Raw genomic sequence first — 230686 nt, 5'->3', positions numbered from 1 at the left:
TTCATCAACGCCATAGAGCTTAAGTGCTTTTGGCGTGCTGCCACCGCTTTGATCTAATGCGGCGATGAAGCCAATTTCTTGCTGCACTTTACTTAGCATGTCTTGTTGCGCTTGAGTTGTCATTGGGTTTGGTCCTCGTGTTTTGTTCCGATAGTTCGATGTTATGTTCTAGTCTCTTTCTAATATTGCCACAGCAGGGAGCTCTTTGCCCTCTAAAAACTCTAAAAATGCTCCGCCACCGGTTGAAATATAAGACACTTTGTCAGCAATGCCATATTTATCTACCGCAGCAAGGGTATCGCCTCCACCAGCAATAGAAAAAGCTGAGCTTTGTGCAATCGCTTCGCCAATGGCTTTGGTGCCTTCGCCAAACTGGTCAAATTCAAATACGCCCACCGGTCCATTCCACACAATGGTACCTGCATTTTTCAATATATCTGCAAGGTAAGCGGCGGTATCTGGGCCTATGTCAAAAATCATATCGTCGCTATCTACACTGTCTACCGCTTTAATGGTGGCAAGCCTGTCTTCCGCGAAAGCTTTACCGACCACAACGTCGGTTGGGATTGGAATTTCACCACCGTTGGCTTTTGCTAAGTCAGTTAGTCGTTTTGCTTCATCTTGTAGGCTTTCTTCAACCAATGATTTACCGACGCTATGGCCTTGCGCAGCAATAAATGTATTTGCAATGCCACCGCCCACAATTAGCTGATCAACTTTGTTGGCTAAGCTCGATAATACCGTTAGCTTAGTCGACACTTTTGAGCCACCTACGATTGCTACCAGTGGGCGCTTGGGATTGTCTAAGGCTTTCGATAGTGCTTTGAGCTCTGCGTCTAGCAGTGGTCCAGCACAGGCTTCTTTTGCATACTTGGCCACACCATGAGTGCTCGCCTGCGCTCTGTGGGCTGTGCCAAAGGCATCCATCACAAATACGTCGCACAAATCAGCATAATTTTTTGAAAGCGTCTCATCGTTGCCTTTTTCGCCAGCATTGAAGCGTACATTTTCAAGTAATGTTACTTCGCCTACTGGCGCATCAAAGGCGTCGTTACCTAAATATTGGGTGGCAAAATTTACTTTCACCGATAAATGTTCTGACAAGTAATCCGCAATAGGTGCGAGAGAAAATTCAGCTTCTGGCTGACCTTCGGTAGGTCTACCAAGATGCGACATCACCATCACGGCAGCGCCCTGCGCAAGCGCTTGCTCGATAGTAGGAATAGATGCTTTAAGACGCGCATCTGAACTAATAACACCGTTTTTTACCGGCACGTTAAGATCTTGCCTAATAAGCACACGCTTGTTACGTAAATCAATGTCTGACATCGTTTTAATTGGCATGTAAATTTCCTTGTGTATTCTTTTAGTTATAGCCTACTTTGTGCATATGAAGTGCAGTATCAATCATTCTGTTTGCAAAACCCCATTCGTTATCACACCACAATAAGGTTTTTACCAGCTGTTTGTGGCTCACGCGCGTTTGCGTGCCATCTACTACGCATGAGTGTGGATCATGATTAAAATCCACAGATACCAGAGGCGCTTCAGTATAGTCAATGATATTAGGCGGAAAATCCACCGACGCACTCGATAGCACACTATTAACTTGCTTAACGTCGACCTTATCGCGCAGCGTGACACTTAAATCCATCGCGGTAACATTAATCGTCGGTACTCTTACTGCGATGGCTTCAAATTTACCCGCAAATTTTGGTAAAATTCTTTCAATACCGCGAGCGAGTTTCGTATCCACTGGAATAATCGATTGGCTAGCCGCCCGAGTTCTGCGTAAATCGGGATGATAGGCATCAATAACCTGTTGGTCATGCATCGAAGAGTGAATAGTGGTGATAGTGCCGCTTTCTACGCCAAAAGCATTATCAAGGGCTTGAATGACGGGGATGATACAGTTTGTGGTGCATGAGCCGTTCGACACCACAACATCATCAGGCTTTAGGCTCTCATGATTCACACCATAAATAATGGTTGCATCCATATCTTGACCACAAGGCTGAGAAAACAGGACTTTTTTTGCTCCGCTTCGCATATGGTCTTTAGCATCTTCGGCACTTGAATAAATGCCAGTACACTCAAGCACTATATCTACTTTGTGCGCCGCCCAATTAATATTGTCTATGCGCTTTTCATGAAACAGGGCAATCTCGTCTTGGTTGAGCAGTAATCTGCTACCACGGGCACCTTGCTCATAGGTCACCTTATATCTAAAACGACCATGAGCACTGTCATATTGCAGTAAATGAGCAATACCCTCAGGCTCGGCCACTTCGTTGATTGCAACCACCTGGATACGATCTCGAAAACCGTTTTCATATAGTGCTCGAACGACGCTGCGGCCTATGCGGCCAAACCCGTTAATACCAATACGAAGCACGTTTTATTGCCCTTTTTTTAAAGAGAAAATGCGCACTTAAAGCGCCAATGCTGCATCAATCACGGCTTGGCTAGTAATGTTAAAGTGCTTGAACAAATCACCTGCAGGTGCAGATTCACCAAAGGTGTCCATGCCAATAACAGCGCCATTTAGGCCAACATACTTATACCAAGTGTCTTTTGCTAACGCTTCCACTGCAACACGCTTCGTCACGCCCGCCGGTAGTACTTGCTCTTTATAGCTAGCTGATTGTCTGTCAAATACATCGGTACTTGGCATCGATACCACGCGAACGGCTTTACCTTGAGCGGTAAGCGTTGCTGCCGCTTCAACGGCCAGTTGTACTTCAGAGCCAGTGGCAATCAAGATGATTTCAGGTGCGGTATCGCTATCGACCAATACATATCCACCGCGCTCAGCATCTATAAGCTGTTGCGGCTCGCGCGCTTGTTGCGGTAAACCTTGGCGAGTAAAAATAAGTGTTGTGGGGCCATCGGTGCGCTCAATAGCTGCTTTCCATGCAATAGCAGATTCCACTTGGTCACACGGGCGCCAGTTATCTAAATTAGGGGTTGAGCGCAGGGCCACAAGCTGCTCTACCGGCTGATGAGTAGGACCGTCTTCACCTAAACCAATTGAATCATGCGTGTAAACAAAGATGGCAGGCTGCTTCATAATAGCCGCCATTCTTACGGCATTGCGGGCGTATTCCATGAACATTAAGAAGGTGGCACCGTAGGCTTTAAAACCGCCATACAAGCTAATACCGTTCATCATAGCCGACATGCCAAACTCGCGTACGCCGTAATATATATAGTTGCCGTTTGCATCTTCTTTGGTGACGCCTTTAGAGTCGCTCCAAATGGTAAGATTAGAGCCTGCTAAGTCAGCAGAGCCACCTAGTAGCTCAGGAAGCATCGGCCCATAAGCGTTAAGTGCATTTTGCGATGCTTTACGCGTAGCGATATTTTGCGGGTTCGCCTGTAAGGCCTGAATGTATTTGGTTACGTCTTTGTGCCAGTTCTCTGGCAACACGTTTGTTTTACGACGTATAAACTCTTTTGCAAGCTCTGGGTGCGCTTGTTGATATGCAGCAAAGGTTTCTTGCCATTTCGCTTCCGCTTGTGCACCTTTGTCCACAGCGTTCCACTGCGAGTAAACATCTTCTGGCACTTCGAATGGTCCATGAGACCAGCCTAATGCTTCACGCGTAAGCGCGATTTCATCAACGCCAAGGGGCGCACCGTGGCAATCTTCTTTCCCTTGCTTGTTAGGAGAGCCAAAACCAATGGTGGTTTTACAGCAAATCAACGTAGGTTTACCCGTTTCTTTTTGTGCTTGATCAATAGCCGCAATTAACTGCTCTGGGCTATGTCCATCAACGTCTGCGATTACGTGCCAACCATATGCTTCAAAACGCTTAGGGGTATCATCACTAAACCAACCCTCTACTTCACCATCAATCGAAATACCGTTGTCATCCCAAAACGCGATGAGTTTGCCAAGGCCTAAGGTGCCGGCAAGAGAACAGGTTTCATGGGAAATCCCTTCCATTAAGCAGCCATCACCTAAAAATGCGTACGTGTAGTGGTCAACAATATCAAGGTTGTCGCGGTTAAACTGGGCGGCAAGTACCTTTTCAGCTAATGCCATACCTACGGCGTTAGAAATACCCTGCCCTAACGGACCTGTGGTAGTTTCAACGCCTGGCGCATAACCATACTCTGGGTGACCAGGTGTTTTAGAGTGAAGCTGACGGAAATTCTTTAGTTCCTCAAGGGGTAATTCGTAACCTGTAAGATGCAACAGAGAATACAGCAACATAGAGCCATGACCATTGGACAAGATGAAACGGTCGCGGTTAGCCCAATTGGGATTTTTGGGGTTATGCGATAAGTAATCACACCATAAAACTTGAGCGATATCGGCCATGCCCATTGGCGCTCCTGGATGACCAGAATTAGCTTGTTGGACAGCGTCCATACTTAAAGCTCGAACAGCGTTTGCGAGATGGCGGCGTGATGACATGATTACTCCTTGATGAATCAAAATGAGGGTGTTGTGTATTTTTAAGGCGCGTATTGTCGCCCGTCCCCATAATCACTTCAATCATTAATTCGTATTAATGCTTTATTTTTGGCCTATCTCTACTAGATGGGCTGATTACATAAGCAAAGAGTTGGGTTGTTGAAAGGGTTTTAAGAGCGATTATTCATATGGACAAGTCGTCCTCTCTACCGCTTTAAACTAGCAATCATAGCCTGTTCAACCAAGTTCTTTTTTTCCTAAAAAGCAACTACGTTTGAAAACGGTCAATAAAATATAAATGCGTAGCTCATACAAGCATGATATCTCGACACCTTAATACGTCGGGCAGTGTCCGGTGGTGACGTTTTGACTCTATGGCTAGCTTGCCGAAGGATCCTATCGAAGTTTTGTTGTTTCTATCATCAACAAAACCCTTTTTAGTAGATTATTGACACTTAGAAATCGCTTTCTTGAAGATCACTTTGAGCAAATCTAGGTTCAAGTTAACACCAGCAATGTTTGCATCTATCCAGTCTTGCTGGGAAATTTTAGGCCATGTCACATCATAACCAATGGTATATAGAAGCTCTTCAAAAAAGAAACGTAATACTCTTCCGTTACCTTCGCGAAAGGGGTGTAGCAAATTAAGCTCACAAAACAAGTCTGCTACGTTATCAATCAACTCATTAAAATCATCGCAATCTGCAAGGGCAGGAATCGTTTGAAATAATTTATTTGCTTCTGGCTCTATTCGTGTCCAAGTACAAAAACGGGTATCGCCTTTAGAAATATCAACATCACGCGTTTGTCCCGCCCATTCGTATAAGTCTTGAAATAAATGATGATGAAGGTGCTTTAAATGTTCAAATGAAAAATCAGAGAGTGACAATAGTGCAGGTTTGTAGGTTCTATAGCGTTCGGCTGAAAACTGAGCTTCAGCTTCTTGCAGTGCATCTGTGTCTTGTATATCTAAAAGGTTGATTAATACATCAGAACCAGGGTAGCAGTATTTATCGTAAGCTACCCCGTATTTATCTCGCATACTTGCGCTTCAATTCGTCAATACTCTTTCCTTCACTTCCTTTTTTGAGTGAAAGGCCTTCATAACTCAGACTGACCTTAAAGTTATCCATATTTGGCTTAAACCTAGTCTTGCGTTCATCGCTAGATTTAGAAACTGTAGCAGTCATAATCCCCCCTTGATGTTATAATTTTACAATAGTAAGTCATTAATTGCCATTATACATCCTAATCGAAAAAACACTGATTGGGCGTTGTCTTGATTATATAAAGCACAAATTTTAAGCCTATTTATTGCCATCAACATATATCCGTTTTCTCATATATCCTTTCCTAAAATGAAAAAACCGACTTTCGCCGGCTTTTCCTCCCAATTTCCATGGGTCATGATGCCACGCGTGGAAAAAGGGTCAGTTGTTAATTAAAAGCTTAGCTAACTACACACTTTTAAGTCAAGTTGTTAGTAGAGATGACTTATTAATCATCTTCGGTAAAGCATTTTTTGAGCCGTAGCGGTTTATAGTGGAAAATATGACTTGGCGGAAACGCCTATAATTGCTAGTTTAACGCGGTAGAGAAGAGGACTAGTCCATATGAATCGTCCGATTTATGCACCGCCTTGTGAATAATACCTAAATAGCCAAAACGACAACCCCCATTTTCTATCCGCATAAAAACACACTCAATTACAACCGTCGGTTAGGTTTGAAATTTGTGCATTTGTGATCTTTTTCTCTTTTATTTACGAATCCTTATGTAAATCGAATAGACTTTTAGACGTCTAGACGGAAATAGATTACAATGGCACCCATTATGAAGCAGAGCGATAAGAAATTTTACGCCTGCTTGCTTACGGCAATGCACGTAGGCCATTTTTAATATTAATTTTCAGGATATTTAATGACATCACGTTTATTTACTTCGGAGTCAGTTTCCGAGGGTCACCCAGATAAAATTGCAGACCAAATCTCCGACGCCGTCCTCGACGCTATTTTAAAAGAAGACCCAAAAGCAAGGGTTGCATGTGAGACCTTTGTTAAAACCGGCATGGTATTAGTGGGCGGTGAGATTAACACCACAGCGTGGGTAGACATCGAAGAGCTTGCCCGCAAAACGGTAAAAGAAATCGGCTATACGCATTCTGATATGGGTTTTGATGGCGAATCATGCGCGGTCTTAAACGCCATTGGGAAACAATCTGGCGACATTAATCAAGGTGTGGATCGAGAGCATCCTGAAGAGCAAGGCGCGGGTGATCAAGGTCTGATGTTTGGCTACGCAAGCGACGAGACCGACGTATTAATGCCAGCTCCTATTACCTATTCACATCGACTAGTGCAACAACAAGCCAAGCTGCGCAAGAACGGTCAATTGCCTTGGTTACGCCCAGATGCAAAAAGTCAGGTCACGTTTGTCTATGAAAACGGTAAACCTGTTGCGATAGACGCTATTGTATTATCAACCCAACATTGCGACAGTGTGGATAACGCCACAATCCGCGAAGCGGTGATGGAAGAAATCATTAAACCGGTAGTGCCTGCCAATTGGCTTACCAGCAATACTCAGTATCATATTAATCCTACCGGGCGCTTTGTTATTGGCGGGCCAATGGGTGATTGCGGCTTAACTGGAAGAAAAATCATTGTCGATACCTATGGCGGCATGGCGCGTCATGGCGGCGGCGCATTCTCTGGTAAAGATCCATCAAAAGTAGACAGAAGCGCTGCATACGCGTGTCGATATGTGGCTAAAAACATTGTCGCAGCGGGTTTGGCTAAACGTTGTGAAATTCAGGTTTCTTATGCCATTGGAGTGGCTCTGCCCACCTCCATTAGTGTCGATACTTTTGGAACAGGCGTGATTGATGACGATGCACTAGTCGAGCTCATTAAGCGCCATTTCGATTTACGTCCTTATGGTCTTATTCAAATGCTCGACCTAGAGCACCCAATCTATCAACCCACTGCGGCATATGGTCACTTTGGTCGTGAAGAGTTTCCTTGGGAGAAAACAGACCGTGCCTCTATATTGAAAGAGGATGCTCAGATATAATTGAGGATGGAAGTGGTCGCTTGTTGATGGCGACCACATACATCACAGGACACTGACATGAGAAAAAAACTGACCACGGCATTAATAGCACTTTCAGCCGCAATGATGCTAAGCGCTTGCACCACCTCCCCAACAGGCCGCAGTCAAGTACTACTATATTCTGATGCTCAGCTGGCGCAATCTGGCGCTCAAGCCTTTGCTGGCATGAAACAAGAAATCCCAATTTCAAGCACCGCAGTTACCAACAACTTTGTACAGTGTATAGCTAACAACATTATACAGCAGCTCGGCCCAAGCGCTTCACCAGACGATTGGGAAGTGGTGGTGTTCGACTCAGACCAAGTGAATGCATTTGCATTACCGGGCAAGAAAATTGGTGTGTATACGGGTTTGTTGAAAGTCGCACAGAATCAAGACCAAGTCGCCGCCGTCATTGGCCATGAAGTGGGTCATGTACTTGCACAACATGGTAACGAGCGCATGAGTCAGTCAACTTTGATTGGTATTAGTCAAGAAGCAGTCAGTGTGGCTTTACAGTCGAATAATGTTGCTCAGTCGGGTGCAATAATGTCAGCGTTTGGCCTCGGTGCACAGCTCGGCGTTACCCTGCCATTTAGCCGCGCACACGAAACCGAGGCAGATATTATCGGTTTAGACTTGATGGCGCGCGCAGGGTTTGACCCTCGTCAATCTATTAATCTGTGGCAAAACATGAATAAAGCGAGCGGTGGCAACCGTCCTCTTGAAATGCTATCTACTCACCCTGCTCCAGATACTCGTATCGCAAACTTGCGAGCGAATATGGGTCCAGCGCTTACCACCTATAATGCAGTATTAAATAAGCCTAAGTGCGAATAGCACCGCGCTTATCATTCTGAGTACCTAACAAATATTTGCGCAAAAAAAAGTCCAACTGGGAAGTTGGACTTCTTCTTTTATGCGTTTTACTGCAATAAAATAGTTAATTTAGGCTAACTAACCTTCTATTATGCATCTTTGTGCACATGCACATCCATTTGTGGGAACGGAATTGAAATACCTTCTTTGTCGAAGCGCAGTTTCACTTCTTCGGTAAACTCAAACATCACGTTCCAGTAATCCCCTGAATTCACCCATGGGCGAACCACAAAGTTAACGCTGCTGTCACCTAGTTCAGAAACCGCAACCTGTGGCGCTGGATCTTTTAAGATGCGCTCATCGGCTTCGACCATCTCTTGAAGGACAGACTTGGCTTTTTTGAGGTCATCGCCATAACCGATACCAAACACCATATCAACACGGCGCGTATCTTTTGCCGAGAAATTGGTAATATTGCCACCGTAGATTGCACCATTTGGCACAATGATTTCTTTGTTATCCGGTGTATTCATAATGGTGGTGAAGATGCCAATACTTTTGATGGTGCCCATCGCGCCACCAGCATCTACAAAGTCGCCTGATTTGAACGGCTTAAAGACCAATAGCATGACCCCTGCTGCAAAGTTCTGCAGCGACCCTTGTAGCGATAAGCCAATAGCCAAACCTGCGGCACCTAAGATAGCAACCAATGATGTGGTATTAACGCCTAGCTGATCTAGAGCAGCAACGATAACAAATAGCATCAGTATTGCTTTAACAATAGACTTCAAGAAATCTACTAGCATCGGATCGTAATTAGCTCGGCCCAGCAATTTACCTACAAGATTTACCAGTATGTTCACAACGAACTTACCGATAATGAAGATAATTATCGCAACGGCTAACTGTATAGCGAATGGGACGATGTAATCGTCAAGATATTTTGAAGCATCTTCTGTTGTGAAGTCGAACATGTTGACATTTCCTTTGTGAAATTAATATCTAGTTTAAAACCCTACCACGCATGCTTTTTTTTGCACGTCTAGTTTGAAAACCATTATCAAGGACACGTTAAATTAAGCAATCTTTTTTGTAAAAAATTCACACACTTATAAATTGTGTAGCAAATTAGCAACACTTTTTCTTGCATTGTAATTTATAACCGTGTATAAATTTTAATCATTGAAGCACAGGAGATATACGAGTATGGAATTCTCGACGTTCATATTAGCATTTTTATTTATGATGGTTTTCGCATTATTTGCGTATTGTTTGACAGAGCCTCGGGGTAAAAACACGATACACGCTCGCAAAAGAAGCAATACCAATACAGTCGACATAGACAAAAATGTAGGTCTTAAACAAGACCCAATTTCGCAATCAAAAGATGTAGCTTACAACATTCAAAAAAACCAAACGGAGGCGGCTTAGCCTCCGTTTTTTTGCCTCGCATACTTACACCCTGTATTTAATCATCTAAACCTTTGCGATTTGCTAACAATATCTGCCATACTATCGGCGCCTTAACTAACATCTAGCAAATATGCGAATTCCACGATTTTACACGGCTCAGAGCCTACAGGCTGATGACGAGATAACCCTTGAAGAATCAGTATCTCACTATATCTCAACAGTATTGCGCCTCAAAGAAAACGCGCCCATTGTCCTGTTTAATGGCAATGGCGCTGACTACACAGCCGACATTGTCAGCCCCCACAAAAAGCATACAAAAGTGGTCATCAATGCACAAATCAGTCTAAATGTTGAGTCGCCGCTGCATATTCATCTCGCTCAAGGAATATCAAAGGGCGACCGTATGGATTATGCCTTGCAAAAGGCCGTTGAACTGGGCGTAACCGAAATCACTCCGATTAACACAGAGTTTTGTAACGTTAAGCTAAATGAAGAAAGATGGGAAAAAAAGCATGCTCAATGGCAAAAGGTCATTATCTCTGCATGTGAGCAAAGCCAGCGCAACTGTGTGCCTACATTGCATCCTGTTACCAGTTTTAGTCAATATATTGGCCTAAACACCAACCTTAAGCGCATAATACTGTCGCCAGGAAGCGACACCTATTTGTCGGGAACCCCAAGGCACCCTATTGGCTTTCAACTGTTGATAGGCCCTGAAGGCGGGTTTTCTGAACAAGAGGTGTATACCGCTCAACAAATCGGTTATACATCGGTGAATCTAGGCCCAAGAATCTTGCGTACTGAAACGGCCGCCGTGACCTGTATATCGATACTACAAGCGCTACATGGTGACCTTTAACTTGTATTTTCGAGCTTAAGCACCACACTATAATATAACTAAACAACCAAAACGTCAGAGAAAGAGCCGTCAATGTCATCAAGAAAGTTGGGAATGGTAATGGACCCCATTACCGCCATAAACACAAAAAAGGACACTAGCTTTGCCCTAATGCTTGAAGCACAGCGCAGAGGTTATACGCTGTATTACATCCAGCAAAAAGACATGAGCATCGACAATGGGCAACCCCTTGCTCGGTCTCAAATCATCACGGTGACAGACTCGCCTGATAATTACTATAACGTGCAAAGCGAGCAACAGATTAACTTAGGCGAGCTCGACGTGATCCTGATGCGCAAAGACCCGCCATTTGACAGCGAGTTTTTATACGCAACCCACATTCTAGAGTTGGCCGAACGTGCAGGCGCTTTGGTGGTCAACAAACCACAGGCACTGCGCGATTTTAATGAAAAGCTTTTCACAGCTTTATATCCGCAGTTCATTCCCGACACCTTGGTCACCACACAAAAATCTGACTTTAGAGCGTTTCATCAAAAGCATAAAGATATTATTTGTAAGCCCCTTGATGGAATGGGCGGTACATCTATTTTCAGAGTCACCGAAGATGGCACTAACTTAGGTGTGATTGCCGAAGTGCTGACCGAAAACGGCACCCGCCACGCGATGGTGCAGCGCTACATGCCTGAAATCAAAGCGGGAGACAAACGAATCCTACTTATTGATGGAGAGGTCATTCCTTATTGCTTAGCGCGTTTACCGGCAGCTAACGAAACTCGAGGGAATCTTGCAGCAGGTGGCTCGGGAGTGGCCCAAGAAGTCAGCAATGAAGATATGAAAGTTGCTACTGCAATTGCGAAAGACATGCCCGCTAGAGGTATTTTACTGGTAGGCTTAGATATGATTGGCAATAAGGTGACCGAGATTAATATTACCTCGCCCACTTGTGTCCGAGAAATCGAAGCAGCATATCCTATCAACATCTGTGGCAAAATATTTGATGCCGTAGAAAAACGTCTATAGAGGAAACCATACATCGTGGCCGATATCCCACAAATGACGAGTTTGCAAAACCATTTTTTGGTCGCAATGCCGGCACTAGATGATGAATATTTCGCGCGCTCGGTAACCTACATTTTAGAACATAATGATCAAGGTGCGATGGGGATCGTTATTAACCAACCTTCCCCCATGACGCTGTTTGATGTGATCAAACAAACCGATGCAAATGCAGAGGTTGATGAGCATAAGCGTGAACAGATTGTGGTGTTTGGTGGCCCGGTCAACCAAGACAGAGGATTTGTTCTACATAGTATTCAATCAGGGTGGAATTCAAGCGCCAAGCTAAGCAGCGAGATTATGGTGACAACGTCAAAAGATATTCTCTCTGCTATCGGTAATGAGCATGGCCCACGCCAGTCTATGCTTGCACTTGGCTATGCCGGTTGGGACGCCGGTCAACTTGAGCAAGAAATTCAAAGCAATGCTTGGCTAACCTTAGAAGCCGACCAAGAGATTCTCTTCAACACGCCTATTCATAAAAAATGGCAAGCAGCGGTTAACAAACTTGGCGTGGATGTTTGGCAGCTCACGCAACAAGCAGGACATGCCTGAGTGGAAAATCAGACCGCCTTGGCATTTGACTTTGGCATGAAAAGCATTGGCGTTGCCCTTGGTCAAAGGATAACGAGCACCGCTTCTCCCCTTGCTGCATTAAAAGCGCAAGACGGCATTCCAAACTGGGATGTGGTGGCTAAAACGATTGGAGAATGGCAGCCGCAGGTGCTTATCGTAGGGCTTCCGCTTAATATGGACGGTACGCCTCAAGACATTACCAATAATGCTAAAAAATTTGGCCGACGCCTCGCGCACAAATACAATCTACCGGTGCATTTTCAAGATGAGCGACTTTCTACCGTTGAGGCGAAAGCAAGGCTGTTTGAGTTAGGTGGATATAAAAAGCTGAGTAAGGATAAAGTCGATAGCGTTTCGGCGTGTCTGATCTATCAAAGCTGGCTATTAAATAGCTAAACCGCTCTTGGGCTTTCGCAATTCCAACAAATTCTAAACTGTGGTTCGTTCGTTTGTTCGCAAGAGCCACAAGTCCAATCAATGGGCTGCACATCCTTAGCTTCCACATCTTGCTCAAACTCTGCCATCAGCGCCTTTGCTTTTGGCTCCCACTCTGAATCTAGCAGCCACACTTCAGGTAGCGCTTCATGATGCGGGATTTCTCCGCTAGCACCGGCAATAAATTCATTTTTGATGGTGCACGGAATACCGGCTTCATCCAATAGAGTATAAATTTGGCGTACTTTGAATTGGTTAAAGTCTTTGTAAAATCGCTTCATACACCCTCTCTTTTTCAGATCTTGATTATCTTATGCACCTGACAAGTCAGCGCTTGAGCAAGTGTACGCTTAAGTCATATTCAAACAAGCACTAATAATAGACCAACTTGCAGGTACCTGGATTTCACCAATACGCTATAAAAACAAAAAAAGGCAGTGAATTGCTTCACTGCCTTTTTTTGAATATCTTGACAGACCTAATCTAAATCAATAGACACATTGCTTAGAGAACCAAGCGGGCTTCCAAAAGATTTACTATCGAGTTTTATCATCAAGCGCAAGTCATTAGGTGAATCAGCGTGATGCAGTGCTTGCTCTTCGTTAATCTTGCCTTTCTTGTACAAGTCGTAAAGCGCCATATCGAAGGTCTGCATGCCTAATTCACGTCCCTTCATCATCGCTTCTTTAAGCGCGCCCATTTCATTGCGTTGAATGAGATCTGAGATGAGCGGAGAGTTTAATAAAATCTCTATCGCCGCAACACGCCCCTTACCATCAATCGTCGGCACCAATTGCTGAGCAACGATGGCACGAATGTTTTGACTCAAGTCATAACGTAGTTTTGGATGAAGTTCAGAAGGCGCCAAGTGCATGATACGTTCAATCGCCTGGTTAGCATTGTTCGCGTGCAGTGTAGCCACACATAAATGCCCCGTATCTGCAAATGACATTGCATATTCCATGGTTTCCATAGAACGAATCTCACCAATCAAAATAACGTCAGGCGCTTGTCGAAGCGAGCTTTTAAGCGCTTCATCAAACGATAGAGTGTCAATCCCCACTTCACGCTGCGTGACGATACAGTTACGGTGAGAGTGCAAGAATTCGATGGGGTCTTCAATGGTGAGAATATGCCCAAATGAATTTTCGTTTCGATGGCCGATTAAAGCGGCTAGCGAGGTTGATTTACCCGTGCCGGTGCCGCCAACAAACAACACAAGCCCCTTTTTCGCCATTATGATGTCATTCAAAATAGGCGGTAGTCCTAAACTGCTCGCTTTTGGAATTTCCATCACGATCCGTCTTACGACCATGCCCGCAGCATCACGCTGCCAAAAAGCAGAACAACGAAAACGGCCTACATCAAAAAGGCTGACTGCAAAGTTACATTCCTTTTCGTGTTTAAAGTCTTCTTGCTGCTCATCGTTCATGGCTTGATGCACTATCGACAGTGCATCTTCTTTATTTAAGCGGTCTTCAGAAAGTGGTTCTAGTTTACCATTTACTTTTACGCTCACCGGCATACCCGCGGTAACGAATAAGTCTGATGCACCTCGGTTGACCATTTCTTTTAAGCATTCGTCTAATGTAATCATAACTTTTACTCAAGTTTCCTTGCTAAGCGTCTATTAGGTGTTTTTATCAATTGATTTCGCTGCTGCATCTTGCTGTGAAATAATGCCTTGTGCAACCAACCTTTGTAAACACTGATCCATGGTTTGCATGCCGTGAGCCTGCCCAGTCTGGATCACAGAATACATCTGCGGCACTTTGTCTTCACGGATCAAGTTACGAATTGCCGGAATACCCAACATAATCTCATGCGCGGCAACACGACCACCCCCCACTTTTTTCAATAGTGATTGCGAGATAACCGCTCGCAAAGATTCAGATAACATAGAGCGTATCATAGATTTTTCCGCTGCTGGGAACACGTCAATGATACGGTCAATGGTTTTAGGTGCGGAGTTTGTATGTAGCGTACCAAATACCAAATGCCCAGTTTCTGCAGCCGATATCGCTAAGCGAATCGTTTCTAAGTCACGCAGCTCACCTACCAGAATAACATCAGGGTCTTCCCTCAATGCGCTACGCAGCGCGTTATTAAAGCTGTGGGTATCACGATGCACTTCGCGTTGGTTAATCACGCACATCTTGTTTTGATGAACGAATTCTATGGGGTCTTCGATAGTCAAAATATGTTCACGTTTGTGTGAATTGATGTAATCAATCATCGCCGCAAGGGTGGTACTTTTACCCGAACCAGTGGCTCCGGTTACCAAGATAATGCCTGTAGGCTGGTTGATGATCTTTTTGAAAATTTCAGGCGCGCCTAAGTCATCTAACGAAAGAATCTTACTGGGGATCGTCCTTAAAACCGCGGCAGCACCTCGGTTTTGGTTAAATGCATTTACCCTGAAGCGAGACAGCTCTGGAATTTCAAAAGAAAAGTCTACTTCGAGGTTTTCTTCGTATTCTTTACGTTGGCTATCATTCATGATGTCATATATAAGGCTGTGCACGTCTTTATGACCTAATTCATCGACATTGAGTCGACGCATTTCGCCGTCTACACGAATGATGGGTGGCAAACCGGATGTTAAATGTAAATCTGAGGCGCCGTTTTGTACACTGAAGGCGAGTAGTTCGTTAATATCCAAAACTGTATTCTCCAAGAGTTTAAGAGGTTTTATTCGTTACAATGACAGCATCAACTTCACCAATTGCTGACAATTTACATCAGGTTCGCGTATTAATCGATGCAGCTGCAACTGCGTGCTCGCGCAACCCTAAAGATATTCATTTACTGGCGGTAAGTAAAACCAAACCAGTATCAGATATTCTGCTTGCGTATGAAAATGGACACCGTGATTTCGGTGAAAACTACGTGCAAGAAGGCGTTGAAAAAATCCAACAGCTTAAACAATATTCAGACATCCTTTGGCACTTTATCGGCCCATTACAATCAAACAAGAGTAAATTTGTTGCTGAATATTTTGATTGGATGCATTCAGTCGACCGTTTTAAAATAGCAAAACGCCTGAATGATCAGCGCTCAGTATACCAAAAGCCACTAAATATCTGTATTCAAGTGAATATTGATGATGAGTTAAGCAAATCTGGCGTGGCCCCGTCAGAGGTTTTACCGCTATTAAAGGAAGTCAGTTCCCTTGACCGCATCAAATGCCGAGGCCTTATGACCATCCCTGAGGCGAGTAACGACATTGACCATCAGCGACAAAGCTTTGCACAAATGCAGGCATTATTTAACCAATGCAAGGCTATTTATCCTGAATTCGATACACTCTCAATGGGCATGAGTAACGACTTAGCCCTTGCAATTGAGCATGGCAGCACCATGGTAAGGGTAGGCACAGGTATTTTTGGCGCGCGAGATAAATAAACTAATGCGCAAAAGTCACCTTCCATCGATGTAATAAAATAGGAGTCACATGAGCGTTAAGAAAATCAGTTTTATTGGTGCAGGCAACATGACCAAAGCCATTATTGAGGGCTTAGTAGCCAACGGTTATAAGGCCGAGCATATTATGGCCAGTAACCCTAGTCGGCCAAAACTTGATATATTAGCCAACGAACTGAACATTCATATTACCCAAGACAATGCAGAGGCGATTGCTTTTGCTGATGTAGTGATTATGGCTGTAAAACCGCAACTGATGGAGACGGTATGCAAAGACATGCTATCTCGCGCAACTGTTGATGACAAACTGGTCATTTCTATCGCCGCAGGCATTAGCGCCAAACGTTTCAGTGAAATGCTCGGCGGGCATGAGCGCGTTGTCAGAGTAATGCCAAACACGCCTTCATCGTTAGGCCAAGGTATGAGCGGAATCTACGCACCATCAAACGTGACTCAGCAAGATGCCGAATTCACCGCCTATATCATGGACCATGTTGGTAAAACCCTTATTGTTGCTCAAGAAGACGATATTGATACGGTGATTGCGGCAGCAGGTAGCTCTCCAGCATACTTTTTCTTAATTGCACAGTGTATGCAGGAAGAAGCGATAAAAATGGGCCTCACCGCAGATGATGCACGCCTTCTTGTGCAACAAGCCATGCTCGGTAGCGCGCAAATGATGGTGGCCAACCCAGATGTATCGCTTGAAACACTACGCAAAAACGTAACGTCAAAGGGCGGTACTACCGCAGAAGCCGTGGCAAGCTTGCAAAAAAACAATATAGCGCACATATTAAGTGACGCAATGCGCTCAGCGGTAAAACGCGCATCGCAAATGACTCAAGAATTTTAATGGAACTTAAGTAGCATGACGGCAACTAATTTTTTAATCAGCACCCTGTTTGACCTGTATTTAATGGTCATCATTCTTCGTTTGTGGTTGCAATTGGCCCGAGCAGATTTTTATAACCCTTTTAGCCAATTCGTTGTAAAAGCCACCCAACCGGTTGTCGGCCCGTTGCGCAGAGCAATACCCTCCATAGGTGCGCTTGATACTGCCACACTGCTGTTTGCTATTGTTATTGCAGCGCTTAAAGTCATTACGCTAAATATCATTTTTGGTGGTGGCTTCCCTCCCATCGTACCGCTAGTTTTTGCCTCTGTTGGCATTTTTATTGGGCAAGTGTTGAGCTTGGTATTTTGGTTGTTAGTCATTAGGGCCATATTAAGCTGGGTAAGCCAAGGCAATAACCCTATCGAGTTTGTGATGCATCAATTAACCGAGCCACTGCTTGCGCCAATCAGAAAAGTTTTACCGGCAATGGGAGGTTTGGACCTCTCGGTATTAGTGGCTATTTTGGCCATTCAATTTATTCGCTTATTGTTAGGCGACATCTTTGGTCCATTTATCTAAACGTAACCCTCAAGGAGACGACTCATGGCAAATTCGCTAAACAAACTATATATCTTAGCAAGTGTGTTACTGCTGCTTGTGGGTGCAAGTAACGTTGCGCAGGCGGAACAAAAGAAGGTGTTAGGTGAATGGGATGTTCACTATATCGTTATTCCCAGCACATTTTTAACGCCCGAAGTCGCTCGCGCAAATGACATCAGACGCTCAGATACCAATGCCTTAGTTAACATCTCCGTACTTAGCAGTAAAACCAAAGAAGCCCTTGAAGCCACTGTGACTGGCAGTGCCCGAAACCTATTGGGCACCACAAAGCCATTAACGTTTAAAATGGTAAAAGAAGGCGACGCTATATATCACCTAGCAACCGTAGCTTTTGATGACAAAGAAGTATTGCGCTTTGAAATCGACTTACAGCAAGGCAACACAACGCAAGTGCTGCGCTTTCAACAAAAGATGTATTCGGAGTAATCCGTTTTACGTAGTTGAACGAGGCGCGTCAACAGGCAGGTAATGCGTTTGGATGAACTCGATATATTCTTGTTCGTCCACAAAACGCCCGCCACAGGCCTCAAATTCTTCACACTGCTGTTGCGTAGGTAAAGTAAAATATGTGTCACTTGGGGATTGTTCAGAGCATTCTAAAACGTCGCCTTGATTAAGCGTATTAACCGCCTCCAATATAGTTTTTACTCCCTGCTCATACAACGCTAGTACATGCCATAAATACGACTTGCTCGCGTTAGTCTGTATGGTTGACACCTTGATTATTTTGCCGGTATCAATGCTACCGTCCTCTATTAAATGAAGCGTTGTACCAATCTCAGAATCCGCGTTTTTGAGCGCCCAAAATGTCGCCATTACGCCTTTGTATTTGGGCAGAATGCCAGAATGAAGGTTTAACACGCATTTTGAAGGAATATTGATAGCGTCGTTTTTTAAGATTGCGCCGTAGCGAATGGATACGATGATATCGGGAGACAACACTTTAAGCTCTGCTACAGCCTGAGGGCTGTTTATCTGATTGACTTCTTTAACCTCAGAGCATAAAAACTGGCCAAGGCCATCAAAACCCAAAAAGCCTTGCGTACTGCTCAATGCGCGATGAACAAGGGTGTTAAACAAGTCTTGTTCGAAAAACTTAAGGTTTTGCAGCTGTTTGGGCCGCTGGGTATTTCCTCCGACCTTTGCTGATAGCCACAAATGCGTTTCATGGCTTTTTGAAAGTTCAGGCAACAGTTGATTGAGTGCGAAGTTGCTCGCTAAGTCTCGATTGGCAAGACACAATATCTTCATTACATTTTCACAGTATTTTAAACTCACACGCGGTTAGCTGCCCGCATTTCGTTCAGATGATGAGCTATTGCTCTGGGCGCAAAAATACATACTCAGTTTCTGAGCTACTCGCCTCATCAAAACGATATCCAGCGGTATCGAACCCTTTTAGTTGCGCAGCGTCGTTAAGCTGATTTTCAATCACGTAACGTGCCATCATGCCGCGAGCTTTTTTCGCATAAAAGCTGATGATTTTGTATTTGCCGTTCTTTTCATCTTTAAACACCGGCGTAATCACCATGGCATCTAACGCTTTTTTCTTCACAGCTGAAAAGTATTCATTTGACGCAAGGTTGACCAACACATTATCCCCTTGCGCTGCGATATCGTCGTTCAGCATATTTGTGATGTCGTGATCCCAAAACTCGTATAGCGACTTCGCCCCCGGGGTTGCGAGCTTGATGCCCATTTCTAAACGGTACGGCTGCATTAAATCAAGTGGACGCAGCACGCCATAAAGGCCAGATAATATACGCAAATGTGATTGTGCAAAGGAAATCGCCTTTTCATCAAGGGTAAGGGCATCTAAGCCCGTGTAAACGTCTCCGTTAAAAGCAAACATAGCAGGGCGAGCGTTGCTTGAATCAAATGGCATAGAAAAACTGTTAAAGCGCTCGGCGTTAAGCACGGCTAATTTATCGCTAATACCCATTAACGAGCTAAGGTCGGCTGGAGATAATGTTCGGCACGTCTCAAGCAAAGTTTTAATGTGCGACTCAAATCGAGGTTGCGTGCTTTTTACTTCTGGAAAGCTAGATTTGTAGTCAAGATTCTTAGCAGGAGAAACCACTAACAGCATATGTCGTTACCTTTGGGGCTTTGTGAATGAATATACATAAGTACGCGAGATATTAAGATTATGACCAAGCAAAAAAGACAATGCAATCATTGTTCAAACAAAGTCGTTTATGTCTTGCCAATGCCTCGCAAACTAGCGATTTTTAGTGTCGGCCCATATATTCAAGTAATTCCCAGCAAATATGATCAAGGCACCGACAAACACCCAAGCATCCAGCGCCTCGTTGTAGAACATCATGCCGACCAGCGCAATAAGCGGCAGACGGACAAAATCTAATGGCGCTACAATCGTGGCCGGCGCTAAGGTTAACGCCTTAGTGATACAAAAGTGCGCCAATAGGCCACAACACGCAAGCAGCATTAAAAGCGGCATGTCACTTAAGTGAGGCAGCGCAACATCACCATCATATCCTGCGCAAACAAGACCAAACACCAACTGCATAGCGCACAAATACAGTAATATGGCCGAGATACTCTCGGTTTTGGTTAAGCGCTTAGTAAACACGTAAGTTAACGCAAAGAAAAAAGCGCATGCGGCGGCAGCAATAATCCCAGGGTGCAAATTATCTACACCGGGCCTCGCGACTATCAATATACCTGTAAATCCCATTGCGCCAGCGATCATGCGCATGCGCGTAAGGTGCTCACCTAGTAGCAATGGTGATAACAGCAGTACCCACAACGGGGTGGTAAATTCCAACGCAAATACTTGAGCGAGCGGCACAACCGACAAAGCATAAAACCATAAGTTTTGACCGGTAAAATGAAAGATGTTTCTCAAAAAATGGCTTCGCCAGGCCTTTAAACCGATATTTCGGTACGCGCCCGTTAGGTAAATAATGACCAATATAATCACCAGCGCAATCGCTGAGCGATGCAGCATAATTTCAAAGGTATCAAAACCGTCACTTAGCTCACGTCCAGATACTGCCATAGCGCTTAAGCTGAAGATTGCGCCCAGCATCCACAAGGCCGCTTTAATAGATGGATTCATTCAACAAAATAGTCATTAGAGCATACTGATGCATGGCCCAGTTAGCAGATAAGTTTTCATGGCTGTGAACGTTACCACATAAATTCAATATTTATCATAGTCATTACCCTGAATAACTTGCTATCCTTGTTACATACTCGTTATTAATCTTTGTTCAGGAATGTTATGTCAAACCAATTGGAATCCTTGCGCGCCCTTACAACCGTAGTAGCAGATACTGGTGATATTGAAGCCATTAAAAAGTATCAACCGGTTGATGCAACTACCAACCCGTCTTTGCTATTAAAAGCCGCTGCGCTCCCGCAATACGAAAACCTCATTACTGCGGCTATTGAATACGGTAAAAGCCAAGCATATGAATCGGCCCAGCAAATCAAGAAAACCTGTGATTATCTTGCGGTTGCCATCGGCAAAGAAATTGTTGATGTTATCCCTGGGCGCATCTCTACCGAGGTAGACGCACGTTTATCATTTGATACGCAGGCAACTATCGACAAAGCGCATGAATTAATTGCGTTATATAAAGATGCTGGCGTGGATAAGTCGCGCATATTGATTAAAGTGGCATCAACGTGGGAGGGCATAAAAGCCGCAGAAGTACTCGAAAAAGAAGGTATTAACTGCAACCTCACATTATTGTTTAGCTTTGCCCAAGCAAGAGCCTGCGCAGAAGCCGGCGTGTTTCTTATCTCTCCATTTGTTGGCCGAATTTTAGACTGGTACAAAAGTAAATCTCCAGATCAAGACTTTAGCGGTTCAAACGACCCGGGCGTGCAGTCGGTAAGCAACATTTATCAGTACTACAAAGAACATGGTTATAAAACTGTTGTGATGGGCGCAAGCTTTAGAAATACCGGAGAAATAATTTCCCTTGCAGGTTGTGACCGTTTAACCATCAGTCCACAGCTACTTGAAGAACTCGGACAAACTTCTGGAGAGCTAACGCCTATGCTAGTCGATAATGGCGCAACTAAAACGCCAAGCGAAAGACTATCTGAAGCAGCGTTTCGATGGGACATGAATCAAGACGCAATGGCAACCGAAAAACTGTCAGAGGGCATTCGTAACTTCGCGGCAGACCAAGTAAAACTGGAAGAATTATTGCTCGCTCGTTTTTAAATTCAACTAGACTTACATCGTTAACCTTTCAATCAAAACGGTAAGGATTTGCTATATGCACAAGCTTCGCAAAACTGAGGCATGGTCAACACTCGAAAATTTAGCGCCATTGGTTAAACGTCACCATATGCGCGACATGTTTGAAAAAGACCCCGATAGAGCGAAAAAATACACATTAAAGGTTGGCGGCATCACCTTAGATTATTCTAAAAACCGAGTCACACAAGAGGTGCTCGATACCCTTCTCGCGCTTGCTGAACAGTGCAACGTTAAACAAAAAATTACCAATATGTTTGCTGGGCAACAAATTAACACTACGGAAAAGCGCGCTGTACTGCATACCGCGCTACGTAACTTTTCAGACAAGCCGGTGTACGTTGACGGCGAAAACGTCATGGCGGATGTACACAACACCTTAAAGCGTGTCCAAACGTTCACCAAAAAGGTGCACAGCGGCGAACACACTGGCTACACCGGCAAGTCCATTAATACTATTGTCAGTATTGGTATCGGCGGTTCCTTCTTAGGGCCCAAAATTGTGACTGAAACCCTAAAACCTTATTGGAAAAAGGGCATCAAAACTCACTTTGTCGCCAATGTAGACGGTTGTCACATTCAAGATGTACTTAACAGCATAAATGTCGAACGCACCCTGTTTGTCATGTCTTCTAAGTCCTTTTCTACTCAAGAAACGCTGCAAAATACCCTTACCGCTAAGGCATGGTTTTTAGCCCAAGGCGCTCAGCAATCCGATATCGCAAAGCACTTTGTTGCGGTATCGTCAAATGTTGCAGCGGCCCTTGATTTCGGCATGGCAAAAGAGAACGTCTTTCCTATGGCCGACTGGGTAGGCGGACGATATTCATTGTGGTCTGCTATTGGCTTACCCATTAGTCTTGCGGTTGGCTTTAAACATTTTGAGGCGCTCTTAAAGGGTGCATACGAAATGGATTGTCACTTACAAGATGCTCCTTTTGAGCAAAACCTGCCGGTAATACTCGCAATGCTTGGAGTTTGGTATCGTAACTTTATGGGCGCACAGTCTCATGCCCTTCTCCCGTATTATCACTACATGCGAGGCTTTCCCGCTTACGTTCAGCAACTAGATATGGAGAGTAATGGCAAATCAACCACGCTCGATGGACGCACCGTCGACTATGGAACGGGGCCTATTATTTGGGGGAGCGAGGGAACCAATGGTCAACATTCGTTTTACCAACTAATCCATCAAAGTAATTTGCCAATACCGGTCGATTTTATGTTTCCATTAAAGGTGCACAATCAAGACGAAACGCACCATAATATGCTCGCTTCGAACTGTTTTGGGCAGGCACAAGCACTAATGCAGGGCAAAACCTTCGAAGAATGCCTTGATGACATCAGTACATCAAACCTTTCTGAAGCTGAAAAATTAAGTCTTGCAGCCCACAAAACCATGCCTGGCAACCATCCGAGCAATATGCTGTTATTCGATGAAGTGAATCCTCATACGCTTGGCTCACTTATTGCTTTGTATGAACACAAGGTCTTGGTGCAAGGATGCGTTTGGGGTTTAAATTCGTTTGATCAATGGGGTGTTGAGCTAGGTAAAGTACTAGGCAACGATGTGTTCGATATGATTGAGGGTGAAATGAGCCTAGACAATATTGATGCATCAACAGCACAACTAATTAAACAATTTATTAACAAACGCTAGCGTTAGGCTCATCCTCTTTATAAAAGGGGCTAGAGCATAAGTTAAAGCTCCTTTCAGCATCGCCTTGTCATAAAAGGTTAACAAATACTTAACGTATTTTATTTATTTTATTAGACTTTTGTGGTACAAAATAGACAGTGTAGAACGATGCAAACGTGCAACAATCTACCAACAGTTCGATGTAGCTGATAGGAGCATCCTCAATGGATTCAGTAGAAATTCTTTCCGTGATTAACAACGAAACTCGTCCTAACAAAGGTAAATCTAAAAAAAGAAAATGGCGTGAAATTGAAGCCATTAAAGACAAATATCGCCTCAAGCGCGAACTAACAGAAATGGATGTTGGTCTTGAGCTAGAGCTAGAACAACTCGCAAGATAACGCGCCTTTTTAAGGCTCTATTTGCCAGTTAATAGGCACTTTACCAGCGCTAATGAGCAACTCGTTTGTCTGACTGAAGTGCCTACAACCTAAAAAACCTCTGTGAGCCGATAACGGTGAGGGATGTGGTGCATTTAGAATAAAGTGCTTGTTGGTATCAATCAGCGTGCTTTTCTTCTGGGCAGGCGCCCCCCATAGCAAAAATACCAGTGCGTCAGCGTGTTCGCTTAGCGCTTGAATAACACGATCGGTAAAGCGTTCCCATCCCTTGTTTTTATGCGAGTGTGCTTCTGAATCCCTAACGGTCAAAACAGTATTGAGTAAAAGTACGCCTTGCTGCGCCCAGCCGGTTAACTCACCATGCGATGGCATCACAAAGCCATCGATGTCTTGGCTAAGCTCCTTATAAATATTGCGAAGTGAAGGCGGGATTTTATTGCCTTTTTTTACCGAAAAGCTCAAGCCATGAGCTTGATTGGGCCCATGGTAAGGGTCTTGCCCCAAGATCACGACCTTGCAGTTATCGGCGCTACAAAGTTTAAAAGCATTAAAAACATCGGCGCTAGGCGGATATACGATTTTGCCGTCATTGCGCTCTTTTTCAACAAAAGCAAGTAACTCAGTGAAGTAGGCCTGCTCTTTTTCTTCACCGATTAATGCTTGCCAAGTTACGCTCACCGGCCTTCCTACTTATTCCCTAAGGTTTCAAACATATAGGCTTTTAAATCATCGTATTGAGGACCTAACTGACCAGCCAATGAAGCTTTACTTGCGCAATCTACCAAAGCTTGCGGTAACGCGATGGGCTGTCCTAAAACGTTCTCCACTGTTTCTCGGAATTTTGCGGGATGCGCAGTGCCAAGGAAGATGCCTACTTCGTCGTCATGCAATTGTCTGCTCAATGCGCGATAGGCGATAGCAGCATGTGGCTCAGTAATGTAACCAAGCGCTTGCAACTGTTTCATTGCCACTTGCGTATAGTCCTCATCGACAGACTCACCCGTTAGCAAAGCCTTGTCAAAATAGCCCTTCTCTACCAATGCCTCGATGCGTGGCCAGTTATTGGGCTGGCTGACATCCATCGCATTGGAAATGGTAGGAACCGTTGGCTTTGGATCCCACTTTCCATTGACTAAATAACGCGGCACCGTATCGTTAGCGTTGGTTGCGGCAATAAAGCGCTTGATGGGTAAGCCAAGCGTTTTTGCGATGATACCGGCTGTTAAGTTACCAAAGTTTCCGCTTGGCACCGCAAACACCGCCTGTGTGCGCTTATCTTTTGGTAGTTGGGAAATAGCTTCAAAGTAATAACATACCTGAGCCAATAGGCGGCTAATGTTAATCGAATTGGCAGAGTTTAAATGCAGGCCGTCGCGTACATCTGGATCGTCAAATGCGGTTTTTACCAATTGCTGGCAGGCGTCAAAGTCACCCTCAATAGCCACCGTATGAATATTGCCACCTAAGGTAGTAAAGAGCTTTTCTTGTAGCGGACTGATTTTACCTTTTGGGAACAATATCACAACGTCAATATTCTCAATACCATGAAACGCATGGGCAACAGCTGCGCCCGTATCACCTGAGGTAGCAGTTAAGATCGTGATGGGCTGACCTTTGCTGATATTTGACAGCGTTTGCGCCATAAAGCGACCGCCAAAGTCTTTGAAAGCTAAAGTAGGCCCATGAAACAGCTCTAAACTGAATATATTGCCTGTTACATTGACTAAAGGCGCATCAAAGTTAAATGCTTGGGATATCAACTCGTCCACCAAATCTGGTGCTAGTTCATCGCCAATTAGGTGCTTTAATATCTGCTGCGAGCGCTCTATCAAAGGCATGTCTAATAAGCCATCGATATTACTCATCGGCTGTAAGTCGGTGGGAAAGTACAAGCCTTGATGCTTTCCTAAGCCCTTTTTAACTGCTTGGGAAAATGAAACCTTGTCTGTAGCATCTTTTAAATTTTCTAATTGCACCTGTTTTGTCCTTTACCTTAGCGTTACGCTGAAATATGACGAGCACCAATGGTGTCGATGTGACATATATGGCTAAAGCCATCGTCATTTTGAATGTAATGTATATTTAACCAAGTTTGCATGCGTTTAGCATCATCTAAATTGTTAGCAACGGCAAACACCGTTGGGCCAGAGCCAGAAATGCCAAAGGCTATACCGTTTTGCGCCATGCAATATTCGCGCGCTTCATCAAATTTCGGAAGCAGCGTTTTTCTATGCTTTTCAGCAATAACATCCTGCATGACGCTCGCTGCAAGGGCCTTTTCACCGCTGTGAAGCGCATGCACAAACACACCAATTTGCCGACCAAACGTGAGTGTCGTACCGAGTTCGTATTGTCTTGGTAAGATGTCTCGGGCGGCTGCGGTTGATACGCTGAGCCCTGAATAACAAACCACCCAGTACCAGTCATCAAACACCGGCAGTTTGCTGCATACTGGATTGTCTTGCCCGGTCATCAAAGTCATCCCGCCAACATAACTTGGGGCCACGTTGTCATAGTGGATACTGCCGCTAATTTGCCCCTCTAACTCACCCATCATTACTAGCAGCGTATCTTCGTCAAAGGGCTTACCCGCATGTTCGTTTAGCGCATAGAATGCGGCAACAATAGAAGACGCGCTTGAACCTAAACCACTGCCAATAGGCAATGCTTTGTGTAAATGCATAGCCACCTTTAGTAAAGGTTTGTTGTGACTCGCTAAAGCTTGTTGAAAAAAATCATAGCAGCGGGTCACGATGTTATTACTCGCGCCACTGGGCAAGCGTGAAGCAAACCGGCCATCAACGCTTAGTGCAAAACTTTCTGCATTTTTTACTTCAACCCAATCGCCCATCTGCTCGCCATCTACCGGCGAGAGTGCAGCTCCGAGTAAATCAAAGCCTAAACTGACGTTGCCGATAGAGGCCGGAGCAAACGCTCGCGTTCTGGCCATTAGCGATACTCCTGTTGGGTAGGCGTGGTGCGCAACAAGTCAGCAAATACACCTGCAGCGGTAACTACCGCGCCTGCACCGTAGCCACGAATCACATATGGGATTGGCTGATAATAGCGCGAGTGTATCGCCAGCGCATTCTCCCCATCTTTGACTGCCGCTAATGGATGACTTAAGTCGACAGCTTGAATGCTCACCGTGCACTTGCCGCCTTCTATCGCGCCAACATATCGCAACACTTGGTTGTTTGCTTTGGCGTGTTCAATTCTTTTTTGTAGCTGCGCATCAAGCTTAGGTAAGTTTGCCATAAAGGTGTCAATGTCGCCTGTGGCATCAAAATCATCCGGCAGCACCGACTCAATTTCAATATCGCTAAGCTCAAGACACATGCCCGACTCGCGCGCCATAATAAGCAGCTTACGAGCCACATCCATACCTGACAAGTCGTCGCGCGGATCAGGCTCTGTAAAGCCGTTTTGCTTGGCAATGTTAGTCGCTTCAGACAAACTTAAGCCTTCGTCTAACTTGCCAAATACAAAAGACAACGACCCTGACAAAATCCCTTCAAATTTGCGCAGCTCATCACCTGCAATCACCAACTTCTGTAAATTATCAATCACCGGCAGTCCGGCACCAACGGTTGTTTCGTACAAATACTGGCGCTTATTATCAAGCGCGGTTTGATGGAGCGCCAAGTAACGCTCAAACGAAGATGTATTGGCTTTCTTATTGGGGGTGACTACATGAAACCCAGCATCCATCATAGCAAGATACATATCGGCTATCTCTTGGCTGCTCGTACAATCGACAATCACTGGGTTGGTTAAACTATGGGCTACAACAAAGTCAGTCAAACGCTCTAGCGATAAAGGTTTATCGGCTTGAGCGAGCTTGTGTGGCCACTCGTTGTTCATGCCAATACCGTTTGCGTCTAACAAGCAGGCTTTACTGTTTGCTATGCCATACACGGTCAGTTTTATATTCTTTTCAAGAAGCTTGCTCTGTTGTTGAGCAATTTGCGCCAACAGCTCTTTTCCGACCAAGCCACAACCAATAAAGAACGCGTCGATGGTATTGAGCTGGGCAAAAAAGTTTTGATGAATAACTTTCACCGCTTTTTTAGCTTTATCGTTATCGATTACGGTAGATATTGAACGCTCTGATGAGCCTTGTGCAATCGCGACGTTGTTCACCCGAGCTTGGGCTAGCGCATTAAAGAATTTTGCAGCAAGTCCCTTTGAATGACGCATGCCGTCACCTACTAAGGTCACAATCGCCAGGTTTTCGCGTACTTCAATTGGCTCAAGTAGATGGTTGCTCAACTCTAATGCGAAGTTCTCCTCAAGCAGCTCCAGTGCCTTATGAGAGTCTTTATGGGCAACACAAAAGCTGATGCTGTATTCTGATGATGACTGCGTGATCAGAGAAATCGAGATATTCCCTTTTGAAATGACATCAAAAATGCGACTTGCCATGCCCACCATGCCCTTCATGCCCGGGCCTGAAATATTAAACATCACAATATCTTCAAGATGCGATATGCCTTTCACACTGGTCCAAAGCGTACTCTTTTCGTGGCTGATGAGCGTGCCTGGAGCTGCGGGGTTGAGTGTGTTTCGAATTAAGCAAGGAATACCAAATTGAGCTATCGGACCGATGGTTTTAGGATGAAGTACTTTGGCGCCAAAATAAGACAGCTCCATGGCTTCTTGATACGTCAGCTTATCGAGCAACACCGCGCCATCTACCTGATTAGGATCGGCATTATAAACACCGTCAACGTCTGTCCAAATTTCGCAGCAGCTAGCGTTAATGCATGCGGCAAGAATAGCCGCGGAATAATCAGAGCCGTTGCGTCCTAGGGTAACTTTTTCGCCATCTTCATTAGCCGCAACAAACCCAGGCATAATTAATAAATGACTGCCACTTGCATCAACATCACTGAATTTAGCGCGGCTAATGTCTAACTGCGCCAAGCTATCTAAGTAATCACCGCTCGCTTGCACGTAATCCACTGGGTCTAAAATAATGTTATCAATGTTGTGTGCATGCAGTATCTCGCTAAAGATGCGCACGCTCACATACTCCCCCATACTCAAAATGCTTGCGGTGACTTGGTCTGGACAAGATGCAAGCAACTTAATGCCTTGTAATTGTTGCGACAGCAAGCTTAGTTTTTGTTCAATAAACGCTGAAAGGTCATCGTAGTTTAAGTTAGGCAAGAGGGTATGAAGTTCGGTGGCAATACTTGTGAGGGTCATATTGAGTTTGGCTAATAGCTCGCCATAATCCTTGCCGCTTTGGGCTTGCTCACATAACAAAGAAAGTGCATTTGTCACGCCCTTTGGCGCAGATAGAACAACTGCGGCCCCTTCTGTCTTGTGGGTCGATTGGCTAATTTCATATACCCGCAGGTAACGTTGTGCGTCAGCCAAAGACGAACCACCAAACTTTAACACCTTCATTAGAGACTCCTCGCTCTTTAATTACTCGTTATACCGCTAACCATTTGAATTAATTTACACTTTACACCAACAAAAAAGCCCGCATTGTGCGGGCTTTCGTTAACTAAACTTGTGACACAAGCTAACGACCGCCCTCAAAAAAGGTGGTAATGGTCATAATACGCATCATGTCGTTAGTAATTGATCTTATGTTCATGCCGTCAATTTGCCGTATAGACGTCTAAATGTCAACTAGGAAAATGAAATTGTGTGGGGTAAATGGTAGGTTTTTATTGAAACAAAATATTTGACCCACAATTTCTGACCACTAAGGCTTGCTCAAGTGAACTGGCTACTCGCTTTGGTTCGGCTGTGTTTTTCGGCTCCAACAGATTGCGATATGTTTAACTGCCCAATATTTGCTAAAGGATGGCGTGTTAGTTCAATGTAATGTTCCTTGTGCAACTATCAATCCTTAATACATTTGTGGGTGCACGCACGAGTTTGTTAATCTCACTTTAGTCGTAATTTGCCAGCTCATACTGGCGAGATGAGTGAAAATCAGGTACAAACGGCTCAAGACAATTTTTACATCGGCATCCATGTTGTTAGACCAGGTTCAAACAGAAGAAGAAACGGCAAAAAAGCTCGCGTATCAAATATTAAGCGGCTTCGACAAATCCTATCGTTGGTATAGCCGCATTACCGCGGGTGCTCAAGAGCGTTTTGAACGTTGCCAATGGACGCAGTCGCAACAAGCGATAAAAGAACGTATCACCATCTATCATCAAAGCCTCTCGGAAGTGGTGACCGATGTTTATCAAACCATACCGCCGCATCAATTGCCCGACTCATTTTGGATTGCGACTAAAACGCACTACAGCAAGCTATTAAGCGACCATCCGCAGTTTGAGCTAGCAGAGACCTTCTATAACTCGGTTATTGGACGCATTTATCGACATCAAAAAATTGATGACAAAGTGATGTTTGTTTTGCCAAGTCGATGCTACCTGCCAGGCCCCGGCCGCCACAAGGTCGTCAATAGCTTTGACACATCAACAACCGTAAGAGGGATGTATGAAGCGATATTTGATACCTATCGCTTTAAAGTCCCCTTTGATGACTTTGCACTGGATTTAGAGAATCTCGAAACAGCGTTGAGAAAGAGGTTAAACAAAGCGCAATTGGCCTCGGTTCACACCGTAGAAGTACTCAAACCGGTATTCTATCGCGGCAAAGCCGCATACCTAGTGGGCAGAATTTGCATGCCCGACGAAACACTTCCTTTTGTCATTGCCCTGCAGATGACCGAAATGAACACCTTGATGGTCGACGCACTACTGACAGAGCGTGCACATATGAGCGTTATTTTCGGATTTGCGCGTTCGTATTTTATGGCGCAAACCCAAAACCCTGCTGAAGTGGTCGCTTTTCTGCAAGAGCTCCTTCCTCATAAAAAGCACTTTGAGCTTTACATGTCCCTAGGCTTTTATAAACACGGGAAAACTGTGTTTTATCGTAATTTTTTGCAGCATTTAGACAATAGCGACGACAACTTTGAACTGGCACCAGGAATTAAAGGCTTGGTGATGGCGGTATTTCATCTGCCTTCTTATGGCGTAGTATTTAAAATTATTCGTGATGAATTTGCAGAAAGTAAAAAAATCACTCGTGAGCATGTAAAAGACTGCTATCGACTCGTTAAAATGACCGACCGCGTGGGACGCATGGCTGATACGCACGAGTATGTGAACTTTTCTTTGCCAAGGGCGCGCTTCGACGAAACCTTGCTCACTCACCTACAAGATACTTGTGCAACGAGCATTGAAGTAAAAGAAGATGAAGTGATCATCAAACATATGTACATAGAAAGACGAATGACGCCGCTAAACCTGTACTTACAGCATGAAACCGATGAAGAAAAGGTAAAAAGCGCCATTAACGATTTGGGTTTATGTATCAAACAGATTGCCTATGCGAACATATTTCCAGGCGATATGCTGCACAAAAATTTTGGCATAACCAAAACTGGTCGCGTCATATTCTATGATTATGACGAGATATGCTACATGGACCAGCCGAACTTTAGAGAAATTCCAAAATCTGACGACCCTTATGCCTTAGATACTCTCTCTGTGGCGCCAAATGATGTTTTCCCAGAACAATTTGAGCATTTTATCGTCGGTAAGAAACACCTAAAAGACTTATTGCGTGAATATCATAGTGAACTTTTTAGCCCGCAATATTGGCGTCAGGTACAAAGCATTGCGAGTAAAGGCGTCATTCAAAACTTTACGCCCTACCCGCCTCATATTCGCTTTAGGCAAGATTAAAAAAGAAGCACGTAGTGTGCAACAACCGTTGCCATTGCTAACACCCAAATAACACTTCTAGCAATGTGCCAGTTACCCCAGTAGCATATCAAATAGATGAACCTGAGTAACACAAAGGCAATACATAACTGCACGGTATACAAATTGTGTGAATCGAGGGCTAATACTAGCAACACCGTTGGCGCAAAAAAACATATCGCTTCAAAACTGTTTTGCTGCGCTGCACTTGCTCTGGCACCTAAGCCTTCTAAGCGATTTTGCTGGCTGCGTGGATGTCGATTGTCGTATTTACCTTCTTTATGCATCATCACAACTAAAGGGATTTTTGCCACCAGAGGCATAAACACGACTAACGCCATACATATGATGATAACAAACACATTATGTTCCTTTTATGGTTAAAAGCTGTATCTTATCTAATAGAAATTCAAGGTTAACAGTTATTTTATGGCTATGAAATTACTCATTGTTGAAGACGAACCTACCGTTGCAAACTTTATCGAGCTAGGCTTGACCCAGGCGGGTTATACTTGTGAACTTGCACGTGACGGCAAAACAGGCCTGCAGCTAGCGCTAGATGGCGCTGCACAAGACACATATTCGGTCATTATATTAGATCGCATGCTTCCAAAAATCGACGGTCTAGACGTATTAAAGCAGCTCAGAGAAAACGACGTTACTACACCTGTTTTATTTTTAAGTGCAAAAAACAAAGTAGAAGATAAAGTGACAGGGTTGAGAGCGGGTGCAGATGATTATTTAACCAAACCCTTTGCATTTGAAGAGTTGTTAGCGCGTATTGAAATTTTAGGTAGCCGTGCAAGTACGTCGTCTGCCTCGCAAACAGAAATGACGATGGGTGAGCTCAAGCTAGACCTCATAAACCGCAAGGTCGTAAGAGAGGGTCAAGAAATTGATCTTCAATCTAAAGAGTTCAAGCTCCTTGAGTATCTCATGCAAAATGAAGATAAAATAGTAACGCGCACGATGCTGTTAGAAAAAGTATGGGAATATAACTTTGACCCGCAAACAAACGTCATTGATGTTCACATTAGCCGCTTACGCAACAAAATTGATAAAGGGTTTTCTTACCCCATGATTGAGACAATTCGCGGTGCCGGTTACAAAATTAGTAGCCAATCTTAAGCGAGTTTATTAGTCCATGCGCGCAATCCAGGCATATACAAAAAGCTCCAGCTTTATTGTTAGTTTTATTTTTACCTCACTGCTTTTGCTTGGCGTTGGATTTAACACCTATGTGCTTACCGTCGCTAACGATGATCTACTGATAAGCGAAACCCAAGCGGCAATCTCAGCTGATATCGGCGGCTTTCGAAGTTTGTATACGGCAGCGGGAAGAAGTGCGGTTATTCAAGCTTTAGAAGATCGCATAAACAGCATCAACAACGGCTTTTTGTACTACCTCAAAGATAACAATGGCCGCTATATTGCTGGCAACCTTGCCACTTGGCCCGACTCAGACGTAGTCCCCATTAAAAATGGATTACTGGAAATCGAAGTAGATATGCGTCCCGATCAAGGACGATTCGCCAGTCGCGGACAGCAAGAAACAGCCATTGCGATGGTCATGGAATTTGGCAACAAAGACACTTTACTTATCGCGCGTAGTGTACAAGACATTGAATTTGCCGTAAAACTTGCGCGAACCTCATCGTCTATATTGATTGTTATCGTGTGTATCATTTCTATATTGAGTATTGTGGTTGCCTACTATGTGGTAAGCCGAATTAATTTAATATCTGAAACCGCAGATGAAATCATTTCAACAGGTAACTTAAATGATCGATTGTATGTAGATAGTAGTTGGGATGATTTAAGTAAGCTTACCCTCGCCCTAAATCGTATGCTCGAGAAAATACAGCAGTCTGTGAACAATATTCAAAGTGTCTCCGACAGCATTGCACACGACCTTAGAACCCCTCTTACTCGCTTAAAGTCACACATTGAGCAACTTCCGAATCAAGACGATAAGTACGCCCTCATCGAAGAGTGTGACAAACTGCTAGATATCTTTAATTCACTATTAAGAATAACGGACATTGAATCTAGCGCCAAACGCTCAGGTTTTGAGCAAACCGACATCAGTATGGTAGTTGAGGACGTCATCGACCTGTATCAGCCGATTATCGAAGACAAAGCCATTAAACTAGGCACTACAATCGAACCCAACTTAATGTTACATAGCGACAAAAACCTTCTTTTTCAGGCCTTTGCGAATGTGCTGGATAACGCGGTGAAATTTACGCCCGCTAACGGCACTATAAACATTAGCATCACACAAGACAAACATTTAAACGCCTATAAGTTTAGCGTGGATGATAGCGGTATAGGTGTTAACGAAGAAGTCATTGATAAGCTAACAGAACGCTTCTATAGAGAAGATAAGAGCCGCACAGCGAGCGGCAATGGGCTAGGGCTCAGTTTGGTCTCGGCTATTGTTAGCCTCCACAACGGCGAAATAGTGTTCTCAAAAACGCATATAGATACGCCGTCAGGCTTGTGCTGCACATTCACGCTACCGGTAGAGGGCAGCGCCAAATGATTATTGTTTTTGCATAAAGATAGTCACTTCGGCCATTACGATACCGAACTTTTTAATGTAAGAGCGATTCATCATTGTGTTTTCATCAAACGCCCAAAACCAATCGTCAAAGTTGACACGGTACGTGGTGCCATCAACGTCCAAATCCATCTCGTAAGCAAAACTAAATGCATTGCCATAAGAGGTGCCTGTTGCGGGGCCGGCGATGTCACCTGCGTTGCCGGTATAAGTGCCGTCAGCGTTTTTGGTTAAGGTCCATACACGCTTTAAAGGTCCATCCCCTACACCGTATTGAAATGTCTCATCAAGAATGAGTTTGTCATCTTCTTTATAACCGTCGATATCAACGATGAATCGTTGCACAACATTACCAGACCTATCTTGTACAATTCCCCATGCAGTGACTTTGCCATCAAAGAATGACTCTAACTCGAACGCGGGCTCGACGTTCTCATAAGACTCACCGTCGATAGATACCGAACACGCTGACAGTGCAAGCACAGCAGCACCAGCGGCAATAAATTTGCGCACAGCGCTTAATGACTTCTTCATATCCCTACCTTCTAATCTTATCGTGCTGAGCCAAGCAACTGCTCGCGTATTTCGGGCTCTGACGTTTTTTCAGACAACCAAATATTGAAAAACCACTGACTAAACTCCGGATCAGTAATGGTGCCGACTTTCTGATCGTTAAAATAGAAGTGGCTATTGGCGGCCGAATCGACTACGCCGGTGAGGTTTTCGCCTTCGTTGACGTTAGGAAACACCTGCTCCATTTTTTCGTACCATTTCGCGAGTTTCACCTCGTCGGTCATACCTTGCTTGCGCATTTCGTCAATGCTTCTGCTCGCTATACTCTTTCCCTTGAAGTCACGCAAATAAGTTAATGAGAGCGCGAATGGCTTCTGTGGGTCAAACTTACCATCGGGCGCAATGAGTTGCGCATCATAAATATCCCAAAACATCACTTCTAGGCGTGCTTCGCCGACTGGCTTGGGATTTTCGATGTAGGTTGACACTGCTTTAGCGTCTATAATAAAAGATACCCATACAGCGAGGGCTAGGAGATACTTAACTTGCATAATTTTTTCCTCGTAATCATGTATGTATTAACGCACACATACAGGCTTTTAGATCATTAAGATTTCGTAATGCCAGAGTACTTAGCGGGTAAACATGGACAAACCAAAACGTTTCTTACTTATTCGGATGTAAATTTACATTTTTGCAACAAAATAAAAGGTTAAAAGGTTGGTAACCACTTACATCGATAACATAGCGAATAGCCTTGAAATCGCTACCCCGTCTCCTTTACAGGCGTTATCTGTGCGCGTTAACAAATCGCCTGTCACGCTATGGTGCAAGCGTGATGATTTGCTCCATCCGGTTATCAGCGGTAACAAATGGCGTAAACTACAAATCATACTCGCTAACAGCGTGACGAATAATATTCAGCATATGGGAAGCTTTGGTGGTGCATATTCAAACCACTTACACGCCATGGCATATGCGTGTTATCGGCTGAATATCGCATTTACTGCATTTGTTCGTGCGCATCCTGAAAGCCCCCTTACGCCCACCCTTGCAGATATTATTCGCTGGGGAACAAACATAGAGTACCTAAGTCGAGAAGATTATCGCAAACGCGAACACGAGCTGTGGCTCAAAGACATATGCACCACCCATTCGATCGACACACTTGTTCCCGAAGGTGGCTCACATCGCGACAGTATGGCTGGCGTCGCCACTATTATGACGGAGCTAGCGACACAGGCGTCATTGCCGTTTGACAATATCATACTGCCGGTAGCAAGCGGCGGCACCATGGCGGGATTAATACAACACGTTAAACGCCATAAACTACCCACGCGTATTATTGGTATCGCTGTGCTGAAGGGAGAGGGGTACTTAGAAGACAAAGTCCAAACATTGCTAGAACAATCCAACGATGTTGGCACAACAGCATCTGCCGGAAACTGGAAGATTCTCCATCGCGCTAACTTTCATTGTGGGGGGTACGCAAAGAGCTCAATTCAACAAAAATCCTTCCAATCACAATTTTTTTTAGAGCACCAAATTGCTCTAGACACGGTCTACAACACAAAGGCATTTTTCGCGGCACATCAACTACTTGAAAGTGGTGAGCTAAAAAAACAGCAGCGTAATTTAATTGTGCATACAGGTGGAATGCAGGGAGAGCGTACATAAAGCACACAATTTTTACTGAACTTTTTATCAGTTTTTGCCGTTAAGTAAATAACATAAACAAAATTTAAGGTTGGTATTTTGAAGCCCAATATGATTCTCAAACAAAATATTCCGTATGCTGCACTTATCTATTCAGCATTGGATTTGTGCGAAGTCATGCTAACACGTTCCCAAACGCTTTATCCCTTTGCGGTGATGTCTATAGAAAATGACATTCAAAGCGTATTCCCTTTGGACATGGACGACCAGGCTCAGGGCGGCATGATTGAAAACTTGCAACTCCAGCTGGCTGAACGCCGCATGTATACTGAAAACACTATTAGTTTGTTAGTGTACGCAGCAACCGTCAGTACTCCGATGGGTGAGCACAGTGATGCAATCATTTTCAATATTACAGACTCAAACGGTGAGAATACGGTGACGCTTTACCCTTATTTTCACGAGCAAGAGTGCATCAAATTAGGCGCACCATTTACGTGCGACTTCTCTGACTAACAACCTGTATATCTGCCCAAGATCTTCTTGGGCAAAATTCCTACATAAAAAGTTGTGATCATCCACAACACTGCTATTATTCCGGCAAATTTAATAAGGAACATCCCATGTCTCGAGTGTTAATTATTGGCGCTGGTGGCGTCGCTTCTGTAACGGTTAAAAAGTGCGCCCGCCTCCCACAATTTTTTGATGAAATTTATCTTGCAAGCCGCACATTATCAAAGTGCGAAGCATTGCAAAACGAAGTCGGCAGTGACCGTGTGAAAGCTGTGTTTGCTATTGATGCTGATAGTGCAGATGAGGTTGAAGCACTGATTGTGCAAGTTCAACCCGACTTGGTTATCAACCTTGCATTACCTTATCAAGACCTACCGATCATGGACGCATGTTTAGCTACTAATACCGATTATCTTGATACCGCCAATTATGAGCCTAAAGATGAAGCGAAATTTGAGTATTCATGGCAATGGGCATATCAGCAGAAATTTCAAGATGCGGGGATCATGGCATTACTAGGCAGTGGCTTTGACCCGGGTGTAACCAATGTATATACCGCTTACGCCGCTAAGCATTACTTTGATGAAATCCATTACCTCGATATCGTTGATTGTAATGGCGGCGACCACGGGCAAGCGTTTGCAACTAACTTTAATCCCGAAATCAATATTCGTGAAATTACCCAGCGCGGACGCTTTTGGGAAGACGGCCAGTGGAAGGAAACCGATCCACTAAGCGTACGTGAAGATTTGGATTATCAAAACATCGGCGTGAGAGCATCTTATTTGATGTTTCATGAAGAGTTAGAGTCGTTAGTCAAACATTTCCCAACGCTTAAGCGTGCTCGTTTTTGGATGACCTTCGGCGATGCCTACCTGACCCACCTTAGAGTGTTAGAAGGCATTGGCATGACAAGCATTGAACCGATTGACTTCCAAGGTCAAAAAATTGTGCCCTTGGAGTTTTTAAAGGCTGTGTTACCTAACCCTGGTTCGTTGGCTGACGGATACACGGGGATGACCTGCATTGGCACCTATATTACCGGCATCAAAGATGGTAAAGAAAAAACTATTTTCATATATAACAACTGTGAACACGGCAAGTGCTTTGAAGAAGTGGGTGCGCAAGCGGTGTCATACACCACGGGTGTACCGGCAATGATTGGTGCGGCGTTAATGCTAAACAAAAAATGGCACAAAGCGGGCGTTTGGAACATGGAGCAATTTGACCCAGACCCATTCATGGAGATGCTAAACGAGCACGGCTTGCCATGGCAGGTAGTTGAGTGTGACGAAAGTCCCTTTAAACGCTAACAGTGAGTCAGAGTGATGAGTAAGAACTTTCATCGTGCCGATATTCCGAGCCCTTGCTATGTTTGCGATGAAGAAAAGCTTGAGCAAAATCTAGCGCTCATGCGAGACGTGCAAGAAAGAGCTGGAATTGACATTATCTTAGCGTTAAAAGGCTTTTCGATGTGGTCGACCTTCCCTCTTGTGCGTCAATACCTAAAAGGCGCAACCTCAAGTGGCGTTTGGGAAGCTAAACTCGCCAGAGAACATATAGGCGGTGATGTACATGTATTTTCACCCGCCTATAAGCCAAAGGACATTGAGCAGCTGCTAGGACTGGTTAATCATATCTCATTTAATAGCATTGCTCAGTGGAATCGATACAAAGACCAAGTGCTTGCCAGCAATGTCTCGCCAGGTCTAAGAATCAATCCAGAAAATCAAGAAGCAGACACACCGCTATATGACCCCTGTGCGCCAGGCTCTCGTTTAGGCATTTTGGCAAAAGATATTAATCAGGCCGACTTAAGCGGCATTGAAGGTTTTCATTGTCATAACTTATGTGAATGCGACTCTTACGCGGCTGAGCGCACACTTAACGCTATTGAAGACAAATTTGGACAGTATCTCCCTCAATTGAAATGGCTAAACCTTGGAGGTGGTCACCTAATGACGCGCCAAGGATATAACGTAGAGCATTTGATTGAGACACTTAAAGCATTCAAGGCAAAATACCCCAACTTAGAGATTGTGCTAGAGCCGGGTTCGGCTGTTGCATGGCAATGCGGGCCGTTGATCGCAGAGGTGGTGGATATTGTTGAGAATGAGCACAAGGTGCTGATCTTAGATATTTCTGCCACAGCGCACATGCCAGATGTGTTAGAAATGCCATATCGACCAACGATCACCGGAGCAGGTTTACCCGATGAAAAAGGGTTTACCTATAAGCTTGGTGGCAACTCTTGTTTGGCAGGTGATGTGATGGAGGCATACAGCTTTGATGAGCCTCTAGAGGTCGGCTCTAGGCTTATTTTTGAAGATATGTTGCATTACACTATGGTAAAAACAACCTTCTTTAATGGTGTTCAGCATCCGGGTATTGGCATTTTGCGTAAAAATGGGGAATTTGAGATGATTCGTGAGTTTACTTACGAAGATTTTAAAGGCCGCTTAAGTTAAAGCCACATCTAAAAATAAAAAACCTCGCCGAAGCGAGGTTTTTTTATGCATTTATGACTACATTGTGTAGTTCACACCTAAGAACAAGAAACGACCTCTTGGTCCAGCTGGACGCGACAGTGTCGCTAAGAACGGTTCTTCATCTAGCGCGTTATTCACACCGCCATATACTTCTAAGTTTTCTGCAAACGAATACGATACTGAGAAGTCATGCACAAATGCAGTACCTGTGCTGGTGACATCAGAGAAGTCAGGGTCGTTTGCAACATCCTCAATCCCGATACCAGGTAGAAGCTGATCTGACTCATAACGTCCTCTCCAACCAAGTACCAAATCACCAATGATGTAATCAGCGCTTAAGTTAACAATCCACTCTGGGCGAGTAAATGTACCTAACACGTCGGTAACTTCATCAGGGAAGGTTACGTCACGCACTTCGTCGTTCTTCAAGAAGTTTGTGCCGTTAATAGTAAAGGCTAGTTCACTATCATCGGTTAGATCAAAGCCGTAATCTACTCTAAAGTCGATACCGGTTGTCTCTACTTCGGCTAAGTTGATAAAGCCTGAGCGGAAATCGGTGATAAAGCCATTCGTTGGATCACGGTCTACCGCTTGACAGAACTGGTTGTTTGTATCAGCTGCATCCACACAGTTTTGAGCAATATCAAAACCACTTAAGCTGTCAATCAGGTTAGTGATTTGGATGTCATAGTAATCCATGGTCACAACTAAACCGTCCAGCGCACCACCAAACTCATTTGAAGGTCTCCAAACAAGACCTAGCGTCAATGTTTCTGCCTCTTCCGGCTCAAGATCTGGATTACCACCGGACGTACCTGATACAAAGGCTGACAAGAAGTTAGTCGAGTCATAGGTACCATCAGTAATGCCAGAGCCAATTAAGGTTGTACAGTTTGCTACCCTAAACTCAGAACCTGCATTGATAAAGTTTGCGTTACATGGGTCTTGGCTTGCACCAATGGTGGCTGCAAACGTTGGTGAAAATGCTTCGCCAATATTCGGAACACGTACCGCCTCAGACAAGGTAGCACGAAGTGTTAGCGTGCTGATAGGAGACCATACGCCACCTAACGTCCATGCATCTGTACTGCCGTATGGGTCATAGTCAGAGTAACGATAAGCAGTTCTAATCTCTATACGCTCAGCAAATGCAACGTCTTCGACGATTGGTATTCTTGCTTCAAGGAAGTATTCAGATACATCATACACACCAAACGACGGGTTAGTTGGTCCACTATTACTGTCTTGCGTACCGAACGTTAATCCAGCAACACTGAAGTTATCTGGTGTAAACTCACTGGTCTCACGACGCCATTCGTAACCAAGGGCAAAGCTTACTGGTCCTGCAGGTAGGCTAAACAAGTCTGCACTGTCGCCAGATACAACCGCCAAGATGTTCTCTTGTTTGATATCATTTTGAGAAGTTACCGGTTGGAATACCCAGTTTGCGCCTTCTTGACTGATAGAGTCTATGCCAAATAGGTTGATTGGCACACAGCTACTATCAGAGCCTGGCAAAAAGGTCAGGAAGCCAAAGTTAGAGTTTGCGCTTGGGAAAGGTGATGATGGAGGAACAGCGCTTGGATCAAGCGTTGAGCGACAAACAATATCACCGGTGGATGGGTCGACAACAGCATCAATAGCAGCGAAGTAGCGGTCTTCAAGTCGTGCTCTTGACGTAATATTCGCATCGGTCTTGCCGTAGTTATACGCTATTTCGTAATCTAGCTCAGTGCCTGGAATAACGCCTTCAAAGCCAAATACAACACGCATCGTTTTACGGTCGGCTTCTGGGTTTGAATTAGCGGTAACATCAAGCACATCTCGCGACATCACTAAATCAACACCTACACCCTCTGCTTCAAGCGTATTAATTTGGCTAAGCAACGCGGCAGGAACAAATGGGTTGTCTAAGGCGATAGGAATATCGTCGTTAAAACCATTTACTTGGTTGGTTTCTAAAGTTTCACTTTGAACGTACTTTGCATCTATAAAGAAGGTTGCATAGTCGGTCAGGTCGTAGGTTCCTTTCGCTTGAAATAGCGTACGAGACGTTTCCGGTAAAATTAATTCACTGTCAGGGCTACTTGGTACACCGTCACCGCCACTGGCGGCAAAGCCGTTAATGTACACATCACCTACGTTATATGGGCGTAATGTGCCATCTCTGCCCACTACCTGGCACTCTGCTATTTGAGCAGCACCTAAGAAATTACAGCCTGGCACGCCGCCTGAGTTAACCACACTCACAAAGGCACTACCAGCAAGTGAAATTACACCAGCGTCACTTGAAATAGGCAGTCTACCGTCGGTAATGTAAGTATTTGCAAATCTTGGATCTACACCAAAGGCATCTTGAGTTGCTTGTGTATTTGCTTCGCGACCTGCTAGGCCTGAACCGGCAAAATCTCGATCACGCGCAAATACCGGGCTGGTTTTTTGATGCTCAATGGCAAACACCAAATCGCCTTTACCATCAGCACTTGAAAAGCCATTAGCCAATGAAATAAAGAATTCGTTAGCATCGCCTTTGTCAGTCAAACCCGCTTGTGTACGAAGTTCTAGACCATCAAAAGATGCGCCATCACGCATGTTAAAGTTCACAACACCTGTTACCGCGTCAGCACCGTATACAGCAGAGGCACCACCAGTTAATAGCTCTACGTTGCGTAACAAGGCGGTTGAAATAGTGTTTACGTCTACTGAACCTGAACCTTCAATACCCGATACGTGACGTCTACCGTCTTCAAGTACGAGCGTTCTCACCGTGCCGAGGTTACGAAGGTTTAATTGGCTAGCGCCAAGAGGTGTGCCGTTAAACGCAGAAAACGAGCCAGGCAATGAGGCTTGTAATTGCGGCGATTCACGAAGTAAGGCACCCAAGTCGATTTGACCCGATGTCTTAATGCTGTCGCCGCCTATGGAAATAACGGGACTTTCGGCATCAAGTGTATAGTCTTGAGACAGGCGTGAACCGGTTACCTGAATCTTTTCGACAACTTCTTCTTCATTATTTTCTTGCGCTAAGGCAGTCACTGACGTTGCGCTGAGCGCGCATGTCAATGCGATACTTAGGCTAGTGCGTGTAAACTTTGGTTTTATTATGTTCATTAGCAGTCCTACATGTGTGTTGTTTCAACAGAGATTTGCAATAAACATTCCATTTGATTTTTGCGAAGATAGCTAAGCTAAGACTATGCTTTGCATAACAAATTTAAGGATTATTGATGCATCAACTCTTATGTTTATCGAAGGTAACAAACATAAATGCACCAAGATCAGGCTCATTGCACTCCTATAGTGCATGATTTTTTAAAGGAAAAGCAATCTAATTCGACCAATATCTTAGATGCCGTATGTCGCGGGGCTCAAAATACTGCACTCGAATTTGTCATAAAAAAACCCGACACTAAATTAGTGTCGGGTTTTTATTTTAGAATGTTTTGAGGGCATGCCTCAAAACAATGTGTTGCTAATACTTAGAAAGTATATTTAACACCAACACGCATAGACCAAGTTGAAGCATTGATGTTCAAGTCTTGACCACGGTCGCCATCAAAGTTGGTGTACAAGTAAGTACCGTCATCTTGAATGGTTGCGTCAACAATTGGGTTGTTAAACTCAAAGTTAACTTGGCGCAAGTTGCCCCAATCTGGGTTTAGCAAGTTACCTAGGTTACGTATTGCGAAGAATACTTCACCACGGTGATTTGGCATAAATCCTGGAAGCTCTTGTGAAACGCGTAAGTCAACACGTCCAAACCAAGCACTGTTTTGAGTGTTACGTGGAAGAATCTGACCACGATATTGCTCAAGACCTTCAGCAGCAATCAGTTCGTTAAATGCGGCTTGGTCGAAACCAGGACCGTATTGTACGATTGGATCGTTTTCTAACGGGATGTAAAGCAAGTTACGATCTTCGAAACCACGCTCATCACCAAAACCTGGGTCGTTGTCAAAGTTGTAGCTAAACGGACGACCTTTCTGGCGTACGAAGAACAAGTTGAAACGAGTATCGTAATCTTCAAAGAACTCATAACGATATCCAACGTTCATAGTGAAACGATGTTGAACTTCGTAGTTACTTGTAGCAATACCTGGCTCATTTAAATCGCTAACTGAAAGGTTACCGAAGTTAGATGAAGCAGTAGAGCTGTTCATTGGGCTACCGTCGTTGATGTCGCTGTACGAGTAACCTGCATTTACGCTAAAGCCAGTATCCCAGCGCTTACGTAATGTAGTAGTGAAGATAGTGCTATCACCGTTCTCGTCAGAGTTAGTCAAGAAGTAGTCTGTTCCGCTACGTCCGCTACAATCGCTAGAAGTTGGATTAGTAACACAATCTGGGTCTAGTAAGTCTACATCTTCATAGATTGGACGACCATCAGGTGCTGTACCAACCTGTACAGTGTTAAGCGGAATAGTCTTAGCAAAGTCACGGTTTTTAGAGTGAATAACTTCTGCACCCACTACATAGCCGTCACCAAATTCACGCTGAATACCTATGTTCAACTTAAGAATTGATGGAATATCAAAGTCTGGGTCTAACGCGTTTACAGCACCGTCACCACCAACTAGTCCATCAATAGACTCTTGAGGTAGATTAAAACCAAACCCTGGAGTTGTTGAACCGTCTAGGCCTGCATCTGTTCCATCAAGTTGTGAAGATAGAATAGTAACACCGTTGTTTGAATAGTTGTTAGACAACCATACATTCGGGTTACCACCAGAGAAGATACCTAAACCACCATACAAGAACGTAACATCGTCAAAGGTATAGTTGAAACCTAGACGTGGTTGAAGTAGTTCAAAGTCAGGACCAGCGGCATTTGTGAAGCCATAGCGCTGTTGGAAGTTAGCATTTGCTACTGGATCTCTATCAGCATCCCAAGTGTCGTAACGTAAACCGTAAGTAACGGTTAAGTCGTCAGTCACCATCCAACGGTCTTGGATATACATAGTAGTATTGCGGAATTCAAATTCAGCAGCACCGTCAGCTGGGTTAAGTGATCCTGGAATTGAATATTCAATTTCGTTGGCAATTTGATTTCTAAAGTCATCAAGACCAGAGAAAGTAAATACGCCTTGGCTTCCAGGTACAAACAAGTTAAATACTTCTACGTTCTGGAATTCAATACCAGCAGTAATCTCATGGTCACCTGTTAGATATGTACCGGCTAGTTTGAAGTTAGTTGTATCGTAGTTTAATACGTTCGCTTGACGGAAGGTATCTGCACCTAGCAAGATATCAACATTTGGAACCGCATCTTCTATACGAATATCACCAAAATCTGTATCAGAAGTACCAGGGATTTGGCCATTTTTAACTTCAGCTACTGCATAACGAACTTCGGTAAAGAAGTTGCTAGTCCAATCTGAGTAAATTGAAAGTGCAGTAGTCGTTAGCTCATTTGCACGCTCGTAGTAACGGTCGTCAAACGCATAAGAGCCTGAGCTCAAACCTGTTGATGTTTGGTTGTTACCGTCGGTGTTCTGATAGGTAAGTGCCGCACGATGGTCATCGTTAATCTGCCAATCGATTTTAACAAGCACTTTTTCTTCTTTCTCGTCAGCAGAGCTGATTGTGTTACCTACTTCGTAACCATATACATCTCTTGCGATTGAGCGAACTTCTTCAAGTACTTGAGTGGTTAGGCCACCGATAGGCTGTGCAAAACCAGCGCCTTCTGGACCACGCTCATAAATTTCAATTGGTTCATGTTTTTCAAACGCTGCAAAGATGAAAAGCTTATCTTTGATGATAGGTGCACCAACGGTAAATCCGTAGCGGCTTTCGTCAAAATCAGGAATATCGAACTGGCCTTCAGATGTCTCATCACCTTGAAGAGCATCGCTTGTGTAATCGTAGAATACTGAACCGAATACATCGTTGGTACCAGAACGGAATACCGCGTTGATATTACAGCCTGTGAAACCACCATAGGTTACATCGTACGGTGCAAGCTGCACGTCTACTTGGTCAATCGCGTCGAACGGGAAAGGCAAACGCTCAGTTGGGTAACCGTTACCGTTAAGACCGAAGTTATCATTCTGTGGAACACCATCAACCGTTAGGCTGTTAGAGCGGTTGTTTACACCCGCACACTGAATGGCGTTGTTATTAGTTGCATCAATAGAGATACGTGGGTCAGTTTGCAGTACGTCTTTAATATCACGGTCGATAGACGGTTGATATTGAAGGTCATCGAAACCAAAGTTAGAGCTTGGCCCTAAAGTTTCGGTGATTAGGCCGCTTGCCGCACCTGTTACCGTAATACGCTCGATGTCGCTCGCTGCAACAAGGTCGATAGTTACGTTAGCATCTTCACCCAAGTTAGCGAAAACGCCTTCTACGGTACGTGAACCTAATTCATCTTCAACGATCAACGTGTATGGACCACCGATACGCAAACCACGGATGGTGAAAGTACCAGTGTTAGTCGATGTGAACTCACGTACTGAGTTGGTACGTGTGTCGATTACCGTAATTTTCGCGCCTGTCACTGTTTGACCAGATTCAGTTACGATCGTACCACGGATGGTTGAAGAAGTTTCCTGTGCCATGGCTGCAGTCGATAGACCGACAGACAAAGCGACTGCAACTGCAATTTTATTCAGTTTAGTCTTTGCAAACATTGTTTTTCCCTATGTGTTTTTTTGTATAAGTATTTTTACCGCGTGAATTGTCTATTTCAAACATTACACTTTTATTACAGTTTGTAATTTTCATCAATGTTTAATATTCGAAAATTCAGATGAAAACCTGTTATTAACCCGCAAAAATGCCCAACTTTCGCCAAAAACGCATATAAATCATAGTTGTTATTGAATGGTGTGAGGACACGTTGTAAAGTTGCGCAAATTTTAAAAGTAATCACCAAATATGAATCAGCCAACGATTATTGCTATTTCTGGCGCTTCGGGTTCGGGCAAGTCATTATTTACCCAGAATTTGGCCCTTAAACTGCAGCAACAAGACAAACATGTACTTGTACTGCAAGAAGACCATTATTATAAGTCGCAAGATCACATTCCACTCGAGCAACGAGTCAGCACTAACTACGACCATCCAGATGCCTTTGAGCACGATTTGCTAAGCGCGCACCTTCAGCTTCTTAGAGATGGTGAGACGGTAGAGTATCCGGCATATTGCTATAAAACACATACTCGCTTGCAAGAAACACAAACCATATCCCCCGCTCCTATCATTATTATTGAAGGAATAATGCTGCTGACGCAAATTCACTTGTTCGATCATTTTAATGTTAAGGTATTTGTCGATACCGCTTTAGATGTTTGTTTGATGCGCAGAATGTTGCGCGACACGCAAGAGCGTGGACGCTCTATGGTATCGGTAGCCGCGCAGTATGAAAATACCGTAAAGCCGATGTATCACAAATTTATTGAGCCGTCGAAAACCTTTGCAGACTTAATCGTCCCTCATGGCGGTGAAAACCTTTTAGCGGTAGATGTGCTAAGCGCCTACTTATTTAATCCACAAAATGGAAGTACAGTTAATGGTTAGTTTGTTAGGTGTTGTGTTCTTGCTGGGCATTGCGATTTTATTTAGTAAAGCAAGAAACAAAATAAACTGGCGCACCGTAGGGGGCGCATTTTTTCTTCAGGTCGCCATTGGCGCGTTCATCTTGTATTCCACCATAGGAATTGATTTTTTACTCGCACTCACAGAGTTTGTTGGTAACATCATCGGCTACTCGCGCGAAGGTATCGAGTTTTTATTTGGCCCCATTGGTAATTTATCTCTTGGCTTTATCTTTGCTTTTAATGTACTGCCCGTTATCATTTTCTTCTCGTCGCTAATTGCTGTTCTTTACCATTTAGGCGTAATGAGCTTCGTGATCAAACTGATCGGCGGCGCTTTACGGAAGCTTCTCGGCACTAGCCGCCCAGAATCGATGTCGGCAGCGGCCAATATTTTTGTTGGCCAAACGGAAGCACCATTGATCATCAAGCCTTTTATCCCTCAAATGACGCGTTCAGAGCTGTTTGCTGTGATGGTAGGTGGGCTAGCGTCCATCGCCGGCTCCATTATGGCTGGATATGCAGGATTGGGTGTTGAACTCAAATACCTCTTAGCAGCAAGCTTCATGGCAGCGCCCGGTGGCCTGTTAATGGCGAAATTAATTGAGCCAGAGACCGAAACACCAAATCAATCATTGACCGAGGTCAAATCAGATAATGAAGATTATGCTAATGTGCTCGACGCTGCTGCAAGTGGTGCTGCATCGGGTATGAAGTTAGCGGTTAACGTGGGTGCAATGCTGCTTGCGTTTATTGCATTAATAGCAATGTTAAATGGGATTTTAGGTGGCCTTGGCGGATACGTAGGTGTCGACGGGCTAACAATAGAGTTTATCTTGGGCATTTTATTTCAACCTATTGCATGGTTGATTGGCGTGCCTTGGGAAGAAGCTCAATTGGCAGGAAGCTTTATCGGTCAAAAAGTCGTGGTAAATGAGTTTGTTGCCTACAGCAATTTTGTTTTAGCCACTGACCAACTATCACCGCAAAGTCAGGCTATAGTGACCTTTGCGCTGTGCGGCTTTGCTAACTTAAGCTCCATCGCCATTTTAATGGGTGGAATAGGCGCGATTGCCCCAAATCGCCGCAAAGATATCGCGCGGCTGGGCCTAAAGGCAGTCTTTGCAGCCACTTTGGCAAACTTAATGAGTGCGGCCCTTGCAGGCATTTTTCTCTCACTCGCATAAACAAAAGAATATTTGGAAGTAAAATACATGAAATTAGAAGCAGTAGATTATCAATCCCCTACAGCCGCACAAGACTTTGTTGAATCATTGCGTCAAACAGGGTTTGGCGTGTTAAAAAACCACCCCATCGCACAACGGAGCGTAAGCGATATTTATCAAAATTGGGAAGCCTTTTTTAACTCCCCTGAAAAAGAAAACTTTGTCTACCATAAAGAAACGCAAGACGGCTTTTTCCCTAAAAGCGTTTCTGAAGTTGCAAAGGGCCATAAAAAGAAAGATATCAAAGAGTATTATCACTACTACCCTTGGGGACAGTGTCCTGAGGGTTTAAAACAAGAGATTCACGCTTATTACGAGAGTTCGCTTGCGCTTGCCAGCGAATTACTCAATTGGATTGAAGCAGAGTCGCCCGACTCGGTCAGCAAGCACTATCGCGAACCGTTATCGAATATGATCAAAGATAGTGGGCAGACGCTGCTTAGAATCTTGCATTACCCACCATTAGTGGGTGACGAAGAGCCTGACGCAATTCGAGCAGCGGCACATGAAGATATTAATCTAATTACGATCTTACCAGCGGCGAATGAGCCTGGCCTTCAGGTAAAACTTAAAGATGGCAGTTGGCTAGACGTTCCAAGCGACTTTGGCTATTTGATTGTGAATATTGGTGACATGCTACAAGAAGCCTCTGGGCATCACTTTCCGTCAACCACTCACAGAGTGATCAACCCGCAAGGTACCGACACAACAAAGGCGCGTATTTCGTTGCCGCTGTTCTTACATCCTCGTCCTGATGTAGTGCTCTCAGATAAATATACGGCCGATAGCTACCTAAAAGAGAGATTGCGCGAGCTGGGCGTAGTATAACCAAAGTAGCTAAAGCTCAGTTGAACGCACAATACTTGTTAAATTTAGACGTAACTCCCTGAAAGTCACGTAAAATTAACGTGTTATGGTGCACCGTGTGGTTGTTCACCAGATACACCCGTTAATGATAGTAGCGCATCACAACACTCTCTAGACTTCAAAAAACATAAACCGCTTAACGTGAATAAAGCGGTTTATGTAAGTCGTGACAAGATAAATACCAATAGAGAAAGCGCTACGCGCCTGGGCCGCATTCCATGCACATATTGACTATGTCTGGCCCAAACTTGAGTTTGGCGTTTAAATCACGTAATGCGGTACGTAAGCCTTCTTCAATAACCGGATGGTAAAATGGCATCTCAAGCATTTGTGGAACGGTCATTTTATTTTGTACCGCCCACGCCAGCAAATGCGCTATATGCTCTGCTTGTGGACCCATAAACTCTGCCCCTATAAATAAACCGGTGCCTTGCTCTGCGTACAAGCGCATGTGCCCTTTGTTTTTAAGCATTACCCTGCTACGCCCCTGGTTTTCAAAGCTAACTTCACCCACTTCAAAACAACCACACTCCCCTAAACGCTGCGTAATTTGTTTGTAAGTTTCACCTACCATTGCAATTTGAGGATCGCTAAATACCGCTGCAATTGTCGCTCTGCGAAGCCCTACACGCACATCGGGAAAGCGCCCGGCGTTTGTGCCAGCAATGGTGCCTTGATCTGCCGCCTCATGTAGCAGTGGGATCATATTGCTAGCATCTCCTGCGATAAAAATGTTTGATGCTGAACATTGCATAGTATGCGGGTCGGCAACAGGTACACCACGCTCATCAAGTTCAATACCTGTATTTTCAAGCCCTAGCTTGTCTATGTTTGGCACTCTCCCTGTAGCAGCCAGAACATAGTCAAATTGCTCGGTTTGTTTAACGCCCTCTTTGTCTACATAAGTTAGCTGCGCTTTATCACCCACTTGCATCATGTCAGACACCGATGAGTTGGTATCTACATAAAACTCTTCGGCAAATACCTTATTTGCATAATCGCGTATTACCGGATCGGTAAGTGGACCTATTGCGCCACCCACACCAAACAATTTTACTTTTACGCCCAACCGACTCAGCGCTTGACCAATTTCGAGACCTATTACACCGGGACCAAACACCGCGACTGACTCCGGTAAGTCGTCCCAATCAAACACATCGTCGTTTATGATCAGTTTGTCGCCAAAATTATTAAAAACACCTGGGTAAGATGGCCGTGAACCCGTGGCAATCACAAAACGCTCAGCGGTAATAATCGTGTGATCATCTATTTGTATGCGGTTAGCATCTAAAAATTTAGCATACCCTTTGATTTTATCTTGCTCAGGTATCTCATCGACGGCCTCAACCACAAACCCGGCAAATCTGTCTCGTTCGCGCTTAACTCTGGCCATCACTGCCTTGCCATCAATAGTGGGGGTTGAGCTATTCACGCCAAACGCGGGCGCCATCTCAATAGCATGGGCCGCTTCCGCCGCTGCTATCAATAGCTTACTTGGCATACAACCAACGCGGGCGCAGGTCGTTCCGTAAGGTCCAGCTTCAATCATCAGTACGTTTTGCGTATAGGTTTTCGCATTTCGATATGCGCTTAAACCAGCCGTACCTGCTCCTATCACAACCACATCAGTTTGTATTTGTTGCATAATATTTACTCCTGTTGATTCATAGGGGCAGGCGCCCCTATTTGGGTTCATGACTTAGGCAAAATAGTTTTCTAACTCTTCAGAACCACCAACGTGACGGCCACCAATAAATATCTGCGGCACAGTTTCACGCCCACTTATCGCTTTGAGGCTGGTCAATGATGCGTTAGCCCCCATTGTGATCTCTTCAAATGCTAAGCCTTTTTCAGTTAATAAGGTTTTGGCTTTAACACAAAATGGACAGCCCGGTTTAGTAAATATGCTGACGGGCTCCGGTTTAGCTTGGTCTGGATTGATGTAGGTCAGCATGGTGTCTGCGTCAGAAACCTCAAATGGGTCGCCGGGCACATCTTCTTCGATAAACATTTTGTCAATCACGCCATCTTTCACTAACATTGAATATCTCCAGCTGCGTTTACCAAAGCCTAAGTCGCCCTTGTCTACCAGCATGCCCATGCCTTCGGTAAACTCACCGTTTCCATCAGGAAGTACTGTAATATTCTGGGCTTCTTGACTTTCTGCCCATGCATTCATAACAAAGGTGTCGTTCACCGATAAGCAAACGATTTCATCTACACCATTTTGTTTAAAGACATTTGCCAGCTCGTTATAGCGCGGTAAGTGAGTCGATGAACACGTTGGCGTAAACGCGCCAGGCAGTGAAAATACAACGACGGTTTTACCTTTAAAAATCTCATCTGTTGTAACGGCTTTCCATTCGTCGTTCTGACGCGTTGCAAATGTTACGCTTGGGACGGTTTGACCTTCTATGTTGTTTAGTGTGGTTTGGTTAAGCATTGTTTTGTTCCTCTCGTTAAGTTGATAAGGAGTATCGCGCATAACAATAAATAGATAAAATCGTTTGATTATATTAAGCTGATAGATATAACCTATTATAAGCGTGCAAATGAATTTAAGAGATTTCGAATACGTCAAAGCGGTCGCACAATTTAAACATTTTCGCAAAGCAGCAGACGCTTGTTTTGTGAGTCAGCCAACATTAAGCGGTCAAATCAAAAAATTAGAGCAAGCGCTGGATGTGGTGTTATTTGACCGTTCAACCAAGCAGGTCAGCCTAACAAGTGATGGTAGGCGATTATTGGCGCAAATTGAGTTGATTTTGGAAAATACGCGGGTTTTAAAAGAAATGGCGGCGACTTCCAACGAGCCATTAAAAGGTAAACTCAAGGTGGGCATTATCCCTACTATTGCACCTTATCTGCTTCCGGTACTACTGACGTCGATGAAAGAAGCATTTGTTGATACTCAATTTTCATTCATCGAAATGCAAACCATCACTATGTTGAGCGCACTGGAAAATGGAGAGCTAGATTTTGCGATTTTGGCAGATGTGCCTGAACTAGCAAACTTCAATACAGTGGTCTTATATAAGGAAGACTTTTTAGTCGCACTCTCAACACAACATGCGCTTTGTAAGCACAATAAGGTAGCAATAAGCGATCTAGAAGGTTGTGACTTATTAATGCTAAGCGATGGTCATTGTTTTAAAGACCAAGCCCAGCAGTTTTGCTTTTCTGCTGGCGTTGAAGTTTCTAACCAATACAAAGGCAACAGTATAGAAACCCTACTTGCATTAGTCGCAATAAACGACGGTGTGACGTTTGTACCCAAATTAGCCTGCAGCAAAAGAACTGGAATTGCTTATCTGCCGATTTTTCCAAACCAACAGCGCAAGGTTGTACTGGCCTGCAGAAAGCATTATCCGCATATGTCAGGGGTAGCGCAGTTAAGTGAATGGCTTATAACGCATGACAACTTAAAGCGACAACTCGATAAGGTAGTATAAATTGCATTTTGCCCATGTTAGGCAAGGTTGTTGGTAAATAGTTTAGAGAGCGGCGCTATAACGACACTAGCTGTCATAAGGCCGCAAAACGCCTTTTTGTGTTCGCAAAATATTGGTTTAGTAATCTGCATTGCTTATTTGTGATGTGACCCGCTTGCAATCACTCTAGGTTCAAACGTAGAGGTAATGCAACGCTGGTCGCCATAGTAATTATTGCTGTAGTTACAGTACGTTTGATCAAAATGCAGTTGCGCGGGTTTATTTTGGTTAAGCTGCTTTAATGCTTGTTGTAAATATTTCATATTTATAGCCTCAGTCAGATAGTACGTTGGGTAAGGTTGTTTCGGTAGACATAAAGATAAATGAGAAATCAAAATGCTTAAAGCGATTAAAAGCAATTCGTGTAATCGTTTTTTACGATTACACATCTAAAGCCTTTATTGGTAAATGATATAATGGGTTCTCCGTGGTGTAATCGCTGTAACAATGTGGATATTGCTACTAACTATGATTACAACAACGGAAAACGTCTAACTATCTTTCAAAACTCAAAAAGACTGCTTCAGCACCGTTAACGACGTTTTTGCTTAAAACCAAAAAAGCCGTTATCAATGATTTGTTCGGCAACCAATTTAGGCACGCTGTTTTCCCAATCGCCACCGCCGCTTTTGAGTTGCTTTAAAATATCTCTTGAGAATATTTTGAAAAGGTTGATATCGCTGGTATCCAAGCCGGTTAAAAAGTCGTTTTCAAGTAAATGACGATATAGAAAGCGCAAATGCTCTTGAACCTTTAAGTCTGAAAACTCGCGTAACTCGCCTTCAGCATTTAGCTCTGGGTAGATAAACATCCGCGTATTGTCGGGGAATAACTTTCCAAAACCTTCGAGCATGCCGCCTTCTACACCTCGGTAAGATTCTTCATCAAAGATTTGTTTGAGGTTTATCATACCGACCACAATTCCAATGTGCATCTTGGTATACTGACGGAAGTAAGCACGCAAAGAAAAGTAGCGCGTATAATCTGATATCATCACGTTATACCCTAGGGCATTTAGTAGCTGAACTCGCTGCACCAAATCTTCTTCAGGCACATGGTTATCATTTCCTTTCGCATCGTTAAGAGAAATCTCAGCAATAGCAATGGTATTTGCTTCGCTTATTCCTTTTTGAGCATAAAAAGCTTTTTTACCCTGCTCTATCATATCGACGTTCAAATTAGTGACAGGTCTAAATGACCCACGAATGGTAATTACATTCTTTTTGTAGAGCATTTCAGCTGGCACGCCAATTGTGCCATCGGGTCTAAACATAATTGCTCGGGTTTTCCAGCTGCGGATGAGGTGCAAATTAATCGCGCGATTGTCGATATCCTCAAAATACGGCCCTACAAATTCAATAGAGTCAATTTCGATACGCCCAGGTTTAATGCTGTCGGTAAGCGAGTCAATCATCATCTTAGGGTCTTCAAAATAATAATATGCCGCGTAAATGAGGTTCACGCCTAATACACCGAGTGCTTGTTGTTGCGCCTCAGCATTATCATCATGCATGCGTACATGTACTTTTATGTTCGAAGGCTCTGCGCCTGGATACATTTGGATGCGGATCCCACACCACGCATGGCACTCATTGTCTCGGTTGAAGCTCTTTGCAGCAACCGTCGCGGCATAGGCAAAATATCGAGAAGCCTTTGAGCGACCTTCACTCACCCGCTCAAGCACTAGGTTTAGCTCTTGCTCCATCATTGCCTTTACGCGGGCCTTACTCACATATCGACCGTCGTTTTGCACACCATAAATCGCATCAGAAAACTTCATATCATAAGCCGACATGGTTTTTGCTATGGTACCGGCAGCTGCGCCTGCTAGAAAAAACTGTCTAGCCACTTCCTGCCCTGCTCCAATCTCTACGATTGTGCCGTATTTTTTATCGTCTAGGTTTAGACGTAAGGCTTTTTGAGAAGTAGAGCGTGAGCTGACGTTTTTGTGTTCCATGAGAACTCCTGTAAGCGAGTAGTGTGAGCATAGCTTTGTTTAAGGCGTTATCGGCTGAGTATTATATCTTTTGAGACATTGACACAGTTAAGTTCGCGAGTGCACACGAAACAGCAGCGTTCTGTGCTTTAATTAATATACACAGCATATGGTTAGACGGCAATTTCCGTCTCGGTAATTCAGCGCTAAAAGCCGTGAAAACTGATCTTTTGTTCACTTGCTACAGTTTTTAGTGATAGATATGATTCGATTACGTTAATTGAGCACAGTGTAAAGGAATGAGGTATGACAATATTTAAAGCGTTATCAATAAGTGTATTAGCACTAACAACACTGATAAGTGCCCCGCATGCAAGCGAAGGACAAGAGGCACAACCAACAAAAAAAGAAGTAGAGAGAATAGAAGTTCAAGGCAGTCGCCCTAAAGGATACTACTTGAGCGAGTTTCGCAAAAACCAAACAGACTTCGTAAGAATGTTCAACGATTTAGTAAATGATAGCGAAATGGAAGTGGTGTGTGAATCTAGAGCTCAAACCGGCAGTCGAGTGAAAAAAAGAGTCTGTGAACCACGTTTTATCAGTACCCTGACGTTTAGAGAAACGCAGCGTGAATTAGCATTTAGTGGCGACTTAAGCCAAGCAGCGCTTATCCAGCAAAACCCTCAGCTACAAAAAGCGCTTATAGAAGAGTTTGCTGAGTTTCAAAAAATCACCGCAGCCCTTTTAAATGAGCATGCCGAGTTAGCTGAAAAATATACGAAAATGAATCAAGCCTTGAGCAAGGTCGAGAGTTTTTCAAAAGATTAAGAGTTTAACCTAGACAATACGTTTTGATCGCGCGGGTATGTGACAGCTCAAGCAAGTTCATGTGCCCCTGCTTATTCAGCGCATAGAGCTGAGCAAACAGCAAAGTAAGCGTGGCAAGGGCATCATCAAGCGAGTTATGTAAAGGCGTGTGATTAAGCTCGTAGCGCTTGCGGGCGTTACCTAAGGCAACGGCTCCCTTAGGCACAAATCCGTGAGCCTTCTCACACATATAAACCTCCAGCAGCATGGTGTCAATCGTGGTGATTTTTGCGGCAGGTAACTCCAACTGCAGCCACAAACGATTTAGCACTCGCATGTCCAGCGCGGCGTTGTGCAATACCCACACATGGGATAAGGCAAACGCTTCGAGCGCTTGTAGCTTCTCTCTAATGTGTCGACCTAGGGCAATATCCTTAGCGGTAAGCCCATGGATGACTGGACTTTGTGCCAAATCGCCTTTCGCGCGCACCACATCATACTCCGCGCTTGCCAAATCGACCTGAAAATTAAGGCCTTGTACCCAGCCAATTGAGGTTACCTTTGCAATATCGGTATCTAGACCAGTCAACTCTAAATCCAGCGAAAGCAAAGGTAACTCAGGATACCGAGCATATTTAAACTGCTCGGCAATGGGATACTGTCCTAAAAAGATTTTCCGCAGTAAATCGAGCATTAGCCAATGCCACCTGAAAACTTCAACACAGCGGCTTGTTGTGCACGATGAATGGCTTGAAATGCTGCCTTCAACTGATGTTTCTCGATAGAAGACAAATCGCTCATTCTCACAAAGTTATCCTTAACATTATTTGCAAGTTGATGGCGCCAACGCAGGCGATTTAGAAACAACCAAATATCGATGAGATTTTTTCTGTCTTTATCAGATAAGCCTGATTTAACGTCAAGGTTATTCAGCCTCGCCACAGTCGCGGGCATGGTCAGCCCCATGCTTAGTGCATATAGACGCACCAGGTTATTAATAATGGCTACCGCAGAGACTTTTAAGTCGATACTGTCTTTAAACTCGGCCTTTTTCGCAAACACAAACTTTTGGAACATCGATAATGGCACGCTGTTCTCATTTGCATTTCTTGCTAGGGCCGCCAAAAACATCGGTTGCTTGAGAAGTGGCTTGCGCTGCGACTGTAACTGTTCAAACAACTTACTGTCGCCTGCGGCCGCTCGCGCATCCAGAAAAATATTAAAATCTAAAATAGCCTGATTGGTTGGGCTATTAACCCATCTCTTTGCTTCTTTAACAGCGGCATCAACCGATAACCTCAACTTAGGGTTACTAGCCATAATGTTGCCATCACATAATTTAATGCCACACTTTGCAAGGCCTAAACATACATATTCCGACATGGCCTCAAAATATTCAGACTCTTGCTCAGTAGGGTCGCGCTCATACAAAAGAGCATTGTCTTGGTCAGAACCCATGGTTTGGTCTTCGCGGGCTTGCGAGCCATATACGAGCCAACAGTAGCGCATTGGCGCTTGACCATGCTCTTGCTGAAAGAACGTAATGAGCTTGCGCGTCATGATGTCTGTTGCCTGTGACAACACTTTACCGGCGATATCAAAATCGCCTGCGCGCTTGGCCGACGACGCTAAATACTGGGGAATTTGCCAAGCTTTAGAAACTAACTGCTCAATATCTTGCGAATTAGTCAGGTCGCTGATCACAAACAATACATTCGTGCGCTGTTGCTTAGACACATCTGTATTAGTCACCATTCCTACAGGTAGCTTAGTGACCGCATCAACTACCGGTAAGTGGTTGATGCCGTATTGGCTCATAGTGCATATGGCATCAAATAAGGTTTTGTTTTTGGTCAAATAAGCAGGGTTTTCGGTCATGATCTGTTTAATAGGCAACTGCGGATTGAGGCCTACCGCAACAACGCGGTTGCGCAAGTCTCTGTCTGTCGCAATCCCTAATAACACGTCATCTTCGGTTACTAGCACAGACGATACGCGATGCTCGCTCATCAGTTTTGCCGCACTTTGTATTGAATCGCCAGGTTTAACCGCAATAGGGGCGTATTGCACCACCTCGTGAAGGGGCTTGTACAACCACATTGAATTGGAATCTTCTACGGCTTTGTTTTGCAATGAATCGTTTTTTGAGGCTCTAAAAAACTGGGCGAATGCCGGAGTCTCCATGGCTTGAAAGAAATATTCTTTTGGAATACATAAGACTATTCCGGGACTGTCAACGGTAAGGGTAATTTTATAGTCGACTTTATCGAGAAGGCGAGCAAAACCAAAATAGTCGCCATCACTTAAATGTTTAATGGGGCCGTCACAATCTTTGACGCAAAATTGCCCACTTTGAATGATAAAAAACGCGTCCTTGTGCTGTGTTAGGAGTTCGTCTTTGTTTTCTTGTGCCAAATAAATGAGTTGGCTATGCTGCGCAATTTCTTCATGTAGCTCAGATTCAAGCTCGTCAAAAGGCCCCTCTTGTTGCAAAAACTCGATAATTTGTTGGGCGGTTGCGCTCATGTTTGCATTCCTTAAACTGCACGTTGTTAAAAAAAACAGGCCCAGCATATGCCGGGCCTATTTATGCTCCTAGTATCGGACCTTTAATTAAAAGCTTAGTGAGCCGAAGCTTCACCCGCTCCTTTAGGGAAACGAATACTTTCTACAAGATCTTGGATTTCTTTCGGCGCTTCTTTCGTCATCTTAAACACAACGAATGCGACTAAGAAGTTTATAAGCATACCGATAGAACCAATACCTTCTGGTGAAATACCGAATAACCAGTTTTCAGATGTATTGAGCTCTGGGTTGACGAACTTGAAGTAAATAATGTACGCCATTGTGAACACAATACCTGAAATCATACCGGATACCGCACCTAAGTTGTTCATACGCTTGGAGAATATACCCATAATGATAACTGGGAAGAAACTCGATGCTGCCAATCCGAACGCGAAGGCGACCACCGCTGCGACATATCCTGGCGGATGCACCCCAAAGTAACCGGCAATACATATCGCCACCGCTGCGGCAATTCGGGCACTTAAGAGCTCCTTTTTGTCGCTTATATTCGGGGCGAAGGTTTTCTTGAGCAAGTCATGGGAGACCGATGTCGATATTACCAATAACAGACCTGCGGATGTCGATAGTGCTGCTGCGACTCCCCCTGCTGCTACAAGCGCGATAACCCAAGCTGGTAAACCTGCAATTTCAGGGTTTGCCAACACCATAATGTCACGGTCAATCTTCATCTCATTGCGATCATCGCCTGAGTAATACATTCTGCCGTCACCGTTTTTATCTTCGTGTGAGATAAGACCTGTTTCTTTCCACGTTTGAATCCATCCAGGGGTTTCAGTAAGTAACGTACCTTTATCATCAACACCGTTGATAGTTTCAATCATGTTTACACGTGCAAATGCAGCAAGCGCAGGAGCAGTGGTATAAAGCAATGCAATGAAAGCTAGCGCCCAACCAGCACTCTTACGAGCATCGGCTACTTTTGGCACGGTGAAGAAGCGTACAATTACGTGTGGAAGACCGGCAGTACCTACCATTAATGCAAAGGTTATTGCGAATACGTCAATCATGCTCTTAGAGCCAGAGGTATATTCATTAAAGCCTAAGGATGTTGATAATCCATCTAGCTTATCTAGCAGGAATACGCCTGAACCATCAGCGATGGTTGCGCCAAATCCTGTCATAGGAAGAATATGGCCAGTGACCATCATAGAGATGAATACCGCAGGTACTAAGTAAGCAAAGATAAGAACACAGAATTGTGCAACCTGTGTATACGTAATGCCTTTCATACCACCAAGTACAGTGTAGAAGAATACGATACCCATACCGATGATTACACCCGTAGTAATGTCAACTTCTAGGAAGCGACTGAATACCACGCCTACACCACGCATTTGGCCAATTACATAGGTAAAACACACGATGATGGCACAAATTACCGCAACGGTACGTGCTGTTTGCGAGTAATAACGGTCACCAATGAAGTCTGGTACAGTAAACTTACCAAACTTACGAAGGTAAGGTGCTAAACACAGTGCTAACAATACGTAGCCGCCTGTCCAGCCCATTAGGTATACCGCGCCGTCATATCCCATGAATGAAATAAGACCGGCCATTGAAATAAATGATGCGGCTGACATCCAGTCGGCTGCCGTTGCCATACCGTTAAGTACAGGCGGTACACCGCCACCAGCAACGTAAAAATCTGTGGTTGAACCCGCGCGCGCCCAAATGGCGATTGCGATATAAAGTAGGAATGAAGCCCCTACAATTAAAAATGTTAATAGTTGAACGCTCATGATTTACTCCTCTTCAACGCCATATTTTCTGTCGAGTGAATTCATTAACTTCATATAAATGAAGATTAATGCAACAAACACATAAATTGCTCCTTGCTGAGCGAACCAAAACCCTAGCTTAAAGCCAAAGAATTGGATGTTGTTAAGTTGCTCCACAAAAAGAATACCGGCGCCAAAAGAGACGACGAACCATACTGCCAAAAGCTTAAATAGGATAGAGAGATTCTCTTTCCAATAGGCTTTTTGGTCATTTTCATTTTTAAAACTCATCTTGAAATCCTCTACTAGGTTAACTAAGTGTGTTGATATTTACATACTTGTAACCATAGGTTTTGCGTGGTTAACACTTTAAATTCTGATGCTTTAGAATTCACCTCAAGCCCCTGCAAAACCTATCGTCACAGGGATAGTGGTAACTCTAGTTTTGTTGACACCATGCGAAAATGAGACCTTGGTCTTACGGTGTTAGTATTAGACGGTTCTGTGATAAAGTACCAATTGTTAAATGCTTGTATAGGAATTTACATGTCAATCGGATGGCTGGCGCTTGCTCTAGCGTATTTACTACTATTATTTTGGATTGCAAAATGGGGGGATAGAAACAGTCCTACAGCACGCTGGATCACATCTCATCCTTTAGTCTACTGTTTAGCATTAGGCATCTATTGTACTGCCTGGACATTTTTTGGAGCAGTTGGGCAATCGAGCAGCGAACAGTGGATGTTCTTGCCGATTTTGCTCGGCCCAATCATCGTGTATTTAATATTTAATTCCTTTATATACAAGCTCACACACGTTAGTAAAAAACAGCACATCAGCACCATATCTGACTTTATCAGCTCTCGTTACGGTAAACGCCAAGTCGTGGCTTTGATGGTAACAATAATCGCACTACTCGCCACCATCCCCTATATAGCACTTCAGTTAAAAGCAGTAGGTTCAACCTTTCAAATGGTTTCTGAGCAAAAAGATAGTCAACTAATTGTTATCATTGCTACTGCGTTTATTGCGGTTTTTGCCATGTATTTTGGTACCCGTAACACCGACGTTACCCAGTATCGACGAGGGTTGATGTTGGCGATGTCCTTTGAGTCATGCATTAAACTTCTTGCGCTAATACTCGTCGCCTTTGTGGGATATCGATACTGGCAAACCTATCATACTCACGATTTGCTGAGCGAATATGTTACTGCAGATGCTTTAAGTGACTTTACCTCGTTCACATTTTGGGCACAGACACTCATGGCAGCGGCTGCCATTATATGCTTGCCTCGACAGTTTCACGTCACCGTCGTAGACAACTTACACATTGAACATATACGCAAAGCTCGCTGGGTGTTTCCGCTTTATCTAGCATTAATTGCACTAACCATCCCTATTATTGCTTCTGCGGGGAATGCAATCTTTGCTGACAATCCCATCAATGCAGACCGATACGTAATGGGCATTGCACAATTTTCCGATAGTTTGATGTTACAAATGATTGTATTCATTGGCGGTCTTTCTGCCGCCACGGCAATGATTATTGTCGCAACTCTTACTCTAAGTACTATGATCACCAACGACGTCATTTTGCCGAAGTTTATGGAACGCAATATGTCTGGTGGTATTGACCGCGTCAGACGAATTAAAATGACGCGTCGGGTTGTGATATTTTTTATCCTACTACTTGCTTTCACTTATCAGCAGCAAATGGCATATCACGCGCCGTTGGCGTCCATTGGCCTGCTAGCATTCTCACTTGTGATTCAGCTACTACCGGCGATCGTCGGTGGGCTGTATTGGGAACGAGGACATGCTCACGGGGTCTACGCGGGTTTAGTTTCAGGCTTTATTGTTTGGCTGATGTTTTTGCTGTTCCCACTTATCGAGCCTGATACATCCATTTACCAAGGCGAAATCGTCAGCAAAGGTGCAATCTTGAGCCTCTTTGCCAATATCATTGCATATGTTGGCTTTTCGCTTATGTCAAAACCGCGCTTGATTGACCGTATTCAAGCAAAAGCATTCGTTGCGCCAGCTACCTATAGCTCTGCATTTACAAATGATGCCATCTTCGAAGTCACTGTGACCGACTTACAAACACTATTGAGTAGGTTTACCGGAGAAAAGCGCTGCGAACAGTTGTTCAAGCATTTTGAAGCCCAAAACGATGTTCAGTTGCAAAAAAGCGAAAAAGCGAGTGAGTCACTTCTCGAATTTGTGGAGCGTGCACTTGGCGGTGTAGTAGGATCATCTAGCGCAAAAGCATTAATTGACAGCGTGGTGCGCGGTAAAAAATTAGATATCACCGACGTTGTCAACTTCTTTGACGATACCACGCAAGCCATGCAATTTAACATGAGTGCATTGTTGACATCATTGGAGAATATTGAGCAGGGTATCAGTGTGGTGGATAAAAACCTAAACCTGGTCGCTTGGAATAAACGCTATTTAGACTTGTTTTCATACCCACAAGAACTCGTGCAGGTAGGTGTGTCCGTTGAACAATTGATACGGCATAACGTGCTCAGAGGTGACTGTGGTCCAGGAGAGATGGAATTACAAGTTGAAAAGCGGATGGAACATTTACGCAACGGCACACCTCATCGGTTTACCCGCCAACGTGATGATGGACATGTCATTGAAATGGTCGGGAATCCGTTACCAGGGGGCGGTTTTGTCACCAGTTTTAACGACATCACCGGACATGTAGAAATTCAGCAAGCATTAAAAGAATCGAATATCAATCTTGCTGCTCGCGTGGCAAAGCGTACCGAGGAAGTGCATTCAATCAATGCTGAACTTCGTTTAGAAATAGAGCGCAGAAATCGTTTAGAAACCAAACTAATACGCGCACGACAAGAGGCTGAAGATGCAAATGCCAGTAAAACGAGGTTTTTAGCACTTGCGAGTCATGATGTATTGCAACCTTTGAATGCCGCAAAGCTCTACCTGACTGTATTAGAAGAAGCGGATTTAGATCCTGATTTAACCAATACGATCCGTAAGCTAACCGATTCGGTGGTGTCTAGTGAAACGCTAATCAGCACAATTTTAGATATATCCCGCCTAGACCAAGGCGAACTGAAACCCTTTATTGAAACGGTAAATGTCAGAGAGCTAGTTACGCCCATTATCAACGAAATGGGCATGAAAGCGAAAGAGCGCGGACTGGCGTTTCGAAGCCGCATCCAAGACTGCTATATCAGTGCTGACAAAACCTACCTTTACCGTATTGTTCAGAACCTTGCTTCTAATGCGGTTAAATATACCGAAAAAGGAAAGGTCTTATTAACCGTTAGAGTCGTTAAAGAACAAGTTCGCATTGAGCTACGCGACACGGGGATTGGCATTCCGGAAATACAGCAAGCAGCCATCTTTAGCGACTTCTATCGTGTTGAAAACACCGAGGTGCAAGGCATTGGATTAGGCCTTGGAGTGGTCAAGCGTCTTACCCAGCAGTTAAATTGTAAAGTCCGTGTGCACTCGGTCGAAAACAAAGGCTCTTGCTTCTCTGTTCAATTTCAGCAGGTCTCTGCGCCAGAAGTGCCCAAAGTGGTGCGTTCACCGTCTAAGTCTATCTTTAATAAGTTGAAGATTTTATGTATCGATGATCAAAGAGAAAACCTCGATGCGATGTACACTTTGTTGAGCAAATGGGGCATTGATGTTCAAACTGCGCAAAACTTTGAACAAGCAAAGGTGATTGCTGCAGATTTTTCTCCACATATTCTACTGGTGGATTATCAGCTAGGTCGCGGGCCTGATGGGCTTGAGATTATAGATATAATTAGGCACCAGCAAAATACCATCCTTCCAGCTTGTTTGGTGACCGCACAACGTGGCGACGCCTTAATGCAAGCCTGTAGTGAACAAGGGGTCAATTATCTTGCAAAGCCCTTAAAACCAGCCAAACTTCGTACGCTTATCCAGAGTATGGCGAAGTTTATAAAACATGTAGAAGTGGAAGATAAAAAAGACAGAGGCGCACAATGAGCAGTTGCTGGCTAAAAGTTCGCTAAAGGATGGTTAAAGCATGGCTGCAGGATAATGCTTAACGCATAAGTAAAGCATCAATATTTGTTGGTATGGTTGAAACAAAACACGTTAAAACGCTAAAGGAGAAGTCCGTTTAGCATTCAATTTGTCCAGAGTAATAAGATGTTTACACTTCTTCTTTTACTGGTGGCTCTAGCTGCAACTGAGACGCGATCAAAACGGCTTGAGTTCGATTGTTGATACCAAGCTTGCGGAATATCGCGGTAACGTGCGCCTTAACCGTCGCTTCAGCAATGTCTAAGTTGTATCCTATCTGTTTATTGAGCAAACCATCGCGCATATAACACAACACTTTGTATTGAGAGGGCGTCAAACTGGCCACATTTTCTGCTAGTTCTGAGAAGGTTTCATCTACATCTTGTATTTGTTGACGTACTGCCTCTGGCACCCAAACATCACCTTCAAGCATATTGCTTACGGCATCTTTAATGTCTTGTGCACTTGCGGTTTTAGGGATAAAACCCATCGCACCTAACCCGACAATCTTAGAGATTAAGGACGCATCTTCAGTTCCTGAGACTACCGCAATAGGTAAATCAGGATGTAATTTTTGAATATGTAAAAAACCAAACAAATCGCTACTGCCTGGCATATGCAAGTCAAGCAATAACAAGTCAACCTCTGACTTTTCTAAAGTAGATACCGTTTCATTTAAATCGCCAGACTCTAAAATGGTTAGGTCTTCAAAACCCATTGACAAAGCGCCTTTTAGGGCATCCCTATACAACGGATGGTCGTCGGCAATTAGCAATGAAATCATGAAAGGTACCCTTAAAACATGTAGCTTGAATATTTTTGAGTTTAACAAGATGTTAACAAGGAAGGAAGAGGCAATGTGATATAAAAGAAAAGGAGGCTAAAAAGCCTCCTTTACGTCACTGCAAGCAGTAATTAGCGGTTCAATCTCTTGTCAATTAAAGAGGTAACAACAGATGGATCTGCCAAGGTAGATGTATCACCTAACTGCTCATGCTCATTCGCGGCAATTTTACGCAAAATTCTGCGCATAATTTTACCTGAACGTGTTTTCGGAAGACCAGTAGTCCACTGAATAATATCAGGCGTTGCAATGGGGCTGAGTTCTTTACGTACCCAAGTACGAATCTCGGCAGTCAGGTTATCGTCAGCCTCTACGCCTTCATTTGGCGTAATATAAACATAGATACCTTGGCCTTTAATATCGTGCGGATACCCTACTACAGCTGCTTCTGCAATAAGCGCATGAGCGACCAGCGCAGACTCAATTTCAGCCGTGCCAAGCCTGTGACCCGATACATTCAATACATCATCTACACGACCGGTAATCCAATAAAAGCCATCTTCGTCTCGACGTGCTCCGTCTCCCGTGAAATATACGTCAGGGTAGGCACTAAAGTAGGTTTCGATGAAGCGTTTATGGTCACCATAAACCGTACGCGCCTGTGAAGGCCAGCTGTCTTTAATAACCAAGTTGCCTTCATTCGCGCCTTCCAATTCGTTGCCATCCGCATCAAATAATGCAGGCTGAACACCAAAAAGTGGACGCGTGGCTGAACCAGGCTTAAGCTCTGTGGCAGCAGGAAGTGGCGCGATCATCATTCCACCTGTCTCTGTTTGCCACCAAGAATCGATAATCGGACAACGACCTTGACCAATCACGCGGTGATACCACTCCCACGCTTCAGGGTTGATTGGCTCACCTACTGAACCAAGCACGCGTAGTGAGGAGAGATCACAACCTTCAACAGGCTTCTCACCGTGAGCCATCAGCGCACGAATGGCTGTTGGCGCGGTATAAAGACTGTTTACTTTATATTTCTCAACAACTTGTGCAATTCTTCTCACATCTGGGTAAGTGGGTACACCTTCGAAGAATACTTGCGACGCACCGTTTGCAAGCGGTCCATACGTCATATAACTATGACCTGTGATCCAGCCCACATCAGCAGTACACCAGTAAATATCGTCTTCTTTGTAATCAAACGCATAGCGGAACGTTAATGATGTATACAATAGATAACCGCCAGTGGTATGCACAACACCCTTAGGCTGGCCGGTTGAGCCTGAAGTGTACAAGATGAATAATGGGTCTTCAGCGTCCATCACTTCTGGCTCACATTGTGCTGAACAATCGTCAATCAGGTCATGCCACCAAACGTCAACATCGTCGTTCCAAGCGATATCACCGCCAGTCAACTTTTGGGTAACAACCGCTTTTATGCTAGGGCATGCGCCATTAGCAATCGCTTCGTCAACATTGGCTTTTAATGGCACCGAACGCCCGGCTCGACGGCCTTGGTCGGCAGTGATTACTACTTTGGCATCACTGTTGTTGATGCGATCTGCAATCGCGTTTGGCGAGAAACCACCGAAAATAACAGAATGCACCGCGCCAATGCGTGCGCAAGCTAACATAGCATATGCTGCATGAGGCACCATTGGCATATAAATAGCCACTCTATCGCCTTTGTTAACACCTAGCTTTTTAAGGCCATTGGCTAACTTACATACTTCATAGTGAAGCTGCTGATAGGTGACATTCTCTGAATCTTCTGGCGAGTCACCTTCCCAAAAGATAGCGGTTTTCTTGGCGTTCTTTTCTAAATGGCGATCAATACAGTTGTAGCTAGCATTAAGCTGCCCATCTTCAAACCACTTAATGTCGCAGTTATCTTGGCTAAAAGAAGTGTTTTTGATAATAGTGGGGGTCTTATACCAATCTAGCTCGCCTAGTTGTGAACGCCAAAATTCATCTGGGTTCTCCACCGACGCTTTATACATAGCTTGATAATCTTCATCGCTGAAGTGTGGACCTTTTAATAGTGCATCAGGCACTGGGTATGTCTTGGCATTCATGGTTCTGCCTCCGTCAAATGCTTGTTTGATTACGCTGTTAACAATAGCCTTCTTAGCGCAAACAAAAATGAGACTTTGGTATTACCGCAGAATAACACCTGTTCCCACTTGGAATAACTGCTCCGAATCCCCTGTATTTACTCAACAAATGCCACCATAGTCTCATAGACCATCTGCTAATTTGAAAAGTCGAAGTTTTACATAAAAATGCACACAGCTTAACGAAGCTTTTACACTCAATTAACGAAAATGGACACACCTATGAAGACAATAAAGACTAAAACTGCACAGGCAATTGCAATAGGCTTATGCTTAGGTGCATTTCCCTTAATAACTCAGGCTGCCACGATTGGTGACACGACCGTCAAGTTCTCTGGTTATATAAAAGCGGATGCAATAATGAGCAATTACTCTGATGGCACACTTCCCTCAGGTAACATTGGCAGAGATTTTTATATACCCACTTTAACGCCTGTAGGCCAAAATGATGAAGGATCACAGTTTGACGCTCATATACGTCAATCTCGTTTTCGCTTCACCACTACCACACCTACAGATGAAGGCGACACCATTACTGGCGTGCTTGAGTTTGATATGCTAGCCACACCAAACGGCGATGATCGTATCAGTAACTCTTACACACCGCGTATTCGTCATGCATTTCTAACCTACAAAAACTGGACGGTTGGACAAACATGGTCGACCTTTATGGATGTATCCATATTGCCCGAAACTCTTGATTTTATAGGTAATGCAGACGGCATTATCTTTGAAAGACAACCGCTTGTTAAGTACAAGTCAGGTGCTTGGGAATTTGCCCTAGAAAACCCTGAAACCACGGTGACACCGAATAGCGGCGCTGGTCGCATAACAGCGGATGACAACCCACTACCTGATTTTGTGACCCGTTATACGCACAAAGCAGACTGGGGACATGTTGCAGTAGCTGGTCTACTAAGACAAATTTCCTACGATGATGGCTTACTTATCGACAGCACGGAAACCTCGGTGGGTGTAAGTGTTACCAGTAAGATTAAAATCGGCGAAACCAATGACCTTAGACTTTCATTTAGCACAGGTTCTGGTGTAGGTAGATACATGGCACTTAATGCGGCAAACGGAGCGGTGGTTGATGATAACAATGAGCTAGAAGCTATTGATTCGACTGCATACAGTATTGCCTACAGACATGTCTGGAACAGCAAGTATCGCAGTAGCTTTGTTTATTCTTCGTTCACGGCGGATAACAACCTTGACCTGATGAGCATTAACTCAACAGAAAGCACTTACAGTATGCGCGCTAACCTGTTGTATCAACCAACAGCAAAAATCACTGTTGGTGGTGAGTACACCTTTGCCAAACGTGAGCTTGAGTCGGGTGCTAATGGTGACATGAACCGCTTACAGTTCTCACTGAAGTACGTATTCTAAGTTTACTTCTCTCGACCATTTAGCTGGCTTCGGCCAGCTTTTTTTTGCCTCTAACTTAAAAACAAAATCGCCAGTAAAGGTAAAACGAAAAACACGCCCACAATGTAAGCAACACCATATAATTTTTGCTCGGCTACTTTAAGGCTGAGTTGATACGATATCGTTGGGGGCCACTCTCGCAAAAACGCCAAACCATAAATGACCAAGACCGCCAACGCGTTGTAGCAAAAATGCACGATTGCGACTTGCAGAGCTAACACAGCGTTAGGCCCGTCTACGGCTAATGCGGCAATCAATGCGGTGATACACGTGCCTATGTTTGCACCGAGCGTAAATGGGTAAATTCCTCTCGCTGTGAGGATACCATTTCCGACTAGTGGCACCATTAAGGAAGTCGTGGTTGAACTTGATTGCACGAGCACAGTCACTATAGTGCCTGAGGCGATACCAGAAACTGAGCCCCCACCAATACTTCTTTCGAGTATCAAACGAGCCCTCCCTACCATGAGGGACTTCATTATTTTACCCATCCCGGTAATGGATAAGATAATCAACATCAAACCAAGAACGATTTGTACTATCCCTGCATATACCTCTGGAAGTCCTGCTGTAGCTAATTCGACGCTATCGATAAGCGGACCGGTCACGGCTTTGATAGGGTTAAACGAGCCCACATCTGCTGCGCTACCGAGTGCAAAAAGTGATACTAGCGCACCACTGAGATACTCTAAGAAGCCAAACATGATTTCTAAAGGTAAGAAAATCAATACCGCAAATATGTTGAAAAAGTCATGGATAGTGGCTGCGTTAAAAGCTCTTTGGAACTCTTGCTTATCTTTGATATGCCCAAGACTCACAATAGTATTGGTAATACTTGTACCAATATTCGCTCCCATCATCATTGGGATAGCGATAGTGATGGGTAATCCGCCCGCCACCATTGCCACAATAATTGAAGATACGGTGCTCGATGATTGAATAAGGGCAGTGGCTACCATTCCAATAATCAGACCCATCACAGGATTGGAGGCAAACTCAAAAAGTGATCTTGCGTGCTCTTCGGTAGCGGTTTTAAATCCACCACCTATCAGGCCTACCGCCGTTAGCATCGCAAAAATTAATACAACTAATAGCAACCATCGTAAAGGTTTAGGCCACGTCGACAAACCTTTTAAAGGCTCCGGCGACTGAAAATCTTCATTCATCCAATACTACCTACATCCAATCAGACTTTGTTTTACACATCAATTATGACGATATTATTAAAGTGCAATAATATACCTTAAAAGGGTGCAGGGTAACGCTTTATTACGTTGGCGACGTCATCAAGACATGCTTTTGGTAGCGTCAGGTCAAACGCGTCCATATTTTCTTTTAACTGCGCCATGGTTGTTGCACCAATAATGGTGGAGCTAACGCCATCAACCTGATCGCACCATGCTAACGCCAACTGGCTTGGCGTGACATCGTATTTATCCGCAATTTGGCAATAATCTTCAACTGCCTGTCTTGATAGCTCGGTATCTCTAAACAAGCCCTGTCGTTGCACTAACGTCCAGCGACTGCCATCAGGGCGAGCACCATTACGATATTTACCCGATAACATGCCACTCGCAAGTGGCGACCATGGTAAATAGGCCACATCTTCAAAGGAACAGGTTTCAATCAAAAATGGCCAGTCTTTTAAATGAACGAGGTTAAACTCATTTTGAATCGATACAGGACGCGGCACGCCTAGCTCATCGCATAACGAAAGGTAGGTATGAATGCCCCACGGAGTATCGTCTGAAAGACCCCAATGTCTTATTTTACCAGCACTGATGGCCTCTCCTAGCGCGATGACAATTTTGCGCATGCGAGCTCGCTCTTTTGCCACATCGGTTTTACTAGGTTTAACACTGTTAGGCCAGTGTTTCCCAAAATGGGGAGACAAACGATTCGGCCAATGCAGCTGATACACATCGATGTAATCGGTTTGCAAGCGAGCAAGCGACGCATCAATGGCAACAGGAATCGTTTCTTCAGAAATCATCGAGCCGTCGCGAATATAGCCAAAGCCAGGGCCGACGATTTTAGTGGCGATGATCAGTTTTTCTCGCATCCGAGGATGTCGCGATAACCAATCCCCAATGACGCGCTCGGTGTCACCATAAGTTTCTTTGTTTGGTGGGACCGGATACATTTCAGCAGTATCGATGAAATTTACGCCCCGCTCGATAGCGTAAGCAATTTGTTCGTCAGCATCGGCTTGGGTATTTTGAATTCCCCAAGTCATGCTACCCAAACACACTCTTGAAACAGATAAACCGGAACGGCCTAAAGGCGAAAATCGCATATTTTTCCTTTCACTTTGCACCAAAATCCCACTGCCCGTAAGTCTGAGCAAGGCAGCGCCACTTTGCAAATAAATTTATGGCTTGGTAATACGCAATAGAAGCTAAAAAGTACTAAATATTATCCTAACAAGGCCTTCACATGCGCCACAGCGCTGCGGCTTAGCGATTTCAGTTCATAACCTCCTTCTAGCATAGAGATAATATGCCCGTTGCAATGCTTATCTGCGGCGGCCTTTATATGTTCAGTTAACCAAACATAATCGTTTTCAACTAAACGTAAATGCGCCAAGTCGTCTTGGGCATGGGCATCAAACCCGGCGGAGACAAATATCAATTGTGGTTTAAAGTCATCGATTGCCTGCCACCAGTGATTCACTAACTCCCTATATTCACTTCCTTTGGTACCAGCGGGAATTGGAACATTAAGAATGCCATCGCGGGTTGGCTGGTCTCCATTGAACGGGTAAAAAGGATGTTGGAATGATGAGCAAAACAATACGCGCTCATCGTCTTGAAAAATATTTTCTGTGCCATCGCCGTGGTGCACATCAAAGTCCAAGATCACAACGCGCTCCAATCCTCTATGTTCTAGTGCGTGCAAGGCCGCAATTGCAATATTGTTGAACAGACAAAATCCTGCGGACGTTGAACGCCCTGCGTGATGCCCCGGCGGACGCACCAAACAAAATGCACTTTGCGTCTCGTTAGCCATCACCATATCTACCGCGGTAATGCCCGCTCCCGCGCTATGTAAAGCAGCTTTGAGCGTATGCTCCATCATAATGGTGTCATCATCAATCCACACGCGATCGCCCTTTTCACTCGGCGCAAGGTCAAATACCCGTTGTACAAACGCTTTATCATGTGCAAGTAAGAGATCATCAAAATGTGCAGGATGAGCATCTGCAAATCGCACCACCAACTCAAGCCCCGAAGAGACAATCTGATCATTAATCGAATGCATTCTCGCTGGATGTTCAGGGTGCTCTGGGTCTGCATTATGTAAAGCACAAGCAGGACTGCCTACAATCGTAATGGTCATGGTTTTTCCTTAAGGTGACGAATCAACTCAATTTCACCTGGGTCGGGATTAAATACACGCTTGAATTCGAAGTGTTCAAACACCGCAATCATGGCTTGATTGTTAGGTTTCACCATGGCAAACATCTTACTCAATCCTCTCGCTGTTGCTATTTCAATCATTTGAGACAGCAAAATTTTCGCCATTCCCTTGCCCTGGTGGTTTTCACGAGTAACAAAGGCAACTTCGCAGCTGTTGTTTTCAGGATACAAGTAGTAACGCCCTACCGCTTCAATGATGTGGCGCGACCCATCTTGACGAACAATAGTTAGGGCCAAATCTTTACTTTGGTCAACGCTAACTAAATCACACGATTTTTCACGGGTCATGGCTTGGGGAATGTAGTTGTACCGCATACGCACGGTTTCTTTGGTATGAGAATAGAAAAATTCTTGCAAACGTCGCTCATCGGCGGGGTTAAGCGCACGTAAGTAAAAAGTTTCTCCTTGAATCTTCAGTCGCCTTAATTGAACATCACCGAGTTCTGGAATATCCGTTGAAAATGGTTTTTGATAGTCTGGAGCCCATGCATGCTCCCTGATGCTGTTTAACAAACCGTCTCTAAACTTAGGGTGAGCAACACGAATAAGTTCAAGAGCTCGCTCTCGTACACTTTTGCCTTTTAAACTTGCTATACCAAATTCAGTCACGACGTAATGCACATTTCCTCTTGAAGTCACTACTCCAGCGCCTTGGGTTATATTCGCTACAATACGCGAGACCTCGCCATTTCTCGCCGTTGAGGGCAAGGCAATAATCGATTTCCCACCCGCACTCTTTGACGCCCCCATCACAAAATCAACCTGACCACCAATACCGCTATAAAACTTGTAGCCAATAGAGTCTGCGACAACCTGGCCGCTTAAATCCACTTCCAACGCACTATTAATGGATACCATTTTGTCATTTTTAGCGATATTTTCAGGCTTGTTCACATAACTGCTGGGGTAAAATTCAACATGCGGATTATTGTGTACAAACTCATAAAGTCGTTTGCTGCCCACACAAAAACTCGTGACAGTTTTACTAGGATGGAAGGTTTTAGCACGATTAGTCGCTACGCCTTTTTGCATTAACTCCATCACCCCATCGCTGATCATCTCTGAGTGAATCCCAAGGTTTTTATGATTATGCAGATACCGCGTGACCGCATCTGGCACTTTGCCAATGCCTAATTGAAGAGTAGCCCCGTCTTCAACCAACATGGCTACATACTGACCTATACGATCGGTAATCGAAGACGTGCCGGCAACTTTGACTTCTGGAATGTCTTGGGCATGTTCTACGCACGCACTAAACTCACTCATGTGCAAGAATGAATGGCCTGCGGTGCGCGGCATCTTTGGGTTAATTTGCGCAATCACATGCTTTGCGCTGCGAGCAGCAGACATGACAATATCGACTGACACGCCAAGGGAGCAATATCCAAGAGAGTCAGGGGGTGACACCATAATAAGGGCGGCATCAAGGGGTAGCGTTTCGTTGGTAAACAGGCTTGAAATCTCAGATAAAAAGCACGGTGTATAGTCAGCTCGCCCCTCGTCCACCGCACGGCGAATGGCCTCACCATGTATGAAGAATGTATTGACCTTAAAGCGCCGTTTATATTCTTCTAATGCCCATTTATTGTCCGAAATTGTCACGATATGGCATAGCTCAAGATCTTTAATCTCTTTACCATCAACAATCAAACTATCAATTAGTGCATTTGGCACCGCAGCATTGGAGCCAATAAAAAGCCTGTTGCCTGATTTGATTAACGCATCCCAATCTACGGTATTGGTAAATTGCGATTTTACGGATTGCATTGTGTTTGCCTATATTGTGCCTTACGCTTAACCTTAGATTACCAACAATTTTCAATCAATACATTGATCTGGCACTAATCCTTTAGTCCAAATTGAAGCAATTTATTATCTATTAAGAACAATACGTTAAGGGAATGTTATGGATAGGCTTTATTCACTCAATACCAATACATCAGTCACAACTTGGGGGCGATATGTTTTTATAAGTATTAATGCTTTGCTCTATATATCATTCATCTTCATGATGTCTAACGCTGTTGCACAAACGCCGGCTCATGAATTAAAAGTCAGTGCGCCAACGGCTATTAATAAATCCGGTCGTCTGTATATTGTGTTTAATCAAGATGATACCGACGAACCTCGCTTTTATTCTGCTTGGCCGACACAAGGCGTGGAGCCAATGTTCGCCACTGATTTGCAACAGCTTGATAATACCATTGTCAATGTTGCCGATGAGGTGCTTGGATTTGAACATGCACTCTCAGACTTACCTGCGGGAACTTACAGTGTGCAGGCACTCTACGACACCGACTTTCTTGACGGAAGAATGAATTCACCGCTTAACTATTTCTCAAAAGTCCAAAGCATCGTTGTTAACGCAGGTGAGCCTATTCAACTAGCATTTGAACTCACCGAACAAATACCTGCTGAAACACTACCGGAAGATACCGAGCATTTGCGCTTCGTGAAAATGAAAAGTGACTTAGTATCCGCGCATTGGCAACAAGATATGCATATACGAGCAGCGGTGTTGTTACCGGCACAATACTCAGCAAATCCTCTGAAAAAGTTCCCTGTATTTTATAGCGTGGGCGGATACCATTCAAAATATACTAGAGCATTGTCGTTGATGGAAAATGATGCCTTTAAAGAGTATTGGTTTGCCGATGACACGCCGCAAATGGTGATTGTTTTTCTAGATTCACAAGCGCCGTTTGGTGATTCGTATCAAATGGACTCTGCTAATAACGGCCCCTATGGCGAAGCGACCATCAATGAACTTATCCCATTTTTAGAGCAAAAGTTTAACCTATACCCACAAATGGAAGGCCGTTTCGTTAGCGGTTGCTCAACTGGCGGTTGGGTAAGCTTAGCTATGCAGTTATATTATCCAGACACATTTAACGGTGCTTGGTCATTTAGCGCCGATGGCGTAGATTTTCGCTATTTTCAACTGGTAGACATATATGAAGATGAGAATGCCTATGTAAACGAGCATGGCTCACAAAGACCTTCTTATCGAGCCAAAGATGGGGAAATTATTTTTTCTATAAAGCACGAAATCATGATGGAAAACGTCATGGGCAAGCACAACAGCTTTGCCTATTCTGGCGGCCAATGGGGCGGTTGGAATGCGGTGTATGGGCCACGCAATGCGGATGGAAGCCCTTCGACTATTTGGGATCCAGTAACAGGAAAGATTGACAAAGAAGTCGCCGAGCAATGGCAAAAATTTGATTTACGCAAATACACTGAAGACAACTGGCAGACCCTTGGGCCTAAACTTCAAGGAAAGCTGCATATTTGGATGGGCGATATGGATAACTTCTATCTAAACAATGCCATGTATCTCTACGAAGAGATGTTAAATGCGCGCCAAGAGCCGGTATCGGATGCAGAATTTACTTGGAAACGCGGTGTTGGGCATTGTGATTACAATCAGGTGGATATGCTCCAATCAACAATATCGAAAATGCATAAGCGGTATGAGTCGACTCGCCCCGAATAAACGCAAAAAGCCTAGCGAACAATCAAGGTTTGCTCACTAGGCTTTCTACTATTTTACTGTTTACTCTGACGCGGTTTCAATCGCCTGCATTGCTTCAAAGTTAGTCTTTTCGCGCTCAACGAATCTCGCCCACTGACGCGCAGCGCCTCTGCTACTCGAGAACTCTTCAGCTTTAGCCAGTTCATTTAATGCCAAGGCAAATTGACGCTTGTTGTATAACGCTAGGCCTAACACCATATGCGTATTGCCGGGGTTGTCTAAATCCCCTTTCTCAATAGCAGTGTTTGCCGATTCAATGGCGTTATCAAAGTCATCTAAGTTAAAGTACAAAAGTGCTAGCTGTGCATCAATCTCACCATCATCCGATAACGTAGCCGCCTGCTGCATGACCGGCACCGCTTTCTCATCTTCTTTAGCCGCTTGCCAGGATTGCCCTAAAAACTTCAAATTACGCAAGTTTTCTACAAGTACGCCAGAGGCAAGGGCATCTTCCATCAGCTTCGCGCCTTTGTAGGGAACGCCATGATAAAAATAAAGCTGGGCCAAATTAAACGTATCTGACGCTGAGGTAATAAACCCGCGTTGATAAGCAATTTCCATGGTGGCAAGTTGCTGCTTTTCCATTTCAAGCTCGCCATACATGCCCGCAAGCTGGATCCAATACTTAGGTTCGTCGTAAAGGCGAATAAGCTTTGCAATGATGTCTTTGACTTTCTCAGGTTGCTTTAACTCAAAGTAAATTGCGCGCTGTAATACCAACCAGTTTTCGTCAGGCAAATAGCCATCTTCTTCATGGCCAACGATGGCTGCTTCGATATACTGCGCGGCATCTTCATAGGCTTTATTTTGATAAGACGCTTGTGCTTTTAACACATAATTTCTGGGGGGGATGCGACCATCATTTAATGACTCCCAGCGCTCAAGATAATTAATCACTTTGTCGTACTGTGACTGCATCATCGCAAGTTGCGCTAAACTAAATACGGTCGTTTTTTCAAAGCTTTCAGGTATGGGTTGTTCTGCAATGGCGCGTTCAAAGGCAGCGATGGTCTCGTCATAACGCTCTTCATTATAATAAATAAAGCCGTAGAAATTGTGCATCATGGCGCGCTCATAGCTATTCATACTATCCGCTTTAGATTGCACTACATCTAGAATCGCAATGGCTTCTTCAACATTTCCCGCATCGCCTTGTTCCTGCGCTCGGGCAAGTTGGTCGTAAACGTTTGCTCTTAAGGCAGGAGTACGACGGGTTTGACGTTCACCTAAGGTCCCCTGAGTTTGTGCTTGGACCGCAGAAGAAGCAAATAAGCCTGTGGCTATTACTGCGCTGGAGCTTGTAATGCCAGCCACTAAAATACTTAGCGACAGGCAACATGCCGACATCAGTTTTGAGGATAAAAATTGAACATTACGCATCGACATTACCCATCAATTTCAAACGTTACACGGTTTTGGACGCCTGCCACTTCTGTCGGTTCACCGTTGATAACCCGTGGTTTATATTTAAACTTTAGTACCGCATCCATCGCGGCTTGCTCAAATATGCCTTCTGGCTCAGATTCCACCACAAATGGGTCTCTTACCCCACCTGTTTTGGTCACCGTAAACTCAACGATCACATAGCCTTGAATACCGCGTTGTAGCGCTCTTCTTGGATAGACCGCGGCTACTTTAGTAATGGGCACATACTCGCCATCACCCGATTGCAATGCTAAACCACCATCAAGTGCAACATCAGCGCCTACATCGGCACTAAAATCCATTCCGCCGGCTTGACCGTCAGGGGTAGACGCTTCCATGGGAGGCGCTTCCATTTGCGGGGGTGGCTCTTGAGGTTTAGGTGGCTTTTCGGGCTTGCGCTCTTTTTGTTCAATTTGCTCGTCTTGCTTAACGCGCACAAAATCAAGGACGCTGCCGCGAGGAGGTTCAGTCAACGCACTACCACCACTTTGAATTAGCGACTGCATTAAAAAGAACAGTCCTAAAGTGATGATACCCGCAAGTACAAAGGCAACAACAATTCTAAACATGATTTATGGCTCTTGGGCTGCGATTGATACATCCATAATGCCCGCAGCGCGTGATGCATCCATGACTTTAATCAATGCGTCGGTGGTCGCTTTCTTGTCTGCTTGAATCACTACGGTGCCTTGTGGGTTTTCAGCATGCAGGCGCTCAATGTTTGCTTGAACTGCGCGTACATCTACGCGGCGTTTGTTTATCCAAATTTCGTCGTTTTCGCTAATAGCGACTAAAATGCTCGCACGATCTTTATTTACCGCCGTGGAAGCATCTGGACGATTCACATCAATACCCGCTTCTTTTACAAAAGAGGCTGTCACAATGAAGAAAATCAACATGATAAATACGACGTCAAGCATCGGCGTCATATCGATATTTGCTTCTTCTTCGTCTACCAAGTTTTGAAAATGCTGTTTCATGTCTTTCTCATCCTAATTTGCACAATGAGAGGCCGGTGGACCTTCATCACACAATAAATAAATTATTGAATATCACGCTTGAGCGGCAAGGCCTCTTCAAGGTGCGTTCGCTCTGCTTTTGATGTCCGAGTAAGATAAGCCGATGCAAATACACCCGATAACGCTCCTACCATCCCAGCCATAGTAGGAATGGTTGCCTTAGATACACCAGACGCCATAGAGCGAGCATTGCCTGAGCCAGATATTGCCATTACGTCAAACACTTCAATCATCCCCGTCACTGTGCCCATCAATCCTAATAAAGGACATAACGCAACGAGCGCTTGAATGATAGGAATAGTGCCGTTTAACTTTATAGATAACCGTGACACATGAGCTTGTCTAATTTGTTCTGCGAACCAAGACGAGCGGTCGGTGCGCGCCATCCACTGCTGAGCAACCTCTTTCCTGAGCTTTTTATGGGTAAAATTAATATAAAAAACCCGCTCAAGGATCAAAAGCCACATCGCAAAAATCAGGACACCGATGACCAAGAGAACTTGGCCACCCGTTTCTGTAAAATCGCGTATCGCTTCAAAAAACTCAATCATTTAGCTCTCCAATTTGCCCAAAACGTCGGCTATGACTTTACTGCGCTTGCTTGAGTGGTTTTTTCAGCACGCTCTGCAATCACGCCAGATGCTTGCTCTTGAAGAATATAAACAATGTTTTTACTGCGCGTATTTAGCATCGCATACAATAAGGTGGTAGGGATGGCGACAACCAATCCTAGCACTGTGGTTACCAAGGCTTGAGAGATACCGCCGGCCATCAATTTCGGGTCACCCGTACCAAACAAGGTGATTGCTTGGAAGGTATTAATCATACCGGTAACCGTTCCTAATAGACCCATTAGCGGTGCAACCACCGAAATGATTTTAATAATGGTCAAGAAGCGGCTCAACTTTGGCACTTCACCCAAAATGGCCTCGGTTAAATGCAGCTCTAACGATTCAGTGTCGGCATTAGGGTACTTATCTTTGACCATCATTATGCGGCCAAGAGGGTTGTTGTCTTTAAACGTATCTGACTTGAGCTGACGGTTCACTTTTGCGCGAATCACAGCAAGACTAAAGAACCTTTCGAGTGCCAGTGCTAAACCAATCGCACCAACAATTAAGATGATGTAACCTACTAAGCCACCTTGCTCAACACGCTCTTTTAAACTCGGTGCTTGTACTAACAAACCTAGGATGGACCCCCCGGTAGGGTCCAACCCAAAACGTACGATGCCACCGTCTGATGCTTCAACCGCTTCGACGGTATCAAGGAAACGGCCTTGAGGCTGGCGAATTAGCTCTGACACCGTGCCTGTAACACCATTAAATTCTAAGTATTTGCCATCAGCAACCAACGCAAACGGTCCTACTCTTACAACTTCTTTTGATACTTTTTGACCGCCAGCTTCTACCACGTCGGTAGTGAAGCGAGTGACTTTGCCTGATTCGGTCATTTCACGCTGAATTTCGAACCAAACGCGCTCTATTTCTTCAATAGACGCCAGTTTGGATGACGACCCCATAGATTGCGCCATCTCATCTAAAAAGACTGCTCTGTCTGGAATCTGCGCTGAGATAACTGAATTATAGAATTTGTTTTTGGTATCTCCCGCTACTTGCTGTAACACACCAAATAACTCTTTAAGAGAGCCTAGACGCGTGTCAAGTGCACCGCTTAAATCTGCAAGCTTAAATTCATTTTCTTCAAAATTCGTTTCAAGCTGCTCTGACTGGGCTAGAAGCGCATCGCGTCTTTGAATTGTTTCGCGCAAGATGCGGTCTTGCTCTGCGCGCTGAGCCATAAATTCCCGCTCGCGTGCTTCGTTTTGTTGAGACTGCGCAAAGCGGCCTTCTTCTAACTGTTTAAGCAATGCGTCTAAATCTATCGCACGCTCGTTTTCTTGCGCTTGAGCACCAAGTGCAAACACACTGACTAACGCAACGATGGCGGCCTTGCTGACCAATGAATGTAAAAACGATTTCATGTGTATTATCCCTTAGTCAGTAATTGCTACTGGCACCATTAATAGATCTGGTGCAAGTTGTTTCTTAGCGATGCGAAGGCCTTTAGTAACCTGCGTACGATAACTCGAGTCGAGCTCTTCCCACTGACGAGTCTGTTTATTCCAAACACCTTGGAAAGATGCATCGCGCGTTTGATAGAGGAGCGCTGTACGCCCAATACGCAAAAACTCTACATCGCGCTGCTGCCCTTCAATAGAATGCAGACCGGAGTACGCTTCAATTGTGCGGCCATAGTCCATTTCTACTTGAAATGCTTCCATCACCCGACGAAACTTCTCAGATGGTGCAACATCAGCGCGGTCCATCATTAGTTTTAAGTCTGCAATGCGGTCTGCTCGCTCTTGCTCTAAGAAAGGAATATCTAAGGCAACGAACTGCTCTAAGCCATCAATCATATTAATCATCAATGGCGTGATTTGACGTTCGATAACGCTTACTTCATCTATAGCGTCATTTAAAGAGAGCATTTCGTCTTGTTGATTTTGGATTTGTTTTCTTAACTGACCGTTATATACCTCAAGACCTTCAATCTCTTTAAGCAAGGTTTTGTATTGTTGCAACTTGCTGTCAATTTGCCCGGCGATGCCATCAATGCGGTCTTGTGATTGAGACGCTGACTCATTGATTTGCTCGGCAGTTTGCTTAGCACCTTCGAGATACTGGTCTTCTTGAGCTTGCGCCGTAAATGCAAATGATATAGACATCATAAGCGCAATCGGGATAAACACCTTCATACAAAATCCTACTGATCTAAGTGGTCGGTTTTGGAGAATAATAATCTTAATCTCCGCAATTTATTGGAGCAGAGGATAGGGTGAGTCTGTGACAGTTTTATTACAGAATAGCTCAAACGAAATCCTTTCATAAATATGTAACAATTGGCTGGAAAGAGTCACGTGACAATTTCCGTTCAAGCGCAAGGCACAATATCCATTTAAGTTCTACACTTTAGAAGAACGACAGTAGCTTTCATGACAACTTACATCGTTTATGCAGTCTTTACGCCCCAATACATTACTCGTTATACACAATTAAGGGATATACATTTTGAAGTTAAAATTTAATGTAATGCTCATCGCGTTAACAACGCTCAGTTTGTTTTCATCTCAATTATTGGCCGCCAATACATCAGGCGTGCATGGTCCAAATGTAGACGCCGATGACCGCAGCGCACAGCTTCGTTTGGCGCTATCACCCGGTGACGAAGATGGCGATACCGACAACTGGGGCTATCGCTTTCATTATCAACATGCGCTGAATGACCGCATTCGCGTACGAGGTATTTTGCAATATCGCGACAGAGGCTCTTTTCAGTACGAGTACTTAAGAGCTGAACTGTTATACAACTTTAAAAAGCAAGCCGATGATGGCATTTGGTCAAGCGGTGTGCGTTTTGATATTCGCCAACGCCGTAGCGATAACCCTGAAGAGTTTGCCATCAATTGGACCAACCAATGGTCATTGTCCAACGGCATACGTATTCGAGGAATATTGATTGGCGCTTGGCAGTTTGGTAGCGACCGAGCGGCAAGTGGCACAGAAATCGAAACTCGCGCTAGCATCAGTAAGAAGCTAGATAATGGTTTAAGGGTGGGCGTTGAGATGTTTAACGAATATGGCGAATTAGGTGAGTTTGGTTCGTTTAATAACCAGAGCCATCAAATAGGCCCTATGGTCGGCGGTACGATTGCCGGTTTCAAATATGAATTTAGATATTTAGCTGGCGTGACCAATGGTACGCGCGATCACAACTTTGGTTTGCGGTTCGACAAATCCTTTTAATCATCAAGCCTTGTAGTGGCTATAAAACAAGCAACTACAAGGCCCTTCTGCACGTGATAGACTTGCGCATCAAATTCTTTTCTTATTATCAATATGTCCGATTTTTCGAGCACCGGTAAGCGTCATTACTGTGAACGTTGCAAATATCCCCTCAAAACCTGCATTTGCAGCGGATTAAGTCGCGTCGAAACTCGCATTAAAATAAGCATTTTGCAAGATCCTATTGAAAGTAAGCATGCAAAAAACACGGCACGCTTAGCTTTGCTGATGCTAGAAAATGCAACGGTGTATGTAGGTTTAACACCGGATGATTTTACCGATGTTCAAAACTTAGTTAAGCACAGCAAAAAAACACTCTTAATCTATCCGAGTGATCAAGCAACAAAGCTTACAGAGGTGCAAAACGTCAAACAGTGCGATCATCTCATCCTACTTGATGCTACCTGGAGAAAAGCGAAGAAGCTATGGCTTAACAATCCGTGGCTACACAACCTAACGGCATGCGCAATAGAGCCAGAGCAAACATCTGCGTACCATATTCGCAAAGCGCCAGATAATAATAGTTTGAGTACACTTGAGGCATTAGCCGAAACGCTCAGAGTCGTTGAAGGGGTAAATCCTAAGCCCTTTATGAGCTTACTTGCAGATATGCAGAAACATTGGCCGAAGGTGTAATTACCTTCGGCACATCGCAATATGTTAGAACTCGTAAGAGTAGCTGAGTCCAAATGAGATCCCTTCTTCTTCAAATAACAAATCAAGACCTTCTTGGGTAATTTCTTTGTCTTGGTTAAGCAAGTTTTTAATACTTAACTTAACCGATGAAGAAAAGTTTGGATAATAAGTGTAAATCACGTCAAGAGAGTGAAACGTTTCTTCTTCTGCATCCTGATTTCCACGAGTACCTGGTACGATTATACGAGGACCAAAAGCGTTATATACCACAGTCGCTGTATGCTCACCGTTTAACGAATCCCAACCCAATTGAAGATTAGCAACCCACTCTGAGTGACCGACTAAACGTCTTTTATTGTTTGTCACAATGTTAGATGCACTGGTCGCATCCAAAGCATCTAAAACTTGCAGCTCAAACAGCGATATCTCGTCATCATCCACGGCGCCAAGGGTCACTTCTGAATCAGAAAGCGTTAAGTTACCAGTCATGTAGAAGTTAGATAGGTTGTCGTCGATAAACTGCAAGTCTTGCAGAAACTCCATTTCCACACCATACAACTCACCTTCTTCACCATTTGCTGTCAGCAAGTTGGGCGCAGCGCCACCTACCGTGGCCAATTCAACTAACTCAATCGGTGTTTCAATATCTTTATAGAAAAGCGCAACTGAGACGTTGTTTCCGTTCGCTTTGTACCACTCCCAGCGAAAATCAACATTGTCGAGCTTGGAGCTTTGGAGCAAAGGCGAACCTCTCACCAAAAACTCTGTTAACGGGTCAATAAAGAAGGTAGTGCTGATATCACGTAAATCTGGGCGAATAGCAGTTTGGCTAATGTTAAACCTAAACTGCATATCCTGACCTTTGAGATAGGTGATCGCTAAAGAAGGGAAGAAATCATCTTCTTGGAACGCAATATCTGTAATCTCTTCTCCTTCTATGGAAAAGGTATTAGCATGCGCGGTAAACGGAACAGAAATCTGCCTAAAGTCTTCATAACGAACACCGCCGCTTATGCGCCAAGTGTTATCAATGAAAGCGTCCGCCATTGCATAGTAAGCATCAATTTTAGTCGCCGCAGCAAACTTATCGCCATCAGCCACGTTAGATTCTAAAATGCCGGCACCGGTAGAGCTATTGTAAAAAGTATCGCTTAACAAATTCTCACTTGAGAAAATTTCATTGATACGATCGCCAAATGTTGAGTCGTCAGCGATTGCTCGATGCGGCACGCCAATTGACAAATTATCGGCTGTACGCGCTTTTTCAAAGAAATCCGCCCCTACTTTAAATTCAAGCTCTAAACCTTGTTTAAAAATAGGGTATCCAAAGTTCCAACCTGCTGAGTTAGATGTATCGCGCAAGGTTTGCCAGTCGCGCGTAACACTTGTAGCAGAAACGTCTTGTAACTGCTGACTAACAAATTGACCGTCATCGAGATTAATTTGATATACCACATCTAAACTGCCTGGCTGCTGTCTGCTTGCGCGGCTAGTGCCTACGTACCAGTCAAAATATGAGTTATCTAACTCAGGCAAATTATGGGTACCTTTGAGCTGGTTAGATGACATGCGGCGCTCTTCAAACAACATATCTACGCGGCTTAGTTCGCGCGTTCCAAATTCCGTTTCGTTAGCGTCGACAAAGTCTCTTACTCGCACTCTGTCTCGCATGTCATGAAGCAATACATTCGTAATATCAAATCGGTGGTTATTGTTAAACTTATAACCAATGTTGAACATGCCGCTCCAATTTACATTTTGCTCAGTGGCAGTGCCTTCAAAGCTTTGCGCAAAACATTTACCATCGGCAACGCGGTTTTCAGGTAACTGTCCACAGCCAACCGTGCCTAAGGTGGTGCCGTTAAACTGCTCTTCAACTTTCCAACTGTTGTCGTATGACACGGTTGATAGAAAGCCAATCTCGCTTTCGTTACTGATGTCGTAAACGTTTCCAAAGGTTACGCCAAGACCAAAATCAGGATCCATAGATTTAGGATCTGGACCGATATCCCAAAACATAGAATTGACCAGCTCTTGACGCTGCGCTAAATCCAGCGGAAAGCTGCTTGAGCCCTCAATACCATCATCGGATTGGGCCTGCTCTAAATTATTATAAATGATGCTTGGTAAGCCTCGAGTGCCGTCATCACGACCGCTCCAATCACTGCCGCCGCCGCTGTAAAAAAATCCATCATCACTGTTGTTAGTATTGCTGCCTACACTGCCTGAAAGTTTAAATACCAAGCCATTAGGTACAGATTTGGTACGAATGTTTACGTTACCACCACCAAAATGTGCCGGCATATCAGGAGAGAATGACTTTTGAACACTTAAGCTTTCAATAATATCGGCAGGAAACAAATCTAGCGGTACAACTGAGCGAGTAGGGTCTGGACTGGGCACGCCCATACCATTGAGCTGTGTACTTGAATACCGCTCACCTAGCCCCCGTACATAAATGAATTTACCATCTACCAAAGTCAAACCTGTAACACGACGCAGGGCGCCAGCGGCGTCACTGTCACCTGTGCGAGATATTTGGTCTGCGCCTAAAATATCTGCGACGAATGCTTGATTTTGACGTTCTTGCAAAACGGCCGTCGCGCTGCCTTTTAAGCGCGTACCAGTCGTAACCACTTCTTCAATGGCTTCGTCTTCTTCAGTTTGTGCAAGAGCGCTGTTCCCTAGCATCAAAGAAGACATGACCGCCAAGCATATGAGCGATTTTTTTACTTTTGCTTCAGACAACAAGGTGTTTTGATTGAGACCCATCTTTTTTAACACTCCATGCTGCGTTCTGTGCATTGCTTCATGCCACTACCTAGAACACATCTTTTGTTTAAAACAGTTAAGGCGCTATCGAAGCGCCCTAACTTTACTCATTTACTTTGTATAAGTTGGACGAAGTTGACGCTTAGTCATCTAGTCCTACCGTCACCCAACCTTGAGTCCAATCGTTATTTGCATCCATTGCACCAACAAAGTCAACACTGTCAAAGAAGGTGTCAACCGTTGAAGGGTCAGCACCACCGGTTAACAGCGTAGAGCTTGACGTAGGTTGATACCCATTTGTCGCAAAGCCAAGCGCATCTGCTGCAAGTACCGCGTTGGTTGTCTCGTCGGTAAAAAAGGTTTCAGTAAAATCGTTGCCGAAGTTATTTGATGTCTCACACGCTATTATCGAGTTGCGCACGAATAACAAGCCAGCAGTTGCATTCGCCTGAGCTTCAGCATCGTTTACGCGAAGACAATTTGCATATCCTGCAGCACCTGTCACAACAAAATTCCAAAGTGAACCCGCAGTACCCGCTCTTAAGCGAACACCATTTGCACCGTTTTCACCAATGACCGTGACATTTGCAATGTTTGGATTAGTAAGTGGTGTAGCGGCAGCATCAAACTCGCTGTTATCTGCTTCAAATGCATTATCACCTGTACCGTCTTGCTTAATCAGTACAAACTGTGCGTTACCTGTCCAGCCGAATGACCAGTCAAAAGAGTCATCACCTATGTCGGTAAGTACAACGTATTTAACACTCACTGTACCGCCAAAGAACTCAATACCATCATCAAGGTTCTGATGAACATGAATGTACTCTACGACCGTACCTGAACCTACACCCGCAAATGAGATACCGTTAAGCTCATCACCATTGCCCAATGTACGACCAGCATGCTTAACCACAACATAACGCAATGTACCTGAGTCATCATTTGACAAATTACCACCAAATTGACCAGCATCACCTTCAGCGCTAACGCCACAGTTGTTTAACTCAGTCTCAGTGGTTTCACCAATCTGGTCGCCACAAGAGTTCGCAGGGGCACGTCCTAGCAGTACCAGACCACCCCACTGACCTTGAGCGGTTTCATCACCTAGTACGTCTTGAACTGAGGTCATTACAATCGGCGCATCTGCCGAACCGAGCGCTTCAATCTTAGAGCCGCGACGAGCCACTAGGAAGTCTTCACCTTCTTGACCAAAAATCGTTGTTCCTTCTTGAATGTATAAGGTCGCAGAGTCTACGTTATCGCCACCCACAGCCGTTCTTCCGTTCAATACCCAATGGGCGTCATTGGTAAAGCTTACGTCTGCGGTAAACGTTGTGTCAGCCCCTAATTGATACACAGGCTTGTCAGTGATAGTTGGGAATGATGCAGACACGTCAGTCGCGATACCTTGCTCTAATGCATTTTGCACATCGCTAGGAATACCGCCGTCAAGTCCGAATGCCCATCCTGCAGTCCAATCGTTAGTACCGTCAAACGCACCTACATAGTCAGTTGCGACGAAGTAACTGTTATCTTGTGATAAGTCAGCACCTGCGCCAAACACTGGCGATGTTGCTTCTGGCGTTCTGCCGTCTGGTGCAAGGTTTAGGTCGCTTGGAGAAGCAAATACACGGTTAGTTGCCTCACCGGTAAAGAGTGTCTCAGTGAAATCGTTACCAAAGTTCTCTGCAGCATCACATGCAACAAATGTATTTGTAACGCTTAACAGTCCAGCAGTTGCATTCGCTTGTGCTTCGGCATCGTTGATGCGCAGACAGTTACTGTATCCAGCAGGTCCAACAATGAGGAAGTTTTTCAAAGTACCGGCAGTACCTGCGCGCAATCTCACGCCGTTAGTTGCTGCTGCACCTTGAATTGTTACGTTAGCAACGGTTGGGTTAGTCAGTGGCGTTGCAGAAGCATCGAATTCACTGTTATCAGACTCAAAGGCATTATCGCCGTTAGATGCGTCTTGAACGATGTAAACGAACTGAGCGTTACCCGTCCAGCCAAACGACCAATCAAACGAGTCATCACCGATATCCGTTAATACTACGTGGCGCACATTTACCGTACCACCAAAGAACTCAATACCGTCATCAAGGTTTTGATGCACTTGAATGTAATTTACGTTTGTACCTGAACCAACACCGGCAAACGAGATACCGTTGAGTTCATCACCATTACCTAAGGTACGGCCTGCGTGCTTGACTACAACGTAGTTTAGCGTACCAGAGTTATCTTCAGGGTCTGTACCGCCAAATTGACCGGCGTCACCTTCAGCGCTCACACCACAGTTTTCAAGTTCTGCTGCAGTGGTTTCACCAATTTGGTCACCACATGAGTTCGCAGGTGCTCTACCTAGCAACACCAAGCCACCCCACTGACCGATGTCAGTCTCTTGACCAGTTACGTCTTGTACTGAGGTCATGGTAATTGGCGATGAAGCAGTACCTAGCGCTTCAATTCTTGAACCGCGGCGAGCCACTAAGAAATCTTCACCTTCTTCACCAAACACAATCGTTCCGTTCTCAATGAATAGAACAGCGTTATCAACGTTGTCACCACCTACCGCGGTGCGTCCATTTAACGCCCAATGTGCGTCATTGGTGAATGTAACGTCTGCAGTAAAGGTAGTGTTTTCATCTAAACGATATACCGGCTTATCCGTAATTTCTGGGAACTCAGATGACACGTCTGTCGCCAAACCTTGTTCGAACGCGTTTTGCACGTCACCAGGGAAGCCGCCATTAACAGCGACGGTCCAGCCCGTTGTCCAGTTTGTTTGTCCGTCAAACGCACCTACATATTGGGCATCATCAAAACTTGTGCGAATGTCTCTAGGGTTAGTTCCGCTAGTGAGTAGAATAGATCCTACTTGCGGCGTATATCCATCTGCATTAAGACCAAGCTCATTAGGGGTAAGCACTTGGTTACCTGCTTGACCTGCAAACCACGAAGCAGTATCACCCGAGCCGATGGCTTGAGAATTGAAGTTATCGCTTGGGTCTTCACAAGCAATAATCGAACCTGTAATTGTTAGCTCGCCAGAAGCAGCGTTTGCTGCAGACTCGTCGCCGTTTACGCGAAGGCAATTTGCATAACCTGCAGGGCCTGTCACCAAAACGTTAGCTAAGTTACCAGCAGTACCCGCTCTTAAACGTACGCCGTTAGTTTCATTTGCACCAACAATGGTTACGTTAGCAATCGCCGGCTTGGTCAGTGGGCGTGCAGCTGCGTCAAATTCGCTGTTATCTGCTTCAATGGCGTTGTCGCCATCAGATGCGCTTTGTTGAATATAAACAAACTGCGCCTTACCGGTCCAACCGAATGACCAGTCTAAGCTGTCATCACCAATATCGGTTAACACAACATATTTAACATCAACCGTGCCACCAAAAAACTCGATACCGTCGTCGAGGTTTTGATGCACTTGGATATATTCAACCGTGGTATCAGAACCAACACCTGCAAATGAAATACCGTTTAACTCATCACCATTACCTAAAGTACGGCCAGCGTGTTTAACAACTACATAACGTAGGGTACCAGAGTTATCATCTTCTATGGTGCCGCCGAACTGACCAGCATCGCCTTCTGCGCTTACGCCACAGTTATCTAGCTCATTAGCCGTTGTATCACCAATTTGGTCACCACAAGAGTTTGCGGGTGCGCGACCTAGTAAGACTAAACCGCCCCATTGACCAATATCAGTCTCTTGACCCGTAACGTCTTGCACGGAAGTAAATACAATTGGTGCGCTTGCTGTACCTTGCGCATCAATTTGAGAGCCGCGACGAACAACTAAAAAGTCTTCACCAGCTTCACCAAAAATCGTGGTGCCTGCATCAATAAATAGAGTAGCTGAATCAACGTTATCGCCACCTACTGCAGTGCGACCATTCAACACCCAATGCGCATCGCTTGTTAGCGTTACATCTTCGGTAAAGGTGGTGTTTTCTGCTAGTCTGTAAACCGGTTTATCTGTGATTGTTGGAAAGTCTGCTGACGCGTCTACCGCTAAACCTTGCGCAAATGCTGACTCAGGACCAGAAGGAGTGCCTGGATCTGGTGTCGTTGGTGTCGTTGGTGTAGTTGGTGCAGGCGGATTGTTGACAACGCTGCTGTTGTCCACGTCACCTTCAGAAATATTAATATCCCCACCACAAGCGGCGAGCATAACAGCCGCTGCGATTACTGAGGATTTAAATAATCCATTTAATTTCATTCGAGCTCTCCAATCAATAGATGAGTAAGTATAAGGAAACGCGAACGAGATTATCTCAGTTAGGTGACAGTTTTGTTACATAAACACAGTTTCACAAAACCTTCACAATAGTTTAAATCTTTGTTTTTATTGATTATTGTTTATTAATCGTCTTTGCTGATTGAGCAACAATCCGGTTACGGGGTAATAGTTTCCCTCTTGCACAATACTTTGCCCTTCCTCAGAAAGTATAAAGGCTAAGAAACTTCTTTCGAGGGTTGGAAGCGGTTCATTGGGGGGCTTGTTGACAACAATGTAAAGGTAGCGCGTAAAAGGATATTTACCTGCGGTAATATTCTGCGCATTAGGTGCGTAATATGCGCCGTTTGCTTGACCAATTGCCAATGCTTTTACATCGGTATTACCATGCCCTAGAGCTGCATACCCTATTCCACCAATACTCGAGGCAACGGATTGCACGACCGATGACGAACTTGGCATCTCATTGACAGCGGTATAGTAGTCACCATCACACAGTGCAAGACTCTTAAACAAATCATAGGTACCCGACGCTGAGTTACGACCAAACACCTGGATAGTGCGTGTTTGTCCAAACTTACCTATATTCAACGCTTGCCAAGTACGAATTTCACGAGCCCCACCGCAGAAGCGGGTCATTGAGAAGATTGCGTCTATCTGCTCTAAGCTAAGTTGTTGCAGAGGATTATTTTTCTCAACGTAAATCGCCATCGCATCAATCGCGACAATTAAGCTGGTGGGCGGATAGCCATACTGGCGCGTAAAACGCTGGATTTCGGTTAACGTAAGTGCTCGCGACATAGGGCCAATACTCGCAGTTCCCTGTGTGAGGGCTTGTGAAGCGGTCGCAGAACCAGACGCTTGAATTTGAAACTTTACATGAGGGTATAAACGCTGAAACTGCTCAGCCCAAAGCGAAACTAAATTTGCTAGTGTATCTGAACCTATGGAAGTAATGCTGCCATACACACCTGGCGTAGAACGATAATCAAAGACTAGGTTGTTTGCGTCTTGCACATCAGCTATTTCTAATGAGAGACGTTCATTATTCTCTTGCTCAGTCGAAGGTGATTGCGCCCCAGTTGGTGCTACCATCATAAGCGCCAAGATGCACACCGAGGCCAATTGATGAGCGTACCGTTTGATATTAATCGGTTTCTTCCAACGCAACCAATTCAGCGGGTAACAGAAAAGAAAATTCACTCCCTTTGCCTACCTTACTCTCGACTTCCAAAAGTGTATTATGATGGTGTAGGACATGTTTCACAATAGATAAGCCCAATCCTGAACCACCGGTCTTCCTAGATCTGGCTTTATCGACGCGATAAAAGCGTTCAGTCAGTCGGCGAAGATGTTTTTCATCAATACCATCACCGTTATCTTTCACACCAAAATATGCACCATTTGAGCGCCGTTTAAAGATCACCTCAATTTTGCCTTTTGGCGGCGTGTAGTGTATTGCATTGAAAATCAGGTTAGAGCATGCGCTGCGCATTTCAGTCTCAACGCCGAATACTTTTAAATCTGGGTCAACCTTAAAGATAATCTCATGGTGTTTTTCTTTGTTAAGCGCTGCCGCTTCCATTTGAATTTGTTTAAGCATTGCGTGCATATCAATCACTTTTTCGAAGATACGCTCACCGCTTGATTCAATGCGTGATAACACCAACAAGTCTTCAATCAAATTTTGCATACGCTTTGTTTGGGTGCCCATTTCTGACAATGCTTTATTTACAATCGGCGGGGCATCTTCTGTGCTAGAGGCTAGTACCTCCAAGTACCCATTGATAACAGTTAACGGCGTTTTGAGTTCATGAGACACGTTAGCGACAAAGTCTTTGCGCATCTCCTCTAAATGAGACACTCGAGAGACGTCACGTACAATCAACAAAAACTGGTCTTCACCATACTCCATCATCCTAAATTCGAATGTTTTGTGTGGGTTGGTAGGCGCGGGAATTTCCACCGGATATTGATAATCATCGCTTTCCATAAACTCAATAAATCGAGGGTGGCGAATCAAATTATCAATACGACGGCCATTATCGTCTGGCCAGCGAAGGCCAAGTTCAATGCGTGCGTTGCGATTACACCACATTATTCTAGCCTGCTTATCTATGACAACGACCGCGTCTGGCAGCGCTTCAGAGCCTTCTCTGAAACGCTTGACTAGCTCACCTAAGTTTTTACGCTTGTTACGATTGCGGCGTTGAAGAAAATATATGCCTTCGTAGATATGGTGCCATATGCCAGGAGCACTAGGAGGCGACATGGTCCGGCTATGCCACAACCATTTAGTCAAACGATACAAATGAATATAATTATAAAGCAGTAAAGCACCGGCGAAGATAAGCATGACCAACAGTAGCTCGCCAAGATACAAGCCCACAGCGATGCTGGCACCAACTAAGAGCGCAAAACGAATAAAGGTCTTTGACCACGATTGATGGTAATACATACTGTTTCGAACCTAAGCCGAGCTCAGACAGAAACTAAATTTTGACAGAAAAACGATAACCTGATCCTCTCACTGTTTGGATCATTGAATCGTGTCCGTGTTTTGAAATCGCTTTACGTAAGCGCCTGATATGCACATCCACGGTGCGATCTTCGACATACACATTCGTTCCCCAGACATTATCAAGCAGCAGCTCGCGGCTGTAGACACGCTCTGGGTGACTCATGAAAAAGTGTAACAATTTAAACTCAGTGGGCCCCATGTCCACCGCTTCATCATTACTAGTAACACGATGGGAAACAGGCTCTAGCACAAGTCCGTTAAATTCGATGGGTTCTTCTTTCGACGTAGGCGTTACGCGACGCATTACCGCTTTAATTCGCGCAACCAACTCTTTTGGTGAAAATGGCTTAGTTATATAATCGTCAGCACCTGACTCGAGTCCACGGATTTTATCATCTTCTTCGCTTCGCGCGGTGAGCATAATGATAGGGATGTCCTTTGCATACTCATGAGTTTTGAGCTTTTTTGCTAACTGCACACCACTGCCGCCAGGCAACATCCAGTCAAGTAAAATAAGGTCTGGATAAGGTTCTTTAATTTTTTCAAGTCCAATGTCATAGTCTTCAGCCTCGTCTACAGCAAATCCCGCCTGCTCTAAAACAAAGCTTAACATGTCCCTAATCGGCGCTTCATCTTCGACTAAAAGTATTTTACGCGACATTTTTTTCACTCGTGTCATCAAAAATTTGTCCGTATTATTAGAGTCATCTGTGACAGTTTTATGAAACAAAGCGATAAAGATGTCAAGTAATAGACCGATTATGTGCACTTATGTACGCATTCAGTGCAATTAAATGTCTTTTTGATGACAATATGTCGATTTGCTTTTGACCCGTCGGCATCGTCTTGTTAACCTCTCGCGTCGTTTTTTACAGGAAGCTCCCTAGCATCATGTGGTTTAAAAATTTAAAAATATATCGTTTTACCCAAGATTTCACTTTCGACAATGCGCAATTAGACAACATGCTTGAAAGCATGCCGTTTCGTCATTGCTCCGCTCAAGAGATATCGAGCATGGGCTTTGTTTCCCCTGTACCTAAAGGGGAAGCGCTTTACCTTCAATCTTCGAACGCTTATTGGTTTACCTTAAAGCGCGAGGACAAAATCTTACCTGCAAGCGTGGTTAACGCAGAGCTGGCCGAAAAGGTCTCACAGATTGAAAATGAAACCGGTTCACCGGTAGGGAAAAAAGCGCAAAAAGACTTAAAGGAAGAAGTTGTGCAAAGGTTGTTGCCGCGTGCGTTCAATAAGCATGGCTTTATTAACGGCTATGTGAGTTTAGATGAGCAAATCGTTGTGGTTGATGCAAGCTCCGATGGCGCAGCTGAAGTTTTCTTAGCCTGCCTAAGAAAATGCCTAGGCTCGCTGCCAGTAGTGCCTTTAGCGAAGTCGCAACAACAAGAAGTATTAACCTCGTGGCTCTTAAAAGACGCACCACAAGGTATTGAACTGTTAGATGAAGCAGAATTTAAATCTCCAGCACAAGACGGCGGCATTATTCGTTGTAAGCAACATAACTTAGATGCTGATGAAATTCTCGCGCACATCCAAGCGGGCATGTGGGTACAAAAACTTGCTATCGCGTATCAAGATAAATTGACCTGCATTATTGCAGAAGACTTATCAATTAAACGCCTAAAATTCACCGACATCGTCAAACAGCAAAACGAAGATATTGGCAAAGATGAACTTCAGGCACGCTTAGATGCCGATTTTAGTTTGTTCAGTGCTGAAATTGATGCTTTTGTGCGTGACCTAAAGACAATGTTTGATTTACAAGAGGCCTAATATGCAAAAACCCAATCATAAGATTGGGTTTTTTATATTTACGTTTACGGCACTTGCCATAGCCTCGAGCTCTTTTGTTAGGAGAACAATGCCTTCGCGTTGTCTCTTAGTTCAATAAACTCGTCAGTTTGTAGCTCGTCTATATCGTTAAACAATCCGCGTTTTTGCGCTTGCGTTAACACTTCATCGGGCGTATCGCATAGGTTTGCTAACGCTGCGCCTACTCGCACAAAATCAATATAGCTGACCTCATGGGGAACATAATCAAAATTTCTCCAATGTTCTGCGCACTCGATAAATACTTCATTAAACTTCCATTCACGCATGATACTGCCACCAATACGACTTGCTAGTTTATTGATAGCAACATCTAAAAAGGCAGGGTTAGCAAACACGCTATCATGACGCTCGGCCTCTGTGAGTACCGGTAACGCACCTATATCGGCTACGAGTGCTGATAAAGTCATTGTGTCTAAACTTAAACTCTTATCTTTTTTCGCGCGTTGATAAATTACCATCGCCGCCATTGCATTACCCACGATGTTGGTAATATCTCCCCACTTTTTCGCCATGTACTGTTTCACAACTTCGTTTTTTGATACGAATAGCTGCTCCATAGCAAGCGCGGTGGCAATGTTTTTTACCTGAAACAAACCAATACGCGTTACCGCTTGGCTTGTAGAAACCACTTTGACTTCCCTACCAAGGTACGCTGAGTTTGAAATTTTAATCATACGCGCACTGAGTGACGGGTCTTGCCCTACCACTTCAGCCATAGTATTGAGGTTAACATCGGGATCATCTGCTGCTCTGCGCACTTTAATCGCAATAGCAGGCAACGTCGGAAGGACCAGCGTGTCATTATTAATTTTTTCAACCAAGATGGTCAGCAGAGCGTTTTGTGTTGACATGAAAAAGCCTTAATTTCCTAAAGATAAATAAGTATCAAATCCTGTGAGTACCAGCATCAATAGATGAGCGTAAGTCCCTTACTCTACAAATAATGCTGTATCAATTACTCAACTTTGAGTTTTTCTGTATATGGCGGCCATCCTAACGGTTTACCGGCAAGCACGTGTAAGTGTATGTGGTAAACGGTCTGTCCGCCATGTTGATTACAGTTCATAACCGTTCGATAACCCTGCGTTGCTACACCTAAATCTGATGCGACTTTTGCCGCAACTCGATGCATGTACCCTACAACTGCTTCATCCTCTGGCGCGATGTCGTTGGTAGTGGCAATGGGCTTTTTCGGGATTACCAAAAAATGAATGGGTGCTTGTGCATTTATATCGTTAAACGCTAGCACTCTGTCATCCTCAAACAGGATATCGGCAGGAATTTCTTTTTTTATAATTTTTGTGAAGATTGTTTCAGACATTTTTATTCCTATTTGTAAGGTAGAAAATCTGCTCTGGTAAGCGCTTTAATATGGCACTTAGCAATACACTGTATCAAGCATAGTTTTGCTAAGGCTCTATGCGCAAATTTTATATGCGTTTAATAAAACACAAAAATGAGCAGTACCACACCTAAAATCAAGCGATAGATAACAAATGGCAACATCCCAATTCTTGAAATCCAGCTTAGAAATAGATGGATGCACAAGTACGCAGCGACAAACGAGAAACCAGCGCCATAGAGCAATGCTGACCAATCCACCGCTGTTTTTGCTTCGAGTAAATCAAGTGCGGAGAACAAGCCTGCCGCAAGAATAATAGGCATAGATAATAAAAACGAAAAACGCGCAGCGCTCTGCCTATCAAGCCCTAGCATCAAACCGGCGGTCATCGTAACACCTGAGCGGGAAGTGCCGGGAATAATAGCCATGGCTTGCGCAAGACCAATAAATAATGAATCTTTGAAGGTTATTTTATCGATTGTCTTGCGTTGTGTCGCTTTTGCGTCGGCGTACCAAAGTAACAACCCAAACACAATCGTCGTTATTGCAATAATCAACGCTGATCTAGCATTCAACTCAATCCAATCTTTCATCAAAAATCCAAATAGGCCAGCAGGTATAGTGCCTATCACCACCCACCATGCTAAACGGCTATCGGAGCTTTGTTGTTTGCTAAAGCCATGGCTTAGCCATGCAAGTGCAAGGCGCCATACGTCATGGCGAAAATAAATAATGACCGCCAACAAGCTACCTACGTGCACGGCAACATCAAAAGCCAGTCCTTGACTGCGCCAACCCAAAAGCTGTTCAGGCAAAATGAGATGGGCTGAACTGGATATGGGTAAAAACTCTGTCAATCCCTGAATGATTGCCAGAATAATGATTTCGTATAATGTCATAACGGCATGTTGCTCCATGCAAAGGGTACAGCCCAAAGGCGCTGTTTCGATTTATCAAATTGTTGCCACATTTGTGCGTACGTTTTACCCGTAGACGGATGCACGTGATCTGGTGCGATATCTGCCATAGGCTGCAAGACAAAAGCATTATGAGTAATTTCATCTCGCGGCAGGCTAACGGGCTGTTCACACACAAGGTCATCAAAAGTCAGTAAATCTAAATCGAGTGTGCGCGGCGAAAATTTTTCAGACTGGCGCAGTCGCCCACAATCATCTTCAATTTTCTTGAGAATGGCACACACTTGTTTAACGCTTTTCGTTGTATATGCCATGATCACTAGATTAAAGAAGTTATCTCCTTTAAATCCAACAGATTGGCTTTCATAAACAGGAGAGAGTGTCAGTTCACCAAAGGCGTGATGCAGAGCATCGAGCCCCTTTATCGTATTGGCTTCCTTATCAATGTTGGAGCCAGAACTAATCAAAATGCAGTGTTGTTGAGAAGCATTCATAGTTACATGCACGAGTGAGGACGCTCTCGAGTAATACTGATCCCCACGTTGTCTGCATTATCCAAAATGTCAGGTTTGTATAAACTCAAACGTAGTTTTTCCACAGGAAACTCGTCAAAAATACTGATAACCATGGCATTGGCGAGCGCCTCTAACAGTTTGAAAGAAGATGCATCTGCAATGTCTACCATGCGCTGAGCGACCTTGCCATAGTCGAGGGTATCGCCGACATCATCACTTAACCCCGCTTTGCTTAAATCGGTATACATCACAAGGTCTGCGGTGACGCGTTGCTTTTGCAGGCGTTCAAAATCGTAAACGCCAATAAGAGAATACAGGGTCAACCCTTGTATCTTGACTTTATCCATGAAAATAGCTTGTGTGTTTGACACCACAACACGTTTTTAGCGCGTTACTTTGGTGCGTTTTAGTCGTGTGGCGTTAGTGTAACGTGAATCACTTGCTTAAGTATATCCTTGCAGTGCAGTTTTACGTCAGCTTCACTCTTTGCTGCTTGTTGTATAAATATGCAGGCTAAGGCAGATTAAATGGCGCTAAGCGACTCCAGCGGCCAACGCGGCATTGCTTTTTCATCAAGCGCGGTGGTTTCTCCTGCATTTAGCCGCTGACAACCTGCGTATGCGATCATCGCTCCATTGTCTGTGCAATATTCAAACGACGGGTAATACACTTCAAAACCAGAATGCTTGCTGGCCTGCTCAAACGATGCGCGCAAATGCTGATTGGCGGCTACACCACCGGCCATGACCAAACGCTTCAATCCTGTTTGCTTTAGCGCTCTCTTACATTTTATCAGCAGCGTATCAACGACTGCCTCTTCAAACGCTTTTGCAATATTCGCTCGGGTTTGCAGCTCACCGTCACTGCTTCTTATTGTGTTAGCTGCAAACGTTTTTAAGCCGCTAAAACTAAAATCTAAACCAGGACGGTCGGTCATGGGACGGGGAAATTGATAATGTCCGCTTTCACCTTGTTGGGCCAATTTAGCTAATAATGGACCACCAGGATAATCTAGGCCGAGTAACTTGGCGGTTTTATCGAAGGCTTCGCCCGCTGCATCATCCACCGATTCACCAAGTACCGTGTACTGACCAATGCCTCGCACATCGACCATCATGCTGTGTCCACCCGATACTAGCAAAGCAACAAATGGAAACTCCGGCGCATTGTCATCTAACATAGGCGCTAATAGGTGCCCTTCCATATGATGAACACCAATACTAGGAACTTGCCACGCATATGCTAGTGCACGCGCCATAGAAGAGCCCACTAGCAGCGCCCCAATTAAACCAGGTCCGCGTGTGTAGGCGATACCATCTATGTCGTCTTTTGATAAAGACGCTGAAGCAAGGGTTCGCTGGACAAGAGGGATGATTTTGCGTACATGGTCACGAGAAGCTAACTCTGGCACCACGCCACCGTAATCAGCGTGCAATTTTACTTGGCTATATAATTCATGCGCCAATAAACCTTGCTCACTATCATAAATAGCAATGCCGGTTTCATCACAACTTGTTTCAATTCCCAATACTTTCATGTCATTCTCTTTTAATGCACTATTGATTATTGCCGTAGCATTAGATTTCTCAAACACTGCTACTCGTTTTGCTTCATTTTTAGGAAAAATCCGCGAAATTATACAGGTCAATTGAGTGGATGGGTCAAATATATGAATTTTTTGCGACAATCGCCTAATTATTTAGCTTACTCCCTTTACATGCCATCGTGGAAAGAGTACTATTTCGCACCATTTTTTAGCCCGGGTAAGTAAATTAACGCATGGTTAATGACTTATGCATCCAGATATACCCGGTTGATTTATATCCTGAGGTGAGTATTTAAATGCCAATAGTTAAAGTAAGAGATAACGAACCGTTTGACATCGCACTTAGACGATTCAAGCGTTCATGTGAAAAAGCCGGCGTATTGTCAGAAGTTCGTCGTCGTGAGTTTTTTGAAAAGCCGACTTGGGAACGCAAGCGTAAAAAAGCTGCTGCCAAAAAACGTCACATGAAAAAATTGGCGCGTGAAAACGCTCGCCGCGTTAAGTTGTACTAAGCTTAACAAGCAATCGTTTTCAAGAAAGGCGCTATAGTAGCGCCTTTTTTTGTGCACACCATTTAGCCCTGAGCATTTGCACGGCACCTAAGTGATAGTAACGTCATGCAAATTATCGCTTTGTTTTTAATTAAATCACCCTATTATTAGAGACACTACTTGGACAAATGCACAATTGCATTTAGTTCTAGCAAGATTATCCGAAAAAAGGACCAACGAATGTCATTATTACTACAATTAAAAGACGCTCAAAAAGACGCCATGCGAAGCAAAGACAAGCTCAGTCTTGGTACCATAAGAATGGCTTTGGCCGCCGTAAAGCAACGTGAAGTAGACGAGCGCATTGAGCTCAACGACACTGATGTATTACAAATATTGACCAAAATGGTCAAGCAAAGACAAGAAGCAGCAGCGCAGTTTGTCAATGGTAATCGTCAGGACTTGGCCGATAAAGAAGAAGCAGAAATTGAAGTCATTAAACGCTTCTTACCACAACCTTTAGATGACGCAGAAATTGCCTCGCTCGTTGAAGATGCTATTCAAAAAACTGGCGCAAGCGACATAAAGGACATGGGCAAGGTTATGGGTATTCTCAAACCTCAAGTGCAAGGGCGTGCCGATATGGGTAACGTTAGTAAGCTCATCAAATCAAAACTCGCGTAAGGTAAGCAAACGATTATGGCAGGCCGCATTCCACAAGATTTTATTGAAGATCTCATTACGCGTGCTGACATTGTCGACATCATTGATAGCCGAGTGAAATTAAAAAAAGCAGGTCGCAATCATCAGGCCTGCTGCCCGTTTCATAATGAAAAAACCCCCTCTTTTTCTGTTAGCCAAGAAAAGCAGTTTTATTACTGTTTTGGTTGCGGCGCAAAAGGCAATGTCATTAGTTTTTTGATGGAATACGACCGGCTTGAATTTGTTGAGGCGGTAGAAGAACTCGCTAAAGAATGCGGTATGACCGTGCCTCGCACGGCTAGCAATGCGCCTTCACAATCTCCTCAACAAAAAAGCGAGCGTGAAAAAGACTATCAGCTTATGGAAGAGGTCACTCGATATTTCCAACACCAGCTTAAACATGCGACTAACGCACCTAAGGTCATAGAATATCTAAAATCTCGCGGGTTAAGCGGTGATGTGGTCAAGTTTTGGGACATTGGCTACGCGCCCGACCAATGGGATGGCGTACTGTCTACTTTCGCCGATGGCGGTAAGGATAAAGCAAAGCTTAAGCGTTTGATGACGCTTAAATTAGTCAATGAAAATGACAATCAACGTCGTTACGACTTCTTCCGTGACCGCGTGATGTTTCCTATCAGGGATAAACGCGGGCGCGTCGTAGCGTTCGGCGGACGCATCATTGAAGGCGATGGCCCGAAATATTTAAACTCCCCCGAAACCCCTATTTTCCATAAAGGCTACGAACTTTACGGCTTACACCAAGCCCGAAAGGAAAATCGCAAGCTCGCGCGAATTTTGGTGGTTGAAGGGTACATGGACGTTGTCGCATTATCCCAATTTGGGATCAGCTACGCAGTCGCTGCGCTTGGCACAGCGACAACCCCTGAGCATATTCAAATGATGTTCAAATCGTGTAATGAAATTGTGTGCTGTTATGACGGAGACCGGGCCGGAAGAGAGGCTGCCTGGCGTGCCCTAGAAAATGCTTTGCCATACTTAAAAGATGGCTATGCGCTTAAATTTCTCTTCCTTCCAGACGGCGAAGACCCAGATACCATGATCAGAAAAGTAGGGAAAGACGAGTTTGAGCAACAGCTGGAAAAAGCCGTGCCCGTATCTACCTTCTTTTTTGACAACCTATTAGGGCGTCACTCGCTTGGCAGTATAGAGGGGAAAGCGGCGTTTAAAACTGAAGCGCAGCCGCTCATTGAAAAAATTGTCGGTGATAATCAGCGTGAGATGATGCTATCACAGCTTCATCGTTATTGCGGGAATCGCAACTACGATCACGAAAAAAATGTCAAAGACGCCAACAGTCAAAAACGCCCTAGACACACCGAATATCAGGCTCCTAGCCACATAAAACAATCTCCTGTGAGAATGATGTTACGCTTGTTACTCGACGAACCCTCCCTGGCCAATGAGTATCCACGAGTACAAATCACGAAACTGCTCGGCTCCGGCATCAATGGCATTGATGTGCTCAGCGATGTTCATAGTTATTGTGTTGCCCATCCCAACGCAAATACTGCCTCTTTAATTGAAGCATTTAGAGACCATCCGCACTTTCAGAATTTGGGTAAATTATTGGGCAGTCCTTTGGAAGAAAACTTGAATCTCGCCGCAGAATATATTGCTTGTTTCAAGAAGCTGTTACGTTGGCATTTCGATGCCCGTTTGGATGAGCTGACAGCGCGCGCTAACCTGCCTCAGGGGCTTACAGATAACGAACAAAAAGAATTACAACTTTTGCTTCAAAAGCGCTAATAGAAATAATGGATAAATCCCCTTGCTGGATTATCTTAAATTGAACTTCCTCGCCCCAATAAAGCCCTATATTTGAGGTGGAATTTTGTTTGTTTTATATGCTATACTAGCAAGTTCGCCATAACTTGATTGAACACTTGTTGTAGCGTTACCCAGTGCAACAAATAATATGATTGTAGTTTCATACAGTTATCTATTTTTATGAGCTCATTAGATTGAGCTTTAGCGCGTCGCGTAAAGTATGACAATGACGGATTGAATTTCTCGTTTTCGTCGCCATATCTGAATGCAACTAAACGTGCCGTCTAACGTGTAAGGTATATTGTGCAGAGTAAGCAGTCCCAGATAAAACTCCTTATTGCCAAAGGCAAAGAGCAAGGTTACTTAACTTTCGCAGAGGTAAACGACCACCTCCCAGCCGACATAGTTGATTCTGACCAAATAGAAGACATTATCCGCATGATAAATGACATGGGGATTCAGGTGTTTGAATCGGCACCTGATTCCGATGAATTATTGATGCAGGAAACCACAACCGACGAAGAGGTTGCTGAAGCAGCAGCACAGGCTTTGGCCACCGTTGAGAGTGAGATAGGCAGAACGACTGATCCTGTGCGCATGTACATGCGTGAAATGGGTACTGTTGAATTGTTAACCCGTGAAGGTGAAATCGAAATCGCCAAGCGCATTGAAGAAGGTATTAACCAAGTTCAGTGCTCAGTGGCCGAATACCCTGAAGCCATCACGTATTTACTAGATCAATGGGACCTCTACGAAGCTGAAGAAATTCGCTTAAGCGATATCATCATTGGGTTTGTCGACCCTAATGAAGATGATGTTGCACCTACTGCAACCCATGTTGGGTCTGAGCTATCTGATGATGAGCTTGAAGATGAAGATGATGATGCAGAAGACGACGATGAAGAAGAGGACGACAACAGCGTTGACCCTGAAGTAGCACGCGAGAAATTCTCAGACTTACGCAAGCAGTACAATAAAGCCCGTAAAGTGATAGAGAGTAAAGGTCGCGCGCACAAGTCAGCGAAAAAAGAAATTGCAGCATTAAGCGATGTCTTTAAAGAATTTAGATTAGTACCAAAGCAATTTGATCGCATGGTGCGCAATATGCGCGACATGATGGACAGAGTGCGTATTCAAGAGCGTTTGGTCATGAAGTTTTGCGTGATGCACGCAAAAATGCCGAAGAAAGACTTTATTAGACTGTTTGCGGGCAATGAAACCTCGACAGCTTGGCTTTATGAAGTACTGAAGACTGACCAAGCCTTTGTACCTAAGCTACTTGAATATAAAGAAGAAATTGAGCGCTGCGTAAGCAAAATGAACGCAGTTGAGCAAGAAACTGGGCTTATTATTCCAGACATCAAAGACATCAACCGACGCATGTCTATTGGCGAAGCAAAAGCTCGCCGTGCGAAGAAAGAAATGGTCGAAGCAAACCTTCGTCTTGTTATTTCAATCGCTAAGAAATACACCAACCGTGGACTCCAATTCCTTGATTTAATTCAAGAAGGTAACATTGGTTTGATGAAAGCAGTTGATAAGTTTGAATATCGTCGTGGATATAAGTTTTCAACCTATGCGACATGGTGGATTCGTCAGGCAATTACGCGTTCAATCGCCGACCAAGCACGCACCATTCGTATTCCAGTGCACATGATTGAGACCATCAACAAACTGAATCGCATTTCACGTCAAATGCTGCAAGAGATGGGCAGAGAGCCAACGCCAGAAGAGTTATCTGAACGCATGATTATGCCTGAAGATAAAATTCGTAAAGTGTTGAAAATCGCAAAAGAGCCAATCTCAATGGAAACGCCTATCGGTGATGATGAAGATTCGCACTTAGGGGATTTCATCGAAGATACGTCAATCACTCAACCACTTGATTCTGCCACTGGCGGAAGCTTAAAAGACGCAACGCAAGAAGTGTTAGCAGGGTTGACCGCACGAGAAGCCAAGGTGCTTCGTATGCGCTTTGGTATTGATATGAACACCGATCATACGCTTGAAGAGGTAGGAAAACAGTTTGATGTAACTCGTGAACGGATTCGTCAAATTGAAGCAAAGGCATTGCGTAAGCTTCGCCATCCTAGCCGCTCTGAACAACTGAAAAGCTTTTTAGACGAGTAAACCTAAACGTTTTTAACGCATTAAAAAGGCCAACATTATGTTGGCCTTTTTGTGTCTTAAAGCAATTTAAACTCGCATTCACTCGCCCTTAACATAGGGCACTTCATCAATAAGCTCATCCAACTTACGACTGCGTTTTTCTGGCGAGCCTGTGCCTCTCGCGAGATACGCATATGCGGTTGGCACAATAAACAAGGTCATGAACGCTGAAAACAACACGCCCGAGAAGATCACCATACCAATCACCGACCTTGACTCAGCACCAGGGCCCGAAGCAAGCACAAGAGGTAAGGCACTAAAGAGTGTGGTAAAGCCCGTCATCACAATGGGACGCAAACGCTGGGTTGCCGCTCGTCTCACGGCTTCTTCAAATTCCATACCCGCGTCGCGTAATTGATTGGCAAACTCGACAATCAAAATACCATTTTTAGCGGCCAGACCTATCAACATCACCAGCCCAATCTGAGAATAAATATTGATAGTCATGTTAGATAAGTACAAACCTACATAAGCGCCAACGAGTGCCAACGGTACGGTAAACATAATCACTAACGGGTGTATCCAACTCTCAAACTGTGCGGCGAGGACCAAATACGTTACCGCTAGCGCCAGCATGAAAATAAATATAAATGACGAGCCCGATTCTTGATACAGCTGCGACTCGCCTTTGTAATCTATTGATACTTCTTCTGGAAGTTCTGTGGCAACGATATTTTCTAAAAAGGCAAGTGCCTCACCAATGGTATAGTCATCTGCCAAGTTGGCACTGATGGTGACCGCACGCATGCGATTGTAACGATTTAAGGTGTTAGAGGTTGCCTGCTCTCTGATGTTGAGCAAGTTGTCCATTGGAATCAACTGCCCTGTGCGATCAGAGCGCACATAGATATTATCGATACTGTTAGGTGAACGATAATCGGCTTTATTCCCTTCTAAGACCACATCGTACTCTTGACCGCGCTCTAAGAAGGTCGAGACTCTGCGTTGACCGAGCATGGTTTCTAGCGTTCGGCCAATTTCGGTTATCGAGACACCCAAATCTGCCGCTCGATCTTTGTCTATATCAATCAACAGCTGTGGCGAGGTTTCTTTGTAGTCCGAATCGATGCGCAGCAACTTCGGGTTTTCTCTGGCTTTATCAATAACGATATCACGCCACTGGACGAGCTCTTCGTAGGTGTTGCCCTGCAAAACAAACTCTATTGGACGCCCCAAACCACGGCCACCCAAGGCAGAGCGCATAATGGCAAATGCGCGCACGTCTGGAATATCAGCAAGCTGAGCGCTCACCTGATTCATAAAGTCGAAGGTTGAACCTTCACGCTCCTCCCAAGGAGGCATTCCGACGATAGCAATACCAGCCTGACCACCAAAACCAGGGGTTCTTACCAAGACTCTGTTAACCTGCCCACTTTCCCTATAGGGTAACAATATGTCTTCAATCTTTTTAAGGTTACGCGCATTACTCTCATAACTTGCGCCCTCTTGTGCCTGCATGAGAATGAAAAAGTTACCTCGGTCTTCACGAGGTACAAACTCTTCAGGAATTTTACTTTGCAGCTGAAAAATTAGCGTCATGCTGACTAGCACCATGAGCACCATTAATACAGGCTGTTTCATGGTCACGCGCAAACTATTGAAATAGCGCCCTTCTAGGCTTTTAAACTTGGCATCGACCCACATTCCAAAACCAGAACTGCGTGAGCGATTCTTCAGAATTTTTGAGGCCAACATGGGCGATAGCGTCAGTGCCGTAAAGCTAGAAAATGCAACCGCAGCGGCAATGGCTAGCGCAAACTCAGTAAACAATCGACCTATATTCCCTTCTAAGAATACCAGCGGCACAAACACCGATATCAATACCAAGGTTGTGGCAATAACCGCAAACGCGACCTCTCTTGCCCCTCGATAAGATGCCAGTAATGGCGGCTCGCCCATTTCGATACGACGATAGATGTTTTCAAGCACAACAATCGCATCGTCCACCACCAGCCCAATTGCCAACACCAGTGCCAGCAGCGTAAGTAGGTTGATAGAAAAACCCAAAGCAAACATTACAATAAAGGCCGCGACAAGAGATACCGGAACCGTCACTGCTGGGATAAGCGTCGCTCGAACGTTGCCCAAAAAGATATAGATAACAATGATCACCATCACCATCGCAATGGCTAGGGTGTTGTAAACTTCGCTAATAGACTCTTCAATAAACACTGACGAGTCGTAGCTCGGCACAATAAAAATATTGTCAGGTAAGGTCTGCTCAATTTGGGTAATCGCTGCTTTGGCAGCGCGCGCGACCTCAAGCGTATTCGCCTTTGACTGCTTAACAATACCTAAGCCAATCATATTGACGCCATCGCCCCTAAAATCGGTCTCATCATCCTCTGCGGTCAGTTCAACCTGGGCAACTTCTCCTAAACGCACTAAGTAACCATCGGCACCGGCGGCAACGGTTAAGTTGGCAAAATCTGTTGGTGTTAAGAAGCTGCGGGCAACGCGCACGTCAAAGTCGCGATTGTCAGATTCTACTCTACCCGCGGGTAGCTCCACATTTTCTGCGCGAATGACTCGTTCGATATCACTCACTGTTATGCCACGAGCTGCCATTGCATTACGGTCTAGCCACACCTTCATTGCATACGTGCGCCCCCCACCAATTTGCACGCGGGCGACACCATCGGCAATCGATAATCTATCCACCACAAAGCGGTCTGCGTAGTCGGTTAACTCCATGACATTTAGATTGTCACTGCGAAGGTTGTACCAAACCACAACGTCTTCATCAGAGTTAGACTTTGCGACTTCTGGCGGAAAGGCTTGGTCTGGCAGATTATTCGACACACGAGATACACGCTCTCTGACATCGTTAGAAGCTGCGTCGATATCACGACTTAAATTAAATTCGATCGTAATGTTAGAGCTGCCATTTCGACTCGACGAGGAAATGTTTTTTATCCCTTCAATACCGCTGATTCTATCTTCGATTAACTGCGTAATACGCGTTTCAATGATTTCTGCCGACGCGCCGGGGTAACTGGTCGAAACAGATACAATCGGTGGGTCGATATCGGGATATTCTCTTAAGGATAAAAATGTGATGGCCACAATCCCAAAGACGATGAGAAGTAAGTTTACAACGCTGGCAAAAACCGGGCGTTTAACCGATAAATCTGAAATTAACATCGCTTCGCCCCTATCCTTTCACAACGCGAACCGCAGAACCATCGCGGACCCTTAGTGTACCTTCGGTGATCACCTTATCACCTTCGCTCAATCCGCTAAGGATTTGCACCAAACCGGGCTTTCGCTCACCCACTGTTACTAATGTCTTCTTGGCTTTGTTGTCGCCGTTAATCAAAAACACAAATTGCGAATCACCTTCTGGCACTAAGGCCGTTTCGGGGATCACCAACGCATTCAATACACGCTTTTCGATATTGATTTGCAATAGCATACCCGGCCGCATTTTTAAGTCTGGATTAGGCAACTCCGCTCTGATTTGAATAGAGCGTGTAATCGGGTCGATACGCGAGTCGATATTGCTAATTTCTCCGATGAATTGCTCGCCAGGGTAAGCGACCGACGTCGCATAAATGGTTTGCCCATTCGCTACGCTGGCAAGATGCAGTTCAGAGATACTGAAATCTACCTTCACAACGCTCAAGTCATCTAAGGTTGTAATGACATCGCCTGGACGGACAAGGCTGCCAACACTTACCATGCGCGTACCTAAACGGCCGCTGAAAGGAGCCCGAATGACTAACTCTTCAAGATCAGCTTGCGCCACATCTTTTTGCGCAATTAAGGTCTCAACTCTTGATTCTTGCTCGTCTAGAAGCTGCTGAGAGGCAGCGCTTTGATTGGCTAAGTCTTTAATTCGCGCAAGTTGGCGTCTAGCTTCATTAATATTGATGTTTAACTCATTTAATCGAGCTCGTTCAGCGCGATTGTTAAGTTCAACAAGTACTTGGTTTTGCTCAACAACATCGCCATCGTCAAATGCTAAAGCGATAACCGTCTCTGCTTGCTGCGCCGTGATATTTACCGACTCGTTGGCAACCGCTGTGCCTAAAGCCTCCACTATGACCGGAAACGCTTGATTACTCGCTTCACTGACCACTACAGGCGTATCACCGCCACCTTGCGGTCCCCCCTGCGCTTCTTGAGCAGGCATGTTGATATAAATAAGGAAGGCAGCAAGGGCAACTACCCCTACGAATAACGGGGAAAGTTTAATAAACTTTGACATACTTCTCCTGACAGCTATTGTCTACTTTAAAACAGCGCAATGTGAAACATTTGCGACGATACTAAGTACTTTTCGTGCAAACTATACTTTGAGGTATTTAAACCTTGAATGAACGTATTATAGGACAATCAAATTGAAACGGTTTAAAGTTTTTGCAATTAGTCTACTTTTAAGTGCCTGTCATCCGGCCGAGATCGCACCACCGTCTTGCAGAGTAGCCAACCATGCTCAATCATCACAGGCCGGCGAAGGCGCTTGCGTTATAAAAATAAATAGCAAACTATTGGTCATTCAACGCTCAGATGATCAATATGACCTGCCTTTTCAGCAAAATCTTTCAGATCAAAGTGCACAATGTGCCGCGCATTACGGCACATGGATTGAAACCGGTTTTAATGTTGAAGTAGGCGAACAACTTACCACACAACGCAATGGCGTCGCGCTTTTCGCCTGTCATTTGCAAGCCGGATTTGATGGTACTGAAGCTGACCTTCCCCCACCGCCTTGGCGACCAAGCAAAGTAGATGCATTGCAGTTTATCTATCCTTTCGACATCGACCTGCATCAATGGCATGGTCCAGACCAGTTTGTGGCCGTGAAGGATGCATTTATCTTGTATAAAGAAGCTGACAAAATAGATGCGATAAATACAAGTGATTGAGCGTTTTTTAATGTTTCGCGTAAGATATAGCAGTTGTTATTAAAAATTAAATATCAGGAGACACAATGCCGCAATATAAAGCCCCAATGGCAGACTTTCAGTTTTTACTCAATGACTGGTTAAAAATTGATAAACATTACGAATCTGTGGGTGCACAGGGCATGGATAGCGAGCTGGTCACCGAAATACTCAATCAAGGCGCAAAGTTCGCTGAAGAAGTCATCGCCCCATTAAATCGCGAAGGCGACGAAGAAGGCTGCAAACTTGTTGATGGCAAGGTCACCACGCCGCATGGATTTGCCCAAGCCTATCAAGAGTATATTGCAAACGGATGGAACGCGATGCTCGGCAACCCTGACTTTGATGGGCAAGACTTACCTTATTCAGCAGCGGTCCCTGTGCATGAAATGCTCAATGCAGCTAATTTAAGCTGGCGTCTCACTACTATGCTGACCGAAAGCGCAGTACTAGCGGTAAACAAGCACGCTACCGATGAGTTAAAGCAAAGCTACTTGGCCAAGCTTATTAGCGGTGAGTGGACTGGCACCATGAACCTTACCGAACCTCATGCAGGTACTGACCTAGCGCTGCTTAATACTAAAGCAGAGCCAAATGGTGACGGCTCCTATTCCATCACCGGCAATAAAATATTTATTACCGGTGGCGACCAAGATTGGACGACTAATATTATTCACTTAGTGCTTGCACGCTTACCCGATGCACCGAAAGGCGTCAAAGGGATCAGTTTATTCCTCGTGCCTAAATTTTTGCTAGATGAAGCAGGTGAGCCCGGTGAAGCGAACAAGCTCGGTGTAGGTAGCATTGAAAAGAAAATGGGTATCAAAGGTAGTCCAACCTGCGTGATGAACTACGACGGCGCTATAGGCTGGCTTGTAGGTGAAGAAAACAATGGCTTAGCCTGCATGTTTACCATGATGAATGACGCACGCTTTCAAGTAGGTATGCAGGGTCTAGGGACAAGTGAAGCCTCATATCAAGGCGCACTAACCTATGCTCGCGAACGCTTGCAATCTCGTGCGCCAGAAGGACCTAAACAACCAGAAGCAAAAGCTGACTCCATCATGCATCAACCAGACGTGCGTAAAATGCTATTAACCCAAAAAGCATTTACCGAAGGCTGCCGAGCGCTTTCCATGCTCTATGCCCAGCAAATGGATATTGAAAAGTATGCCGATGACGAGCGTCGTGAAAAAGCTAAACAAGTCATTGCATTTTTAACACCCATCACGAAAGGCTTTATGACCGACATTGCCACTGAAATCACCAACCTAGGAGTTCAGGTATTTGGCGGTCATGGCTACATTCGCGAATGGGGAATGGAGCAGTTGGTTAGAGATACACGCATCGCACAGCTTTATGAAGGTACTAACGGTATCCAGGCGGCAGATTTGATTGGTCGTAAACTTACGCGTGATGGCGGAAAAATGCTCGGTGCAACCGTCGAGATGCTCGCTCAAAGAATAGATGCGATGCAAGATGCGACTTTGCAAAGCCAAGCAAAAGCACTTTTAACTGAATTTAATGAGTTATCATTAAGCTTGCTAGGTGCAAACGCCGTTGATGTAGCAGGAGCCGCTACCGATTACATGTTCTACAGCTCTTATGTGATCATCGGGATCTTGTGGCTAGATATGGCAGATAGCGCAAAACAGTCTTCTAACAGCTTTATTGCTCAAGGTAAGCCAAAGACTTGTGATTTCTATATGAAGCGATTGTTACCGCGCAAGGAGATGCATAAGTCTGTGCTCCTTGCATCGGCCGACGATTTACTCGCTCTTAATGACCAAGAGTTTGACTATATCTAGTACGCTTATAAATCACTAAGCAACCATCAAAAAAGCAGCTCTTAAAGAGCTGCTTTTTATTATCTAGACTCATCACCGAAGTGTGACTAAGCGACCCTACTTCCTTTAATCGCATCAAATGCCTGTAAAAGGTCCTCAGTGATATCTGCCTCGCACTCTAATCCTACGGATAACCTCAGTAGGCTTTCACTTATCCCATGATGAGCGCGCTCTTCTTCAGTGTATGCAGAGTGGGTCATACTGGCAGGATGTTGAATAAGGGTTTCTGCGTCACCTAACGATACTGCTCTTTGTACTAGGTTTAATGCATCCATAAAGGCGATCCCTTCGGCGCTGCCACCATGTAGTTCAAACGCAATCATACCGCCAAAATAACGCATTTGTTTGTTAGCCAAGCGTTGTTGTGGATGACTTTCTAAGCCAGGATACGACACCCATTTTACTTCGCTTCTTTGCTCTAAAAAGCGCGCGATAGTATAAGCGCTTTGACTGTGACGCTGCATTCTTATCTCTAAGGTCTTTAATCCACGCATAATGAGCATTGCGGTGAACGGCGACATACAAGCACCGGTCATATCTTTGAGCCCTTCTAGACGTATGCGTTGGATAAGTTCATGCCCACCTACAACTAACCCAGCAACCAGGTCGCCATGGCCACCTAGATACTTTGTCGCCGAGTGAATAACAAGATCAGCGCCAAGGCATATCGGTTGTGTAATTAACGGCGTTGCATAGGTGTTATCAACTACACTAATGACCTTGGCTGCTTTGGCCAAGGCGCATACTGCCTCGATATCGATAAGGCGCATGTTAGGGTTAGCAGGCGTTTCAAAATACATGACCTTGGTGCGAGCGTTAAACCCTTTTTTCACTGCCTCAATATCTGTCATATCAACATGCTTAATGGTCACACCAAATTTAGCTAAGCCGTGGTGCATAAATGCATAAGTACAACCATATAAGGTCTCATCAACCAACACTTCATCACCCGCTTGTAACAGCGTCCATAAAGTCGCGCTGATAGCCCCCATGCCAGAAGCGGTGCTCAGTGCGGCTTCTGCTTGCTCTAAACAAGCGATGCGTTTTTCTAGAATATCCAACGTGGGATTAGAGATCCGGCTATAAAAATGCCCCGGTCTCTCGCCGGCAAACATCTCAGAGCCATGCTGCGCATTTTCAAACGTAAATGTAGAACTCAGATGCATAGGTGGGTTGAGCGCACCTTGTTCATCTTTTGCGGCATATGCATAGTGAATCGCTTGTGTCGCAAAGCCCAAGCCGTCATAAGTACGATTATTTTTTTCCATGGTGATATTCCAAAAAGAACGAGTCAGGTTAAATATACGCCTAAAAACACAGCAATAGCTTTCAATTTATAGCCTTTGTTGTATATTTATTGGCATTAACTGCCAAAAGACGCATTTGAAATGGACAAAATCGATCGAAAAATTTTGCGTGAGCTTCAGATTAACGGGCGCATCACAAATCAGGAACTTGCTGACAAAATAAACTTGTCACCAAGCCCTTGCCTGCGGCGCGTCAAGCAACTCGAAACAAAAGGCATTATCAAAGGCTATACCCTCGATGTAGACTACGAGGCTTATGGTTTACCTATCACGGTGTTTGTGAGCATTCAATTAGAACGTCATAGTGCACAAGTGGTGACCGAGTTTGAGAATGCAATCAAGCTAGCCGAGCAAGTACTTGAATGCTTTGTGATGACCGGTCGCTCTGATTACTTACTAAAAGTAGTGGTAAAAGATTTGCACGACTACGAACATTTTGTCAGAAAACACCTTCATGCAATGGGCAATATTGCATCTATTGATACGAGCTTCGCTTATGGTACTGTCAAGCGTTCGCATGTCTTGCCACAACTTGACCGGTAGAGTAAAACAATAGCCAAGTGACAACACTGGATTTATCGGCTTTTTCGAGCCACTATAATGAGATGATGCTCGAACAAATATCTAAAAGGATGTGAAGAATGAATTTACCTTATGCCATTGGCACCGCAGGCAAGCCTTGGGGCGATGCAGAAAAGCAGCAGTGGCGAGCGCTACAAACTATTAAGCGCTCATACCGAGAAGAAGTGCTTAGCAAACTAAATGGCCTAGATAATGATTTAAACCTAATTAATTATGGAGCTCTGCCATACAACGAACAGCGTTATCCGCTTTTTTTAGTCAAAAATCGTACATGGCAATATGGCTTGCCCACTGTCTTAATTACCGGTGGTGTACATGGATATGAAACAAGCGGCGTACAAGGCGCTATCCTGTTTTTACAAACTCGTATTAAAGATTATTTAAAACACTTTAATTTTATCGTTGCGCCTTGCGTAAGCCCTTGGGGATATGAATCCATCAATCGCTGGAATCCATTAGCGGTTGACCCAAACCGTTCGTTCTTTGAAAACGGTCCATCACCTGAAGCAAATGCACTTATGCGTTATATGAGTTCGCAGCAAGTGTCATTGATAGCGCATTTTGACCTGCATGAAACGACCGATACCGACAATACAGAGTTTAGGCCTGCACTGGCGGCAAGAGATGCGCTTGTGCATGATAACTGGGAAGTTCCTGATGGGTTTTACACAGTTGGGGATACCGCACGCGAACAAAGCGGATTCCAAAAAGCGATTATCGATAGCGTAAGAAAAGTGACGCATATTGCGCCAGCTGACCAGCACGGCAAACTTATCGGTAGCGATATGTTGCAACCGGGCGTGATTAACTACGACAAGAACTCGCTTTTTTTATGCGGAGGCTTTACCGATGCGCCATATGTAACAACCACCGAAGTCTATCCTGATAGTCCAAAAGCGACACCACAGCAATGTAATCTCGCTCAAGTAGCAGCACTAGAGGGTGGGCTACAGTACTTAATCTAGGTAAAGGCGCTGTTTATGGCTATGCGGGTTAAAAATATACGGCGCAGCTACTCGCTGACGCCGTATTAACTAGGGAGTTACATTACACTAACGCTTTGCACGTCTTAGCCTTTTCTTAGTTTGCGTAGCATAAACAAGCCACCCAAAACGCCGGAGAATAGACCAAAAATAGTGGGTGTTGGTACCGCAACTTGTCTCATTTGAAAAGTTTCAGTGCTTAAGAAAAATGGCGTTATTGCAGCAGCGCGCGAAATCGTATCTGCACGCACCGCTTCAAATACCAAGCCACAAGCATTAACAGTATCGCAAGTGCTAGTAACTTCACTGTTTAGAAAGTCATCATTAGCCCAATAGTCGGCGAATGCAGAACCTACGCTATAGTTAGTGCTCGGCGCGAATAATGATAGACTCAAGCCCTCGTCAGCGGTATCACCAAGCATCCCTCCATCTAGGTTATAAGCAATGCCCATAAACGCACTAAATAAGCTCGTCATATCACTTGGACCACCAAAGTCGTCAATCCCCCTGCTGTCATAAACAACAGTTTGCGGACCGCGTGTTGTGCCAAAACCGTTGAAGGTTACTTCTGCATAGATTAGCTCATTGCCAAACGGACCTGGAAAAGGGTCTCGCTGCGACGCTAAAAGACTACGCGCGTAAATCTGACCATCTCCATCCATGTCCTTTCCAACAAATGACCCCGTAATAGAGGCGTTGGTTAATGCACCTTGCAACAAATTATTATCTTGGTCGAATTCATAACTATAAAACCCACTTTGAGTAAACTCGAACTTGACTGGTACTACGTCTGCGTGCGAGCTTGCAATGTACGCACTAGTGAGTGCAACTGTGAGTAAAAATTTTGAGTACTTCATATCAATCCTTAATTGAATTTACGAAAATGTAACGCAAGGCAATATGCAGTGATGCTTACGCTAGCTTTTTGTTTTTGTTAATTGGTGAGCAGTCATGCGCTGGACTTTTTAGCTAAAGGCTATATTTAACGTAGCCCACAGCTATTCATGAGCTCTGCTTATATTGCAGTTGTTGCACGCATAACGGGTCGATATGAAGTAAAGCTAAAAGCGCCTTTTTAATCCTGAAGAAAGACTAAAAATTGCTAAAGAAAACCTAAGGAGTGTTGTTTAGCTATCTAAAATAACAATACTTTCAGTCACTTATGTTTTATTGCGGGCAAAAATTAGGTCGATGGGACTGATATTCAATAAAACGGCAATAATCCGGCCATTGATTGTTTTCTTGCCAGTAAGAGAACATGCCAAGCTCTTCAAATAAACCACTTACCTCGGCTGAGTTTTTAAATATCAGTGAGTTTTGAGTGTATTCGCTTTGGAGAAAGGATTCTGGGTTTAAGTAACCGTGAATAAATTTAAAATCTCTAATGCTTCCATCAGCAAGATTGTTGTTGATTCTAGCCAGTAATTCGTCAAACATGCCTGCGCTGAGCGCTAGATTAAAATCCAGAAAAGGCATTGTTTTAATCATCCGTCTTGCCTCTTCTAAATTGTTTTCTAATATCGCGTCGATTACTTGAGCATGTTGATGATAAGTCGGATGCTGCTCCATCAAGGCTTTGCGTAATTCAATATAAGCAGAAGCATCGCCTCTCATCATTGCCACTTGAACTTTCACGCTCGCAGCGTCAAAACCTCGATTTTCTCCTAAGGCCTCGATGACTTGCGCTTGATAATCAGCACCTTCAATATCTCCTTGATGACTATACACAATCGCTAAATAGCTATGCATCAGAATCGACAGCGGAAAATACTCAAGATGCTTTTCGACGAGTTTCGCGGCCTTATCAAAATAGCCAAGATGCAAATAAAATTCAGCCAATTCTCTCACGCAGATTGTACAAGCTGGCGCATATTCTACGGAGGATTTTAGCGCTTGCTCATACTCGGCAAAATTCGTCTTATTAACGTCATACTGATAGGAGATTGCTCTTACAACCGGATGCTCAGGTGATATCGCAAGGGCTTGTTTCAACAATAAATCATATCTAATTAAAAGTTTCTCACGCATTTGCATATCAGTTTTATAAAAACTCAAACTTCTCACCGCTAAAGCCTGTTGAACAAAGGCCATCACAAAGTCTGAGCGCTGAGTAACTATGCCTTCAAGAATCTCAATGGCCTTGTTTAAGTTGTCTTCTCCTCTCCTATCTATGAGGTAAAGTGCATGTTGATACTGGGCCTGTAAACCTTGTGATAATTCCTTAATTTCAGGGGCCGGTCTTGCACTTTTTAGCTTCACCAAAATGTTTACAAGGTCTTGGGCGGTCGTCATCCGTTGTGCTTGCGAATCAAAGCGGCGAACGCCTCGCCAAACTAAAAGTCCATCATTGTCAGTAATCTGAATATCAACAAGAGCCTCGTCTAAAGAGGTTTCTTGCGCCTCTTGAACATTAATGTTTAAGCTATTTTGTCGAAGTCTGTCATTTATGATGAGCGTGCTAGGAAGGTTTTTTAGTGACATTACATCGTCTATAACTTGCTGCGAATCAAAGCGCTCCTCCTTATTTGCAAGCTCTGCTGTTGAATGAGCTTGTTGATCAAGAGGGAGCCAAGCAACAAATATCCAAACCACGGTTACCACTAGTACCATGATGCAGGCATACATCAGGTAAGCACCTTTTTGGGTGTCAGAAGTAAAAACGCGGCGCTTGACGCTTGGCGTATCATGCAGCGTCGCTTCAACGAGCAGTTGATATCCCTTTGCGTGTATTGTCTTTATGAACTGCGGATTTTTAGCTTCATCATTAAACACCTTACGCAACTCTGATATACAGCGAGTCAAGCTCTCTTCAACCGTAAAGCTCCCACTCCACACCGTCTGCATAAACTCATCCCGTTCAACGACCTGCCCCTCTCGTTCTATCAGTAAGAGCAAAACGGCCATGGTTTTAGGTTCTAGCTTTTGTATAGCGCCCGATTGGGTGTTTTTGACAGAGCGGTCGTCAGGGTTTATTTGAAAATGTGCTATATGAATCATCGCTAATTCACATCTCCACTACATTCAATGTAATGATTATTGTATCAACATGCTGCACTTCTTACTCCAACCTTTACATCCCTTTCCAAAGTAAGGTAACAAAATTTTTTTAGTAAGTACAAAGGCTAAGCAATATTGATATGTACACGCAAACTAACACTATAAATTTTAATGCGTTATGCTGAGAGTAAAGCTGTGTTTTTGTATACCTTGCTTGCTCTTAAGGAACACTAAAGCCTAAAAACAATACATCTTCAAAACCTATAAACCGATAGGTTCATTATGAATCTAATGTAGATAGTGTCACGGCTTGTGCGCACTTAACATTCGAGATATTAGCACCCTTCATTAGGTTCATGGAATAGACTATGCCTGAGTCATTGTTTCAATACTGATTTGCTGTATTCTCACCTTAGGGTATATATGATTTAAACCAATTGGAGAGCTCTCATGGCTAGACTCAAAAATAAAGTAGCATTTATCACAGGCGCTAGCTCTGGTATCGGTAAAGCGACGGCAATTTTGTTTGCAAAAGAAGGAGCGAAAGTTGCCTTTATCGCACGACGCAAAGATAAAGGGGAACAAACCCTATGTGAAATAGAAGCCGCAGGCGGTGAAGGTTTATTTATTCAAGCCGACGCCTCAAATGCAGAAGCGATAAACTCAGCGGTCAAACAAACGGTGGACACCTTTGGCAAACTTGATATCGGCGTCAACAATGCTGCGATTATTGGTGAGCTCGGTCCCTTGATTGAAATGAGCGATGAGGCTTGGCGAAATTTGTTAGCGGTGAATCTAGATGGCGTTTTTTACTCCCTGCGTGCCCAAGCGCGTGTGATGACCGAAAACGGCGGCTCAATTATCAATGTTGCGTCAGTTAATGCCTTTATTGGCGCTCCCGGAGCCGCGGCATACGCAACATCAAAACATGCTCTATTAGGCCTCGCTAAATCAGCGGCCGGTGAGCTTGCTCCAATGAAAATACGAGTGAATACGGTTTGTCCTGGTTTGGTTGCTACTGAAATGCAAGATCACATTGCTGAACTCGCCACGGGTGGACATCCAGAAGGTTTTGAAAATCCGTTTCTAGCACGAGTGCCAATGGGGCGCATGGCCACAACACAAGAAATCGCAAATGCAATTTTATGGCTTGCCTCCGACGAAGCCAGTTACTTCACCGGAAGCGAACTCACCCCTGATGGCGGATTATTAGCTTAAATTTATTAGACTAGCGCAGAAGTAATTATAGGAAATAATAGTATGACCACATTAAAACTCATGGTGCTGTACCCAGTGCCAAACGATGTAGAACAATTTGAGAAAGACTATGCAGACCATCTGGCTTTGTTTCATAGCAAAATGGGCTTACCCACTGATCAAAAACCGTATACTGTCACAAAGATACATTCAGACCCAAACAATCCTGCACCTTACTACCACATGTTTAGCATGCCCTTTAAATCACAAGAAGCGCTTGAGCAGGCACTCAGTTCACCAGAAATGCTGGAAGTGGCCGCAGATGCAGCACGCATTTCTACAGGTGGTGAGCCAGTGATGCTAGTGGGTAGCGATACTTAGCAATACAATTTTTAATGCAAAATCGTGAATTATCTTAATTTAGAAATTAAAACTCGGCCAAAGGTTTGAAGCGGCCGGGTTTGAACGGGTGAGTAATAAACCCTATTCAACCACATAACTCTTAAAGCGGCTTTTCCCAAAACATCGCTTGGCCCATTTCAGGGTCAAGCTCATATCCTTTAAAGCCAGCCTTTAGATACGCGTTTTGCGCGCCAATATTACCTTGTAGGACTTCAAGCGTTAGCTTACACGCACCTCTTTTCCTAGAAAGCTCTTCAACATAAGCAATTAAACCTTGGCTTATATCGTGTCCTCTTGCAATTGGGTCGATGGCAAAATCATGAATATTGACCACAGCTTTCGCTTTAAAAGTGGAGAAGCTTTCAATGCAATTGCAAAAGCCTATGGGCACGTCACTGACTAAACCATCTTTGTCAGCCACATCGGCATAAACAAGTACTGAAAATACATGAGGTCGTTTACGCATTTCGCCAATCAGCTTGCCGACAATGAGGTCGCTCAGAGGCTCTCCTGCCCCCATCGGGTCAATGGCATACATTTGGAGCATCTTTATTAAATCACTCGCATGATTTGCGTCATCATAGTTAACTTCAAGATATCTAATATTTGAGAGTTCAAGGGCCTGCATTGGTAATAAAATCCTCGTGTATGTAGCTTCAGTAACGATGATGATTGCGTTAGTTTCGCAGTCATTGTTATTGATACACAATAGCATATCTTAGGTCGCTTCGTGGCACTACCCCATATATTGCCAATCATTATGAGCACAATGTTCAAGTAGACAGCTTGTAGTTAAGAGGGTTAGGATGCTAGGGACTTAACCGTGGATTGCTAGCATTAGGTATAAACATATATTGCTGCGCTCACCGTCACCTCGTCCAAGGAGCTCTTTCATGTATTCAGGCTATCTGAAACTCGTACTCGTCATTGCCATATGCACCGTGTCATTATCATCAACTGCACAAGAAAAGCACGTACCAACCATTGAAGAGGCATTTTCACTTAAAACGATTAATTCTCTAGCGCTAGCACCATCTGGTGCTCAAATCGCTTACACAAAGCAAGAGTTAGATTTTGATGAAGACCAGTATTTGACGCAGCTTTGGCTGTATAACACGCAAAGCGAGCAGCACCGTCAACTCACATTTAGTGCTAAAAGCGTCAGTGACATGCAGTGGTCCAGCGACAACAAATGGATTGTATTCAAGCGAGATGGAAAACTCATGGCTATTCGACCCGATGGCGGTGAACCCAAAGATATAGGCATCGATCATAAAGGTATTGGTGATTACGCATTATCTCAAGATATGACCTCGCTAGTATTTCTCTCTAGTGAAGATAGAAAAGAGGAGCTAGAGAATCGCAAGGAGACTTACGGAGATTTTGTCGTTGTAAATAAAGAAGCGGCCGATACGCACTTGTTTCACGTTGCATTAAACTCAGATTTAACGGCGGTTTCTGAGCCTGAGCAAATAACAGATGCAGATAATTTCTCTATCTTCGACATGGCATTGTCCCCTAGCGATTCTATCGTTGCTGTAGCAGCCGCGCCCTCACCCCGACTCACAGATTTGGGCAACATTGACATTTATTTGGTCAATTTGAAAAACAAAGAAGTGAGCTTACTCAATGAAGGCTATGGCTTTGAAAGTAACCTCACCTTTTCTAAAGATGGAAACACTTTGGCGTTTAATCGCTCTACCGGCTTTCAGAAAAATGCACAGATATTCACTGTTGCCACGTCGGGTGAACAGGCCCAATTATTAAGCGAAAGTTTTGATGAGGATGCCAATATCATCGAGTGGAACGACGAAGGTATATTTTTTGAAGCATCGCAAAAGACAAATCGTTATTTGTATAAGCTCAACCCAAGTTCAGGCAATATTTCTAAGGTTAGTCGTGGTGATGAGCTTATCGCTTTTAACTTTTCACTCTCAGAAGATGGCAAAACCATTGCTTATCGCGCCAGCAGTGATAAGACTTTGTCTGAGATATTTACGCAAAAAGGAAGACGCGTTTCTCAAGTGACCAACATGTCTGAGCAAATACAAAGCTATGCCCTAGGTAAACGCGAACTCATTCAATGGAAAGCGACTGACGGGGCCGAAATCGAAGCGGTGCTGATTAAGCCCCATGATTATGACGCCAGCAAAAAATATCCGCTGTATGTAGTGACGCATGGCGGTCCTACAGCAACAGACAGGCCTGATCTAAGCCGTCTTGGACGGTGGTATCCTCTAGATACCTGGGCGGGCAATGGCGCTATGGTATTACTCACAAACTACAGAGGCAGCGCTGGTTACGGAGAGGCGTTTCGCAGTCTGAACTGGCGCAATCTAGGCATAGGACCGGCTACCGACATTATCTCTGGCGTGGAACATCTTGATAGCTTGGGAATGATTGATACCAGCAAAGTCGGCTGTCTTGGTTGGAGCCAAGGTGGGCACATATCTGCGATGCTGGCTACATATAGCGATATATGTGTTGCTGCAAATATGGGAGCGGGTATCTCTAATTGGGAAACCTATTATTACAATACCGACATCACCCAGTTCACTGTTGAGTACTTTGGTAAAACGCCATACGAAGACAAAGCCGTTTATGAAAAAACATCGCCTATGACCTACTTAAGCAACGCAAAAACACCGGTACTGATTCAGCATGGAGAAAACGATCAGCGCGTGCCGCTAGCAAATGCATACGAGCTAAGGCAGGGCTTGATTGATAAGGGGGTAGATACCACTTTCTTACTCTACAAAGGTATGGGACATGGACCGCGAACACCTAAAACACTGCGCGGCGTTTTGACTCACGTATCGCAATGGTTTGATCATTATTTATTTGATGCGCCCATGCCTGACTATGTGAACCCAGAGTTCGAGTCGAGCGTGCCGGCAGAAGAATAAGTAAACAATTGAGTAAATGCTCCCCTTGACCGCGCAGATTGTCAACACGCTAGCGCGGTCATATCTAAGGGTCTTAACTATCTAAAAAACATGTACTTTTGACTTTGCAGTTCATTTTTTGTACAGTTTGTAACGTGCATTTTGGTTTATAAAATAAAAAAGTCATTTAGCTTGTTAACAAATAACCGAAGAGCGTTTTATGAAAATTTTCCTGATCAACGAAAGTCCCATCGAAAGACAGTGGCTAAGCGCGGCCCTAGAGATGAGCAGTGAAATTGATACCATCGTTTGTCTAGAGAAAGGCTATGAGCTTGAGGTTGATGAAGTAAGCTTTACTTCTGCATTGATTATCGTGACTCAAGAGCAATTTGCCGGATTGCGCCGACAACTATCAAAGTCTTATGCTGCGACAGAATTGCCTTGTCCCATCCTTATCTTGTCAGACTCATTCGATAGTTTTGACGTAAGTGGTTACCGACACCTCACGCTAGATGCTTTCCCAACGCACGCCATTACACCACAAATTCTTAAGTACTTGCTAAGTACGTTACGACGAGACTTTCGTAAAGACCTGCGTTTAAAAAGGCTAGCGCATTACGATACGCTCACCAGTGCGACTAATCGCTACCTATTTAGCGATAGAGCCAAACAAGCTATAGCCTCGTCCAAGCGTCAAAATGAAGCACTGGCGTTTATGTATTTCGATTTAGATAAGTTTAAGAATATCAATGACAAGTATGGTCATAACACTGGGGATGAATACTTGAAGAAGTTTGTTGAAATTGTATCTGACAATATTCGTGATACTGATACACTCGGACGATTAGGGGGGGATGAATTCGCTTTGTTAATGCCAAAATCCACGCTTTTGGTCGCTGAGCATAAAGCACAGCAAGTCTTAAAAGCGTTAAGTAAAAAGCACACTATAAATCAACACGAGTTAAGCATTGCCACTTCCATTGGGATTATCGCGTTCGATGATGGGGAACTCTTGCAAGACGTTGATTACAAAACATTGGTTGGTCTAGCAGACACCGCTGCTTTTGCCGCAAAGAATCAGGGAAAGCATCGTTACGTAATAAGTGATAAATGTATGACAAAAAAGCAAAATGAGGCTATACCTGTTTGATGAAGCATCGCTTTATAAGCATTTCCCCTATTGATTAAGCGCAGCCGTTTGTAAAAATGTTTCAGAAAACCATCTGTCTATCATATGCTTTTCGTAAGGGAAGGCGTCCCGCCCTTGTATGCGACCGGATCTATTCATAAAGTTCATATCCTTAAGCTCTACGATATCAGATTGAACCACGTCACCATTGGCATTTTTCAGCTCGTATTCAAAATCCATGCTTGGGAAGAAAATATCTTCAATCACTCTTACCTCACTCAACAATGAGGTAATTGGAAAGCGCGCGCTCAATGTGTCTCCGGCTAGATCGATATCGGTGACTTTTATATTCAAGCTTTGGCCGTCTGGTAATTGTTCGGCTAGCTCTGAAAAATACGCTTCAAAGTCTCTGGTCACTTGTTTGGTAAACCGACTCCTAGACTGATTAGATGGGCGGATATCGGTATATTTCTTAGGTTCAATAAACTCTATCTTTAGTTTTGTCTGCTCATCTGCCCCCTCTTGCTCCGCATAAGCTGAAGCCGCTGGGACTAGAAATAAACTTGAAAATGCTAGCGCTGTTAATGAAACATAGATGGCGGTTTTCATACGCTTTTCCTTGTTAACGATGAGCAAAAATTAAAAAATATATTCATACTTAAACTAAGACCATCGTTGCTAGTATTAGTTCTGCAAGGTCGATTAATCACTCAATGGGGTGAAAAAAGCCAAATCACGTTGTTTTAAACGACCTAGGGCTGGTCCAAAATTTTACTGTTTTGAATATCACTACAAAACTTCATCAAGTTATTGCCAAATAAGTAAGGGTTTTTGTCGTCGTTGACGCAATATAAGTAGTGAAAGTTTTTGACACTATCAATAGAGCTGGTGACTTTGTACACATAATCAGTCTGATGAGGCTGCAGCGACATGTTATTGCGCAGGAAACTATCTTGTAAAGACGTTAGCATACGACGCTCAGATGCTGTTAACACAGTATTAACCCAACCAGAAACCGTATTTGCAACACCACCAAAAAAGTTATTGGTAATAGCGAGTCGAAGCAATAAAACAACCGCTACGACGCCAATGGCGGCAAACACGTAACGTCTATATTTCATAAACAAAATAGGTTCTCCTGACAAAAACGTGATAACAAAAGGTTTTAAGTCTCATCGTTTTAATACTTATGTGTTCTTATAGTTTACAAGCATACACATTATTTATTGATCTCGGTTAACAAATCAAATCTTTTGATTGATATACTTTTACCATGTAGTTGTAACGGACAAACGCCTTGTCATGAGTAAAGGTCAAAACATGAACCAGAAAATTCCAGTAAAAGATGTGACCCCGGTCCAAAAAGTCACACCTCAAGATAAGCTGACTAAGCCAGACTACTCAGCGCGCAATCGTATTTATGTGCGCGCAGTACAAGGAACGTTTGAAAACATAAGACGTTTTGGCGGTCTTATATTTTTAAGTGTTTTCGCGATTATCCCATGGCTCCAGTATCAAGGCCAGCAAGCGGTATTAATTAACTTAGCTGAACAGCGCTTTAATATATTTATGGTCACATTGTGGCCACAAGACCTGACTATTCTTGCATACAGTTTAATCGTTGCCGCATTTGGCTTATTTTTTGTGACCACCTTTGCAGGGAGAGTGTGGTGCGGATTCATGTGCCCACAAACAACCTGGACCTTTATCTATATATGGTTTGAAGAAAAAATTGAAGGGGCTCGTAACAAGCGTATGAAGCTTGATCAGCGGAAAATGGACGCCGATAAATTCATTCGTAAAAGCTTAAAGCATTTCGCATGGGTTGCAGTGGCACTGCTGACCTCCCTTACCTTTGTGGGTTACTTCACACCTATCAACGAACTGTTTATCAATTTCTTTACACTGGACACTGGGTTCTGGGTCGCGTTTTGGGTACTGTTTTTTACATTTTGTACCTATGCAAATGCCGGCTATATGCGCGAAGTTATGTGCACGCACATGTGTCCTTATGCACGCTTTCAATCTGCGATGTTCGACAAAGATACTTACACCGTAGCTTACGATGCACAGCGTGGTGAACAACGAGGCCCGAGAGCTCGAAAACTCACACAAGAAGATGTGAAGGCGAAAGGCTTAGGCGACTGCATAGACTGTAACCTGTGTGTACAGGTATGTCCTACCGGCATTGATATTCGCAACGGCTTGCAATATGAGTGTATCAATTGTGGCGCATGTGTAGATGCGTGTAACGGTGTTATGGAGAAAATGGGTTATGAAAAAAACCTGATCAGCTTTACATCGGAGCATGAGCTCAAAGGCGGCACTACGAAGATATTTCGCGCCAAGTTACTCGGCTATGCAGCGGTATTGTTGGTAATGACTAGCTTGCTGATCTTTGACATTGTGAGCAGAGTGCCGCTCGAAGTCGACATAATTCGTGATAGAAACTCTCTGTTCCGTGAAACCAATCAAGGGCTTATTGAGAACGTGTATACCCTTAAAATACTCAATAAATCACAGCAAGACAGAAGTTATATCATCAATGTGAAAGGTTTGGTCGACCCAAGCTATATCGGAGACTCTGAGGTCATGGTGCAAGGAGGTGAAGTGTTCACATTACCTATCAGTGTTGCCGTAGACCCTAATAATTTGGAGATTGGTACGCAAAAAATCTTCTTCAACGTTAGAACCAATGACGATCCTGATAACGTGGTCGAAACCGAAGAACCCAGTACCTTTATATTTACTGGATTTTAATCTCTTGAGCGAATCAGGCGGCATTGCAAGCCGCCTGTAACGTGTTATTGTATCGCACCACAAGCGAATATAAATTTGTTGATACGTGTCTGAATTCCATTTTACTAAACTTACCCCAGAGCTCATTTTAGACGGCATTGAGAGCCTCGGCATCCAAGTGTCCTCAGGGTTGCTCGCCCTAAATAGCTATGAAAACAGGGTGTATCAATTTGTTAGCGAAGAGCAACGTCGATACGTGGTGAAGTTTTACCGCCCGCTGCGATGGACCGACGAGCAAATTCTAGAAGAGCATCAATTCAGCCAACGCCTCAAAGATGAAGACATATCTGTAGTGGCCCCTTTGTCGCTTAACGGCAAAACCTTACATGAGATAAACGGCTATCGCTTTACCTTATTTGAATCCGTGGGCGGTCGTCAATTTGAAGTGGACAACCTTGACCAGTTGGAGTCGGTGGGTCGCATGCTTGGTCGTATCCATCGGGTGGGGCACACTGCCCTGTTTGAGCATCGCTTAGCTATCAGTATCGAAACCCACTTAAGTGAGCCTCGTAAAACGCTACAAGCTTATGAGATTGTGCCCGCCCATTTACAACAGCCTTTCTATGTGATTCTTGACCAATTGATTGAGCGAACCACTGAATATTACCAAGCGGCCATCAACAATATCGACGGCGCCATTCGTCTGCATGCCGACGTGCACCCGGGCAATATTCTGTGGCGCGACGGCCCTATGCTCGTTGACTTTGATGACTGTCGAAATGGCCCAGCCATTCAAGACCTCTGGATGATGTTAAGCGGTGACCGACAGCAGCAATTGCTGCAGTTAGATGTACTGGTAAGTGCCTATGAAGAATTCCACGATCTTGATCCAAAAGAACTGCACTTAATTGAGCCCTTGCGCGCCATGCGTATGGTGCATTATATGGCTTGGCTAGCGGTCAGATGGCAAGACCCCGCTTTTCCACAAGCGTTTCCGTGGTTTGGTGAAGATAAGTACTGGGAAGGCCAAATTCTCGCCCTAAAAGAGCAGTTTGCAGCACTCGATGAGCCGCCACTTTCACTGCTCCCGCAATACTAATAATTATATATACAATATAGCAAAAGCGTCCTTGCCCCTTTTTTATCTTAAGGTATAGTCCCGTGTATCGAGGTGCTTGTGTGTAATGCACAAGTTAAACGGGAAACAGGTGTAAAACCTGTGCTGCCCCCGCAACGGTAAGCAACCGACATCAATGTCAGTTTGAATAAATAAAGTCGGCGTGAATAACGTCTGCTTCGTCGCCACTGTATTGCGTTTTGGATATGGGAAGGTTTTATACAAATGTTGTGAGCCCGGATACCGGCCTTGTAAATCGGCGCGCCATTAGTACGCGCCAAATTTGCGATATTGCTCGGGTGGAGCAATCACAAGGATAATTATGAGACTCACAATGTTAACGCTCGCGCTCGGTTTTGGCGCGGGGGGACATGCCGTTGCGCAAACTAACCCGCAATCGTCCCAAGCAATTGAAACCATAAGTATTACTGCAGCCAGAAGCCCTCTTCCAGAGAAATTTGTAGCCGGTAGCATTAACGTCATCGATGAACGGCAAATACAAGCCTCTGGCGCCGTCTCTCTCGCCGACTTATTACGAAGTGTACCGAGCGTAAATATCTCCTCGTCAGGACCGTTAGGGAGCCTAACGGAGATTCGCTTTAGAGGAAGTGAGAGCAACCATGTTTTGGTCATGCTTGACGGTGTAGAAATCAATGATTTAGGCCAAGGCGGCCTTATTGACCTATCGCACCTACTGTTGTCTAACATTACTCGTATTGAAGTACTGCGTGGCCCACAAAGTGCCTTGTGGGGCAGTGCAGCAATTTCAGGTGTCATCAGCATCACCACGAAACAAAACGAAGCCGACAGTGACATTACAGCACAAGCAGGCGTTCGATATGGCAATAAAGCAACAGCGCAACTATCAGGCGCGATTAGCGGCCGCAGCGAAGCGCTTCAATACAGTATTAGCGCTTCTCACTTACAGAGCAACGGCGAAAATATTGCTCGCGAAGGTAACGAGGCTGACGGCTATAGAAACAATACTTTTTACGCCACGTTGGCTTATGAATTTTCAAAATATAATAGGCTATCGAGTAATGTGCGCATCGTCGATTATCAAAATGACTTCGACAGCACTGATTTTTCTACTGGATTGCTCAGTGACGCAAACAACCAAACCGATGGCGAACAGTTATCGATGGCGCTAAATTGGGACTTTTCTATCCCCCAGAGTATCTGGTCACAGCGCTTATCTTTGCAATATAGCGAACAAGAAAACATAAATGTCACCAACGACGTCTTTAGCGGCTCAACCACAGGTGAAAAACTGCGTACAGTATATAATCATAACTTCCAACTCAGTAGTGGTCACATAAACGTTGGCATCGAAGCAATTTCAGAAACCTTTAAACAAGCCGGTCCGATTTTATTTGGCGACCCCAATCAACGGCAAAGTAACGATAGCCAATCGTTAATTGCAGATATGCACCAACGGCTAAACAATAACCTTTCGGTGACCGCAAGTGCTCGATACGACAACAACGAAGTATTCGATAATGCGTCGAGCTATCGCGTGGGCCTTAACTATCAATTCATTGAGTCAATACGCGGGTTTATTAGCACCGGTAAGGCGATTAAAAACCCTACATTTACCGAGCGCTTTGGCTTTTTTCCCGGCACCTTTTTAGGCAATAATGCACTTGTACCAGAATCCTCTGAATCTCAAGAAGTCGGCATCAGCGCGACGATGTCTAATTTCGATATAGCGCTTTCATGGTATCGAGCAACCCTTAGTGATGAGATCTTAGGATTTGTATTTGACTCAGATACGGGCCTGTTTACCGCACAAAATGCTGAACTAAATAGCCAACGAGAGGGTCTAGAGTTTGAGCTTTCGCAAACCCTACAAGATTGGAGGTGGTCGTTTAGCTATGCATATTTAGATGCGAGCGAGGCTGAGCAAACCGAATTGCGTCGTGCAAAGCATACTGGCTCAGCGTGGGTGGCTTACGATATCAATGACAAACAGAGTTGGTACTTGCAAGCTGATTATACGGGTGGTCGTCTCGATAGATTCTTTCCTCCCTTTCCTCAGCCGTCTCAAATTGTTGGGTTAAAGCCATATTGGTTAGTAAGTGCAAACTATCGATATAAACTTAATGATAGATTGCTACTTTCATTACGATTGAGTAATGCGCTAAACACGGGATTTGAAGATGTCGTTGGGTTTAGTGGTGAATCTAGACGAGTTTTAGCAGCCTTAGACTATCAATTTTGATGGGATATAAAGCTAATCTCGTCAACACATCGTACATAGTATGATACTATTTTTAACGGAATCGATTTTAATATGCGCGTGTCACACCTTCAAAGTCGCGCACAGTATAGGAAATAAAAAATGAAGAAGATGTTTTTTGCCGTTGTATTGGCCGTATTGATACCCTTTCAAGCATTATCGCAAGTAACGCTTTGGCAAGAAGGTAAGCATTACAACATTATCGCTGATGAAGCCACTGCAACGCCTGTGGTTACTGAGTATTTTTCTTTTTGGTGTCCGGCGTGTTTTAGTTTTGAGCCTTTAGTGGCACAAATGAAAATACAACTTCCTGATGATGTCGAGTTTGATAAAGTACATGTTAATTTCATGCGATTTGCTGGCGCTGAAACCCAAGACGCTGCCACAAAAGCGATGATGATTGCTCGCAGTCTAGACAGAGGTGATGAGTTAACAGGTGCAATCTTTAACTATATTCACCGCGACAGACAGGTTGTGGCTAATTTAGATGACCTACGTAGCGTGTTTATTGCCAATGGCGTTGACCCAGAAGCGTTTGATAAGCAAGCAAAAAGCTTTAGCACAAACAGTGCCGTTGCGCGCAACAACAATAAAGTGACTAAATTCCGTGAGCATATTACTGGCGTGCCTAGTTTTATTGTAAATGGTAAGTATCAAGCGACATTTTCACGTGATATGAGCGCTGACGATATGATTAATTTGATTGTGTGGTTAAGCCAACAAAGCTAATTTGTGAAAACAAAAAAAGGGCGATAACGTTTAGTTATCGCCCTTTTTTATGGCTCTGCATTCGCAGGTTTGTTTACCCTAGCTCATCAGACACGATGCGATAGCGCGGGTCTTCGTTAACATTAATTTCAACGTATTCACCTGCCTTTCTCAACAAGGTTTGGCACTCTGGGCTTATATGTCTAATATGAAGCTTTTTACCTTGCTCTTTATATTTGTCAGCCAGGCTGTCTAGTGCATCGATACCTGACGAATCCCAAATGCGAGATTCTTTAAAATCAATCACCACATCGTCTGGGTCGTTTTGCGGGTCGAAGATATCTCTAAAGTGCGATACCGAACCGAAAAACAAAGGTCCATCAAGGTCATATACCTTCCAGCCATCGTCATCGGTATGAGTGCGCGCTGCGATATGTGTCGCGTGCTTCCAAGCAAATACCAATGCCGAAACAATCACACCCACAACTACCGCAATGGCCAAATCGGCAATTACCGTAATGAATGTGACTAAAAACAATACAAAAGCATCTTCTTTGTTTACACCGCGAACAATTCTAAAGCTTGCCCATTCAAAGGTGCCGATAACAACCACGAACATTACTCCAACAAGCGCAGCTAGTGGCACCATTTCAATCAGCGGAGCAGCAAATAAAATAAAGGCTAAAAGCACCAATGCGGCGGTGATACCAGACAGTCGACCGCGCCCACCGGAATTGATGTTTATCATACTTTGACCAATCATCGCACAGCCACCCATTCCGCCAAAAAAGCCGTTAACCGTGTTAGCAACACCCTGGCCTACGCACTCTTTGTTCCCGCGGCCGCGAGTATCTGTCATTTCATCAATTAGACTTAAGGTAAGCAAAGATTCAATTAAGCCCACAAGACTCAAAATAACCGCCGTGGGCAAAATGATATATAAGGTCTCAAGATTAAAGGGCACCATAGGAATGCTAAAACTTGGCAATTCGCCCGCAAGTGTGACGCTGTCACGCTGAGCTTCGGGTACCATGTCGCGCACAAAATCGATAACGGTGCGTGCTTCTAAATCCAAGCCGTGTACCAACAAAGTGACCGTCACAATTGCAACGAGCGAGGCTGGGACCGCTTTAGTCAGTTTTGGTAGCAAGAAGATAATGGCCATAGTCAGTGCTACTAACCCCACCATCCAATACAGCATAGTGCCTGTCATCCACGTAAGTTCGCCAAGCGGATTAACAACTTTAAACTGACCTAGCTGGGCTAAAAAGATGACAATGGCAAGGCCGTTTACAAAGCCTAGCATGACCGGGTATGGCACTAATCTTATAAATTTCCCGAGGCGAAACACGCCTGCTAATATTTGTAAAATACCCGCCAATACTACCGCAGCAAATAGATATTGCACGCCATGTTGCGCTACTAGCGCAACCATCACAACCGCCATTGCGCCGGTTGCACCAGAAATCATGCCCGGTCTACCGCCAATAGCAGAGGTAATCAAACCCATCATAAATGCAGCATACAAACCAACCATGGGCTCAACGCCGGCAACAAATGCGAATGCAACGGCCTCAGGAACCAGTGCTAGAGCAACTGTGATCCCAGAAAGCACGTCGTTTTTGACATTTCCTTTCGTGCCGTTTATCAAGTTAAACATTAATTTCTCTGTGGTTATTCATAAAATTCGCGCGAGTGTAGCAGAAATGCACCTCAAAATCTTTTAAGAGTTTGTAAACCAACTGCATCATTTATTAACCTTTTAAAAACGTATTTAAAACAACTCTCCACTATGCCCATCCCTTAAAAGTCTATTAGACCAAAGATGTAGAATCGCAGTATTCACCGCTATATTCTTGAGGTATTTTTTGCACTAAAGGCAAACTTAAAGGTAATTTAAAGCACTGTTTTATATGAACTATTTATCTTTAAAGCAGAAGCCAAGAGCGATTGCTTACGGCTACGTATTTTAAGTGGGTTTTACCCTAAAAAAGCACTTCTTGGGCTGTAGGGCAGTTCGTAATCATGGTGGTAGTGGCTTAACATTATTGCTCACAATTTGCTGAACAATGAAGCAGTGAGTCGCTGCTTTACAAAGCACGATAAAATCTGTTGGAGAGAAGAAGTGAGCAACACCATAAGTACAGATACGGCAGATGATGAGAGCGCAAAAAGCGCGCAGCCGGAATCAAAAAGCTATCAAGAGCTTCACAAACCAAGCGCTTCGTTTGAAACGCGAGATGAATATCTAGAACATGAGTTGCAAATCATGCAACCAAAGCGATGGCGTGCGAATTTACCGTTTCGTGATTACCGTTTTGAGTTTGAAGACACCATACCAGCTATGGCGGGCACCATTGGCAAGGTAGTCATGGTGGGAGCCATTGCGGCAACATTCGCAGCTCCGCTAGGCTTAAGCGATGCCTTTGTTTTAGAGAACGTGCGTTACGAGCTGTTGATCGTATCTATTTTCATCATTATTTTCTCAGGGTTTATTTTACCCACCGCTAACCTCGCAGGTACTCACGGTCCTCTAATTCCACTCATACCCATAGTGGTAGCAGCCGGCGGCCACCCCATGGCATTTGGACTATTAATTGGCGCATTCGGGCTATTACTCGCTATTAGTAAAGGCGGTAGTTTACTTGCCAAACTCACCAGTAAAGGGGTGTGTGGAGGGTTACTCCTCTATTTGGGCTTTATTGGCACTACATCACAGGTTAAAAAGCTCTTTGCTTGGGCCGAAGGGATTGAAATGACGCATATTGCGTTTATCGTGATTCTATTAACCATTTTGCTCTACGCTTTACTTGAGCACTGGCGTAAGCGTTGGCTTGCCGTGCCGCTAAGTTGCTTATTAGGCGGCATTACCGCATGGGCCTTGGGCGCGCCTTTTGAATTCAAAACCGCACCTGGTTTACCTAATATGAATCCGATGTATTGGTGGGGTGAAAACACGGGTTGGATGATTGGCTTGCCTACGGTAGAGAGCTTTATCGTGGTACTCCCGTTTGCCGTGCTAGCTGTTGCCATGTGGTCACCTGATTTTCTAGGGCATCAAGTGTTTCAAAAAATCAGTTATCCAGAGCGCACTGAAAAAGTGCAAATGGACATTGACGATACCATGGTCAGTGCCTCTGTTCGCCAAACCTTTGGTTCATTGATGGGTGGCTCAAATTTCACTTCGTCTTGGGGTACCTACATCGTACCAGCAGCCATTGCTAAGCGTCCAATTCCTGCGGGTGCGTTGCTTACTGCATTGTTTTGTATCATCGCGGGTGTTTGGGGATATCCGATGGATTTAGCCATTTGGCAGCCGGTGTTATGTGTTGCGCTAGTCGTGGGCGTTTTCATTCCTCTACTTGAGGCAGGCATGGAAATGACTCGAGAAGGCAAAACAACACAATCGGCAGCGATTGTTGTGTTTGGTTCAGCGCTAGTTAACCCGGCATTTGGCTGGTCCTTAACCATGCTGCTCGATAACATGGGCTTGATTGGATGCAAAGAGCGTAGCTCAGAGCTTACGCATATGAGCCGCTGGATCATTCCACTTGTGATGTTTGTGGTGTTAACAGGTGTCATGGCATTAGTTGGGCTTCTGCCGGGGATCCCCGCGCTAATGCCTGGATTTAGACACTAATCTAGCGGCGTATCTATGCTCGGTTGTCGCTTTAATATGATAGCGACAACCGAACGTAGCTAATTTGACTGCGGTGTATAGAAAAATAGAATCCGCCAGTTCGCTTCGCTATCTGGGAAGCGCTTTTGTATGACCAACTCATTCAGGCCCTCTTTGAAATACGCTTGCGAGATAAACGCTTTTATCCCCTTTTGTGATGTATCTGCCTGCCTGTAATTGATAAATTGCACGTCGAGCTCTTCACCATTTATCATAATCGTATGGTAAGTCTTATAACATGCCAAAAGCGCAAAGCCACTGCCCGTGCGCCTTTGTAATTTGCTCACATCATCTGGCGCGTCAAAGTCCTCGCATGCTGCAGTCTCTAATAGCCTACTTTCATGACTAAACACTGGAATGAATAGTTCTATAGACTCACCATAAATGGCATCTGATTGAATTTGTGGCGTCATCAGAAACGCATTTTGCGATTGCGTGTTTTTATAAAACGCCGCATAGGCATAGCTTTCGTTCTGATATCGCGTGTTGTCTAACATGTAAAATACGTTGGTATCAAAGATTTTAAATATTGAAAGCGCCATCCCCGCAAATATAAATGAGAGCAATAATTTAGATAGGCTTTTATTCTTTTTATAATTGGAGCCGAAGGTCATGGTAATTTGCATATTGGCGCGATAAAAAGGGCCTAGTAATGCCATTGATGTAAATTTTACAAATTTAAAATGCAGGTTTTGTAAGCCCTCTTTATCTTTATTTCGCTCTAGATTAGCAAAAGCGCTCACGAGGATTTGCGCAACAAGCACCGCCGCAAAAGCGCACAAAATAATCAATACAGCCACAAAAGGAATGTACTGAGACAAGAGACTGTAAATAATTAATATAAAACCAAACATTAAAGCGATGAATGAATAAATCATCATGACCGCAAACGCCGATGAAAAAATAACACTGCAAAGCTCGTCTACCTTTTCAATCGAGGTTTTTAACTCAGGGAGTTCATTAAGTAACTTTTCGGTATAGATTTTAGAGTACATGCTATCTTCCATGCCGTACTCAGGGAAAACGGAGTTAAGGCCAACTAAACCCACCCAGTAAGAGCGTAAAACAAAATGAATGACAAACATCGCGACCAATACGCTAATTGCCAGCAACCCAGAATATACGATGAAATACCCAAACATGTAGTGTGAGGGTAACAACACATCAATAAACTTGTTTGTGAGCCATTCGATGACTGAAAATAATTGAAAGGCACTGAAGGTTGCCACAGCAGATACTAATAGCTCTGCTTCCCAGCTTTCATCTTTAAGCTTTTGTAACCAAGCTTTGTTGTTTGAAGTTGTATCGCCGCTCACCTTGAGCTCCTTGTTTTCACTAGACATATCCTTCGCTCACTTATGGTTAGTTTTGGCGCTCAAGCTTGCGCATTGGCATACCATCAATATCCGCAAATACTTGGTTGATGTCGATTGTGTTTGCCGAGGGTTCGTAAAAGCTTTTTATACCCCCGTCTAGCCCAACAAGTATGCTGTATTTATTTGCGAGCATATTTTCAACTACTTCACGCTCAAGTAATAAAGGTGTATTGGTAAACGCCTCAACTATTGCGTCTTGCGTATAGAGAATGACTCTTAGCTTCCTATCTTCAATATCCTTAACGTGTGCATTAAGCAACGATTCAAGCGCAGAGCGGTCGGTATGCATTGATACATCGATAATGAGTAAGCGATACTGCCATTTAAAGCTATCAAGGCTTGTCGCTTTGACTAGCCCCATTGCGCTTAACAAAACAAGCAGAAACACAAATGTCGCTAACCTAAGCAGTGCTGCTGAGGATCTTTTGTCATTCACCTATTATCACTCCATTTACGTTGACCCATATGATCACTTTTAAACATTAGTAATCACTCACTTATCAGGTTTTAACTTATTATTCGCATCGCAGTGCTTACCCATCACTTAAGATAATCTCTGTCTAGGCGATACAGATATATCAAATAATATTCCAGAGAACAAAATGTTAACCGCATCAATTCAGAAAAACGCGCTATTGATGAGTAGTTTAGCAGGTATTTCCATTGCGATATCTTCAGTGATAAGCGCCATAACTGATTTTGCAGCATGGGAATGGGTGACACTGACCGCCATTATCAGTGTATTAGCAAGCTCTTTGGTAATAAACATACTTAGTGTCAAACCCCTGAAAAGCGCACTGCTTTTTATCATCGCGAAGTTAACAGATAAACAAACCGATGCCCAGGTTACCCCCTCTCGTTTAACATTCGTTGCCAGCGACGAGTTTAAAAAAGCGCTACAAAACATCGAACAATTCTACGCATCTAACCCCAATTTGGTTAAACACGGAAGTAAAGTAGCCATTGCCGCAGCTGAGGTGGCCGCCGCATCTCAAAAAATGCACGCCAAAGTACATGAAGAGGTGGTACTAGCAGAAGCTATCAGCGACTCCTCTTCAAAAATTTCAGCGATGGTCCAACAAACATTAAACGCTACCGGGCTAGCAAGCAATACCGCAACTCATACCCTCGACGCTAGTCAAGATGGCATGGCATCATTAGATAGCGCTATTGCACAGATGCAAGATATCATTACCCAAGCGAAACACACGACGCAATATGTCACCACACTGGCTGAAAAATCTGGGCAAATTCAACAAATCACTGCCGTAATAAGCGGTATTGCAGAACAAACTAATTTGTTGGCACTAAACGCAGCCATTGAAGCCGCGCGAGCTGGCGAACAAGGTCGTGGGTTTGCCGTGGTGGCAGATGAGGTAAGAAATCTTGCTCATAAAACCAGCGTGGCAACTGAAGAAATTGGCACGATGATTGTCGAAATTGGTACTAGCGTCACAAAAGCTGAAAGTAACATGACCGATTTGACCAACGCCATCGTCTCAGGTGCGCAGCGCACTAAAGACGTCGGTGATAAACTTGGAATGATAAATAACGCCATCGGTGATATTCAAAGCCAAGTCAATGACATCAACCAAGGCACAGTCCACAGTAGCGCCCTACTTGAAGAAATTGTTTTATCTATCGAAGGCATTAACGCCCATGCTCAAAATACCGAAAGTGAAGTGTCTTGCGTTAATTCTGAGGCCGACAAACTATCTGCCATGGCAGAAAGTATACTTGCCGAAGCGCTGAAATTTGATGAAAGTAGCATCCACGCAACTATGTATTACACCGCTCGTGATGCTGCGTGCAAGATAGGTGAGCTTTTTGAGAAAAGCATCGCTACTCAGGCCATCGCTGAAAAAGACGTATTCGACAAACAGTATAAGGTCATCGATGGCACCAACCCGCCAAAATATAATACGCGTTACGATGGATTTACCGACCGTGAATTCTCGAAGATCCAAGAGCCAATATTGGCCAACAACTCGGCCATTTTATATGCCGGAGCGGTCGATACAAACGGCTACTTTCCAACTCACAATAAAAAGTTCAGTCATCCGCATACTGGAAACTATGAAAGGGATCTTATCAATAGTCGCAGCAAGCGTATTTTTAACGACCCAACGGGCAGCAGGTGCGGTGCACATACCGAACCGTTTCTGCTGCAAACATACAAGCGTGACACCGGAGAAGTCATGCATGACTTATCAGTGCCTATTTACATAAATGGGAAACACTGGGGTGGCTTTCGGATGGGTTACAAAGCGAGCTGAACACAAGGCGTTAGCATCAATAGCTTTCTTTGCGCCTCCCTTTTTTTGGCCGCTTTGTGCGCAATCATCTCAATACACATTTGTACCTCCCTAGTGGAAAATATCAAACCATCTGTTTCCAATATCTTATTGTATTAAGCGAGTATCCTGTTTACTCTAGTGGCCTAAAAAATATTCCGCTTTGGTACCTAATTATGCCCCTACTTAAACGTGCTGCTTTCGCTCTGTGTGTGGTCTTTTCAACAAATTTTGTAAGTGCTCAAGAAGCACTTCCCTTAGACCCTCTTACAGCTGAAACCTCCCATTACTTGCAAATGCTCGCAGGTGAGCAAGGAATAGGTGTACGTAAAGCAGGGCTTGAATCAGAAGTGAAGGCGGCAGATTATATTCAAGAAACCTTCGCCGGCTTTGGACTAGACGTTACGCGGCAATCTTTTGATTATATTAATCGCAGAACGAAAGAGGCGCAAAGCTCGCAAAACATTATCGCGTATAAACCGGGTACATCAGGCAAGAGCGTTATATTAGGTGCGCATTATGACTCAACTAGCGAACAGCTTGGCAGTTTAGGTGCGGTGGATAATGCCGCAAGTGTTGCTGTGATGATGTCGATAGCGAAAATGGTGTCCCAGCTCGAGCAGCAAGAATACGGTGTGACCTTTATTGCTTTTGGCGCAGAAGAAGTGGGTCTAGTGGGTGCGTATGAGTTTGTAGAGCAAGCATCAGACCAAGACATTGCAAACTACCTTGGCATGATAAACCTCGACGGTATTGTAGGAAGCGATAAACTATATATCCACAGCGCCCATAGCACGCCTTATACCTGCCAAGATGATACTTCTAATTATGCGTTTGACCCAAGCCTTCGTGAGCAGCTTTATAAAATTGCCACTGACTTAACGCCCACCGACACCTTTGAAATTCATCCTGGCTTTGAAGGTTACCCTAAAGGTGAAACCGGCGGTTGGTCTGATCATGCCCCATTTGCCTGTGCCGGTATCCCAATCGGAAACTTCGAATCCACCAACTTTGAAATCAATGGTCAATCAGGCCGAGATGGATATTCGCAATCTGTACATCCTGCCCTTTGGACCTGCTTTGACCCTGAAACCATGGGTGCATGCGATCGCGAAAAAGAAGAAAAGTGGGGTAAAATTTGGCACACGGGTAATGACCGATTAGACGTGCTATCAGAGCTGTTTCCGGGCCGTATACCCAGTCAACTCAGTCTAAATTTGATTGTGTTGCGAGACTTTTTTACACACATCGACAAGCACGTCGCACAAATGCAAGAAAAGTAGTGCTACACCGTTATTCAATGACAAATGAGGCCCTTTGGCTATGTTGAACAAGTTTTTATTACTTATCTTCAAAGGCCTGATCACCATTTTGCCCTTGGCATTGACCGTATATCTTCTGTACTGGCTAACCACCAGTATTGAAAGTACGCTATCGCCCTACTTTTCTTCAAGCTTTTATTTTCCGGGATTAGGTATTGTCACTACCCTTTTAGCCTTGGCTGGGATTGGCATAGTAGTCAATGCCTATATCGTGCGCTCAATTTTGGAATATAGCGACCGATTTATGGAGCGCTTGCCGCTTGTCAAAACGCTCTATGGTGCCATTCAAGATGCCGTGCACCTGTTTAAAGCGAGTAAGGAAAAAGAAGTTCGCAAGCCAGTTACGGTAGAGGTCTCGCCAGATGTGCACGTGGTGGGTTTTGTTACCAATGTAGAAGTCGCGTCGAAATTGTTCCCAGAACAAGAAAAAGTCCCCGTGTATCTTCCCCTAAGTTACCAAATAGGGGGTTACACGCTATATGTACCAAAAGATAAAATAACCGAACTGGATATCGACGTAGAGACCGCCATGCGCATTGCAGTGACTGGCGGCAGCTCTATTCAGAGCTCAAACACAACGAGTAAGCCTAGCTAGCCCACTTTTTTACATGCTAGGGCTGCTTTGAACCACCCAAACAGTTTGGAGAATCTGGAACCGCTCCGTGCTTATTTACCCATTCATCTTGTGTGTAGGTATGAAGCGCAAGCGCATGTACCGGGCCTGCCAGTTCATCTGCCAGTAGCTGATTAATCTTACGGTGTCGTTGCAATAACCTTAAGCCATCAAATTGTTCGGTGACCAAGGTCACTTTAAAGTGCGTCTCAGAATTTTCAGGGACTGAGTGCATATGACTTTCATTTTCTACCAAAAGGTAAGATGGAGATAGGTCTTGTAGTTTGGTTTCAATCGCCTTTTGAACAAGCATGCTTTGCCTCTTTAGCTAATATGATGGATGTACAAAACGAAAGGTAAAGTTTAGTCGTGCTTTATCAATGCGCTTCGTTTTATTTATTCCGTGCTGCCAATAGTCTTGTGTTTCTCCTCGCATAATGAGCAAGGAGCCGTGATTCAAGTCAACGCTCACTTTTTCTTTCGTCTGTTTATGTTTGAAATCAAAGCGGCGCGTTTGCCCAAAACTGACCGATGCAATAACCGGGTGGCGACCAAGTTCGGGTTCATCATCTGCGTGCAGCCCCATTGAATCGCTTCCGTTACGATACAAATTGGCCAATACAGAATTAAAGGATGTACTGCAAGTCTGCTCGCAATACGACTTCAATTTTGCTAGCTGAGGCTCCCAAGGTAAGGGTTCCATTTTTAGGCCTGAATAGGTATAGCCCGCCTCAGCATCACCATACCACGCCTGCAATCTAGGCACTTTCATCGTTTTCCCAAACAAACGTATACTTGGCTGCTCCCATGCAAGCGCTCGGTGAAAATGCATGAAAAGCTTATCTGCCGTTGCTGGCTTTATCCAATTTTCAATCAGATATACTTGCGCATTGGGCATTGGTAATTGCTCAAAATCGCTAGTAAATAACGCTTTTTGCCCTCCAGACAAGTACATCCCTCAAAAGCAGTGATACAATAGCCAAAGTATACCATTTATATGTGCTTATCTTGAATACCAATACCCAATTCATTGTCAATGACCAAAGCATTGAACTCGTGCGCTTTCCAAAGCAACATCCTAAGTCTTCTTTACAAGCATGGGATGCGGCTGATGAATACATTCTCAATCATATTGAGGCTTTAGGGCTAGACGCACCCCTATCGATGGCCATCATCAATGACGACTTTGGCGCACTCACTTGCGCCTTGGCACAATACAACCCAACGGTTTTTTCTGATTCATATATGGCGCACTGCGGCATAAGAGAAAACTTATCTCGCAACAAACTGCCTTCAATTTCAACCTATTCAGCGCAGGATATCGCAGGGCAGGATACGTGTTTTGATGTGGTGATCATTAAGGTGCCACGCACCCTCGCGTTATTAGAGCAGCAGTTAATTGACCTACAAAACTGCATAGGTCCTAATACGATAGTTATCGGCGGCGCCAAGGTGAAAATGGTCACATCAAACGCCATCGCCTTGTTTAGCAAATACATAGGTGAGACCAAAACATCCTTAGCCGTCAAAAAAGCGCGATTAATCTTCGCTACCGCTGCATCAAGCGACAACGAAGCCCCTGTTTATCAATCGCCCTACCCAACGCTGGTAACCGATCCAAACGTTGCGTTTACCTTATACAATCATGCAAACGTGTTTTGCCGAGAGCAACTAGACATAGGCGCACGCTTTCTTCTAAAGCATCTACCCAATACCAGCGGGCACTGCATTGATTTAGGATGCGGGAATGGTGTACTAGGCATATCGCTTTTACAGCAAAACGAGCAAGCGACTGTGACCTTTGTTGACGAGTCGTTCATGGCCATTGAATCGGCCAAACTAACCTTACAAAATGCATTAGGCGAAGAAGCTAAACAGCGAGCTGAATTTACGTTGAGTCATTGCTTAGAGCAACTCATTGATGCCAATGCATCAAAAGCAGATTTAATTTTATGCAATCCGCCCTTTCATCAACAAAACGTTGTGATGGACGATATCGCTTGGCAAATGTTCACCGACGCAAAAAAAATGCTGAAACCAGGTGGCGAGCTTAGAATTGTCGCAAACCGTCACCTAGACTATCCTGAAAAACTAAAACGCTTGTTTGGTGGCTGCAAAGTCGTCGCAAACAACCCAAAATTCATCATTTTGAGCGTGTTCCAAAACCAGTAGTGAATGCATACAATCTATAGATGCCTGCAAATTCGCGCAACATGTCGTTATTGTCAAAGCTGCCAATAGGCTCAATCATTTTGTTTATTAAGCTTGGTATCTCGCAGAACAAAAAACGCAGCCCAAAATAGTGCGTGACCAACGTACAGCGCAACAATTCTTAATGGCTCTGACGCTAAAGAAAGCTCTAATCTGAGCACCAGTGCATATGTTGCTATAGTAACTAATATCAGCACCAAAATTCGTGGTGCGGTAAATAGCGCTTTGAATTGATTCATTGTTCTTCCTAATATCCTTATTTAGATTAACGGTTGCGGCTACGATGTTTGCGGCCTCATAATTTAAGCTCATTTGTAGTGCGCACACTTACAGTGGATAAACATGGGATATGCGAACTACAACGTAAGTAGTTTAGCATGATATCCAAAGCATAATTACTGTCCTTTAGTATCAAAAATTCGAGCATTTTATGCCGCCCAAAGGGTTTTCAAATCATCATACCGACAAGCGCTAAAATTTTTCCTTGACTCTATACTGTGTATTACCTAGCATACACTACTATGTGATACATAGTATGCACTGCATAGTATAAATACGCACAATAAAATAATGCGCAGGAATCAAAAATGGACGAAAAACGACTCAACAAGTTGAGATTAGAGTTACGCCGAGGAGTATTGATACTCGCGGTGCTTGGGGCAAGCAAAACGCCGCAATATGGTTACTCATTGCGCAAACACCTTATCGACTCAGGCATCGATATCGACGAAGGCACGCTTTACCCATTGATCAGACGTTTGGCCGAACAGGGTCTGCTTGATAGTGAATGGAAGCACGCAGAGGGCAGAGAAAGAAGATATTACCAACTCTCTGAAGTAGGCAGCCAAGTGCTAGAGCAGCTTAGTGCAGACTGGCGAAATATGAACAGCAGTTTACATACAATTTTATGAATGGTGGAACAACGATATGGATATGATAAATAGATACTTAAAAGCCGTTGAACGCGAATTACCAGAAGATAAAAAAGTCGACATTATTCGCGAACTGCGAGCCAATCTACTCGATGAGATTGAGGCCAAAACCTCTGGCAATCCATCTCAAGCAGATAATAAAACGGTTGCCAAAATCTTAATTGAAAACGGCCACCCACAGACCACCGCTTTACAATATGCACCACTGTCGCCATTGGTTGCCAGTGACGATATGCCACTTTACAAAAGAGTTATTTCACATTCTGCGATGGTGCTTTTTTTGTTTTCTCTGTTAATGGGTAGCACCCATTTAGTGGAGCAACAAAGCATCAACGTTTTTAGCTTTTTGTATCAAATTGTGGGTAATTTCGTCAGCCTGGCCGCACCTTTGCTTATTGCGGTGACATGGGCCTTTTACTATTTAGGCAAGCATGGTCAACTCAGTCAGTGGCAAAGTAAAAAATGGTCGCCCTATGAACTACCAGCTGAAGACGTTGAAATGAACAGCCGTTCAGACTCAATATCAGAAGTCATTACCAACGTCTTTGGCCTATTGATAATGTGGACGCCGCTGTGGATGGCACCTGAGGTCGCCAACAAGCTCATCTTAGGTTTTTCCAGTGATATGGAGCATTGGCGCATTATTTTGACCGTGGTAGCTGCAATTTCCCTAGCGGGTGCCGTATACCGTCTATTTTTTAGATATTGGACAAAGCTCACGCTAGGCGCTTATATTTTGGAATACTTTGTGTACATAGCAGGCATGCTTTATCTCTCCACGCAGCCACAACTGATTGTCATTACGAATTCACAAGCCAGTGATTTGACGCCTATACTGGCATCGATATTGGATTATGCATGGTATATCGGAGCCATTATTCTTACACTCTTAGTAATCAAGTATATAAAGCAATGGAGACGGCTTTAAGTTGGAGTATTTAATTGGAAGCGTTGCCACAGGAGCGGCGCACCACCAACTCAGGCTGCATTAGGATGTCTTTGACCTCTTCATTATGAATGAGCTTGAGAAGGTTGGTGACTAAAAGCTGACCTGCTAGCATCGTGTTTTGTTGGACTGTTGTTATCCCAGGAGTCGAAAAACCGCTCGCTGGAATATTGTCATACCCGACAACAGCGATGTCTTGAGGCACCTTCAATCCGCGATCGTTAATCGCTCGTATTGCTCCAATTGCCATTAGGTCGGACGCGCATACAATAGCATCAAGCTGCTTATCGCCATCGAACTTATCTAGCAACGAGACTGTACTTTTATAGCCATCCGCTTCTGTAGAAATAGCATCCACTTGAGCGAGCATTCCTTCCTCTAGTCCCATCTCATGCAACGCGCTCAAACACCCGTCATACCTTGCTTTTAACTCTGGTGCGCCAGCATTAATTTCACCAATAAAAGCAAAGCGTTTGTGACCGAGCGATATCAAATGCTTCGCTATCATACTTCCACCTTCATGGTTGTTAGAACCAATAGAAATATTAGGATGATTTTTGTCAGGCGCTCCCCATCTTAAAAAGTGGGTTTCTTGCTCCTCTAACTGAGCAAGCTTGTGCTCATAATCGGTATAGTTTCCGTAACCTAAGAGGATTAAACCGTCGGCTTTGTTGCTATCTTCGTAAACAGCATGCCAATCGTCACTTAAATTTTGAAAGGAAATTAATAGATCATAGCCGGCTTTGGCGGTGGCTTTGGTAATACTGCCAAGCATGCTGATAAAAAACGGGTTGATGGAGCTATCGTCAGGCGTTGGGTCTTCAAAAAGCAATAATGCGAGGGTTTTACTTTTTTGCTTACGCAAGTTACTGGCGTTTTTATCTACTTTATAGTTAAGGTCTGCCGCAATTTGCTTGATTTTCGCCCGCGTCTCGGGGTTAACCAAAGGACTATCTGATAACGCACGCGACACGGTAGATTGAGAAACACCTGCCGCATACGCAATATCAAACGAAGTCGCTTTACTTTTCATGAATCACATTTAGTTACCTAGATGTTTCATGTATACACAGTAGTGCCTCGTGATTCAAGCACTACCTTTTGCGTTTTAGACACGACTACCAAAAAAACTCCCGAAGGGCTGTAAGTTTAGCAATCCATTATTTTGATTGGCACCCGCTAGCTTATGGCCTAATTGCGGGACATAAGACGATAGCGAAGGTAGTTGCACTTGTTGCGTTTGCCCACTTAAATTAAAGCATACCAACATTTCAACACCTTGATATTTTCGCATAAATGCCAAAATCGGCTCTTGGGTATCTATAAATTCAATGTCCCCATAAAGCAACTCAGGGTGCTGCTTTCTCCACAGCGTGAAGTTTCTGTAACTGTTAAGCACCGAGTCATCACAATCAACCTGCGTGCTCACAGCAAGCTTCTTATGACAATCGAGCATGGGTAGCCAAGGCTTGCTGGTGCTAAAGCCGGAATATTCCTTATCGTGCTCCCACGGGTGAGGCGTTCTGCACCCGTCACGTCCTTTAAATTGCGGCCAAAATGCAATGCCATATGGGTCTTGGATATCTTCATAAGCAATATCTCCCTCTGGCAAACCAAGCTCTTCACCTTGATAGCTACATACACTACCGCGCAAAGAAGCAATCATAGCAAACAGCATTTTCGCAAAATCTGGCGAGCTTTCGTGATTGCCGGCCCTTCCCCATCGACTTACCACTCTTTGCACATCATGATTACTGATGGACCAGCATGGCCATCCATCAGAAACTCGAGATTCTAAGGAGGTCACTACCTCTTTGATGTAAGCGGCGGTAAAGTTATCGTTAAGCAAATCGAAGCTGTATCCCATGTGCAGGCGCTTATTGCCTTGGGTATATTCCGCCATTGTTTTGAGTGAATCTTCTGACGAAATCTCGCCCAATGCGACCGTTCCTGGATATTGGTCGAGCAATGCACGAATAGACTCAATAAAGGCAAGGTTTTCATCTTGGGTGTTATTAAAATAGTGATATTGATAAGCGTAAGGGTTTTTCTCATCAAACCCAATGCTTTGACGAAGCGCTTTTGGCTTTGCAGGGTTGTCGCGAAGCTGAGCATCGTGAAAGCAAAAGTTGATAGCATCTAATCGAAAGCCGTCCACACCGCGCTTTAACCAAAACTCTACATTATCTAATACGGCTTGGCGCACACTAGGATTGTGAAAGTTAAGATCAGGCTGACTACTTAAAAAGTTATGCAGGTAATACTGCTGACGTCGCGGCTCCCAAGTCCAAGCCATGCCGCCAAAAATCGACAACCAGTTGTTAGGCGGTGTCCCGTCTTCTTTTGCGTCTGCCCATACATACCAATCGGCTTTATCATTAACTTGGTCTTCGCGACTTTCGATAAACCATTGATGTTGGTCTGATGTGTGGCTTAACACTTGATCAATCATGATCTTAATATTAAGACTGTGTGCTTTTTCAATTAACCTGTCGAAATCCTCTAGGTTTCCAAAAATCGGGTCGATGTCGCGATAGTCGCTAATATCATAGCCGAAGTCTTTCATCGGTGATTTAAAAAATGGTGAAATCCAAATAGCGTCGACGCCTAGACTCGATATATAGTCTAGCTTGTCGATGATGCCAGGCAAGTCGCCGATACCATCATTATTGCTATCGTTAAAGCTTCGGGGATAGATTTGATATATCACAGCCCCACGCCACCACATTTGTTCACTCATTTTTTTACCTTTAGTGTCTCATCAACAAACCCGTGCATAGCGCGCTTGTTGCATATATTGTAATTTTGATATTTAGGCGAATTAATGCGCCTGCATGGATTCTGACTTTGGAAAATTCTTCGCGCAGCGGGTCAGAAAATCTCCTATATTCTGTTCTAAATAGTGGTCACCTGTATTCGGTTGATTTGGCGCTATATCTGGAAAAACACCGTAACCTGCAAAAATGGCATTCCACGAATTCACGTCAAAATGATGATGTAAATTCAAGCGCTCAATTTCACTCGCCATATCTTGCTTCTGATACCAAACGCTCATCACGCTTTTGAGGTGATTGGACATAACGTCGTTATTGCGGTTATCCCGCCAATATTGCGTATCATCACGAGTGTTTAACTTATAGTGAGCCACAATATAATCGCGCACTCGCTCAAACCTAAAATGCATAGCCTCATTAAAAGCCCTTTGGTGTGCGTTGGTAAACTGCCCTTTTTCAAAGCGATCGATAAAGGCTTCGCAGGTGATTTGCACTAAATGTAGGGCCGTTGCCTCTAGCGGCTCAATGAATCCTTGAGATAAGCCAACCGCTAAACAATTTTTCACCCAATGCTGTGACATTTGACCAACCCGCATTTTCAGATGTCGAGTTTCAGTGGCAGGATCTAACCCTAAATGCTCAAGCAATTCCTGCGACGCCTTTTCAGGCGTGATGTATTTACTACTATAGACATAGCCATTGCCGGTTCTATTTTGTAAAGGAATACGCCACGCCCAACCGCAACTCAGTGCGGTCGACAGGGTTTCAAGCGGCAGCGTTTCGAGTTTGTCAGTGGCCACGACAACCGCCGAGTCGTTAAATAAATTCTCAGAAAATGATTCAAAAGGCGTGTTGAGTGTCTTACCGATTAATAGCGAGGCAAAGCCGGTACAATCGACAAATAAATCCCCCTCTACTTTTTGATTGTTTTCTAATACCAATGCGCCAATATCACCGTTAGATGCAGTCTCTACTTCAACAATCTTGCCTTGAATATGTTTTACACCGCGCTTGGTCCCCATGTCACACAACATACTGCCCATCAAATAAGCATCAAAGTGATAGCCATATTCGACTTTAAACGGAAAGTTATCAGGCGCGATTGGGAGTCGATGTTGCGCTGCCAACACGCCATTTAAGTAAAAATCGGCGGGAGTGACATGAGTATCCAAACCGTAGCGACGCGTTCGACAATTGACGTTAAATGCTTTGTAGGTAAACGTATCGACTTGACTGGTAAATGGATGGCTATAGCTTTCTATATTTGATGCAGGGCTCCACCCAGCAAATTTAATATTCACTTTATAGGTGGCATTACAGCGCGGCATCCATTCACTTTCAGGTACATCAATGATTTCAAAAAAGCGTTTAAGACTGGGCGTTGAGCCTTCCCCTACGCCAATGATGCCAATGACAGGGCTCTCAACTAAGCATATCTCTATTGGCGGGCGAGCAGGGTCATCGCTTTGACTTCCAAGCCATTTTTTTGCAAATAAATTTGCCGCCATCCAACCTGCAGTACCCCCACCGGCAATGACAATGCGCATAGGGCGTTCTTTAGAGTACTGAGGTTTAGTTTGTGCTGAATTCATCAAGGTGCCGTCGCGATGATGTTACTTAAAAATTGATCGTGCGAGGGCAGCTTGCTTAATGGCTCTTGCTTAAGTTGTTGCATTTGTTTGAGCATCTCAAAGAGTCTTTGCTCATCGATATTGTTCGCCAATGGGTGATAGTCTTTCGGCTCAATGCCTTGCCCAAGCATGACTTGTAGCCATGAACTTTCCAAAAACAGATCGTTTTGCTCTCTAAACAACTTACCTGTTTCGGCAAACAACTCCATTTTATGTTTCAGCGAGGAAGGAATATCCATATTACGCAGGTCACGCCAAAAACCAGAATCTTCGCGCTCATTTAAGTGGTAGTGCAAAATAATAAAGTCTCTGATTTGCTCATACTCAATGCGTGATTGCTCATTGTATTCAGCGACATTGACTTTACTCACCCCTTGGTGAGGAAACAGCTGAATCAAACGCGTTATGGCCGATTGAATCAGGTGGATGCTGGTAGATTCAAGAGGCTCTAAAAAGCCACTGGCTAAACCCACGCTAACCACATTTTTATGCCATTGTTGACGGCGTCTGCCTGTTCTAAATTGAATATGGTTGGGCTCACCCACCGCTTTTGTATCTAACTGACTTAAAATAAGGTCTTCAGCTTCTTGCTTAGAATAATGTGCGCTGCTATAGACTAAACCGTTGCCGTTTCGGTGCTGCAATGGAATACGCCATTGCCAACCTGCCTTGTGCGCGATAGAACGTGTATAAGGGACGGTATTCTCATGACGCTCAGAGGGCACGGCCACAGCTCTGTCACAAGGTAGCCAGTGCGTCCAGTCCTCATAGCCTGTGTTAAGTGCTTGCTGAATTAATAAGCCACGAAAGCCCGAGCAATCTATAAAGAAGTCACCTGTAATTTCCTTACCATTGTCGAGCCGAAACCCTGTGATAAAGCCAGTAGTGGTGTCTTGATGTACTTTATCGACTTTACCTTCCGTGCGGGTAACGCCCATTTTTTCACTAAAACCACGCAGAAACTTCGCGTACAGCGACGCATCAAAATGATAGGCATAGGGCATATCCAAGACGGCGTCTTTTGCATTAATTTGTGCAAATTTGCCGGCTTCACAGCATAAATAGTTTAAGTCGTAGTCCCATAGGCTATTGTTTAACCCAAGGGTTTTTGCGCGTTTCCAAAAATGATGAAAATGACAAAACGCCATAGAGCGACCAGGCACCCCAAATGTATGGTAGTAGGATTCACCTTGGACGCGCCAGTTCTCAAATTTAATCGCCAGCTTAATGGTTGCCTTGGTCTCTTTTAAGAATTCGGCTTCGTTGATACCCAACACCTGGTTCACCAAGCGTATAGGGGGAATGGTCGCTTCTCCTACGCCTACAGTACCGATGGCTTCAGATTCAACCAGCTCTACCTCAATAGCGCCGCCCATCACTTTTTTGAGCAAAGCAGCCGATAACCATCCAGCGGTTCCGCCACCTAACACAACGATTTTTTTTATGGCTTTGTCCATATCATTCTTCAATAAAGATTATTGTAATGTCAGTCTTATCACAAAAAAGCCTACGGTGTCGTCGAACTTTACCGCAGGCTTTGAGTTTCTTACTGGCTATATCACTACCTTAGAACTGGTAGTTAAAGCCTAGTAAGAAGTTACGACCAAAGGTCTGATACTGAAGAATTTGACGTGGGTCACTGTCGTTCGCCTGAACCGTCTCTTCATCAGTGAGGTTTTGCGCTTGTAGCGTAATACGCAGTCCATCTAGCGCTTCAATGCCCGACTCGCTAAAGTCGTAACCGATTTGGGCATCGACTAATGTAGAGCCTTGGTCAATGGTTTCGACCAATGCCAAGCTTAAGCCGCGCACTTCAGTTGAGAATTCATCACGCTTACGAGCTGATACACGCGCTTCAAAACCAGCTTTTTCATAAAAGGCCGTAAACTGATAAGACTCATCTGACAAGCCTGGGACGCGCGTAATATTGCCTTGCGTATCTTCAAACTCACCGTCTAAGAAGGTTGCACTAGCAAATACACCAAAACCCTCTAATGCGTCAGAAAGTATCGAAAACGGTAAGCTTGCTTGAAGCTCATAACCACGCACAAAGCCTTCTAACCCATCTTCATTTTGCGACACTAAACCTAAGAAAGTCGCAGGTGCTGCGCCCGTCGTAGATTGATGCAACGATGGAATATATACCGCAGAGAAGTCTTGAACATTCGACTGCGTTCTGTGCCAGTTCACAATATCTTTGTAGAAGAAAGACAAAGAGAAGTAACCGCTATCTGCAAAATAGTTTTCATAAGCAAGATCAAACTGGTTTGCTTCATATGGCTGCAAGGCTGGGTTACCTGAACTACCCGACCATGCGCTTCTTTCTGGATCCGCTGAGTTGATTTGCTGGTCGTTGAATGCAAATGACGCTTGATTGTTCGGGCGCATATCATCCATACGAGGACGCGAAATAGTCTTTGACATGGCCAATCTAACAAACTGATTTTCGACTACTTCAAGCGCTAAGTTCATGCTTGGTAATAAATCAGTGTAGTCATCACCACCGGTGACAGGCGTAGCGACTGTGCGACCATTTACGTCACTTACCGTGCTAAATCCAGTTGATTGTTGGTCGGCAGAAACAGCTTGTAAGCCAAAGTTACCGCGCAAGAACATGTCGCCTACTTCGGTATCTATGTCAGCTCTAACCCACAATGTGGTTAGCTCTTCTTCAACGGTATAGGTGTCGCCTAAACGGTCGTTTTGGACTAAGCCAGCATCCGTTGCGATGTAGTATCCGCTGTTGTATAAACCTAAGCTGTCGTAAGCTAAAACGCCTTCAATACCAATAAAGCTTAAGTCGGCTACACCTAATACATTTGGAATAGGGTCAGAGCCAGGATAAGCCGGAGCAGTAAGATAAGCGCCATTATTAACTTTTGATTTTGAACGATCTGAGTAAGCAACTCCTGCCTCAACGCCAACAATCATACCGTATTCAACATCGCCATTGACTTGTAAACGGAAGCTATCTAAATCTTCTTCAAATTCAGGTTGGTTAACAAAGCCGTCTTGAGCATCGCTACCAATGATTGGAGCACCCCAAGCCTGAGGACCCGCCAAACGAATAAGGCTCTCATCGGTCAAATCAACGCCTGGAAGGGTTGGGTGAGCGCTATACATAACGCCGGTATCTGTCATTGTGAATGAACGCGGAGTAAGTGGGCGTCCATCAACACCTGCACGGCCAACCCCAGAATAACTTTCAATATCGGTGATGGTCTTATCAACAGAGCCAGTTGATATATCAGCCATTGCTCTCCAAGTATCATTAATTTCATATTCGACGTTAAGACCAAAAGTCGAAAGCTCAGCCTCTTGTCTTGATGCGTCATTGCGCACCACTGAATGGAAGCCATCGATAAAGCCAGAAGTAACAAGACCATTTTCAACGCCAGTGATAGTAGGGTCTTGACCACCCCAGACTGCACCGCCTTCTTCTAGACCGCGTTTAACGTTGTCTTCTTGGAAGTCGATGTATAGGGCATCAAACTTAATCATCAAGTCATCTGTAGGTGCATATTGAATAACGGCGGCGACTGAATCACGCTCTAATAAACCTGAACGCACAAATGAATCATGTCCACCGGTAACTACCGTTCCTTCTGGCACTACTACTGAATCTTCAGCTCGGCGAGGGCTATTGGTATCAACGGTCGCGTAACCCCAGCTACGGAAATGCTCTTCTTGGCTAGGAGATTCCATAGATGCGATAGTTACAGCAACACCTAGGGTGTCATCAGCAAAGGAATCAACAAAGTTTAAAGAAAAACGGTGGCCTTGGTCATCAAAATCTGGGTTACCTGATTCCATGCCGTTTTTTTCTAATGAACCGTTAAATACAATAGTGCGGTCTTTTCCAAGCGGGTTGATGGTTTGTAAATCAACTGTACCACCAATGCCTTGATTCAAAAGGCCAGCTTCTGGTGACTTGTATACTAATACGTTAGCGACAATTTCTGATGGATATAAATCGTATTCAACACCACGGTTGTCACCCATACCAAGCAACTCACGACCATTTAAACTTGTCGCTACATAGTTTTCGTTAAAACCACGTACCGATAAGCCACTGCTGCGACCATTTCGGCGTTCACCGGCAAGACCAGGTAAGCGCGCTAATGATTCAGCAATACTGGTATCAGGAAGTTTACCGATGTCTTCAGCAGATAGCGCTTCAACAAACGACGTGTTATCCATTTTGATCGCTTGCGCACGAATCAAGCTGCCACGAATACCTGAGACTTGAATAATCTCAAGCTCTACCTGATCTTCGTCTTCAGCCGCAGGCGCGCCTTGTGCTAAAGCTGCTGCAGAAAAAGCAAAACCACTGCTGATAAGCGCTAGCTTTATGAGGTTGGGTGTGAATTGTTTCATTGAGTGTCCTTTGTGTATGCCGCAAAGCATTTAGTTGCCCGACTTATTTAAACAGAAGATCCTGCATATATAATTAGGGCTTATATTTACAACCGCATACTACTGCCACTATCTACAAGAAGACAAACTTCTGCATACGTATTCAAAAGAAAAAATAAACACAAATTTAACATTTGAAAACATTCATAATTAAAAAACACTTTTAACCATATGATTTTATTGTGTAATTTTTTCGCCAGTAAAACACAAGGAGTATTTGTAAAATTTTAGATCCATTTCATCAAAACCATACTAGTTGGATTTAATTGCATATTAACGTTTAATAAGCGACACGATTCATACAGACGAAATGTATAAAACTGTGTGATAGATTTTGGCGACTCAAGGCAAGCTATGCATCCCTATTCGAATCAAAAAATGGCATCCCCCAAAATTTTCAGCTCGCTATCGAAGAGCGAATTTGAACAACGTTGCAAGCAAACGTACGAACCTTTTGTAATAAGAGGCTTGGCCAGTCACTGGCCCTTGGTTAGCATGCACAAAGGTAGTGAAAGCGATGCCATGGAGTATCTGCAAGCTAATTGCCTACAAAAGCAGATGCACCTCACCAGAATTCCCAATGACCAAAATGGGCGCATGTTTTACTCTCAAGACATGCGTGCGATGAACTTTGGCACAGCTCAGTTAGCGGCTGATGACTGCTTTACGCGCATTTTACAAGATACCAGTGATGCGGATTACGCCATACAAAGTGCGCGCGTCAGCGAGTACTTCCCGGCTTTGCGTGCGCAGATGGACAACCCATTAATTGATAACAAAGTAGAGCCCTTAATTTGGCTAGGCAACCGCGTGATCGTTGCTCCGCATTTTGATGAGGCGGATAATATCGCTGTTGTTGTGGCGGGGAAGCGTCGATTCACGCTGTTTCCTCCAGAGCAAGTGAGTAATCTATATATCGGCCCGCTCGACCACACACCTGCTGGGCAGGCGATTGGACTGGTAGATGTAAAAACCCCTGATGTAGACAAACATCCTCGCTACGCCGAGGCTTTTGTGCATGGCCTATCGGTGGAACTCGAGCCTGGTGATGCGATATATATCCCTACTCCGTGGTGGCATCATGTAGAAAGCTTATCGCCCTACAATGTCTTAGTAAATTATTGGTGGTCTGATAGGTCGGTGTCTACCGCAATGCCCTATCCCATGTTGCTGCATGCCATTCAATCATTAAAAACCATGGATACAGCAAAGCAAAAAGCATGGTTTGCCATTATGCAGTATTATCTATTCGATGAGGGCGTAGACCCCAGTGCGCATATTCCTGAGCATGCAAGAGGGATATTGGGCGAGCTATCCCCTCAACTAATTAGGCAGCTAGACGGATATATAAAACAGCAGTTGCGCTAACCATGATGCTGCCTAGCCGCGCTGCTGCTTTAAGGTTTAAGCTGGCTTTTAATTTTCCTCAGCTTCTTTTACAAAGAATACTGAAGCTGCCGCAAAAATCATCAGCACGCCTGCCAGCGCGATGATGTTTATCGCAACATTATCAAATACATATTTCAGAATAAGGCCTGCGGTAAGCGCGCTTAAGATTTGGGGGGCGGCAATTGTAAAGTTGAAGATCCCCATATAAATCCCGGTTTTATCTGCTGGTAGTGAGCCTGCCAACATTGCATAGGGCATAGCAAGAATAGCAGCCCAGGCAATACCCACTCCGATCATTGGGATAAGTAAATACAGCGCACCCATCGGCACGGTAACTTGCGTAATAAGCAAATTAACATCAACCGGCGTTAAATTTTGGAAGAACAAAAAGCTAATATAACTTAAGCCACCCAGCGCCAATGCACTCGAATAAACCAGTTTGCGTCCCACTTTGTCTGCTAGTTTAGCCAAAAAGATAGAAAAGATGGCTGCAAAAAGAGAGTAGGCCGCAAAAATTATCCCTACCCAATCCCCCGCCGCACCTTTAGCCGCAGCAATTTCCAGAGGAACACTCTCTAAAGTGGAAAGATATGTTTGGTCAAACCACTTTTTATCCACACCCCAAATATGTTGCGTAATAGCATTGGTGGTATATACCCACATAATAAACAGAGAAAACCATGAAAAGAACTGCGTCACGGCTAGCCCTCGCATGGTTTTTGGCATATGAATCACTAAGCTAAAGAAGTTGCGTAAGCGCTCTAACATGGGTTTGACTTGCGCCCGCTCTTTAGCCACTTCATTTGCGTCCATACCTTTATAAGCGTAGTACTCGTTAGGTGCATACTCTTTGGTTCTAAACACCGTCCACAATACCGTTCCAAGCAGCACTGTCGCGCCAATATAAAACGCCCACATGACACTTTGTGCCACCTCACCACGTTGTGCAGTGTTATCTAGTCCGATTACGTTGGTCAGGACGAACGGCAAGAGCGAGCCGACTACCGCACCCACATTTATCAGTAACGATTGGATAGAATAGCCGACGTTACGCTGCTTAGGTGGCACCATATCAGATACCAATGCACGAAAAGGTTGGAAACACACGTTAAACGACGCGTCCATGATCGCTAGCATAAAGACGCCAAATATCATAGGTGCCATAAAGGCAACAAAGAGTGGCGCGTTTGGCATCAATACCATGCCTATCGCCGCAGCGATTGCACCAGCAAAAATAAAGGGGGTACGGCGGCCCATTTTGTTCCATGTTCTATCTGATGCTGCGCCTACAAAAGGTTGAACAATCAAACCCATTAATGGCGCCACTATCCAGAAGAACGAGAGTTGATGTGGATCTGCGCCTAAGTCAGACAATATGCGGCTGACGTTTGCATTTTGTAAGGCAAAGCCAAACTGCACGCCCAAAAAGCCAAAACTAACGTTCCATATTTGCCAGAAACTTAAAGTGGGTTGTTTATTTGCCATGTGTCATGCTCTTTTTATTGTTGGTAGGGCGAGAGTGCTGAGTTGGTGCGTACCGCTTTGCTTTATATACCCGTATGAATAAACCATTACAGGTTGTTAAATTATTGTAACAAAGCGGCAGTGTACCCTGTGTTGGCGTGAAAGACTATTTGCCTGCATACGTATTCAACGATGTGTTTTACAGCCATAATGCAGGCTTTCAAATATCTGATGCCCACTAATCTATAAGGTTTACCTTAATTTGAACTAGGTCTCGAAGCGAGGCTGAAATTGTCAACTGACGCGTATTTGCATCCCAAAACACACCGTCTAGCACGGTTAACTCATTGACATCTTCCACAACCCTTAGCGCTGCATTATTGCTTTCGACAGATGCTGGGTAGCTATTGAGTCCGTGTATGTTAAGCAACACTCGTCGCTGTTCAGGCGCACTAGCGTAGTGTCCACCAACGCTAGCCTTTACCGTCAATGACGACTCGCTTCTTTCACTCTCAAACACCAAAGTTTGATAGGCTTTATCGGCCAAGCTATTGGGGTCTTTGCCGTCGTCTTCGTACATGGTGTACGCGCTGTTAGTAACTGTGGGGTGCGTGTAATGATGCACTTGCAAAACACCCGTCGAATAGGTCTGTGTGTTTTGCATTGCGCCTACCATAGGAATAAAGCCGCCGGCTTTTACTAACACCGGAATTTCATGCATTGGTGTGGGTACAGAAGCAATTTGCCCCCCTTTATAAAAAAGCGGTCTGGTGCGTTTTGCATCGCCGAAAAAGTTAAACCATATTCCTTCTGGCAACATAATCTCTTGTTGTGAAACACCTGGCGAGACAACGGGCGATACGAGTAGTGACTCTCCCCACATATATGCATCGGTACGATTGATATCAGCGCCCTGAAAATCAAAGAAGAGAGGTCGCATTATCGGCAAACCATAGAGACTATTTTCCATGCTCAATGAATAATTGTATGGCAACAGCTCATAACGCAACTTTACGAAGGGTCGGACCAATTCTTGGGTGGCATCATCATGAAAAACGGGCTCAGGGGCGATATGGTCTTGCGCATGAGGTCGGTATACTGGCTGAAAAACACCATATTGCATCCAGCGAGTATATAGTTCAGCGTCAAATTGTTCGCCGCCGGCAAAACCACCCAAATCTGAATGAATATAGGCTAATCCAAACAAGCTCATTTGTAGCGCGAGTTCCACCTGTGGCTTTAAGCCATCCCATGAGCGGTCAACATCTCCGGTCCAAGGGATCATGCCGTAGCGCTGGGAGCCTAAAAATCCAGAGCGCATCATCACAAACGGTCGCTCGTCAGGACGCATCTCAAGCTGGCGCTCATACACCATTTGCGCCCACTTGTGGCCATATGCATTGTGTACTTCATCAGCGGTAACATACTGGCCGTCTAATTTATGCAAGCTGTCGCTCGGATGCACTTCCGGCTCACCTAAATCTCCCCACCAACCCGCAACGCCTTGCTCATTTAAACGCGCGTAATACTGCCAAAACCAGCTTTGTGCATCTTCATTGAAAACGTCAACTAAACCGGTGTTACCAAAGTAGAAGTCAAATGTACGCGGTTCAAAAGAAAAGTCTTTGGCGAGCGCCTTGTTTTCAACCGCAGCATTCCACTGCGACGAGCTCGTCAAAATAAAAGGCTCTGTTATCAAAATCGTATTGACGCCTTTTTGTTTAAGCTCGCGTATCATTTTTTCTGGCTCAGGAAAGGTATTTTTGTCCCAGTTAAGGTTGCCCATATGCCCTTTAATATCTGGGCCAAACCAAAACAAATCCAACACTACTGCGTCTACTGGGAAGTCTTGCGCGATAAATTTATCGATAGTCTCTAACGTTTGCGCTTGGGAACGATATCCAAAGCGAGAGGCATAATTTCCCAACGCCCAACGAGGTGGCAATGGCTGTTTGCCAGTCACATCAACGAAATTTTGCACCACCTCTTTGGCATTCTCGCCAGCACTAAAAATGTAAGATGTGCGCCCCGCAACCGCTTCAAACTGCAAGACATCATCTTGCGTGTATCCTATATCTAAATGACCGCTGGCAGTGTTGTCAAACGCAATGATGTAGTGCTTGCTCGACATAACTGCTGGCAAACTGTAATACATCTGATTTGATTCAGTGGTGTAGCCATAATGCGCTTTGTTGTATAACGCAAAGCGATGTCCGCGCCGGTCCATCCCTACAATGCGTTGCCCGCCACCTAATATTGCTTCATCATCTTCTAAGCTAAAGCGAAATCCTCGCACGTTGTCATATACAAATAACCCTACCTCTTCCTTTGCTAGCATTTTGTTATCTTTTACAAAGCTAAGTTGAAAAGGTGAAGATTGGATATGCACCTGCAGCGCTGGCAAGTCAAAGATGTAACCATGCTTTTGCGCAAGCAATGTGCTAGTCAAGGGTAAAGAGTTCGGCTTCAAAGTATCTTGAGGTAACGCAAAAGATGGTAACTGCTTCACACCGTTTGGTTGATAGAACACCTCCACCGACGCTTGGTTTAACGCAGTAATAGTGACCTTCCCCTTATTGGTCGTGATGTGCACAGCATTGTCTATCAAGCTTGCGTGCTCTAAGGTCACCGTTTGTGAACCCATAACCGCAGCCGATGACATCATCAGCACAAGAAAAGATAGCACTACACCTACTGGCATACTTCGCATCTTCATTATTCTTTCGCTCCTAAAGTGAGTTCAAACACATGACTTTCTAGCGCTGATAAATTGACAGGAAAGGCTGCGCCACTGCCATCTGCGGTGACGTTAAGTGAGGCTTCATTACCGCTAATTAAGTCAGTTATTGCATACTCGCCAGGCGTTAAACGCCATTTTTTTATGATGTCTGGAGTCACTTGTATATCGGTTTTGATGGTTTCATTAGCAAAATTACTGACTACCATCAACGCTTTGTTTTCGTTGTACCTAACAAATGCAAACTGCTGCTGCGTATAGTCTGACTGAGTATTAAGGTTAGCGCTATGCAACTGTTGATATTCGCCACGCATGGTTGAGTGATGAGCAGAAATGTTCAACACATCAATGTAGTACTGACGTAATTGCGCTTCTGACTCACTTAACAAGGCGCCGTCAAACTTACCGTTGTTCATCCACCGTTGATGAGCCGGCACGCCAGCATAATCAAAAATAGTGGTGCGAGATGCTTTGCCAAACCCCATGTTTTCACTGCCATCTTCGCCAACGTCTTGGCCAAAATATATCATGGTAGGTGATTTACTTATCAAGGCAGAAACGACTAACGCCGGTTTACCTTTTTCTGCACTACCCGCAAAATCTGGGCTAGCGATGCGTTGCTCGTCATGATTTTCTAAAAAGTGCAGCATATGTTGCTCAATATCTGCCATGCTCTCTTGCACATCCGCAATGGCCGACATATCCCCTGTGCCCTGCATCACTAATTTAAGCGAGTCATAAAACTCAACCTTATCGTATAGATAATCCATCTTGCCAAGCTGTAAATAGTCTCGATATAAATGGGGTTGATACACTTCTGCTAAGAGTAAAGTATCTGCGCGCTTTGACTTGATCGACGCGTTTAAAAACGACCAAAACTCTACCGGCACCATTTCGGCCATATCAAAGCGAAAACCGTCTACTCCCTTGTCTATCCAAAAATGTACAATAGCCTCAAATTTGTACCACGAATCAGGTAGTGACTGCTGCGCCCAAAATGCCGCATGCGCTTTATAGTCTAGGTTTCGGTATTCGTCTGGCAAGGCCGTAAAATCGTAGCTTCCATCGGGCTTTACACCATAATTAAGTCTCACTGTTTCATACCAGTCGTTAATATTAGGTTGAGGGGCTCGAGCGCCATTCCCTGTCCATTTTGCAGGTGTTTCCTCAAACAAGCCATCTGACAATGGGTGGGGGTCGCCGCCAAGGGGCGCATAATCATCTGCTACAGGGACTTGAAACGACTCACCAACCACATAGTAAAAATTATTGTCTCGTGCATATTCAACGCTTGTGTCATCACTAGCGCCAAAGTCTTCTTGGCCTTGTGGGTTGTTCATCGAAGCATAATCACGAGCAATATGATTAGGTACAATATCAATAATAACCTTCATGCCGTGCGAATGCGTGCGTTGAATTAGCGCTTCAAATTCAGCTAAACGGTTATCTACATCCACAGCAAGATCTGGATTGACTTGATAGTAATCTTTGACCGCATAGGGAGAGCCAGCGCGACCTTTTACCACATCTGGGTCGTCTTCAGTGATGCCATAAGCGGTGTAGTCGTTGATCACAGCGTGGTGCAATACGCCTGTATACCAGATATATGAGGTGCCAAGCTCTTTTATGCCAAGCAGTGCCTCATCAGTAAAGTCATTAAATTTACCCACACCATTTTGTTCAATAGTCCCCCAAGGAATATTATTACTGTTGGTGTTACCAAATAAGCGGGTGAATACCTGATATATCACCGGTTTACCTTCCCCTTGAGCAAGGTGACCAAGGGCATTGGTAGTTACCACAGGTTTGATTGCTGCTTGTGTTTGGGGCTCCTCGGGCTCTTTTGAGTCTGTGCAACTTACTAGCAACGATGCGCAAGCAAGTGTTAGCGCTGTCAGCATGACTCTGTGCCAACGAACAGGCCATTTAGAATAATGGGTAGGTGATAATTTTTGAGCTTGTGCGGGACGATGAATCATATGCTTGGCGCTTTATCGCAAACGAATAAAATTGTTGTGGAGCATAAACGTTAACAAACTGTTAAGAAAGATACATACGTATTCAATGAATTTTAACAACGATATTTTGCTACCTTTGCAAAAATTGCTTTATATTCGGCACGAAACGCTATGCGCTCGCCGGCACTTATTCGCACGAGGAAAACTATGAAGACCCTTTCTCACATAACAAAGATAATGTTGATGATTACATTTGCCTTCGTCGTTTTAGGTTGCACAAAAGCGCCAGAAAATGCAACACCTGCGTCTACACAACCGTCAGTTGTCGAGACTACGAGCGACCAAAGTGCTCAGGTCAGAACGCGAAACATCCAAGACGATATCTTCTACTTTGTCATGCCCGATCGTTTTCACAACGGCAACCCAAATAATGATAACGGCGACCCTGAGCGACCTATCTCGTATGGCGGGTTGGATGTAAGCTCTAAATGGGCCTTTCATGGAGGCGATATACCCGGGCTTGAGGCTAAGCTTGATTACATACAAGGCCTCGGCGTTACGGCAATATGGATGACGCCCATATTACGCAACCGTGCGGTACAACCTGATGGGTTTGGCCATCATGGATATTGGGTAGTCGACTTCACTGAAATTGACCCGCACTTTGGCAGCAATGATGATTTAAAAAGCTTGATCAACGCTGCACATCAACGTGGTATTAAGATTTTCTTCGATATTATTACTAATCACACCGCCGACGTTATCAAATATGAAGAGTGTCATGACGCGCAAGGCAATTTTTTAGATCCACAAACCAAAGGCTGCGCTTTTCGAAGCAGTGACGAGTTAGCTAATGGCAATCGCTATACCCCATTTGTGCTGCCTGATGAACAAAATGTAAAAGTGCCCGCATGGCTAAATGACCCGTCTTTGTATAACAATCAAGGGGATTCATTCTGGCAGGGTGAAAGCGTTATTAAGGGCGATTTTGCAGGCTTAGACGATTTAGACACAAGCAACCCAATCGTTGTTAACGGCCTAACTGAAGTATTTAAAGACCTGATCAGCGAATTTAAGCCCGACGGTTTTAGAATCGACACGGTCAAGCACGTAGACCTTGAGTTTTGGCAGTCGTTTGGCCCTGCCATTACCGAACACGCGCAAGCTATCGGCATTCCAGAATTCTTTATTTTTGGCGAGGTGTACGACGGTAACCCTGCGGGATTAAGCAAGTACACCAACGCTGGAAAGTTACCCTCAGTCCTTGATTTTGGCTTTGCTTTTAATGTGAAAGATGTGGTGTTTGAAAGCAAAAGCGTTAATCAATTAGCAAACCTGATTGATAACGATGATTACTACCGAGATGCCGATTCAACGCCAAACGATTTGCTAAACTTTTTGGGCAACCATGATATGGGCCGTGTTGGCCAGTTCATTGAGCAAGGGTTGGCGAATATCAGCGAAGAGGAAAAACTTAAGCGCAGCAAACTTGCTCATGCGTTCATGTATCTATCTCGCGGCGTTCCCGTGCTGTATTACGGGGATGAGCAGGGCTTTACCAGTGATAATGGCGATGTTGATGCACGAGAAAACATGGACCCTTCAAAAGTCGATAGTTACAACGACAACAATTTAATCGGCAGCACACAAACCACCGCTGACGACAACTTTAATGTGAATCATCCTTTGTATATGTATCTATCTGAGCTTGCAGATCTGCGCCAGACGCATACCCCGCTTAGAAACGGTGACCAAATTAATCGTTTTGCAGACGAAGAAAAGCGCGTATATGCATTTAGTAGAATGCTACCAGGCAGCTCCCAAGATTATCTCGTAGTATTTAACTTCTCTACGGAGCCACAAAACGTAGAATTGCAAAATCATGGCGTTGCCTATGCGATTGAGGGCGATTCGCAAGGCGCGCTTAAACAATCTGAAGATAGTATGGATATTGAACTGCCGCCGCTAAGCTTTGCGCTTTTACGCTCACAGGCTCCCCTGCCAACTTCAAAAATACTTGCGGCAAGCATACAAGCACCTTATGAAGAAAATGATCGCATCTTTATTCCACTTGACCTGACCTTCGAAGAGGGTAACGGCTTTAACATGGCCAGCGTTGAATTTTACGCAATGCAGGGAGACATTGAGTCACTCGTATCCTTTGATACTACATATCCCTATCGTGCGGTCTTGATGAAAGCGCAGCTAGAGGGTGTAACTAGCATAAAAGCAGAAGTTACAAGTCAACATGGACAGGTCGTCACAAACAACTTTCAGCTTTAATCTATCGATTTCCCTGTGTAGAGATTGGCGCTCAGTACACGCTTTGTGTGTTTGAGCGTTCAATCTCTTTTTTGCGTCAATCTTCGCCTATTGTACATCGCGCATTATTTGCAATAATATGGGCCGCCTAACTATTCATGTAAATGTTAATAAGGAAATTACAGTATGAAAACGTTTTTTGTCTTTGTCGTTTTATCTATCTCAATTGCAACCGCCTCTCAGGCCCAAACAAACACCACGCAAGACAACCTTGATAAGCTTTTTGAGATCATGGAGATGGACAAGACCATGGAGGTGATGTTCTCGCAGATGGAAAGCATCTACATCGACAACCTCAAGGATAGAAACTTGACCGCAGAGCAAACAGCCGTATATGCAAAGTATCATCAAGAAATGACACAAGTGATGATGGATGAGATGAGTTGGGACGCGATGAAGGTAGAATTGAGACACGTATACCTTCAGAATTTCACTGAGCAAGAAATTGCTGATATTTTAGCGTTTTATCAATCACCAGCAGGCCAGTCGGTGCTTCGCACTATGCCGGTCGTGGCGCAAGAATCAATGCAAATCGGACAGGCCATGGCGCAAAACGCAATGCCAAAGCTACAGGCGCTAGGCAAGGATTTAACTGAAGCGCTTGAGGCGCTTGAAGACGCAGAGCAATAATCTACGTTCAGTATCAATCGTTCAGGAGCAGGAATATATGATGATACGCACTATATTTACATCTGTAATTTGCATATTTATGTTTGCAGCCACTGCGCAAGTTGTTGACCCTAGCAAGCAAGCCGGCTCAAAAATTCAACCCGATAATTTATATCCACGCGTTAAATTTGAAACCAGCATGGGCGATATTGTCATTGAACTGAATCGCCGAAAAGCGCCGCTGACGGTAAATAGTTTTCTCGATTACGTGAAGCGCGGGGAATACGACAATACTATTTTTCATCGCCTCATTCCGGACTATATTATCCAAGGCGGCGGATACTCCCCTGATTTTAAAGAAAAGGAGACTAAGGACCCCATTTTAAACGAATCAGGTAACGGACTAAAAAATGACTGGTACTCCATCGCAATGGCGCGTCAAAATGACCCGCATTCGGCATTACGACAGTTTTTCTTTAACTTAGATGATAATGACAATCTTGACCCAGGCAGAAACTGGGGCTACACGGTTTTTGGCAGTGCGGTATCCGGTACAGAAGTCTTAGACGCTATGTCAAAAGTAGAAACTGAATACAGACCGCTTATTCGTTTTCAAGATGTACCAAAAGAAGACATTGTACTTGTCAAAGCAACTATTTTAGCGGAACAATAAATCACACATTCGAAACGTAAAAAGCCGATACTTTTGAAGGTATCGGCTTTTTTATTGCTTTAATGCAAAAGGCTACTCTTCATCAGTAGTTTTATATTTATCAAACCATGCCAATATGTTGCCGATTTTGCGGCCTAAATTAGACGGTTTAGCTGCAATACCATGGTATGCGCCTTGAATTCTAACTAAAGAACTTTCTACACCCTCCAACCTTAGTGCACCGTAGTATTGCTCACTTTCGGTCATAGGCGTTCTTACATCCAACTCTCCGGTTAGTACCATGGTAGGTGTCGTCACGTTGCCCACTAAACGTAGTGGCGAACGCTGCCAGTATTGATCAACGTCATTCCAAGGTAAATCAGTAAACCAATAGCGCGCCATGAACGTGTAAATATCAGATGTACCAATCATGCTGATCCAGTTAATCACAGGCTTTGCAACTACCGCTGCGGCAAAGCGATCGGTGTTACCAATGATCCACGCGGTCAGTACACCACCGCCAGAACCGCCAGTGACAAATAAATTACGCTCATCGATATACCCTTGTGCAATGACGCCGTCTACCATATCAATAAGGTCGTTATAGTCCTCTGAAGGGTAGTTTTTATCAATCAAGTTCGCAAATTCGGTACCCATAGATGTGGAGCCTCTAGGGTTGCCATAAACCACCACATAACCTGCTGCTGCAAACATTTGCACTTCGGTTGAGAACTCTGGCCCATAAGCGGTATGCGGACCACCATGAATCTCAAGAATCAAAGGATACTTTTTACTTGGATCAAACATCGGGGGTTTCACAATCCAAGCAAGCAATTCGCGGTCATCAAAAGAACTTTTCACTGTAAGGAGTTCAGGCTTGTTCATCACTTTATGATCAAAAATATCACCGTTGAGGTCGGTTAAACGCGTCACATTTCCGCGTTTATCCACCACCGCCAAATCAGCAGGACGGTCACCGGTAGATAAGGTAAATACGACCTCACCATCGTCTGTGGCAACATAATCTCCAGAAGTGTAAGGACGGCCAATGCTTTGCCCACCAAGCGCGTCTGTTTTAAGAGTGCGCTTACCCGATAAATTCACATAAGCCACGTTCTTTTTGCCCGCATCGTCATAGCTGAAGTATAAACCTCGGCTATTTTCAGCCCACTGAATATCGCCAACTGAGCGGTCAAGTTCGGGAGTAAGATCTTTCATATCCGAACCATCGGTATTCATGACAAAAAGATGATTAATTTGACTCGATTTGCCGTTATCAACATAGCCGGTAAACGCCAATAGCTTGCCGTTAGGACTTAAGTGTGGATTACTTTCTGGACCTGTTTCTGAGGTGAGCTTAGTCAGGCTACCATCGGCAACATTGACGACAATTATATCGCTATTAAATACGTCAAAGTCGCTGTCTTCTCGGATGTTTGCAGACATCACGATTGCATCGCCAGCCTGCGTCCAGCTTAGCTGACCACCATAATTATGCTCCCCTGAAGTAATTTGGCGAGGCGTGCCGCCTATGCTCGGCACCACATAAACATGCATGTTGCCTGGTCGATTCATCCCAGCACCGTCTCGCTGGAACAATGTCTGGTCAATGTAGTGCGCTTCTTCGGCCCATTCAGCACCAGGCGGTTTTGCCGGCAGTGTAAACAAACTTTTTGCAGCGGTGGGTGTAAACATTGCAAACGCTAGCTGTTTGCCATCTGGCGAGAAGCTTAATGAGTTTGGCGTCATGTTTACGTCGGTAACACGAGCCGTATTACCTGTGGCCATATCGCGCAAATAGATTTGTGTTTTGCCTTCCTTGCTCGACAAATAGGCCATTTTAGTGCCATCTGGCGAGAATACCGCACTGCTATGATTGGCCATACTAGACATCAATGGCATATGCGTACTTCCATCTAAGGATACTGTCCATAGATTAGTTCGCTGCGAGTCAGTCATAATATCCATGCTGCGACGCTCATAAAGTACGGTATCGCCGTCGGGCATAATTAACGGATTCGCCGCATATTCTAAATGAAACAAGTCTTGGTACGTAATAACTTGATTGTCGTTAGTGCTAGCGTCGGTGGTCGCGAATGCATATGGGACAGCGACAACACATCCTAAACAAAGCACTAGACCACTTATTTTTGTTTTTAAGCTCATCTACTGGATTCCTATTTTGGCTATTTGTTTCTTTCGCCAAACAATATATCAATTCAAATCTTGCTTTGCAGATTTTATTTACGGCAGTAAACGTGTTAGTGAGTATCGTCACAAATCACTTGTAACATGTCGTGGCTATGGTGAAACTTGGAGTAGCGTAAAACTGATTTTGATATGGTGTTCTTATTGTTTTGCCAAAGCTCTATACAAAAGATAACTCCAATCAGGGTGTTCTTAAGCTATTGGGTAAACAAACTGCAGAATTGGCTATCAGCTTGAAAGCTCGGTCCTAATGAGCAATAAAATTCAAACCTGTTTATATTTTAATCGCACATCTAAGTAAAACTTCTCATTAGCAAAGCGCAAGGCTTTAATGTTATGGTGTTTATAAGGAAAATACCTGTTGATAAAAGACTATTAGTCTAGCAAAACACTTTATCGAATTTTCAAATCACAATCCGCAGTATGGATATCGTCAATTCTGTTGTTATCTCAAAATCGCATTTTGAATATCAACCAGCATGAAAGGATTACAGATGAAAGCATCCGACCTTATGGTAAAAGCACTCGAAGCAGAAGGCGTAGAGTATATTTTTGGGATCCCCGGTGAGGAAAATCTCGACTTACTCGAGTCGCTAAGAGGTTCTAGTATAAAACTCATCCTGACCCGACACGAACAAGGTGCAGGCTTTATGGCCGCAACATACGGACGACTCACTGGAAAAGTAGGCGTATGTTTAGCAACATTAGGCCCCGGCGCAACTAACCTCGTAACACCCGCTGCATATGCACAGCTAGGCGCCATGCCTATTTTGATGATCACAGGCCAAAAGCCAATCAAAACCAGCAAACAAGGCCGCTTTCAAGTAATTGATGTGGTAGACATGATGCGACCCATTACCAAATACACAACACAAGTGGTAAGCGGCGACCGCATTCCATCAGTGGTCCGCGAAGCATTTAGACTTGCCAGCGAAGAGCGCCCAGGCGCCACTCATATTGAACTACCAGAAGATATAGCTGCGGAACAAACCAGCGCACCACTGCTAGCACAAAGCACAGCCAGACGCCCCATTGCAGAATACAAAGCGATTAGCGCGGCAGTTGAGATGATTGAAAAGGCTAAATCTCCGGTGCTGTTAATCGGTGCGGGTGCTAATCGAAAGCTCACCGCTAAAATGCTGGGAGAATTTGTCGAAAAAACTGGTATCCCTTTTATTACCACACAAATGGGTAAAGGCGTGATTGATGAAAATCATCAAAAGTTCATGGGCAACACAGCATTAAGTGCAGGCGATTTTGTGCACCGAGCAATTAAACGCGCCGACCTTATTATCAATGTAGGCCATGACGTCGTTGAGAAACCTCCCTTCTTTATGGAAGTAGGAGGGCAAAAAGTGATGCATATTAACTTTGAAACCGCAGCAGTAGACCCTGTGTATTTCCCTCAACTTGAAGTCATTGGCGATATTGCCAACAGTATTTGGCAAATTAAAGAAGGCATTTCATCACAAGTGCATTGGAAGCTAGATTTCTATGATGATGTTCATCAAGCAAATATCGACCACCGCCAAGCGGCTGAGCAAGACGAACGCTTCCCTATACTGCCAGAGCGTTTTGTCAAAGAGGTTCGCTCAGCAATGCCAAAAGACGGCATAGTGACCTTAGACAATGGCGTTTACAAAATATGGTTTGCTCGCAACTATCCAGCGCCCTTCCCTAATACTTTGCTACTCGACAACGCATTAGCCACTATGGGCGCAGGCCTTCCATCGGCCATGGCAGCCAAATTAGTCTACCCCGATAAACCGGTAATCACCGTATGTGGTGATGGCGGCTTTATGATGAACAGCCAAGAGATTGAAACGGCAGTGCGCTTGAAACTGCATATCGTCATTTTAATTTTGCGTGATGATGCTTACGGCATGATCAAGTGGAAGCAATCAAACATGGGCTTTGACAACTACGGGCTAGACTATCTCAACCCAGATTTTGTCAAATATGTTGAAAGCTACGGCGGCAAAGGTTGGCGGGTAAACGCTGCAAATGAGGTTGCACCGCAACTGACTAAATGCTTAGCAGAGCCTGGCGTTCATTTGATTGATGTCCCGGTGGATTATAGTCTCAATGATGAAACTCTCAATAAAACCATTCGTGAACTGAGCGCTAAATTATAAAGGAGGCATTATGTTAGCAACATCCTATCCGTACTACTTGGCTAACAAGCCAGTGTATGCAAATGAAGATTTGGAAATTACCAATAAATTTACCGAAGAAGTGGCTACGCGCGTAGCGCTTGCAGATGCAAAGGTTATTGACCAAGCCATCGCTGCTGCCGAAAAAGCCCAGCCGGCTCTAAATAAAATGGCTCCTTACCAGCGTCAAAAAATTCTAGAACACTGTATTGAGGGCTTTAAGAAACGGTTTGATGAACTGGCCTACTCCCTATGCATCGAAGCAGGAAAACCCATCAAAGATGCACGAGGTGAGGTCACGCGTCTGATTGATACCTTTAAAATTGCCGCCGAAGAATCGGTGCGGATTAATGGCGAAGTAATTAATCTAGAGATTACCGAAAGAGCCAAAGGTTACACCGGAATGTATAAACACGTTCCCATAGGGCCTTGCTCTTTTATCTCACCGTTTAACTTTCCGCTTAACTTAGCGGCCCACAAAATCGCACCTGCTATTGCAGCTGGATGTGCGTTTGTTTTAAAACCCGCGAGTAGAACGCCTATCGGTGCTCTCATCATTGGTGAAATTTTGGCAGAAACTGACCTACCTGAGGGCGCGTTTTCCATTTTACCTTGCAGTCGCGACGGCGCCGATTTGTTTACTACCGACGAGCGTTTTAAATTACTCAGCTTTACCGGCTCCCCTGATGTAGGTTGGCAACTAAAAGCAAAAGCTGGCAAAAAGCCTGTCATATTAGAGCTTGGCGGCAACGCGGCATGCGTAGTCGACGAGGGAACGGATTTAGACGACGCGGTAGAGCGCATTATTTTTGGTGCGTATTATCAATCTGGACAAAGCTGTATCAGCGTTCAGCGAGTGCTGGTGCATGACAGTTTATACGACGATTTTAAAGCGCGTTACGTTAGCAAAGTCGAAGCGCTCATACATGGTGACCCGCTCAATGAAGACACCTTTATAGGCCCTATGATCTCTCAAAGCGAAGCTAAGCGCTTAGACGGATGGATTCAAAGCGCAGTGGCCGCAGGCGCAAATTTATTGTGCGGTGGACAGCGTGATGGCGCTATGCTGCAAGCAACCGTCCTAGAAAATGTCCCAAGAGATTGCGAAGCGGTTACCGAAGAAGCCTTTGGCCCGGTCTCTGTAATAAGTTCATTCAGTGACTTTGACGAGGCCTTGAGACTCGTTGATGACAGTCAGTTTGGTTTACAAGCGGGTATCTTCACTCGTGATATTTACAAAGCCCATAAAGCATGGGATACGCTCGACGTTGGCGGTGTGGTAATAGGTGATGTACCTAGTTGGCGAGTGGATAACATGCCCTACGGCGGAGTCAAAGAATCTGGGTTGGGTCGTGAAGGTATTCGCTATGCGATTGCCGATATGACTGAAATTCGATTGATGGTGCTACGCACTCCTAGTTAGCTTTTAAACGTCAAACGTTTTAGCTATATCCTTATATAAAAGGCTGACTCGAAGCAGCCTTTTATTCTTTTAGGTGCCGGCGCAATCTCGCCGCGAAGTGTTGCAGTGCACTTTCACTTAAATCTGCACTACGAGGATATTCGGCACGTTCAATATCCATGTTAATGTGTGCTTTTCGCCAATGACTTGTATGATTTAAAAAGTCGTCTATCCCTTCATGTTGGCAGCCTTCATGAGAGCCTGCCAAACAAGTCGCCACATAGCTGAAATTGACGGGATGCTCATCATCCGCTTCTTTCACGTCCAGTGTTTCGCAAATATAAATGGGTGTGCGCTGCAAAGCATTGCTAAGCTCTTTATCTTGACTGAAATTCCTAGGTAATCGAATTTGCTCGAGCGCGATTTTCGTAAAACGATAATCCTGCTCTCTCGTTTCAAAAGCCGGATTGATTTGCATGGGAATAAGCTGCGCGTTTAAGCTGCTTTGACGATTTGGTAGTGCTCCCACATATGTTTGCGACTCGTGGTATGCGCGCGTAAGCCAACCTCGCTGCCAGCCGTCTACAAATACCGGTATGGTAGGTGTAAATAATTGACTATGCCGTTCTCGACTACTGCTCGATAGTAAACTGCCATAACCGGCGATGACTACCTTGCCTTCAAGAGATTGAATAAAAGCGTCTACATCAAATATATGATCGCTCATAGTATTAGACCGTCAAGCACGTGTGATATCAAAGCTAATGACCTCGTTTATATGCTCGCAGTTTAGCGCTAACATAATCAGCCTATCAATACCAAGCGCAACGCCAGCGCAGGGCGGTAGTCCAGATTCCAGTGCCTTCAAAAACCGAAGGTCGATAGGGCGAGAGGGCTTGTTGAGATGCTCTCGAATAAGGTTATCACTCTCAAACCTTGCAAGCTGCGCTTTTGCATCGGTAAGCTCTTCAAATCCATTGGCAAGCTCAAGGCCTTTATAATAAAACTCAAAACGCAATGCGGTTTTACCGTCATTGGCTAAACAGGCTAATGCGGCCTGAGAGGCAGGAAAGTGCGAAACGCACATTGGGACATCTTGCCCAATGTAAGGCTCAATGCATTGATTAAACAGCACTTGCAGTAACGCATCTTTGAGGGGCTCTACCAATGCATTTGTGCCACTGTCGTAAAGCTGCGTAAGTTGCTGGGCATACTCTTGTAAACCATTTTCACTGCACCGCTTAACCAGTAAAGCCAAATCACTACTTAACGGGTCAACATCTAAGAAACGCAAAAATAGCGACTGATAAGTCGACTGCGTGATGTTATTTACGCCTAGTACACTCACAAGTAAAGCACCCACTTCATCAATTAACTGATGCATGCTGAAATCACGTCGATACCACTCAAGCATGGTAAATTCAGGGTTGTGCAAGCGCCCAATCTCATCCTCTCTAAAGCACTTACAGATTTGATAAATATCTGGGTAACCATCAGCAAGTAGTCTCTTCATTGCATATTCTGGAGAGGTTTGAAGGTACAGGCGTGTCGGTTGTGGTTGGCCAGGTAAAATATGATCGCTTGTTAATGCATCAAGATGAACATCGCTAACGGTGCCTTGGGATAAGGCGGGAGTCTCGACCTCAAGCACGTTGCGTTGCAAAAAGAAATCACGGACCTGTTGAAGTATGGCTGCGCGTTGGCGCAGCCTTTCAATTGTGGCAGTGGGTTGCCAATTGTCCATACAGGGCTATTTTTGAGCGCGTGAAACGTATTCGCCGCTGCGAGTATCTACTTTTACGACTTCGCCTGTTTGAACAAATAATGGTACGCGTACTACAGCACCGGTAGTGAGCGTTGCAGGTTTGCCGCCTGTGCCCGCGGTGTCACCTTTAAGGCCAGGGTCAGTTTCGGTAATTTCTAGCTCAACAAAATTAGGCGGTGTGACCACAATTGGGCTACCATTCCACAACGTTAAGGTACAAACGTCGTTTTCAACTAGCCACTTGGCATTATCGCCAACGGCTTTTTGGTCAGCGGCGATTTGCTCAAAGGTCTCGTTGTTCATAAAATGCCAGAATTCACCGTCGCTATACAAATAAGCTAAGTCGGTATCCATGACGTCGGCGCCTTCGAAGGATTCGCCAGAGCGAAAGGTCTTTTCAAGCACCTTGCCTGATATGAGCTTACGAATACGCACACGGTTAAAGGCTTGGCCTTTACCAGGTTTAACATACTCATTTTCTAAAATAGAACAGGGTTCACCATCTAGCATGATTTTAAGACCTGCTTTAAACTCGTTTGTACTGAAATTAGCCATTAATTCCTCTGAATATATACGCTGGATAAAGAAAACATGCAGATAATACCGAAAAAAAGCATGCCTGTAGAGATTAACTGGCAAAAAGAATTAGCAAGATGCTTTACCACCCCTGAATCTTTGCTCGAATACCTGTGTTTAGACCCTCAAAAGTATCGCGAACACTTCGCAGCAAGACGCTTGTTTTCAATGCGAGTGCCTCGTCCCTTTGCTGATTTAATGACGCCAGGAGATTGGGACGATCCACTATTACAACAAGTCATGCCGCGCGTTGAAGAGTTTGAAGAGGTAAGTGGCTTCGTGGGAGACCCTTTAGGGGAGCAAGACAATGAGCAAGCAGGCATTTTACACAAATACCTCAACAGGGCTTTGCTCATCGTAAAAGGCGGATGTGCTGTAAACTGTCGATATTGTTTTAGACGCGATTTCCCGTATCAAGAAAACGCCGTCAATAAACAGCAATGGCTCAATGTTATTCAATACATTCAAAATGATACAAATCTAGATGAAATCATCCTCTCTGGCGGAGACCCACTAATGGCAAAGGATTCGCATTTAGCGTGGTTATGCGAACAGATTAGTCACATTGCTCACATAAAACGCCTGCGCATTCACACGCGTTTGCCCGTGGTCATCCCACAAAGAATCAATGACGAGTTTTTACAATGGTTTTCAGCTCTGCGTCAACAAAAGATAATGGTGTTTCATATTAATCACGCTAATGAAGTCAGTAAAAGTCTCATTGAGCGTTGCAAAAGGCTTCGTGAGGCGGGCATGACGCTCTTAAATCAAGCAGTATTGCTAAAAGGTATTAACGATAGTGCAGATGCTCAAATCGCGCTAAATGAAGCGGTGTTTTCTGCTGGAGTGTTGCCATACTATTTGCATTTGCTCGACAAAGTCACCGGTGCGGCTCACTTTGACATGCCTGAAAAAGAAGCCAAAGCAATTATGGCAGAAGTGATAAAGCGTCAGCCGGGCTATTTAGTGCCCAAACTCGTGAGAGAAATTGCAGGGCAGCCCGGCAAAACGCCGATTGATTTAGGATTACAGCCAGTCCCGTGAATTTATGCGTAGGTATTGATGATTGAACCTGCGCTTCCACTGGTCGGCGCTGGCGCCGGTGCTGCGGCCTCAAGTAACTGAAGTACCGCCTGCCCTTCTTGTTTTTGCATGTCGTTAGACATTTGCGCAGACTTTATCTGAAGGGTGTACGCGACGCCGGATGTACCTTGTATATCCATTGTCTATCCTATGATTGCTTGCGGCAATCGGTTAAAGCAGGCACAATTGCCTACCTCGACATTATCGGCCGCTACACTTAAAAATTAATACCGCAAGAAAGGAATGTATGAACAACGTTGTTTCCGCTCTAAACGAAAACCTTCAAATTGCCTATCGTAAAGCCATTGATGCTGACCAAGCATTAAATACCTTGCAAAGTGATGGCAAAGGCAAGTTTCAAACTATTTTTGGCGATGAAACGGTTTTCACTAGCCGCAGTAAGCGTTTTAAAGAATACGTCGAGGAAGTCGCAGGCGATGTAGCTTTGTTGCAACAACAAGATGCAACCTTGTCTAAGCAAGCTCAGCAGGAAAAACTCACTGTCATTGTCAAAAAGCTTCAGTTGCTGCTCACTACTCTTGAACAATTTAAGCTGTCTTTAGCAGGAAAGTCATAACGACTTACGCAAAAATGCATATAGTTTGATAATAAACCATCAGTATCAATCGGTTTATGTTGTTAAAATGCAAACTCACTCAACATATGCCTGCTGTGACAGCTATTGAATCACAAAATCACTTCGTTTAACCTCCTAACTTGACACTTACTTTATCATCACAAGAAGATATTTAGCATGCCCGTAAATGGAAATAACCTCGGTAGCTTTATCGAGCGCGTTGGAAAACGCATCCCCGATCCCGTCATAATATTTATGGCGTTTTATCCTGCAGCTTACCTGCTTACTGTATTGATGTCTGGTTATACCTTTGAGACCCCAGGCGCTGGCGGTACACCCGTTCAACATCAAATACTGGGCATGCACGAAGCGGCAAATATGCAGTGGATTTTTGATAATGCGTTACTGGCGAACTGGTTGGCATTTGGCAACGGTGTATTGGGCGTTATCTTAATTGTGATCATGGCTGTGGGCGTGGCTGAAAGTTCTGGCTTATTCGGCGCATTGATAAAACGCGCAGGGGCTCACATCCCGCAAAAATGGCTACCATTACTGCTGGTACTCATTGGTATTTTAAGCTCTATCGCCACCGATGCAGGCTACCTTGTGTTAATTCCACTTGCGGGCTTACTTTACGCAGGGTTAGGACGTAACCCATTGATAGGCATGGCAGCCGCTTTCGCTGGTGTATCTGCAGGCTTTAGCGCCAACATTATTCCAGGCCCTATCGACGCAATCATCGGACTCAACGCACAAATTTTTGCTGAATCTCAAGGCGTGCCGTTTGCCAATGCTGCAGGCGAAGCATTAAACCCTATTACCATGCACTGGATATTTATCGTTGTGTCCACCGTGGTGCTAACACTGACAGGCTTTTGGGTAACGCGTAAATTTGTAGAGCCAAAATTAAATAACAGTGATTTTGTCGTACCCAAAGATATCAACGCCGGCGAATTTGAAGTGTCTGATGAAGAGAAAAAAGGGTTGCGTGCAGCAGGCCTCGGTACGCTGGTTTCATTACTGGTGATAGCCGGGCTATCAATGGGCCCATTGGCAAGCTTTGTCGATGAGTCAGGTGCACTTGTCAAACCCTACATGAACAATATCATTCTGCTGATTTCACTATTTTTTGTGATTGTAGGCGTGTTTTACGGCGTGGCCGTAGGACGCTTTAAAAGCGTTTGGGAAGTCGTACAAGCCATGGTTAGCCAAATGAATACGATGGGTTATGTAATGGTGTTAACCTTCTTTACCTATAACTTTTTGGGACTACTAAGCTATAGCGGCCTAGGCACTTGGGTTACATTCTTAGGCGCAGAGTTTTTACAAGCCCTTGGTTTACAACAATTCCCGGTTTTACTGCTCATTGGATTTATTTTCACTACTGCTTTTATCAATATCTTTATTGGCGGTTTAACCTCCAAGTGGATGTTGCTTGGCCCGATATTTGTGCCCATGCTGTTCTTCGTTAACCCTGAAATGACACCAGACTTTGTGGCAGCCGCTTTTAGAGTGGCCGATTCATCGACCAATATTATCACCCCAATGATGACCTACGCCGGCGTTATCTTAGCGTTTATGCGTAAGTATCGCCCCGATATGGGCTTTGGCGATATGTTGCTTATCATGGTGCCGTATTCGTTGGCGTTTTTAATTATCTGGACGTTATTGTTAGTTGGGTTCTTCACTTTGGGTATACCTCTGGGTATCTAAACGATAAACGCAAGCTAAGAAGATTTATTTACATTTAGGTGCATATCGGAGAGGATAAAAGGAACATACAGCCTCTATAGGACTTCTTTGAATGCACCCTCCCTCTCACTATGCGCAGCAGCTTCGTGTTGCACTATTTGCCGTTCTGTGTTTTTCATCTCTGTGGGCCTGCAGCCCGCAAACACAAAATTCCACGCAAAATGGCGACAGCCATGAAAGTCAATCACAACCATCAGGCGCACTGATTACAAACGAAGCGCTTTTTCAGGAGTACGAATACAGAGCGAAGCGTCCCGGCGCCATTCGCTGGGATAAAGACGGTTCACATTTTACTGCTTTAGAAACAGCTGAAGGCTATGAAGACGCTGAATTAGAAAAAGACCAAAACGGCGATGACATAAAAATTTATGAAGAAATCGTGCAGTACGATCCCGCCACGCTCGAGCGCACTGTATTAATTAGCTTAGCTCAGCTTACGCCAGCAGGCTCTGACAAAGCATTAGTGGTGGATGATTATCAATGGTCAAAAGATAAGCGTTTTTTATTGATTTATACACAGGCTGAGTATGTGTGGCGGGATAAAACGCGCGGTGAGTATTGGGTATTAAATATTGAAGACAACGACCTGTGGAAGTTGGGCGCAAGCGACCTAGTGCCTAGCCAAATGATGTTTGGCAAACTATCGCCCGATAATTCTAAATTTGCCTATGTATATCAGAACAACATTTATGTACAAGACATGCAAACAAGAGAAGTGAGCGCGCTGACCACCGATGCGTCTGAAACGGTTATTAATGGCTTATTTGACTGGGCCTATGAAGAAGAATTTGGCATTCAAGACGGGTTTCGCTGGCGCCCTAACAGCGAGCATATTGCCTATTGGCAGTTTGATACCAGCGCCGCCCAGGATTTCTATATAATCAATAACACCGATACCCTCTATCCAACCATTACTTCTATTCCTTATCCAAAAGTAGGCGAGGAAAACTCCGCTGCACGTATTGGTGTGGTATCAGTTGATGATGCAAATACTGTCTGGATTGAACTACCAGGAGTAGCTAAGGATATGTATGTGCCGCGCATGAGCTGGGCAAAAGGCGGTGAACAGGTGTTGATTCAACAGATGAATCGTAAGCAAGATACCAACACGGTGTTTTATGCAGATATAAATACAGGTGAAGCAACACCACGATTTGTCGAGCAAGAAGAGACCTACATTGAATATTTAAAAGATCCCATTTGGCTCACCTCATCAGACGACTTTTTATGGTTAAGTGAGCGAAGCGGTTGGAAGCACATATACAAGGTTTCGAGCGATGGACAGAACATAGTCAACCTCACACCGGGCGACTATGATGTAATAGGGTTTGTCGCCAAAGACGAGGCCAATAACTGGCTGTACTTTACAGCGTCCCCCAACAATCCTACTCAACGGTACTTGTATCGCACAAACCTCGATGGCTCAGGGGATTTAACACGCATTACGCCTGAGCAACACAGCGGCACCAACGCTTACGATTTATCAGGGGACGCAAAATGGGCCATTCACACTCATTCAAGTTTTATGCAGCCACCGGTTTACACGCTTATATCGCTACCTGATCATAAGGCTCACCATGTAATGGAAGACAATGCTGAGCTGGCGGCTAAACTGGCAGAGCTTAGTCTAGGGGATCATGAGTTTTATAGTGTCGATACGCCTGACGGTTTCAGCCTAGACGGTTACATTATGCGCCCGCCCAATATGGATGCGGATCGAAAGTACCCCATTATCAACTTTGTGTATGGTGACCCAGCAGCCTACATTGTGCGGGATATGTGGATGCGCAATACGCCTTGGCACATCATGATGACACAAAAAGGCTTCATTGTGAGCTCAGTAGATAACCGCGGCACCCCTGCGCCTAAAGGCAGAGACTGGCGCCGCTCGGTATATGGCAATGTGGGTCCTATTGGGGCAAGAGATCACTCCGACGCGTTAAACAGTATTTGTGCTAAATGGCAGTATATTGACTGCAATCGTGTAGGCGTATGGGGGCACTCCGGTGGTGGCTCGATGACCTTGAACCTACTATTTAGATATCCAGAACAATTCCATGTGGGGGTTTCAAGAGCACCAGTGACTGATCAGCGCCTTTATGACTCTATTTATCAAGAGCGCTATTCGGGTTTGCTGGATGAATATGGGCCAAATTATGTTGAAGCATCGCCTATCACACACGCTAAAAATTTACAGGGCAAGCTCTTATTGGTGCACGGCACTGGAGATGACAATGTGCATTATCAGGGAACCGAAATACTCATAAATGAGTTGATTAAGCACAACCGTCAGTTTGATTTTATGTCTTACCCAAATCGTCGCCATGGCATCGTTGAGGGAGAAGGCACTTCACTGCATTTGCATACGATGCAAACTAATTATTTTGTCGAGCATTTAAAGGATTAAGGTAGTTTATTCGCCCCAGCATGTGGGGCGAATGCCTCTCGCGATACAAGAAGCGATGCCTTTTCTAAACACGACTCATTCTCTTTAGATAATACGCCCTTTGATTTTCAGCGTTTACAAGAAACTCAATTAGATGGTGGTTTTTAGGTAACCAAACAGGGACAATTATTGTCCCTGCATTCTCAAAATACCTAATTATGAAGAGTAGCTTTGCGTTTTTTACGAAGCATTTGGCTACCAAATAATGCTAGCGCGAAAAACGAAAGTGCAGAACTAGGAGCCGGCACCGGCAGGGGAGTGTTAGCAAGGCTAGAAATTTGTTCGTAATTAAAGCCTTCTGACGATTCTACCGCATAATTTGAGAGCCAATTGCCATCTGCGTCAAACACACTTGCGCGCGTCACAAAGGTGTTGCCGAGATCATTTTGTAAGTTGATATCGATAGAGCCCACATCTATCCCTTCAATCTCGACTTCAAACATTTCGGTGAAGTCCCAACCAAAAAAAATCGCTTGACCATTCCACAACAAGTCTTGGAAGGTAACATTTGAATTTATGAATTCGCGTTCAAGTACATTTGAACCAAATATGCCATTCGAATGTTCGCTATTTGTTGACGCTATCTGCCAGTCTTCGTTTGCATCTCCACTACTATTTGCAATGCGAGAAGAAAAGTTAGCCTCAGAAGAGTAATTAGCGACACTAGCGCCACCTGCAGATGGGTTGTCATAGATAACATCATTATATAATTCACCCGTAATACCAACTTCAAATCGAACAAACAGGTTAGTAGGTGTTGCTAGCTGTCCGGTGCTTAAATCTCTTACTGTAATGGTGTCGGCGTAACTCACATTGCTGCTTACATTCACCGATAAATCAGTAAACTGAGCCTGGGATGAAAAATCATGTTGGATGCGCAAGTCAGATACACTGCGTAAACTTGATTGAGAAATACCTATATCCCAATAAGCACGCCCTGAATCAATACCTTTGTCAGACAAATCAAAGTCAAAATCACTTGTTCCTCCAGTATTATTACCACTGTATGAGGCCGACAAATCAAGGCGCGGATCAGGGACATTGGCTGGATTATCAGGCAAGTACTTACCACTTACGTTGACTGACTGGCTGCTACTAACCAGCAAAGATGCTGAGGCATTAATCGATAAGCTGATAAAAATGGCCGTTAAACAAAAGTGCTTTAAAGATATCTTACTCATTTTTAAATCCTTTTTAATTCTGTCTGGGGCGAGCCCAAGCGTTACTGTTTAATTTAAAGTTGGCACCGAGAATTTCCCGTTACTAAGATAAAAAACGCAAACGAACAGAATAAGCGGACATTTATTTAGCATAGCTGGCAAAATAAAGTCAGTTAAGCCTAATTAGTAAAAGTTGGGTGTTGATAAAGCCACTATATAATTGTCTTTTCAACGCGCTTCATGGTTAGAAGTAACGCTACCTGACTAATAAAGAAAACAAACTACCTGATAATCTTTATCATGCTAAAGGTATGTCATGGGCTCAGCGGTTGAAGCGCGTCTTCAATATTGATATTACTTAGAGCGAAAAGTGAGTGAAATACAGTGTATAAACATCATCGTTGTTCAAAAAATATGGGCACGTTTATAGGGCACTTCGTACGCGTTTTACAAACTCACCTATTTGACTTGGCTCTAACCAGCGAGTGACAATGACTACGTCATGTTCACGGTCAATGACAATAAAGTTACCGCCAAAACCGGCTGCGTAGAACAAGCTTTCATCATCAACCTGCTCCCATTTGCGCGGCCCTTTATTTAACCACCACATGTAGCCATAGCTTTCATAGGCCGGTGAAGGTGTTAAGGCGGCCTTTATCCAGCTTTTGGAGATAAGCTGTTGCTCATTCCACCTGCCATCGCGCTCAAACAATAAACCAAATCGCGCTTGGTCAAAGGTATTGACAAAAATCCCTGCGCCGCTGTGACCGCCCCCGGTGACAGACTGCATTTTCTTGCCATCTATTGTTACCCAAGCATGATCATATCCATACCAGCGCCACGTTGTAGAAGCGCCAATCGGATCCATAATGTGCTCTTTTAAGACCTGCGGTAGGGGCTGGCGAAATACATTGAGTAGTGAATATGCGAGTAAATTCACACGTACGTCGTTGTACTCCATAACGCTGCCGGGGGTTCTTAATTCTCGGTATTTCCAATCGTCTAGATCACCCTCAGCAGGCGGTCGGTCGGCCCAATCTTTGATACCGAACAGCTCACCAGACCAATCAGACGACTGGTTAAGTAAGTGCTCCCAAGAGACCTGACTGTTGTGTCGACCGTCAAATTCTCCGGTCCACACATATTCGCTCACCAAATCATCGGTTTTTGCAATCAGTCCTTTATCTACCGCCAAACCGGCTACGGTGGTTAAATAGCTTTTCGTTACGCTGAAGGTCATATCAACCCGACTCGGTTCACCCCACTGCCCAACGATATAGCCATTTTTAAGAATCAGTCCTGTTGGGCCTCCACGCTTTCGAGTGGGCCCGAGAATTTCGTGAAAGGGCTCGCGTTCAAACCCCTTTAAAATAGCTATTCTTAAATCTTTGGAACCCGAATATTCATTACTTTGTGCAAAGGCGATTGCATCATCTAAAAGGGCTTGATCCATGCCAAACTCACTTGCAGGCTTACTTTCCCACTGACCACTGGCAGGAAAATAGTCATCACCAGCCGCATACAGCGAACTTGTAGAGCCCAAAACTAATAACACTGAACAGATAAATGCTAAGCGCATAATGTAACCTTATGATTTATTCGTTATTCTTGTAGTCGCAACATAGCGCAATCGGTCAACAAGCTCAATACACCTGTGTGTTGAACTTAACTAAGTAAGTAATATCAGATACATCAGATACTCGATAGCGCGTTAATTAGATAACCAAGGATGCACATTTCAATGCTAACAATACGTCGATTTGGCCTTAGCATTTTCATGTTTTTGACCTTCATTCCCTTAAGCGCACATAGCCAAGCAACCCCTGCGATCAGCAATATTTCCAAATCACAGCTAGCGAGTATTGGCGACAAAATTTATCAAAACGAGACGGGCTCAAATCCCGAATACTTGGTGGCTTGGAACGATGGTGAATCTTTTGCGAGCGTCGGCATAGGACATTTCATCTGGTTTCCGGAGGGCTTACAAAGCCCATTCACTGAAACCTTTCCGCAGTTGGTTGAATATCTCGTTGCCCAAGGGGTCGATGTACCTCAATGGCTCATAGAGGCCAAGGATTGTCCATGGGAGACTAAAGCAGACTTTATCAATGCAAAGCGAAGCGATCGAATGCAAGACGTCAAGGCTTTAATGCTATCGACGTTTGAACATCAAATTGCGTTTATTCACCAACGGATGCAAGCAGCGTTACCTAAAATGGTTGAGCATCTAGACCAAAAACAAGCCGATAAGACGCAGGTCGCAGAACAAAGCACGATTATCACTACCTACTTCAACCAACTGGCAGCTACAGAACTTGGCCTATATTCGCTGATTGATTACGTTAACTTTAAAGGCGAAGGTACGGCAGCTTCCGAGCGCTATGAAAATCAAGGCTGGGGATTGTTACAAGTACTACAAACCATGCATTCAAACTTATCAAGCAAAGAGAGCGTGCAGCCTACTGACATCCATGTGGCGTTTAGCGACGCTTGCATTTACGTATTATCCCGAAGAGTGAACAACTCACCTCAGCAAGAAGTTGAGCAAAAATGGCTAGCTGGCTGGACTAGGCGTTGTCAAACATATGCTCAGTAGCATAAAAAAGCGCCGCTAAGGTATCCCTTGCGGCGCTTGTATTTCAGCCGTTGATTAACGGTCGATATTCATTACTTTCGTCCACGACTTCACAAAGTCTTGTACGAATTTCTCTTTTGACGTGTCATACGCATAGACTTCAGCAATGGCACGTAACTCTGAGTTAGAACCAAAAATCAAATCTACTGAAGTAGCGGTCCACTTAGGTGCGCCCGTTGCACGGTCAAAACCTTCATAAACACCATCTTCAGACGCTTTTTGCCACACAGTACCCATATCAAGTAAGTTAACAAAAAAGTCGTTTGTTAGCGTACTAGGGTTATTCGTCAACACACCATGCTTGGCGCCACCATGATTAGCATCAAGAGCACGCATGCCGCCGACTAGTACGGTCATTTCTGGTACCGACAGATTCAATTGATCGGCTTTGTCGATAAGCAGTTCAGTTGGCGACTCATAACTTGTTTCGCTGTTAAAGTAGTTTCTAAAACCATCTGCGCTAAGCTCTAACAAACTAAATGAATTTACATCTGTTTGTTCTTGTGTGGCATCACCACGACCCGGTGTAAAAGGTACGCTAATATCATAGCCGGCATCTTTTGCCGCTTTTTCTATCGCTGCAGCGCCACCTAATACAATCAGATCTGCTAATGAAACTTGCTTGCGGTTAAAGAAGCCACCGTTGAAGTCTTCTTGAATTTGCTTTAATGCATCAACGACTTTAGCGGTCTCTGCGGGATTGTTTACAGCCCAATCTTTTTGAGGAGCCAATGCAATGCGTGCACCGTTAGCACCGCCACGCATGTCTGAATCGCGATAGCTTGCAGCAGATGCCCATGCAACGCGCACAAGCTCAGGAACGGTTAAGCCCGTTTCAAGTATTTTGGCTTTAAGGTCAGCAACGTCATCTTGGTCGATATCTGATTGCGTCTCTGCAGAAATAGGATCTTGCCAAATATGAATCTCTTGTGGCACCTCTTTACCCAAGAAGTTTCTTGGTGGGCCCATATCTCTATGAGTAAGCTTATACCAAGCTTTTGCAAAGGCTAAACGATACTCTTCTGGGTCAGCAAGGAAACGCTCAGCGATTTTGCGATACTCAGGGTCGAACTTCAGCGCTAAATCTGCGGTGGTCATCACTGGAGGGTTAAACTTACCTTCAATGTGAGCGTCAGGCACAATTGCGTGTAATGACTCATCGGTAGGGATCCATTGGATAGCACCGGCTGGACTGCGAGTTTGTTTCCATTCGAAGTTCAGTAAGTTACTCAAATACAGCGACGTCCAACGAGTCGGCGCTTGTGTCCATGCCCCTTCAAGACCGCTAGTCACTGTATCTTCAGAATGGCCCTTGCCACAGTTGTTTTTCCAACCTAACCCTTGCTCTTCGATGCCCGCAGCGCCTGGTTCAGCTTCTAGACAATCAGCAGGTTTATGTGCACCATGCATTTTACCAAAGGTGTGACCACCGGCGATAAGCGCTAAGGTTTCTTCATCATTCATCGCCATGCGCTCAAACGCAACACGAATATTTTTTGCTGAACCGACTGGATCAGGCACGCCGCGGGGACCTTCTGGGTTGACATAAATAAGACCCATGTGAGTTGCACCTAAAGGACGTTGAAGCTGACCATCTTTGTCTTCTCTGTCAGATGCAAGCATCTCGACTTCAGGTCCCCAGTAAACGATATCTGGCTCCCAATCGTCAGCACGACCGCCGGCAAACCCATAAGTTTCAAATCCCATATTTTCTAATGCAACATTACCTGCTAACACCATCAAATCGGCCCAAGAGAGTGCTTCACCGTATTTTTGTTTTACCGGCCACAGTAGTCGTCTTGCTTTATCAAGGTTACCATTGTCTGGCCAACTGTTTAACGGGTCAAAGCGCTGCTGTCCACCATCTGCGCCGCCTCGGCCATCTAATGTGCGATAAGTACCCGCACTGTGCCACGTCATACGAATGAAAAACGGGCCATAGTTGCCAAAGTCAGCCGGCCACCAGTCTTGAGAGGTTGTGAGGAGGGCATCAATATCGCTCTTTGCAGCATCTAAATCGAGGCTGTTAAAGGCGTCTGCGTAGTTAAAATCTGCACCATACGGGTTTGAACGTCCGTCATGGTCACGCAAGGCAGACAGGTCTAGTTGATCTGGCCACCAAAATTGGTTGCTTTTAGGTTGCCCTGCTTGCACGCTTCCAGTGCCCATAGCGCCCTTAGGCTTGCTAACTTCTTGAGCATGTACGCTTGCAAAACCAGACAATATCATGCTCACGGCACATACTGTGGCTTTGGAAAGTATCTTCGATTTTTTCATTTTTGTGTCCTTAATATGAAAGACTCAGGTGTGTGTACATGTCAGCCATTGGCACAACATGCGCGATATAAACCGGTGGCAATTAGAGCAATCTGATGCCAACAATTTTTTACAAAATCTTAAACTTGCTTTAACAAGCTAGTATTTAGTATAGGCACTACATTGAAAAAAGTATGTGGAGAAAAAGCGATTGGGCTAATAGGTTATTCAGATGATAAGAATTAAACGTTGGCACACCGATGCAAACTGTGGCATGCGCAAAACACGCCACGCACGGTTTAAACAAGGTTAGCCAACCTTTGGGTTGGCTCGCCTTCAAGCGAATAGCAAAAGTGAGCCATGTTTGCAGCGGTTTCACGACTGATGTCGGGGCAAGCGAGAGGAAATACCTCTATAGCGTGAATGGTACCCATCACTTGACGACACTTAGCATGAACGCCTGCACTTAAAAGGCGTCGGTAAAAATTGATCCCCTCATCACGCAATGGGTCGCATTCGTTTACACTTATCACTGTCGGCACTAAACCTTTCAACTCATCGATACTAGCAAAGTATGGCCAAGCCAAGGGATTTTGCTTGTTAAACTCATCAATCCCGTAAATCATTGCCCCTTGATTATTATGCAAATCTAGCATGATACCGTTATTTTCAGTGGATGACGGACTCTCTGCAAATGGCCACTTTCCGGCGATATAGGGGCACAGTGCATACACGCCAGAGATGATGTTCAGGCATTTGTCTCGCTTTAGTTTTAAGGCACTCGCTAAGGCTAGATTACCACCACCGCTGTCGCCGGCAATAACGATGTTATTGCGTTGAATCTTCAGTTCGTCACTATTTTCATGTACCCACTTGATACCTGATAGGCAATCGTTTAACCCAGCAGGAAATGGCGCTACCTCTTCTACTGAAGAAGGTACCAAGGCATTCCTAAAATCTACCATGACTACAGCAATGCCTTGTGCAGCCAAAATACGTGCCCACGCTTGATAATTGCCGTCAAAGCATGACATTGTGGCCATTCCCCCACCATGAATATAGTAAATACATGGCAGCACATCATCGCCTTGCTTACGCACTAGCTGCAAATTAATCGTATTTCCATCAGGCACAGAAGTAATACTGTATTTTTTAAACTGCAAACCTTGTGAGCTCGCCACAGCTTCACTGTCGCACTTATTTAAAAAGGTTTTAACTGCTGAACGTGTGGCGATTGCCCGTTCACTATTGGCAGCTTCTAAAGCCTCTTCTCTGCTTTGTACATCTCGGCTACCGCCAAGCGCAAGCTTACCGAAAACGGCTTTGATACGTGGATCGATTCGCGGATCCTGATTTATTTTACTCATATACCCTATCTATGAAGTTTGGGAGTTAAAAAACGGCTCATACCTAGGCTGGCAAACCTATAAACAGCATGCGCAATTGCGTTTGTGCTTCGACATTTTGCCTACACCCGGATTAAAGGTATTGGTCGGGTCGAGCTTTTTATAAAAGTTCTCCAACGGAGCATCTGCTTTGTATAAATGGCCAACGTTATGCTCTGCTGGGTACTTTGCTCCGCGCCCATCTAAGATTTTGAGCATCGCTTGCTTCACTTTTTCTGCATCAGCACCTTTTTTGAGCACATAATCCTGATGGAACACATGGCAAAAGAAATGGCCATAGTAAAGGGATTGTTCAATTTGCGAGCGCAGATCATCTGGCAAATGCTCTACCCAGTCGTTTTCATTGCGCTTTAAGGCAATGTCTAAAGCTAAAATGTCGCCGACGTTTTTTGCTTGCAAGGTTTGGTAACGCATTGCCGCACCAGCCGCTGCAAATCGGTGCAAAAAAGCACTCTGACTCTCGTTAGCATTGCATTCAAAAAAGGCACCATCAGCACCATTGCTGAAAAACCTTTGCAGAAATGTGCGTGCTTGTGCAATCCCCTCATCACTCATTTTCAAAATGAGATGGTGCTCAAAGTCTGCACCATATTCGAGTAACCTTTTGGGAAGATGCTCTGGGAATAGCGCGCTGATAAACTGCATGACACGGTCGGTGAAAAAAGCGGGCAACAAAGGCACTTTATTCAAAAAAGCATCTAAACGGCCTTTGATAGCAAACAGTTTTGGCATTGCGTCGGTACCAAAATGTTTGATGCTTAAGAAGGTGTCTTTTCCATACTTACGCGATATCTCAAAAATATCACGATGCATATATTCACCCACTTCCGGTAAGTGAGAAAAATGCAGCAGTATTTCTCTTCTTATTTGACTTAACACCTTTGCATCGTTAGTACCGATATAAAAGCTTTGCTCTTGCTTGGGTACCTCAAAAGTATCGAGACGAACTGCAAATACCGCTATTTTACCCGCGCAACCGCTTGCCTCATATAACCTTTTTTCATCTGCGTTAAATCGAGATGGGGTGTCTGCATCGACATCTCTTAATAGCTGCTCGTAGTCTGTTGCGGAGGCTTTAATGCTTGAGCTGATATCGCGTTTATCAAAATTACCCGTCTCCAAATTATGTAGCATCGATTCTGGTTCGCTGCCTAAATCAATGCCCAAGTGATTTACGAGTATCAACTCACCTTGCTCGTTCACTTGCGCATATATGGAGAGCTCGGTATAGGCGGGACCTCGTTTGACCAACGCGCCCCCCGAATTGTTCGCCACGCCACCAACAATGGATGCGCCTAAACAAGAGGAACCGATAACGGAGTGTGGCGCTCGATTAAGTGGCGCTAGAATGGACTCTAATGAATGTAAGGTGGCGCCAGGGAGGCTTACGACCTGCTCACCATCACCTAATACAAAAATCTTATCCATGGCCAAGGTATTGATAACGATGACATCGCGATCATAGTCTTTTCCACTAGGGGTTGAGCCTTCTGTTAATCCGGTATTGGCGGCCTGCATGATAATAATACACTGATGCTCAACACACACCTTAAGCGCTTTGTAAAAAGCAACTAATGTTTGTGGAAACAAAACCGCTAGCGCGTCACCACCACCTGTTCGCCAGCCACGTCGATAATATTGGGTCTTCTTATCATTCGTTGACACATTCGCTTCACCCAGTACATCAATCAGTTGTGTGATCACTGTATTTGTAGTCATTCACAGTCTCCGTTGATACCGCTCGCAAACGAGGCGGCGCGAAGCAAATAAAAAGATGATCACTGCATAACTACATAAGTTATGCAGTGAGATAAAGTCCGCAAGCGTATTGTCATCGTTTAACCCTGAGCGTCAATACCTTAGGACCCATCACAACGCCTATGACTTATAAACGCTCTACTTTATAGCCTTTTGCCTCTAGCATTTCTAATACACCCTCGTCGCCTGCTAAGTGAGCGGCGCCAACCAAGACGTATTCAGTATCGTCATCACCAAACATAGCTTCAATCTGAGGCATCCATTTATTGTTTCTGTCGACCATAAGCGTTTGATAAATTTCTGGGAAGTCACGTTTCATATCTACTAAACCCGCTTCCTCTAAAGCAGCTAGGTCACCGCTCTTCCATGCATTGTGAAGCTTATCAATCATACCTGCACTCTTATCGATTTCTTCTAGCGTGTATGAAATAAGTCCGTCTGGGTTACCATCATCAAAGCTGTCTAACAGGGCAATTTGACTTTCTACAGACTCTAGCCACGCAATACCCTTGCCCATTTCTAAACCCTTAGCATGATAAAAAGCATCCACCCCTTCAGCGCGGAAACCTTGTGCTTGATACTCCATGATAGTTAGGGTGAGCATCGCTCCGGTCGCTGTTAACATATCAAACTGCGCTACTGGCAAACCTTTTTCAGTTAAATAGGCGTTGAGGGCTGTAGCTGTGGGTGCTGAAAGCTGCGAGCTAAGAGTAACGCCTGGCGCTTGAAGCATCACTGGAGCCATTTTGGCTTGTATTGATGGATCACTAAAGGCGGCGATATCTGTTTCAAACACTAGCTCATCAGCAGCTTCAAACGCAATCTCATATGCTTGAGCCAACGGAAAGTCCGCATCGGTTAATAAGTGGATAGTGCCACCTACATAGACCACATCATCACCTTTGCTGACCTTAAACACTGCGGCGCTTTGCGCGTTGAAGCTAGTGCTACCTAGTAGTATGAGTAAACTTATTATTAAAACTTTCATGTCATATCGTCCTATTGTTAGTAAGTATTTAATGTAACCGATGCCAGTCAAGAATCAACTATTCTAAAGTACTGAATTTATCAAACTGACGTGCAAATGTATTTATCGTTTAGCAGAAGATATCGGCAGCGCCTCTATGCGGCTGTTGATGATCTCCAACGCCCCCAGATAAGCTGGACTATCGACCGCTTGATACTTATCTGAAAATTCTGCGCTATTTAGCCCCTCATCTAACGCCTCAATACTAGGGAAAAACAGCGCTTCGCTTGCTTCAGCTGCCATAATCGTTTGTAATTGTCGGGCGCTTCTTGGATTAACCGCTAGGGCCGCAAAATGTGTTCCCGCTAGATCAGCACAAAGGTCGACAAAGCTATATCCAGAGCCTCCTTGCCCCCTATCCATAAGCTCTTTAAATTCACCCACGGCAATACTGATCCCCTGCTCAGATAAAAGCTTAATGGCTGCAGAAAATATAAAATGCAGGCTTAAATCTTGTCTTGATGCAAGTTGAAGCCTGTTTCGCGTTGTTGGGATTTTATCAATGGCAAAACTGAGGTCGCCAATTAGGGCTGAGAAACGTCGATCACCTGCAAATATGGCTAATGCTAAGATAGCTGCTTCATTTTCTAGAGTTGCCGAGCTATTTGCGCTTAATGCTTGAGCTTCTATCATCAATGCCCGCAAATATAAGCTTAATGACGGTGTATTACTGGTGAGCTCTGCAATCGAATCAATGGAATCTAACAAACGTAAATAATGGGCAATCTTTATTTTTAGTAGCCGGTCATCATCATCGCTACTGCCGGTTTTAATCTGTTTAAATTCGCGTAATAAAGTATCGAGGGGATTGACTGAAACCATCACACCACTGGTATTCACCTCAACACTAGCAATGGATTCAATTGCTTTTGTGGCCACTACACTTTGCGTATATTGGTTGGCAACATACTCAGCCATGTTAAGCGCCAAGTTACCAGGGAGGGTCAAATTACCAACCTTCACATGCTCAAAGATAACCCCCTCACCTGAAGAAACTTCAGCCTCCAAGTTAATATATAAAGGAATGCCTAGGGGAGTTAATTTATAGCTTGCATGCAGTATTGCTAAATCTTGGTCAAACAACACATCAGCCTGAGCATGCACAAGTGCCCGCTGAACAAAACCCGCTAAACTCACAGCCTGACTCGACGTCAATGTAATTTGGTGAGGAATGTAACGCTCGCGAACCGCCTTTCGAACCTGATTGAGCAGGATATTCATGCGATTCGCTTGGTCGACTTGTTCGCTAGAAGACACTTCGATAGAAGGCGACAAATCCACAACAAGAATGAGCAGCAGAATACTGAGCCCTATAAATCCAAGTAGTGTGTATTTAATCGCTCGGAGCATGCTGTATTATCAATCGACTATTGCTAAATTACCCTTGCTTTCTAACCAAGCCTTGCGATCTGGTGAGCGTTTTTTGGCTAGCAGCATGTCCATCAGCTCGAGCATATTCTCACCGTCTTCACTGGTAAGTTGCACAAGTCTGCGCGTATTTGGGTCCATCGTCGTTTCTCTAAGCTGTAATGGGTTCATCTCACCTAATCCTTTAAAGCGTTGCACATTTACCTTACCACGCTTTTTCTCAGCCTCAATGCGATCTAAGATCCCCTGTCGTTCAGACTCGTCAAGGGCATAATACACCTCTTTGCCGATATCAATTCTAAACAGTGGCGGCATTGCAACATAGACGTGGCCTTGGTCCACAAGGGTTCTAAAATGCTTCACGAAAAGCGCGCACAACAGCGTTGCAATATGCAGACCATCTGAATCAGCATCGGCGAGAATACAAATCTTTCCATAGCGCAGACCCGAAAGGTCCTCAGAATCTGGGTCAATACCAAGTGCTACCGATATATCGTGGATCTCCTGTGACGCCAATACCTGCGATGAATCCACTTCCCAACTATTAAGAATTTTTCCGCGCAGCGGCATGATGGCTTGAAACTCTCTGTCTCTGGCCTGTTTTGCAGAGCCTCCTGCCGAGTCACCCTCCACTAGAAATAATTCAGAGCGAGCGTTATCTTGCGTTGAACAATCGGTTAACTTTCCAGGCAAAGCCGGACCAGAGGTCACTTTCTTTCTTGCTACTTTCTTACTGGCTCTTAAGCGTTTTTGCGCATTATTGATACATAGCTCAGCTAATAACTCCGCCACATCGGTATGCTGATTCAGCCACAAACTAAACGAGTCTTTTACGACACCAGAAACAAAGGCAGAGGCTTGACGAGATGACAAGCGTTCTTTTGTTTGACCTGCAAACTGCGGGTCGTGCATTTTTGTCGATAATATATAGCAGCAACGCTCCCAAATATCGTCTGCGGTAATCTTGATGCCTCTTGGCAACAGATTTCTAAATTCACAAAATTCTCGGATAGCATCAAGCAGACCTTGTCGTAAGCCATTGACGTGTGTTCCGCCTTGAGCTGTAGGAATCAGGTTAACGTAACTCTCGGTTACGAGTTCACCGCCCTCTGGTAGCCACATCACCGCCCAATCCGCGGCCTCGCCATTGCCTGAAAACTGGCCAACAAAAGGCGTGTCATTTGGTAGGGTTTCGTAGTCTTTTACAGATTGATATAAATAATCTCTCAATCCATCTTCAAAGTACCACTCTGTGCTCTCACCACTGATTTTATTGTCAAATCGAATACGTAAACCAGGGCATAAGACCGCTTTAGCGCGAAGAATATGTAAAAGTTTGCTGACCGAAAACTTTGCTGAGTCAAAATAACTCGCATCGGGCCAAAAGTGCACGCGTGTACCGGTATTGCGCTTACCACAGGTGTCGATGACCTGAAGATCTTCAATCTTATCGCCGTGAGCAAACGCCACTTGATAGACCTGACCGTCGCGCCTAATTGTCACTTCAACACGCGATGACAGAGCGTTCACCACAGAAATACCGACGCCGTGCAAACCGCCTGAATATTCATAGTTTTTATTCGAAAACTTACCTCCAGCATGCAGCTTAGTCATAATAAGCTCAACACCTGAGATTTTCTCTTCAGGATGGATGTCGACTGGCATGCCACGCCCATCATCAATCACTTCTAGCGACTGATCTTGATGCAAAATCACTTTGATAGTGGTCGCATGGCCAGCAAGCGCCTCATCAACGCTGTTATCAATGACCTCTTGACTAAGATGGTTCGGTCGAGTGGTGTCGGTATACATACCAGGACGGCGTTTGACCGGCTCTAGACCGTTTAAGACTTCAATTGCATCTGAATTATATTGATTACTCATGCTTTAGCGCTTCGTTTTTATTTTTGTAGGAATAAGGTGCTGTCGCCCCGTCATACCATGCTAGTACGTGAACTCATACACATGAGTCAAGGCGTCGCTGATGACTAGCATAGTATCAAGGTGCCACCTTACAGGCAATTTTAACTTGTGTTCGATGACGTAATGAATAGCGCGCCATAACAGACGCGATTGATACGCGGAAACTCTCAGGAATTAACGTATAAAAAACGCAAAAATATCTGCCAAGTGACGCTCATAATTAACAAAGCTATGATTACCGCCGGCTTCTATCGTCATATTCGCTCCCCTATAATATTCAACAGCGAGTCTGTAATCTAACGTTTCGTCGTCAGTTTGTAACAGGACTTTAAATCGGCTTGGGTGATTAAGGGTCGCCACGTAATAGTCGTGAATATTTTTAATGCTTTGAGGCGCAATGGTAAAGCGTTCTTGCGAATAAGGATTTTGGTGGTCTCCAATATAATCACTTAAGAGATTATATGGCGCAACCGCAGGGTTAATTAGCACCGCGCGGGCATCAAATTTTGACGCATATTTTTCAACAAAATATGTGGATAGAAAACCGCCCATGGAACTGCCAATAAAGGCAAGCTTGCCTTGAGGTAGCGTGTTAAGCAGCGCATCAATTTTATCGACTGCTTTTACAATATCACCTGATAGCTGGGGAATATGAAGATTCAGATAAGGGTAGTGCTTTGCTGCAAATGCTTCAGTCTGCTGCGCTTTTTCTGATTGGGGTGAGCTTAAAAATCCGTGTAAATATACCAAATGCTGCATATAAGTCCTTTTTAGTGGTGCAGATAAAATAATGGTTTAATTTGAGGTGGTGGTCTCAATGCGCTGCGTTAAACAAAAATGCAGCCACTCCGCTAAAAAGACGTTCACCAGAAATTTTTCATTGCGCTGATGCATATTCAAATTAGGGTACTCGTATACCGGCTGAAGCTGCGCGGTGCGCTGCGACTCAAGCACTTCGGCCACTTTTGCATCATGGTACAACCGCACAACCATGGTCGGGCTTAAATATTTAGGCGTATTTGCACTCACCTGCGACATTTCTAAAGTGCTCGTGTAGGGCGTCGATGCTATGATCTGAATCTTGTATACAAGGTCTTTGCTAATACTGAACTCATACGACAAATCTTCGCTATCGCAGTCGGGCAAAAGTTTTAACATGCACACATAGTTGTTCTCGCAAATAGCGAGAATGGTGGGTAAATGTGGCACGTAACGTCGTTTCAACTTCATTCCTATTTAGGCTAATGCTTCCCAGCGTGCCAATAAATCTTCCTTGTTGAGATAAAACCATTGTAAAGCAATTATGGCCGCCGCGTTGTCAATTTTACCTTCAGCAAGCCATTGTCTGGCCTCTGCTTCTTTTACTCGGCATACCCTTATGTCTTCGGCTTCATTTTCTAAACCATGAACACCAGAGGCATTACTCGCATCTACCTGCGCAACATAAATATGCAGCCTCTCTGTTGTGCCACCAGGGCTAGACAGATAACTAAGTACTTTGACAAGATTAAAGATGTCTATATTGCCTTCTTCTTTTGCCTCTCGCACGCATACGTCCGGTTCATCTTCACCCTCTTCAATAATCCCTGCAATGACTTCAATCAGCCATGGGTCATCAGTTGTCGCAAGCGCCGGATATCGAAACTGCTCGATAAGTACGAACTCATTTAGCACTGGATCATAAGGCAATACGGCTACTGCATGCCCTCGCTCAAAGACTTCTCGCGTAACGAGCTCACTTTGACTGCCATCATATTTCTTATGCGTGAACTGATAACGCACCATTTTAAAAAAACCTTCAAATACGCTTTCACGGCGGTGCGTGGTTACATCCTTTCTACTGAAGTTTGACATGTAGTTTTGATCCTTTCGACGATACGAGCGTTAATTTAATCGTTACAATAGCAACTTAGTTTTTGCGGCTCATTACATTCTGTTACACTTGCGCGCAAATTCTTACATGCAATTGCTGTGACATTATGCATGTATAAACTACACTAATCGCAACAAGATCATATTCTCAAATTTAATATTAGGGCGTTTGCCAATGAAAAAAACCTTATTAACCTTATTAATCGGTGCCACGCTATCTGCAAATGCATTCGCAGACGATCTGATGTCAGTGTATCAATTGGCACTAGAGAACGACCCACTGATTAATCGCGCTGAAGCTCAAAAAAATGCAGCGTATACGGGTATAGACATTTCTCGCGCCTCTCTTTTACCTCAAATTACAGGTAGCGTCTCATATAGCGATTCTTCTCGAGAGCTGTTTGACCAACAATTTGTTGGGGAAAGCCAAGTTATTGACATCCGAGGGGATAATAATTCTCAGTCCTTAAACTACGGTATTGATTTAACAATGTCATTGTATGACCACGCAAATTGGGTCAACTTAGATCGCGCGGAATTAGTGGCACAACAAAGCGACGCGCAACTAGCATCTACCCTTCAAGGTCTTATGGCCAGAACCGTTAATGCATATTTAGCGGTGCTGCGTGAACAAGATAACGTAGTTTTCGTAAAAGCAGAGCTTCGTGCCATTGAAAGACAACTCGAGCAAACTCAGCAGCGTTTTGAAGTCGGCCTCACCGCAATCACTGATGTGCATGAAGCTCAGGCTAACTTCGATAACACAGTCGCAAGACAAATTCGTGCTGAAAACCTAGTTGAGCTGCGTTTAGAAGAGCTTCGTGAAATCACGGGTAAGTACCATGACCGCATTTTTGTACTCGACACGCAAAAGTTTGATGCGGTGCAACCGCAACCAGCAGACGTTAATCAGTGGTTAGAAACCGCCACCGATAGCAACTTAGCGTTATTGGCGCAACGATTTGCTAAAGACATTGCCAAAGAAGATATCGACATTGCGCGCTCTGGGTATTATCCAACCTTAGCTTTACGTGGTTCTTACGATATCAATGATAATCGGTCAGAAACCACTATTGACCGAATCGACCCAACAACCGGTCTGGCTGTTGACCCTATCATCAACGAACCGCCTGCGCTTGACAGTCGCAGTGTAGGTATTACGTTGAATGTACCGATTTATCAAGGCGGAATCGTCTCTGCTAGCACAGAACGCGCAAGAGCGAACTACGTCGTGGCAAGTGAGAATTTAGAATTAACATATCGCCAAACAGTGCGCTTAGTGCGCAGTTCATTTAACGATGTGAAAGCCTCTATTTCTACCATACGCGCACTTGAGCAATCCGTGGTATCTGCGGAGTCTGCATTACAGGCAACAGAAGCAGGTTTTGATGTAGGCACACGTACGATTGTAGACGTGTTAAACAGCACGCGTAACTTGTTCGACGCTCGTCGTAATCTAGCCGACGCGAGATACACTTTCATAGCATCAATCATCAGCCTCAAGCAATCGGCTGGTACGCTAACAGAAGACGATCTTATTGCGATTAACCGAGCATTAGCCCCGGCTGGACAACCAGCCTCATAATCAATATCGCAGCATCGTAAAGGCACTTAAGTGATTAAGTGCCTTTTTTATTTCCTGCGGGAGCAGGGTTAACTTCCGATTTACTTTCTTGAAGCGTTTGTAATTGCAGCGAAAGCTGTGCAATTTGCTGCTGTATATCTGCCAAAGAGGGCTGACCTTTCTCACGTTCCTTCGTATGCTCCTCTTCCATAACGCCTACTACAATACCAATCACCATGTTTAAAAAAGCAAACGCCGTGAAAAAGATGAAGGTGATGTAGAAAATCCAGCTCATCGGATACACCTCCATGGTCTCGTACTGGATGTCGGTCCAATCCTCGAAGGTCATTACCCTAAAGAGCGTCAACATCGAAATGGCGATATTGCCCCACAATACTGGGTTAATTTCATTAAACAAAAACGACCCGATTGCGCCGTAAATATAGAAAATGATAAACATTAGGAGCACAACGTAACCTAAGCGCGGTAATGCAATTAACAAAGAGTTGATCAACACTCTGAGCTCAGGGACGATGGATATCATCCTAAGTACCCTAAAGATGCGAATTAGTCGCGCCAACAAGGCCATCTCCGACTCATCAATTGGGATCAGGCTGATGACTACCACCAAAGTGTCAAATACGTTCCAAGCAGATTTAAAAAAGTCCTTTTTTCGTTCTTCTGCAATAAATCGAATAGTGATTTCGATTAAGAAAAACATGGTGATAAATACATCCATATACTGGGTAATCAACACGCCAGTTGGACTCAAAGGAAAGGTCTTTGCACCAATTTCTAGGGCAGAAACAATAATTACGGCGATAACGAAAAGCTCAAACGCTTTATTATGGCGAAGCCTGATCAGGCCCTTGTGCATTTGCTCTAGCATGTTGTTTTTTGTTCACCTAAGACAAAACTGGCCCGAAAAATACGGGCCAGTGAATGGGTTAAATTGTGCTTACTACAAGTTAAACTCAGCTTTAATGGCCTCTACACGAGACAGTGACTCAGGGTCGGCAAATGTGCGCTCCTCGAGGCGTCTCTTGGCGATAACCGTAGAGCCATTACGAAAAAGTGCATCAATATAGTTGAGTACAATTTCTTCGTTTTGAACGTCGTCACTCATGACTTTGTTGTAGATCTCAACCGCATCTTCATATCGAGCTTGTTTGACTAACACTTGAGCATAAGTATCTGCCGTTGGTACGCTGTCTGGACGTATGCCATACGCACGTTGTGCATATTCTTCAGCGTTTGCGAGATCGCCATCCTGCATCAATAAATAGGCTAAGTTATTGAGCACAACAAAGTTGTTAGGGGTTGATTCTAACATCGCGGTATATGTCTCAATAGCAGAGTTAGAATCTCGTTCAATCTGTATTTCAGCCAAGACCATTTTGGCTCTTAGATCATTAGGACGCTCCGCCATATGTTGATTCAGAATCTCATATAAACGCTCTTCGTCACCCGCTTGACGGAATGTTTCTACCAACAAAAATACGTTATTCGTGCTTTTGCTTTGTTCATAAGCGGCTAAAGCATCGTCGATAGCGTCGGTTGCACGACCTTCAGACAAAGCTACCCGAGCTTTCACTCCGCGCAAAAACGGTAGGGGTTGATAACGCTCTTCAATCTGCTCAAGTCGAGCCTTTGCACTGACAAAATCTCTGTTCATGGCATAAAAATAAGCCTGCATAAAGGTCATTTGCAAATCGTTTTTGCGGGCCAAGAAGTCATTCGTCAAATTGAGCGCTTGCTCAAAACGTCCTTGACCATCAAGGATAAGTAACTGTCCCAAGGCAGCGTCTTGCTGCATCGGGTATAGATCAAGCCATGTTTCATAATGACTTAGCGCTTCATCCACTTGATTATTGCGTAGCAAGGCTGCGCCATTTAGCGGCCAATATTCACTCGGTGCTGAGCGGTTAGGAGTAATACTTTTTAGCACTTGAGCACTCAAGGTCGGGTCATTTGCAGCTAAGGCTGCTCTACCCACCAAAATCGCTATCGAAGGATTGCTTGAGTCACTGTCGTATGCTTGTTGCAGACGAACAAGCCCCTGTTCAACGTTACCTTGGGTCTGTTTTATTGCGAAAAAGCTGGCGAGCCCGGTCACATTTGTTGGCTCTATTGCAAGCAACTCATTGGTTGCGACCTCCGCTTCTTCAGTTTTGTTTTGACGCAAAAGCAGTCGGATCTTAGAAACCGACACAGCGGTATTGTTAGGCGCAAGCGCCTCAGCCTTCGAGAGGACCTCAGTAGCCTCATCAAATGCTTCAAGTCTTTGGTGCACTTCAACTTCTAACAAATAACCTTCAACATCGTTTGGAGCATTAAGCTGCCATTCTTTCGCTAGGTCCATTGCATTATCGTATTGCTCGGTGCTTAAATACGCCGAGGCAAGGGTTGTTCTTGCAGTCACCGATTCAGGGGCTTTTTCAACAGCTTGTTGTAAGTCAATCAGACCCTCAATATCATTGAGCGATAACTTCAGTACACCTAAGCGTGTAAGGTCATCAGCACTTTCGCTGATTTTATCTGCCTGCTCAATAATTTGACGAGCGGCATCTACATCGCCCTCTTGAAGTAGCTCAAATCCGGCGCGTGAGAACAAACTGGCGTCCGCTGCAGATACATTGTCAATGCGCGAAAGCACCTCACCGGCATCCGCATTCATGTCAGTTTGTAATTGACTCGCAGCTAAAATTCTTAGTCCAGGGTGGCCATCAGGCAATAACGAGGCAATAAATGAAAGATGCCCTACCGCTTTTTCAAACTCACCTAATTGATAGGAAGAAAAACCCGCTACGAGACGTATGGTTGGATCGTTCCGGCCCGCTTGAATTGCTTTTTCACTAAAGGCTAACGCATTGGCATAATCGTTGTCCGCAGCCCTGATCACGCCTTTAAGTTGATTTAAAAGTGGGTTGGTATCGTTTACTGCCATTAACTCATCTACATAAACCTCTGCTCTAGACATTTGGCCTTGCTCAACGAGCATGTTTGCTAACGCAAATTTGGCCTGTATGTCATCAACCGCCACCTTCACATAGTCTTCATACATTGATGCAGCTTGCTCTGGTTGGTCGTTGAGCATATATAGGCGTGCGGTAAACGAAAGTACGTCGCGATTTAACGGTGCAGCCTCATACAACACCTGTGCTTGTGCTAATGCACCGGCAAAATCACTGTCTAGCACGTTCTCATGCGCGGCAATCAAGCCTTTAAATACTGAGGTAGATTCTTCCGTAGCGGCTTGCTCTATCAACGCTCGGGCTTCCTCAGTTTTTTCTAATTGTAAAAGCGCCTGTAGCTTGCGGAAGTTCGTTTCCATGCGTTGTTCAGGGGTTAAGCTAAGCTCTTCTAAATCAAGCTCTGATAAAGCAACATTTGCCCCCGTGCGCTGATATGCTTCACTTAGCATGGGAATAATCTGGTCGGCCGGGTAGCCAAGTTCAAGCGCACGCGATAGTTCTTTTTCTGCCGATTGAAAATCATTTGTTTGCAAATAAATGCGACCTAGTTCATATCGCGCTAATGCGAGTGTTGGCTCTTGTTGCACCGCATTTTTCAATTCTACGATAGCGGCAGCATTATCTCCTTGCTCAGCAAACACCAATGCTTCTTGAATATGTTCATCGGCGGTTTTACCGGAACATGCGACTAAACTCAGGGTTAATAAACCGGCTCCAGCCAGTTTCCCTAGCGCTAATAACTTGCTATTCATGTGACCTTTGATTTTCATCGAAATCTCCCTTTAATCTACCTTCGGTGACAATAACACTATATTTACACATTAAACCCGCCTAACTGCAATAAGTTTAATGGTATAAAAGCGCAATATCTAATATAATATGTAATCACGGCGCCCGCATCCTCTCTGCAATGCCTCTTCTTATGTAAATATCAGGATTCACAATGACCGACACTGTCGACATCACCTTTAAAGACCTCAATCTACCAGACGCCATATTACAAGCGCTTGAAAAGGTCGGCTACGAAAAGCCATCCCCCATTCAAGCCAAATGCATACCCTTACTATTAGAGGGTAACGACCTCTTAGGGCAAGCGCAAACCGGTACCGGAAAAACCGCTGCTTTTGCACTGCCCATGCTATCGAATATTGACCCAGACGAGCAGTTTGTGCAGCTGTTAGTGCTCGCTCCTACTCGCGAACTGGCGATCCAAGTTGCAGAAGCATTTCAAGTCTATGCAAGCTTCTCTAAAAAAATCAAAGTACTGCCTGTTTATGGCGGTCAATCTTATGACAATCAAATCCGCCAGCTAAAACGCGGTGTGCAGGTTGTGGTAGGAACACCCGGTCGTATCATCGACCATATAAAACGTAAAACGCTCAAGCTTGATAAGCTAAAATTCCTTGTGCTCGACGAAGCAGATGAAATGTTACGCATGGGCTTTATTGACGACGTTGAGTTAATTCTGTCGCATGCACCAGAGAAGCGCCAAACCGCGCTCTTTTCGGCAACAATGCCTGATGCCATCAAAAAAATAACCAAACGTTATTTGAAAGACCCACAACACATCAAGATTGCGTCAAAAGTGAGTACCGCTAGTACTATTCGTCAACGCTATTGCCAAGTTGCAGGCCATCATAAATTAGAAGCGCTCACGCGTATTATGGAAGTCGAAGAGTTCGACGGCATGATTATTTTCGTGCGCACCAAAACAGCAACCCTTGAACTAGCTGAAAAGCTAAGTGCGCGCGGACATGATGTTGAGCCACTAAACGGTGACATTCAACAAAGCGCTAGGGAGCGCACGGTTGAGCGCTTAAAGCAGGGTAAAATCGATGTATTGGTTGCCACTGATGTGGTCGCGCGTGGACTTGATGTTGAGCGCGTAAGCCATGTTATCAACTATGATATTCCATACGACACTGAGTCTTATGTGCACAGAATAGGTCGTACTGGCCGAGCTGGTCGTGCTGGCGATGCTATTTTGTTTATTTCGCATCGTGAAAAGCGTTTGTTGTTTGCCATTGAAAAAACCACCAAACAACCTATTGAAAAAATGGATATCCCTTCAATATCGCAGCTTAATGAATCACGCTTAGACCGCTTCAAGAACAGTGTGCTTGACGCATTAAATGATGACAGCATCGAAACATACATTCCTATCGTTGAATCAATCATGGAGACATCAGAGTCTTCGCCTGAGCGCGTTATGGCTGCACTTGCCAAGGTCGCACAAGGTAATGAACCCTTATTGCTTAATGAGAATGAGAAAGTTGACCTAAACGCACAGCCTAAATTCAAAGAGCGAGCTGAGCGCGGCGCGCCACGTGGTAAAAGTGAACGCGGCGGTGGTAAAGGCAAGCGTGAGTCAAACGCCAGACCTCGCGGCAAGCCTGAAGAAGGTATGCAACGCTTTAGAATTGAAGTGGGATATGTACACGGCGCTAAGCCGGGTAATATTGTTGGAGCTATCGCCAATGAAGCAAATATCAGCAGCAAGAATATCGGTGCAATCGATATTCATGATAGCTATTCGTTAGTCGACCTACCAAGTAGCCTAGGAAACGATACTAAAACGACGCTTCAAAAGACTCGCGTAGCCGGACAGCGCCTCAACTTAAGACCTTGGAGCGATGAGCCACCAAAGCGTAAAAAGCGCAGCTAGGTCGTTCTGTTAGGAGTTTATGAAGTACTTTCCAGTATTTATTGATGCTCAACATATAAACTGCCTCATTGTTGGGGCAGGAGAAGTTGCGGCACGTAAGCTGGAATTAATTCTTAAAACACCTGCGAAAATAACTGTAGTTTCGCCATGGGTAAGTGATACCGTGGCGCAACTTATTAACGAACACAATATTACCCTTCATCATCGCGAGTTTATGGATGATGACCTCAAAGGGCAAAATCTAGTCTTCATCGCTACCGACAAAAATGACGTGAATCAACACGTACATGACCTAGGTCACTCCCAAGGTATCTTAGTCAACGTAGTCGATAATACTCCACTGTGTAAGTTCATCACCCCTTCTATTGTAGACAGAAGTCCCATCATCATTGCTATGAGCAGTGGTGGCGTTGCGCCCGTATTACTTCGCTATATTCGACAAAAGCTTGAATCGGTGTTGCCGAGTAAAATAAGTTTGCTTGGGCGGTTCTCAGAGCGCTTTAGAGATAAAGTCAAAAGTGCATTAGGCTCGGTGACGGACCGTCGGTACTTTTGGGAAGATGTGTTGGATGGGGATATCGGCGAGAACGTTTTACAAGGAAATGAAGAAAAGGCTGAACAACAGCTTGAGGAAAGTCTAGAGGCTTACAAAGCTGGCAATAAGCCATCCGGTCAGGTTTATCTAGTGGGCGCAGGCCCCGGTGATCCAGACTTACTTACCTTTAGAGCACTGCGTTTGATGCAAAAAGCCGACGTTGTTGTCTATGACCGACTCGTATCAAAAGATATCTTAGAATTGGTGCGCAGAGACGCAGAGAAAATTTATGTAGGTAAAGCAAAAAGCAATCATACCATCCCGCAAAACGAAATTAATGCATTACTTGCAAAGCTTGCACTAGAGGGTAACCGAGTTGTTCGCCTTAAAGGGGGAGACCCATTTATCTTTGGTCGTGGTGGTGAAGAAATTGAGACGCTCATAGAGCAAGGCGTTGATTTTCAGGTGGTGCCAGGTATTACCGCCGCTAGCGGCGCGGCAAGTTATGCAGGTATCCCTCTTACCCACAGAGATCATGCGCAGTCAGTTACATTTACCACCGGTCACCTACGTGACAACAGCATTGATTTAAACTGGAAAGCGCTGGCCCAAACCCATCATACGCTTGTTTTTTATATGGGTTTAACGGGGTTATCCATCATATGCAGGGAGCTAATAGCCCACGGACTTGATGGCAGTACGCCTATTGCGCTAGTTGAAAACGCAACTCGTTCATCGCAAAAGGTGGTAACCGGCACTTTAGACACCATCGTTGATATGCCGCAAACCCAAGATATTAAGCCACCAACCTTAATAATAGTGGGCAGCGTCGTGCAGCTTCACGAACAGCTAAATTGGTTTACCCCCAGCGAAGTGTAGGAATAAAATCATGAAACGACGCTTCATCTTGCTTATCTTATTGCTCCCTATGATGAACGTCGCGGCCGCCAAACAAACCCAATTTGCCTATACGCAAGCTCAAGGTACTCACGACTTTAGTTATCAATGGCGTGTGAACGACAGAACATTTCAACTAGATTTCTCTATTCCCAACGAACAATTTAATACCATGCCCGCGACACGCCCTGCATTCAGTAACGATATTATGCAACGCCATGTTCAAGTCGCTCTTCTGAAAATGGCGCAAGAGTACGACGTTAAAGAAGCGCGCATTAATATATTTCGCCGCAGTGGTACACTACAGTACACCGTTAAAAGCACCGACGAGGCAATGGCACAAAAAACACTAGATGCACTGCAAAACAAAGCTAATGTAGCAAAACAACAATATTTAGATGAGCAGTTTTATACGCCTTACGTGTCTCCAATGAACGAACAAGCCGTCAAGCATGACCATGCTAAGTATGCACAACAAAGTACCGCGGGCTTGAAAACGGTCATAGATGCAATAAAAGAAATGCAGGTGAATCCCGCCGACTCAAGAGAGTTTATTGCCATTAGCCTAAGTTGGTTGCAGAGCATTCCCTATGACACACTGGAAAATCGTATTTCTTCGAATGGTGCAGGCTTTGTGTCACCTAAAGATCTACTACAACAAAATAAAGGGGACTGTGACAGCAAAGCAACCCTGCTCGCCGCCCTGTTGCGCGCCTACAGCAGCTCAGTGAGACAAAAAATGGTATTGCTACCAAAGCATGCGCTTCTTGCTGTTGCAGTAAGGCCAAAGCCTAATGATAAAGTGGTCACCGAGAACGGCATTGAATATGTATTGTTGGAAGCTGCCGGCCCAGGCTATTTTGATATTGGCGAAGTGGCCGACAGCACGTTAATGGGGATTCGAAATCGTCAATTTATCTTAGAAACGATGTAGCTAAGCTGGATGCACATCTTGCTTTTTAGGTGTTTGGATACGAAAGACACGTGCATACTTGTTGGTGAGATAAAATGATAATACGGTTCCCAAAATACCTGGCGCTATCCAAAAAATAAGTTGATAGCTACCGGCATTTTCTAAAACTTGGCGGGCACCAAAGGCTAGGAATGCCGTATATGCACCAATGCCAGAACCAATCATCGCGCCAATATGCTCAAGCTTATAAGCACCTTTAGCGGCATGATTATTATAAACATAACGCAACATACCGATTGCAATCACTATGCCTAGCACTCCAAACGCAATGTGCAAAGGATTTTCAAGGGCTATGCCCATCACCAGACATCCTACACCACCAAACAACAGTAACCAAAGCGGCGTCACGTAATTGAATGTGCGAAGTGAAGTTCTATCATCTTTAGCGTCTAACACGGCCTGTCCATGTCGCGTTGAAGTAAAGCTCAAAAGCGCTAAGTACAATAGAAAGAGCCAAAAATAACGAATGCTTTGGGCTATTTGTTCAGCATTAGGGGAGCTCGCATACTCGTGTTTGATCTGCAGCGGGATGGCTAACACAATAAGTGCCATCAACGCGCCGCTTCCAGCCACTACATACATCACATTTTTATATGCGGTTCCAAACTTTTTGTGGTTAAGACTACCTTTTTTGGTCGCCATCGGGACCCAAAATAAGATCAACGCGGCGGTACCAAATAAAATATGAATCATAAATAAAGTAGAGTGAATGTAGGTCATAGCAAATCCTTAGTCGATGCACTTAAGTGCAATGCGTTACAAACAGATAAAGTAAATCATGTATGTAATTTAGCTATCTTTGCACGACCGAGTTAGTGCAAAAAGTCACGATTTAAAATGTGACTTTTGGCCTATTTGCTATTTTTTCGTCAAAAGACTAAAGGTTTGCTAACTAAGTAATCCGCCACCGCCTGATAGGCCGGTAGTGACGTGGGATCGATTGCGGCGTTGCCTGCCTTCGGAAAAGAAGAAAAACGCACAATCACCATGTCGGCGGTTGGGTCTACATAAATCGTTTGTCCATGCACGCCTCTTGCGGCAAACGCACCGTTCTCGTTGTGAAAGACCCACCACATGCTACGATAGCTGCCCCCTTCAAGCGTCCGATAGCCAGCTTTCGCAAAGTCAGACTTATTTCCGCCCCTCTTAATGCTATCGACGACACTTTCTGGAAAAACTCGCACCCCATTGAGCTCACCGCCGTTAAGCATTAGTTGACCAACTCGAGCAAGGTCTCGCAAGCCGGCACTTAAACCACCTCCAGCGAAAGGTGTGCCTTTACCATCTACGGTCATGTAAGCATCTTGCTCCGCACCTATTTGTTGCCAAATGCGTTGAGATAACAAATCAGCTAAATTTTTACCCGTGACGCGCGAAACAATCCAGCCAAGTGCGTCGGTGTTAATCGTTTTATAGGCAAAAGCGTTGCCATGCTCTGACGCACCCGTAACGGTTTGTAAGTACTCAAAATAACCATCGGGCCCGTCGTAACTTTGCGGTTTAGGTAATGGGCTCGCGGCAGCTGAATATATCCAGATATCGGCATTTGGGTCAGAATAGTCTTCGCTATAATTAAGTGAAGTGGTCATATCCATGACTTGTCTTACAGTGGCACTACCAAACGCACTTTCTGCTAGCTCAGGAATAATATCGGAAACTAACTTAGTATCATCAAGCGTGCCCTGGGCTACTAAAATTTGCGCCAACAATCCGGTGATTGATTTTGTGATAGACATCGCGGCATGCTGTTGGAGCTCATCTAAACATCCTGCATACTTTTCATAAACGACTTTACCTTTGTGCAAAATTATCATGCCATCGGTGTAATTAGCATCTAGAGACTCGCGCCATGTCATGGTTTGATTGCTGCCTAAAGGCGTAAATTCTAATGCGTCAATTTGGGGGAGTAAGGCATACTCAAATGAGGAAGCTGAGCCCAACCCTCTGCTAACTTGTTTGGTCGGCAAAAGCTCACGAATATGACAGACCGTCCAACGCAGCCGAGGAAAGCTAAAGTAATTGGACTGCGGCTGCATAATGAGTTTATCGGGTGGCGGCGGACTGCCCACCATCCATTGAAGAACGCGCGGGTCTGACTCTTTTGCCGAAAGGTAGTCTGCTTGTTGTGCACTGCTGCAAATAGGGTAGAGCGCAATAAGCGCCACGCTTAACAGGATTTTTTGTAAATTCATGACATGACGTCCGTTGTTTTGTATACCGAGCCTAGCAAACAAGCGCTTAAGATTTACACTATCTAACATGTTAGCCTAACTAAATAGAAAGCCCAAGTTGCGAGTTTTTTCTTTTACGCTTATTGTTAACAAAACGTTTCAATAAGAACCCTATATTATGCGCTCATGCACTTTTGCTTTACCTGCACTCTTTTTCACTTTACTGGCTTTACCAACATTGGCGGTTTCAAATGATGATGCTCACTTGGCATCCGACTCCGAAGCTATTAGCGAGACTTGGGATGTGCTTAACCCACCCCTTAAGTTACAAACACTTACCATAAACACAAATGAGACCACATGGTCGAGTTTAGACATCATGCCAAATGGTAAACAGTTTGTATTTGATATGCTCGGCGATATCTTTATCGTAGACATTAATGGCGGTGAAGCAACATCATTGACTCAAGATTTCGCCTGGAATATTCACCCTACAGTCAGTCCTGATGGCTCGAAAATCGCATTTATATCAGACCGAGACGGCTTATCGAACGTTTGGATCATGGACATCAATGGCGACAACTTACGCCAGCTCACCCATGAAAAGAAAAACCTCATTCACTCACCAAAATGGTCGCCAGACGGTGAGTTTATTGTTGTCAGTAAAGGGTTTGTTTCGTCACGCAGTATTCCTGCCGGTGAAATCTGGTTGTACCATCACTCAGGCGGCAGCGGTATTGCGATAAAAACCCGTGAAAATGGTTTAGTAGAGCAACAAAATATCGCCGATCCCGCATTTTCACCAGACGGGCAATTTATATATTACACCCACGATATTACCCCAGGGTCAGGCTTTGACTACAATCGTGACCCACTCAAGAATATATTTGCAATCACACGTTACGATCGTAAAACAGGTGAAGAAGAACGTTTCATTACAGGCAGCGGCGGCTCAGTGGTGCCTACTCCATCCCCAGATGGTAAGTACGTCGCCTTTATTCGTCGCATAAAGAACAAAACGGCCCTATTTTTAAAAGACCTATCGACAGGATTAGAAAAGCCCCTGTTTTTAGAGTTAGAACGAGATATGCAAGAGGGATTTGGTAGCGAAGGATATTTTGCGTATTTTGATTGGATGCCCGATAGCCAATCCATTATCTTTTGGACCGCAGGAAAATTTCATCGCCTGAATATAAAGGATAAATCTCTTAATACATTAGATTTGTCAGTTAGTACTACCGTGCAGTATGCCGACGCATTGCGCTTTAAAGTGGATGTGGCACCAGATGAATTTGATGTAAAAGCCATCCGCTGGGCACAAAAATCGCCGGATGGGAAGTCAGTGCTGTTTCAGGCCTTAGGTAAGCTTTATCTCAAGGATATTAAGTCGGGAGACGTAAAACGCCTTACCCGTCAAAACGAGCATGACGAATATTATCCAAGATATTCGAATGACGGTAAGCAGATAGTATATACCACTTGGGATGACCAAGAGCTAGGAGCAATCCGCGTGATATCTGCTCGCGGCGGCAAAGGCAAAGTGGTGAGCTTAGCCCCTGGGCATTATATTGAACCGAGTTTTTCTATCGGCGGTGACAAAATTGCGTACCGTAAATTTACCGGTGGTTACCTACTCGACCCTAAGTACTCGACCGAACCGGGACTATATGTGCTTGACCTAGACCAACAGAGTGCCACGAGAATATCAAAAAGCGGTATTGAACCGCATTTTAGTGCAGGCGATGAAAGAGTGTATTTCACAGAGTCGGTGTCTGCGGCCTATCCTGAAACACAGTTCGTAAGTGTGGATTTAAACGGTGAAGATAAGCAAGTGCATTTATATGGGGCAGACCAAGTTAGCGAATACCGTTTGTCCCCTGACAAAAAGCATGTAGCCTTCGTCTATCAATACAATACCTTTGTTATGCCCTTCACCCAGATTGGCAAAACGATTACCGTAGGCCCTAATATGACTTCGTTGCCCGTCAAGCAGCTATCCGCAAGGGCCGGTAACTATATGACTTGGCGCGACAATAGCAGCACCGTTGGTTGGTCTCACGGCCCTCGCTTTTTTGAACGTTCTCTAACCGATGCCTTTGATTTCTTAAATGCCGAAAATACCACGCTTCCAGAGCCGGTAACGGAAGGTATCAATCTCACCTTTAAACAAACCTTTGACAAGCCTGAGCAAGTATTAGCACTTCAAGGCGGCACCGTAATTACGATGCGCGATGCTAATAACATTCAAGAAGTGATTGAAGATGGTGTCGTCATAATTGAAGGCAACCGAGTTAAAGCGGTAGGCACTCGCTCGCAAGTTTCAATACCTGAAGGGGCTCGCATAGTCGACACCACCGGCAAAAGCATCATTCCAGGACTTATAGATGCGCATGCACACGGCTCTCAAGGCAGTAATGAAATCATTCCTCAGCAGAGTTGGGAGCAAATATCAAACTTAGCGTTTGGCGTTACTACCATTCACGACCCATCCAACGATACCAGTGAAATACTTGCTGCCGCTGAATTGCAGCGTGCTGGCCGTTTATTAGCCCCGAGGATCTACTCTACCGGAACGATTTTATATGGCGCAGAAGCACTCAACTTCAAAGCGATAATCGATGATTATGACGATGCGTACTATCATGTTCAAAGGCTTAAAGACTACGGCGCTATTTCAGTAAAAAGCTACAACCAACCTCGCCGAGACCAGCGCCAACAGGTATTAGTCGCTGCAGATAAACTAAACATGATGGTGATGCCTGAGGGCGGCGGTAAACTGCAGCAGAACATGTCGATGATCGTCGACGGCCATACAGGTCTAGAACATAATATTCCTATCGCCAGAGGCTATGATGATTTAACGCAACTTTGGCAAGCCACGGAGTTTGGTTATACGCCAACCTTTGTGGTGTCATTTGGTGGCTTGATGGGCGAAGAATATTATTATGACCGAACGGAGGTTTGGAAAAATGAGCGCTTACTTCGTTATGTGCCACAATTTATGATTGATGCGCGTGCTATACGCCGACCAACCGCTCCCGATAATCAATATAATCATATAGAAGTCGCCAAATATGCTAAGCATCTTCGTGATAGAGGTGTTAGGGTCATGATTGGCGCTCATGGGCAACGCGAAGGCTTAGGTGCACACTGGGAAATGTGGATCATGCAGCAAGGGGGCTTTACCCCATGGGAGGCAATACGCGGCGGTACCATCGACGGCGCAACTCACCTAGGTATGGATGCAGACATTGGCAGTATTGAAGTGGGTAAACTGGCGGATATCGCGATAATAGATGGCGATGTGTTGAGCGATCTTAAACGCAGTGAATATGTCAGTCATGTGGTGATCAATGGCCGCATATTTGATACCACAACTATGAATGAGCTAGGCAGTAAAACTCAGCGTCAGCCCTTTTTCTTTGAAGGCAACAACCAATTATTTATGCCTGAAGAAACGCGTATACAAATGGAAAACAAAGCGCAGCATTATCACTGGGTGCATTAGCCGCATTTGAAGAGATAAATCAAAGTAAACTATGGCGTGTTGGGGTCAGATTCTGCAAGTCGTTTAACCGCATTACGCATTGCCTCTAGCAAGTTTGGGTCAACTTGCTTAGAGGCCGCTAAATAATCAGGTGGCATATCAAAACTGATATGTTTTGTGACTTTCGAAGCATCCTCGCCTAACACTGTCAAATTGTGTTGAATCACACTTGGGAATGCCAGTATAAAATCAACCCTGGCTTGTAACAGGAGTTTTTCTTCGGCGGTCAGGGATTGAGACGGGATGACCACAATATTGTCTTTAGGGAAGCCTATTTGCTCTAACATAGTGCATTGTGCAGATTCTAGATAGCATGCTGCGCTGAATTCACCTGCTTTAATATCAAGCATAACATCATCAGTAGCTAGCCCATTGCTACTATATAAAGCGATGCGTTCAGCTACTGAAGCGGGCATTAGCCAGTAGTAATTATTTTCACGCTCGGGCGTTCTCAGGATTTGATATATAAAGCTTCGAGGATTTGTTTCGACCTCTCTTAACGCTCTCGTCCAAGGCAGATATTCGATTTGGTACTCCAAACCACTCAGCGCGAGTAGCTCGTTTAACTTCTCCATCGAATAGGAAGTGTTTGGGTCTTTCGCAGCAGAGATCGATACCAATGTGGTGTGGTCTATATAGATTGTTACTTCTGCAGTGGTGATCTGTGACCGTAAATTTGCGCCAGTCGCTATGCCTGAAACTAACAATAGCCCAGCTAACGCTAACCATAAGTACTTATGACCTGCTATCAATGTCAAATTCCGTCTGGTTTTTGCATCATTTTAGATAAAAACTAGGGTTTGGTCACCCTGTTTTAGTTACCGTTACTAATCAGTTTCAATAATGACGCTTGTCTCCTTGCCAATCTGCTAAAGGTAGCGCTGTTTGGCAAACCGCTCTAAAAATCCAACATATCTTTATTTTTAGCGGATATTTAGTATTTAAACATTCATGCCAACATCTCAATTTTAGGTCATTACGAGACAACCGATGCTCTGCCTACGTATTACTCACCGCCCAAGCAAAAATAACAATAAACTTTTTAAATCAGAGGCTTAAGAACAAAAGCGATACACTACAAGCACTAAGAACACGTTTAAATCAACACCCTTGTCTCCAAATTAATCTCACTTGTCCCCAAATTGACTGAACAGATTTAGCCCGTCTTTTAATCTGGTATCACATTTTCGTAGTGAGGGACAAACTAGATGCAGGGCTCTACTCTATATCGCCAAACAGCAATACAAGCGCACAGCAACCAAAAGTTAGGTAGCGCTTTGTTGTTACCCAAACGTCGCGTTTGGGTAGTCTGTACCGCCTTATTTGCATGGTTAATTGCCGCATTATTGTTTCTTACGCATTACACGTTTACAGAAACGGTCAGTGTAAGAGGCTACATTACCGCGGACCAGCCTAGTATTGCCATTTCACCAAAGGAGCCCGCAGGCCTTGCTAAAACGATTTACGTTAAAAATGGCGACAGTGTACAACAGGGTCAAGCATTAGTGACTATTGTGCGCCCTGTGCACTCGCTCATGGGCATCACTGCGAATGAAAACTCCCTAAATAACCTTAACCAACAAATAAAACTACTGTCATTGACCAGCGAGCAGCGCAAGGCACAACTTGAGCAGCAACAACACCATGTAAACTTACAGATAAATGCCATGAAGGAAAAACGCAAAGCCTTACAAAATCAAGCTAAGGTGATAGACGAGCGCATTTCTCTAAGCCTTGCTCAAGTGCGTAAATTAGAAAGTTTACATGCTCGCCAGCTCATTAGTAACGAAGCACTCACTAACGCCAAACAATCGAACCTCATAATTAAGCAACAACAAACACAAGTTGAATTGCAACTGTCCGATACGCTAACAACACTGCTGGAATATCGAGCCCAAGCGATATCATTGGGCCAGCAAATTAAACAGCAAACTACTCAAACTCAGCTTAATCAATTACCTCTATCGCAACAGATTAATCAACGTCAGGCACAAGCTGAATATACGCTTTACGCGCCGCGCGATGGCGTTGTTAGTAATATCAATATCCAAGTGGGAGAGGACGTATCACGCTATTTGGTGTTAATGAAAATTTCGCCTTCCAAGCCTTCTTTTAGCGCGGTTTTGTTTGTGCCTACCAGTTCAGTCGGCTTTATAGAATCTGAACAAGCAATACAAATGCGCCTAGACGCATTCGCATATCAAAAATATGGCAGCATTGCAGCATCGGTCACTCGCATCGCCAACACAGTGAGCTTACCCGGTGAAAATCAAACACACCCTATTGCACTTCAGCAAGCGGCCTTCGTCACACAAGCCTCTTTAGAAAAGACCTTTATTACGGCAAAAGGAGAGCGCGTGCCTCTTAAAGAAGGGATGACACTGCAAGCAGATGTCACGCTCTCTGAAAGGAGCTTGATGGAATGGTTACTTGCACCGCTTTATAACATTAGAGGGAGCATATGATGGTCACAAAAAGCATTACATCCGGCCTACTTTCTTCGTCACTGCAATTTACATCATCGCGCAAGGTGCGTTTAGTGATGCAAGACGAGGCAAATGAATGCGGCATGGCCTGTCTTTGCATGATTGCAAACTATCATGGAAACGGCGTCAACTTAGCATCATTGCGCCTTTGTGCGAGTGATGACGGTCAAGGCGTAAGCTTAAAAAATATCATTGAACAAGCCGCTTTGCTTGGCCTATCTTCCAGAGCGCTAAAAGTGCCTCTAGATGACCTGAATCAACTTCGCCAGCCGGCTATCTTGCATTGGAATTTTTCACATTTTGTGGTGCTAATAAAAGTAAGCAAAGGCGGGATCTACATCGCCGATCCAGCCATTGGAAAGCGCTTTGTCGCTACGCATGAAGTTAACGAAAGCTTTACTGGCGTCGCGCTTGAACTAACCCCCAATCAAGACTTTACCAAGGTGAAAGCGCAGGTCGGCCTGCGACTCAGAGACTTCGCAAGAGGCGCTACGGGGCTTAAACGCCAGCTATTTTTGTTAATCGGCTTATCACTGATGCTACAACTATTTGCGGTCGTCGCACCATTTTATATGCAAACCGTAATCGATGAGGTCCTGGTAAAAGCTGATGAAAGCCTTTTATTTACCCTCGCCGTTGGTTTCGGCTTATTACTGCTGGTAGACACCTTAACCGACTTCATCCGCCAGCGTGTGATGCTGGAATTCTCTATGCGCTTTAGCGCGTTCTTATCGTCCAGCGTATTCTCGCACTTACTTTCGTTGCCAACAGATTATTTCATGCGTAGGCATATGGGTGACATTGTTAGTCGGTTTGCGTCTGTACAGCACATTAGAGAGCTTATTACATCAGGCATTATTGCAGCGCTTATCGACGGCATTATGGTGCTTATCACCCTGCTTGTAATGCTGGTCTACTCATGGCAATTGACAATTGTCGTACTGACGATTGTGCTTGTGTATAGCTTGCTGCGTTGGGCGTTTTTCTACCCGGTGCGCCGAATAAACAAAGAAGTACTGCATGCCGATGCGCACGAGCAAAGCTATTTCATGCAATCTATCCGAGCAATACGCACGCTCAAACTCAATGACAGCCTTAGCTCATCTCACGCTAAATGGTCTAATAAGCTAATAACTGCCCTAAATAAACGCATCAGTCTAGAGAGCTGGAAAATCCGCTTTTCTATTATCAATAAGGTGTTGTTTGGTTTTGAAAATCTATTGGTGATTTACTTAGCAGCGCAGCTAGTAATGGCGCAAAACTTTACAGTGGGGATGTTGTTTGCGTTTGTCAGTTACAAAGGCCGCTTTATAGGCTCGATGAGCGCGTTAATTGAAAAGTGGATTGAGTTTAAAATGCTCAGCGTACACTTAGAGCGTGTTGCCGACATCGTATTAACCTCTCCTGAAGCAAACGATGTATTCCAAGCAAAGCAAAGCCTTCGCATCGCACAAGCTTGCGAAAAGAGCTTCAGCCCCGATGTGAACAGAGGCTTGATAAGTGTCAACAACATCTCCTTTAGGTATTCACAAAGCAAAGCACCCATTTTTGAGAACGTGTCGTTTGAGGTTCCCTCAGGGCACAGCCTAGCCATTATTGGACAAAGCGGCTGTGGAAAGTCCACCTTGCTCAACTGTTTGCTCGGTCTACTCACTTGCGAAACGGGCCAAATTAGCATTAATGGCCATCCCTTAACGACAAACAATAGAGATTCACATGGTTTGGCGGCTGTATTGCAAGATGATCAACTCTTATCGGGCAGTATATTAGAGAACATCACACAATTTGATGAAAAAATTCACCTAGAACGCGCCATAAAATGCGCCCAGATTGCATGCATTCATGAGGATATCATGGCTATGACCATGCAATATCAGACCACCGTAGGCGATATGGGCGATGCCCTTAGCGGTGGTCAAAAGCAGCGTGTATTAATTGCAAGGGCGCTTTATCGGATGCCGAAAGTGTTGCTCTTAGATGAGGCGAGCAGCCACCTTGATATCGCTACCGAAAAGCGACTCAATGCGCATTTACAAAATCTTAAAATCACCAAAATTATGATTGCACACCGGCCTGAAACCATTGCCAGTGCGCAACATATACTTCGACTATCAAAACACGGCGTAACCGATGTTACCGCTCAGTTTAAGGACAGTCGACCCACCCTAAACAATGACCAAAAAGGAATATAAAATGTCATTTGAAAACTACAATGAAGTACTCTCGAACCGTGAACAACAAATAGCCGAAAAGATTTTAGAAGGCTTACCTAACAAACGAATTGCCTCGCAGCTGTTTATCTCCGAGCGCACGGTGAAATTTCACTGCCATAATATTTATAAAAAATTAAATATTCGCAGTCGCCATGCGCTAGTGGCAGGTTATTACCAACAAATGGCGAGTTTGCAGTCTTAATGAACCTTCCGTCTTTGGCATTTGCCCATTAGCTTAGCGCTGGGGCAAATGCATATTTACACACCTACGCAGACGCAGTAAAACTTACTCATTTTCACCCCGCGTCATCTGATAAAACAAATCCACAGAGTTGTTAATACCACTTTTTGCTTCAATAAATAACTTGGGCAGTATTTGATATTTCAGCGCGACAACGCTTTGAGAATCAAACACGCCAATACCATAGGTAATTTGAATGTTCTCAGAAAGCCTTCCCGATATTTGCACCTGGGTACTATCGCCAGCACCAGCGGTACCTACATTGAGTGCGTCAAAGCCAATTGCTCGACCAAACCTACCAATACCATTTTCACTGCGCCCTACGCCGAAGTTCACGAGCATATTGATAAGCGTTGTGTCGGTACCTACCGAATCGCCCTGTGCACCACTAGTAAGATCTTGCCCTTGCAGTAAATAAGACAATTGCTTTGCCTGTATCATAGGTGGTTCGGAGAACAACTCTACACGCGGCATCACCGGATTACCTGAAATTTGCACACCTGCGATCACATCACCGTTAGTGTTTAACGGGTTCCTAATGGCTCTTATATCAAACTGCGGCAGGCTCGGCTCGCCACTAAAAAATATCTTCCCAGATCGCACAAGTAACATCTGACCATAGGCTTCATAGCTACCTTCAAGAATATTGACCTCGCCATTCAAACTTGTGGTCATCGGCCGTAAAGTGTTGTCACTAAGACGACGTTCTTGCTTTACTTTGAGGTTTAAGTCCCCTGATAACTTCGCTTCTAAATCCAGCGCATTTATGGCTACAAATGCGTTTTTAGGTTCATCGATTAGAATATTCAAATCGATATCAAGCGCCATTGGGATAATCGGCGGCTCAGGCTCCTGACCAATTATGATGGTATCGGTACTCGGCGTTTTTGCATTTTCAGGCAGCTCTTCAATCTTTATTTCAGCACTTGGAATAGCGATGTTTCCCGATAGCGTTAGTGTGTTAGCATCAGCCGTAAAACGCACGTCTGGGGAGATTTGTGCTACAGAGTCTCGCACTGAAAATTGCATATCAGTTCCAATAATCTCACCGCGTACTTTAAATTCTGGATACAAACCTAAGTCAGCCGTGTATTGCCCGGTTCCTTTACCTAGCTTAAAGTCTCCATTAACACTTGCCTGTTGCCCTTTAAATTGAATACTTTGATTGAAATTAGTTAGCGGATAGGTATAAGCATCAAGAATGAGTTCGCCATTATTAATATTCATGTAACCATCAAGCTGGGGCTCAAATAACGCACCCGCAAAATCGATATCAGCATTAACCATGCCCAAAATACTATAGGTACTAGGTATGAAACGTTCAAGCACGCTTAAGTCCAACCCAGTTATACGCACTTTTCCATTGTGCTCGCGAGCATCTGGGCGCAGATTTAGCTGCGATTGAATACCGATTGTGCCGGTCGCTTCTGACCCTGCAAATACTGCTGCGTATAATTCATTCTCTTCAACATCCATATTTGCAACCAAGGCGGTTAATGCCAAAGAGTGACTCTCGGTTTCAATTAAACCGCCGATCACCCGGTTATATGCGCTCGCATTGAGCCCTTTTTCCTGTGAGTAAGTAAACTCAACATTGCTTGCAAATGGCAAGGTAGATTCTGCGAGGATCATGTCGGGCGCATAATGGCGAAGCACCGTTGCTATGTCATATGCTATATCGGCTTGCCCACTGGCAATACCTTCACGATACTCAAGGCCATTAAAACAGATGTTTTGCGCCCCTGTATCTGATTCCCAGCAGTGTTCATCAATCAGCACAAGCATCTGTATTAAATCCGCCTCAATTGGCACTTGCTGTGCTAACTGTAGTCTCGAAAAAGGCAATGTGACATGAGCATTACGCCAATTTCCTAACCACTTTTGTTGGGTGTCGGTTAAAGTAAGCGTTCCCTCAAATTCATGTGCAGTACGTACGTTTTCGTTTAACACCGACAGATTGAGTGTATGCAGCGTTTGATCGCCCGTTGCGGTTAACATAAGCTCATTCACCACGGTCTGACCAATCGCTAATTCGGCCATTTCAAGATTCAACTCGGTGCGATAATCATCACCTGCGTCAACGGTCATAGACACGTTTGCCTGCTCTAAACCTATATCATTAAACTCAAAATCAACAAGGCTTGCCTCAAGGTCTAATTGCGGACGCAGGAGGGTACCTGATAACGTCCCTTGGCCATTTACTTGGCCCCTAATAGTTTCGAGTAATGCATTTACATTATCCAAATCAACTTGAAGGTTCAATTGCGCCTCGCTGCCAAGCCACTGCTTGGCAGTCATTTGTGCATAGCGGGTATCTGCAAGCTGCAAGACTCCATCAGCGGTCACAATATTGTTTCCTTGGCGAATATCCATCTCACGGATACTCACTTTGCCTGCTTTGGAGATATCAACATCGCAGTTTACGCTTAATTCATAGCCTTGCACTGTGCCTTTCACATCTTCACAGAGCATTTGTCCGCGCATCCATGAATCGGTGTACTGATGTTCAAGTGTGACTTGACCATTTAAATCACTTTTTACATCGTGAGAAAACACGCCAATATCAAATTTGCCTAGTGATACATTTAAGTTCGTTTGCAAAGTCAGCTCTGCTAGTTGTGAGTCAAGCAATACTTCACCTGAAACAAGGGCTTGCCCTAACGCCCCATCGGTACGTAACTCATTGATATTCAATCGAACATCTTGTGCAGAGGCACTTGCGATGAGTGAAACATTGGACATGCCGCTAAACTGTTCTAAGTCTTTGTATAGCGCACCACTTGCGTTGATAGTGTACTGCTGCCAATCACCCTCAATATCAAGTAGCCCTTGTGAAACCTGTACATTCAATGGAACCAATAGAAAATCATTGAGCGGCGACAGTTCATCGACTTCTATTTGCAGTGTTAGGGGTAGATTGCTGGCTTGTAAATCACTTACAAACGCTGTTTGTATAAGCCCTTTGCTTTCATTTTCGGTTTTTGCTGAGACTTGTATGTCTGACTGATGGATATCGCCCTTGCCTATTAAAGACAGTGCGCGAAAGGTTTTTTCTGATAACGGTGCCTGCTCGATTGAGGCTTCAAGTTGATACTGCCACTCATTTGCAAAGTCTACGTCTACATCAGCAGCGAGCGTTTCAGCATCCATGCCATATGATGTCAGTATCTCAGAAACCTTGGCTACAACTTCAATAGAAACCTTCTGGGATGCTAAGGTTACTGAGCTATCAATATCGCCTACGCAGTTTTGCAAAGCGCGCGTCACTGGAACGTGCCAACATAAGGTGTCTATTTTTGCTTTCGCTAGTTGTGCATTCACAGGAATGAAAATATCGGGAAGGATAATCTTAGGTGGCGTAGCAAGCGCAGAGCTTATCAAATCCAATGAGAATGGCGTATTGGCAGGTAAGCCTAACGATTGATTTTGCCCAGCGCCTTGAGCAGAGCTTGAAGCACTCACACCATCCTCTGTTGGCGGAGCAAACAGTAACACTTGCTCTACACCTAGTGACGCAATCTTAAAGCTTTGATAGGCAGAAAAGTCACGCATATTAAGGTTTTGTGCACTGACTAACGGTGCCTTATGAAGTTGAGTATCGTGCACAGATGACTGCTCAACTTCTAAGCTTTGAAATTGTGCCGAAGTAATGACAAGCTCAAATGGCATGGTAACGATGCTTGGCGCGTCGGTGCTCGGCGTGCTTTGTTGGGATGGCGGGAGCGTTAATTTAATGTCCCGAGCCGCAATTTTATCAACGCATATTTTTGCATCGAGCAAGCATCTTAAACTGATGTTGAGTCTAAACGTATCAATATCTGCAGTTAAGGCATCGGGGCTTGCAACGTGAACATGCCCAAAGCCTACCTCACTGAATAAACTACCTGAGACATCTGTGATTTCAATCACGTCAGATTGATTGACAGCGTGCACCGCTAATCTCAAGCCCCAGTTAGTTCCTGCAAAGACCACAATGGAGATGACTAATATACAAAGCGCCAAAAATGCCCAAGCAATGTAATAGCCAATTCGTTTAATCTGCATCGCTATAACCCCGGACCAATCACTAGGTGAATCCGATACTTGGGCTTTTCCTCTTGCTCACTCTCTCCACGCGCTAAATATACTCTCACTGTACCAATAGGCGATAGCCAGTGAACCCCTAAACCATATCCAAATGCTGGGTTTTCAAAGGGCTTGTCACTGGCGTTTCCAACATCTAGAAAGGCTGCCATTCGCCAATCCTCGGCCACTGGGTAAGCATATTCAACGCTCGCAACGGCTAAATATTTACCTCCCAATAGCTCAGTTTCTACTTCATCATCTACCTGTGTCGTCTCAAAGTCAGATATCTCGTTAAGACCAAACCCTCTGATACTTTGATCTCCTCCCGCAAAGAAACGTTGCGTAGAGGGCACTTGAGAAAAATCATTGGTTGCAATGGCACCGGCATCTGCCCTTAGGATAAAGCGATGCTTACCTAGTTCACGTATCCATTTTGTTCTCGCGGTGACTTTAAAAAAATCGATGTCTGACATCAATGAGCGGTTTCCCCCCTCGACGGTTACCTGCTGTAAATCCCCCCAACTGACAAAAATGTCTCCCTGCTTTCGGGTGCGCGTATATGTAAATCCTGGTAACAATAATCGTGTAGTTTCAGGCTCAGCAGAGCCTTGCGTAAAAGATTCTTGTTCGTACTTTATAAAACCTATACGAGTCCAGTCTTCTTCGTCTGTGGCCCCCCATTGGCGCTGAGCCGCTAGAGAAAATGTGTCACTGACGGTTTGGTTTTCATCGGTTTGGCGAAAACCAATTTGGTAACTCATAAAATCGTTCAAAGGATTGGCTTTCGGTACTCGATAATTTAACTGCAACGACTTTCTCGGATTTGATAAGTACAAACGGGCACCCAATGAATGACCGTCTAAGTTAACCCATGGCCGTGACCAGTCCACGGTGAATCGAGGGCCTGTATCGGTAGAGACGCCAACACCATATTCAAATGTATCTTTTGGTTTAGGATCTAATATAACCTCAATAGGCACTTCATAGTTAACGGCCTCCTGGGCATTGGCTCTGGCGATCGCACTACTAAAATAACCGGTAGCTTGCATATCAATTGAAAAATCACCCACCTTACTCTGGTCGAAATATTCTCCCTTTTTAAACGGCATCACATTACGCGCAATTTCCTGACCGCGCGTCTCACGTAAATATGTAAGGTCACCAAACTTATAGCGACTACCTAAATAGAAAATCCAATGAACCGTAGCCGTGCTCGTTGGTGTTGCATCGCTTAGGTCATTCTTACTGTTTGGCTGCACAATTAACTTATGTAATACAAAATTAAAATCAAAGTAGCCATGAATTAAACTTAGGGTTTTAAGCCTATTTTTTAATGACTCATAACGTCCATGATCAATCCTTTGCCCCTCTAGTTGACGCACTTGCGCGATAAGTTCGTGGATAGACTTAGGAATGGCTTGTTGATTAATTTGTTGCAGATCGTTCACTAAAACAACGCGATTAATTTTTGCTTGGCTGCCAAGATCGAAGGTAATTTGATACGAGATGTTTGGTGACCTACCGCTTGGTTGTGCCGAATTCGGCGCGAAAGTTAGTTCAGAGATGGCAATATTAGCATCATAATAACCAAATCCCTGAACCGCCTTTTGTGCTTCTTTGGTTAATGATTGAATGTATTTTTCTTGGTTAATTTTGCCTACAGGAGGTTCTACTTCAGCCAACAATAAGCGAATGTTATTTTCCAGCGCACTGTCGTCGATACCGTTAATGGTGATATTTGTTTGTGCCATCGACATGTGCATAAACATGACACATGTTAACAAACAAAGGTATTTAACGGTTCCTAGAAAAATAAAATGGCTCCTAATTATAAAACCGTCACTTTGAACAGTTATGTCAGCTGTGAAGGTATTCTATGATTAACTTACTGCAACGGATGCAGACAACACACAAGGACGTGTCGTTTTAAACATTGATAACTTACACCGTGTCACTCGCGGTGTAAGTTTATCATCTTCGAAAACACAGGACTATGCGATTGTAGTTATATTGTAGGAAGTGTCTTGTGATGCACCCCCTAAACACCTGTCTAAACTCTACTAGAAAATCAAACACTGATGCTTGTTTAGTCCAAGAACAGTCCATCGAAGTTCAAATGATTTTTATGCGTTAAATCATTATTGCAGCCACACATCGCGTCGCATGATTTAAAGTAGCTCACCTAACCATGGGAAAGCGCTAAATCCCAGCCAGCTAAAAAAGAAGGTGTGAAAAAGTAAATAGTTTTTAAGGTTAGGGCATTTAAAATGCCGCCAATACAGCACGGGAATTGTCGTGATACACAGAATGTTAAATACATAAATCGTGAAAATATGAAATAGACCTTGCACCTGTAAACCATTTTGAAATAACACGGCGTGCATTAAAACACTGACCAGTGCAACGAGCGTGATGAAGATAATCGAAGCGTTAGAAATAGATACGCGTTCTTGCAACCTCGTCCGGTGACTTCCTCTTATTGTCAGCACAATAAAGACAGATGCTATTGGTAGCCCACCTAGTATGGCGGTTAACCAATGAGGCCAACCTAGCATACTGACTAATAATGTGGGTAGCACCACCGGCACAGAGAACGGTGAAATGATACTTGGCGTTTGCAATATCACGCTTAAAGATGCAAAAAACCACACACAAAACGTAGCGACTCCAATCATAAAAATATGACCGACCGAAGATGAATGTTGTGCGTTATTTGTCACAAGCGTGCCTGCATGAAAGTATATTAAACACAACGATACTGTATAAAACACAAAGTTAATACCCATTCGTTTGCATGGCTTGCTTGTGCTTTTATTTGCGTGTGATGTGCACAAATTAGCATCGGTACTTATCTAAAGGTTTTTGAACGCAGACGCGCCGCGTAGGATTTTTCGAGCATTTAGCCTCATACAACTTCGAATCGTCAAAATAAAAAGCAAGCCTTGATTGCTCGGCGTTGAATTCCACATCCAAAACCTAGAAAAAGATGTATATAAAACGTTAATTCAATTTTTTAGGTAGATTAAATACCTAATCTGCCCTTGTTAAGGAAATAAGCCGATATGATCAAACCCCTAATAATAACTGCAGCGAGCGCACTACTATTGTTGAGCGCTGCGGCAACAAATGCACACAATCATGGTGGTGCAAAAGCAGCGATTGAGAAAGCCGTAAACAATAGCGAGATTAGGTCTGAATTAGATATGGAACGCGACCAATATCGTAACCCCACTGAAACGCTAACGTTTTTTGGTATCAAACCAGATATGACGGTAGCAGAAGTGGGTCCTGGTGGCGGTTGGTATACTCGTATTCTTGCGCCGTTGTTGGCCGAAAACGGTAAATACATTGCGCTAAATAACTATCCAGCTCCTGGCGAGCGCTTTGAGCGCGGTATGCAATGGCGTGAATCGTTTATCGATCATGAAAGTGGAATGTTTGGCGCAAATGCCACGGCTCGCTTTCTTGACCAAGACGTTCCTTTTGCGGCGCCAAATAGCGTAGATGCCGTACTTGTTTTTCGCGGCATGCATGGCCGTATCGCACGCGGCGGTGCTAATGAGCTCATTGCAGAAGCATTCAGCGTACTAAAACCCGGTGGCGTGCTAGGCATTGTCCAGCATCGCGAGCGCGAAGATTTTGATACTGACCCAACAACGACTATGCGTGGTTACGTTAAGCAAAGCTTTATTGTAGACATGGTCACCAAAGCAGGTTTTGAACTTGAAGCGGCAAGCGAAATAAACGCAAACCCTAAAGACACTGCTGATTGGGAAAGAGGTGTATGGGCGCTGCAAGCAGGCAGACCGCTTGCTGAAAAAGACGAGCAGTTCCGCGAAATCGGTGAGTCAGATCGCATGACGCTTAAGTTTGTTAAGCCTGCTAACTAATTAGCTACCAGAAAAACAAGATAAGTAAATTATCGTATCATAGAGCCGCTCTTATTGTTGAGCGGCTTTTTTTACAAGACAGCGATGCTTTATATATACTAGTGTGATTACCAAGGGATTATGTCGGTATCATTACCGAGCGACTTTGTCATAGTCAAAATATCAGTTCATATCTATTCTTGCAAATCGCATGGCCGATCTGAGGGATAGAAGACACGTTCGATAATTAGTTACCTAATACGAACTCCAGCGCCAAAGCGGTCGTTAGAGGAAGCGGTCTATCTTAAATTTCTGGTTAGCTTTAAGCGAAGAAGCTTGAACGGCAGTTGTATACGTTTTTCAGACCTTCAACTTTTACATATTATGATAGCGATATTTTTGAAAGCCAATTGCCCATAATTGGAATTGTCAGCCTTGAAGGGATCAAAGCGAAAACTAAATATCGGTTTCGCTTTCCCAAGTATGGAGCAACTACGTTCTAGATGCAGGAGACACTGCCGAACCCGCCAAAAGAGCGCCATCAATAGTTAACTCTGTTCCGTTCATATACGCAGCCTCATCGCTAGCTAGCAAAACGGCCAAAGACGCTACTTCAGACGGCTCGCCGAATCTCTGCATTGGACAGTCCTTTATGAACTCTCGCATGTTTTGTTCACGTACTTTTGGTTCATCACCTAACATCGGTTCCCACATTGGTGTAAGGATTGCAGCAGGGTGAATTGAATTACATCTTATATTTAAACCTTCTTCAGCACAGTAGAGAGCCACCGTTTTGGTGTGGTTTCGTATGGCCGCCTTTGATGAAGCGTATGCCGCTGCTCTTGGAATACCTACGAGGCCAGATCGAGAGGAAATATTTATAATTGAGCCCTCCCTGTTTTTTCTCATAGCGCGGATAGCATATTTACAGCCAAGTAATGTTCCTTCTAGGTTCGTTGCATGTACGGCTCGCCAATCCTCCAAGTTAACGTTTTCTGGATCGTGATTTACTACACCGTTTTCGAATCCTGTTATTCCAGCATTATTCACTAAAATGTCGAGTTTTCCGTATCGGGAAATTATCTCCTGCGTAACCTTTTCCCAATCAATTTCTTGCCTTACATCTAGTCGGCAAAACTGAGACTTGCCCCTCAGTTCCTTGATTGCGAGTAAGCCTAAATCGGTATCTATATCTGAGAGGATTACTATCGCACCTTCTCTTAAAAAAGCCTTTGCGATTGCAAGGCCGATTCCACGCGACGCTCCGGTTATAAGGCTTACTTTATTATTTAGTCTGGGCATACCAAGCTTCCTGTAAGGTTTTCATTATTATTGCACTTGAACGTTACTACATCCTAATTGCACATCGATTCTTTGATCAATACGAAGTTAAGTAGGTAGGATAGCAAACAATACCTGTTATTATTTTTGAGGCGGAAACTCGGCAAACTGAGGAAGTGAATCCAGAATATCATACCAATCCGGTTTTGAAGATACATGCATATGTGCCTGCGGCATCTGTTTAGGGCTTTTATTGAGTGCACCAAATCTAATGTGCACCATTCCCATGGACGGTTTCTCACCATAAAGCATAGAGCCACAGTGGCTACAAAAACAAGAAGTCGTTCCTTTGCTACGATGAAATCGTTTTATGTGTTCGTCTCCCTTGGAGATAGACATTTTTTCGCTTTGGATGCCACCAACAACTGTGCCCGCGCCACCTGAAGATTTTCTACACATCTTACAATGGCAGTAACCTGCATATAAAAACTCACCATGGACACAAAACTCTACTTTGCCGCACAGGCAACTCCCCGTATTTGTCGACATTTTCTTTCTCCTTAATCATTCATTATAAACTCAAAAGTTTATCTACATTTTCTATATCAATACTGTTAACAATCAAACTAGTAAAGCATGTCGACAACATCCTCAAGCACATTGTCTACCCCTTTTGAATAGTCATCCCAATTTTGTTCTATATGTATATCCGGCACGACTCCAACTGTTGCTGTTTCTTGCATACGGAACATTCGTTTTGAATAGGTAATACGAAGCTTTGAGCTGGGCAAAATAAGATAGCCCATATCTTGATATCCAGTTGGATTTGAACCGGTTGGCATACCTATTATCTTTGCGTTAAGTAACTGGCGAAATAATGCTGCGTTGCTTGTAGCAGCTGAGAATGTTGTCGCGCCAGTTAGCACGTATACTCCGTTAGCCCAATCGACGTTATCAATAAGGTTAAGCGCGTTTGCTAAGACTAGGCCCACATAGAGGTCTCCACCTCCATTATTTCTCAAATCAATGACGATTTGTTGACTCTGATTCTGCTCCATGAATACAAGTAATTTTTCAACAAAGGGCAACATTTCTTCAAATTTAGGGTAGCTGTCAAACCGGATGTAAGTTGCTTTCTTTTTACTTACTGTCGTATACCATAAGTATTCAAAATCAAAATCTTTAGGCATAACGACCGCACTAGTTGAAACATCCAACTGTTTATATTCGAGCTGTGCCAACTGAGTATTGGGCACAGTATTTAAATGAACCTCTGTCAATTCCCCCTCACCAGTCAAAAGCCTAAATACGGCTTTGCGAGGCGATTTGGTAATTTTTAACTCATAAAGTAGTTCCCCTATAGGCATGTAGTTTGCGATACGAGTAATTTCAGAATGAGGGTTTTCAACATATTGCACTACTTTAGCAAGTTTTCTCTCAATGTCAGCGATCTTTGTCCCATCAATACTTTCTAGCATGGCGCCCAAAATATCACTGTGGCCGGACGCCACTTTAATGACTCGCCACTCATTACTTATTTTCTTAACCGTTATTGGATATGAATTTGTCTCCCAATTCGCGAAAGAGACTGCCGTATGGCCATCGCCAATTTTTCGAGTGAGGCGCATTAGCCCCAAAGTAATTCCCCAATCAGATAATTGGTCGACAGAATTCCGGATGGTATCGAGCTCTTTTTCGAAATTAGTTCTGTCAATCTGATGAAATAAATCAATGTGATTTTTCTCTAACGATTGATAATAAAGCGTTAAATCTGATTGCCATTGCTGCGTTCGTGATTCTTGTGCAAATGCGACGTTGCTAATCAAAATTAAAAAGATAATGAGTTTATTCTTCACTTTTCATCTGCCTTTGTATGTGAGCTAAAATATCTACCGGGGCTTTAATAGACAAAACTACCTGGTCGATTTGGTTGAATGAACCTGATAAATAAACATCCAACTCAGGACAAAAAAACATAAACGAAGATGTACTGCCTGTATGACCCAAAAGATTTAAGTCGCTGATAGAAGAAAGTCGTTCTTCAATGCTTATTTTCCTTAAGCCAAGTCCATAATAGACCCCGTTACTCTCACTCACCCACTGTTGCATCTTTGTTAAAGTTTCAGGTGACAGAAGTTGATGACTGTGAAGTGCAATTTGAAATTTGTTGAGATCATCCGCGGTTGAGGCAATGCCCCCTCCGGCCCAATCTAAACTTAAACTCTTAAATGTCGAGATTTCTATACTACCAGCGTAAAGCTCAGTCATTTTTCCAGTAGCTACATCAGGCCGAGCCCGCAAATGCATGTGCGTATTTTTCATATCCAGTGGGGCAAAAATATGTTGTTCAAAAAAGTCATGTAAATGCTGTCCGCTAAGGTGTTCCACTATTAACCCCAGCAGGATATAGCCAGTATCACTGTATCGATAGTTTGTTCCAGGTATAAAGTGTGGCTTCATACTCATCTTTGAGATATTCACTAATTCTTCTGGTGACCAGACTCTTTCTGTTTCCTTAAACAATAGGGACATTCCATTTAAAAAACCGTCGGTCGTTTCATCCTCAAAATAATTCGGCAGACCTGAAGTGTGTTGCAGTAATTGCTTTATGGTTATTGCATTAGCGTAATTTTTACCTTCAAATTGATGTAAACCACTCACAATCTCTTTGGGCAAGTACTTGGCAATTCTGTCGTTAAGTTTTAAGTAACCTTGCTCGTATAGCATTAAAACAGCTGTGGCGGTGAACGTTTTTCCAATACTTGCTGTGTGAAATGGATTGGTAAGCAAAACTTTTTCATTTGTACGAAATTGACCTCCAACAAAACGCCAATCAATATTTTTTGAAGGCGAGAAAATAGCCATTGAGCCGTTATAAATATTATCTTTTAATAAAATATTATCGAACAGTGTCTTAATTTCTGCTTGAGCTACATTCAAATCATTTGCATGAGCATTAATAGTTATCAATACTCCCAAAAAAATAGTCTTGCTTGTTATTTTCATCACACAGTTCTCGATTTATAGCCGCGGGGAAATTTTAAATTTATGCTTAACAGTAAGGCTCACGTTAATTTTGTTTACTCAATGTTTGAGCGTGATTTCTAAAAAACGTGTAGAGGCTTTCAATGCCATACTCATTTGTATTCATATCTTCGCCCATTGCAGTAAAGAAGAATTCATATGGTCCGAAAATATTTTGAGGGATAAAAACTCTTCCTAATAAAAGAATCATTTTTCTTAACCAATCGGGATGAATTTTCACAACAGTCGGTTTATCTAGTGCTAAAAAAGCCAAGTTAGCGATTTCAAAATGGGATAGTGTTCTAGGTCCGCCTATATTGATTGACTGTTTTAATTCAAAAAGCGAATCATTTTTTAACAGTCTAAGCATCTCGATTGACAGATCATTCCCTGAGATAGGATTAAGTTTTTGCTTGCCGCCTCCAAAAAGATGTACCTTACCGTTTTGAGCCATCTTTAAAAAATCAAGCATGTCTGAGTAAAACCCTGTTGGACGAATTACTAAAGATGGGATCGTGGACCGCGTTAGTTCAGTTACAAAATGCTCTTTTGCCTTACACAGAGAAACATCCTTAAAAGTCTCACCTTTGAATACAGAGACGTACATAAACTTTTGAACACCAAACTTTTCAGCTTCATGCAATATGAGGGCATTGACCTTATAGTCGACGTCTTCGTAAGACAAACCATCTCTTTGTTTTGTAATCCCTAAAGCAGAAATAACAGCATAACAATCGGTTAACTCAATGTTAGAAGGTTTGCAGCTATCGAAGCAAACCTTTCGTGTCTCAACACTGTCGAATTGTTGTTCAAAGCTTTCTTTATCGCGAACGAACGCGACGACAGGCACCCCTCTTTGAGTCATTGCTCTGACTAGGTTTTTTCCTAAATATCCACTAGCACCAAAAATAGCGACTTTTTTCATCTGCCTCTCCTTTGTTAGGAATATAAGTAGTATTCATTGGAGAGGGTAAATTGAGGGTGAAAATAGAAACATTTGTTACAAAAACATGGCAAATGAATAGTTCGCAGTATTTCACCATGGGTTTACCTTGCAGGCACTAGAATAACAGGCAACTTCCCCTATAAGAGAAAAGAGAAATTAATCATGCACAACATGCTTAAATCACTTATATATTCCGCCATTGCTGTTTCTATGCTTGCGAGTTGCGCAACAATTCAGCCCACCACACATAACCCAAAAGTTGAATCAGTTGACGTAACTATCTATCGAAGCGGTGAACTTCAAGGCAGTCTTACTGATGCGTATGTTGGATGGGATGGAAAGTACTTTGCTAAGCTAGCAAAAAGTGAATATACCGTGCTTAAAGTACCTGTCGGTATGCGTGAGTTTACAGTAAGAGCACATGCTGATCTTGCGAACGAACTGACTGTCATGCTAAAAAGCGAATCTCCACTTTGTATGATGCTCCAAGTAAATCCAGATAATATTGTTGGCTTAAATTGGTTTGTACCGAGCTATCAGCTGAAACAAGTTGCATGCCTCAGTGAACAGCAACTAAGCAGCTATAAAAAGATTTGATAAAAACATCCTTGTAGCTAACAATGTTTTGCTAGTGTTGCATCGTTGTAAAACAACCTCATCAACTGGTGGGGTTTAATTGTTGGCAAAAGAAAAATGAGAAATAAACAGCTTTATGGCGTTTTCGCTTCTTTTATTTGCGCGACAAGCTTTATTCTTGGCCTGTGCCTCATCTTTATCATTGCGCCCGATTTTAATGATGGTCCCGACCAACGTTTGCGTACGCTTACAAACTTTAGTGGTTTAATGCAGGTTTGGTACTTTTTAGTTTATGTTGTTTTTGGGATAAGCGTTTTAGTACTGAGCGTTTCTTTATTAGAAAATCAAACGCGAGAGCACACCGTGCTTCAACAAATTACCATGCTAATGAGTTACCTTTGGTCATGTTATATCTTCGCCAGCGGCTTTATCGCGATTCTCTCTATTGAATTTCTATTTAGTGAAAATATAAAGCTAGAAACCGCTGTGGTCGATTTATGGCGTGATATATATGCAATTCAAATGGGCTTAGGAGAAGGCTTTGAATGGGTTGGCGCAATCTGGGTCGTATTAATTAATACTTGTTTACTTAAAGAAAGAAGACTAAGTAAAAAGCTTGTTATCTTTGGCTACTTTATAAGTTTTTTCGGTTTCTCAACTCTCATTCCAAGCCTTAAAGAAATGGGTGCAGTATTTGGTTTACTGCAAATAATTTGGTTCATATTTGTAGGTTTTATGTTGCTGCGTGAGAAACGTACATTGCAACAACATAGTACCAGCAATTTTTAATTTTCTAAAAGTGTTCTCTTATCCAAGCAGACGCTTTCTCAATAGCTTTAGGATTAGACAGTATGCCCATATGGTCAGCATCTTCAATTAACTCGGTAGAGCCTAAGACGCTATTTTCACTGACAAAACTTGGGTACGCGCTAGCTAAAAACACTTCATCTTCTTGCCCTATTATCGCTATTAATGGCTGAGTTATATTGAGCAATGCTTGATCTGTGGTTTGCGGCCTAATAGGTTGAGCAGACATGATTGAGGAATAGCTATAAGCCATCATGTGTGGCGCAAAATTAAAATACATAATAGATAATGAGTCGAAATGATTAATCCCAATAGTGTTTAACATCAATAAACCAATCATTCTCGGAGTATTGAAATAAATTGGCGAATCTTGTGCCGCGTCTCCACTTACCTCTCGCTGCGTAGGGCCTTCACCAAAATTAGGAGCAAACAACAGGTATCCATCTACCTCTGGTTTATTATCTTTCAATGCGTAACGCATAGTAATACCGCCACCCATTGAGTGACCACCAATTATTATACGACTATACGCACCTATTGAGGATGCACTAGCTTTTGACTTTAAATGCAAAAGTATATCTTCTAAATCATCTTCATATTGACCAATATAAGCAACGTCGTAATTCTCTCCTTGTGAAAACCCGTGCCCCCTTAGGTCAGGTAAAAGTATCTGAGCCCCTGTCGCCTCATGCAATTGCTTTGCTGTATTTAATAATGTTTCGTGTGTTGATGCTATACCATGTAAAAACACGATAACGCGCTGAGAGTCACGCCCAATCTTACGCAAATAAAGGGACTCACCATCTCTAGCGAGTATTGTCATATGCTCGCCATAAAGAGCCAATGGTGCACTCTGATTTGTCTTATTTACATTATAATTTATTGGGATGAACGGAAGCTCAGTTGGCCAGAATATTAAGCTAAAACTGACTATCAAATAACAAAGTAAGGCGCCGACAAAAATGATGCTGCTCTTTATAACTTTTTTCAACAGCGTTGATGTTTTTCCTACCGTCATGACTGCTCCTATTAGAATAAATGATTATTAAGCCAAAAGGCTGGCATTAGATACTCATTAGGAGTGTAAATTTATAGAGGTGAACCAAAGGTGAAAACTCCTAGCGAAAGCGCTAGAGAATTGTTGTAATAGCAACTCTGTAGATACAGTGTTCTTGCTCAATTGTAACGCCCCAACCCATTTCTTCAACGATACGTTTTACAAGATACTGACCGTGCCCCAAGCCTTGATAGTAGGGGCGGTCTTGTGTAGCTTCCAATGAGTTTTCAAAAATGAGTTTATGGCCAGCAGAACGGATACTCATAGCTTTACCATTTCCATGATAAAGCCCATTATTTACCAGGTTTTGGCAAAGCAAACCAAACAATAGCTCATTTCCTATGACATGCATTTTAGGATCAACAGCAATGCTGGCATCAAAAGAAAGGTCGGGATACAAATGGTAAACCTTCAGCACCGTCTTCTCGACAATCGGTAGCACTTTAAATTCTTTGAACTGCAAGTTTTCTTGTCTGGCTAACGCTAAAAGTATTTCGATAGTCTGTTCAAGCTCATTGGCAGATTGTTTCAATAAGTTGTGCTCAGCTGTGCTACCCACCTTTAAATGATTAAGTGTTAAGGTATTTTTAATTAAAGTGATGGGCGTGCGTAACTCATGACTAACATCGCGAGTAAAGTTTCGTTCCCGCTGCAATAATATTTGAATCTTTTTATAAGAGTCTTCAAGCGCTTTTGCTAGCTTTCCAATTTCATCTGTTCTGTCTAAACCAAACATGGATGTTACGGCCATATTTTGTTCAGATCTAAGGTCAGCAGTACTCCCTCTCGCTTCAACATTTTCAGTCAGTTGTTGAATAGGGCGCGAGAGCCATTTAGACAGATACCAAGAGCTCAACAAACATAAAACAAAAGCACTTCCAGAAATACTATAAAGAAACAACGATTTATATTGGCTGAGATATTCGTTCGCAGAAAAGGCATTTATGTTCATCAGTAGTAATTGAGGATTTTGCTCAATCATTAACATTCTGAAGACGAATTGCTGCTCATCCTTTGTTTCAAAACTTCCACTACGCGCATCGCCAACGGCGGTAATTATTTCATTGGGTACCATTTCCATGTTGGTGTATAAAACTGTATTTAGTATTGTTGGCGTTAATAGAGTATTAGTGCTTGTGGTTAAGCGTTGCTCTTCTTGCGCGAGTATAGATTGATAAGCATTAGCTTCTGCGATTTCTATTAATATCGATGAGAAGCGTATAAAAGAAATACAGATGATTAATGATAAACACGTAAAGGCAAGCATTAGTCTATTTTGTAAGCTTGTAAACCTAATCATCTATATCCTTTAACTGATAACCAATATTGCTGATTGTATGAAGAATAGGTTTTCCTGTTACCTGTTCGGTCGCTTTTCTAAGCGCATAAATGTGTGATTTTAGCGCATTGCTCTCCGGCGGTTCATCGCCCCAAACGTGCTCAATTAATTCTGACCGGCTAACTGGGTACGGCATTTCGCTGAGTAACTTATGCAATAGCTTGAAGCCCACCTTAGTCACTTTTACATTTTCACTGCTCCATAGCACCTCAAACGATCTGATGTCGAGAGATAGCAACCCATGAGAAACCACAGTGTTTTGATGCAACTCAGACCGTCTTGACATCGCCTCGCATCGCAAAACTAACTCTCGTAAATCAAAAGGTTTAGTAAGATAGTCATCAGCGCCTTTGCCAAACCCTTTGACTTTATCCTCAAAAGCATCTCTTGCCGTAAGCATCAAGATTGGTATGTTAACACTGGCCTGACTCTTGATTTCTTCGCATACTCGTAAGCCATCAATATCAGGTAAATTTAAGTCCAAAATAATAACATCAAAAGTATGTTCTAACGCTAGTCTGACTCCTAACTTCCCCGTTGCCGCATAATCTACATCCCAACAATGGCCTTCAAGAAAAGCAATAATTTGATTCGCTATTGCTTGGTTGTCTTCCACAAGAAGCACGCGTAATTTACTCGTCATATAGCTCTCCTTATGAATAAACCTGAATAAATCAGTTTTATTCATCCAAAATCGTAATGAGTAGCCTACTTATCGAAAGTGATATGAGGGTGAAATTTATTCTTTTATTACATTTCACCCCAAATTTACTCAAGAGTACTGATGATTGTTAATTCATTCAATAAACGAGGTAATCACGTGCTTCAGATGAAAAGTAATATAAATCGAAAAAGTGTATTCTCGTTGAGGTACATTAGAGTCTACTTCAGCAGTCGAAAAAATTGTATTCTTATGCTTGCTTCACTGTTTCTCCTAATTACGAACCAATCCTTTGCACAACATGAAAACGTTGAATCTGTTGAGTTGAGCGAAAAGATGATACTTGAGTTAGTTGAGGAATTGAAAAATAAAATAGATCTCTATTACGTAGAAATTGCTAGCATCCCTGACATTCTCAATCAGTTGGAACAACTTAAAGGTGATAGTGGGCTCGCTAATGTAAAAAGCCAGCAAGACTTCACGCGGTTTATAAACACAGTCCTTCAAAAAAATGACCAACACTTTTCGGTATCGATCAACCCTAAGAATAGCGGGTTACAAAACAAAGAATCTTGGTTTGAAAAGCTCGCAAGACTTAATTTTGGTTTCGAGCGTGTTGATGTCTCTGACAACAATATAGGTTTTCTAAGTTTCTGGGGGTTTGCTGATCTAAACGAGACTTCAAAAGAAGTGATTTCAAATCACATGCGAGAAATCGAAAATGTTGATGGCCTTATCATCGATTTAAGAGACAATGGTGGTGGCAGTGGACAAACTGTGCAGTATATATCGAGCTACTTTTTGGAAGGTAGGCAGCACCTCAATAGCTTTTACTCAAGAGCCTCGGATAGTTTCGAAGACTCTTATACAAACCCTGCCATTAATTTCCCTAATTTAAGCCAAGTCCCAATAGTCATAATTATTGGGCCAAAGACATTTTCAGCTGCCGAAGAGTTTGCCTATAACTTCAAACACATGTCGCGTGCAATGCTCATTGGAAAAACAAGTAAAGGAGGTGCCAACCCTTGGCAATATTTTGAACTCCAACATGGACTGCGAATTGCCATACCAACTGCGAAAGCAATCAACCCTATTACTCAATCAAATTGGGAGCGTGTTGGCGTGCAGCCGCACCTATATACAGAACTTGAAGATGCTGAACAGCAAGCCACGAAGCTACTAATGAGGAAGTTGACAAAGCACTGATTAAAAAGAGAGTTTTTTATCATAAAAATTGACCTTGAATTTACCGCACTTTCACTAAACTCATACTTTTTGAAGGAAGAAGTATGTTTAAGAAGATTGGTCTCATTATTCTCACTATCATCATTTGCATTACTAGCTTTGTAGCCTGGTTTATTAGTCTTCTTGGAGACGAGCTTAAAACTGACTATAGCCAGCAATCTCCAAAAGACATTCGCTATATTTCACAGGGAATTAAAGAAAGTCGTGGTCGCATACTAGCAGTACTGACTAGTGAAGACACATTAGGAGCAACTGGGAAAAGCACTGGTTATGAACTTACTGAGTTGGCCCGGGCATTTTACGTTTTCCAAACTAATGGGTTTACCGTTGATGTAGCCAGTGTTGAAGGCGGCGAACCCTCTATGGTCATAGACTCTGATGATATGGGCAAGTTTGACTATGCTTTTTTGAATGACGAAAAAGCAATGCTTAAAGTAAAAAATTCTTTTGCTATTGAAAGTGTAAGCTTATCAAATTACGACGCCATATACTTCGTTGGCGGCAAGGGGGCAATGTTCGACTTTTCAAGTGACGCAAGTATCAAGGCAGCGGTGTCTTATTTTTGGCAAACTAACAAAGTCATTGCTGCCGTATGTCATGGACCAGCTGCATTCGTTGATGTTGTTTCTGCCACGGGTGAGTATTTTCTTGAAAACAAAAAAGTTTCTGCTTTTACAAATAGCGAAGAGCTCTTTTTAATTCCCAATGCTAAAAATATTTTCCCCTTTTTATTAGAAACAAAATTAACTGAGCAAGGCGCCACTTTTATCGCCGGTGAAAATTACCTCAACCAAGTCAGTATTCACGACAACTTGATTACCGGGCAAAATCCTTGGTCAGTTTGGGAGGTTGCTGAAGAGGCGATTAAGGCCTTAGGGTATGAGCCATTACCTAGAGTAAAAACGCCAGAAGAAAATAGTATAGAAATTCTGAAAACCTTTGCTACTCAAGGCCATGATAATGCTCTAAAGCTGATACGCGAGATTAACCAAAACCCGAGCGCAAATATTAGTAGGCTTACCATTGCAACCCACGCTCTCGTAGCAGGGATTAAAGGAGAGCTTTATAAATCCTCTCGATTATTGATGCTCTTAAACGCGGTTGAGTAACTCAATGCACACACTTTTTACCCTAGTCAAATCAGGACCAACCATGAAGATATTTCTACAACTATTTGCTCTAATCATTATATTTTGCTTTGCCTTATCTAGCTGCTCAATCATTAACAGCCTGAGAATGATGAACGCTA

Annotated in this window: 185 protein-coding genes, 1 pseudogene and 1 riboswitch (2 of these 187 only partly in view); of the genes and pseudogenes, 79 read left to right on the top strand and 107 right to left on the bottom strand. The window is 44.2% G+C overall.

The genetic code is table 11. From position 1 onward, the window contains the following. The 6 genes from KJ365_RS06150 to KJ365_RS06125 all read right to left on the bottom strand — a co-directional run. Positions 1 to 123, bottom strand: partial view of a fructose bisphosphate aldolase gene (locus KJ365_RS06150; protein ID WP_214450746.1) — the 5' portion only. It extends 777 nt beyond the left edge of the window; the window shows 123 of its 900 coding nt (coding positions 1–123); its start codon is at positions 121 to 123; its stop codon lies off the left edge, out of view. A gap of 45 nt (positions 124 to 168) precedes the next feature. Further along, a complete protein-coding gene (locus KJ365_RS06145) occupies positions 169 to 1344 on the bottom strand; it encodes a phosphoglycerate kinase (protein WP_214450745.1) in 1176 nt (391 codons plus the stop codon). 22 nt (positions 1345 to 1366) lie between these two features. After that, positions 1367 to 2395: an erythrose-4-phosphate dehydrogenase gene (gene epd, locus KJ365_RS06140; protein ID WP_214450744.1), complete on the bottom strand. Its 1029-nt coding sequence runs from the start codon at positions 2393 to 2395 to the stop codon at positions 1367 to 1369. Positions 2396 to 2431: 36 nt separating this feature from the next. Then, entirely contained in the window at positions 2432 to 4423 is a 1992-nt protein-coding gene (gene tkt, locus KJ365_RS06135) for a transketolase (RefSeq protein WP_214450743.1), read from the bottom strand. 445 nt (positions 4424 to 4868) lie between these two features. Beyond that, positions 4869 to 5465: a Fic/DOC family protein gene (locus KJ365_RS06130; protein ID WP_214450742.1), complete on the bottom strand. Its 597-nt coding sequence runs from the start codon at positions 5463 to 5465 to the stop codon at positions 4869 to 4871. After that, positions 5455 to 5613, bottom strand: coding sequence for a hypothetical protein (locus tag KJ365_RS06125; RefSeq protein ID WP_214450741.1), 159 nt, complete (start codon positions 5611 to 5613; stop codon positions 5455 to 5457). The genes KJ365_RS06130 and KJ365_RS06125 overlap by 11 nt, the downstream gene beginning before the upstream one ends. A gap of 730 nt (positions 5614 to 6343) precedes the next feature. On the opposite strand from KJ365_RS06125, the gene metK reads away from it, so the two are divergent. Beyond that, positions 6344 to 7495: a methionine adenosyltransferase gene (gene metK, locus KJ365_RS06120; RefSeq protein WP_214450740.1), complete on the top strand. Its 1152-nt coding sequence runs from the start codon at positions 6344 to 6346 to the stop codon at positions 7493 to 7495. Between the two features lie 57 nt (positions 7496 to 7552). After that, positions 7553 to 8353, top strand: coding sequence for a M48 family metallopeptidase (locus KJ365_RS06115; RefSeq protein ID WP_214450739.1), 801 nt, complete (start codon positions 7553 to 7555; stop codon positions 8351 to 8353). A 128-nt stretch (positions 8354 to 8481) separates the two neighbouring features. Here KJ365_RS06115 and KJ365_RS06110 read toward each other — a convergent pair whose 3' ends face one another. Next, on the bottom strand, positions 8482 to 9306 hold the full coding sequence (locus KJ365_RS06110; RefSeq protein ID WP_214450738.1) for a mechanosensitive ion channel family protein: 825 nt from the start codon (positions 9304 to 9306) through the stop codon (positions 8482 to 8484). Positions 9307 to 9875: 569 nt separating this feature from the next. Here KJ365_RS06110 and KJ365_RS06105 point away from each other — a divergent pair. The 4 genes from KJ365_RS06105 (at position 9876) to ruvX (ending at position 12632) form a co-directional block, all read left to right on the top strand. Next, positions 9876 to 10604: a 16S rRNA (uracil(1498)-N(3))-methyltransferase gene (locus KJ365_RS06105; RefSeq protein WP_214450737.1), complete on the top strand. Its 729-nt coding sequence runs from the start codon at positions 9876 to 9878 to the stop codon at positions 10602 to 10604. Positions 10605 to 10676: 72 nt separating this feature from the next. After that, positions 10677 to 11624, top strand: a complete 948-nt coding sequence (gshB, locus tag KJ365_RS06100; protein WP_250884053.1) for a glutathione synthase — start codon at positions 10677 to 10679, stop codon at positions 11622 to 11624. A 33-nt stretch (positions 11625 to 11657) separates the two neighbouring features. Next, on the top strand, positions 11658 to 12215 hold the full coding sequence (locus KJ365_RS06095; RefSeq protein ID WP_214451303.1) for a YqgE/AlgH family protein: 558 nt from the start codon (positions 11658 to 11660) through the stop codon (positions 12213 to 12215). Continuing rightward, on the top strand, positions 12216 to 12632 hold the full coding sequence (ruvX, locus tag KJ365_RS06090; RefSeq protein ID WP_214450736.1) for a Holliday junction resolvase RuvX: 417 nt from the start codon (positions 12216 to 12218) through the stop codon (positions 12630 to 12632). Here ruvX and KJ365_RS06085 read toward each other — a convergent pair. The 3 genes from KJ365_RS06085 to KJ365_RS06075 all read right to left on the bottom strand — a co-directional run bounded on the left by KJ365_RS06085 (position 12629) and on the right by KJ365_RS06075 (position 15333). Then, a complete protein-coding gene (locus KJ365_RS06085; RefSeq protein WP_214450735.1) occupies positions 12629 to 12952 on the bottom strand; it encodes a putative signal transducing protein in 324 nt (107 codons plus the stop codon). The genes ruvX and KJ365_RS06085 overlap by 4 nt on opposite strands. 197 nt (positions 12953 to 13149) lie before the next feature. After that, positions 13150 to 14268 (bottom strand): PilT/PilU family type 4a pilus ATPase, encoded by a 1119-nt coding sequence (locus tag KJ365_RS06080; RefSeq protein WP_250884052.1) that lies wholly within the window; start codon positions 14266 to 14268, stop codon positions 13150 to 13152. Positions 14269 to 14301: 33 nt separating this feature from the next. Further along, positions 14302 to 15333, bottom strand: a complete 1032-nt coding sequence (locus KJ365_RS06075; RefSeq protein ID WP_214450734.1) for a type IV pilus twitching motility protein PilT — start codon at positions 15331 to 15333, stop codon at positions 14302 to 14304. 41 nt (positions 15334 to 15374) lie between these two features. On the opposite strand from KJ365_RS06075, the gene KJ365_RS06070 reads away from it, so the two are divergent. The 4 genes from KJ365_RS06070 to KJ365_RS06055 are packed head-to-tail and all read left to right on the top strand — an operon-like array spanning position 15375 to position 17976. Then, positions 15375 to 16076 (top strand): YggS family pyridoxal phosphate-dependent enzyme, encoded by a 702-nt coding sequence (locus tag KJ365_RS06070; protein ID WP_214450733.1) that lies wholly within the window; start codon positions 15375 to 15377, stop codon positions 16074 to 16076. Positions 16077 to 16125: 49 nt separating this feature from the next. After that, positions 16126 to 16947 (top strand): pyrroline-5-carboxylate reductase, encoded by an 822-nt coding sequence (proC, locus tag KJ365_RS06065; protein ID WP_214450732.1) that lies wholly within the window; start codon positions 16126 to 16128, stop codon positions 16945 to 16947. A gap of 15 nt (positions 16948 to 16962) precedes the next feature. After that, positions 16963 to 17508 (top strand): YggT family protein, encoded by a 546-nt coding sequence (locus tag KJ365_RS06060; RefSeq protein WP_214450731.1) that lies wholly within the window; start codon positions 16963 to 16965, stop codon positions 17506 to 17508. 24 nt (positions 17509 to 17532) lie between these two features. After that, positions 17533 to 17976: a DUF4426 domain-containing protein gene (locus tag KJ365_RS06055; RefSeq protein WP_214450730.1), complete on the top strand. Its 444-nt coding sequence runs from the start codon at positions 17533 to 17535 to the stop codon at positions 17974 to 17976. A 6-nt stretch (positions 17977 to 17982) separates the two neighbouring features. On the opposite strand, the gene KJ365_RS06050 is transcribed toward KJ365_RS06055, so the two are convergent. From KJ365_RS06050 to KJ365_RS06040, 3 genes are all read right to left on the bottom strand, one after another. Next, the gene (locus KJ365_RS06050) at positions 17983 to 18801 is read right to left on the bottom strand and encodes a formyl transferase (RefSeq protein ID WP_214450729.1); all 819 of its coding nucleotides are present in this window, start codon (positions 18799 to 18801) and stop codon (positions 17983 to 17985) included. A 64-nt stretch (positions 18802 to 18865) separates the two neighbouring features. Next, positions 18866 to 19639 carry a peroxide stress protein YaaA gene (gene yaaA, locus KJ365_RS06045; protein ID WP_214450728.1) on the bottom strand — a complete coding sequence of 258 codons (774 nt, stop codon included), beginning with the start codon at positions 19637 to 19639 and terminating at the stop codon, positions 18866 to 18868. A gap of 132 nt (positions 19640 to 19771) precedes the next feature. Beyond that, positions 19772 to 20632, bottom strand: a complete 861-nt coding sequence (locus KJ365_RS06040) for a DMT family transporter (RefSeq protein WP_214450727.1) — start codon at positions 20630 to 20632, stop codon at positions 19772 to 19774. A gap of 165 nt (positions 20633 to 20797) precedes the next feature. Here KJ365_RS06040 and tal point away from each other — a divergent pair, with 165 nt between their 5' ends. The 3 genes from tal (at position 20798) to KJ365_RS06025 (ending at position 23827) form a co-directional block, all read left to right on the top strand. Then, positions 20798 to 21751 carry a transaldolase gene (gene tal, locus KJ365_RS06035; protein ID WP_214450726.1) on the top strand — a complete coding sequence of 318 codons (954 nt, stop codon included), beginning with the start codon at positions 20798 to 20800 and terminating at the stop codon, positions 21749 to 21751. Between the two features lie 55 nt (positions 21752 to 21806). Beyond that, a complete protein-coding gene (pgi, locus tag KJ365_RS06030) occupies positions 21807 to 23447 on the top strand; it encodes a glucose-6-phosphate isomerase (RefSeq protein WP_214450725.1) in 1641 nt (546 codons plus the stop codon). Positions 23448 to 23650: 203 nt separating this feature from the next. Then, complete coding sequence (locus tag KJ365_RS06025) at positions 23651 to 23827, top strand: DUF3545 family protein (RefSeq protein WP_214450724.1); 177 nt, start codon at positions 23651 to 23653, stop codon at positions 23825 to 23827. A 9-nt stretch (positions 23828 to 23836) separates the two neighbouring features. On the opposite strand, the gene ung is transcribed toward KJ365_RS06025, so the two are convergent. From ung to thrA, 4 genes are read right to left on the bottom strand one after another with little or no spacing between them, the layout of a single operon-like run. After that, positions 23837 to 24505, bottom strand: a complete 669-nt coding sequence (gene ung / locus KJ365_RS06020) for a uracil-DNA glycosylase (RefSeq protein WP_214450723.1) — start codon at positions 24503 to 24505, stop codon at positions 23837 to 23839. 8 nt (positions 24506 to 24513) lie between these two features. Further along, a complete protein-coding gene (thrC, locus tag KJ365_RS06015) occupies positions 24514 to 25803 on the bottom strand; it encodes a threonine synthase (RefSeq protein WP_214450722.1) in 1290 nt (429 codons plus the stop codon). 23 nt (positions 25804 to 25826) lie between these two features. Continuing rightward, the gene (gene thrB, locus KJ365_RS06010) at positions 25827 to 26777 is read right to left on the bottom strand and encodes a homoserine kinase (RefSeq protein WP_214450721.1); all 951 of its coding nucleotides are present in this window, start codon (positions 26775 to 26777) and stop codon (positions 25827 to 25829) included. Then, a complete protein-coding gene (gene thrA / locus KJ365_RS06005; RefSeq protein ID WP_214450720.1) occupies positions 26777 to 29242 on the bottom strand; it encodes a bifunctional aspartate kinase/homoserine dehydrogenase I in 2466 nt (821 codons plus the stop codon). Before thrA ends, thrB begins: the two co-directional genes overlap by 1 nt. A gap of 581 nt (positions 29243 to 29823) precedes the next feature. Here thrA and aceK point away from each other — a divergent pair. Then, positions 29824 to 31554 carry a bifunctional isocitrate dehydrogenase kinase/phosphatase gene (gene aceK, locus KJ365_RS06000; RefSeq protein WP_214450719.1) on the top strand — a complete coding sequence of 577 codons (1731 nt, stop codon included), beginning with the start codon at positions 29824 to 29826 and terminating at the stop codon, positions 31552 to 31554. Here the strand turns inward: aceK and KJ365_RS05995 are convergent. Then, complete coding sequence (locus tag KJ365_RS05995; protein ID WP_214450718.1) at positions 31551 to 31934, bottom strand: MAPEG family protein; 384 nt, start codon at positions 31932 to 31934, stop codon at positions 31551 to 31553. The two genes, aceK and KJ365_RS05995, sit on opposite strands and share 4 nt — an antisense overlap. Positions 31935 to 32007: 73 nt before the next feature. Between KJ365_RS05995 and KJ365_RS05990 the strand changes: the two genes are divergently transcribed. Both KJ365_RS05990 and KJ365_RS05985 read left to right on the top strand, forming a co-directional pair. Then, the gene (locus KJ365_RS05990) at positions 32008 to 32700 is read left to right on the top strand and encodes a response regulator transcription factor (RefSeq protein ID WP_214451301.1); all 693 of its coding nucleotides are present in this window, start codon (positions 32008 to 32010) and stop codon (positions 32698 to 32700) included. Positions 32701 to 32716: 16 nt separating this feature from the next. After that, positions 32717 to 34117, top strand: a complete 1401-nt coding sequence (locus tag KJ365_RS05985; protein WP_250884051.1) for a sensor histidine kinase — start codon at positions 32717 to 32719, stop codon at positions 34115 to 34117. Here KJ365_RS05985 and KJ365_RS05980 read toward each other — a convergent pair whose 3' ends face one another. After that, positions 34118 to 34669, bottom strand: a complete 552-nt coding sequence (locus KJ365_RS05980) for a DUF3833 domain-containing protein (protein WP_214450717.1) — start codon at positions 34667 to 34669, stop codon at positions 34118 to 34120. It abuts the gene before it with no gap. A gap of 17 nt (positions 34670 to 34686) precedes the next feature. Then, positions 34687 to 35199 (bottom strand): chalcone isomerase family protein, encoded by a 513-nt coding sequence (locus KJ365_RS05975; RefSeq protein ID WP_214450716.1) that lies wholly within the window; start codon positions 35197 to 35199, stop codon positions 34687 to 34689. A 169-nt stretch (positions 35200 to 35368) separates the two neighbouring features. Here KJ365_RS05975 and KJ365_RS05970 point away from each other — a divergent pair, with 169 nt between their 5' ends. The 4 genes from KJ365_RS05970 (at position 35369) to nspC (ending at position 39285) form a co-directional block, all read left to right on the top strand. After that, positions 35369 to 36325: a 1-aminocyclopropane-1-carboxylate deaminase/D-cysteine desulfhydrase gene (locus tag KJ365_RS05970; RefSeq protein ID WP_214450715.1), complete on the top strand. Its 957-nt coding sequence runs from the start codon at positions 35369 to 35371 to the stop codon at positions 36323 to 36325. A 78-nt stretch (positions 36326 to 36403) separates the two neighbouring features. Continuing rightward, a complete protein-coding gene (locus tag KJ365_RS05965; protein WP_250884050.1) occupies positions 36404 to 36820 on the top strand; it encodes a hypothetical protein in 417 nt (138 codons plus the stop codon). 107 nt (positions 36821 to 36927) lie between these two features. After that, complete coding sequence (locus KJ365_RS05960; protein ID WP_214450714.1) at positions 36928 to 38130, top strand: saccharopine dehydrogenase family protein; 1203 nt, start codon at positions 36928 to 36930, stop codon at positions 38128 to 38130. A gap of 15 nt (positions 38131 to 38145) precedes the next feature. Continuing rightward, positions 38146 to 39285, top strand: a complete 1140-nt coding sequence (gene nspC / locus KJ365_RS05955; protein WP_214450713.1) for a carboxynorspermidine decarboxylase — start codon at positions 38146 to 38148, stop codon at positions 39283 to 39285. 57 nt (positions 39286 to 39342) lie between these two features. On the opposite strand, the gene KJ365_RS05950 is transcribed toward nspC, so the two are convergent. Next, entirely contained in the window at positions 39343 to 42417 is a 3075-nt protein-coding gene (locus KJ365_RS05950) for a TonB-dependent receptor domain-containing protein (protein ID WP_214450712.1), read from the bottom strand. 368 nt (positions 42418 to 42785) lie between these two features. After that, entirely contained in the window at positions 42786 to 45941 is a 3156-nt protein-coding gene (locus tag KJ365_RS05945; protein ID WP_214450711.1) for a TonB-dependent receptor, read from the bottom strand. A 247-nt stretch (positions 45942 to 46188) separates the two neighbouring features. Between KJ365_RS05945 and udk the strand changes: the two genes are divergently transcribed. The 3 genes from udk to KJ365_RS05930 are packed head-to-tail and all read left to right on the top strand — an operon-like array spanning position 46189 to position 48901. Then, complete coding sequence (gene udk, locus KJ365_RS05940; protein ID WP_214450710.1) at positions 46189 to 46830, top strand: uridine kinase; 642 nt, start codon at positions 46189 to 46191, stop codon at positions 46828 to 46830. Next, the gene (locus KJ365_RS05935) at positions 46823 to 48034 is read left to right on the top strand and encodes a NupC/NupG family nucleoside CNT transporter (protein ID WP_214450709.1); all 1212 of its coding nucleotides are present in this window, start codon (positions 46823 to 46825) and stop codon (positions 48032 to 48034) included. Before udk ends, KJ365_RS05935 begins: the two co-directional genes overlap by 8 nt. Positions 48035 to 48061: 27 nt before the next feature. Continuing rightward, a complete protein-coding gene (locus tag KJ365_RS05930; RefSeq protein ID WP_214450708.1) occupies positions 48062 to 48901 on the top strand; it encodes an isopenicillin N synthase family dioxygenase in 840 nt (279 codons plus the stop codon). A gap of 235 nt (positions 48902 to 49136) precedes the next feature. Here KJ365_RS05930 and KJ365_RS05925 read toward each other — a convergent pair whose 3' ends face one another. Together KJ365_RS05925 and KJ365_RS05920 are read right to left on the bottom strand one after the other, a co-directional pair. Next, a complete protein-coding gene (locus KJ365_RS05925) occupies positions 49137 to 50585 on the bottom strand; it encodes a dihydrolipoyl dehydrogenase (RefSeq protein WP_214450707.1) in 1449 nt (482 codons plus the stop codon). Between the two features lie 54 nt (positions 50586 to 50639). Next, positions 50640 to 51383, bottom strand: coding sequence for a glutathione peroxidase (locus KJ365_RS05920; RefSeq protein ID WP_214450706.1), 744 nt, complete (start codon positions 51381 to 51383; stop codon positions 50640 to 50642). A 109-nt stretch (positions 51384 to 51492) separates the two neighbouring features. Between KJ365_RS05920 and KJ365_RS05915 the strand changes: the two genes are divergently transcribed. Next, positions 51493 to 52392, top strand: a complete 900-nt coding sequence (locus KJ365_RS05915; RefSeq protein ID WP_214450705.1) for a LysR substrate-binding domain-containing protein — start codon at positions 51493 to 51495, stop codon at positions 52390 to 52392. 134 nt (positions 52393 to 52526) lie between these two features. Here the strand turns inward: KJ365_RS05915 and KJ365_RS05910 are convergent, their stop codons facing one another. Together KJ365_RS05910 and KJ365_RS05905 are read right to left on the bottom strand one after the other, a co-directional pair. Continuing rightward, a complete protein-coding gene (locus tag KJ365_RS05910) occupies positions 52527 to 52694 on the bottom strand; it encodes a hypothetical protein (protein ID WP_214450704.1) in 168 nt (55 codons plus the stop codon). Positions 52695 to 52963: 269 nt separating this feature from the next. Further along, positions 52964 to 54388 carry a TonB-dependent receptor gene (locus tag KJ365_RS05905; protein ID WP_214450703.1) on the bottom strand — a complete coding sequence of 475 codons (1425 nt, stop codon included), beginning with the start codon at positions 54386 to 54388 and terminating at the stop codon, positions 52964 to 52966. 285 nt (positions 54389 to 54673) lie between these two features. Between KJ365_RS05905 and KJ365_RS05900 the strand changes: the two genes are divergently transcribed. Next, positions 54674 to 55195 carry a hypothetical protein gene (locus KJ365_RS05900; RefSeq protein WP_214450702.1) on the top strand — a complete coding sequence of 174 codons (522 nt, stop codon included), beginning with the start codon at positions 54674 to 54676 and terminating at the stop codon, positions 55193 to 55195. A gap of 4 nt (positions 55196 to 55199) precedes the next feature. Here the strand turns inward: KJ365_RS05900 and KJ365_RS05895 are convergent, their stop codons facing one another. The 4 genes from KJ365_RS05895 to KJ365_RS05880 form a co-directional block, all read right to left on the bottom strand. Next, the gene (locus KJ365_RS05895; protein WP_214450701.1) at positions 55200 to 55868 is read right to left on the bottom strand and encodes a 3'-5' exonuclease; all 669 of its coding nucleotides are present in this window, start codon (positions 55866 to 55868) and stop codon (positions 55200 to 55202) included. After that, positions 55868 to 57700 carry a DUF294 nucleotidyltransferase-like domain-containing protein gene (locus KJ365_RS05890; protein ID WP_214450700.1) on the bottom strand — a complete coding sequence of 611 codons (1833 nt, stop codon included), beginning with the start codon at positions 57698 to 57700 and terminating at the stop codon, positions 55868 to 55870. The genes KJ365_RS05895 and KJ365_RS05890 overlap by 1 nt, the downstream gene beginning before the upstream one ends. 95 nt (positions 57701 to 57795) lie before the next feature. Continuing rightward, on the bottom strand, positions 57796 to 59502 hold the full coding sequence (locus KJ365_RS05885; protein ID WP_214450699.1) for a sodium:solute symporter family protein: 1707 nt from the start codon (positions 59500 to 59502) through the stop codon (positions 57796 to 57798). Positions 59503 to 59505: 3 nt separating this feature from the next. After that, a complete protein-coding gene (locus KJ365_RS05880) occupies positions 59506 to 59772 on the bottom strand; it encodes a DUF4212 domain-containing protein (RefSeq protein ID WP_214450698.1) in 267 nt (88 codons plus the stop codon). Between the two features lie 255 nt (positions 59773 to 60027). On the opposite strand from KJ365_RS05880, the gene KJ365_RS05875 reads away from it, so the two are divergent. After that, on the top strand, positions 60028 to 63480 hold the full coding sequence (locus KJ365_RS05875; RefSeq protein ID WP_214450697.1) for a PAS domain-containing hybrid sensor histidine kinase/response regulator: 3453 nt from the start codon (positions 60028 to 60030) through the stop codon (positions 63478 to 63480). A gap of 169 nt (positions 63481 to 63649) precedes the next feature. Here the strand turns inward: KJ365_RS05875 and KJ365_RS05870 are convergent, their stop codons facing one another. Both KJ365_RS05870 and acs read right to left on the bottom strand, forming a co-directional pair. Continuing rightward, positions 63650 to 64303: a response regulator transcription factor gene (locus KJ365_RS05870; protein ID WP_214450696.1), complete on the bottom strand. Its 654-nt coding sequence runs from the start codon at positions 64301 to 64303 to the stop codon at positions 63650 to 63652. Positions 64304 to 64434: 131 nt separating this feature from the next. Beyond that, the gene (gene acs, locus KJ365_RS05865; RefSeq protein WP_214450695.1) at positions 64435 to 66378 is read right to left on the bottom strand and encodes an acetate--CoA ligase; all 1944 of its coding nucleotides are present in this window, start codon (positions 66376 to 66378) and stop codon (positions 64435 to 64437) included. A 261-nt stretch (positions 66379 to 66639) separates the two neighbouring features. Here acs and KJ365_RS05860 point away from each other — a divergent pair, with 261 nt between their 5' ends. After that, positions 66640 to 67809 carry a DcaP family trimeric outer membrane transporter gene (locus KJ365_RS05860; protein WP_214450694.1) on the top strand — a complete coding sequence of 390 codons (1170 nt, stop codon included), beginning with the start codon at positions 66640 to 66642 and terminating at the stop codon, positions 67807 to 67809. A gap of 50 nt (positions 67810 to 67859) precedes the next feature. Here the strand turns inward: KJ365_RS05860 and KJ365_RS05855 are convergent, their stop codons facing one another. The 4 genes from KJ365_RS05855 to KJ365_RS05840 all read right to left on the bottom strand — a co-directional run bounded on the left by KJ365_RS05855 (position 67860) and on the right by KJ365_RS05840 (position 73034). Continuing rightward, complete coding sequence (locus KJ365_RS05855; protein ID WP_214450693.1) at positions 67860 to 69014, bottom strand: Na/Pi symporter; 1155 nt, start codon at positions 69012 to 69014, stop codon at positions 67860 to 67862. Positions 69015 to 69091: 77 nt separating this feature from the next. Beyond that, positions 69092 to 70144 carry an aldo/keto reductase gene (locus KJ365_RS05850; protein WP_214450692.1) on the bottom strand — a complete coding sequence of 351 codons (1053 nt, stop codon included), beginning with the start codon at positions 70142 to 70144 and terminating at the stop codon, positions 69092 to 69094. 119 nt (positions 70145 to 70263) lie between these two features. Then, positions 70264 to 71187, bottom strand: a complete 924-nt coding sequence (locus KJ365_RS05845) for a histone deacetylase family protein (RefSeq protein WP_214450691.1) — start codon at positions 71185 to 71187, stop codon at positions 70264 to 70266. Further along, positions 71184 to 73034, bottom strand: a complete 1851-nt coding sequence (locus KJ365_RS05840; RefSeq protein ID WP_214450690.1) for a bifunctional acetyl-CoA hydrolase/transferase family protein/GNAT family N-acetyltransferase — start codon at positions 73032 to 73034, stop codon at positions 71184 to 71186. The genes KJ365_RS05845 and KJ365_RS05840 overlap by 4 nt, the downstream gene beginning before the upstream one ends. A 139-nt stretch (positions 73035 to 73173) precedes the next feature. Between KJ365_RS05840 and KJ365_RS05835 the strand changes: the two genes are divergently transcribed. Further along, complete coding sequence (locus tag KJ365_RS05835) at positions 73174 to 74763, top strand: alpha/beta hydrolase-fold protein (RefSeq protein WP_214450689.1); 1590 nt, start codon at positions 73174 to 73176, stop codon at positions 74761 to 74763. A 60-nt stretch (positions 74764 to 74823) separates the two neighbouring features. Here the strand turns inward: KJ365_RS05835 and KJ365_RS05830 are convergent, their stop codons facing one another. The 6 genes from KJ365_RS05830 to KJ365_RS05805 form a co-directional block, all read right to left on the bottom strand. Further along, the gene (locus KJ365_RS05830; RefSeq protein ID WP_214450688.1) at positions 74824 to 76182 is read right to left on the bottom strand and encodes a tetratricopeptide repeat protein; all 1359 of its coding nucleotides are present in this window, start codon (positions 76180 to 76182) and stop codon (positions 74824 to 74826) included. A 5-nt stretch (positions 76183 to 76187) separates the two neighbouring features. Beyond that, positions 76188 to 76796: an energy transducer TonB gene (locus tag KJ365_RS05825; protein ID WP_214450687.1), complete on the bottom strand. Its 609-nt coding sequence runs from the start codon at positions 76794 to 76796 to the stop codon at positions 76188 to 76190. Positions 76797 to 76799: 3 nt separating this feature from the next. Then, positions 76800 to 77207: an ExbD/TolR family protein gene (locus KJ365_RS05820; protein ID WP_214450686.1), complete on the bottom strand. Its 408-nt coding sequence runs from the start codon at positions 77205 to 77207 to the stop codon at positions 76800 to 76802. A 62-nt stretch (positions 77208 to 77269) separates the two neighbouring features. Next, a complete protein-coding gene (locus KJ365_RS05815; protein WP_214450685.1) occupies positions 77270 to 77797 on the bottom strand; it encodes a MotA/TolQ/ExbB proton channel family protein in 528 nt (175 codons plus the stop codon). Between the two features lie 29 nt (positions 77798 to 77826). Beyond that, positions 77827 to 79230: a MotA/TolQ/ExbB proton channel family protein gene (locus KJ365_RS05810; protein ID WP_214450684.1), complete on the bottom strand. Its 1404-nt coding sequence runs from the start codon at positions 79228 to 79230 to the stop codon at positions 77827 to 77829. Positions 79231 to 79242: 12 nt separating this feature from the next. Further along, the gene (locus tag KJ365_RS05805) at positions 79243 to 80004 is read right to left on the bottom strand and encodes a DUF3450 domain-containing protein (protein ID WP_214450683.1); all 762 of its coding nucleotides are present in this window, start codon (positions 80002 to 80004) and stop codon (positions 79243 to 79245) included. 313 nt (positions 80005 to 80317) lie between these two features. On the opposite strand from KJ365_RS05805, the gene KJ365_RS05800 reads away from it, so the two are divergent. Both KJ365_RS05800 and KJ365_RS05795 read left to right on the top strand, forming a co-directional pair. Then, positions 80318 to 81052 (top strand): hypothetical protein, encoded by a 735-nt coding sequence (locus KJ365_RS05800; RefSeq protein ID WP_250884049.1) that lies wholly within the window; start codon positions 80318 to 80320, stop codon positions 81050 to 81052. A gap of 93 nt (positions 81053 to 81145) precedes the next feature. Then, entirely contained in the window at positions 81146 to 81727 is a 582-nt protein-coding gene (locus KJ365_RS05795; RefSeq protein WP_214450682.1) for a tRNA-uridine aminocarboxypropyltransferase, read from the top strand. Between the two features lie 24 nt (positions 81728 to 81751). On the opposite strand, the gene KJ365_RS05790 is transcribed toward KJ365_RS05795, so the two are convergent. The 5 genes from KJ365_RS05790 to phoB all read right to left on the bottom strand — a co-directional run bounded on the left by KJ365_RS05790 (position 81752) and on the right by phoB (position 91927). Then, complete coding sequence (locus KJ365_RS05790) at positions 81752 to 84499, bottom strand: TonB-dependent receptor domain-containing protein (RefSeq protein WP_214451297.1); 2748 nt, start codon at positions 84497 to 84499, stop codon at positions 81752 to 81754. A gap of 142 nt (positions 84500 to 84641) precedes the next feature. After that, a complete protein-coding gene (locus tag KJ365_RS05785; RefSeq protein ID WP_214450681.1) occupies positions 84642 to 88727 on the bottom strand; it encodes a beta-helix domain-containing protein in 4086 nt (1361 codons plus the stop codon). A gap of 126 nt (positions 88728 to 88853) precedes the next feature. After that, positions 88854 to 89843 (bottom strand): PstS family phosphate ABC transporter substrate-binding protein, encoded by a 990-nt coding sequence (locus KJ365_RS05780; RefSeq protein WP_214450680.1) that lies wholly within the window; start codon positions 89841 to 89843, stop codon positions 88854 to 88856. 49 nt (positions 89844 to 89892) lie between these two features. Beyond that, a complete protein-coding gene (gene phoR, locus KJ365_RS05775) occupies positions 89893 to 91203 on the bottom strand; it encodes a phosphate regulon sensor histidine kinase PhoR (protein ID WP_214450679.1) in 1311 nt (436 codons plus the stop codon). Positions 91204 to 91237: 34 nt separating this feature from the next. Continuing rightward, on the bottom strand, positions 91238 to 91927 hold the full coding sequence (gene phoB, locus KJ365_RS05770; RefSeq protein ID WP_214450678.1) for a phosphate regulon transcriptional regulator PhoB: 690 nt from the start codon (positions 91925 to 91927) through the stop codon (positions 91238 to 91240). Positions 91928 to 92157: 230 nt separating this feature from the next. On the opposite strand from phoB, the gene rdgC reads away from it, so the two are divergent. Further along, positions 92158 to 93054 carry a recombination-associated protein RdgC gene (gene rdgC / locus KJ365_RS05765; RefSeq protein WP_214450677.1) on the top strand — a complete coding sequence of 299 codons (897 nt, stop codon included), beginning with the start codon at positions 92158 to 92160 and terminating at the stop codon, positions 93052 to 93054. A 77-nt stretch (positions 93055 to 93131) separates the two neighbouring features. Here the strand turns inward: rdgC and KJ365_RS05760 are convergent, their stop codons facing one another. The 6 genes from KJ365_RS05760 to tsaD form a co-directional block, all read right to left on the bottom strand. Next, positions 93132 to 93965, bottom strand: a complete 834-nt coding sequence (locus tag KJ365_RS05760) for an HDOD domain-containing protein (protein ID WP_214450676.1) — start codon at positions 93963 to 93965, stop codon at positions 93132 to 93134. A gap of 104 nt (positions 93966 to 94069) precedes the next feature. After that, positions 94070 to 94435 (bottom strand): histidine triad nucleotide-binding protein, encoded by a 366-nt coding sequence (locus tag KJ365_RS05755; protein WP_214450675.1) that lies wholly within the window; start codon positions 94433 to 94435, stop codon positions 94070 to 94072. Positions 94436 to 94554: 119 nt separating this feature from the next. Further along, positions 94555 to 95355, bottom strand: a complete 801-nt coding sequence (locus KJ365_RS05750) for an undecaprenyl-diphosphate phosphatase (protein ID WP_214450674.1) — start codon at positions 95353 to 95355, stop codon at positions 94555 to 94557. Next, positions 95352 to 95867: a 2-amino-4-hydroxy-6-hydroxymethyldihydropteridine diphosphokinase gene (folK, locus tag KJ365_RS05745; RefSeq protein ID WP_214450673.1), complete on the bottom strand. Its 516-nt coding sequence runs from the start codon at positions 95865 to 95867 to the stop codon at positions 95352 to 95354. The genes KJ365_RS05750 and folK overlap by 4 nt, the downstream gene beginning before the upstream one ends. Before the next feature lie 2 nt (positions 95868 to 95869). Next, positions 95870 to 96235, bottom strand: a complete 366-nt coding sequence (folB, locus tag KJ365_RS05740; RefSeq protein ID WP_214450672.1) for a dihydroneopterin aldolase — start codon at positions 96233 to 96235, stop codon at positions 95870 to 95872. A gap of 176 nt (positions 96236 to 96411) precedes the next feature. Continuing rightward, positions 96412 to 97425: a tRNA (adenosine(37)-N6)-threonylcarbamoyltransferase complex transferase subunit TsaD gene (tsaD, locus tag KJ365_RS05735; protein WP_214450671.1), complete on the bottom strand. Its 1014-nt coding sequence runs from the start codon at positions 97423 to 97425 to the stop codon at positions 96412 to 96414. A 305-nt stretch (positions 97426 to 97730) separates the two neighbouring features. Here tsaD and rpsU point away from each other — a divergent pair, with 305 nt between their 5' ends. The 4 genes from rpsU (at position 97731) to rpoD (ending at position 102548) form a co-directional block, all read left to right on the top strand. Further along, positions 97731 to 97946 (top strand): 30S ribosomal protein S21, encoded by a 216-nt coding sequence (gene rpsU, locus KJ365_RS05730; protein WP_110430302.1) that lies wholly within the window; start codon positions 97731 to 97733, stop codon positions 97944 to 97946. A 219-nt stretch (positions 97947 to 98165) separates the two neighbouring features. After that, a complete protein-coding gene (locus tag KJ365_RS05725) occupies positions 98166 to 98609 on the top strand; it encodes a GatB/YqeY domain-containing protein (RefSeq protein ID WP_214450670.1) in 444 nt (147 codons plus the stop codon). A 15-nt stretch (positions 98610 to 98624) separates the two neighbouring features. Continuing rightward, positions 98625 to 100397: a DNA primase gene (gene dnaG, locus KJ365_RS05720; RefSeq protein WP_214450669.1), complete on the top strand. Its 1773-nt coding sequence runs from the start codon at positions 98625 to 98627 to the stop codon at positions 100395 to 100397. Positions 100398 to 100718: 321 nt separating this feature from the next. Continuing rightward, the gene (gene rpoD, locus KJ365_RS05715; RefSeq protein WP_214451296.1) at positions 100719 to 102548 is read left to right on the top strand and encodes an RNA polymerase sigma factor RpoD; all 1830 of its coding nucleotides are present in this window, start codon (positions 100719 to 100721) and stop codon (positions 102546 to 102548) included. Positions 102549 to 102626: 78 nt separating this feature from the next. On the opposite strand, the gene KJ365_RS05710 is transcribed toward rpoD, so the two are convergent. Together KJ365_RS05710 and KJ365_RS05705 are read right to left on the bottom strand one after the other, a co-directional pair. Then, the gene (locus KJ365_RS05710) at positions 102627 to 105731 is read right to left on the bottom strand and encodes an efflux RND transporter permease subunit (protein WP_214450668.1); all 3105 of its coding nucleotides are present in this window, start codon (positions 105729 to 105731) and stop codon (positions 102627 to 102629) included. A gap of 10 nt (positions 105732 to 105741) precedes the next feature. After that, on the bottom strand, positions 105742 to 106797 hold the full coding sequence (locus tag KJ365_RS05705; RefSeq protein WP_214450667.1) for an efflux RND transporter periplasmic adaptor subunit: 1056 nt from the start codon (positions 106795 to 106797) through the stop codon (positions 105742 to 105744). 133 nt (positions 106798 to 106930) lie between these two features. On the opposite strand from KJ365_RS05705, the gene KJ365_RS05700 reads away from it, so the two are divergent. After that, the gene (locus tag KJ365_RS05700) at positions 106931 to 107458 is read left to right on the top strand and encodes a hypothetical protein (protein WP_214450666.1); all 528 of its coding nucleotides are present in this window, start codon (positions 106931 to 106933) and stop codon (positions 107456 to 107458) included. Between the two features lie 65 nt (positions 107459 to 107523). Then, on the top strand, positions 107524 to 109284 hold the full coding sequence (locus tag KJ365_RS05695) for an acyl-CoA dehydrogenase family protein (protein WP_214450665.1): 1761 nt from the start codon (positions 107524 to 107526) through the stop codon (positions 109282 to 109284). 86 nt (positions 109285 to 109370) lie between these two features. On the opposite strand, the gene KJ365_RS05690 is transcribed toward KJ365_RS05695, so the two are convergent. Continuing rightward, entirely contained in the window at positions 109371 to 110591 is a 1221-nt protein-coding gene (locus KJ365_RS05690; RefSeq protein WP_214450664.1) for a methionine gamma-lyase, read from the bottom strand. 120 nt (positions 110592 to 110711) lie between these two features. Between KJ365_RS05690 and KJ365_RS05685 the strand changes: the two genes are divergently transcribed. Then, positions 110712 to 111173 (top strand): Lrp/AsnC family transcriptional regulator, encoded by a 462-nt coding sequence (locus KJ365_RS05685; RefSeq protein ID WP_214450663.1) that lies wholly within the window; start codon positions 110712 to 110714, stop codon positions 111171 to 111173. A 98-nt stretch (positions 111174 to 111271) separates the two neighbouring features. After that, positions 111272 to 112177: a M14 family metallopeptidase gene (locus KJ365_RS05680; protein WP_214450662.1), complete on the top strand. Its 906-nt coding sequence runs from the start codon at positions 111272 to 111274 to the stop codon at positions 112175 to 112177. A gap of 104 nt (positions 112178 to 112281) precedes the next feature. Here the strand turns inward: KJ365_RS05680 and KJ365_RS05675 are convergent, their stop codons facing one another. After that, a complete protein-coding gene (locus KJ365_RS05675) occupies positions 112282 to 113052 on the bottom strand; it encodes a hypothetical protein (protein ID WP_214450661.1) in 771 nt (256 codons plus the stop codon). A 310-nt stretch (positions 113053 to 113362) separates the two neighbouring features. Beyond that, on the bottom strand, positions 113363 to 115192 hold the full coding sequence (locus KJ365_RS05670) for a winged helix-turn-helix domain-containing protein (RefSeq protein ID WP_214450660.1): 1830 nt from the start codon (positions 115190 to 115192) through the stop codon (positions 113363 to 113365). A gap of 450 nt (positions 115193 to 115642) precedes the next feature. Here KJ365_RS05670 and KJ365_RS05665 point away from each other — a divergent pair, with 450 nt between their 5' ends. Both KJ365_RS05665 and KJ365_RS05660 read left to right on the top strand, forming a co-directional pair. Further along, the gene (locus KJ365_RS05665; RefSeq protein WP_214450659.1) at positions 115643 to 116410 is read left to right on the top strand and encodes an SDR family NAD(P)-dependent oxidoreductase; all 768 of its coding nucleotides are present in this window, start codon (positions 115643 to 115645) and stop codon (positions 116408 to 116410) included. A gap of 42 nt (positions 116411 to 116452) precedes the next feature. Continuing rightward, positions 116453 to 116770, top strand: a complete 318-nt coding sequence (locus KJ365_RS05660; RefSeq protein ID WP_214450658.1) for an EthD family reductase — start codon at positions 116453 to 116455, stop codon at positions 116768 to 116770. Positions 116771 to 116891: 121 nt separating this feature from the next. Here the strand turns inward: KJ365_RS05660 and KJ365_RS05655 are convergent, their stop codons facing one another. Beyond that, the gene (locus KJ365_RS05655; protein ID WP_250884047.1) at positions 116892 to 117506 is read right to left on the bottom strand and encodes a GNAT family N-acetyltransferase; all 615 of its coding nucleotides are present in this window, start codon (positions 117504 to 117506) and stop codon (positions 116892 to 116894) included. 178 nt (positions 117507 to 117684) lie between these two features. Here KJ365_RS05655 and KJ365_RS05650 point away from each other — a divergent pair, with 178 nt between their 5' ends. Together KJ365_RS05650 and KJ365_RS05645 are read left to right on the top strand one after the other, a co-directional pair. Then, complete coding sequence (locus tag KJ365_RS05650; RefSeq protein ID WP_214450657.1) at positions 117685 to 119697, top strand: S9 family peptidase; 2013 nt, start codon at positions 117685 to 117687, stop codon at positions 119695 to 119697. 199 nt (positions 119698 to 119896) lie between these two features. Next, positions 119897 to 120826, top strand: a complete 930-nt coding sequence (locus KJ365_RS05645) for a GGDEF domain-containing protein (protein ID WP_214450656.1) — start codon at positions 119897 to 119899, stop codon at positions 120824 to 120826. A 27-nt stretch (positions 120827 to 120853) separates the two neighbouring features. Here KJ365_RS05645 and KJ365_RS05640 read toward each other — a convergent pair whose 3' ends face one another. After that, a complete protein-coding gene (locus KJ365_RS05640) occupies positions 120854 to 121414 on the bottom strand; it encodes a DUF3016 domain-containing protein (RefSeq protein WP_214450655.1) in 561 nt (186 codons plus the stop codon). A 143-nt stretch (positions 121415 to 121557) separates the two neighbouring features. Beyond that, on the bottom strand, positions 121558 to 121926 hold the full coding sequence (locus KJ365_RS05635) for a hypothetical protein (protein ID WP_214450654.1): 369 nt from the start codon (positions 121924 to 121926) through the stop codon (positions 121558 to 121560). A 199-nt stretch (positions 121927 to 122125) separates the two neighbouring features. Between KJ365_RS05635 and ccoG the strand changes: the two genes are divergently transcribed. The 4 genes from ccoG to KJ365_RS05615 all read left to right on the top strand — a co-directional run bounded on the left by ccoG (position 122126) and on the right by KJ365_RS05615 (position 127629). Beyond that, on the top strand, positions 122126 to 123565 hold the full coding sequence (gene ccoG, locus KJ365_RS05630) for a cytochrome c oxidase accessory protein CcoG (protein WP_214450653.1): 1440 nt from the start codon (positions 122126 to 122128) through the stop codon (positions 123563 to 123565). A gap of 85 nt (positions 123566 to 123650) precedes the next feature. Further along, on the top strand, positions 123651 to 124643 hold the full coding sequence (locus KJ365_RS05625) for a serine/threonine protein kinase (RefSeq protein WP_214450652.1): 993 nt from the start codon (positions 123651 to 123653) through the stop codon (positions 124641 to 124643). A 53-nt stretch (positions 124644 to 124696) separates the two neighbouring features. Continuing rightward, positions 124697 to 124927, top strand: a riboswitch (cobalamin riboswitch). A gap of 56 nt (positions 124928 to 124983) precedes the next feature. Further along, positions 124984 to 126882 carry a TonB-dependent receptor plug domain-containing protein gene (locus KJ365_RS05620; protein WP_214450651.1) on the top strand — a complete coding sequence of 633 codons (1899 nt, stop codon included), beginning with the start codon at positions 124984 to 124986 and terminating at the stop codon, positions 126880 to 126882. Between the two features lie 120 nt (positions 126883 to 127002). Then, on the top strand, positions 127003 to 127629 hold the full coding sequence (locus KJ365_RS05615) for a thiol:disulfide interchange protein DsbA/DsbL (RefSeq protein WP_214450650.1): 627 nt from the start codon (positions 127003 to 127005) through the stop codon (positions 127627 to 127629). A gap of 73 nt (positions 127630 to 127702) precedes the next feature. Here KJ365_RS05615 and KJ365_RS05610 read toward each other — a convergent pair whose 3' ends face one another. Beyond that, positions 127703 to 129268: a SulP family inorganic anion transporter gene (locus tag KJ365_RS05610; RefSeq protein WP_214450649.1), complete on the bottom strand. Its 1566-nt coding sequence runs from the start codon at positions 129266 to 129268 to the stop codon at positions 127703 to 127705. A gap of 477 nt (positions 129269 to 129745) precedes the next feature. Here KJ365_RS05610 and KJ365_RS05605 point away from each other — a divergent pair, with 477 nt between their 5' ends. After that, entirely contained in the window at positions 129746 to 131248 is a 1503-nt protein-coding gene (locus KJ365_RS05605) for a DUF3360 family protein (RefSeq protein ID WP_214451294.1), read from the top strand. Positions 131249 to 131307: 59 nt separating this feature from the next. On the opposite strand, the gene KJ365_RS05600 is transcribed toward KJ365_RS05605, so the two are convergent. Next, positions 131308 to 132603 (bottom strand): hypothetical protein, encoded by a 1296-nt coding sequence (locus tag KJ365_RS05600; RefSeq protein ID WP_214450648.1) that lies wholly within the window; start codon positions 132601 to 132603, stop codon positions 131308 to 131310. A gap of 46 nt (positions 132604 to 132649) precedes the next feature. Then, positions 132650 to 133099 (bottom strand): DUF4174 domain-containing protein, encoded by a 450-nt coding sequence (locus KJ365_RS05595; protein ID WP_214450647.1) that lies wholly within the window; start codon positions 133097 to 133099, stop codon positions 132650 to 132652. A 166-nt stretch (positions 133100 to 133265) separates the two neighbouring features. Between KJ365_RS05595 and KJ365_RS05590 the strand changes: the two genes are divergently transcribed. From KJ365_RS05590 to KJ365_RS05580, 3 genes are all read left to right on the top strand, one after another. Beyond that, on the top strand, positions 133266 to 134939 hold the full coding sequence (locus KJ365_RS05590) for a methyl-accepting chemotaxis protein (RefSeq protein WP_214450646.1): 1674 nt from the start codon (positions 133266 to 133268) through the stop codon (positions 134937 to 134939). 194 nt (positions 134940 to 135133) lie between these two features. Further along, complete coding sequence (locus KJ365_RS05585; RefSeq protein WP_214450645.1) at positions 135134 to 136240, top strand: M28 family metallopeptidase; 1107 nt, start codon at positions 135134 to 135136, stop codon at positions 136238 to 136240. 40 nt (positions 136241 to 136280) lie between these two features. Beyond that, positions 136281 to 136874: a DUF502 domain-containing protein gene (locus tag KJ365_RS05580; RefSeq protein ID WP_214450644.1), complete on the top strand. Its 594-nt coding sequence runs from the start codon at positions 136281 to 136283 to the stop codon at positions 136872 to 136874. A 16-nt stretch (positions 136875 to 136890) separates the two neighbouring features. On the opposite strand, the gene KJ365_RS05575 is transcribed toward KJ365_RS05580, so the two are convergent. Beyond that, positions 136891 to 137205: a BolA family protein gene (locus KJ365_RS05575; protein WP_214450643.1), complete on the bottom strand. Its 315-nt coding sequence runs from the start codon at positions 137203 to 137205 to the stop codon at positions 136891 to 136893. 15 nt (positions 137206 to 137220) lie between these two features. After that, positions 137221 to 137841, bottom strand: a complete 621-nt coding sequence (locus KJ365_RS05570; RefSeq protein ID WP_250884046.1) for an alpha-ketoglutarate-dependent dioxygenase AlkB family protein — start codon at positions 137839 to 137841, stop codon at positions 137221 to 137223. A 59-nt stretch (positions 137842 to 137900) separates the two neighbouring features. Here KJ365_RS05570 and KJ365_RS05565 point away from each other — a divergent pair, with 59 nt between their 5' ends. After that, a complete protein-coding gene (locus tag KJ365_RS05565) occupies positions 137901 to 139064 on the top strand; it encodes a methyltransferase (protein ID WP_214450642.1) in 1164 nt (387 codons plus the stop codon). A 71-nt stretch (positions 139065 to 139135) separates the two neighbouring features. Here KJ365_RS05565 and KJ365_RS05560 read toward each other — a convergent pair whose 3' ends face one another. Then, a complete protein-coding gene (locus tag KJ365_RS05560) occupies positions 139136 to 139342 on the bottom strand; it encodes a hypothetical protein (RefSeq protein WP_214450641.1) in 207 nt (68 codons plus the stop codon). Positions 139343 to 139690: 348 nt separating this feature from the next. Here KJ365_RS05560 and KJ365_RS05555 point away from each other — a divergent pair, with 348 nt between their 5' ends. Beyond that, a complete protein-coding gene (locus tag KJ365_RS05555; protein ID WP_214450640.1) occupies positions 139691 to 140014 on the top strand; it encodes a PadR family transcriptional regulator in 324 nt (107 codons plus the stop codon). A 16-nt stretch (positions 140015 to 140030) separates the two neighbouring features. Further along, positions 140031 to 140963, top strand: a complete 933-nt coding sequence (locus tag KJ365_RS05550; protein ID WP_214450639.1) for a hypothetical protein — start codon at positions 140031 to 140033, stop codon at positions 140961 to 140963. Positions 140964 to 140973: 10 nt separating this feature from the next. On the opposite strand, the gene KJ365_RS05545 is transcribed toward KJ365_RS05550, so the two are convergent. The 5 genes from KJ365_RS05545 to KJ365_RS05525 form a co-directional block, all read right to left on the bottom strand. Next, complete coding sequence (locus KJ365_RS05545) at positions 140974 to 142014, bottom strand: LacI family DNA-binding transcriptional regulator (RefSeq protein WP_214450638.1); 1041 nt, start codon at positions 142012 to 142014, stop codon at positions 140974 to 140976. Positions 142015 to 142089: 75 nt separating this feature from the next. Continuing rightward, positions 142090 to 143721, bottom strand: coding sequence for an alpha-glucosidase family protein (locus tag KJ365_RS05540; RefSeq protein WP_214450637.1), 1632 nt, complete (start codon positions 143719 to 143721; stop codon positions 142090 to 142092). 81 nt (positions 143722 to 143802) lie between these two features. Beyond that, positions 143803 to 145347 (bottom strand): tryptophan halogenase family protein, encoded by a 1545-nt coding sequence (locus KJ365_RS05535; RefSeq protein ID WP_214450636.1) that lies wholly within the window; start codon positions 145345 to 145347, stop codon positions 143803 to 143805. After that, complete coding sequence (locus tag KJ365_RS05530) at positions 145347 to 146843, bottom strand: tryptophan halogenase family protein (protein ID WP_214450635.1); 1497 nt, start codon at positions 146841 to 146843, stop codon at positions 145347 to 145349. Before KJ365_RS05530 ends, KJ365_RS05535 begins: the two co-directional genes overlap by 1 nt. A 109-nt stretch (positions 146844 to 146952) precedes the next feature. Further along, positions 146953 to 149763 carry a TonB-dependent receptor gene (locus tag KJ365_RS05525; RefSeq protein WP_214450634.1) on the bottom strand — a complete coding sequence of 937 codons (2811 nt, stop codon included), beginning with the start codon at positions 149761 to 149763 and terminating at the stop codon, positions 146953 to 146955. 393 nt (positions 149764 to 150156) lie between these two features. Between KJ365_RS05525 and KJ365_RS05520 the strand changes: the two genes are divergently transcribed. Then, on the top strand, positions 150157 to 151170 hold the full coding sequence (locus KJ365_RS05520; RefSeq protein WP_214450633.1) for a cupin-like domain-containing protein: 1014 nt from the start codon (positions 150157 to 150159) through the stop codon (positions 151168 to 151170). Positions 151171 to 151218: 48 nt separating this feature from the next. Here KJ365_RS05520 and KJ365_RS05515 read toward each other — a convergent pair whose 3' ends face one another. From KJ365_RS05515 to KJ365_RS05505, 3 genes are all read right to left on the bottom strand, one after another. Beyond that, positions 151219 to 152676 carry an MFS transporter gene (locus KJ365_RS05515; protein WP_214450632.1) on the bottom strand — a complete coding sequence of 486 codons (1458 nt, stop codon included), beginning with the start codon at positions 152674 to 152676 and terminating at the stop codon, positions 151219 to 151221. Positions 152677 to 152893: 217 nt separating this feature from the next. After that, on the bottom strand, positions 152894 to 155371 hold the full coding sequence (locus tag KJ365_RS05510; RefSeq protein ID WP_214450631.1) for a glycoside hydrolase family 31 protein: 2478 nt from the start codon (positions 155369 to 155371) through the stop codon (positions 152894 to 152896). After that, positions 155371 to 157293 carry an alpha-amylase family protein gene (locus KJ365_RS05505; RefSeq protein WP_214451292.1) on the bottom strand — a complete coding sequence of 641 codons (1923 nt, stop codon included), beginning with the start codon at positions 157291 to 157293 and terminating at the stop codon, positions 155371 to 155373. The genes KJ365_RS05510 and KJ365_RS05505 overlap by 1 nt, the downstream gene beginning before the upstream one ends. Before the next feature lie 264 nt (positions 157294 to 157557). Between KJ365_RS05505 and KJ365_RS05500 the strand changes: the two genes are divergently transcribed. From KJ365_RS05500 to KJ365_RS05490, 3 genes are all read left to right on the top strand, one after another. Then, positions 157558 to 159633: an alpha-amylase family glycosyl hydrolase gene (locus tag KJ365_RS05500; RefSeq protein ID WP_250884045.1), complete on the top strand. Its 2076-nt coding sequence runs from the start codon at positions 157558 to 157560 to the stop codon at positions 159631 to 159633. A gap of 165 nt (positions 159634 to 159798) precedes the next feature. After that, complete coding sequence (locus tag KJ365_RS05495) at positions 159799 to 160302, top strand: DUF2059 domain-containing protein (protein WP_214450630.1); 504 nt, start codon at positions 159799 to 159801, stop codon at positions 160300 to 160302. A gap of 40 nt (positions 160303 to 160342) precedes the next feature. Beyond that, entirely contained in the window at positions 160343 to 160954 is a 612-nt protein-coding gene (locus KJ365_RS05490) for a peptidylprolyl isomerase (protein WP_214451290.1), read from the top strand. A gap of 72 nt (positions 160955 to 161026) precedes the next feature. Here the strand turns inward: KJ365_RS05490 and KJ365_RS05485 are convergent, their stop codons facing one another. Then, on the bottom strand, positions 161027 to 163099 hold the full coding sequence (locus KJ365_RS05485; RefSeq protein ID WP_214450629.1) for a S9 family peptidase: 2073 nt from the start codon (positions 163097 to 163099) through the stop codon (positions 161027 to 161029). Positions 163100 to 163635: 536 nt separating this feature from the next. On the opposite strand from KJ365_RS05485, the gene KJ365_RS05480 reads away from it, so the two are divergent. Beyond that, the gene (locus KJ365_RS05480; protein WP_214450628.1) at positions 163636 to 165276 is read left to right on the top strand and encodes an acetolactate synthase large subunit; all 1641 of its coding nucleotides are present in this window, start codon (positions 163636 to 163638) and stop codon (positions 165274 to 165276) included. A gap of 10 nt (positions 165277 to 165286) precedes the next feature. Next, a complete protein-coding gene (locus KJ365_RS05475; RefSeq protein WP_214450627.1) occupies positions 165287 to 166717 on the top strand; it encodes an aldehyde dehydrogenase family protein in 1431 nt (476 codons plus the stop codon). A 61-nt stretch (positions 166718 to 166778) separates the two neighbouring features. Here the strand turns inward: KJ365_RS05475 and KJ365_RS05470 are convergent, their stop codons facing one another. The 3 genes from KJ365_RS05470 to efp are packed head-to-tail and all read right to left on the bottom strand — an operon-like array spanning position 166779 to position 169016. Then, on the bottom strand, positions 166779 to 167423 hold the full coding sequence (locus KJ365_RS05470) for a gamma-glutamylcyclotransferase (protein WP_214450626.1): 645 nt from the start codon (positions 167421 to 167423) through the stop codon (positions 166779 to 166781). A gap of 12 nt (positions 167424 to 167435) precedes the next feature. Beyond that, complete coding sequence (gene epmA / locus KJ365_RS05465; RefSeq protein WP_214450625.1) at positions 167436 to 168440, bottom strand: elongation factor P--(R)-beta-lysine ligase; 1005 nt, start codon at positions 168438 to 168440, stop codon at positions 167436 to 167438. A gap of 6 nt (positions 168441 to 168446) precedes the next feature. Further along, positions 168447 to 169016 carry an elongation factor P gene (gene efp / locus KJ365_RS05460; RefSeq protein ID WP_214450624.1) on the bottom strand — a complete coding sequence of 190 codons (570 nt, stop codon included), beginning with the start codon at positions 169014 to 169016 and terminating at the stop codon, positions 168447 to 168449. A 36-nt stretch (positions 169017 to 169052) separates the two neighbouring features. On the opposite strand from efp, the gene epmB reads away from it, so the two are divergent. Next, positions 169053 to 170081 carry an EF-P beta-lysylation protein EpmB gene (epmB, locus tag KJ365_RS05455; RefSeq protein WP_214450623.1) on the top strand — a complete coding sequence of 343 codons (1029 nt, stop codon included), beginning with the start codon at positions 169053 to 169055 and terminating at the stop codon, positions 170079 to 170081. Positions 170082 to 170083: 2 nt separating this feature from the next. Here the strand turns inward: epmB and KJ365_RS05450 are convergent, their stop codons facing one another. Continuing rightward, a complete protein-coding gene (locus KJ365_RS05450) occupies positions 170084 to 170260 on the bottom strand; it encodes a hypothetical protein (RefSeq protein ID WP_214450622.1) in 177 nt (58 codons plus the stop codon). 107 nt (positions 170261 to 170367) lie between these two features. Here KJ365_RS05450 and KJ365_RS05445 point away from each other — a divergent pair, with 107 nt between their 5' ends. The 3 genes from KJ365_RS05445 to KJ365_RS05435 all read left to right on the top strand — a co-directional run bounded on the left by KJ365_RS05445 (position 170368) and on the right by KJ365_RS05435 (position 174856). Next, positions 170368 to 170697: a hypothetical protein gene (locus KJ365_RS05445; RefSeq protein WP_214450621.1), complete on the top strand. Its 330-nt coding sequence runs from the start codon at positions 170368 to 170370 to the stop codon at positions 170695 to 170697. Between the two features lie 177 nt (positions 170698 to 170874). Further along, complete coding sequence (locus KJ365_RS05440; RefSeq protein WP_214450620.1) at positions 170875 to 172410, top strand: AbgT family transporter; 1536 nt, start codon at positions 170875 to 170877, stop codon at positions 172408 to 172410. A 91-nt stretch (positions 172411 to 172501) separates the two neighbouring features. Further along, positions 172502 to 174856, top strand: a complete 2355-nt coding sequence (locus KJ365_RS05435; protein ID WP_214450619.1) for a S9 family peptidase — start codon at positions 172502 to 172504, stop codon at positions 174854 to 174856. Between the two features lie 191 nt (positions 174857 to 175047). On the opposite strand, the gene KJ365_RS05430 is transcribed toward KJ365_RS05435, so the two are convergent. Further along, positions 175048 to 176076 (bottom strand): hypothetical protein, encoded by a 1029-nt coding sequence (locus KJ365_RS05430; protein WP_214450618.1) that lies wholly within the window; start codon positions 176074 to 176076, stop codon positions 175048 to 175050. Between the two features lie 403 nt (positions 176077 to 176479). After that, on the bottom strand, positions 176480 to 177634 hold the full coding sequence (locus KJ365_RS05425) for a serine hydrolase domain-containing protein (RefSeq protein ID WP_214450617.1): 1155 nt from the start codon (positions 177632 to 177634) through the stop codon (positions 176480 to 176482). Positions 177635 to 177796: 162 nt separating this feature from the next. Between KJ365_RS05425 and KJ365_RS05420 the strand changes: the two genes are divergently transcribed. After that, positions 177797 to 178651: a hypothetical protein gene (locus KJ365_RS05420; protein WP_214450616.1), complete on the top strand. Its 855-nt coding sequence runs from the start codon at positions 177797 to 177799 to the stop codon at positions 178649 to 178651. A 54-nt stretch (positions 178652 to 178705) separates the two neighbouring features. Here the strand turns inward: KJ365_RS05420 and katG are convergent, their stop codons facing one another. The 9 genes and pseudogenes from katG to nudF form a co-directional block, all read right to left on the bottom strand. After that, a complete protein-coding gene (katG, locus tag KJ365_RS05415; RefSeq protein WP_214450615.1) occupies positions 178706 to 180967 on the bottom strand; it encodes a catalase/peroxidase HPI in 2262 nt (753 codons plus the stop codon). A 278-nt stretch (positions 180968 to 181245) separates the two neighbouring features. Next, positions 181246 to 182313 (bottom strand): alpha/beta hydrolase, encoded by a 1068-nt coding sequence (locus KJ365_RS05410; protein WP_214450614.1) that lies wholly within the window; start codon positions 182311 to 182313, stop codon positions 181246 to 181248. Between the two features lie 57 nt (positions 182314 to 182370). Continuing rightward, complete coding sequence (gene dld / locus KJ365_RS05405; protein WP_214450613.1) at positions 182371 to 184071, bottom strand: D-lactate dehydrogenase; 1701 nt, start codon at positions 184069 to 184071, stop codon at positions 182371 to 182373. Between the two features lie 166 nt (positions 184072 to 184237). Further along, positions 184238 to 185098 (bottom strand): TraB/GumN family protein, encoded by an 861-nt coding sequence (locus tag KJ365_RS05400; protein WP_214450612.1) that lies wholly within the window; start codon positions 185096 to 185098, stop codon positions 184238 to 184240. A gap of 102 nt (positions 185099 to 185200) precedes the next feature. Further along, on the bottom strand, positions 185201 to 186487 hold the full coding sequence (locus tag KJ365_RS05395; protein WP_214450611.1) for a YfiM family lipoprotein: 1287 nt from the start codon (positions 186485 to 186487) through the stop codon (positions 185201 to 185203). A 9-nt stretch (positions 186488 to 186496) separates the two neighbouring features. Further along, on the bottom strand, positions 186497 to 188389 hold the full coding sequence (parE, locus tag KJ365_RS05390; protein WP_214450610.1) for a DNA topoisomerase IV subunit B: 1893 nt from the start codon (positions 188387 to 188389) through the stop codon (positions 186497 to 186499). Between the two features lie 213 nt (positions 188390 to 188602). Next, complete coding sequence (locus KJ365_RS05385) at positions 188603 to 189187, bottom strand: YqiA/YcfP family alpha/beta fold hydrolase (RefSeq protein ID WP_214450609.1); 585 nt, start codon at positions 189185 to 189187, stop codon at positions 188603 to 188605. 36 nt (positions 189188 to 189223) lie between these two features. Beyond that, complete coding sequence (locus KJ365_RS05380) at positions 189224 to 189658, bottom strand: DUF1249 domain-containing protein (protein ID WP_250884044.1); 435 nt, start codon at positions 189656 to 189658, stop codon at positions 189224 to 189226. 6 nt (positions 189659 to 189664) lie between these two features. Continuing rightward, positions 189665 to 190288, bottom strand: a pseudogene (gene nudF, locus KJ365_RS05375) (ADP-ribose diphosphatase); the annotation flags it as partial. Positions 190289 to 190475: 187 nt separating this feature from the next. On the opposite strand from nudF, the gene tolC reads away from it, so the two are divergent. After that, positions 190476 to 191885, top strand: coding sequence for an outer membrane channel protein TolC (tolC, locus tag KJ365_RS05370; protein WP_214450607.1), 1410 nt, complete (start codon positions 190476 to 190478; stop codon positions 191883 to 191885). 34 nt (positions 191886 to 191919) lie between these two features. Here the strand turns inward: tolC and KJ365_RS05365 are convergent, their stop codons facing one another. Beyond that, positions 191920 to 192753 (bottom strand): ion transporter, encoded by an 834-nt coding sequence (locus KJ365_RS05365; protein ID WP_214450606.1) that lies wholly within the window; start codon positions 192751 to 192753, stop codon positions 191920 to 191922. A 72-nt stretch (positions 192754 to 192825) separates the two neighbouring features. Next, entirely contained in the window at positions 192826 to 195609 is a 2784-nt protein-coding gene (prsT, locus tag KJ365_RS05360; RefSeq protein ID WP_214450605.1) for an XrtA/PEP-CTERM system TPR-repeat protein PrsT, read from the bottom strand. A gap of 173 nt (positions 195610 to 195782) precedes the next feature. Here prsT and KJ365_RS05355 point away from each other — a divergent pair, with 173 nt between their 5' ends. Genes KJ365_RS05355 through KJ365_RS05345 form a run of 3 tightly spaced genes read left to right on the top strand, consistent with a single transcriptional unit; the run spans position 195783 to position 199870 of the window. After that, positions 195783 to 197504, top strand: a complete 1722-nt coding sequence (locus KJ365_RS05355) for a DEAD/DEAH box helicase (RefSeq protein WP_214450604.1) — start codon at positions 195783 to 195785, stop codon at positions 197502 to 197504. 19 nt (positions 197505 to 197523) lie between these two features. Then, a complete protein-coding gene (gene cysG, locus KJ365_RS05350; protein ID WP_214450603.1) occupies positions 197524 to 198918 on the top strand; it encodes a siroheme synthase CysG in 1395 nt (464 codons plus the stop codon). Between the two features lie 10 nt (positions 198919 to 198928). Next, positions 198929 to 199870: a hypothetical protein gene (locus KJ365_RS05345; RefSeq protein ID WP_214450602.1), complete on the top strand. Its 942-nt coding sequence runs from the start codon at positions 198929 to 198931 to the stop codon at positions 199868 to 199870. On the opposite strand, the gene KJ365_RS05340 is transcribed toward KJ365_RS05345, so the two are convergent. Both KJ365_RS05340 and KJ365_RS05335 read right to left on the bottom strand, forming a co-directional pair. Then, positions 199871 to 200629, bottom strand: coding sequence for a hypothetical protein (locus tag KJ365_RS05340; RefSeq protein WP_214450601.1), 759 nt, complete (start codon positions 200627 to 200629; stop codon positions 199871 to 199873). 149 nt (positions 200630 to 200778) lie between these two features. Next, positions 200779 to 202101: a serine hydrolase domain-containing protein gene (locus tag KJ365_RS05335; protein WP_250884043.1), complete on the bottom strand. Its 1323-nt coding sequence runs from the start codon at positions 202099 to 202101 to the stop codon at positions 200779 to 200781. A gap of 157 nt (positions 202102 to 202258) precedes the next feature. On the opposite strand from KJ365_RS05335, the gene KJ365_RS05330 reads away from it, so the two are divergent. After that, positions 202259 to 205588 carry an amidohydrolase family protein gene (locus tag KJ365_RS05330; protein ID WP_214450600.1) on the top strand — a complete coding sequence of 1110 codons (3330 nt, stop codon included), beginning with the start codon at positions 202259 to 202261 and terminating at the stop codon, positions 205586 to 205588. Positions 205589 to 205617: 29 nt separating this feature from the next. Here the strand turns inward: KJ365_RS05330 and KJ365_RS05325 are convergent, their stop codons facing one another. Next, a complete protein-coding gene (locus tag KJ365_RS05325; protein ID WP_214450599.1) occupies positions 205618 to 206379 on the bottom strand; it encodes a transporter substrate-binding domain-containing protein in 762 nt (253 codons plus the stop codon). Between the two features lie 456 nt (positions 206380 to 206835). On the opposite strand from KJ365_RS05325, the gene KJ365_RS05320 reads away from it, so the two are divergent. The 3 genes from KJ365_RS05320 to KJ365_RS05310 are packed head-to-tail and all read left to right on the top strand — an operon-like array spanning position 206836 to position 210528. Then, positions 206836 to 208092, top strand: coding sequence for an HlyD family secretion protein (locus tag KJ365_RS05320; protein ID WP_214450598.1), 1257 nt, complete (start codon positions 206836 to 206838; stop codon positions 208090 to 208092). Continuing rightward, the gene (locus KJ365_RS05315) at positions 208089 to 210305 is read left to right on the top strand and encodes a peptidase domain-containing ABC transporter (RefSeq protein WP_214450597.1); all 2217 of its coding nucleotides are present in this window, start codon (positions 208089 to 208091) and stop codon (positions 210303 to 210305) included. Before KJ365_RS05320 ends, KJ365_RS05315 begins: the two co-directional genes overlap by 4 nt. Before the next feature lies 1 nt (position 210306). Beyond that, a complete protein-coding gene (locus KJ365_RS05310) occupies positions 210307 to 210528 on the top strand; it encodes a response regulator transcription factor (protein ID WP_250884042.1) in 222 nt (73 codons plus the stop codon). Positions 210529 to 210612: 84 nt separating this feature from the next. On the opposite strand, the gene KJ365_RS05305 is transcribed toward KJ365_RS05310, so the two are convergent. The 3 genes from KJ365_RS05305 to KJ365_RS05295 all read right to left on the bottom strand — a co-directional run bounded on the left by KJ365_RS05305 (position 210613) and on the right by KJ365_RS05295 (position 217352). After that, a complete protein-coding gene (locus KJ365_RS05305; protein ID WP_214450595.1) occupies positions 210613 to 214611 on the bottom strand; it encodes a translocation/assembly module TamB domain-containing protein in 3999 nt (1332 codons plus the stop codon). Positions 214612 to 214613: 2 nt separating this feature from the next. Further along, on the bottom strand, positions 214614 to 216383 hold the full coding sequence (locus KJ365_RS05300) for an autotransporter assembly complex protein TamA (RefSeq protein ID WP_214450594.1): 1770 nt from the start codon (positions 216381 to 216383) through the stop codon (positions 214614 to 214616). Positions 216384 to 216800: 417 nt separating this feature from the next. Then, entirely contained in the window at positions 216801 to 217352 is a 552-nt protein-coding gene (locus tag KJ365_RS05295) for a hypothetical protein (RefSeq protein ID WP_214450593.1), read from the bottom strand. Between the two features lie 342 nt (positions 217353 to 217694). Between KJ365_RS05295 and KJ365_RS05290 the strand changes: the two genes are divergently transcribed. Then, on the top strand, positions 217695 to 218522 hold the full coding sequence (locus KJ365_RS05290; protein ID WP_214450592.1) for a class I SAM-dependent methyltransferase: 828 nt from the start codon (positions 217695 to 217697) through the stop codon (positions 218520 to 218522). A gap of 471 nt (positions 218523 to 218993) precedes the next feature. Here the strand turns inward: KJ365_RS05290 and KJ365_RS05285 are convergent, their stop codons facing one another. From KJ365_RS05285 to KJ365_RS05265, 5 genes are all read right to left on the bottom strand, one after another. Further along, a complete protein-coding gene (locus KJ365_RS05285) occupies positions 218994 to 219803 on the bottom strand; it encodes an SDR family oxidoreductase (RefSeq protein WP_214450591.1) in 810 nt (269 codons plus the stop codon). 120 nt (positions 219804 to 219923) lie between these two features. Next, a complete protein-coding gene (locus KJ365_RS05280; protein WP_214450590.1) occupies positions 219924 to 220331 on the bottom strand; it encodes a GFA family protein in 408 nt (135 codons plus the stop codon). Positions 220332 to 220408: 77 nt separating this feature from the next. After that, complete coding sequence (locus KJ365_RS17010; protein ID WP_214450589.1) at positions 220409 to 221638, bottom strand: S41 family peptidase; 1230 nt, start codon at positions 221636 to 221638, stop codon at positions 220409 to 220411. Continuing rightward, positions 221628 to 222788: a serine hydrolase domain-containing protein gene (locus KJ365_RS05270; protein ID WP_214450588.1), complete on the bottom strand. Its 1161-nt coding sequence runs from the start codon at positions 222786 to 222788 to the stop codon at positions 221628 to 221630. Before KJ365_RS05270 ends, KJ365_RS17010 begins: the two co-directional genes overlap by 11 nt. Before the next feature lie 64 nt (positions 222789 to 222852). Next, complete coding sequence (locus KJ365_RS05265) at positions 222853 to 223731, bottom strand: NAD(P)H-binding protein (protein WP_214450587.1); 879 nt, start codon at positions 223729 to 223731, stop codon at positions 222853 to 222855. Positions 223732 to 223914: 183 nt separating this feature from the next. Between KJ365_RS05265 and KJ365_RS05260 the strand changes: the two genes are divergently transcribed. Together KJ365_RS05260 and KJ365_RS05255 are read left to right on the top strand one after the other, a co-directional pair. Beyond that, positions 223915 to 224349, top strand: a complete 435-nt coding sequence (locus tag KJ365_RS05260) for a hypothetical protein (RefSeq protein ID WP_214450586.1) — start codon at positions 223915 to 223917, stop codon at positions 224347 to 224349. Between the two features lie 246 nt (positions 224350 to 224595). Further along, on the top strand, positions 224596 to 225117 hold the full coding sequence (locus KJ365_RS05255; protein WP_214450585.1) for a hypothetical protein: 522 nt from the start codon (positions 224596 to 224598) through the stop codon (positions 225115 to 225117). Positions 225118 to 225121: 4 nt separating this feature from the next. On the opposite strand, the gene KJ365_RS05250 is transcribed toward KJ365_RS05255, so the two are convergent. The 3 genes from KJ365_RS05250 to KJ365_RS05240 all read right to left on the bottom strand — a co-directional run bounded on the left by KJ365_RS05250 (position 225122) and on the right by KJ365_RS05240 (position 228174). Then, positions 225122 to 225958, bottom strand: a complete 837-nt coding sequence (locus tag KJ365_RS05250; protein WP_214450584.1) for an alpha/beta hydrolase — start codon at positions 225956 to 225958, stop codon at positions 225122 to 225124. Between the two features lie 307 nt (positions 225959 to 226265). Continuing rightward, on the bottom strand, positions 226266 to 227492 hold the full coding sequence (locus KJ365_RS05245; RefSeq protein WP_214450583.1) for a sensor histidine kinase: 1227 nt from the start codon (positions 227490 to 227492) through the stop codon (positions 226266 to 226268). Beyond that, complete coding sequence (locus tag KJ365_RS05240; protein ID WP_214450582.1) at positions 227485 to 228174, bottom strand: response regulator transcription factor; 690 nt, start codon at positions 228172 to 228174, stop codon at positions 227485 to 227487. Before KJ365_RS05240 ends, KJ365_RS05245 begins: the two co-directional genes overlap by 8 nt. 270 nt (positions 228175 to 228444) lie before the next feature. On the opposite strand from KJ365_RS05240, the gene KJ365_RS05235 reads away from it, so the two are divergent. The 3 genes from KJ365_RS05235 to KJ365_RS05225 form a co-directional block, all read left to right on the top strand. Continuing rightward, a complete protein-coding gene (locus tag KJ365_RS05235; RefSeq protein ID WP_214450581.1) occupies positions 228445 to 229398 on the top strand; it encodes a S41 family peptidase in 954 nt (317 codons plus the stop codon). A gap of 83 nt (positions 229399 to 229481) precedes the next feature. Beyond that, positions 229482 to 230546, top strand: coding sequence for a type 1 glutamine amidotransferase domain-containing protein (locus tag KJ365_RS05230; protein WP_214450580.1), 1065 nt, complete (start codon positions 229482 to 229484; stop codon positions 230544 to 230546). Positions 230547 to 230589: 43 nt separating this feature from the next. Next, on the top strand, positions 230590 to 230686 hold the start of the coding sequence (locus KJ365_RS05225) for an aspartyl protease family protein (protein ID WP_214450579.1). It continues 1148 nt past the right edge of the window; the window shows 97 of its 1245 coding nt (coding positions 1–97); its start codon is at positions 230590 to 230592; its stop codon lies beyond the right edge, outside the window.

This window comes from Glaciecola sp. XM2, from assembly GCF_018595715.1.
Taxonomy (GTDB): Bacteria; Pseudomonadota; Gammaproteobacteria; order Enterobacterales; family Alteromonadaceae; genus Glaciecola.
This window is presented reverse-complemented; position numbering and strand designations above follow the sequence as displayed.

Excerpts from the sequence above, each read along its gene's own strand:
- epmA (WP_214450625.1), bottom strand. The coding sequence starts at position 168,440 with ATGGACAATTGGCAACCCACTGCCACAATTGAAAGGCTGCGCCAACGC.
- phoB (WP_214450678.1), bottom strand. The coding sequence starts at position 91,927 with ATGTCGCGTAAAATACTTTTAGTCGAAGATGAAGCGCCGATTAGGGAC.
- thrB (WP_214450721.1), bottom strand. The coding sequence starts at position 26,777 with ATGGCCAGAACGCGAGCGTTTGCTCCGGCCTCTATCGGCAACGTCAGT.
- KJ365_RS05830 (WP_214450688.1), bottom strand. The coding sequence starts at position 76,182 with ATGCGTAATGTTCAATTTTTATCCTCAAAACTGATGTCGGCATGTTGC.
- KJ365_RS05270 (WP_214450588.1), bottom strand. The coding sequence starts at position 222,788 with ATGAAAATAACAAGCAAGACTATTTTTTTGGGAGTATTGATAACTATT.
- efp (WP_214450624.1), bottom strand. The coding sequence starts at position 169,016 with ATGGCTAATTTCAGTACAAACGAGTTTAAAGCAGGTCTTAAAATCATG.
- KJ365_RS06080 (WP_250884052.1), bottom strand. The coding sequence starts at position 14,268 with ATGATTACATTAGACGAATGCTTAAAAGAAATGGTCAACCGAGGTGCA.
- yaaA (WP_214450728.1), bottom strand. The coding sequence starts at position 19,639 with ATGCTGTTAGTGGTTTCTCCTGCTAAGAATCTTGACTACAAATCTAGC.
- KJ365_RS05490 (WP_214451290.1), top strand. The coding sequence starts at position 160,343 with ATGATACGCACTATATTTACATCTGTAATTTGCATATTTATGTTTGCA.
- KJ365_RS05545 (WP_214450638.1), bottom strand. The coding sequence starts at position 142,014 with ATGAAAAGTAAAGCGACTTCGTTTGATATTGCGTATGCGGCAGGTGTT.
- KJ365_RS05685 (WP_214450663.1), top strand. The coding sequence starts at position 110,712 with ATGGACAAAATCGATCGAAAAATTTTGCGTGAGCTTCAGATTAACGGG.
- KJ365_RS05820 (WP_214450686.1), bottom strand. The coding sequence starts at position 77,207 with ATGAAACAGCATTTTCAAAACTTGGTAGACGAAGAAGAAGCAAATATC.
- KJ365_RS05510 (WP_214450631.1), bottom strand. The coding sequence starts at position 155,371 with ATGAAGATGCGAAGTATGCCAGTAGGTGTAGTGCTATCTTTTCTTGTG.
- KJ365_RS05575 (WP_214450643.1), bottom strand. The coding sequence starts at position 137,205 with ATGCTTGTTCAAAAGGCGATTGAAACCAAACTACAAGACCTATCTCCA.
- KJ365_RS05945 (WP_214450711.1), bottom strand. The coding sequence starts at position 45,941 with ATGTTTGCAAAGACTAAACTGAATAAAATTGCAGTTGCAGTCGCTTTG.
- KJ365_RS05585 (WP_214450645.1), top strand. The coding sequence starts at position 135,134 with ATGCCCCTACTTAAACGTGCTGCTTTCGCTCTGTGTGTGGTCTTTTCA.
- KJ365_RS05505 (WP_214451292.1), bottom strand. The coding sequence starts at position 157,293 with ATGCTGACAGCGCTAACACTTGCTTGCGCATCGTTGCTAGTAAGTTGC.
- KJ365_RS05870 (WP_214450696.1), bottom strand. The coding sequence starts at position 64,303 with ATGATTTCATTGCTAATTGCCGACGACCATCCGTTGTATAGGGATGCC.
- KJ365_RS05845 (WP_214450691.1), bottom strand. The coding sequence starts at position 71,187 with ATGACCATTACGATTGTAGGCAGTCCTGCTTGTGCTTTACATAATGCA.
- KJ365_RS05760 (WP_214450676.1), bottom strand. The coding sequence starts at position 93,965 with ATGTCAACACAAAACGCTCTGCTGACCATCTTGGTTGAAAAAATTAAT.
- KJ365_RS05590 (WP_214450646.1), top strand. The coding sequence starts at position 133,266 with ATGTTAACCGCATCAATTCAGAAAAACGCGCTATTGATGAGTAGTTTA.
- KJ365_RS05620 (WP_214450651.1), top strand. The coding sequence starts at position 124,984 with ATGAGACTCACAATGTTAACGCTCGCGCTCGGTTTTGGCGCGGGGGGA.
- KJ365_RS05890 (WP_214450700.1), bottom strand. The coding sequence starts at position 57,700 with ATGAGCGCAACCGCCCAACAAATTATCGAGTTTTTGCAACAAGAGGGG.
- epmB (WP_214450623.1), top strand. The coding sequence starts at position 169,053 with ATGCAGATAATACCGAAAAAAAGCATGCCTGTAGAGATTAACTGGCAA.
- dnaG (WP_214450669.1), top strand. The coding sequence starts at position 98,625 with ATGGCAGGCCGCATTCCACAAGATTTTATTGAAGATCTCATTACGCGT.
- KJ365_RS05810 (WP_214450684.1), bottom strand. The coding sequence starts at position 79,230 with ATGAAATCGTTTTTACATTCATTGGTCAGCAAGGCCGCCATCGTTGCG.
- KJ365_RS05385 (WP_214450609.1), bottom strand. The coding sequence starts at position 189,187 with ATGCAGCATTTGGTATATTTACACGGATTTTTAAGCTCACCCCAATCA.
- KJ365_RS05705 (WP_214450667.1), bottom strand. The coding sequence starts at position 106,797 with ATGTCAAAGTTTATTAAACTTTCCCCGTTATTCGTAGGGGTAGTTGCC.
- KJ365_RS05665 (WP_214450659.1), top strand. The coding sequence starts at position 115,643 with ATGGCTAGACTCAAAAATAAAGTAGCATTTATCACAGGCGCTAGCTCT.
- KJ365_RS05290 (WP_214450592.1), top strand. The coding sequence starts at position 217,695 with ATGATCAAACCCCTAATAATAACTGCAGCGAGCGCACTACTATTGTTG.
- KJ365_RS05285 (WP_214450591.1), bottom strand. The coding sequence starts at position 219,803 with ATGCCCAGACTAAATAATAAAGTAAGCCTTATAACCGGAGCGTCGCGT.
- KJ365_RS06110 (WP_214450738.1), bottom strand. The coding sequence starts at position 9,306 with ATGTTCGACTTCACAACAGAAGATGCTTCAAAATATCTTGACGATTAC.
- KJ365_RS05795 (WP_214450682.1), top strand. The coding sequence starts at position 81,146 with ATGTCCGATTTTTCGAGCACCGGTAAGCGTCATTACTGTGAACGTTGC.
- KJ365_RS05355 (WP_214450604.1), top strand. The coding sequence starts at position 195,783 with ATGACCGACACTGTCGACATCACCTTTAAAGACCTCAATCTACCAGAC.
- KJ365_RS05440 (WP_214450620.1), top strand. The coding sequence starts at position 170,875 with ATGCCCGTAAATGGAAATAACCTCGGTAGCTTTATCGAGCGCGTTGGA.
- KJ365_RS05835 (WP_214450689.1), top strand. The coding sequence starts at position 73,174 with ATGGATAGGCTTTATTCACTCAATACCAATACATCAGTCACAACTTGG.
- KJ365_RS05395 (WP_214450611.1), bottom strand. The coding sequence starts at position 186,487 with ATGCTCCGAGCGATTAAATACACACTACTTGGATTTATAGGGCTCAGT.
- KJ365_RS05675 (WP_214450661.1), bottom strand. The coding sequence starts at position 113,052 with ATGAAGTACTCAAAATTTTTACTCACAGTTGCACTCACTAGTGCGTAC.
- KJ365_RS05550 (WP_214450639.1), top strand. The coding sequence starts at position 140,031 with ATGGATATGATAAATAGATACTTAAAAGCCGTTGAACGCGAATTACCA.
- KJ365_RS05365 (WP_214450606.1), bottom strand. The coding sequence starts at position 192,753 with ATGCTAGAGCAAATGCACAAGGGCCTGATCAGGCTTCGCCATAATAAA.
- pgi (WP_214450725.1), top strand. The coding sequence starts at position 21,807 with ATGCACAAGCTTCGCAAAACTGAGGCATGGTCAACACTCGAAAATTTA.
- KJ365_RS05530 (WP_214450635.1), bottom strand. The coding sequence starts at position 146,843 with ATGGACAAAGCCATAAAAAAAATCGTTGTGTTAGGTGGCGGAACCGCT.
- KJ365_RS05985 (WP_250884051.1), top strand. The coding sequence starts at position 32,717 with ATGCGCGCAATCCAGGCATATACAAAAAGCTCCAGCTTTATTGTTAGT.
- KJ365_RS05555 (WP_214450640.1), top strand. The coding sequence starts at position 139,691 with ATGGACGAAAAACGACTCAACAAGTTGAGATTAGAGTTACGCCGAGGA.
- KJ365_RS06130 (WP_214450742.1), bottom strand. The coding sequence starts at position 5,465 with ATGCGAGATAAATACGGGGTAGCTTACGATAAATACTGCTACCCTGGT.
- rpsU (WP_110430302.1), top strand. The coding sequence starts at position 97,731 with ATGCCAATAGTTAAAGTAAGAGATAACGAACCGTTTGACATCGCACTT.
- KJ365_RS05855 (WP_214450693.1), bottom strand. The coding sequence starts at position 69,014 with ATGAATGAAGATTTTCAGTCGCCGGAGCCTTTAAAAGGTTTGTCGACG.
- tal (WP_214450726.1), top strand. The coding sequence starts at position 20,798 with ATGTCAAACCAATTGGAATCCTTGCGCGCCCTTACAACCGTAGTAGCA.
- KJ365_RS05560 (WP_214450641.1), bottom strand. The coding sequence starts at position 139,342 with ATGAATCAATTCAAAGCGCTATTTACCGCACCACGAATTTTGGTGCTG.
- KJ365_RS05450 (WP_214450622.1), bottom strand. The coding sequence starts at position 170,260 with ATGGATATACAAGGTACATCCGGCGTCGCGTACACCCTTCAGATAAAG.
- KJ365_RS05240 (WP_214450582.1), bottom strand. The coding sequence starts at position 228,174 with ATGACGAGTAAATTACGCGTGCTTCTTGTGGAAGACAACCAAGCAATA.
- KJ365_RS05230 (WP_214450580.1), top strand. The coding sequence starts at position 229,482 with ATGTTTAAGAAGATTGGTCTCATTATTCTCACTATCATCATTTGCATT.
- parE (WP_214450610.1), bottom strand. The coding sequence starts at position 188,389 with ATGAGTAATCAATATAATTCAGATGCAATTGAAGTCTTAAACGGTCTA.
- tsaD (WP_214450671.1), bottom strand. The coding sequence starts at position 97,425 with ATGAAAGTATTGGGAATTGAAACAAGTTGTGATGAAACCGGCATTGCT.
- KJ365_RS05635 (WP_214450654.1), bottom strand. The coding sequence starts at position 121,926 with ATGAAATATAGACGTTACGTGTTTGCCGCCATTGGCGTCGTAGCGGTT.
- KJ365_RS05255 (WP_214450585.1), top strand. The coding sequence starts at position 224,596 with ATGCAGGTTTGGTACTTTTTAGTTTATGTTGTTTTTGGGATAAGCGTT.
- KJ365_RS05695 (WP_214450665.1), top strand. The coding sequence starts at position 107,524 with ATGCCGCAATATAAAGCCCCAATGGCAGACTTTCAGTTTTTACTCAAT.
- KJ365_RS05935 (WP_214450709.1), top strand. The coding sequence starts at position 46,823 with ATGGTTAGTTTGTTAGGTGTTGTGTTCTTGCTGGGCATTGCGATTTTA.
- KJ365_RS05680 (WP_214450662.1), top strand. The coding sequence starts at position 111,272 with ATGAATTTACCTTATGCCATTGGCACCGCAGGCAAGCCTTGGGGCGAT.
- KJ365_RS05245 (WP_214450583.1), bottom strand. The coding sequence starts at position 227,492 with ATGATTAGGTTTACAAGCTTACAAAATAGACTAATGCTTGCCTTTACG.
- KJ365_RS06060 (WP_214450731.1), top strand. The coding sequence starts at position 16,963 with ATGACGGCAACTAATTTTTTAATCAGCACCCTGTTTGACCTGTATTTA.
- KJ365_RS05880 (WP_214450698.1), bottom strand. The coding sequence starts at position 59,772 with ATGAGTTTTAAAAATGAAAATGACCAAAAAGCCTATTGGAAAGAGAAT.
- KJ365_RS05340 (WP_214450601.1), bottom strand. The coding sequence starts at position 200,629 with ATGACCTACATTCACTCTACTTTATTTATGATTCATATTTTATTTGGT.
- KJ365_RS05265 (WP_214450587.1), bottom strand. The coding sequence starts at position 223,731 with ATGAAAAAAGTCGCTATTTTTGGTGCTAGTGGATATTTAGGAAAAAAC.
- KJ365_RS05380 (WP_250884044.1), bottom strand. The coding sequence starts at position 189,658 with ATGAAGTTGAAACGACGTTACGTGCCACATTTACCCACCATTCTCGCT.
- KJ365_RS05840 (WP_214450690.1), bottom strand. The coding sequence starts at position 73,034 with ATGCAATCCGTAAAATCGCAATTTACCAATACCGTAGATTGGGATGCG.
- KJ365_RS05610 (WP_214450649.1), bottom strand. The coding sequence starts at position 129,268 with ATGTTTAACTTGATAAACGGCACGAAAGGAAATGTCAAAAACGACGTG.
- ccoG (WP_214450653.1), top strand. The coding sequence starts at position 122,126 with ATGAACCAGAAAATTCCAGTAAAAGATGTGACCCCGGTCCAAAAAGTC.
- rdgC (WP_214450677.1), top strand. The coding sequence starts at position 92,158 with ATGTGGTTTAAAAATTTAAAAATATATCGTTTTACCCAAGATTTCACT.
- KJ365_RS05950 (WP_214450712.1), bottom strand. The coding sequence starts at position 42,417 with ATGAACATAATAAAACCAAAGTTTACACGCACTAGCCTAAGTATCGCA.
- KJ365_RS05790 (WP_214451297.1), bottom strand. The coding sequence starts at position 84,499 with ATGGGTCTCAATCAAAACACCTTGTTGTCTGAAGCAAAAGTAAAAAAA.
- KJ365_RS05910 (WP_214450704.1), bottom strand. The coding sequence starts at position 52,694 with ATGAAATATTTACAACAAGCATTAAAGCAGCTTAACCAAAATAAACCC.
- folK (WP_214450673.1), bottom strand. The coding sequence starts at position 95,867 with ATGAATGCTTCTCAACAACACTGCATTTTGATTAGTTCTGGCTCCAAC.
- KJ365_RS05930 (WP_214450708.1), top strand. The coding sequence starts at position 48,062 with ATGAAATTAGAAGCAGTAGATTATCAATCCCCTACAGCCGCACAAGAC.
- KJ365_RS05915 (WP_214450705.1), top strand. The coding sequence starts at position 51,493 with ATGAATTTAAGAGATTTCGAATACGTCAAAGCGGTCGCACAATTTAAA.
- KJ365_RS05640 (WP_214450655.1), bottom strand. The coding sequence starts at position 121,414 with ATGAAAACCGCCATCTATGTTTCATTAACAGCGCTAGCATTTTCAAGT.
- KJ365_RS05980 (WP_214450717.1), bottom strand. The coding sequence starts at position 34,669 with ATGAAGAAGTCATTAAGCGCTGTGCGCAAATTTATTGCCGCTGGTGCT.
- KJ365_RS05895 (WP_214450701.1), bottom strand. The coding sequence starts at position 55,868 with ATGCTCGATTTACTGCGGAAAATCTTTTTAGGACAGTATCCCATTGCC.
- acs (WP_214450695.1), bottom strand. The coding sequence starts at position 66,378 with ATGAATGCCAAGACATACCCAGTGCCTGATGCACTATTAAAAGGTCCA.
- KJ365_RS05710 (WP_214450668.1), bottom strand. The coding sequence starts at position 105,731 with ATGTTAATTTCAGATTTATCGGTTAAACGCCCGGTTTTTGCCAGCGTT.
- KJ365_RS06095 (WP_214451303.1), top strand. The coding sequence starts at position 11,658 with ATGACGAGTTTGCAAAACCATTTTTTGGTCGCAATGCCGGCACTAGAT.
- KJ365_RS05660 (WP_214450658.1), top strand. The coding sequence starts at position 116,453 with ATGACCACATTAAAACTCATGGTGCTGTACCCAGTGCCAAACGATGTA.
- KJ365_RS05975 (WP_214450716.1), bottom strand. The coding sequence starts at position 35,199 with ATGCAAGTTAAGTATCTCCTAGCCCTCGCTGTATGGGTATCTTTTATT.
- KJ365_RS05780 (WP_214450680.1), bottom strand. The coding sequence starts at position 89,843 with ATGATGGTAGCACCAACTGGGGCGCAATCACCTTCGACTGAGCAAGAG.
- KJ365_RS05540 (WP_214450637.1), bottom strand. The coding sequence starts at position 143,721 with ATGAGTGAACAAATGTGGTGGCGTGGGGCTGTGATATATCAAATCTAT.
- KJ365_RS05750 (WP_214450674.1), bottom strand. The coding sequence starts at position 95,355 with ATGACATTATACGAAATCATTATTCTGGCAATCATTCAGGGATTGACA.
- KJ365_RS05445 (WP_214450621.1), top strand. The coding sequence starts at position 170,368 with ATGAACAACGTTGTTTCCGCTCTAAACGAAAACCTTCAAATTGCCTAT.
- KJ365_RS05655 (WP_250884047.1), bottom strand. The coding sequence starts at position 117,506 with ATGCTATTGTGTATCAATAACAATGACTGCGAAACTAACGCAATCATC.
- KJ365_RS05875 (WP_214450697.1), top strand. The coding sequence starts at position 60,028 with ATGTCAATCGGATGGCTGGCGCTTGCTCTAGCGTATTTACTACTATTA.
- KJ365_RS05320 (WP_214450598.1), top strand. The coding sequence starts at position 206,836 with ATGCAGGGCTCTACTCTATATCGCCAAACAGCAATACAAGCGCACAGC.
- KJ365_RS05480 (WP_214450628.1), top strand. The coding sequence starts at position 163,636 with ATGAAAGCATCCGACCTTATGGTAAAAGCACTCGAAGCAGAAGGCGTA.
- aceK (WP_214450719.1), top strand. The coding sequence starts at position 29,824 with ATGTTGTTAGACCAGGTTCAAACAGAAGAAGAAACGGCAAAAAAGCTC.
- phoR (WP_214450679.1), bottom strand. The coding sequence starts at position 91,203 with ATGTATTACCATCAATCGTGGTCAAAGACCTTTATTCGTTTTGCGCTC.
- KJ365_RS05670 (WP_214450660.1), bottom strand. The coding sequence starts at position 115,192 with ATGATTCATATAGCACATTTTCAAATAAACCCTGACGACCGCTCTGTC.
- KJ365_RS05860 (WP_214450694.1), top strand. The coding sequence starts at position 66,640 with ATGAAGACAATAAAGACTAAAACTGCACAGGCAATTGCAATAGGCTTA.
- KJ365_RS05345 (WP_214450602.1), top strand. The coding sequence starts at position 198,929 with ATGAAACGACGCTTCATCTTGCTTATCTTATTGCTCCCTATGATGAAC.
- KJ365_RS05410 (WP_214450614.1), bottom strand. The coding sequence starts at position 182,313 with ATGAGTAAAATAAATCAGGATCCGCGAATCGATCCACGTATCAAAGCC.
- KJ365_RS05825 (WP_214450687.1), bottom strand. The coding sequence starts at position 76,796 with ATGTTTAGAATTGTTGTTGCCTTTGTACTTGCGGGTATCATCACTTTA.
- KJ365_RS05335 (WP_250884043.1), bottom strand. The coding sequence starts at position 202,101 with ATGAATTTACAAAAAATCCTGTTAAGCGTGGCGCTTATTGCGCTCTAC.
- KJ365_RS05430 (WP_214450618.1), bottom strand. The coding sequence starts at position 176,076 with ATGAGTAAGATATCTTTAAAGCACTTTTGTTTAACGGCCATTTTTATC.
- KJ365_RS05885 (WP_214450699.1), bottom strand. The coding sequence starts at position 59,502 with ATGAGCGTTCAACTATTAACATTTTTAATTGTAGGGGCTTCATTCCTA.
- folB (WP_214450672.1), bottom strand. The coding sequence starts at position 96,235 with ATGGATAAAGTCAAGATACAAGGGTTGACCCTGTATTCTCTTATTGGC.
- KJ365_RS06145 (WP_214450745.1), bottom strand. The coding sequence starts at position 1,344 with ATGCCAATTAAAACGATGTCAGACATTGATTTACGTAACAAGCGTGTG.
- KJ365_RS05475 (WP_214450627.1), top strand. The coding sequence starts at position 165,287 with ATGTTAGCAACATCCTATCCGTACTACTTGGCTAACAAGCCAGTGTAT.
- KJ365_RS05615 (WP_214450650.1), top strand. The coding sequence starts at position 127,003 with ATGAAGAAGATGTTTTTTGCCGTTGTATTGGCCGTATTGATACCCTTT.
- KJ365_RS05755 (WP_214450675.1), bottom strand. The coding sequence starts at position 94,435 with ATGTCTGAAACAATCTTCACAAAAATTATAAAAAAAGAAATTCCTGCC.
- prsT (WP_214450605.1), bottom strand. The coding sequence starts at position 195,609 with ATGAAAATCAAAGGTCACATGAATAGCAAGTTATTAGCGCTAGGGAAA.
- KJ365_RS05500 (WP_250884045.1), top strand. The coding sequence starts at position 157,558 with ATGAAGACCCTTTCTCACATAACAAAGATAATGTTGATGATTACATTT.
- KJ365_RS05485 (WP_214450629.1), bottom strand. The coding sequence starts at position 163,099 with ATGAGCTTAAAAACAAAAATAAGTGGTCTAGTGCTTTGTTTAGGATGT.
- KJ365_RS05250 (WP_214450584.1), bottom strand. The coding sequence starts at position 225,958 with ATGACAATACTCGCTAGAGATGGTGAGTCCCTTTATTTGCGTAAGATT.
- KJ365_RS06040 (WP_214450727.1), bottom strand. The coding sequence starts at position 20,632 with ATGAATCCATCTATTAAAGCGGCCTTGTGGATGCTGGGCGCAATCTTC.
- KJ365_RS06085 (WP_214450735.1), bottom strand. The coding sequence starts at position 12,952 with ATGAAGCGATTTTACAAAGACTTTAACCAATTCAAAGTACGCCAAATT.
- KJ365_RS05850 (WP_214450692.1), bottom strand. The coding sequence starts at position 70,144 with ATGCGATTTTCGCCTTTAGGCCGTTCCGGTTTATCTGTTTCAAGAGTG.
- KJ365_RS06025 (WP_214450724.1), top strand. The coding sequence starts at position 23,651 with ATGGATTCAGTAGAAATTCTTTCCGTGATTAACAACGAAACTCGTCCT.
- KJ365_RS05495 (WP_214450630.1), top strand. The coding sequence starts at position 159,799 with ATGAAAACGTTTTTTGTCTTTGTCGTTTTATCTATCTCAATTGCAACC.
- KJ365_RS05990 (WP_214451301.1), top strand. The coding sequence starts at position 32,008 with ATGAAATTACTCATTGTTGAAGACGAACCTACCGTTGCAAACTTTATC.
- thrA (WP_214450720.1), bottom strand. The coding sequence starts at position 29,242 with ATGAAGGTGTTAAAGTTTGGTGGTTCGTCTTTGGCTGACGCACAACGT.
- KJ365_RS06115 (WP_214450739.1), top strand. The coding sequence starts at position 7,553 with ATGAGAAAAAAACTGACCACGGCATTAATAGCACTTTCAGCCGCAATG.
- KJ365_RS05805 (WP_214450683.1), bottom strand. The coding sequence starts at position 80,004 with ATGAAGGTGTTTATCCCGATTGCGCTTATGATGTCTATATCATTTGCA.
- KJ365_RS05645 (WP_214450656.1), top strand. The coding sequence starts at position 119,897 with ATGAAAATTTTCCTGATCAACGAAAGTCCCATCGAAAGACAGTGGCTA.
- proC (WP_214450732.1), top strand. The coding sequence starts at position 16,126 with ATGAGCGTTAAGAAAATCAGTTTTATTGGTGCAGGCAACATGACCAAA.
- KJ365_RS05420 (WP_214450616.1), top strand. The coding sequence starts at position 177,797 with ATGCTAACAATACGTCGATTTGGCCTTAGCATTTTCATGTTTTTGACC.
- KJ365_RS05300 (WP_214450594.1), bottom strand. The coding sequence starts at position 216,383 with ATGGCACAAACAAATATCACCATTAACGGTATCGACGACAGTGCGCTG.
- KJ365_RS05425 (WP_214450617.1), bottom strand. The coding sequence starts at position 177,634 with ATGCGCTTAGCATTTATCTGTTCAGTGTTATTAGTTTTGGGCTCTACA.
- gshB (WP_250884053.1), top strand. The coding sequence starts at position 10,677 with ATGTCATCAAGAAAGTTGGGAATGGTAATGGACCCCATTACCGCCATA.
- KJ365_RS05815 (WP_214450685.1), bottom strand. The coding sequence starts at position 77,797 with ATGATTGAGTTTTTTGAAGCGATACGCGATTTTACAGAAACGGGTGGC.
- KJ365_RS06105 (WP_214450737.1), top strand. The coding sequence starts at position 9,876 with ATGCGAATTCCACGATTTTACACGGCTCAGAGCCTACAGGCTGATGAC.
- KJ365_RS05925 (WP_214450707.1), bottom strand. The coding sequence starts at position 50,585 with ATGCAACAAATACAAACTGATGTGGTTGTGATAGGAGCAGGTACGGCT.
- KJ365_RS05310 (WP_250884042.1), top strand. The coding sequence starts at position 210,307 with ATGTCATTTGAAAACTACAATGAAGTACTCTCGAACCGTGAACAACAA.
- nspC (WP_214450713.1), top strand. The coding sequence starts at position 38,146 with ATGAGTAAGAACTTTCATCGTGCCGATATTCCGAGCCCTTGCTATGTT.
- KJ365_RS05905 (WP_214450703.1), bottom strand. The coding sequence starts at position 54,388 with ATGGAACACAAAAACGTCAGCTCACGCTCTACTTCTCAAAAAGCCTTA.
- KJ365_RS05400 (WP_214450612.1), bottom strand. The coding sequence starts at position 185,098 with ATGAAAGTTTTAATAATAAGTTTACTCATACTACTAGGTAGCACTAGC.
- KJ365_RS05900 (WP_214450702.1), top strand. The coding sequence starts at position 54,674 with ATGACAATATTTAAAGCGTTATCAATAAGTGTATTAGCACTAACAACA.
- tolC (WP_214450607.1), top strand. The coding sequence starts at position 190,476 with ATGAAAAAAACCTTATTAACCTTATTAATCGGTGCCACGCTATCTGCA.
- KJ365_RS05260 (WP_214450586.1), top strand. The coding sequence starts at position 223,915 with ATGCACAACATGCTTAAATCACTTATATATTCCGCCATTGCTGTTTCT.
- KJ365_RS05525 (WP_214450634.1), bottom strand. The coding sequence starts at position 149,763 with ATGAAACAATTCACACCCAACCTCATAAAGCTAGCGCTTATCAGCAGT.
- KJ365_RS05960 (WP_214450714.1), top strand. The coding sequence starts at position 36,928 with ATGTCTCGAGTGTTAATTATTGGCGCTGGTGGCGTCGCTTCTGTAACG.
- KJ365_RS05785 (WP_214450681.1), bottom strand. The coding sequence starts at position 88,727 with ATGAAATTAAATGGATTATTTAAATCCTCAGTAATCGCAGCGGCTGTT.
- KJ365_RS05470 (WP_214450626.1), bottom strand. The coding sequence starts at position 167,423 with ATGAGCGATCATATATTTGATGTAGACGCTTTTATTCAATCTCTTGAA.
- KJ365_RS05580 (WP_214450644.1), top strand. The coding sequence starts at position 136,281 with ATGTTGAACAAGTTTTTATTACTTATCTTCAAAGGCCTGATCACCATT.
- dld (WP_214450613.1), bottom strand. The coding sequence starts at position 184,071 with ATGACTACAAATACAGTGATCACACAACTGATTGATGTACTGGGTGAA.
- cysG (WP_214450603.1), top strand. The coding sequence starts at position 197,524 with ATGAAGTACTTTCCAGTATTTATTGATGCTCAACATATAAACTGCCTC.
- KJ365_RS05515 (WP_214450632.1), bottom strand. The coding sequence starts at position 152,676 with ATGGCAAATAAACAACCCACTTTAAGTTTCTGGCAAATATGGAACGTT.
- udk (WP_214450710.1), top strand. The coding sequence starts at position 46,189 with ATGAATCAGCCAACGATTATTGCTATTTCTGGCGCTTCGGGTTCGGGC.
- KJ365_RS05725 (WP_214450670.1), top strand. The coding sequence starts at position 98,166 with ATGTCATTATTACTACAATTAAAAGACGCTCAAAAAGACGCCATGCGA.
- KJ365_RS05690 (WP_214450664.1), bottom strand. The coding sequence starts at position 110,591 with ATGGAAAAAAATAATCGTACTTATGACGGCTTGGGCTTTGCGACACAA.
- KJ365_RS06125 (WP_214450741.1), bottom strand. The coding sequence starts at position 5,613 with ATGACTGCTACAGTTTCTAAATCTAGCGATGAACGCAAGACTAGGTTT.
- KJ365_RS05305 (WP_214450595.1), bottom strand. The coding sequence starts at position 214,611 with ATGCAGATTAAACGAATTGGCTATTACATTGCTTGGGCATTTTTGGCG.
- KJ365_RS05520 (WP_214450633.1), top strand. The coding sequence starts at position 150,157 with ATGCATCCCTATTCGAATCAAAAAATGGCATCCCCCAAAATTTTCAGC.
- KJ365_RS06050 (WP_214450729.1), bottom strand. The coding sequence starts at position 18,801 with ATGAAGATATTGTGTCTTGCCAATCGAGACTTAGCGAGCAACTTCGCA.
- katG (WP_214450615.1), bottom strand. The coding sequence starts at position 180,967 with ATGAAAAAATCGAAGATACTTTCCAAAGCCACAGTATGTGCCGTGAGC.
- KJ365_RS05315 (WP_214450597.1), top strand. The coding sequence starts at position 208,089 with ATGATGGTCACAAAAAGCATTACATCCGGCCTACTTTCTTCGTCACTG.
- KJ365_RS06055 (WP_214450730.1), top strand. The coding sequence starts at position 17,533 with ATGGCAAATTCGCTAAACAAACTATATATCTTAGCAAGTGTGTTACTG.
- KJ365_RS05650 (WP_214450657.1), top strand. The coding sequence starts at position 117,685 with ATGTATTCAGGCTATCTGAAACTCGTACTCGTCATTGCCATATGCACC.
- metK (WP_214450740.1), top strand. The coding sequence starts at position 6,344 with ATGACATCACGTTTATTTACTTCGGAGTCAGTTTCCGAGGGTCACCCA.
- KJ365_RS05535 (WP_214450636.1), bottom strand. The coding sequence starts at position 145,347 with ATGAATTCAGCACAAACTAAACCTCAGTACTCTAAAGAACGCCCTATG.
- KJ365_RS05435 (WP_214450619.1), top strand. The coding sequence starts at position 172,502 with ATGCACCCTCCCTCTCACTATGCGCAGCAGCTTCGTGTTGCACTATTT.
- KJ365_RS05330 (WP_214450600.1), top strand. The coding sequence starts at position 202,259 with ATGCGCTCATGCACTTTTGCTTTACCTGCACTCTTTTTCACTTTACTG.
- tkt (WP_214450743.1), bottom strand. The coding sequence starts at position 4,423 with ATGTCATCACGCCGCCATCTCGCAAACGCTGTTCGAGCTTTAAGTATG.
- KJ365_RS06070 (WP_214450733.1), top strand. The coding sequence starts at position 15,375 with ATGACAGCATCAACTTCACCAATTGCTGACAATTTACATCAGGTTCGC.
- KJ365_RS05280 (WP_214450590.1), bottom strand. The coding sequence starts at position 220,331 with ATGTCGACAAATACGGGGAGTTGCCTGTGCGGCAAAGTAGAGTTTTGT.
- KJ365_RS05920 (WP_214450706.1), bottom strand. The coding sequence starts at position 51,383 with ATGCTTAACCAAACCACACTAAACAACATAGAAGGTCAAACCGTCCCA.
- KJ365_RS05235 (WP_214450581.1), top strand. The coding sequence starts at position 228,445 with ATGCTTGCTTCACTGTTTCTCCTAATTACGAACCAATCCTTTGCACAA.